Annotated in this window: 216 protein-coding genes and 3 tRNA genes (1 of these 219 cut by a window edge); 94 read left to right on the forward strand and 125 right to left on the reverse strand. The window is 61.6% G+C overall.

The window, feature by feature from the left end; genetic code table 11:
• A protein-coding gene (locus tag KCG44_RS05645) for a cytochrome P450 (RefSeq protein ID WP_218444840.1) crosses the window boundary here: on the reverse strand, positions 1-1,201 show its 5' portion. Its footprint begins 212 nt before the window's first position; 1,201 of the gene's 1,413 nt are visible here — the first part of the coding sequence; it begins with the start codon at positions 1,199-1,201; its stop codon lies beyond the left edge, outside the window.
• A gap of 131 nt (positions 1,202-1,332) precedes the next feature.
• Here KCG44_RS05645 and metZ point away from each other — a divergent pair, with 131 nt between their 5' ends.
• A complete protein-coding gene (gene metZ, locus KCG44_RS05650; RefSeq protein ID WP_218444841.1) occupies positions 1,333-2,541 on the forward strand; it encodes an O-succinylhomoserine sulfhydrylase in 1,209 nt (402 codons plus the stop codon).
• On the opposite strand, the gene KCG44_RS05655 is transcribed toward metZ, so the two are convergent.
• Genes KCG44_RS05655 through zwf form a run of 4 tightly spaced genes read right to left on the reverse strand, consistent with a single transcriptional unit; the run spans position 2,538 to position 7,447 of the window.
• The gene (locus KCG44_RS05655) at positions 2,538-3,515 is read right to left on the reverse strand and encodes a glucokinase (RefSeq protein ID WP_218444842.1); all 978 of its coding nucleotides are present in this window, start codon (positions 3,513-3,515) and stop codon (positions 2,538-2,540) included. The two genes, metZ and KCG44_RS05655, sit on opposite strands and share 4 nt — an antisense overlap.
• Positions 3,512-5,326, reverse strand: coding sequence for a phosphogluconate dehydratase (edd, locus tag KCG44_RS05660; protein WP_218444844.1), 1,815 nt, complete (start codon positions 5,324-5,326; stop codon positions 3,512-3,514). Before edd ends, KCG44_RS05655 begins: the two co-directional genes overlap by 4 nt.
• Positions 5,326-6,015 (reverse strand): 6-phosphogluconolactonase, encoded by a 690-nt coding sequence (gene pgl, locus KCG44_RS05665; RefSeq protein WP_218444845.1) that lies wholly within the window; start codon positions 6,013-6,015, stop codon positions 5,326-5,328. The genes edd and pgl overlap by 1 nt, the downstream gene beginning before the upstream one ends.
• Complete coding sequence (zwf, locus tag KCG44_RS05670) at positions 6,008-7,447, reverse strand: glucose-6-phosphate dehydrogenase (RefSeq protein WP_218444847.1); 1,440 nt, start codon at positions 7,445-7,447, stop codon at positions 6,008-6,010. The genes pgl and zwf overlap by 8 nt, the downstream gene beginning before the upstream one ends.
• Before the next feature lie 107 nt (positions 7,448-7,554).
• Between zwf and KCG44_RS05675 the strand changes: the two genes are divergently transcribed.
• Positions 7,555-10,329: a phosphoenolpyruvate carboxylase gene (locus KCG44_RS05675; RefSeq protein WP_218444848.1), complete on the forward strand. Its 2,775-nt coding sequence runs from the start codon at positions 7,555-7,557 to the stop codon at positions 10,327-10,329.
• 109 nt (positions 10,330-10,438) lie between these two features.
• Here KCG44_RS05675 and KCG44_RS05680 read toward each other — a convergent pair whose 3' ends face one another.
• Both KCG44_RS05680 and KCG44_RS05685 read right to left on the reverse strand, forming a co-directional pair.
• A complete protein-coding gene (locus KCG44_RS05680; protein WP_218444849.1) occupies positions 10,439-11,605 on the reverse strand; it encodes an SH3 domain-containing protein in 1,167 nt (388 codons plus the stop codon).
• Between the two features lie 283 nt (positions 11,606-11,888).
• Positions 11,889-14,207, reverse strand: coding sequence for a thiamine pyrophosphate-binding protein (locus tag KCG44_RS05685; protein ID WP_218444851.1), 2,319 nt, complete (start codon positions 14,205-14,207; stop codon positions 11,889-11,891).
• A 70-nt stretch (positions 14,208-14,277) separates the two neighbouring features.
• Between KCG44_RS05685 and KCG44_RS05690 the strand changes: the two genes are divergently transcribed.
• The gene (locus tag KCG44_RS05690; protein ID WP_218444853.1) at positions 14,278-15,249 is read left to right on the forward strand and encodes an NADPH:quinone oxidoreductase family protein; all 972 of its coding nucleotides are present in this window, start codon (positions 14,278-14,280) and stop codon (positions 15,247-15,249) included.
• 23 nt (positions 15,250-15,272) lie between these two features.
• Positions 15,273-16,217, forward strand: a complete 945-nt coding sequence (locus KCG44_RS05695) for a bile acid:sodium symporter family protein (RefSeq protein ID WP_369411932.1) — start codon at positions 15,273-15,275, stop codon at positions 16,215-16,217.
• On the opposite strand, the gene KCG44_RS05700 is transcribed toward KCG44_RS05695, so the two are convergent.
• Positions 16,177-16,875: a DJ-1/PfpI family protein gene (locus KCG44_RS05700; protein ID WP_218444854.1), complete on the reverse strand. Its 699-nt coding sequence runs from the start codon at positions 16,873-16,875 to the stop codon at positions 16,177-16,179. The genes KCG44_RS05695 and KCG44_RS05700 overlap by 41 nt on opposite strands.
• A gap of 84 nt (positions 16,876-16,959) precedes the next feature.
• Here KCG44_RS05700 and KCG44_RS05705 point away from each other — a divergent pair, with 84 nt between their 5' ends.
• Entirely contained in the window at positions 16,960-17,955 is a 996-nt protein-coding gene (locus KCG44_RS05705; protein ID WP_218444856.1) for a GlxA family transcriptional regulator, read from the forward strand.
• Here KCG44_RS05705 and KCG44_RS05710 read toward each other — a convergent pair.
• Genes KCG44_RS05710 through KCG44_RS05730 form a run of 5 tightly spaced genes read right to left on the reverse strand, consistent with a single transcriptional unit; the run spans position 17,897 to position 21,429 of the window.
• Positions 17,897-18,928, reverse strand: a complete 1,032-nt coding sequence (locus KCG44_RS05710; protein ID WP_369411933.1) for a beta-N-acetylglucosaminidase domain-containing protein — start codon at positions 18,926-18,928, stop codon at positions 17,897-17,899. The two genes, KCG44_RS05705 and KCG44_RS05710, sit on opposite strands and share 59 nt — an antisense overlap.
• A 28-nt stretch (positions 18,929-18,956) precedes the next feature.
• On the reverse strand, positions 18,957-19,835 hold the full coding sequence (gene tesB, locus KCG44_RS05715; protein ID WP_218444858.1) for an acyl-CoA thioesterase II: 879 nt from the start codon (positions 19,833-19,835) through the stop codon (positions 18,957-18,959).
• Positions 19,832-20,257 carry a methylmalonyl-CoA epimerase gene (mce, locus tag KCG44_RS05720; protein WP_218444859.1) on the reverse strand — a complete coding sequence of 142 codons (426 nt, stop codon included), beginning with the start codon at positions 20,255-20,257 and terminating at the stop codon, positions 19,832-19,834. The genes tesB and mce overlap by 4 nt, the downstream gene beginning before the upstream one ends.
• A gap of 48 nt (positions 20,258-20,305) precedes the next feature.
• Entirely contained in the window at positions 20,306-20,761 is a 456-nt protein-coding gene (locus KCG44_RS05725) for a YaiI/YqxD family protein (protein WP_218445632.1), read from the reverse strand.
• Positions 20,762-20,763: 2 nt separating this feature from the next.
• Entirely contained in the window at positions 20,764-21,429 is a 666-nt protein-coding gene (locus tag KCG44_RS05730; RefSeq protein ID WP_218444861.1) for a M23 family metallopeptidase, read from the reverse strand.
• Positions 21,430-21,553: 124 nt separating this feature from the next.
• Here KCG44_RS05730 and KCG44_RS05735 point away from each other — a divergent pair, with 124 nt between their 5' ends.
• The 3 genes from KCG44_RS05735 (at position 21,554) to KCG44_RS05745 (ending at position 23,961) form a co-directional block, all read left to right on the forward strand.
• On the forward strand, positions 21,554-22,522 hold the full coding sequence (locus tag KCG44_RS05735; RefSeq protein WP_218444863.1) for an SPFH domain-containing protein: 969 nt from the start codon (positions 21,554-21,556) through the stop codon (positions 22,520-22,522).
• 4 nt (positions 22,523-22,526) lie between these two features.
• Positions 22,527-22,973, forward strand: coding sequence for an NfeD family protein (locus KCG44_RS05740; RefSeq protein ID WP_218444864.1), 447 nt, complete (start codon positions 22,527-22,529; stop codon positions 22,971-22,973).
• 73 nt (positions 22,974-23,046) lie between these two features.
• Positions 23,047-23,961 carry a radical SAM protein gene (locus KCG44_RS05745; protein ID WP_218444866.1) on the forward strand — a complete coding sequence of 305 codons (915 nt, stop codon included), beginning with the start codon at positions 23,047-23,049 and terminating at the stop codon, positions 23,959-23,961.
• Positions 23,962-23,983: 22 nt separating this feature from the next.
• Here the strand turns inward: KCG44_RS05745 and KCG44_RS05750 are convergent, their stop codons facing one another.
• The 4 genes from KCG44_RS05750 to KCG44_RS05765 form a co-directional block, all read right to left on the reverse strand.
• Positions 23,984-25,219, reverse strand: a complete 1,236-nt coding sequence (locus KCG44_RS05750; protein WP_218444867.1) for a YfiM family lipoprotein — start codon at positions 25,217-25,219, stop codon at positions 23,984-23,986.
• A gap of 68 nt (positions 25,220-25,287) precedes the next feature.
• Entirely contained in the window at positions 25,288-26,340 is a 1,053-nt protein-coding gene (folP, locus tag KCG44_RS05755) for a dihydropteroate synthase (RefSeq protein WP_218444868.1), read from the reverse strand.
• Entirely contained in the window at positions 26,337-27,518 is a 1,182-nt protein-coding gene (locus KCG44_RS05760; RefSeq protein ID WP_218444870.1) for a hypothetical protein, read from the reverse strand. Before KCG44_RS05760 ends, folP begins: the two co-directional genes overlap by 4 nt.
• A 1-nt stretch (position 27,519) precedes the next feature.
• Complete coding sequence (locus KCG44_RS05765; RefSeq protein WP_218444872.1) at positions 27,520-29,040, reverse strand: MBOAT family O-acyltransferase; 1,521 nt, start codon at positions 29,038-29,040, stop codon at positions 27,520-27,522.
• A gap of 106 nt (positions 29,041-29,146) precedes the next feature.
• On the opposite strand from KCG44_RS05765, the gene KCG44_RS05770 reads away from it, so the two are divergent.
• Complete coding sequence (locus KCG44_RS05770; RefSeq protein WP_218444873.1) at positions 29,147-29,875, forward strand: energy transducer TonB; 729 nt, start codon at positions 29,147-29,149, stop codon at positions 29,873-29,875.
• A 168-nt stretch (positions 29,876-30,043) separates the two neighbouring features.
• Here KCG44_RS05770 and odhB read toward each other — a convergent pair whose 3' ends face one another.
• The 21 genes from odhB to rpmH form a co-directional block, all read right to left on the reverse strand.
• Positions 30,044-31,309, reverse strand: coding sequence for a 2-oxoglutarate dehydrogenase complex dihydrolipoyllysine-residue succinyltransferase (gene odhB, locus KCG44_RS05775; RefSeq protein WP_218444875.1), 1,266 nt, complete (start codon positions 31,307-31,309; stop codon positions 30,044-30,046).
• Positions 31,310-31,333: 24 nt separating this feature from the next.
• A complete protein-coding gene (locus KCG44_RS05780) occupies positions 31,334-34,264 on the reverse strand; it encodes a 2-oxoglutarate dehydrogenase E1 component (RefSeq protein WP_218444876.1) in 2,931 nt (976 codons plus the stop codon).
• A 203-nt stretch (positions 34,265-34,467) separates the two neighbouring features.
• Positions 34,468-35,343: a hemolysin family protein gene (locus tag KCG44_RS05785; RefSeq protein ID WP_218444877.1), complete on the reverse strand. Its 876-nt coding sequence runs from the start codon at positions 35,341-35,343 to the stop codon at positions 34,468-34,470.
• Positions 35,343-35,855, reverse strand: coding sequence for an rRNA maturation RNase YbeY (ybeY, locus tag KCG44_RS05790; protein WP_218444878.1), 513 nt, complete (start codon positions 35,853-35,855; stop codon positions 35,343-35,345). The genes KCG44_RS05785 and ybeY overlap by 1 nt, the downstream gene beginning before the upstream one ends.
• Entirely contained in the window at positions 35,848-36,861 is a 1,014-nt protein-coding gene (locus KCG44_RS05795) for a PhoH family protein (protein ID WP_369411934.1), read from the reverse strand. The genes ybeY and KCG44_RS05795 overlap by 8 nt, the downstream gene beginning before the upstream one ends.
• Positions 36,862-38,205: a tRNA (N6-isopentenyl adenosine(37)-C2)-methylthiotransferase MiaB gene (miaB, locus tag KCG44_RS05800; protein ID WP_369411935.1), complete on the reverse strand. Its 1,344-nt coding sequence runs from the start codon at positions 38,203-38,205 to the stop codon at positions 36,862-36,864. It lies immediately after the preceding gene.
• 19 nt (positions 38,206-38,224) lie between these two features.
• On the reverse strand, positions 38,225-38,977 hold the full coding sequence (locus KCG44_RS05805; protein ID WP_218444881.1) for a lysophospholipid acyltransferase family protein: 753 nt from the start codon (positions 38,975-38,977) through the stop codon (positions 38,225-38,227).
• Positions 38,978-39,051: 74 nt separating this feature from the next.
• A complete protein-coding gene (locus KCG44_RS05810) occupies positions 39,052-39,477 on the reverse strand; it encodes a Fur family transcriptional regulator (RefSeq protein ID WP_218444883.1) in 426 nt (141 codons plus the stop codon).
• Between the two features lie 99 nt (positions 39,478-39,576).
• Positions 39,577-39,996: a Ros/MucR family transcriptional regulator gene (locus KCG44_RS05815; protein WP_218444884.1), complete on the reverse strand. Its 420-nt coding sequence runs from the start codon at positions 39,994-39,996 to the stop codon at positions 39,577-39,579.
• 89 nt (positions 39,997-40,085) lie between these two features.
• Complete coding sequence (locus tag KCG44_RS14525) at positions 40,086-40,562, reverse strand: GNAT family N-acetyltransferase (protein ID WP_369411936.1); 477 nt, start codon at positions 40,560-40,562, stop codon at positions 40,086-40,088.
• On the reverse strand, positions 40,559-41,170 hold the full coding sequence (tsaB, locus tag KCG44_RS05825) for a tRNA (adenosine(37)-N6)-threonylcarbamoyltransferase complex dimerization subunit type 1 TsaB (protein WP_218444888.1): 612 nt from the start codon (positions 41,168-41,170) through the stop codon (positions 40,559-40,561). The genes KCG44_RS14525 and tsaB overlap by 4 nt, the downstream gene beginning before the upstream one ends.
• Positions 41,171-41,175: 5 nt before the next feature.
• The gene (locus KCG44_RS05830) at positions 41,176-41,769 is read right to left on the reverse strand and encodes a malonic semialdehyde reductase (protein ID WP_218444889.1); all 594 of its coding nucleotides are present in this window, start codon (positions 41,767-41,769) and stop codon (positions 41,176-41,178) included.
• A 59-nt stretch (positions 41,770-41,828) separates the two neighbouring features.
• On the reverse strand, positions 41,829-42,389 hold the full coding sequence (locus tag KCG44_RS05835; protein WP_218444891.1) for a NifU family protein: 561 nt from the start codon (positions 42,387-42,389) through the stop codon (positions 41,829-41,831).
• 50 nt (positions 42,390-42,439) lie between these two features.
• A complete protein-coding gene (locus tag KCG44_RS05840; RefSeq protein WP_218444892.1) occupies positions 42,440-42,994 on the reverse strand; it encodes a universal stress protein in 555 nt (184 codons plus the stop codon).
• Positions 42,991-43,929, reverse strand: a complete 939-nt coding sequence (locus tag KCG44_RS05845) for a hypothetical protein (protein ID WP_218444893.1) — start codon at positions 43,927-43,929, stop codon at positions 42,991-42,993. The genes KCG44_RS05840 and KCG44_RS05845 overlap by 4 nt, the downstream gene beginning before the upstream one ends.
• Before the next feature lie 11 nt (positions 43,930-43,940).
• Positions 43,941-44,615 (reverse strand): glutathione S-transferase, encoded by a 675-nt coding sequence (locus tag KCG44_RS05850; RefSeq protein WP_218444894.1) that lies wholly within the window; start codon positions 44,613-44,615, stop codon positions 43,941-43,943.
• Between the two features lie 115 nt (positions 44,616-44,730).
• Positions 44,731-45,354, reverse strand: a complete 624-nt coding sequence (gene yihA / locus KCG44_RS05855) for a ribosome biogenesis GTP-binding protein YihA/YsxC (RefSeq protein ID WP_218444896.1) — start codon at positions 45,352-45,354, stop codon at positions 44,731-44,733.
• Positions 45,355-45,364: 10 nt separating this feature from the next.
• The gene (gene yidC, locus KCG44_RS05860) at positions 45,365-47,074 is read right to left on the reverse strand and encodes a membrane protein insertase YidC (protein ID WP_218444897.1); all 1,710 of its coding nucleotides are present in this window, start codon (positions 47,072-47,074) and stop codon (positions 45,365-45,367) included.
• Positions 47,071-47,325 carry a membrane protein insertion efficiency factor YidD gene (yidD, locus tag KCG44_RS05865; RefSeq protein WP_218444898.1) on the reverse strand — a complete coding sequence of 85 codons (255 nt, stop codon included), beginning with the start codon at positions 47,323-47,325 and terminating at the stop codon, positions 47,071-47,073. The genes yidC and yidD overlap by 4 nt, the downstream gene beginning before the upstream one ends.
• Positions 47,326-47,328: 3 nt before the next feature.
• Positions 47,329-47,751, reverse strand: coding sequence for a ribonuclease P protein component (gene rnpA / locus KCG44_RS05870; RefSeq protein WP_369411954.1), 423 nt, complete (start codon positions 47,749-47,751; stop codon positions 47,329-47,331).
• Positions 47,691-47,825 carry a 50S ribosomal protein L34 gene (gene rpmH, locus KCG44_RS05875; protein ID WP_218445634.1) on the reverse strand — a complete coding sequence of 45 codons (135 nt, stop codon included), beginning with the start codon at positions 47,823-47,825 and terminating at the stop codon, positions 47,691-47,693. Before rpmH ends, rnpA begins: the two co-directional genes overlap by 61 nt.
• A gap of 180 nt (positions 47,826-48,005) precedes the next feature.
• Between rpmH and KCG44_RS05880 the strand changes: the two genes are divergently transcribed.
• Both KCG44_RS05880 and KCG44_RS05885 read left to right on the forward strand, forming a co-directional pair.
• The gene (locus KCG44_RS05880) at positions 48,006-48,299 is read left to right on the forward strand and encodes a hypothetical protein (RefSeq protein WP_218444901.1); all 294 of its coding nucleotides are present in this window, start codon (positions 48,006-48,008) and stop codon (positions 48,297-48,299) included.
• Positions 48,271-49,026: a TVP38/TMEM64 family protein gene (locus KCG44_RS05885; protein ID WP_218444903.1), complete on the forward strand. Its 756-nt coding sequence runs from the start codon at positions 48,271-48,273 to the stop codon at positions 49,024-49,026. The genes KCG44_RS05880 and KCG44_RS05885 overlap by 29 nt, the downstream gene beginning before the upstream one ends.
• On the opposite strand, the gene KCG44_RS05890 is transcribed toward KCG44_RS05885, so the two are convergent.
• Positions 49,023-49,355, reverse strand: a complete 333-nt coding sequence (locus KCG44_RS05890) for a hypothetical protein (protein ID WP_255536376.1) — start codon at positions 49,353-49,355, stop codon at positions 49,023-49,025. The genes KCG44_RS05885 and KCG44_RS05890 overlap by 4 nt on opposite strands.
• Positions 49,356-49,471: 116 nt before the next feature.
• On the opposite strand from KCG44_RS05890, the gene KCG44_RS05895 reads away from it, so the two are divergent.
• Positions 49,472-50,980 carry a YifB family Mg chelatase-like AAA ATPase gene (locus tag KCG44_RS05895; RefSeq protein WP_218444905.1) on the forward strand — a complete coding sequence of 503 codons (1,509 nt, stop codon included), beginning with the start codon at positions 49,472-49,474 and terminating at the stop codon, positions 50,978-50,980.
• A gap of 121 nt (positions 50,981-51,101) precedes the next feature.
• Here the strand turns inward: KCG44_RS05895 and KCG44_RS05900 are convergent, their stop codons facing one another.
• Positions 51,102-52,874, reverse strand: coding sequence for a sensor histidine kinase (locus KCG44_RS05900; RefSeq protein ID WP_218444907.1), 1,773 nt, complete (start codon positions 52,872-52,874; stop codon positions 51,102-51,104).
• A 70-nt stretch (positions 52,875-52,944) separates the two neighbouring features.
• Positions 52,945-55,533, reverse strand: a complete 2,589-nt coding sequence (gene clpB, locus KCG44_RS05905; protein ID WP_218444908.1) for an ATP-dependent chaperone ClpB — start codon at positions 55,531-55,533, stop codon at positions 52,945-52,947.
• Positions 55,534-55,641: 108 nt separating this feature from the next.
• Here clpB and KCG44_RS05910 point away from each other — a divergent pair, with 108 nt between their 5' ends.
• From KCG44_RS05910 to KCG44_RS14530, 5 genes are all read left to right on the forward strand, one after another.
• Positions 55,642-56,349 (forward strand): ATP-binding cassette domain-containing protein, encoded by a 708-nt coding sequence (locus KCG44_RS05910; protein WP_218444910.1) that lies wholly within the window; start codon positions 55,642-55,644, stop codon positions 56,347-56,349.
• The gene (locus KCG44_RS05915; protein WP_369411937.1) at positions 56,346-57,851 is read left to right on the forward strand and encodes a glycine betaine ABC transporter substrate-binding protein; all 1,506 of its coding nucleotides are present in this window, start codon (positions 56,346-56,348) and stop codon (positions 57,849-57,851) included. The genes KCG44_RS05910 and KCG44_RS05915 overlap by 4 nt, the downstream gene beginning before the upstream one ends.
• Positions 57,852-57,930: 79 nt before the next feature.
• Positions 57,931-58,665, forward strand: coding sequence for a bifunctional 2-polyprenyl-6-hydroxyphenol methylase/3-demethylubiquinol 3-O-methyltransferase UbiG (gene ubiG / locus KCG44_RS05920; RefSeq protein WP_218444911.1), 735 nt, complete (start codon positions 57,931-57,933; stop codon positions 58,663-58,665).
• A complete protein-coding gene (locus KCG44_RS05925; RefSeq protein ID WP_218444912.1) occupies positions 58,666-58,884 on the forward strand; it encodes a DUF2093 domain-containing protein in 219 nt (72 codons plus the stop codon).
• On the forward strand, positions 58,881-59,801 hold the full coding sequence (locus tag KCG44_RS14530) for a M23 family metallopeptidase (RefSeq protein WP_218444914.1): 921 nt from the start codon (positions 58,881-58,883) through the stop codon (positions 59,799-59,801). The genes KCG44_RS05925 and KCG44_RS14530 overlap by 4 nt, the downstream gene beginning before the upstream one ends.
• Positions 59,802-59,822: 21 nt before the next feature.
• Here KCG44_RS14530 and KCG44_RS05935 read toward each other — a convergent pair whose 3' ends face one another.
• Together KCG44_RS05935 and KCG44_RS05940 are read right to left on the reverse strand one after the other, a co-directional pair.
• Positions 59,823-60,497: a YiaD family glycine zipper/OmpA-like lipoprotein gene (locus KCG44_RS05935; RefSeq protein ID WP_218444916.1), complete on the reverse strand. Its 675-nt coding sequence runs from the start codon at positions 60,495-60,497 to the stop codon at positions 59,823-59,825.
• A gap of 109 nt (positions 60,498-60,606) precedes the next feature.
• A complete protein-coding gene (locus KCG44_RS05940) occupies positions 60,607-62,313 on the reverse strand; it encodes a vWA domain-containing protein (RefSeq protein WP_255536377.1) in 1,707 nt (568 codons plus the stop codon).
• Between the two features lie 102 nt (positions 62,314-62,415).
• Here KCG44_RS05940 and KCG44_RS05945 point away from each other — a divergent pair, with 102 nt between their 5' ends.
• Both KCG44_RS05945 and KCG44_RS05950 read left to right on the forward strand, forming a co-directional pair.
• Positions 62,416-63,726 (forward strand): hemolysin family protein, encoded by a 1,311-nt coding sequence (locus KCG44_RS05945; protein ID WP_218444918.1) that lies wholly within the window; start codon positions 62,416-62,418, stop codon positions 63,724-63,726.
• Positions 63,716-65,035, forward strand: coding sequence for an NADH:flavin oxidoreductase/NADH oxidase family protein (locus KCG44_RS05950; protein WP_218444920.1), 1,320 nt, complete (start codon positions 63,716-63,718; stop codon positions 65,033-65,035). Before KCG44_RS05945 ends, KCG44_RS05950 begins: the two co-directional genes overlap by 11 nt.
• A gap of 164 nt (positions 65,036-65,199) precedes the next feature.
• Here the strand turns inward: KCG44_RS05950 and KCG44_RS05955 are convergent, their stop codons facing one another.
• The 4 genes from KCG44_RS05955 to KCG44_RS05970 are packed head-to-tail and all read right to left on the reverse strand — an operon-like array spanning position 65,200 to position 68,649.
• A complete protein-coding gene (locus KCG44_RS05955; RefSeq protein WP_218444921.1) occupies positions 65,200-65,823 on the reverse strand; it encodes a tetratricopeptide repeat protein in 624 nt (207 codons plus the stop codon).
• Entirely contained in the window at positions 65,820-66,206 is a 387-nt protein-coding gene (locus KCG44_RS05960; protein WP_218444923.1) for a cytochrome c-type biogenesis protein, read from the reverse strand. The genes KCG44_RS05955 and KCG44_RS05960 overlap by 4 nt, the downstream gene beginning before the upstream one ends.
• Positions 66,203-66,733 carry a DsbE family thiol:disulfide interchange protein gene (locus KCG44_RS05965; RefSeq protein WP_218444925.1) on the reverse strand — a complete coding sequence of 177 codons (531 nt, stop codon included), beginning with the start codon at positions 66,731-66,733 and terminating at the stop codon, positions 66,203-66,205. Before KCG44_RS05965 ends, KCG44_RS05960 begins: the two co-directional genes overlap by 4 nt.
• Entirely contained in the window at positions 66,730-68,649 is a 1,920-nt protein-coding gene (locus tag KCG44_RS05970) for a heme lyase CcmF/NrfE family subunit (protein ID WP_218444927.1), read from the reverse strand. Before KCG44_RS05970 ends, KCG44_RS05965 begins: the two co-directional genes overlap by 4 nt.
• Before the next feature lie 62 nt (positions 68,650-68,711).
• Here KCG44_RS05970 and KCG44_RS05975 point away from each other — a divergent pair, with 62 nt between their 5' ends.
• Complete coding sequence (locus tag KCG44_RS05975) at positions 68,712-69,107, forward strand: GFA family protein (RefSeq protein WP_218444930.1); 396 nt, start codon at positions 68,712-68,714, stop codon at positions 69,105-69,107.
• A gap of 5 nt (positions 69,108-69,112) precedes the next feature.
• Here KCG44_RS05975 and ccmE read toward each other — a convergent pair whose 3' ends face one another.
• Positions 69,113-69,562 carry a cytochrome c maturation protein CcmE gene (gene ccmE / locus KCG44_RS05980; RefSeq protein WP_218444931.1) on the reverse strand — a complete coding sequence of 150 codons (450 nt, stop codon included), beginning with the start codon at positions 69,560-69,562 and terminating at the stop codon, positions 69,113-69,115.
• A gap of 100 nt (positions 69,563-69,662) precedes the next feature.
• Positions 69,663-70,382 (reverse strand): heme ABC transporter permease, encoded by a 720-nt coding sequence (locus tag KCG44_RS05985; RefSeq protein ID WP_218444933.1) that lies wholly within the window; start codon positions 70,380-70,382, stop codon positions 69,663-69,665.
• 111 nt (positions 70,383-70,493) lie between these two features.
• On the opposite strand from KCG44_RS05985, the gene KCG44_RS05990 reads away from it, so the two are divergent.
• Positions 70,494-72,659 (forward strand): methyl-accepting chemotaxis protein, encoded by a 2,166-nt coding sequence (locus KCG44_RS05990; protein ID WP_218444935.1) that lies wholly within the window; start codon positions 70,494-70,496, stop codon positions 72,657-72,659.
• Between the two features lie 121 nt (positions 72,660-72,780).
• The gene (locus KCG44_RS05995) at positions 72,781-74,979 is read left to right on the forward strand and encodes a M3 family metallopeptidase (protein WP_218444937.1); all 2,199 of its coding nucleotides are present in this window, start codon (positions 72,781-72,783) and stop codon (positions 74,977-74,979) included.
• A gap of 24 nt (positions 74,980-75,003) precedes the next feature.
• On the opposite strand, the gene thpR is transcribed toward KCG44_RS05995, so the two are convergent.
• Positions 75,004-75,567, reverse strand: coding sequence for an RNA 2',3'-cyclic phosphodiesterase (gene thpR / locus KCG44_RS06000; protein ID WP_218444939.1), 564 nt, complete (start codon positions 75,565-75,567; stop codon positions 75,004-75,006).
• Positions 75,568-75,584: 17 nt separating this feature from the next.
• Positions 75,585-76,148, reverse strand: coding sequence for an arylesterase (locus tag KCG44_RS06005; protein WP_255536378.1), 564 nt, complete (start codon positions 76,146-76,148; stop codon positions 75,585-75,587).
• Between the two features lie 115 nt (positions 76,149-76,263).
• On the opposite strand from KCG44_RS06005, the gene KCG44_RS06010 reads away from it, so the two are divergent.
• On the forward strand, positions 76,264-76,968 hold the full coding sequence (locus KCG44_RS06010; RefSeq protein WP_218444942.1) for an ABC transporter ATP-binding protein: 705 nt from the start codon (positions 76,264-76,266) through the stop codon (positions 76,966-76,968).
• Positions 76,965-79,451, forward strand: coding sequence for an ABC transporter permease (locus KCG44_RS06015; protein ID WP_218444944.1), 2,487 nt, complete (start codon positions 76,965-76,967; stop codon positions 79,449-79,451). The genes KCG44_RS06010 and KCG44_RS06015 overlap by 4 nt, the downstream gene beginning before the upstream one ends.
• Before the next feature lie 9 nt (positions 79,452-79,460).
• On the opposite strand, the gene KCG44_RS06020 is transcribed toward KCG44_RS06015, so the two are convergent.
• Positions 79,461-80,147: a S24 family peptidase gene (locus KCG44_RS06020; protein ID WP_218444946.1), complete on the reverse strand. Its 687-nt coding sequence runs from the start codon at positions 80,145-80,147 to the stop codon at positions 79,461-79,463.
• Between the two features lie 90 nt (positions 80,148-80,237).
• Here KCG44_RS06020 and KCG44_RS06025 point away from each other — a divergent pair, with 90 nt between their 5' ends.
• Together KCG44_RS06025 and KCG44_RS06030 are read left to right on the forward strand one after the other, a co-directional pair.
• A complete protein-coding gene (locus tag KCG44_RS06025; protein WP_218444948.1) occupies positions 80,238-80,510 on the forward strand; it encodes a hypothetical protein in 273 nt (90 codons plus the stop codon).
• Positions 80,511-80,539: 29 nt separating this feature from the next.
• Positions 80,540-80,923 (forward strand): hypothetical protein, encoded by a 384-nt coding sequence (locus KCG44_RS06030; protein WP_218444950.1) that lies wholly within the window; start codon positions 80,540-80,542, stop codon positions 80,921-80,923.
• Between the two features lie 15 nt (positions 80,924-80,938).
• On the opposite strand, the gene KCG44_RS06035 is transcribed toward KCG44_RS06030, so the two are convergent.
• Positions 80,939-81,340, reverse strand: a complete 402-nt coding sequence (locus KCG44_RS06035; RefSeq protein ID WP_218444952.1) for an MAPEG family protein — start codon at positions 81,338-81,340, stop codon at positions 80,939-80,941.
• A 45-nt stretch (positions 81,341-81,385) separates the two neighbouring features.
• Positions 81,386-83,305 (reverse strand): excinuclease ABC subunit UvrC, encoded by a 1,920-nt coding sequence (gene uvrC / locus KCG44_RS06040; RefSeq protein ID WP_218445639.1) that lies wholly within the window; start codon positions 83,303-83,305, stop codon positions 81,386-81,388.
• A gap of 89 nt (positions 83,306-83,394) precedes the next feature.
• Here uvrC and KCG44_RS06045 point away from each other — a divergent pair, with 89 nt between their 5' ends.
• Complete coding sequence (locus tag KCG44_RS06045; RefSeq protein WP_218444953.1) at positions 83,395-83,760, forward strand: dihydroneopterin aldolase; 366 nt, start codon at positions 83,395-83,397, stop codon at positions 83,758-83,760.
• Positions 83,757-84,509 (forward strand): SDR family oxidoreductase, encoded by a 753-nt coding sequence (locus KCG44_RS06050; RefSeq protein ID WP_218444954.1) that lies wholly within the window; start codon positions 83,757-83,759, stop codon positions 84,507-84,509. The genes KCG44_RS06045 and KCG44_RS06050 overlap by 4 nt, the downstream gene beginning before the upstream one ends.
• A 20-nt stretch (positions 84,510-84,529) precedes the next feature.
• Here KCG44_RS06050 and KCG44_RS06055 read toward each other — a convergent pair whose 3' ends face one another.
• The 3 genes from KCG44_RS06055 to fmt all read right to left on the reverse strand — a co-directional run bounded on the left by KCG44_RS06055 (position 84,530) and on the right by fmt (position 86,777).
• On the reverse strand, positions 84,530-84,925 hold the full coding sequence (locus KCG44_RS06055) for a hypothetical protein (RefSeq protein ID WP_218444955.1): 396 nt from the start codon (positions 84,923-84,925) through the stop codon (positions 84,530-84,532).
• Positions 84,926-85,134: 209 nt separating this feature from the next.
• Positions 85,135-85,875: a tRNA pseudouridine(38-40) synthase TruA gene (gene truA, locus KCG44_RS06060; RefSeq protein WP_218444957.1), complete on the reverse strand. Its 741-nt coding sequence runs from the start codon at positions 85,873-85,875 to the stop codon at positions 85,135-85,137.
• Positions 85,857-86,777, reverse strand: a complete 921-nt coding sequence (gene fmt, locus KCG44_RS06065) for a methionyl-tRNA formyltransferase (RefSeq protein ID WP_218444959.1) — start codon at positions 86,775-86,777, stop codon at positions 85,857-85,859. The genes truA and fmt overlap by 19 nt, the downstream gene beginning before the upstream one ends.
• A 149-nt stretch (positions 86,778-86,926) precedes the next feature.
• On the opposite strand from fmt, the gene recR reads away from it, so the two are divergent.
• From recR to KCG44_RS06080, 3 genes are all read left to right on the forward strand, one after another.
• Positions 86,927-87,526 (forward strand): recombination mediator RecR, encoded by a 600-nt coding sequence (recR, locus tag KCG44_RS06070; RefSeq protein ID WP_218444961.1) that lies wholly within the window; start codon positions 86,927-86,929, stop codon positions 87,524-87,526.
• A 6-nt stretch (positions 87,527-87,532) separates the two neighbouring features.
• Complete coding sequence (gene def / locus KCG44_RS06075) at positions 87,533-88,069, forward strand: peptide deformylase (RefSeq protein WP_218444963.1); 537 nt, start codon at positions 87,533-87,535, stop codon at positions 88,067-88,069.
• Positions 88,070-88,321: 252 nt separating this feature from the next.
• Positions 88,322-88,582: a hypothetical protein gene (locus KCG44_RS06080; RefSeq protein WP_218444965.1), complete on the forward strand. Its 261-nt coding sequence runs from the start codon at positions 88,322-88,324 to the stop codon at positions 88,580-88,582.
• A 21-nt stretch (positions 88,583-88,603) separates the two neighbouring features.
• Here the strand turns inward: KCG44_RS06080 and KCG44_RS06085 are convergent, their stop codons facing one another.
• The 6 genes from KCG44_RS06085 to glmM all read right to left on the reverse strand — a co-directional run bounded on the left by KCG44_RS06085 (position 88,604) and on the right by glmM (position 94,786).
• The gene (locus KCG44_RS06085; RefSeq protein ID WP_218444967.1) at positions 88,604-89,341 is read right to left on the reverse strand and encodes an arginyltransferase; all 738 of its coding nucleotides are present in this window, start codon (positions 89,339-89,341) and stop codon (positions 88,604-88,606) included.
• Between the two features lie 111 nt (positions 89,342-89,452).
• Positions 89,453-90,676, reverse strand: a complete 1,224-nt coding sequence (locus KCG44_RS06090) for a threonine ammonia-lyase (RefSeq protein WP_218444969.1) — start codon at positions 90,674-90,676, stop codon at positions 89,453-89,455.
• A gap of 58 nt (positions 90,677-90,734) precedes the next feature.
• A complete protein-coding gene (locus KCG44_RS06095; protein WP_218444972.1) occupies positions 90,735-91,823 on the reverse strand; it encodes a site-specific DNA-methyltransferase in 1,089 nt (362 codons plus the stop codon).
• Positions 91,824-92,017: 194 nt separating this feature from the next.
• Complete coding sequence (gene rnhB / locus KCG44_RS06100) at positions 92,018-92,632, reverse strand: ribonuclease HII (protein WP_439651438.1); 615 nt, start codon at positions 92,630-92,632, stop codon at positions 92,018-92,020.
• Positions 92,632-93,423: a bifunctional hydroxymethylpyrimidine kinase/phosphomethylpyrimidine kinase gene (gene thiD, locus KCG44_RS06105; RefSeq protein WP_439651439.1), complete on the reverse strand. Its 792-nt coding sequence runs from the start codon at positions 93,421-93,423 to the stop codon at positions 92,632-92,634. Before thiD ends, rnhB begins: the two co-directional genes overlap by 1 nt.
• Before the next feature lie 25 nt (positions 93,424-93,448).
• Complete coding sequence (gene glmM / locus KCG44_RS06110) at positions 93,449-94,786, reverse strand: phosphoglucosamine mutase (RefSeq protein ID WP_218444978.1); 1,338 nt, start codon at positions 94,784-94,786, stop codon at positions 93,449-93,451.
• A gap of 288 nt (positions 94,787-95,074) precedes the next feature.
• Here glmM and KCG44_RS06115 point away from each other — a divergent pair.
• Together KCG44_RS06115 and KCG44_RS06120 are read left to right on the forward strand one after the other, a co-directional pair.
• Positions 95,075-95,149, forward strand: a tRNA-Thr gene (locus tag KCG44_RS06115).
• A gap of 136 nt (positions 95,150-95,285) precedes the next feature.
• Positions 95,286-96,053 (forward strand): hypothetical protein, encoded by a 768-nt coding sequence (locus tag KCG44_RS06120; protein ID WP_218444980.1) that lies wholly within the window; start codon positions 95,286-95,288, stop codon positions 96,051-96,053.
• Between the two features lie 29 nt (positions 96,054-96,082).
• Here KCG44_RS06120 and KCG44_RS06125 read toward each other — a convergent pair whose 3' ends face one another.
• On the reverse strand, positions 96,083-97,867 hold the full coding sequence (locus KCG44_RS06125; protein ID WP_218444982.1) for an acyl-CoA dehydrogenase C-terminal domain-containing protein: 1,785 nt from the start codon (positions 97,865-97,867) through the stop codon (positions 96,083-96,085).
• A gap of 48 nt (positions 97,868-97,915) precedes the next feature.
• Between KCG44_RS06125 and KCG44_RS06130 the strand changes: the two genes are divergently transcribed.
• Together KCG44_RS06130 and KCG44_RS06135 are read left to right on the forward strand one after the other, a co-directional pair.
• A complete protein-coding gene (locus KCG44_RS06130) occupies positions 97,916-98,890 on the forward strand; it encodes an L-threonylcarbamoyladenylate synthase (protein WP_218444984.1) in 975 nt (324 codons plus the stop codon).
• Between the two features lie 83 nt (positions 98,891-98,973).
• Entirely contained in the window at positions 98,974-99,702 is a 729-nt protein-coding gene (locus KCG44_RS06135; RefSeq protein ID WP_218444985.1) for a queuosine precursor transporter, read from the forward strand.
• Here the strand turns inward: KCG44_RS06135 and KCG44_RS06140 are convergent.
• From KCG44_RS06140 to rpoZ, 7 genes are all read right to left on the reverse strand, one after another.
• The gene (locus tag KCG44_RS06140) at positions 99,699-100,832 is read right to left on the reverse strand and encodes a M14 family metallopeptidase (protein WP_218444986.1); all 1,134 of its coding nucleotides are present in this window, start codon (positions 100,830-100,832) and stop codon (positions 99,699-99,701) included. The two genes, KCG44_RS06135 and KCG44_RS06140, sit on opposite strands and share 4 nt — an antisense overlap.
• Positions 100,832-101,743 carry a signal peptidase I gene (gene lepB, locus KCG44_RS06145; protein WP_369411955.1) on the reverse strand — a complete coding sequence of 304 codons (912 nt, stop codon included), beginning with the start codon at positions 101,741-101,743 and terminating at the stop codon, positions 100,832-100,834. The genes KCG44_RS06140 and lepB overlap by 1 nt, the downstream gene beginning before the upstream one ends.
• Positions 101,744-101,748: 5 nt before the next feature.
• Complete coding sequence (gene acpS, locus KCG44_RS06150; protein WP_218444989.1) at positions 101,749-102,150, reverse strand: holo-ACP synthase; 402 nt, start codon at positions 102,148-102,150, stop codon at positions 101,749-101,751.
• Entirely contained in the window at positions 102,147-102,884 is a 738-nt protein-coding gene (locus tag KCG44_RS06155) for a pyridoxine 5'-phosphate synthase (protein WP_218444990.1), read from the reverse strand. The genes acpS and KCG44_RS06155 overlap by 4 nt, the downstream gene beginning before the upstream one ends.
• Positions 102,881-103,465, reverse strand: a complete 585-nt coding sequence (gene pyrE / locus KCG44_RS06160) for an orotate phosphoribosyltransferase (RefSeq protein ID WP_218444991.1) — start codon at positions 103,463-103,465, stop codon at positions 102,881-102,883. The genes KCG44_RS06155 and pyrE overlap by 4 nt, the downstream gene beginning before the upstream one ends.
• A complete protein-coding gene (locus KCG44_RS06165) occupies positions 103,462-105,579 on the reverse strand; it encodes a RelA/SpoT family protein (protein WP_218444993.1) in 2,118 nt (705 codons plus the stop codon). The genes pyrE and KCG44_RS06165 overlap by 4 nt, the downstream gene beginning before the upstream one ends.
• A 77-nt stretch (positions 105,580-105,656) precedes the next feature.
• Positions 105,657-106,001, reverse strand: coding sequence for a DNA-directed RNA polymerase subunit omega (gene rpoZ / locus KCG44_RS06170; RefSeq protein ID WP_218444994.1), 345 nt, complete (start codon positions 105,999-106,001; stop codon positions 105,657-105,659).
• A gap of 67 nt (positions 106,002-106,068) precedes the next feature.
• Between rpoZ and KCG44_RS06175 the strand changes: the two genes are divergently transcribed.
• Positions 106,069-106,725: an RluA family pseudouridine synthase gene (locus tag KCG44_RS06175; protein WP_218444995.1), complete on the forward strand. Its 657-nt coding sequence runs from the start codon at positions 106,069-106,071 to the stop codon at positions 106,723-106,725.
• 103 nt (positions 106,726-106,828) lie between these two features.
• Here KCG44_RS06175 and KCG44_RS06180 read toward each other — a convergent pair whose 3' ends face one another.
• Positions 106,829-107,602, reverse strand: coding sequence for an MlaA family lipoprotein (locus KCG44_RS06180; protein WP_218444997.1), 774 nt, complete (start codon positions 107,600-107,602; stop codon positions 106,829-106,831).
• Between the two features lie 97 nt (positions 107,603-107,699).
• Between KCG44_RS06180 and KCG44_RS06185 the strand changes: the two genes are divergently transcribed.
• From KCG44_RS06185 to KCG44_RS06230, 10 genes are all read left to right on the forward strand, one after another.
• Positions 107,700-108,644 (forward strand): ArsR/SmtB family transcription factor, encoded by a 945-nt coding sequence (locus KCG44_RS06185; RefSeq protein ID WP_439651418.1) that lies wholly within the window; start codon positions 107,700-107,702, stop codon positions 108,642-108,644.
• Positions 108,641-109,567, forward strand: coding sequence for a methylenetetrahydrofolate reductase (gene metF, locus KCG44_RS06190; protein ID WP_218444998.1), 927 nt, complete (start codon positions 108,641-108,643; stop codon positions 109,565-109,567). Before KCG44_RS06185 ends, metF begins: the two co-directional genes overlap by 4 nt.
• On the forward strand, positions 109,564-110,604 hold the full coding sequence (locus KCG44_RS06195) for a homocysteine S-methyltransferase family protein (RefSeq protein ID WP_218444999.1): 1,041 nt from the start codon (positions 109,564-109,566) through the stop codon (positions 110,602-110,604). The genes metF and KCG44_RS06195 overlap by 4 nt, the downstream gene beginning before the upstream one ends.
• Positions 110,601-113,213: a methionine synthase gene (gene metH / locus KCG44_RS06200; protein WP_218445001.1), complete on the forward strand. Its 2,613-nt coding sequence runs from the start codon at positions 110,601-110,603 to the stop codon at positions 113,211-113,213. The genes KCG44_RS06195 and metH overlap by 4 nt, the downstream gene beginning before the upstream one ends.
• Before the next feature lie 109 nt (positions 113,214-113,322).
• The gene (locus KCG44_RS06205; RefSeq protein ID WP_218445002.1) at positions 113,323-113,910 is read left to right on the forward strand and encodes a helix-turn-helix domain-containing protein; all 588 of its coding nucleotides are present in this window, start codon (positions 113,323-113,325) and stop codon (positions 113,908-113,910) included.
• 86 nt (positions 113,911-113,996) lie between these two features.
• Positions 113,997-114,356 (forward strand): hypothetical protein, encoded by a 360-nt coding sequence (locus KCG44_RS06210; RefSeq protein ID WP_218445003.1) that lies wholly within the window; start codon positions 113,997-113,999, stop codon positions 114,354-114,356.
• A gap of 159 nt (positions 114,357-114,515) precedes the next feature.
• Positions 114,516-114,866: a hypothetical protein gene (locus KCG44_RS06215; RefSeq protein ID WP_218445004.1), complete on the forward strand. Its 351-nt coding sequence runs from the start codon at positions 114,516-114,518 to the stop codon at positions 114,864-114,866.
• Between the two features lie 119 nt (positions 114,867-114,985).
• The gene (locus KCG44_RS06220; RefSeq protein WP_218445006.1) at positions 114,986-115,456 is read left to right on the forward strand and encodes a JAB domain-containing protein; all 471 of its coding nucleotides are present in this window, start codon (positions 114,986-114,988) and stop codon (positions 115,454-115,456) included.
• Positions 115,453-116,043 carry a hypothetical protein gene (locus KCG44_RS06225; RefSeq protein WP_218445007.1) on the forward strand — a complete coding sequence of 197 codons (591 nt, stop codon included), beginning with the start codon at positions 115,453-115,455 and terminating at the stop codon, positions 116,041-116,043. The genes KCG44_RS06220 and KCG44_RS06225 overlap by 4 nt, the downstream gene beginning before the upstream one ends.
• An 86-nt stretch (positions 116,044-116,129) precedes the next feature.
• A complete protein-coding gene (locus KCG44_RS06230) occupies positions 116,130-116,354 on the forward strand; it encodes a hypothetical protein (protein WP_218445008.1) in 225 nt (74 codons plus the stop codon).
• A 36-nt stretch (positions 116,355-116,390) separates the two neighbouring features.
• Here the strand turns inward: KCG44_RS06230 and KCG44_RS06235 are convergent, their stop codons facing one another.
• Positions 116,391-117,266 carry an SH3 domain-containing protein gene (locus tag KCG44_RS06235; RefSeq protein ID WP_218445010.1) on the reverse strand — a complete coding sequence of 292 codons (876 nt, stop codon included), beginning with the start codon at positions 117,264-117,266 and terminating at the stop codon, positions 116,391-116,393.
• Positions 117,267-117,438: 172 nt separating this feature from the next.
• On the opposite strand from KCG44_RS06235, the gene KCG44_RS06240 reads away from it, so the two are divergent.
• Positions 117,439-117,529: transfer RNA gene (locus KCG44_RS06240), tRNA-Ser, on the forward strand.
• A gap of 72 nt (positions 117,530-117,601) precedes the next feature.
• Here KCG44_RS06240 and KCG44_RS06245 read toward each other — a convergent pair.
• Positions 117,602-118,312, reverse strand: a complete 711-nt coding sequence (locus KCG44_RS06245; RefSeq protein ID WP_218445011.1) for a PEP-CTERM sorting domain-containing protein — start codon at positions 118,310-118,312, stop codon at positions 117,602-117,604.
• 265 nt (positions 118,313-118,577) lie between these two features.
• On the opposite strand from KCG44_RS06245, the gene KCG44_RS06250 reads away from it, so the two are divergent.
• The 3 genes from KCG44_RS06250 to KCG44_RS06260 are packed head-to-tail and all read left to right on the forward strand — an operon-like array spanning position 118,578 to position 121,189.
• Entirely contained in the window at positions 118,578-119,324 is a 747-nt protein-coding gene (locus tag KCG44_RS06250; RefSeq protein WP_218445012.1) for a 3'-5' exonuclease, read from the forward strand.
• Positions 119,325-119,357: 33 nt separating this feature from the next.
• The gene (gene mgtE, locus KCG44_RS06255) at positions 119,358-120,758 is read left to right on the forward strand and encodes a magnesium transporter (protein WP_218445013.1); all 1,401 of its coding nucleotides are present in this window, start codon (positions 119,358-119,360) and stop codon (positions 120,756-120,758) included.
• Positions 120,755-121,189 (forward strand): DUF1489 family protein, encoded by a 435-nt coding sequence (locus tag KCG44_RS06260; RefSeq protein WP_369411938.1) that lies wholly within the window; start codon positions 120,755-120,757, stop codon positions 121,187-121,189. The genes mgtE and KCG44_RS06260 overlap by 4 nt, the downstream gene beginning before the upstream one ends.
• A gap of 20 nt (positions 121,190-121,209) precedes the next feature.
• On the opposite strand, the gene KCG44_RS06265 is transcribed toward KCG44_RS06260, so the two are convergent.
• Entirely contained in the window at positions 121,210-121,914 is a 705-nt protein-coding gene (locus tag KCG44_RS06265; protein ID WP_218445015.1) for a head GIN domain-containing protein, read from the reverse strand.
• A gap of 117 nt (positions 121,915-122,031) precedes the next feature.
• Between KCG44_RS06265 and KCG44_RS06270 the strand changes: the two genes are divergently transcribed.
• Entirely contained in the window at positions 122,032-122,913 is an 882-nt protein-coding gene (locus tag KCG44_RS06270; protein WP_218445016.1) for a TraB/GumN family protein, read from the forward strand.
• A gap of 15 nt (positions 122,914-122,928) precedes the next feature.
• Here the strand turns inward: KCG44_RS06270 and KCG44_RS06275 are convergent, their stop codons facing one another.
• The 12 genes from KCG44_RS06275 to KCG44_RS06330 all read right to left on the reverse strand — a co-directional run bounded on the left by KCG44_RS06275 (position 122,929) and on the right by KCG44_RS06330 (position 132,466).
• Entirely contained in the window at positions 122,929-124,035 is a 1,107-nt protein-coding gene (locus KCG44_RS06275) for a murein hydrolase activator EnvC family protein (RefSeq protein WP_218445017.1), read from the reverse strand.
• A gap of 4 nt (positions 124,036-124,039) precedes the next feature.
• Positions 124,040-124,462 carry a 23S rRNA (pseudouridine(1915)-N(3))-methyltransferase RlmH gene (locus tag KCG44_RS06280; RefSeq protein ID WP_218445019.1) on the reverse strand — a complete coding sequence of 141 codons (423 nt, stop codon included), beginning with the start codon at positions 124,460-124,462 and terminating at the stop codon, positions 124,040-124,042.
• Between the two features lie 24 nt (positions 124,463-124,486).
• Positions 124,487-124,876, reverse strand: a complete 390-nt coding sequence (rsfS, locus tag KCG44_RS06285; protein WP_218445020.1) for a ribosome silencing factor — start codon at positions 124,874-124,876, stop codon at positions 124,487-124,489.
• 6 nt (positions 124,877-124,882) lie between these two features.
• The gene (locus KCG44_RS06290) at positions 124,883-125,497 is read right to left on the reverse strand and encodes a nicotinate-nucleotide adenylyltransferase (RefSeq protein WP_218445021.1); all 615 of its coding nucleotides are present in this window, start codon (positions 125,495-125,497) and stop codon (positions 124,883-124,885) included.
• A complete protein-coding gene (locus KCG44_RS06295) occupies positions 125,494-126,240 on the reverse strand; it encodes an aspartyl/asparaginyl beta-hydroxylase domain-containing protein (protein WP_218445022.1) in 747 nt (248 codons plus the stop codon). The genes KCG44_RS06290 and KCG44_RS06295 overlap by 4 nt, the downstream gene beginning before the upstream one ends.
• A gap of 68 nt (positions 126,241-126,308) precedes the next feature.
• Entirely contained in the window at positions 126,309-126,629 is a 321-nt protein-coding gene (locus KCG44_RS06300; RefSeq protein ID WP_218445024.1) for a polyhydroxyalkanoic acid system family protein, read from the reverse strand.
• 85 nt (positions 126,630-126,714) lie between these two features.
• Positions 126,715-127,404, reverse strand: coding sequence for a PEP-CTERM sorting domain-containing protein (locus KCG44_RS06305; RefSeq protein WP_218445025.1), 690 nt, complete (start codon positions 127,402-127,404; stop codon positions 126,715-126,717).
• Between the two features lie 149 nt (positions 127,405-127,553).
• The gene (gatB, locus tag KCG44_RS06310) at positions 127,554-129,041 is read right to left on the reverse strand and encodes an Asp-tRNA(Asn)/Glu-tRNA(Gln) amidotransferase subunit GatB (protein ID WP_218445026.1); all 1,488 of its coding nucleotides are present in this window, start codon (positions 129,039-129,041) and stop codon (positions 127,554-127,556) included.
• Positions 129,038-129,379, reverse strand: a complete 342-nt coding sequence (locus KCG44_RS06315) for a hypothetical protein (RefSeq protein ID WP_218445027.1) — start codon at positions 129,377-129,379, stop codon at positions 129,038-129,040. Before KCG44_RS06315 ends, gatB begins: the two co-directional genes overlap by 4 nt.
• A complete protein-coding gene (gatA, locus tag KCG44_RS06320) occupies positions 129,379-130,854 on the reverse strand; it encodes an Asp-tRNA(Asn)/Glu-tRNA(Gln) amidotransferase subunit GatA (RefSeq protein WP_218445029.1) in 1,476 nt (491 codons plus the stop codon). The genes KCG44_RS06315 and gatA overlap by 1 nt, the downstream gene beginning before the upstream one ends.
• Before the next feature lie 2 nt (positions 130,855-130,856).
• Positions 130,857-131,144, reverse strand: a complete 288-nt coding sequence (gene gatC, locus KCG44_RS06325; RefSeq protein WP_218445030.1) for an Asp-tRNA(Asn)/Glu-tRNA(Gln) amidotransferase subunit GatC — start codon at positions 131,142-131,144, stop codon at positions 130,857-130,859.
• Between the two features lie 125 nt (positions 131,145-131,269).
• Positions 131,270-132,466, reverse strand: a complete 1,197-nt coding sequence (locus KCG44_RS06330; RefSeq protein ID WP_218445031.1) for a BaiN/RdsA family NAD(P)/FAD-dependent oxidoreductase — start codon at positions 132,464-132,466, stop codon at positions 131,270-131,272.
• Here KCG44_RS06330 and KCG44_RS06335 point away from each other — a divergent pair.
• From KCG44_RS06335 to KCG44_RS06355, 5 genes are all read left to right on the forward strand, one after another.
• On the forward strand, positions 132,465-133,667 hold the full coding sequence (locus KCG44_RS06335) for a DUF3089 domain-containing protein (protein ID WP_369411939.1): 1,203 nt from the start codon (positions 132,465-132,467) through the stop codon (positions 133,665-133,667). The genes KCG44_RS06330 and KCG44_RS06335 overlap by 2 nt on opposite strands.
• A 50-nt stretch (positions 133,668-133,717) precedes the next feature.
• Positions 133,718-134,122: a Holliday junction resolvase RuvX gene (gene ruvX, locus KCG44_RS06340; protein ID WP_369411940.1), complete on the forward strand. Its 405-nt coding sequence runs from the start codon at positions 133,718-133,720 to the stop codon at positions 134,120-134,122.
• A 58-nt stretch (positions 134,123-134,180) separates the two neighbouring features.
• Positions 134,181-136,103, forward strand: a complete 1,923-nt coding sequence (locus tag KCG44_RS06345) for a S9 family peptidase (protein WP_218445034.1) — start codon at positions 134,181-134,183, stop codon at positions 136,101-136,103.
• Between the two features lie 67 nt (positions 136,104-136,170).
• Positions 136,171-137,160, forward strand: a complete 990-nt coding sequence (locus KCG44_RS06350) for an aspartate carbamoyltransferase catalytic subunit (RefSeq protein WP_218445035.1) — start codon at positions 136,171-136,173, stop codon at positions 137,158-137,160.
• On the forward strand, positions 137,157-138,389 hold the full coding sequence (locus KCG44_RS06355; protein WP_218445037.1) for a dihydroorotase: 1,233 nt from the start codon (positions 137,157-137,159) through the stop codon (positions 138,387-138,389). The genes KCG44_RS06350 and KCG44_RS06355 overlap by 4 nt, the downstream gene beginning before the upstream one ends.
• Positions 138,390-138,404: 15 nt before the next feature.
• Here KCG44_RS06355 and KCG44_RS06360 read toward each other — a convergent pair whose 3' ends face one another.
• Together KCG44_RS06360 and KCG44_RS06365 are read right to left on the reverse strand one after the other, a co-directional pair.
• The gene (locus KCG44_RS06360; protein WP_218445038.1) at positions 138,405-139,463 is read right to left on the reverse strand and encodes a Leu/Phe/Val dehydrogenase; all 1,059 of its coding nucleotides are present in this window, start codon (positions 139,461-139,463) and stop codon (positions 138,405-138,407) included.
• Positions 139,464-139,484: 21 nt separating this feature from the next.
• Positions 139,485-139,561 (reverse strand) — tRNA-His (locus KCG44_RS06365).
• Between the two features lie 346 nt (positions 139,562-139,907).
• Between KCG44_RS06365 and KCG44_RS06370 the strand changes: the two genes are divergently transcribed.
• Positions 139,908-140,246 (forward strand): P-II family nitrogen regulator, encoded by a 339-nt coding sequence (locus tag KCG44_RS06370; protein WP_218445040.1) that lies wholly within the window; start codon positions 139,908-139,910, stop codon positions 140,244-140,246.
• A 69-nt stretch (positions 140,247-140,315) separates the two neighbouring features.
• Positions 140,316-141,728, forward strand: a complete 1,413-nt coding sequence (gene glnA, locus KCG44_RS06375) for a type I glutamate--ammonia ligase (RefSeq protein ID WP_218445041.1) — start codon at positions 140,316-140,318, stop codon at positions 141,726-141,728.
• Positions 141,729-141,863: 135 nt separating this feature from the next.
• Here glnA and KCG44_RS06380 read toward each other — a convergent pair whose 3' ends face one another.
• The 5 genes from KCG44_RS06380 to KCG44_RS06400 all read right to left on the reverse strand — a co-directional run bounded on the left by KCG44_RS06380 (position 141,864) and on the right by KCG44_RS06400 (position 148,176).
• Entirely contained in the window at positions 141,864-142,907 is a 1,044-nt protein-coding gene (locus KCG44_RS06380; protein WP_218445042.1) for a P-loop NTPase family protein, read from the reverse strand.
• Between the two features lie 207 nt (positions 142,908-143,114).
• Positions 143,115-145,283 (reverse strand): ATP-binding protein, encoded by a 2,169-nt coding sequence (locus KCG44_RS06385; RefSeq protein ID WP_218445043.1) that lies wholly within the window; start codon positions 145,281-145,283, stop codon positions 143,115-143,117.
• 224 nt (positions 145,284-145,507) lie between these two features.
• The gene (gene fabI, locus KCG44_RS06390; protein WP_218445044.1) at positions 145,508-146,311 is read right to left on the reverse strand and encodes an enoyl-ACP reductase FabI; all 804 of its coding nucleotides are present in this window, start codon (positions 146,309-146,311) and stop codon (positions 145,508-145,510) included.
• 16 nt (positions 146,312-146,327) lie between these two features.
• The gene (locus KCG44_RS06395; protein WP_218445046.1) at positions 146,328-147,206 is read right to left on the reverse strand and encodes a YihY/virulence factor BrkB family protein; all 879 of its coding nucleotides are present in this window, start codon (positions 147,204-147,206) and stop codon (positions 146,328-146,330) included.
• Positions 147,207-147,231: 25 nt separating this feature from the next.
• Positions 147,232-148,176: a DnaJ C-terminal domain-containing protein gene (locus KCG44_RS06400; protein WP_218445048.1), complete on the reverse strand. Its 945-nt coding sequence runs from the start codon at positions 148,174-148,176 to the stop codon at positions 147,232-147,234.
• A gap of 219 nt (positions 148,177-148,395) precedes the next feature.
• Here KCG44_RS06400 and pdxH point away from each other — a divergent pair, with 219 nt between their 5' ends.
• The 4 genes from pdxH to KCG44_RS06420 are packed head-to-tail and all read left to right on the forward strand — an operon-like array spanning position 148,396 to position 151,420.
• On the forward strand, positions 148,396-148,983 hold the full coding sequence (gene pdxH / locus KCG44_RS06405; protein ID WP_218445049.1) for a pyridoxamine 5'-phosphate oxidase: 588 nt from the start codon (positions 148,396-148,398) through the stop codon (positions 148,981-148,983).
• A 41-nt stretch (positions 148,984-149,024) separates the two neighbouring features.
• On the forward strand, positions 149,025-149,930 hold the full coding sequence (locus KCG44_RS06410; RefSeq protein WP_369411956.1) for a cation diffusion facilitator family transporter: 906 nt from the start codon (positions 149,025-149,027) through the stop codon (positions 149,928-149,930).
• Positions 149,900-150,718: a PhzF family phenazine biosynthesis protein gene (locus KCG44_RS06415; RefSeq protein ID WP_218445052.1), complete on the forward strand. Its 819-nt coding sequence runs from the start codon at positions 149,900-149,902 to the stop codon at positions 150,716-150,718. The genes KCG44_RS06410 and KCG44_RS06415 overlap by 31 nt, the downstream gene beginning before the upstream one ends.
• Positions 150,719-151,420, forward strand: a complete 702-nt coding sequence (locus KCG44_RS06420; protein WP_218445053.1) for an endonuclease/exonuclease/phosphatase family protein — start codon at positions 150,719-150,721, stop codon at positions 151,418-151,420.
• On the opposite strand, the gene KCG44_RS06425 is transcribed toward KCG44_RS06420, so the two are convergent.
• Positions 151,408-153,366, reverse strand: a complete 1,959-nt coding sequence (locus tag KCG44_RS06425) for a serine hydrolase domain-containing protein (RefSeq protein ID WP_218445054.1) — start codon at positions 153,364-153,366, stop codon at positions 151,408-151,410. The two genes, KCG44_RS06420 and KCG44_RS06425, sit on opposite strands and share 13 nt — an antisense overlap.
• Positions 153,367-153,425: 59 nt before the next feature.
• Entirely contained in the window at positions 153,426-154,544 is a 1,119-nt protein-coding gene (mnmA, locus tag KCG44_RS06430) for a tRNA 2-thiouridine(34) synthase MnmA (RefSeq protein ID WP_218445055.1), read from the reverse strand.
• A 327-nt stretch (positions 154,545-154,871) separates the two neighbouring features.
• Here mnmA and sciP point away from each other — a divergent pair, with 327 nt between their 5' ends.
• From sciP to KCG44_RS06450, 4 genes are all read left to right on the forward strand, one after another.
• The gene (sciP, locus tag KCG44_RS06435) at positions 154,872-155,168 is read left to right on the forward strand and encodes a CtrA inhibitor SciP (RefSeq protein ID WP_218445057.1); all 297 of its coding nucleotides are present in this window, start codon (positions 154,872-154,874) and stop codon (positions 155,166-155,168) included.
• Between the two features lie 70 nt (positions 155,169-155,238).
• A complete protein-coding gene (aroC, locus tag KCG44_RS06440; protein WP_218445058.1) occupies positions 155,239-156,309 on the forward strand; it encodes a chorismate synthase in 1,071 nt (356 codons plus the stop codon).
• Positions 156,310-156,457: 148 nt separating this feature from the next.
• Complete coding sequence (locus KCG44_RS06445; protein ID WP_218445059.1) at positions 156,458-157,216, forward strand: carbonic anhydrase; 759 nt, start codon at positions 156,458-156,460, stop codon at positions 157,214-157,216.
• A gap of 226 nt (positions 157,217-157,442) precedes the next feature.
• A complete protein-coding gene (locus KCG44_RS06450) occupies positions 157,443-160,097 on the forward strand; it encodes a valine--tRNA ligase (protein WP_218445061.1) in 2,655 nt (884 codons plus the stop codon).
• 148 nt (positions 160,098-160,245) lie between these two features.
• Here KCG44_RS06450 and fabG read toward each other — a convergent pair whose 3' ends face one another.
• A complete protein-coding gene (gene fabG, locus KCG44_RS06455; protein WP_218445062.1) occupies positions 160,246-160,983 on the reverse strand; it encodes a 3-oxoacyl-[acyl-carrier-protein] reductase in 738 nt (245 codons plus the stop codon).
• A gap of 180 nt (positions 160,984-161,163) precedes the next feature.
• The gene (fabD, locus tag KCG44_RS06460) at positions 161,164-162,105 is read right to left on the reverse strand and encodes an ACP S-malonyltransferase (protein WP_218445063.1); all 942 of its coding nucleotides are present in this window, start codon (positions 162,103-162,105) and stop codon (positions 161,164-161,166) included.
• Positions 162,106-162,360: 255 nt separating this feature from the next.
• Here fabD and KCG44_RS06465 point away from each other — a divergent pair, with 255 nt between their 5' ends.
• The 4 genes from KCG44_RS06465 (at position 162,361) to rplI (ending at position 165,026) form a co-directional block, all read left to right on the forward strand.
• Positions 162,361-163,500: a tetratricopeptide repeat protein gene (locus KCG44_RS06465; protein WP_218445064.1), complete on the forward strand. Its 1,140-nt coding sequence runs from the start codon at positions 162,361-162,363 to the stop codon at positions 163,498-163,500.
• Between the two features lie 167 nt (positions 163,501-163,667).
• Positions 163,668-164,030 (forward strand): 30S ribosomal protein S6, encoded by a 363-nt coding sequence (gene rpsF / locus KCG44_RS06470; RefSeq protein WP_218445066.1) that lies wholly within the window; start codon positions 163,668-163,670, stop codon positions 164,028-164,030.
• 14 nt (positions 164,031-164,044) lie between these two features.
• Positions 164,045-164,269: a 30S ribosomal protein S18 gene (gene rpsR / locus KCG44_RS06475; RefSeq protein ID WP_218445067.1), complete on the forward strand. Its 225-nt coding sequence runs from the start codon at positions 164,045-164,047 to the stop codon at positions 164,267-164,269.
• 13 nt (positions 164,270-164,282) lie between these two features.
• A complete protein-coding gene (gene rplI / locus KCG44_RS06480) occupies positions 164,283-165,026 on the forward strand; it encodes a 50S ribosomal protein L9 (RefSeq protein ID WP_439651419.1) in 744 nt (247 codons plus the stop codon).
• 73 nt (positions 165,027-165,099) lie between these two features.
• On the opposite strand, the gene KCG44_RS06485 is transcribed toward rplI, so the two are convergent.
• From KCG44_RS06485 to KCG44_RS06520, 8 genes are all read right to left on the reverse strand, one after another.
• Positions 165,100-165,759, reverse strand: a complete 660-nt coding sequence (locus tag KCG44_RS06485) for a glutathione S-transferase family protein (RefSeq protein WP_218445068.1) — start codon at positions 165,757-165,759, stop codon at positions 165,100-165,102.
• A 112-nt stretch (positions 165,760-165,871) separates the two neighbouring features.
• Entirely contained in the window at positions 165,872-170,044 is a 4,173-nt protein-coding gene (locus KCG44_RS06490) for a translocation/assembly module TamB domain-containing protein (protein ID WP_218445069.1), read from the reverse strand.
• Entirely contained in the window at positions 170,044-171,966 is a 1,923-nt protein-coding gene (locus KCG44_RS06495; RefSeq protein ID WP_218445070.1) for an autotransporter assembly complex protein TamA, read from the reverse strand. Before KCG44_RS06495 ends, KCG44_RS06490 begins: the two co-directional genes overlap by 1 nt.
• Positions 171,967-172,084: 118 nt before the next feature.
• A complete protein-coding gene (locus KCG44_RS06500; protein WP_218445072.1) occupies positions 172,085-172,945 on the reverse strand; it encodes a proteasome-type protease in 861 nt (286 codons plus the stop codon).
• A gap of 34 nt (positions 172,946-172,979) precedes the next feature.
• Positions 172,980-173,840: a transglutaminase family protein gene (locus KCG44_RS06505; RefSeq protein WP_218445073.1), complete on the reverse strand. Its 861-nt coding sequence runs from the start codon at positions 173,838-173,840 to the stop codon at positions 172,980-172,982.
• Positions 173,840-174,775: an alpha-E domain-containing protein gene (locus tag KCG44_RS06510; protein ID WP_218445074.1), complete on the reverse strand. Its 936-nt coding sequence runs from the start codon at positions 174,773-174,775 to the stop codon at positions 173,840-173,842. The genes KCG44_RS06505 and KCG44_RS06510 overlap by 1 nt, the downstream gene beginning before the upstream one ends.
• Positions 174,775-176,169 (reverse strand): circularly permuted type 2 ATP-grasp protein, encoded by a 1,395-nt coding sequence (locus KCG44_RS06515; RefSeq protein ID WP_255536381.1) that lies wholly within the window; start codon positions 176,167-176,169, stop codon positions 174,775-174,777. The genes KCG44_RS06510 and KCG44_RS06515 overlap by 1 nt, the downstream gene beginning before the upstream one ends.
• A gap of 53 nt (positions 176,170-176,222) precedes the next feature.
• On the reverse strand, positions 176,223-176,828 hold the full coding sequence (locus tag KCG44_RS06520; RefSeq protein ID WP_218445076.1) for a DUF938 domain-containing protein: 606 nt from the start codon (positions 176,826-176,828) through the stop codon (positions 176,223-176,225).
• An 80-nt stretch (positions 176,829-176,908) separates the two neighbouring features.
• On the opposite strand from KCG44_RS06520, the gene KCG44_RS06525 reads away from it, so the two are divergent.
• Together KCG44_RS06525 and KCG44_RS06530 are read left to right on the forward strand one after the other, a co-directional pair.
• Complete coding sequence (locus KCG44_RS06525) at positions 176,909-178,426, forward strand: amidase family protein (protein ID WP_218445078.1); 1,518 nt, start codon at positions 176,909-176,911, stop codon at positions 178,424-178,426.
• On the forward strand, positions 178,423-178,770 hold the full coding sequence (locus KCG44_RS06530) for an ArsC/Spx/MgsR family protein (protein ID WP_218445079.1): 348 nt from the start codon (positions 178,423-178,425) through the stop codon (positions 178,768-178,770). Before KCG44_RS06525 ends, KCG44_RS06530 begins: the two co-directional genes overlap by 4 nt.
• A gap of 9 nt (positions 178,771-178,779) precedes the next feature.
• Here KCG44_RS06530 and KCG44_RS06535 read toward each other — a convergent pair whose 3' ends face one another.
• Positions 178,780-179,544, reverse strand: a complete 765-nt coding sequence (locus tag KCG44_RS06535; RefSeq protein WP_218445080.1) for a hypothetical protein — start codon at positions 179,542-179,544, stop codon at positions 178,780-178,782.
• Positions 179,545-179,590: 46 nt separating this feature from the next.
• Here KCG44_RS06535 and KCG44_RS06540 point away from each other — a divergent pair, with 46 nt between their 5' ends.
• From KCG44_RS06540 to KCG44_RS06565, 6 genes are read left to right on the forward strand one after another with little or no spacing between them, the layout of a single operon-like run.
• Positions 179,591-180,262, forward strand: coding sequence for a DUF4129 domain-containing protein (locus KCG44_RS06540; RefSeq protein WP_218445081.1), 672 nt, complete (start codon positions 179,591-179,593; stop codon positions 180,260-180,262).
• Positions 180,259-181,428: a hypothetical protein gene (locus tag KCG44_RS06545; protein ID WP_218445082.1), complete on the forward strand. Its 1,170-nt coding sequence runs from the start codon at positions 180,259-180,261 to the stop codon at positions 181,426-181,428. Before KCG44_RS06540 ends, KCG44_RS06545 begins: the two co-directional genes overlap by 4 nt.
• The gene (locus KCG44_RS06550) at positions 181,425-182,381 is read left to right on the forward strand and encodes an AAA family ATPase (protein ID WP_218445084.1); all 957 of its coding nucleotides are present in this window, start codon (positions 181,425-181,427) and stop codon (positions 182,379-182,381) included. Before KCG44_RS06545 ends, KCG44_RS06550 begins: the two co-directional genes overlap by 4 nt.
• A 16-nt stretch (positions 182,382-182,397) precedes the next feature.
• The gene (locus KCG44_RS06555) at positions 182,398-183,693 is read left to right on the forward strand and encodes a DUF58 domain-containing protein (protein WP_218445085.1); all 1,296 of its coding nucleotides are present in this window, start codon (positions 182,398-182,400) and stop codon (positions 183,691-183,693) included.
• Positions 183,690-184,706, forward strand: a complete 1,017-nt coding sequence (locus KCG44_RS06560; RefSeq protein WP_218445086.1) for a stage II sporulation protein M — start codon at positions 183,690-183,692, stop codon at positions 184,704-184,706. The genes KCG44_RS06555 and KCG44_RS06560 overlap by 4 nt, the downstream gene beginning before the upstream one ends.
• Positions 184,703-185,605 (forward strand): RDD family protein, encoded by a 903-nt coding sequence (locus KCG44_RS06565; RefSeq protein ID WP_255536382.1) that lies wholly within the window; start codon positions 184,703-184,705, stop codon positions 185,603-185,605. Before KCG44_RS06560 ends, KCG44_RS06565 begins: the two co-directional genes overlap by 4 nt.
• An 11-nt stretch (positions 185,606-185,616) precedes the next feature.
• Here the strand turns inward: KCG44_RS06565 and KCG44_RS06570 are convergent, their stop codons facing one another.
• Positions 185,617-187,743, reverse strand: coding sequence for a PQQ-dependent sugar dehydrogenase (locus tag KCG44_RS06570; protein WP_218445087.1), 2,127 nt, complete (start codon positions 187,741-187,743; stop codon positions 185,617-185,619).
• A gap of 78 nt (positions 187,744-187,821) precedes the next feature.
• On the opposite strand from KCG44_RS06570, the gene KCG44_RS06575 reads away from it, so the two are divergent.
• Positions 187,822-189,675, forward strand: a complete 1,854-nt coding sequence (locus KCG44_RS06575) for a TonB-dependent receptor plug domain-containing protein (protein WP_218445089.1) — start codon at positions 187,822-187,824, stop codon at positions 189,673-189,675.
• On the opposite strand, the gene KCG44_RS06580 is transcribed toward KCG44_RS06575, so the two are convergent.
• Together KCG44_RS06580 and wecB are read right to left on the reverse strand one after the other, a co-directional pair.
• A complete protein-coding gene (locus KCG44_RS06580) occupies positions 189,672-190,856 on the reverse strand; it encodes a TIGR04063 family PEP-CTERM/XrtA system glycosyltransferase (protein WP_218445090.1) in 1,185 nt (394 codons plus the stop codon). The genes KCG44_RS06575 and KCG44_RS06580 overlap by 4 nt on opposite strands.
• Positions 190,853-191,947, reverse strand: a complete 1,095-nt coding sequence (gene wecB / locus KCG44_RS06585) for a non-hydrolyzing UDP-N-acetylglucosamine 2-epimerase (RefSeq protein ID WP_218445091.1) — start codon at positions 191,945-191,947, stop codon at positions 190,853-190,855. The genes KCG44_RS06580 and wecB overlap by 4 nt, the downstream gene beginning before the upstream one ends.
• A gap of 283 nt (positions 191,948-192,230) precedes the next feature.
• On the opposite strand from wecB, the gene KCG44_RS14535 reads away from it, so the two are divergent.
• Positions 192,231-193,643, forward strand: a complete 1,413-nt coding sequence (locus tag KCG44_RS14535; protein ID WP_218445092.1) for a DUF5935 domain-containing protein — start codon at positions 192,231-192,233, stop codon at positions 193,641-193,643.
• Positions 193,644-193,652: 9 nt separating this feature from the next.
• Here KCG44_RS14535 and KCG44_RS14540 read toward each other — a convergent pair whose 3' ends face one another.
• Positions 193,653-194,738, reverse strand: a complete 1,086-nt coding sequence (locus tag KCG44_RS14540) for an acyltransferase family protein (protein WP_218445094.1) — start codon at positions 194,736-194,738, stop codon at positions 193,653-193,655.
• 219 nt (positions 194,739-194,957) lie between these two features.
• Between KCG44_RS14540 and KCG44_RS06600 the strand changes: the two genes are divergently transcribed.
• From KCG44_RS06600 to KCG44_RS06615, 4 genes are all read left to right on the forward strand, one after another.
• A complete protein-coding gene (locus tag KCG44_RS06600; RefSeq protein WP_218445095.1) occupies positions 194,958-195,950 on the forward strand; it encodes a DNA topoisomerase IB in 993 nt (330 codons plus the stop codon).
• Positions 195,951-195,976: 26 nt separating this feature from the next.
• Positions 195,977-197,170 (forward strand): mechanosensitive ion channel family protein, encoded by a 1,194-nt coding sequence (locus KCG44_RS14545; RefSeq protein ID WP_218445096.1) that lies wholly within the window; start codon positions 195,977-195,979, stop codon positions 197,168-197,170.
• Positions 197,171-197,335: 165 nt separating this feature from the next.
• Complete coding sequence (gene gyrA / locus KCG44_RS06610; protein WP_439651440.1) at positions 197,336-199,996, forward strand: DNA gyrase subunit A; 2,661 nt, start codon at positions 197,336-197,338, stop codon at positions 199,994-199,996.
• 43 nt (positions 199,997-200,039) lie between these two features.
• Positions 200,040-200,222: a hypothetical protein gene (locus KCG44_RS06615; RefSeq protein WP_218445099.1), complete on the forward strand. Its 183-nt coding sequence runs from the start codon at positions 200,040-200,042 to the stop codon at positions 200,220-200,222.
• Positions 200,223-200,940: 718 nt separating this feature from the next.
• Here KCG44_RS06615 and KCG44_RS06620 read toward each other — a convergent pair.
• From KCG44_RS06620 to KCG44_RS06650, 7 genes are all read right to left on the reverse strand, one after another.
• Complete coding sequence (locus tag KCG44_RS06620; protein WP_218445100.1) at positions 200,941-202,086, reverse strand: PA0069 family radical SAM protein; 1,146 nt, start codon at positions 202,084-202,086, stop codon at positions 200,941-200,943.
• Positions 202,087-202,118: 32 nt separating this feature from the next.
• Entirely contained in the window at positions 202,119-202,454 is a 336-nt protein-coding gene (locus KCG44_RS06625; protein ID WP_218445101.1) for a hypothetical protein, read from the reverse strand.
• Between the two features lie 80 nt (positions 202,455-202,534).
• A complete protein-coding gene (moaB, locus tag KCG44_RS06630) occupies positions 202,535-203,062 on the reverse strand; it encodes a molybdenum cofactor biosynthesis protein B (protein ID WP_218445103.1) in 528 nt (175 codons plus the stop codon).
• Positions 203,063-203,096: 34 nt separating this feature from the next.
• The gene (locus KCG44_RS06635) at positions 203,097-204,395 is read right to left on the reverse strand and encodes an MFS transporter (RefSeq protein ID WP_255536383.1); all 1,299 of its coding nucleotides are present in this window, start codon (positions 204,393-204,395) and stop codon (positions 203,097-203,099) included.
• A gap of 287 nt (positions 204,396-204,682) precedes the next feature.
• Positions 204,683-205,159, reverse strand: a complete 477-nt coding sequence (locus tag KCG44_RS06640; protein ID WP_218445104.1) for a hypothetical protein — start codon at positions 205,157-205,159, stop codon at positions 204,683-204,685.
• On the reverse strand, positions 205,156-205,557 hold the full coding sequence (locus tag KCG44_RS06645) for an SEL1-like repeat protein (protein ID WP_218445105.1): 402 nt from the start codon (positions 205,555-205,557) through the stop codon (positions 205,156-205,158). Before KCG44_RS06645 ends, KCG44_RS06640 begins: the two co-directional genes overlap by 4 nt.
• Entirely contained in the window at positions 205,557-205,922 is a 366-nt protein-coding gene (locus KCG44_RS06650) for a beta-barrel domain-containing protein (protein WP_255536427.1), read from the reverse strand. The genes KCG44_RS06645 and KCG44_RS06650 overlap by 1 nt, the downstream gene beginning before the upstream one ends.
• A gap of 436 nt (positions 205,923-206,358) precedes the next feature.
• Here KCG44_RS06650 and KCG44_RS06655 point away from each other — a divergent pair, with 436 nt between their 5' ends.
• Positions 206,359-208,170 carry a methyl-accepting chemotaxis protein gene (locus KCG44_RS06655; protein WP_218445107.1) on the forward strand — a complete coding sequence of 604 codons (1,812 nt, stop codon included), beginning with the start codon at positions 206,359-206,361 and terminating at the stop codon, positions 208,168-208,170.
• A 913-nt stretch (positions 208,171-209,083) separates the two neighbouring features.
• Here KCG44_RS06655 and KCG44_RS06660 read toward each other — a convergent pair.
• Positions 209,084-210,034, reverse strand: coding sequence for an SGNH/GDSL hydrolase family protein (locus tag KCG44_RS06660; protein WP_218445109.1), 951 nt, complete (start codon positions 210,032-210,034; stop codon positions 209,084-209,086).
• 113 nt (positions 210,035-210,147) lie between these two features.
• Positions 210,148-210,942 carry a uracil-DNA glycosylase gene (locus KCG44_RS06665; protein ID WP_218445110.1) on the reverse strand — a complete coding sequence of 265 codons (795 nt, stop codon included), beginning with the start codon at positions 210,940-210,942 and terminating at the stop codon, positions 210,148-210,150.
• A gap of 116 nt (positions 210,943-211,058) precedes the next feature.
• On the opposite strand from KCG44_RS06665, the gene KCG44_RS06670 reads away from it, so the two are divergent.
• The 3 genes from KCG44_RS06670 to KCG44_RS06680 all read left to right on the forward strand — a co-directional run bounded on the left by KCG44_RS06670 (position 211,059) and on the right by KCG44_RS06680 (position 215,395).
• A complete protein-coding gene (locus KCG44_RS06670; RefSeq protein ID WP_218445646.1) occupies positions 211,059-212,693 on the forward strand; it encodes an electron transfer flavoprotein-ubiquinone oxidoreductase in 1,635 nt (544 codons plus the stop codon).
• Between the two features lie 76 nt (positions 212,694-212,769).
• Positions 212,770-214,515, forward strand: a complete 1,746-nt coding sequence (locus KCG44_RS06675; protein WP_218445111.1) for a tetratricopeptide repeat protein — start codon at positions 212,770-212,772, stop codon at positions 214,513-214,515.
• Between the two features lie 10 nt (positions 214,516-214,525).
• Positions 214,526-215,395 carry a 4-(cytidine 5'-diphospho)-2-C-methyl-D-erythritol kinase gene (locus KCG44_RS06680; protein ID WP_369411941.1) on the forward strand — a complete coding sequence of 290 codons (870 nt, stop codon included), beginning with the start codon at positions 214,526-214,528 and terminating at the stop codon, positions 215,393-215,395.
• A 282-nt stretch (positions 215,396-215,677) separates the two neighbouring features.
• Here KCG44_RS06680 and KCG44_RS06685 read toward each other — a convergent pair whose 3' ends face one another.
• Positions 215,678-216,106, reverse strand: a complete 429-nt coding sequence (locus tag KCG44_RS06685) for a GNAT family N-acetyltransferase (RefSeq protein ID WP_218445113.1) — start codon at positions 216,104-216,106, stop codon at positions 215,678-215,680.
• A gap of 322 nt (positions 216,107-216,428) precedes the next feature.
• Here KCG44_RS06685 and infC point away from each other — a divergent pair, with 322 nt between their 5' ends.
• Positions 216,429-216,992, forward strand: a complete 564-nt coding sequence (gene infC, locus KCG44_RS06690; RefSeq protein ID WP_439651441.1) for a translation initiation factor IF-3 — start codon at positions 216,429-216,431, stop codon at positions 216,990-216,992.
• Positions 216,993-217,169: 177 nt separating this feature from the next.
• Positions 217,170-219,074, forward strand: coding sequence for a S9 family peptidase (locus KCG44_RS06695; protein WP_218445114.1), 1,905 nt, complete (start codon positions 217,170-217,172; stop codon positions 219,072-219,074).
• Between the two features lie 70 nt (positions 219,075-219,144).
• On the opposite strand, the gene KCG44_RS06700 is transcribed toward KCG44_RS06695, so the two are convergent.
• Both KCG44_RS06700 and KCG44_RS06705 read right to left on the reverse strand, forming a co-directional pair.
• Entirely contained in the window at positions 219,145-219,975 is an 831-nt protein-coding gene (locus KCG44_RS06700; protein WP_218445115.1) for a sterol desaturase family protein, read from the reverse strand.
• 355 nt (positions 219,976-220,330) lie between these two features.
• Positions 220,331-221,206 (reverse strand): sterol desaturase family protein, encoded by an 876-nt coding sequence (locus KCG44_RS06705; RefSeq protein WP_218445116.1) that lies wholly within the window; start codon positions 221,204-221,206, stop codon positions 220,331-220,333.
• 151 nt (positions 221,207-221,357) lie between these two features.
• Between KCG44_RS06705 and KCG44_RS06710 the strand changes: the two genes are divergently transcribed.
• From KCG44_RS06710 to KCG44_RS06720, 3 genes are read left to right on the forward strand one after another with little or no spacing between them, the layout of a single operon-like run.
• Positions 221,358-221,963, forward strand: a complete 606-nt coding sequence (locus KCG44_RS06710) for a TetR/AcrR family transcriptional regulator (protein WP_218445117.1) — start codon at positions 221,358-221,360, stop codon at positions 221,961-221,963.
• Between the two features lies 1 nt (position 221,964).
• The gene (locus tag KCG44_RS06715) at positions 221,965-223,032 is read left to right on the forward strand and encodes an alpha/beta hydrolase family protein (RefSeq protein WP_218445118.1); all 1,068 of its coding nucleotides are present in this window, start codon (positions 221,965-221,967) and stop codon (positions 223,030-223,032) included.
• Positions 223,029-223,883, forward strand: coding sequence for an ABC transporter six-transmembrane domain-containing protein (locus tag KCG44_RS06720; protein WP_218445119.1), 855 nt, complete (start codon positions 223,029-223,031; stop codon positions 223,881-223,883). The genes KCG44_RS06715 and KCG44_RS06720 overlap by 4 nt, the downstream gene beginning before the upstream one ends.
• 113 nt (positions 223,884-223,996) lie before the next feature.
• Here KCG44_RS06720 and creD read toward each other — a convergent pair whose 3' ends face one another.
• Entirely contained in the window at positions 223,997-225,319 is a 1,323-nt protein-coding gene (creD, locus tag KCG44_RS06725; protein WP_218445120.1) for a cell envelope integrity protein CreD, read from the reverse strand.
• Positions 225,320-225,499: 180 nt separating this feature from the next.
• Between creD and KCG44_RS06730 the strand changes: the two genes are divergently transcribed.
• Positions 225,500-226,219: a helix-turn-helix domain-containing protein gene (locus KCG44_RS06730; protein WP_218445121.1), complete on the forward strand. Its 720-nt coding sequence runs from the start codon at positions 225,500-225,502 to the stop codon at positions 226,217-226,219.
• Positions 226,220-226,333: 114 nt separating this feature from the next.
• Here the strand turns inward: KCG44_RS06730 and KCG44_RS06735 are convergent, their stop codons facing one another.
• A complete protein-coding gene (locus tag KCG44_RS06735; protein WP_255536385.1) occupies positions 226,334-227,404 on the reverse strand; it encodes a succinylglutamate desuccinylase/aspartoacylase family protein in 1,071 nt (356 codons plus the stop codon).
• Between the last annotated feature and the right edge of the window lie 234 nt (positions 227,405-227,638).

Genomic DNA, 227,638 nt, shown 5'->3' on the forward strand with positions numbered 1-227,638 from the left:
CTTTTTCATTCTCGCGGGTGAAGCGTGACGGGTCATAGCGTTCCGGCTCTGGCCAGATGTTGGGATCGCGGTGCACGAGCATCGGGCATAGACCCACATGCGCGCCTGCGGGGATGACATGGTTGTGGAATGTGAAGTCCGCGAGCGCGCGGCGCGGGATGAACGGCACGGGCGGCCGCAGGCGCATGGCCTCCTTGAACGCCCATTCGCACATGTCGAGATCACCGAGGCGGTCATAGGGGATGTCCGCCCCCACCTCCGCGCGCAGCGTTTCGACTTCGTGGCGGATTTTTTCCTGCCAGTCGGGGGTCTTGCCGAGATAGAAGACGGTCGATGACAGCGACGATGTCAGCGTGTCGTGCGCGGCCATCATCAGGAAGTTCATGTGATCGATGACGTCCTGATCGCTGAGCAGTTCTCCCTCCTCGTCGTGAGCGTTGACGACCTGCGTGAAAATATCTTCCGCGTCGGACCCGCGGCGCTTCGGGATTTCCCTGCCGAAATATTCGACGAGGTAGGCGCGGCCCCTCACCCCCTTGCGCATCTGCGTGAAGGGCAGGGGTTTGCGAACGGGCGTCACGGATGCCTGCACCATGTCCACAAAGGCGCGATTGACCTTGTCGGCCTCCGGTCCCCACGGAATGCCGAGAAATGACGATGCGGCGAGGTCGAGCGTCAGATCCTTCATCGCCGGATAGAGTTCCAGCCGTTCCGGCCAGTCGGCGATGCGGCGGCGAATGCCCTCCTGCAACAGCGACAGATATGCCTGCATGGGCTTTGGCTTGAAGGCGACGGACAGTGCCTTGCGGTGGACGCGGTGCTCCTCGAAATCAAGCATCATCAGACCGCGCGGAAAGAGTTTTCCAAGGATCGGATTCCAGCCCTGTTCCGACGAGAAGATGCGATCCCGGTTCATCAGGACCATCTCGTTCGCGTCCGCGCCGACCATCTGTACCGACGGACCGGCGATCGTCTCATATGAGTATACCGGGCCGTACGCCTCCTGCCGCCTCTCCTGCAATGCCAGCGTGTCGTAGAGGAAGTGCTTCACGGCCGCGAGCTTCTGCCACAGGCTGAGCGTGCCGGTCCCCGGCAGGTGGTTCAGTTCCTTCATGGTCGGCTCGCGCAGGCGTCTGTAGCGCTCGGCCGGGGTCGACCCGTCGTCAGTGCGGAACTCTTTGGGGTCTACTGGCGCGTTCATGGCATTTTCCTTTTCGGGCCCAGAATAATGCCAGATTTGAATGGAGTGCAGCTTAACAATTGCACAGGTGTGGCGGTTGGGCATCGTTCACGCGTTGACCGGACGCGCACCTCCGTGCCATGGCGGCGGCCATGAAAAGATCGACAGGACACGACCGGTCCCGCACGCGTGCGTGGAAGCCCGCGACGCAAGCCATTCGCGGGGGCACGCTGCGGTCCGAATTCGGCGAGACGTCCGAAGCGCTCTTCCTGACGTCGGGCTATTGCTATGACGAGGCGGAAATCGCGGCGGCGCGGTTCCGCGGCGACGATCCGGGCATGACCTATTCACGGCTTCAGAATCCGACGGTCGCGATGCTTGAGGAGCGCCTGTGCCTGATGGAGGGCGCCGAGGCGTGCCGGGCGCAGGCGTCGGGCATGGCGGCGATGACGACGGCGCTGCTGTGCCAGCTGTCGGCGGGCGATCACATGGTGACGGCGCGGGCGATGTTCGGGTCATGCAAATGGCTGGGCGACGAGCTGCTGCCGCGTTTCGGTATTGAGGTCACAGTGGTCGATGGGTCCGATACCGATGCCTGGGCGAAGGCCGTACGGCCCAATACGAAACTGTTATTCCTGGAAACGCCCGCAAACCCGACGCTGGAAATCGCGGATATAAGCGCGATCGCGGATATTGCGCACGATGCGGGCGCGAAGCTGCTGGTGGACAATGCCTTTGCGACGCCGGTGCTGCAGAGGCCGATGGAACTGGGTGCCGATATGGTGGCCTATTCCGCAACGAAGATGATGGACGGGCAGGGACGCGTGCTGGCGGGCGCCGTGCTTGGCACGGACGAATTCATCAATGAGACATTGCTGCCGTTCCAGCGGAACACCGGCCCGAACCTGTCGCCGTTCAATGCCTGGGTCGTCCTGAAAGGTCTGGAGACGCTGGAACTGCGCATGACGCGGCAGTCGGAGAATGCCCTGAAAGTGGCAAAGGCGCTGGAAAGCCGCGTGCCGAAACTGCTTTATCCGCATCTGGATTCGCATCCGCAGGTCGATCTGGCGCGTGCGCAGATGCGTGCGGGCGGCACGATCATGTCCCTGTTTCTGGATGGCGGACGGGAACAGGCGCACGGTCTGCTCAACGCGCTCGAACTGGTCGATATCTCCAACAATATCGGGGATTCGCGCAGCCTGATGACGCACCCGGCCTCGACCACCCATTATGGTGTGGGCGAAGAGGGCCGGGCGGAAATGGGGATCACCGAGGGTATGCTGCGGCTGTCAGTCGGTCTTGAGGACCCGGATGATGTCATCGCCGACCTCGATCAGGCGCTGGCTTCGGCGGGACTTTAGCGCGCGACCGGGTTGGCCTGAGCATAAGCGGAAACCGCGCCGTAAAGGCCGGGTTCGGGATGCGTGACCAGCTTGATCGGCAGGTCCTCCATTATGGCGCGATAACGTCCTTTGGCAACGAATCTATCGTGAAAGCCAAGGTCTTTCAGACGCATGCCGATGCGCAGGCCGAGGCCGCCCGCAATGACCACCGGACCGGGGCCGTGACAAAGCGCGATATCGCCTGCGACCGACCCCAGACACATGCCGAACCGGCGGAGCGCCGCGGACGCCAGGCTGCTTTCACCGGACAGTGCGAGCGTCCATAGCGCCTTGTCATCGCCTTTCGGCATGGCGACGCCGTCGATGTCGGCGAGCACCTCCATGATCGTGCGGAAGCCGGGGCCGGAGACAATACGCTCCACCGAGACGCGATCATGTTGTTTGCGCAGCCGGGCGAGCATGCGGTCTTCAATTTCGTCGAGCGGCGCGAAATCGGTATGCCCCCCTTCAGTCGAAATGATTTGAGAGGTGCCGTTATTTCGGCTGAGCAGGGCGACACCAAGGCCGGTACCCGGTCCAATGACGCTGACTGTGCCGCTTTCTGGCAGGGGAATATCAGGACCCGCAAGATGGGCCAGCATCGCGGGCGTTGCCACGCCAACGGCATGGGCGACCGCGGCGAAGTCGTTTATGAGAATGTGGCTATCGACCCCCAGCGCCTCACCGATTGCCTTGCGCCGGACGATCCACGGGTTGTTCGTCATCCTGATCGTGTCGCCGCGCACCGGCGCCGCAATGGCGAGCGCGGCCGCACGGGGCAGGGGGCCGACATGTCGGCCAAAGGCGTCCCACGCCATTTGCAGGCTGCCATGGTCCGCGCACGGCATTTTGACGGGGGCATCGAGGCTGATCGCGCCATCCGCGCCGATTTCGGCAAGGGCGAAGCGGGCATGAGTGCCGCCAATATCGGCGGCAACGAGAGAAGTGGTCATAGCCCCGCCTGCGCGAGCATGGCGGAGCCGCCGCGCTCCGCCTCGTCGGCATGGGCGCGCATCATCGCGAAAAGCTCGCGGCCGAGACCGGGCTGTGCCGCAGGAGCCTGCGCAGGGGGGCGGGCGTCCCATTCCGCCGGGTCGACCAGTGCGGTCGCGGTGCCGGTTTCCGCGCAGAGATGAATGATGTCGCCGTCCCGCACCCGGGCAAGCGGGCCGCCGCCGAGAGCCTCCGGAGAAAGATGAATAACGGCAGGCACTTTTCCTGACGCACCGGACATGCGGCCATCGGTCAGAAGGGCGACGCGATGGCCGCGATCCTGCAATACGCCAAGCGGCGGCGTCAGTTTGTGAAGTTCCGGCATGCCATTTGCGCGCGGACCCTGAAAGCGGACGACCACCACGACGTCCCGGTCCAGCTCCCCGGCCTGAAAGGCGTCGATGACAGCCTCCTGCGTATGAAAGACGCGCGCGGGGGCTTCGATGGTCCAGCGGCCACGATCGACGGCGCTGGTCTTCATCATTGCGCGCCCTAGATTGCCCTGCATCAGACGCATGCCGCCATTGTCGGCGAAGGGCGCAGCGGCGGGCTTCAGCATGCTGTCATCACCGCTTTTAACGGGCGCGGGTGTCCAGACGAGCCGGTCCTCCTTGATCCGGGGTTCCTCCGCATAGGCGGCGAGGTCGGTGTGCCAGATGGTCATGATATCGCGGTGGAGGTGCCCGCTTTCGATGAGTTCGCGGATCACGAAACCCATGCCGCCCGCAGCGTGGAAGCCGTTCACGTCGCCCGGGCCGTTGGGGTAAACGCGCGCGATGAGCGGTGTCGCGGCGCTGAGTTCGTCCATGTCGCCCCAGTCGATTTGTATCCCCGCGGCGCGGGCGATGGCGGGCAAGTGGATGGCATGATTGGTCGAGCCGCCGGTGGCGAGCAGGCCGACGGCGGCGTTCACGACCGCCTTTTCATCGATGCACAGGCCAAGCGGGCGGTAATCGTCGCCGTCCGGACCGATCGCGGCGATGCGGTGGGCGGCTTCGCGGGTCAGCCGCTGACGCAGTTTCCTGCCGGGATTGACAAAGGCCGCGCCGGGAACGTGCAGCCCCATGACCTCCATCATCATCTGATTGCTGTTGGCGGTGCCGTAAAAAGTGCATGTGCCCGCGCCGTGATAGGACGCGCTTTCCGCCTCGAGCAGTTCGTCGCGGCTGGCCTTTCCCTCAGCGTAGAGCTGGCGGACGCGCTGTTTTTCCTTGTTCGCAAGTCCCGACGGCATGGGGCCGGCCGGAACGAGGATCGAGGGCATATGTCCGAAGCGCAGCGCGCCGATGAGCAAACCGGGGACGATCTTGTCGCAAATGCCGAGGAGCAGCGCGCCCTCGAACATCGCATGGCTAAGACCGATCGCGGCGGACATGGCGATATTGTCGCGGCTGAACAAAGACAGCTCCATACCGTCCTGCCCCTGCGTCACGCCGTCACACATGGCGGCGACGCCGCCTGCGACCTGGGCCGTCGCACCGACCTCGCGCGCCCAGACTTTTATCTGTTCGGGGTAACGATAATAGGGCGCGTGCGCCGACAACATGTCATTGAAGGCGGTCACGATGCCGATATTGCTGGCGCGCGCCGCGGCGATGCTCTTCTTGTCATCGCCCGATGCGGCGAAGGCGTGGGCGAGATTGCCGCAGCTTAGCGAGCCGCGCCGAAGCCCCTCGTCACGCTGACGGGCGATGAAATCGAGATAAGCCCGGCGCGTGGGCCGGGATTTCTCGATAATCCGGTCGGTGACCTGCTGGATGGTGTCATGCATCAGCTGCTCCAGAAGATATCGACATCCTGACCAGCCAGAACACGGCCGATGGGAAATAGGGAATGATCGCCCTCTTCCAGCGCGCGCTCAAGCAGATCGCGCTTTTCACCGCCCGTGATGGTGACGATGATATTTGCCGCGCTCCGGATGGCGGCGCGGCTGAGCGTCACGCGCGGGACGGGCGCATCGTCGGGGAGCGGGTTCGGCATTGCGGCAACGACACGGCCATCCGTGTTCAACGCTTTTTCAAGATCGAGGCCGGGAAAGATCGACGCGGTATGACCGTCTGCCCCCATGCCCAGCCAGACAATGTCCGGCGGCCATTTCAGCATGGCGAGGCGGCTTTCCGCATCGGCAGCCGCACCGCTCCGGCTGGTGTCGTCGCCGAGCAAGGCGAGCGTCGCCGCATCCGTGTCGGCGAAAGCCTGCTCGATCATCCCGAAATTCGACAAGGGATCACCCGGCGGCACCAGGCGCTCGTCGCCCGGCACAACGGTAACCTTGTTCCAGTCGGCCGACATGCCGCAGAGCGCGGCGAAGACCGGGACAGGTGTCCCGCCGCCGGGAACGAACATCAGGGCGGTTCCCTTGATCGTGATGGTGTTGCGCAGCGTCCGCGCGATTTTATCCGCCGCTGCGTCCGCCATTTCTTCCCGGTCGGCATATTTGTGCCAGCGATATTCAGTCATTCCAGCTCACTCCATCACGCTCGGTCAGGGCAATGCCGGCGGCAGGCCCCCAGCCACCTGCGGAGTAGGATTTCAGATCGAGACCGGACTTCCTGCGGGTTTCGCGGATGGCATCGACCCAGCGCCACTGCGCCTCGACCTCATCGCGGCGAACGAACAGCGTCGGGTCGCCGTCGATCAGGTCGAGGAGCAGGCGCTCATAGGCGATGCGGCGCGGCCGCGCCTTGAAGGTTTCCGACAGGCTGAGGTCGAGCGGCACCTGCCGCAGCGTGACTTCGCCGCGATCAAGCCCGGGTTCCTTCGCCATGACGAGGAGGCGGACATATTCCTCTGGCTGCAGGCGGATGACGAGACGGTTCGCCGTCAGTTTCGCGCCGCGCGACGCGAAAATGGAATGCGGAACGCATTTGAACTGAATGACGATTTCAGACCGGCGCTCCGCAAGGCGCTTTCCCGTACGCAGATAGAATGGCACGCCCTGCCACCGCCAATTGTCGATATGCGCCTTCAACGCGACAAAGGTCTCCGTATCGGATGTGCCGCCCAGATCTTCAAGATAACCCGGCGCGGCTTCTCCTGCGCTGGAGCCGGGGCCGTATTGACCGAACACCATTTCCTCATCGGACACAGGGCGCAGCGCGCGCAGGACCTTTACCTTTTCATCGCGCACAGATGTGGAGTCGAGATCGGCGGGCGGCTCCATCGCCGTCAGCGCAAGCAGCTGCAGCATGTGATTTTGCACCATGTCGCGAAGCGCGCCGGTATCGTCGTAGAAACCGCCGCGCCCCTCAAGCCCCACAGTTTCCGCCACCGTGATCTGTACATGGTCGATACCCCCGGCGTTCCATAGCGGTTCGAACATCATATTGGCAAAGCGCAGGACCATGAGGTTCTGCACGGTTTCCTTGCCCAGATAATGGTCGATGCGGAACGTCCGCTCCTCAGGGAAGGCATTGGCAACGGCGTCGTTGATCTGGCGCGACGTTTCGAGGTCGAGGCCGAGCGGCTTTTCCAGCCCTATGCGCGCGCCGTCCGCGATGCCCGCCGCTTTCAGGCCCGCAATGGTCGGTTCGAAGAATTGCGGCGCGGTGGAAAGGAAGATGGACAGATCGCCGCCAGAGCCGCCGACCGCTTTTGCAAGATCGTCGAACCCGTCCGGGGTCGTCACATCGACGGGGAGGTAGCGCAGGCGTGCCAGAAACCCCTCGATCCTATCCGTAACGACGCGGTCCTTGGGCAGATGGGCTTCTATGGCCGCGCGCGCGGTGGCGCGAAATTCGTCGTCTGACAATCTGCTGCGCGCCGTGCCGACGATATTGAGACCGCCGGGCAGAAGTCGATCGACATGCAAAGCGTATAAAGACGGCAGTAACATCCGCCGCGAGAGGTCGCCTGTAGCGCCGAATAGAATGAGGCTGGCAGGACGGTTCATGAACGCTGTCTTCCCGAAATCCGGATTGCCGGGACGTGCCCTCTATACCAATGACAACGAAGTCAATAGCTGTGCACGCAGCCAGTTTATAAAGGAATGCCTGAGAAATGAACCTCGACGCCGCCAGCCTGAATACGCGACTGGGCGACCTTTACGATCGCACGCGTGAGACGCCGCTTTTCAATCCGGTCGCGCAACTGGGGTTCGAACTGTCGCGTGCGCTGGAGGAGGGAACCATCGATCTCGGCGCACTTTCAGCCGCCATCGATGCGATGAGCGCCGCTGCGTTTTCGGACCGCGCAGATCGCCTGCACGCGTTCGTTCGGCCGGACCCTGACAAAGCGGCTGAAGATGAACTGACGGCGCTGCTGCCCGCCAGGACATTGGCCAGTTTCAAGGCGCGCTGGGAGCGTCCCTTCCTCGGCTGTGTGTTCACGGCCCATCCGACATTCCTGCTGGCTGACCAGGATTACGCGGCGCTGGCTGCGGGTGAGACCTCACTGGGAAAGAGCCGCCGTGAAGGGCCCACGCTGGCCGATGAACACGGCGCCGTACAGGCCGCGCTTACCAGAGCAGGCGCGGCGCGCGATGTTATCAACCGGCGCGTATTCTCAAGCGCCCGCGCACAATTCGGTGCGGAGTGGCGCAAACTGCGCCCGCTGCCTTTCCGCTTCGCCACCTGGGTCGGCTATGACATGGACGGGCGCACGGACATCGACTGGGCGACACCGATCCGTTTCCGCATGCAGGAGAAGGTTCGCGCATTGACGACCTACGTCACGCGGCTGGCGGCGCTGGATGATGCAAAGCCAAGGATGGCTGAACTGGGGGAAGTGCTGACGCGGCTGAGGGCGGCGCTCTCCCATGCGGAGCGCATCGCGGATGCCTTTTCCCAAGATCTGAAGACACCGGATGCGATCAGCGCGGCGGCCAATCTGGCGACGAAAGCAGATCCCGATGCCCTGACGCGGTTGGCGGGCGTGATCGCGGCTTTGGAGGCGATCGCCGGCGACGCGGATGATGAACTGGCCGAGGACATTCTGGTGCTGACATCGGCCATGCGGGCCGAGCGCATGGGTGTGGGCACCGTGCATTTCCGGATGAATTCCAGCCAGCTGGACAATGCGATCCGTCGGCGGCTGGGCGGTGACCCGAATTTTTCCATGGGCAGCCGGACGGCGATTGCGCGGCTGCGCGACCTGATCGCTGCGGTGAAGCCGCTGGAAGTGAATTTCGCGGCGCTCGCCATCGAATCCACGACGGCAATCCGGCAGTTCATTGGCATTGCGCAGATGCTGCAGCATATCGACAGCGAAAGCGCCATTCGCCTTTTGATCGCGGAGACGGAGCAGCCGGCGACGGTGCTGTCCGCGCTGTATTTCGCGAAGCTGTTCGGGGTTGACGCAAAGCTGGACATCGCGCCGCTGTTCGAGACGAACGAAGCGCTGGAGCATGGCGGACGGTTCCTGGATTCGCTGCTGGCGGAGCCTGCCTATCAGGATTATGTCCGCGCGCGCGGACGGCTGTGTATCCAGACGGGGTTTTCCGATGCGGGTCGCTTCATGGGGCAGATCCCCGCCGCGCTTGCCATTGAGCGCCTGCAGGGACGGCTTGCCCGCCTGATGACGAAGCACGGGCTTGGCGATGTCGAGGCCGTGATATTCAATACGCACGGCGAGAGCATGGGCCGCGGCGCGCATCCGCTGACCATGCGCGAACGCCTGTCGCACCCGATGAGCGCATGGGCGCGGCGGCGCTTCGCCGAGAATGCAACGCCGCTGCTGGCGGAGGCGAGTTTCCAGGGCGGCGACGGGTATGTTTTCTTTGGTTCGGAAGACATGGCGCTGGCGACACTGACGCGGATTGCCGTGGAGCAGGCGGCGCTGGCCCCCGATCCTGCACAGCGCGATCCATTCTATCTGGAGACGGATGTCTCGCTCGACTTCTACCGCGATGTGCGCCGCGTGCAGGCGCGCCTGTTCCGCGCGCCAAGCTATAACCGCGCGCTGACGGCGTTCGGGCTGGGCCTGTTGCCGCAGACGGGATCGCGCAAGTCACGCCGCCAGACCGATGTGGCGAGCGACCGCGACATGACCCTGCGCCGCATCCGCGCCATCCCGCACAATGCGATCCTGCAGCAGCTCGGTTACCCGGTGAACGTGATCGCCGGTATTGGCGATGCGACGCAGAATGAGCGGGAGCGGTTTGCCGCGCTGTACGAACGCTCACCGCGGGCGCGGGAACTGCTGCGGCTGGTCGCGGCGTCGGACCGGCTGGCGAGTATCAAGACTCTGGTGGCCTATGGCAATGTGTTCAACGGCGCATATTGGGCGACGCGGCCCTATCGCGGCGGCGAGCCGGAACGTGAGGCGGCGTGTCTGGATCTGGCGGAGCGGCTGCAGGCCGACGACCGGACGGCCGCGTTTCGCGAGCTGGCGACCGTCCTGCGTGTGGACGGCCTGAAACTGCGGCGGCTGATGGACATGCTGCCCGGCGATTCGCTGCCGCCGCGGATCGAGGGCACGCGGCGCACATTGGGCGTGCTGCACGCGATCCGGCTGGCGCTGATGCAGCACATGTTCCTGAACGCCGCCGCCATCCCGCGCTTTTCCCGCCGGAACGATATTTCACGCGACGACATTATGGAAATGGTGCTGTCGCTGCGGATCGAGGATGCGCTGGAGCAGCTGCGCGCGGCCTATCCGGTCGAGGCGCCGTCGCTGAAGCGCTTCAGGGTCGAAGAGGCGACTGACTATCCAGATGATAACACACCGGAATATGGCCGTATCAATGAACGCTACATCGACCCGATCGAGCGGGCACATCGCATGATCCTGGACGTCTCGACGGCAATCGCGCATCAGTTCGGGGCGATTGGGTAGAAAAACGCGTACCGGCGATGTCCCGCAAAGGGGTGGAAAGCGGACTGGCAGCTTTCAGACGGCAAATTAATTATCAGGACATCCACTCGATCTTCGAGACCGAGACCTTCTACGAATCCCGGTCTTCAGACAGAAGCTCGACTGAACCTCGCCAAACCCATCCCTCGGGAAGCTCCTGCGTCAAAGGGTCAGCGTAGATGACGCGCAGCCACCGGCCTTTCCTCTCCTCAATCGCGAGCATTGCGTTTTGCCCCAGTCGCGCAATGCGTTCGGCCTCTTGCCCAGGCGCTTCCCGGACGTTGGCGGCATTGCGGACAAATGCCTTCGGCAGTTCCTCAATGCGCTTCAGTTCAGAAAGCGCTGAGGCTTCTGCAATCGCCGCTTCCATCTCCTGCATTTGCTGGCGAACTTCGATGCGCTCGACCGCCTCGGCGGTCTCATTGCCGCGCTTGCGATCGTCTGCGGTGTAGTCGCCCCAGCCTGCGAGCATTGCGTACATCGTGAAGACCATCCAGAGGAACTGGATTAGCTGCCACGCTTCGTAGACTCCCAGCGCCTTGCTATCTGCGCCCGGTTGATCGAGTTGCGTCCCAATTTCCAGGAAGGCCTGCGAGACCGACATCGCGTCGTTGAGACCGTAGGCGGTGCGCATCGACTCCCAAATCGTACTATCTCGGATGCCGCCTGAAAGTGCAATCTGGTCGAGGCTGGCAGTGGTTTCCGCCATCTTTCGCATGTGCTTGGCGAGGGCGGACTGAACCCCGAACGTGGCGGAAAGCGCGCCACCGGCGGGCAGGGCATCGCCAATGCCTCTAATGACATCGTCAGCGTAGGAACTGATCCCCTGGGTTGCTTTAATGAGGGCATATTGCTGTTCCGCAACCCGGTCCAGGATACCCATGTCTCGCATACGCTTCGATAGACCGGTGGAGGCTCCGACCAATTTCGAGATGGTCGACGAGATGTTGTCCTGAAATGCCTGTGCCGATGCTAGGCTTGTTACGTCAAAAGCTTTCCGGCGCGCCTCCTCGGCGTCCACATACTGTCGGACCACATCGGTTTGGTAAGATGACAGAAGGCCATTTCGTCTGCCAGTGCCAAGAAGTTCCTGCACCGCTGTGCCAATGCCTGAGCGGTCGAAGAGCTTCTGCCGCTCCTGCTCCTCTTCAAAGAAACGCCGCGCTGAGCCGCCCACTGCCGCGTCGAGCAGTTTCTGCTGCTTCCGATAATCCTCGATGAGCCTGCGGGCAGGACCGCCCGTGGCATTGTCGATCATGCGCTGGAGCTTTCGCTCTTCTTTGAAGGGGTCAAGCGAATCGGAAGACATCAGGGAAATATAGGGTCGAGGATGCTGCATTCCAGCAAATCAGGTAAGCCAATCATCCCAATGTCTGCATACGGACAATTTGCTGCTGTGCAGTGATGTCCGACATTGAGGCGCAGGGCCGACCTTAGGTCATGCCATTCGACCGTCTGCTTTGAGCGAACCAAGCCCTTAGTGTTTATGACCGAGATTAGAGTCGCTAGCGGACCCTGATTTTTATCAATTACGCCTCACCTTACCCCAAAAACAGATCCGCGGCGGCTTCCACGATCGCGTCCGCGTCCAGCCTATATTCGCGGTAGAGGTCGGGCAGGGTGCCGGTCTGGCCGAAGCGGTCCGTGCCGAGCGGGCTGACGCGCATGCCGGTGACGCTGCCGAGCCAGCTGAGCGCGGTCGGGGAGCCGTCGATGGCAGTGACGAGGCCAGCGCCGGGGGCGAGGCGTGAGAGGAGCGTCTCGGCGTGGCTGACGGGCTTCGCGCCGTCTTTCCAGCGCGCGGTGCGGCTGGCGCTGAAATCGCGGGCGAGCAGGTCTGCGGACGTGACGTTGAGGAGGCCGAGGCCGGGCACATCCTCCTTCAATATGTCATAAGCGGCGAGGACTTCGGGCGCGATGGCACCGGAAAAAGCGAGCGCGGCCTCGGCACCCTGCGCGGGCTCGCGCAGCCAGTAGCCGCCCTTGAGCGCGTCATCCTGCCAGTCGTCATTCGCGCGGACCTCCTGCGTGATCGAGCGGGTGGTCAGGCGCAGGTACGTGCTGCCGCCATCGTCCGCCTGCATATGTTCGAACGCCCAGCGCATCATGAGCGCGAGTTCGTCGGCGAAGGCGGGTTCGAAATAGGTAAGGCCAGGCTGACCCATGCCGATGAGCGGCGTGTTCAGCGACTGGTGCGCGCCGCCCTCCGGACCCAGCGTCAGGCCCGCCGGAGTGGCGACCAGCAGGAAACGTGCATTCTGGTAGCAGCCATAGTTCAGCGCATCGAGGCCGCGCGAGATGAACGGATCGTAGACCGTGCCGATGGGCATTAGCCGCGTGCCGAACAGCTGCCCACTGAGGCCCATGGCGGCGAGCATCAGGAACAGATTATTCTCCGCGATGCCGAGTTCGATATGCTGGCCCGCGTCGTGATAGCGCCACTTCTGCGCGGACGGAATCTTGGCGGCGCGGAAGACGTCGGGAACTTCGCCGCGGCGGAACAGGCCGCGCTGGTTTACCCACGCGCCGAGGTTCGTCGATACGGTCACATCGGGCGACGTCGTTACGATGCGGTTCGCAAGCTCGCTTTCGCCCTTGGCAAGGTCAAGGAGGATCTTGCCGAAGGCGGTCTGTGTGGACTGTTCCTTGTCCTTGGGCGCGGAGATGTCCGGGATGACGCTTTGCGCGGGACTGGGTGCGGGCTGCGGATTGGCGAGCGCGGAGCCGGCCATGAACGCCTTCAATTCGGCAGTGACATTGTCGCCAAGGCCTGCGAACGGTTCCCATTCCTCGCCGGGTGAAACCCCCATGTCGCCGCGCAGCGCCTCGATCTGGCTGGTGTTCATGAGGCCGGCGTGATTGTCCTTATGGCCCGCAAATGGCAGGCCGTAGCCCTTCACGGTGTACGCGATGAACATGGTCGGGACGTCGTCATCGGCGGCGGCGAACGCCTCCGCCAGCGATTCGAGGCAATGACCGCCAAGATTGGTCATCAGGTCCGCCAGCGCGGCGTCGTCATATTCGGAGATCAGCGCGTCGATGTCCGGCATATCGCGCCGCAGCCGGTCACGCCACGCGGCGCCGCCCTGATAGGTGAGCGCGGCGAAATCGGCGTTCGGGCAGGTGTCGATCCATTCGCGCAAGGCTTCGCCGCCGGGTTTGGCGAAGGCCGCGAGCTGGCGCTTTCCGTGCTTCAGCGTAATCACGCGCCATCCGCAGGTTTCGAAGATGTCGTCGAAGCGGCGGAACATGCGGTCCGCCGTCGTCGCGTCGAGTGACTGGCGGTTATAATCGACGACCCACCAGCAGTTGCGGATATTGTGTTTGTAGCCCTCGATCAGGCACTCGTAGATATTGCCCTCGTCAAGTTCGGCGTCGCCCATCAGGGCGATCATGCGGCCCGCCGCGCCCGCGTCCATCTGGTCGTGCGCGATCAGGTAATCCTGCACCAGGCTGGCAAAGGCGGTAATCGCCACACCAAGGCCGACAGAACCGGTCGAGAAATCGACAGGAATCCGGTCCTTCGTCCGGCTGGGGTAGGACTGCGCACCGCCAAGTCCGCGAAAGCGTTGCAGCTGGTCAAGTTCCTGGTTTTCCAGCATGTAATGCGCAGCGTGCAGGACGGGGCCAGCGTGCGGTTTGACCGCCACGCGGTCCTGCGGGCGCAGGGCATGGAAGTAAAGCGCCGTGAAGATCGCGGTCATGGACGCGCAGCTGGCCTGATGGCCGCCGACCTTGATACCGTCGGGGCTTTCACGCAGATTATTGGCGTTGTGGATCGTCCATGCGGAGAGGAAGCGCAGGCGGCGCTCGATCAGTTCCAGCATCTGGACGGCGTCAGCGGAAATCTTGTTCGTCATGAGACAGCCCTTGACCCGAAACTGATCCTGATCGCAACAGGCTGATTGAGAGACTTTTCGGGAGATGGGTATGCGCGCGCTGATACTGGAGCGGACGGCAGCCGATTTCGCGGGTCTTTCACTACGGGATTTTCCTGTGCCTGCGCCCGCGGAAGGAGAGGTGGTGGTACAGGTGAAGGCCGCTGCGGCGACTTTCGTCGACCTCCTGATGTGCGCGGGCGCGTATCAGTTCAAACCCGGACTCCCCTATGTGCTTGGCGGCGATTTTTCCGGGCTGGTGGTCGGTGAAGGCACGCGCTTTGCCGCGGGCGATGCGGTGATGGGGATGAACCGGGGCGGCGCGTTTGCCACGCATATCGCGGTGCCGGAGCGGCAGCTGGCACCGAAGCCGGACGCGTTCGATTTCGCGCAGGCGGCGGCGTTCGGGCAATCCTATCTGACGGCCTATGTGGCGCTGGTTCGGCATGGCGGTCTGGCGGTGGGCGACTGGCTGCTGGTGCACGGTGCCAGCGGCGGTGTCGGGCTGGCCGCCGTCGACCTGGGGAGGCGCATGGGCGCGAAAATAATCGCGACATCGGCGTCCGATGAGAAACTGCAACTGATCGATGCCGAATATGCACCTGACGCGCTGCTGAATATTCGCGGTGGATTTCGCGAGCGGGTCAAAGAGATAACGGGCGGCGGCGCGGATATTGTCTATGACCCTGTCGGCGCGGACGTGTTCGACGAGAGCGTGCGCTGCGTGCGTTATGGCGGCAGATATCTGATCATTGGATTTGCAGGCGGGCGAATCCCGACGATTGCGGCCAACTATCCGCTGATCAAGGGATTCAGCCTGATCGGCGTGCGCGCGGGCGAGCATGGGCGGCGCTTTCCGGACAAGGGCAGGGAGGACCGGATCGCGCTTTCCGAAATTGCCGCGTCCGGCGGGGTGAGCCCACATGTCCATGCGCGGTTTGCGCTGGAGGACTGGCGCGCGGCGTTTGAGATGATGAAGCGGCGCGAGCCTGTCGGCCGCGTCATATTGGAGCCGGGCCGCTGAAGCGTTTCCGGCCTGATCCGTTTGTGACCGTGCTGATCCTGGCGGTTGTGGCGGCGTCGCTGTTGCCGGTCGAGGGCGATCTGGCGCGCGTGATGGATATCGCCGCGTACGGCCTGATCATGTTCATGTTCTTCTTTCATGGTGTACGCCTGCCCGGAAATGCGATTTTCAGGGCGTTCACCAACTGGCGGCTGCATGGCGGCATATTGGCGGTGACGTTCCTGCTGTTCCCGCTGGCGGGGATCGGGCTGTCGAGCCTGGCGTCGGCATGGCTGCCGGCCGGTGTCGCGGCGGGCCTGCTCTATCTGACGCTGGTACCGTCAACGGTGCAGTCTTCGGTCGCGTTCACGGCCGCCGCGCGCGGCAATGTTGCCGCGGGCGTGGCGGCGGCGGCGACGTCGAACATCGCCGGGGTCATCGTGACGCCGCTGCTGGTCGCGGGCCTGATGGGCGCTGCCAGTGTGGGAGCGGGCAGTGAGGGAGTTGGCGGCAATGCGACGCTGAAAGTGATTGGGCTGCTGCTGGTGCCGTTCCTGATCGGGCATCTTTCGCGGCGCTGGCTGGCGGAATGGGCGGCGGCGCGCAAATCGCTCCTGGGGATTACTGATAAGAGTGCGATCATATTGATTGTTTATACTGCTTTTTCCGCTGCCGTGCTGCAGGGAATATGGATACAGCTTGGTCCCCCCAGTCTTGCCATTCTGGTCGCGCTGAGCCTGTTGCTGCTGGGCGCCGTCAATCTGATCTGCTGGTATGGCGGCGCACGATTTGCGCGCGAGGACCGTCTGACGTTCCTGTTCTGCGGGACGCAGAAATCGCTGGCGGCGGGGGCACCGATGGCGAGCCTGCTGTTCGCCCCCGCGCAGGTCGGCGAGCTGTTACTGCCGCTCATGATCTATCATCAGGCGCAGCTGCTGCTTGCTGCGTTCATCGCGCCCCGCCTTGCCGCGCCGCCGCAATCTCCCTGATCTCCGCCAGGCGGTCGGCTTGACCGCGGACGCCCATGGCAGCCTCTGCCATGTGATAGATTTCGGGCCGGGCGGTGACGGGCGTGCCGCCGCCAAGCGGAGCGGGGTCATATTCAAGGGCGAGCTGCACGACCTCAGCCACGTCGCGTCCGTGCAGTCTTTCGATGATGCGAAAGCCAAAGTCGATGCCCGCGGTGACGCCGCCGCCCGTTATGAAACGGCCGTCCTCGACCACGCGCTCTTCGACGGGGATCGCGCCGAACAGGGCAAGCTGGTCCCGCCACGCCCAGTGGCTGGTGGCGCGCCTGCCCTGCAACAGTCCAGCAGCGGCGAGGATCAGGGAGCCGGTGCAGACGCTTGTGATGAACTTCGCGGATTCGGCCTGTTTCCGCAGCCATGAGAGCACGTCCTCGTCGCGCATAAGGGCGATGCAGCCAAAGCCGCCCGGTACGCAGATCATGTCGAGGGGCGGGCAGTCCGCCATCGTCACGGTCGGCGAGAAGCCGAGACCGAGATCGTCGACAATCGGTGACATGTCCCGGCCGATGAAATGTAGCCTGGCCCCCGGCATGCCGCCAAGAACCTGAACCGGGCCGGTCATGTCGAGCTGGGTCATATCGGCGTAGGGCAGGAATCCAATGTGGAACGCGTCTGGCATGTCTGGGTCTCCATGGGATGAACATGCGCACTAGCGCAAAATCCGGCTTGGCGGGAATGACATCTGTGTTGCATAAGCTGCCAAATGAAGACGATCATTGTCGTTCCGCGTGCGTTTCAGCTGCTTGACCTGAGCGGGCCGGCGTCGGTCTTTGGCGCGAGCGCGCAGGGACGAGGCGCCGACGACCGGGTCATCGCGGCATCGCAGGACGGCGGGCTGGTGACGTCGAGCTGCGGCGTCGCCGTGCAATCCACCGCGTTCGCCGATATCGAAGTCTGTGCCGGCGACATTGTGCTGGTTGCGGGCGGCGGTGCGCGCGGGATGGAGGCCCTGATGCGGGATGAGGCCGCGGGCACCTGGTTCCGCGCGGCGGCAAGGGTCGCGAAACGGCATGGGTCCATCTGCAGCGGTGCCTTTGCCTTGGCGGAATGGGGGATGCTCGACAGGCACCGGGTGACGACGCACTGGCGAAAAACCGCGAAACTGGCGGAAACTTATCCCGAGATCGACATCGATCGTGAAGCGATGTTCGTCGAGGAGGGGCGCTTGTGGACCTCCGCCGGGGTGACGGCGGGTATCGACATGGCGCTTGCCATGGTCGAGCGGGATCATGGGTCCGGGCTGGCCAACATGATCGCGCAAAGGCTGGTGCTGTCGGTCAGGCGGCCGGGGTATCAGTCGCAATATTCGCCGCTGCTGAAGGCGCAGGCGGATACGCGCTATGCCGGGCTGATCGGGTGGATATCGGCCAATCTGGACGCGGCGCTGGAGGTCGATGTGCTGGCGGCGCGGGCGGGCGAGACGCCGCGCAGTTTCCACCGCCACTTCCGCGCGGCGACGGGGAAGACACCCGGCGCATTCGTCGCGGCCGCACGGCTCGACCGGGCACGGCAATTGCTGGCGGAGGGGCGCTCCGTCAAGGCGGCGGCGGGCCTGTGCGGCTATGCCTCGCACGCGCAGTTTTCACGCAAATTCAGCGCATCCTTTGGCGTCGCGCCAAGCACCTACCGTGCGATGCACGCTACTGCGTCTGCACCTCCTCGGCCGTCATCCGATAGCCGCCGCCAAGAAAGGCGATGACTTCGCGCGCGGCGGGATGGTCGAAGGCGGCGTATTTCCGGGTCAGGCCCTCGCGGTTCACGCGTTCGATGCCCGCGTCCTGCAATGAAAGGACATCGGACAGGAGCGCCTCCGCGAGCGGGCCGGGATAAAGCGCCTGCGCGGCCGTGCGCATTTCGGTCAGATAGTCATAATCCGCGCCCTGGCGGTATGCTGCGGCGAGCGTGGCGGCGGGGAGCAGGCTGAGGTGCGGTTGCAGGGCCGGGTTGATGAAGTGACGCTGGACCTGTCCCGTGAGGGCGCCGCGCCCGGTCATGCCGCGCAGGTGCAGATGCGCCGACATTCGGGGGCCGTCATTGACCGGATAATTGTCCCACAGGGTCGGTTCGCGGCCAAGCTGCCGCGTGACGCGGGCGATATGCCCAAGCGTATATTCGCGGCTGCAGACCTCTGGCCCGGTCCAGAAAATCTCGACGCAGTTCGGTAGCAGCCCGGCGAGGGTTTCCAGATAGGCATCCGGGCGCCGACCGAAGGCGCGGTCCAGAACAGGGTCGTCGCTGTAATAGCTGGGGCAGGTCAGGAACTTGGCGTCGGTGGCTTTTGCGGCTTCTGAAACAATATCCGCCTGAATTTCGGCGAGATCGGGAATGTCCCCCTTCATGTCGTCGAACAGGATCGCGAAATCATCGAGACCGAAGGCGGAGAGCGTTTCCACCTGCCGGCGGAGCTGTGCGCGGCCCTTCGGAGTCCAGTCGAGATGCAGTTCGAACGGGCTGAGACCGATGCCGAAGCGGACGCCAGCGTCGCGGCAGGCGGCGGCGAACGTCCTGATGTCCGCGGCCTCCTCGGCCGGATGGTCCCGCGCCCAATCGCGGCGCAGATAAGCATCGGCCTTGGGGGCGTAGAGGAACGAGCCGTAGCCATAGGGCGCCAGCGTGCGCATGACATGGGCGCGATCCCCCCACGACCAGGGTGTGCCGAAATAGCCCTCCACAATCCCAAGGGGCGGGGCAGTGGTGGCACTACCCTCGCGGACGGATCAGGCCCTCTTGCGCGACGGACGCGACCAGCACACCCTCGCGGTTGTAGATCGAACCGCGATTGAGGCCGCGTGCGCCGCTCGCACGGGGGGAATCCTGCACATAAAGCAGCCATTCGTCAGCCTTGAAGGGTGCGTGGAACCACAGGGCGTGATCGAGGCTGGCGACCTGTACCTCGCCGGTGAACCATTGCAGCCCGTGCGGACGCTGGCATGTCGATAGCAGCGACATGTCGCTGGCATAGGCAAGCAGGCAGCGATGCACGGCCTGATCGTCCGGTACGGTCCCCTGCACGCGGAACCAGATGTTCTGCGCGGGCTCCCGGCCTTCACCGGGCGGCGAAGGATCGACGCGGCGGAAATCGATGGAGCGTTCGCGCGTGAAGCGGTCGCGGAACTGCGCGGGGACCATATGTGCGAAGCTTTCGCGCCACTGCGTTTCCGGCATCAGGTCTTCGGGAGCGGGCACGTCGGGCATGTCGAACTGATGTTCATAACCCTCTTCGGCAATCTGGAAGCTGACGGCCATGTTGAAGATCGGACGCCCGTTCTGGATGGCGACAACGCGGCGGGTCGAAAAGCTCTTGCCATCGCGGTCGCGCTCCACCTGGTAGATGACGGGGACGTCAATGGCACCGGGACGCATGAAATAGGCGTGCAGCGAATGGGCGGTGCGGTCGTCGGCGACGGTTCGACTGGCGGCGACAAGCGCCTGGGCGATGACCTGGCCGCCGAACAGGCGGAACTCGGCGTCGGCGGTGTTCTGGCCGCGGAACAGGTTCTCCTCGATGCGTTCAAGGTCGAGCACGTCCAGAAGCTCGGTCACCAGTTCCCTGGGTGTTTCGGGAAGTTCCTTGCTCACGCGTGCATATCCTCCGGCGTTTCCATCAACTCGATCAGGACGCCGCCCATATCCCTTGGATGCACGAAAATGATTGGCGTGCCGTGCGCGCCGATGCGGGGCTCGCCGGTGCCGAGAATTGTCGCGCCCTTCGCGCGCATCTCGTCACGGGCGGCAATGATGTCGTCAACCTCGAAGCAGACATGATGCTGTCCGCCCGCGGGATTCTTTTTCAGAAATCCGTGAATGGGGCTGTCATCGCCGAGCGGTTCGATGAGTTCGATCTGGCTGTTCGCGACGTCGACGAAGCAGACGCGGACGCCCTGTTCCGGCAGGTTGAATGGCTCGTGAATCCTGGTCGCGCCGAGAATGTCGCGGTAGAGTTTTATGCTGTCGTCGATTGAGGGTGTTGCCACGCCAACGTGGTTCAGGCGACCGATCATGCGCCGGGGTCCTTCCTGTATCGCAATTTGAGACTGTCTGCGCCCGCTTTAGGAACCCCGCTTCACACGCACAAGCGCAGCATCGAGCGCGGAGAGAAAGCGCGAGCGATCCTCCTTTCGAAACGGCGGCGGGCCGCCAATATTCGCTGTCTCCGCCCCGGCGCGAAGATCGGCCATGATGGCGCGGGTTGCGACGGCGGCGCCGATGCTGCCCTCGGTGAAAGGCTTGCCATTATTGCCGATGACCGTTGCGCCCGCCTTCAGACAGCGATCCGCCAGCAGGATGTCGGAAGTCGTGACAACGGATTTCGCGTCCGCCTTTTCCGCGATCCAGTCGTCAGCGGCGTCGAAGCCGTCACTGACCACCTGGAGCGACAGCAGCGGATGGTCGGGGAGCCGCAGGAACTGGTTGGCGACGATGGTGACAGGCACATCATGCCGCCACGCGACCTTATAGATTTCGTCCTTCACCGGGCAGGCATCGGCATCGACGAGGATACGCACGGTCATTGCGTCATGAAGGCAGGATAGGGGTCTACGGGCTCGCCTTTCCACCAGCTTTTATCCGGACCGAGTTTCTCAATCGCAAAATGCAGATGCGGCGCATCGTCGTCGGCATTTCCGGTTGAGCCCACCGTGCCGATCACCTGGCCGCGACGCACCGATTCGCCCTCGGCAATCCCTTCGGCGCGGGTGTCGAGATGGGCGTAATAATACACCCAGGTCTCGGTGGGGTCGAACTGATAGATGGTGATGCCGCCCCGGTCCGAATCGAAGAATTTCACCAGGACGCCGTCATCGACCGCCACAACGGGTGTGCCGCGTTCAGCCATGAAATCAAGCGCCCTGTGCGCACGGCCATTGCCGCGCGCATCATCGAATTGCGGCGTCAGTTCAGTCACGTCATAGCCAAGCACAGGGATGGCGAGTTGTTTTTCAACCAGTTCGGTGACCGCTGGGCTGGACGGCGTGAAAACCATATCCTCGGGCGTGTCCCCCAGGGGAATCTCCATGGATGGTGATGTCGGCGAGGCGGCGGGCGCGGCCTGTACCGATTCGGCCTGCGGCGCGGCCGAATCGGCGCGTTTATAAAGAAACAGCCAGGCTGCGCTTGTCGCAAGCGCCGTCAGGAGAGCTGTCGCCAGCATGATTCCAAGTGTTCTCATCATCATGCATGTCTGACGCGGAATAAGTTCGGCGGCAAGCGTGCCAGATGCCCGCATGCGATCTTTAAGTGCATTCCAACGCCGCAACGGGCATACTCGTCGCATAATATGCTGTTGAGGAGCAGACCCTATGTTTGAAGCCGCCAGTATCGTCTCGATCCTATTGGTGATCGCGGTCGTCGTCGCGCTGTTCAAGGCGGTGGTCGTCGTTCGCCAAGGCTATGAATACACGCTGGAAAGACTGGGCCGGTACACCCAGACGCTGACGCCTGGCTTCTCCCTTCTCATTCCCTTTATCGACCGTGTCGGCCGTAAGGTGAACATGATGGAGCAGGTGCTGGATATTCCGGGACAGGAGATCATCACCAAGGACAATGCGATGATCTCTACCGACGGGGTGGTGTTCTTTCAGGTGCTGGACGCCGCCAAGGCGGCCTATGAGGTGTCCGACCTGTACAATGCCATCCTGAACCTGACGACAACCAATCTGAGGACGGTGATGGGGTCGATGGACCTGGATGAAACGCTGTCGAAGCGCGATGAAATCAACGCCCGCCTGTTGCTGGTGATCGACGAGGCAACGGGCGTCTGGGGCGTCAAGGTCACGCGCGTCGAAGTGAAAGACATCCGGCCACCGCAGGATATCGTCAACGCCATGGGGCGCCAGATGAAGGCGGAACGCGAGAAGCGTGCGACGATTCTGGACGCCGAAGGCCAGCGCCAGTCGGAGATCCTGAAGGCCGAGGGTGAAAAGGCCGCGCAGATTCTGGAAGCTGAAGGCCGCCGCGAAGCCGCCTTTCGCGATGCCGAGGCCCGTGAGCGCGAGGCGCAGGCGGAAGCCGAGGCGACACGCGCCGTTTCGGAGGCCATCGCGGCGGGCGATTCGCAGGCGATCAACTACTTCATCGCGCAGAAATATGTTGAAACCATGTCGGACTTCGCCCGGTCGCCAAATGCGAAGACGATCTTCCTGCCGCTGGAGGCGACCAGCCTGGCCGGAACGATCGGCGGTATTGGCGAACTGGTAAAATCGGTTGGCAGGGATAGCGGCGGTAGCAGCGCGAACACACCCGTACCGCGGACACGCCGGGAGGACTGATCCGGTGGGCGATCTAATCGACATCTTCTTCACGCCATGGGGCTGGGTCGGCCTGGGCTTGGTCCTGCTGGTGCTGGAGGTTCTGGCGCCGGGTACGTTCATGCTCTGGCTTGGGCTCGCGGCGTTGATGACAGCGATATCGACGGGCGTCTTTGGCCTGGGCCTGGAACTGCAACTGATAACCTTCGCGATATATAGCGTCGTGGCGGTCCTGATCGGACGCAGCTATTTTCGCCGAAAACCGGGCCGCGAGCCCGAGGTCACCGTGAACGCGCCCGCTGCCCGCCAGATCGGCCGGGACGTGGTCGTCGTGGATGCCCTTGAAGGCGGGAAGGGGCGTGTCCGCATGGATGACACGACGTGGAGCGCATCGGGCGCCGACGCACCTGTCGGGACGCGGCTGAAGGTCGTCGGTATCGAGGGTGCGACACTGAAAGTCGCCGCGAAATGACGGCGGCGGCGGTGACGCAGGTGCCCTTGGCCTAATTGTAACCATTGCGGGTTTACCCTACGAACCCAAGGCTATGGACGCCGTTGCCCCCTTCACCGACCCCGATGTCACCGCGACGGGCGAGACACGCGCATCGGTCGATTTTCGCGGGCTGGAAACATTGTGGCTGAACAGCGGGACGCTATGCAATTTGGCGTGCGCTCGCTGCTATATCGAAAGCTCGCCAACGAATGACCGACTGGTTTACCTGAAATTATCGGATGTCGAGCGCGTGCTTGCCGAAGTGGAGGAGACCGGGCAGCCGCTGACGGAGATCGGGATCACGGGCGGCGAGCCTTTCATGAACCCGCAGATCGATGCGATCCTGGCGGCATGTCTGGCGACCGGCGCGGATGTTCTGGTGCTGACCAATGCGATGACGCCGATGCGGCATCACTGTGACGCTCTGCTGGCGATGCAGTCGGACCGGCTGACGCTGAGGGTCAGTCTGGACCATTATGATGCGGCGCTGCACGAGGAAGAGCGCGGACCGCGCAGTTTTCAGCCCGCAATCGACGGGTTGAAGTGGCTGTCAGCGAACGGCTTCGACATCGCTGTCGCGGGACGGACGCTGTGGAACAAGGACGAAGCCGAGATGCGTGCCGGATATGCCGCGCTGTTCGCGCGTGAAGGCATCGCCATCGACGCCGCCGATCCTGAGGCGCTGGTGCTGTTTCCGGAAATGGACGATGCGACAGCGGTGCCCGAAATCACCACGGCATGCTGGCAGATACTTGGGAAGAACCCGGCGGACCTGATGTGCGCGAGCCAGCGTATGCTGGTGCGGCGGAAGGGGGCAAAGGACGCAAGTTTCGCGGCGTGCACATTGCTGCCCTACGACCCGCGGTTCGATTCCGGTTCCAGCCTTTCGGGTGCGTCCCGGCCGACCAGGCTGAACCATCGCTGGTGCGCGCAGTTCTGCGTGCTGGGCGGCGGGAGCTGCGGCTGAGCCGGGCGCTCATGCCAGGGCGTTACCGCCGATATAGCGGCAGGCGGTCAAGTTCAGCGTCAATACGGGCGACGGCGTTTTTATATTGCCCGCTGTCCAGCTTTCCGAACCGACTTTCAAATTCGGCGTCCGATATGCCCTCGGTCAGGCCGAGCGCCGCCATCGGAAACAGGTCGCCCGGTTTCGCGCGCGCGAGCAGACCCTGCGCGCGCGCCGTTCTCGCCGGGTCGGCAAGCGCTTCGCCAAGTCTCGTTCCGGCGCGGTCGGCGGCGAGGTCGACAAAGCTGAACCCGCTGCCGCCGGGAAGGCTGTCGTCCAGTTCTTTCCATTCACCCAGCGCCTCGCCCAGTTTGGAATTGCCGCTGGCAAGGGCAGCGGACAGCGAGAAATGCATGGCAAGATCGCGGCGTCCCGCAAGCCGCGCAGGTAAAGGCGACATGCGGTCGCCGCCGGTCCGGATCATGTTGCTGTCGGCAAGGCGCATGACGGGTGTGCCGACGATGGCCGCCGCGACACCGATGCTGCGCCCCGAGGCGATGTCCACATTGCGGGCCGGGCCGGAAAAGGCGCGGGCATAGACCGTGGCGAGCGGCACGGGTTTGCCGAGCCCGATATCGAAGGCGCTGAGTTCAGCGAGGGTTTCACGTGCAGCCGTAAGGACCTGCGGGTCACGCGCGCCTGCGAGGCCGCGGACCGCGCGCGTCAGTTCAAGGGGAACGTCCAGTTTCCCAACGACAGCGTGGGGCAGAATGCGCATCCCCTGGATCATGGTTTCAAGACGCGGCGCGGGCGTGTCCTCTCGCCAAATGCCGTGCAGGATCAGGTTAGCGGCCATTTGGGATAGAAACGGCGTCAGCGGGATATTGCCGATGCGGGCGTTAATCCGCGCCGCGCCGTCCGCCGGGGCCGCCCCCGTCGATGTGGAAATATTGAGCCAGGTTCGGCTGGCGAGACGGTAGCTGGCGTCTGCGTTCAGCCGTTCGCCCCTAATACCGGCGTCCACCCGCAGCCCCGGCGCACCGTGGCCGAGCAGCCGCGCGGCACCCGAAATCTCGTCCCGCGTGACGCCAACCGATACCCGCCGGTCCTGCCGCATGGCCCAGTACATCTTCACAGCCAGGGCGCGGGCAGCGCCGACATCCGCCGCGCGCGGGACGTCTGTCGGCGCGACAAGCGGTGCGGACGAAAGCAGATTTGCGCCCAGAAAAAACAGGACGGCCATCGTGCCAAGGAAGATGCGAAAGGTCATGCGGATCACAGCGCGGAGCCCTAGTGCCGATGCCAGGGTTTAGGAACCCTGCGTCATGGCCCGCGTCATGCGCCGCGTCACGCGAGGGGAGAGAGGGCCGCGTCCTTCAGTCCGCGCCAGACCCTGATCGCCTGCACACTTTCGGGGACATCATGGACACGAAACAGCTGAACGCCCTGCGCCAGGCCGGCGGCGAGCACGGCGAGCGAACCGCCGAGACGGTCCGCCACCCCGGCCTCGCCCGCCAGCGCCCCGATGAAGCGCTTGCGGCTTGCGCCCAGCAGGATCGGCGTGCCGAGCCCGTGGAAGAGCGAGAGGCCATTCAGGATTTCCAGATTGTGACGTACGGACTTGCCAAAGCCGATGCCGGGATCGACGATGATGCGGTCACGCGCGATACCGGCGGCGATGGCGGCGTCGATACGCGCGGACAGCCAGTCATATATGTCGAGCAGGGCGTGGTCATATTGCGGAGCGTCCTGCATGTTCGCGGGATCGCCCTGTGCGTGCATGATGATGACGGGCGCACCGCTTTTTGCGATCACCGACATGCTGGCGTCGTCATGGGTCAGGCCGCTGACGTCGTTCACGATGCGGGCACCGCGGCCAAGCGCATCGCGCATCACGGCGCTTTTTCGTGTGTCGATCGAAGTCAGGATATCGCCATGTTTTAGCCGGTCCAGAATGGGCGCGACGCGGGCGATTTCGTCCTGCTCCCAGACCGGATCGGCACCCGGACGCGTGGATTCGCCGCCAATGTCGATGATCGCCGCCCCGGCCGCGGACATGTCGAAGGCCGCCGCAGCCGCTTTTTCCGGGTCGGCATGTTTGCCGCCATCGGAGAAGCTGTCCGGGGTTGCGTTCAATATGCCCATGATACGCGGTTCGTCGAAGCGCAATATGCGGCTGCCAAGCTCAAGCGGCGGGCGCTGGCCGGTGATGCGCGCCCATGCGATATGTGTTTCAATATCGCCAAGATCGCTGACCGGGACGAGACGCGGCGGCGCGGCCCGCTGCAGCACCTCTATCTGCGAAAACCACAACGCGCCGCCCGCAAGGCGCGCGACCTGTCCATCAAAGTGAAAGGGAGCGTCGACGAAGCCGGTCGGGCGAAGATAAATGCCGGTCATTGCAGAGCATCCTTTACACGGCCGCCCGCGATCCGTTCGATCCGGTTCATGTCGTCCGGACGCATATCAGCGAAGGTCAGGAGGCCGCGGCGCTGGCGTTCGAGCGTATAGGCCACATTCGCGGCCGTCAGTACCGAACCAAACGTGGTTTCGCCGCCGGTCATGCGCGCAATCATCAGATCGCCAAGTGCGGCTTTGAAGTGCCCGGCCTCCCAATAATAATCGAGCCTCGTGCGGGTATCACCGGCAACAGGCGCACGTTCCATGGTTTCCGGCGCGGTCTGCGCGAAATCGTAAAGCGGCACGTCGTGCCGATCCGCCACCACCGCGAGGTCGGTCTTCCAGCGTTCGAATTCCGGCCAGGCACCGGCGGCGGCATAGGCGGACAAAAGCTCGCTATGATAGGGATAGGTGAAGAGGACGACATTGACGTCCGCGGCCTTCATGCGTTTCAGAAACATATCGACGCGCGCGACCAATGGGTTGGTATCTGTCCAGCCGTAGCGGCGGTCGGGATTCGCGATGGCGGCGATGTTTTCCCGCTCACGCTGGGCAAAAAGGGCCCGATGGCCCTCGCCCGCGACGAGGCGGTCATAGTCACCGGTTCCGTTGAGGCCATTGTCAAGGACCGTGAACGGGTAGGCGGTATGCTGACCCATGATCGTCGCGCCCGCATCGATGGCCGCGTCGAGCGAGAAGAGCGTGTCACGGGCGAGGTAGACCTTATCCTTCACAGAGTCCGCGCGGGAAAAGCCTGGAGTATCGCCAGCGTCTTTCGTAATTCTGAAATCTATGAAATCGACGCCGAGATAGACGGTGTCGATATTCCCTTCGGCAATCATTGCCTCAACCTCTCCCGCGACACGGTCCGTGCCGCTGCCGGGAAGGCCGAGATTATAGACGGGCCGCGCCGAGGCGGGCCAGGATGCGCTTGCCGGATCAAGGCCGACATGGACGCGCGAATTGCCCGCGATCAGCGTTTTGGGATCGACCTGGCGGAACTGACGGAGCTTTGCCGCGGCGAGGTGGCGGCCCATTTCCGGCCTATATTCATTAAGGCCGGCAATGCGCGGGGCGCCCCAGATGCCATAGGGATCGATGAACGCCAGCGCGCCAGCCGTCAGGGCGACGAACAGCACCAGCAGGGCGGCAAATGTGGAGAGATATTTTCGCATCATGTCAGAACTGGAAATACAGGAATTCGGAAACGCGGGTGAGCGCGAGGATGCTGATCAGCCCCAGCAGCGCCGTTATCATGGCCCAGCCAAATGTCGGCCGCCAGGTAATCCGTGATCTGACCAGGGTGCCATCGAAGTCGAGCGCGGGATCGGTCTTGCGCATGATTTCCTGCGTGTTCGGTGCGAAGACCGAAATCAGGAAGAGCGCGATGATCCACAGCCATTGCGAAACGAAAGCCGCGCCGCCGCCCTCACCGGTGCTGATCGGGAATATATCCGTCAGGCCGCCAAGACGGGCCGTAATCGCGCTGGGCAGGGCGATGCCGTTCATGCCCGCCATGCCGGAAACGACATTGAGCGCACCGTCGAGTGTAACGGCGCGGAAGAAAACCCAGCCGATGACGACCGCAAGGAAGGTGATTGCCCAGGCCCCGAAGGTCACGAGCCTGCCCGGGCCCAGCACCCTGCCAATGCTGCCTGACCAGGCGTGGTTTATCATCAGATAGATGCCATGCAGCGCGCCCCATATCGCGAAGTTCCAGCCCGCGCCGTGCCAGATCCCGCCCAGCAGCATGGTCAGGAACAGGTTGATGTAGCGCCGGACATTGCCCTTTCGATTGCCGCCGAGAGAAATGTACAGGTAATCGCGCAGGAAGCGCGACAGGGTCATGTGCCAGGTGCGCCAGAATTCGACGATGTTGCGCGACTTGTAGGGCGAGGCGAAGTTCAGCGGCAGAACGATGCCGAACATGCGGGCAAGGCCAATGGCCATGTCGGAATAGCCGGAAAAGTCGAAGTAGAGCTGAAACGTATAGGCGAGCGCGCCGCCCCAGGCAGCGAAGAAATCGGGATTGAGGCCGCTGTCGGCACCAACGAACAGCGGAGTTGCATAGACAGCGATGCCGTCTGCCAGCACAGCCTTCTTGAACAGGCCGAAGATGAAGATCGTCGCGCCGATAGCGAGGTTGGACGAGCCGATCCGGTAGGTCTCCGGCTGGTCGAACTGCGGCATCATTTCCTTGTGATGCAGGATCGGACCGGCAATCAGCTGCGGGAAGAAGCTGACGAACAGGGCATAGTCGAGAAGGTTGTATTCACGGACGAATCCGCGCTGGCAATCGATCAGGTAGGCGATCTGCGTGAAGGTGTAGAAAGAGATGCCGATGGGCAGAAGAATGGTGCCGAGTTCCCAGTCCGCTCCTGTCATTTCAGCGACATTGTCCAGGAAGAAATTGGTGTATTTATAGTAGAATAGCAGGCCGAGATTCAGGAGGACGCCCAGGATCACACGCCATTTCGTTTTGCCCCCCTCCCGCGAGATTGCGCGGCCGATCAGATAATTGGCGAGAATCGAGCCGATGAGTACGAGCACATAAGGCGGATTCCAATAGCCATAGAAGATCAGCGAGGTGAGCGTCAGCCAGCCGATCGCCGCGCGCTTCGACCTCTGTCCCAGCGTTGCGAAGCCGATGATCGTCACGGGCAGGAACGCGAAGATGAACAGGTAGGAGTTAAAAAGCATGAGTTCCCCGCTGTAAGGGCGCCTGCATAACGTCTTTGCGCATGAGGTACACCCGAACTGTGAGTGAAGTGTTATTCCGGCATGACTTGCGGTAATCATGCGTGAAATGAACGGATGGTCCCGATATTTGCCGCGCGGCCGCAAGGGCCGGGTTTTCGCGCTGGTCTGCATATTGCACATTCTGGTGGGCGGTCTGCTGATCGCCGAGCTGACCCATAGTGTCGACCTGGTCCCGGACGACGTCGATGGCGTTCAGGATCTCGTGCTGATCGCCTTTTCTAGCGCGGATGACGATCCGGCACTGGCTGCGCCGGAGGAAGAGGGTGAGGCCTCGGCACCTGACATTGTCGCCGACCCGGTACCGGTGATCGCGCCGCCGCCGGATATCGAAATCAAGCGCGATCCGCCGATCCAGGCCGCGCCCGCGGCGGCTGAGGGCAAGGCAACCGATGCGGGCTCCGCCGTGCGTGAGGGGCCGGGTACCGGCGATGGCCAGGGCGATGGTTTTGGCACTGGCGCGCGCGGCAGCGGAATCGGAGGCGGCGGTGCTGTTTCCCGTGCGCGCAAGATTGCCGGCGACATCCTCGACCGGGACTATCCGCGCTCGACACGCAGGGACAATGCGCAGGGAACCGTGACGGCCTATTACGACGTGGGTGCGGACGGGCGGGTGTATAATTGCACGGTGCGGGAATCGAGCGGCAATGCGGCGCTGGATGCCGCGACGTGCAGGCTGATCGAGGAGCGGTTTCGCTACGAACCGGCGCGGAATGTACGAGGTGAGCCGGTACCGGACGTTACCGGCTGGCGGCAGGTCTGGTGGCGCGAGCGGTAGGGGAGAGGCCGCTATTTAAGGATTTCGATCATCCCGAGCGCAGTCGAGGGACGCACATAGTTTTGCAGCAGCGTGGGTGCGTCCTTCGACTGCGCTCGGGATGATCGGGGTTCGTGCGTTGCACCTGCCGCACGTCATCCCCGCGTTCGCGGGGATGACGGGTAGAAATTACAGGTCCAGCACCAGTCTTGTTGGATCCTCAATGGCTTCCTTCACGCGGACCAGGAACGTCACCGCCTCGCGGCCGTCGATCAGGCGGTGATCGTAGCTGAGGGCGAGGTACATCATCGGGCGGATGACGACTTCGCCGTTAATGGCGACCGGGCGATCCTCGATGCGGTGCATGCCGAGCACGCCCGATTGCGGTGTGTTGAGGATAGGCGTCGATAGCAGGCTGCCGAAGACGCCGCCGTTCGAGATCGTAAAGGTACCACCCTGCAGCTCTTCCAGCTTCAGTTCGCCATCGCGCGCGCGGCGGCCGAAATCGCCAATGGATTTTTCGGTCTCCGCGAAGGTCAGCTTGTCGGCATCCTTCAGGATCGGGACGACGAGGCCGCCGGGTGAGGAAACCGCGATGCCGATATCGGCATAGTCGCGGTAGACGATTTCATCGCCGTCGATCATCGCGTTGACGCTCGGCACGTCCTTCAGCGCGAGGGCGCAGGCCTTTGTGAAGAACGACATGAAGCCGAGGCGTACGCCGTGCTTCTTTTCGAAGGTTTCCTTATACCGGTTCCGCGCTTCCATGACGGCGGTCATGTCGACATCGTTGAATGTCGTCAGCATGGCGGCGGTGTTCTGTGCTTCCTTCAGGCGCGACGCGATGGTCTTTCTGAGGCGCGAGATCCGTTTGCGCTCCTCGTTGCGACCGGGGCCGGCGACAGTCGCGGCCGCCGGAGCCGGTGCAGGTGCGGAGGTTTTCGCCGCATCGCCGCCGCTTTTTTTGGCGCTGCCGCTGGAAATGGCGCGCTGCACATCCTCTTTCAGCAGGCGTCCGCCCTTGCCGGTGCCCTTGATGCCATTCGGGTCCAGATTGTGCTCCGCCAAGAGACGGGTCACGGCGGGGGAAAGCGGTTGATCCGTCGTCGCCATGTCGCCCTTGCCCATAGTCTCGGCCTTGGCGATTTCCGTCTTGTCTTCCCTGTCAGGCTCCGGCGTGGAGGCCGTCGGCGCAGCGACTTTCGCGGAGGCCGTCCCGCCCTCATCGAGACGGGCGATGATCGCGCCAACTTCGACTTCATCGCCTTCCTGCGCCAGCTGTTCGGCGAGAACGCCGGCGACCGGCGCGTTCACTTCAATGGCAACCTTGTCGGTTTCCAGGCTGACAATGGGCTCATCGAGTTCGACGGCGTCGCCTGGCTGCTTCAGCCACTCGCCGACCGTTGCTTCGGTAACGGATTCGCCAAGTGCGGGGATGGGGACATCGGTGGACATGGTTTTACGTTCCTTGGAGCTTGATCAAGCGGTGAGCGCGTCTTCGACGAGCTGCTTTTGCTGTGCGGCGTGGCGGGATGCAATGCCGGTGGCGGGCGCCGCAGCGGGGCCGCGGCCGGCATAGACCGGACGCTGGGGTTTCACCTTTGCGCCCTGAAGCGCGCGTTCGACATAATGTTCGGTGAAGAACCAATACCCCTGATTCTTCGGTTCTTCCTGTGCCCAGACGACCGTTTCCAGGTTTTTCATGCGCTTCAGGCGGATGATCAGGGGTTCGAGCGGAAAGGGATAAAGCTGTTCGATGCGGACGATCGCGGTGTCCTTCAGGCCCATTTCATCGCGCCGTTCAGCAAGATCGTAATATACCTTGCCGGAACAGAGAATCAGGCGTTTCACATCCTTGTCGGCGATTTCGGTGCGGTCGGAAATGATGCGCTTGAAATGGGTATCGCCGGAAAGCTCCGCCAGCGTCGATGTTGCCGCCTTGTGCCGCAAAAGCGACTTCGGCGTCATGATGACGAGCGGCTTGCGGAAATCGCGGTGCATCTGCCGGCGCAGGATATGAAAATAATTTTCCGGCGTGGTGCAGTTCGCCACCTGCATATTGTCCTCCGCGCAAAGCTGTAAAAAGCGTTCGGGGCGGGCGGACGAGTGTTCCGGACCCTGGCCCTCATAGCCGTGCGGCAATAGCATGACGAGTCCGTTGGAGCGGAGCCATTTGGCCTCACCCGATGCGATAAACTGGTCGATCATGATCTGCGCGCCATTGGCAAAATCGCCAAACTGGGCCTCCCACATCACCAGGGATTTCGGGTCGGTCAGCGCATAGCCATATTCAAAGCCCAGCACGCCATATTCGGACAGCGGACTATCGTAGACCTTGAAGTTTTCGCTGATCATCTTGAGCGGGACATATTTCGACGCGTCGGTTTGATCCGTCCAGACGGCATGCCGCTGGCTGAACGTGCCGCGGCCGGAATCCTGACCGGACAGCCGCACGCCATAGTCTTCGTCGAGCAGCGATGCGAATGCGAGTGATTCCGCCGTTGCCCAGTCGATGCCTTCGGCAGTGTCGATCGCCTTCGCGCGGGCGTCCATGACGCGCTTCAGTGTCTTGTGAATGGAGAAACTGTCGGGAACGGCGCTGATTTTTCCGAAGAGTTCGCGCAGTTTGTCCTCCGGCACGCCGGTAATCGCCGCGCGGCGATCGCCTTCCTCTCCGCCCGGCAAACCGAGGCCGACCCAGCGGCCCTCGAACCAGTCCGCCTTGTTCGGCTTATAGCCCGGCGCCGCGTCGAAGCTTTCCTGCAGCATGTTTGTGAACGCCTCGGTCTGCGACTTCGCCCATTTGTCGTCGATGATATTCTCATCCCGCAGCCGTTCGGCATACATGACAGAAACTTTTTTCTTTTTTCTGATCGACTTGTACATGAGCGGCTGCGTGAAGCTCGGCTCGTCGCCCTCATTGTGGCCGAAGCGGCGATAGCACCACATATCGATGATGACGTCGCGGTTGAAACGCGTACGGAACTCGGTGGCGACTTTCGTCGCAAAGGTCACGGCCTCTGGATCATCGCCATTGACGTGGAAGATCGGCGCCTGGACGATCTTGCCCATGTCCGACGGGTAAGGGCTGGAGCGGCCGAATTGCGGACTGGTCGTGAAGCCGATCTGATTGTTGATGATGAAGTGGATGCAGCCGCCGGTATTATAGCCCTCCACCCCGGAAAAACCGAGGCATTCGGCGACCACGCCCTGCATGGCAAAGGCGGCATCGCCGTGCAGCAGGAGGGGCACGACTTCGTCGCGGGTCGTATCGCCGCGGATCTGCTGCGCCGCCCGCGTCTTGCCGAGCACGACCGGGTTCACCGCCTCAAGATGCGACGGATTGGGGGTTAGCGAAAGATGCACTTCATTGCCGTCAAATTCGCGGTCGGTCGAGGTGCCGAGATGGTATTTCACATCGCCGGAACCGCCGACATCCTCCGGATTGGAACTGCCGCCGGCAAATTCGTGGAAGATGGCCTGGAATGGCTTCTGCATCACATTGGCAAGAACGTTGAGGCGGCCGCGATGCGCCATGCCGATGACGATCTCCTTCGCGCCATTTGCGCCGCCAATCTTGATGATCGATTCAAGCGCGGGAACAAGCGCCTCGCCGCCATCGAGGCCGAAGCGCTTCGTTCCGACATATTTGCGGCCGAGGAAACTTTCGAATTCCTCCGCTTCGATCAGCTTGTTCAGGATGGCCTTCTTGCCCTCAGGCGTGAAGCTGATGGCAGTGTCGCGGCCCTCGACGCGCTGCTGAATGAAGCGGCGCTCGGTCCGGTCGTTGATGTGCATATATTCCGTGCCGACATGGCCGCAATAATTGGACTGCAATATGGGCACGAGTTCCGCGACCGTGGTCGCCTCTATGCCCATCACGCCGCCCAGATAGACGACGCGGTGCAGGTCGGCGCCGCTAAACCCATGATGCTCCGGTGTCAGTTCCACCGGCGTTTCCCGTTTCGCCAGACCGAGGGGGTCAAGGTCGGCGGCGAGATGACCGCGGACGCGATATGTGCGGATCAGCATCATCGCGTTCAGCGAATCCGTTGCAGCGCGGCGAATATCTTCCGCGGTGATCTGGCGCTTGTCGGCGGATGCAGGCGGAGAGGAGGCCGTGCCGTTCGTCTTTGGCTTTGCCGCGCCGGGTGTCATCTGCGTCGGATCGAGCGCGGCGGTCCGTTCATCCGTGGCCGTGACAGGCCAGCTGCCCCGCTGCCATGACGGTCCGGACGTATCGCCCATCTGTTCCAGACCTTCGAAATAGCGCTGCCAGTCGCTGCCGACGGAACCGGGGTTCTTATCATATTTCCGGTACATCGCCTCGATGAAGCCCGCGCCGACATTGTCGATGGCGAGACCTTCCAGAAGAGGCTGCGGATCTGTGGGATTATCGTCGAGGGCCATATTTTCGAGCCTTAAATCTGTGTCATGCCGCATCGCCATCTGTGCGCATGTTCCCTCCCCCGAACGCTGCGTACGCAGCTTAGTGCCTTAGCGCCTGTGAAAAGGGCTTCAACCGGGGGAATTAACCGACGCGACATCTTGTGCGGCATTCTTTTTTGTAACGGGAACAGGTTTCCGGAATCTCTCCAGCTCTGAAGCGGCCTTTACGCATCCGGCGTCACGCGGACGCGCTCGACGCGGCGCTCGTCAGCGGCCAGCACCGTGAACGACCAGCCCTCGGGATGGGAGACTGTCGCACCGACCTCGGGCACCTCGCCCTCAAGCATGAAGATGAGCCCGCCGACCGTATCGATGTCGCCGTCGACCGCCCCGACCAGGTCGGTGGCGAGTCGTTCCTCGAGCGCATGAATGTCGAGACGGGCATCAGCCTCGTAAACGCCATTTGGCAGCGCCAGCAGGGCTTCTTCCTCGGGCTCGTCATGTTCATCCTCAATATCACCGACGATTTCCTCAACGATATCCTCGACGGTGACGAGGCCGTCCGTGCCGCCATATTCATCGACGACCATGGCCATATGGGTACGGCCCGCCCGCATACGGGCGAGAAGGTCAAGAACGCGCATCGCGAAGGGAACGAACAATACGGGGCGCATGATGCTTTCAATGGGGACGTCCGCATCGCGGCCTTTTTCGGCGATGACATTATAGGCGTCCTTCACGTGCACCATGCCGAGAATACGGTCGAAATCGCCGGTATAGATGGGCAGCCGGCTGTGCCCCGCCTCCGCAAAGGCCTGCACCAGCTCGGCAAAACTGCCTGTGGCACTGAAGCCGATAATGTCGCCGCGCGGGACCATGATGTCGCCTGCGCGGCGTTCGCCAAAATCAAGGAGATTGCGGATCATCGTGCGCTCGTCGGAACTCAGGTCGCCGGCGACCGATGTCGTCTCGGTCTCGTGCTCCTCCAGGGCTTCCTCTATGGATTCACGCAGCGTCGCATCGCCGCGCCCGAATAGCATGGTCTTCAGGAATCGAAGCGCGGGGCGCGTGGCAGGCTGGTCTGGCAGGGGGTTAGCCATTAGCCGTCAACCCGATCCTGATAGGGGTCAGCGATGCCGAAACGCGCAAGGATCGTCGTTTCCAGCTGTTCCATGTCGATCGCCTCGGCCTCCAGTTCATGATCATAGCCGACAATATGCAAGGTTCCATGTACGATAAGGTGTGTGGCGTGGTCGATGAGTGAAATGCGCTTGTCCGCCGCTTCCCGCGCGCAGGTTTCCGCCGCAAGCGCGATATCGCCAAGCAGCACTTCACCGTCATCCGTATTTGTGAGCCCGGCAAGAAGATCGCGCTGGACTGCGGGAAAGCTGAGCACGTTGGTGGGCCTGTCCTTGCCGCGATATTGCCTGTTCAGTTTCCGTACCTCGACATCATCGGTAAAGCGCACGGCGAGTTCGCAGGCCATGTCGTCGTCAACGAGATACCCATAGGGGGTGGCGCGGATCGCAGCTTCGGCAGCCTCTGCGGCGCGGGCCGGCCAATCGAATTCCGGCCAGTCACCCGCCGCAATCTCTATGTCGACGTCAAGCATCGCCGCCCTCATAAGCCGCGACAATGCGGCCCACGATCGGTGCGCGTACGACATCGCTGACACCGAAATGGACGGTGGCTATGCCTTCGATGTCCTCCAGACGGGACACGGCGTCGGCAAGACCGGAGCGACCGGGATCGGGCAGGTCGACCTGCTTGGGATCGCCGCAAACGACCATACGGCTGTTTTCACCGAAACGCGTAAGGAACATCTTCATCTGCTGCGGCGTCGTATTCTGAGCCTCGTCGAGAATGATGAAACTGTTCGCGAGGGTACGGCCCCGCATGAAAGCGAGCGGGGCGATCTCAATCTCTCCCGATGCGATGCGGCGTTCGACCTGATCGGCCGGCAGCATATCGTAAAGCGCGTCATAGAGCGGCCGGAGATAGGGATCGACCTTGTCCTTCATATCGCCGGGGAGGAAACCGAGACGCTCGCCCGCCTCGACCGCGGGGCGGGACAGGATCAACCGGTCGACACTGCCGGTGATCAGCTGCGACACGGCCTGGGCGACGGCGACATAGGTCTTGCCGGTACCCGCGGGACCGAGGGCGAAGATAATATCCTCCGCTGCGAGCGCCTGCATATAGTGCAGCTGGCGCGGCGTTCTGGGAACAATGGTCTTTTTTCGTGTGCGGATGGCAATTTGCGGACGCTCCGCTCGCTTGCCTTTCTTTTCAAGACCTTCGAGCAGAGGTGTGCCCGCCATCGCAATGGCGGTTTCCACATCGGCAACGGTCACATTGCCGCCCTGCATCAGCTTTCCATGCAGTTCCTGCAGCACATCGCGGGCCTGCGCGGCGGGTTCGGCGGTCCCCTCGATCGTCACGCGGTCACCGCGCGCGGCGATGTAGACGCCAAGGCGGTTTTCAATGGCAATCAGATTCTGGTCATATTGGCCAAATAGCGGACCGAGGAGCTCTGGCCGATCAAATCGCAATTCCAGACGCGCTGGATCGGCCGGCGCCGGGATGTCGGCATCAGAAGCCTTTCGTTTATGGGCCACTTAGGCGGCTTTCCTTTCCTGCAGGATACCGGCGAGCGAATTGGGGCCCGCGCTTTCGATGTGAGCTGTGACGATATCGCCGATCTTTGCGCCATCTGCGTACAGGTGGACGCTTTGCAGCCATGGGGTCTTGCCGATCAACTGGCCCGCATGCTTGCCTGGACGCTCCAGCAGGACGTCAGTCGCCGTATCGACGGTAGCGGCGTTGAAGGCAAGCTGCTGGTCGTTGAGCAGCGCCTGCAGGCGGGCGAGCCGGTCCACCTTCACCGTCTCGTCGATCTGGTCCGCCATTTCAGCGGCAGGCGTGCCGGGGCGCGGGCTGTATTTGAAACTGTAGGCCTGCGCATAATTGGTCCGCCGCACGATCTCGAGCGTGTCTTCGAACTCTGCCTCGGTCTCGCCCGGGAAACCGACGATGAAGTCGCCGGAGATTGCCATATCGGGGCGGATACGGCGCAGCGCGTCGATGCTCTTCAGATAGCTATCCGCCGTGTGGCTGCGATTCATCGCTTTCAGGATGCGGTCGCTGCCGGATTGCACGGGAAGGTGCAGGAAGGGCATCAACGCATCGATTTCGCCGTGCGCCGCGATCAGCTCGTCCGTCATGTCTGCGGGATGGCTCGTCATGTAACGGATGCGGGCGATGCCGGGAATATTTGCGACGCGCGCGATAAGGTCGGCAAACCCGGTACCCGATGCGTCGCGATAGGCATTGACGTTCTGCCCGAGCAGAACAATCTCGCGGGCACCGCCATCAGCGAGTTTCCGAGTCTCCTCGATCAGCACATTCGCTGGCCGGGAGACCTCCGCACCGCGCGTATAGGGGACAACGCAATAAGTGCAGAACTTATCGCATCCCTCCTGTACGGTGAGAAAGCTGGAGGGTGCGGCCTTGCGCGCGGTACCGAGCGCCGTGAACTTTTCGAGTGTGGGAAGGTCGGTATCGACGCGCCGCTCCCCCTTCACTGCTGCGCCGACCATTTCGGGGAGGCGATGATAAGCCTGCGGACCGACGATCAGGTCGACCGCTGGCGCGCGGGCCGCGATTTCCGCACCCTCGGCCTGTGCGACACAACCGGCAACCGCGATCATCGATCTTTCGCCGCTTTTGCGCCCGGCCTTTTCGATGCGGCCGATTTCGGAATAGACCTTCTCGGACGCCTTTTCACGGATGTGGCAGGTGTTCAGCACGACAAGGTCGGCCTCCGCCTGTGTCGCGGCAGGGGAAAGGCCGTCCGCCTCCAAAAGCTCGCCCATGCGCTCCGCGTCATAGACGTTCATCTGGCAGCCATAGCTTTTGACGAAGTAGGATTTTGGCTGTTTCACAGGTACCGAGTCGGCCACGCCGGATGTGAGTCGATTGTCATGCAGGCCTAACATAGTCGCGCATGGCCTGCCTGTAACCCCTAGCGATCTCATCTGCGACGGCGCGTGTCAGGTGCTTGCGGTCCTCAAAGGCTTCCGGGTCGAGCGATTCATGAAACGTCACATCGACGCGCACCGCGCGCAGACGCAGGAATTGCCTGACGGAATCCGCTATTCCGAAATGGCCAAGCCACGCCACCTGCGGGAACCTGCCGCGAAAAACCGGCATGGACCGGACCCGGGTATAGGCAATGGAGACCGGTTGAATCCGGACGTCCCGCAGCCCGCTTTCCGCCAATCCGACAAGTAATGAGGATTTGAACGGCAGCGGACGCCGAAGGTCGCTGGTGGTCCCCTCGGGAAACAGGATCAGACTGTCGCCGGAACGCAAGGCCGCCGTGATCTCGCCCGCCTGCCGGACCGCAGAGCGTCTGTCGCCGCGTTCAACATATATGGTGCGCTGCAGGTCGCAGAAGAAATCGAGGAAAGGGTCGTCGGACATTTCCGACTTTGCCACAAAGCGTGCACGGATGAGGCAGCCCAGCGTGGGAATGTCGGCCCAGCTGATATGATTGGCCAAATAAAGAACGGTCCCACGCGCGCGGCGGCCGTGGCTTTTGACGGTAATACCGCATGCCCAGCACACCAGCCGGTGAAACGGTTTCGTCAGCCAAGGCTGACGATCCGGCAGTATCTTTCGCATGATCCATGCAAAAGGTACCAGCAGCGCGGCAATGAGAAGCAGCGGCACGACGCGCTCCCACGGGATACGATGATGCGCCTCGCTGTGAAAAACGCCGGGGTCGGGCAGGGTGTCCGCCTTGCTCAGGACTTGTCCTTCAGCTTGCGGCCATACAGTTCCATGCGGTGATCGACGAGTTCGAAACCGAGCTTTTCGGCAATTTTCCTTTGTAGCTCTTCAAGCTCCTCATCATGAAATTCGACGACCTCGCCGGATTCCACGTCGATCAAGTGATCGTGATGCTCTTCAGGGGTCGGCTCGTAGCGGGCGCGGCCATCCCGGAAATCATGGCGTTCGAGGATCCCGACTTCCTCGAACAGGCGTACCGTCCGGTACACCGTCGCAATCGAGATTTTCGGATCGACCTTTGACGCGCGGGCGTAAAGTTCCTCGACATCGGGGTGATCGTCGGCCTTGCTGAGGACGCGCGCAATGACGCGCCGCTGGTCAGTAATACGCAGCCCGCGTTCAGCGCTGAGCGCTTCAAGATCGATCTTGGTCGAGGTCATAATAAAGAAGGAGCACCTTTTCCCATTGAAAACGATGCCCCTTCTAGGCTCTTGGCATGCCTTGCCGCAAGTGCCGGGCGCGCTGACACGCCAGCAATGCTATTTACGGCGAGTGCGCGTCTTTTTCGTGCCAAGCCCGATTTTCTTGGCGAGTTCACGGCGCTGCTTCGCATAGTTGGGCGCGACCATCGGATAGTCGCTCGGCAGGTTCCATTTCCGGCGATAGTCGTCCGGTGTCATGCCGTAGCTGGTCATCAAGTGACGTTTCAGCATTTTCAGTTTCTTGCCGTCCTCAAGGCAGACAATATAGTCGGGCTTGATCGACGCGCGGACGGAAACCGCTGGTTCCTGTGCAACTTCTTCTTCGCTGCCGGGGTCGAGTTTCGCCAGCGTGTTGTAAACCTGCTCGATCAGCGTGGGCAGATCGCTGACCGCGACCGTGTTGTTGCCGACATGGGCTGAAACGATTTCAGCCGTAATGCCAAGCAGGTCTTCGTGCATATTGATTTCTTCAGTCATGTAACGCTCCGTCTACTAAAAAAAACCGGTACCGGAATGGACCTAGGCGACGCATATGTCGTCACACTGTTGAAAAGGCAAACCCAAACTTAAGAAGAGGTGAGTGGTAATGCTGCCTGCATCGTAACCGCATCATGACTGCGGCCGTCTACACCTCGATAATACGCCTTTCGCTCACCAATTTGAGACAAGCCACAGGAACGATATAGTGCAAGCGCAGCCTTATTACTGCGCCTGACTTCTAGGTGTAAAAATACGGCGCCGCGCGCTTGTGCGGCAAGGGAGACCCGTTGAAGTAACGCGCGGCCCAGATTCATGCGACGTGCATGAGGAAGCGTCGCCACCAGCAGCAATTCCGCTTCATCCGCCGCGATACGGGCCAATGAGAACGCCGCGGGTTTGCCGCCGAGACTGGCCAGCTCTGCCCAGGTACCCGTCTGGGAAAGAGTCCCCGTGAGCTGGGTACTCGACCATGACTCCCCATATGCCGGGTCGAAGGCGCAGCGCGCGATACTTGCGAGCAATGGCGCCTGTCCGGCGTCTGCCCTGGTGAACCTTGCCGTCATCGCTGGGGCGGCTTCGCGTCGGGCGCCCGCACGTAGAGCGGTGCTGGCGGCCTGTCCTGACCTGCGGGGGGAATGAGGGCGGCGACGTCCGCCATATCGGGCATGTCCGTGCCAAGAACGCGTACATGCGCCGGAATGACGATCATCGGCGTTCCCGTGCCAATAACAGCGCCGCCGACAATTGCGGCCTGCTCTGCCGGCACCGCAGCCGGTGGCCCGGTTTCACCGCCGTCACGGGTAAAGTGCTGAACAAACACTTCGCCGCGGCCGCCATCTAGGGCAACCGTGATTTCCGGTAGATCTGCGTGATCGCGAAAAGCGCGGGCGGCGAGGACTTCCGTAGAGGTAATGCCCGACACAGGGACATCCCATGCGACACCAAGGGCGCGGGCGGCGGCAATGCCGACGCGCATGCCCGTGAAACTGCCAGGACCAATTTCGACCACAATGCTACCGGGTCTGGTCTCACCCAAAAGGGCGGCGATCATCGGTATCAGACGCTCGGCATGCCCCCGGCCAATGATCTCGTGAACGGCCTTCACGACCTTCGACCCGTCAATCAGCGCGAGCGAGCAGGCGCGGTGGGCTGTCCCAATCGCAAGCCGCATCAAAGCTACCTGATCTCGCATGCCTCGTCGAAGCTGAGGCGCGGGCTGCGCGGAAACAGATTTTCCGTCGTGCCATGGCCTAGGCAGCAGAGAAAGTTCGGCGTGATGACGGTACCAGGGAAGAAAGCCTCTTTCACCTGATCCTTGTCAAAACCCGACATGGGTCCGCAATCAAGGCCAAGCGCACGGGCGGCAATCATCAGATAGGCGCCCTGAAGCGTGGAATTTCGCGCGGCCGTTTCCGCGATCAGATCGTCGTTACCGACAAACCAGCTCCGTGCGTCGGCATGTGGGAAAAGGTCTGGCAGTTTCTCGTAGAACTCCATGTCCTGACCGATGATGACGGTCACCGGCGCAGACCTGATCTTGTCCTGGTTCCCCTCCATAGCGCATGCCGCAAGCTTTTCGCGCGCCTCTTCCGACTGACAGAAAACAAGCCGGGCGGGCGCACAATTCGCCGCTGTGGGACCCATGCGCATCAGTTCATAGATCGCATTGAGTTCCACCGCCGAAACGGGGCGCTCGGACCAGCTGTTATAGGTACGCGCATTCCGGAAGATCAGATCAAGATCCCGGTCGCTCAGAAGGTGATCGGACATAGGGGGAAGCTCCTTCAAATTCAAACCGGGCGTTAGCTACCTGCCCGGAAGTACACAACCTATACTGCGCGGACCTCTTCGACCTCTGGCACATAATAACGCAGCAGGTTCTCGATCCCGTTCTTCAAAGTCGCAGTGGAGGAAGGGCAGCCATCGCACGCACCCTGCATCTTCAGATAGACGATGCCATCTGAAAATCCGTGAAAAACAATGTCGCCGCCATCGCCGGCAACCGCCGGACGGACGCGATCGTCAAGCAGTTCCATGATCTGCTTGCGAATGTCCGCCGTGTCGGGATCCTCCTCGATCGCAGGCCCAGTCTCGGCGGCGACTTCATTCAGAACGGGCGCACCGCTGGCGAAATGGTCGACAATGACAGACAATATAACGGGTTTCAGGGTGACCCAGTCGGCGCCGGCGGGGTCGCGCGTGACGGAAACGAAGTCCGAACCGAGAAACACGCCCGTGACGTCGCCAAGCGAGAACAGCGCCGCCGCGAGCGGCGATGCTTCCGCATCTTCAGGCGATGCGAAATCATGTGTGCCGGACGGGCTGACCTGACGTCCAGGCTGGAACATGAGGGTGGCGGGGTTCGGTGTGGTCTGGGTCTGGACGTGCATGACTGGTCTCCGCTGTCTTTGATCGGATGTGGCGCGGACAGCCGCACCCTTCAACCCTGCGCGTCATCCTGACCCCGATTATAATCGGGGACGTCGTCGGCGGCGACGTTGCCGGTCAGGCGATCGATCGCGGCAATGTCGAGCGCGCCGGGGACGATGATGATCACCGCAGGCAGCGCGCCTGCCCGCTCTCCGGAAAAATACTGGACGAGGGTGCCGGGCGCGCCCTTTGCGGCAGCGCCGAGCACAAGCGCGGACAGGCCGGGATCGGCGGCAAGCGCCTCGGTGACTTCATCCGTCAGCTTTCCCTTGCGGATCAACAGGGACGGGCGGATGCCGGACAGGGCAATGACTTCGTCAGCCGCGCGGGCAAGCACCGATTCCGCTTCTTCCTGTGCCTCCTCGGCGATCATTTCCTGCACGCCGCCCCATTGCAGAAACTCCGGAGGCGCGATGACGTGAAGCAGGGTCATCGATCCATTGATCGACTTCGCCCGGCCAGCGGCATAGCGCAGCGCACGCGCGGATTCCTCGCTATCATCCACGACAAGTAGATAGCCGGGACCGCTATGATTGGGCGCGCGGGGGCGCTCCTCTTCGCTCATGCCAGTCCTCCGCGAATTCTGGCCAGGGCTGAAACGGCGCTGCGCAGAAGATAGGCCTGTTCCGTTCGGTCGCCATTAGTGAGGATCAGGGGATCGGCAGCCGAAACGCGGTCCAGTGTCTCGATCGCTTCCGCCATCAGGCCGGTAAGTTCGCGTTCCCGCAGAACGGGTTCGAAATCCGACTGGATACCGCGCAGCAGGATGGCGGAGGCGTAGGCGCGACCCCGTGTCTGCTGATAGTCGAGCGGGTCGGCATCGGCGTTTGCCAGCATGGCCGCGTCAAATCCGCGGACGTCATCGGCCAGTTTCGCACCGATGACCGTGATCAGCGCGCGCGCATCCACAGCTCCCGAAGGACGCGCCGCCTCGCCATCGGTCAAACGCGTATTGAACCGCGCATAGGCCGCGCTCGCATCCTCGATATGGCTTCCGGCGCTCGCGCCGATGAACGGGAAGTCGCCGTGAAAGACACCGCGCGTCGGCGGAACGGCATAGTCTTCGGCGGCATCCATAAGGTCGTCATCATCGCTCCGGCCCAGCACCGCCGACACGCCCGACAAGACATCGTGAATGCCGGTCTGGAGCGCGGGCATCGCTTCGCGAAAGCCGTGCGGCTTCAGCCAGCCGTCATTGGGCGTCCAGCCGCCGCGATCAAGCTCTGCCATGCCAAGGGCCGCGAGCCCGCCAACGGTAACGCTGCCCCCCGGCGGCAGCTGTTCCACTGACGGTCTGAGCGTGAGGTCGGTACTCTTATCCTCCAGCACCCAGCCAAGAATTCCCCAGTAAAATACGGCGATAATGACAAGAGCGCAGAGCGCGAGCAGCCATCGCGGCATCGCCGCCAAAGGTGCCGGTAGCCGCGAACGAGTCCGCTTTTCCTGCTGTTCCAGCGAGCGCACCAGCCATTTGCGGCGCAAATTGTCGATAAAGGTCATAGCCAGTGAGCCTAGACGTATTTTGCGGCGAGGTCAGCATAAGACGTGATTGTCCAGTCGGCCGGTTCATCCGCCGCGGCCGCGCACCACTCTGTGACCCATGGATGTGAGCACATGGTATCCTGATAAATGCCCGCGTCGCCGTTCAGCGTGACGCCATAGGTGCGAAACCGCATCACGACCGGCGCGAACATCATGTCGGCAGCGCCGAAACTGCCGAACAGATAGGGGCCGTTCGTGCCATATTCGCGTCGCGCTTCGGCCCACAGGCCGGAAATGCGGGAAACGTCCTTTTGGGTGTCGTCCGTCAGGCGGTATCCGGGATAACTCGCCAGCACATCCATCGGACATTGCGACCTGAGCGACGTAAATCCGGCATGCATCTCCGCGGCGATGGAACGGGCAAAGGCACGGGCTGCGCCGTCGACCGGCCAGTAGGCGGCCTGTCCGTAGCGATCGGCGAGCCAGTCGATGATGGCTAGCGATTCCCAGATCGCGGTGCCGCCGTCCCACAATGTCGGCACACGGGATGAGGGCATGAGTGCGGGGTCGGCCTTCTTCTCCCACCACTCGTCCGTCATCATCGGAACGACGAGCTCGTCAAACGGCTGGCCGCTTTGTTTTACCGCCAGCCAGCCGCGCAGGCTCCAGCTGGAGTAGCGTTTGTTTCCCATGATGATGCGCATCGGTTCGGCCCCTTCGGTATTGAGGGGGAAGCATAACCGAGGAAGGGAATGGCTGTCAGCTAAACTTGGCAAGGCCGCCGGACAGGCCTGTCCGCGGCTGTTCGTCCCGACCCGCTCAGGACCTTGCGGCGTCCAGAATGGTCACCCTGAGCTCGTCAACGCCGATATTCTTTTCAGAACTTGTGACCGCGACCCCGGGAAAAGCCGCGGGGCGTTTGATGATCGCCTGGGCGACACCCTCCGCCACCGGGCCGGTGTTCTTCAGCTTGTCGCCCTTCGTCAAAACCGCCTGCCACGTCACGGCAGCCTCGTCGAGAAGGTCCATGATTTCCTCATCGACCGCCTTTACGCCGCGGCGGGCATCGATCAGCAGCATGACGCGCTGCAGGTTCCGGCGTCCGCGCAGATAATCGAAAACAAGGCGTTTCCAGGCATTGACGACCTGCTTCGGTGCCCTGGCATAGCCATAGCCCGGCATGTCCACCAGACGCATGCGTGGCGGCTCGCCCACCGGGAACAGGTTCAGCAATTGCGTTCGTCCAGGCGTATTCGACGTGCGCGCCATGCCGTGCTTCGTGGTCAGCGCGTTGAGCAGCGATGACTTGCCCACGTTCGAACGGCCGGCAAAGGCGATCTCCGGCACGTCGTCGTCAGGAAGCTGTGCAAGATCGGCGACCGATTTTGAAAAGGACGTGCCGTCGCGGAACAGATCCCGCGCGAATTTTTCCTCGCCGGTCATGCGATGATCGTCACTTCTTGTCCTTGATCGGCTCGGGCACGGGGTCGGCGGGATATTTCTTGATCAGCAGCCATTGCTGGCCAATCGAAACGATATTGTTGACCATCCAGTAGAGCTGCAGACCGGCGGCGAACGGTGCCATGATGACCATGAACACCCAGGGGAGGATCGAGAAGACCTTCTTCTGCATCTCGTCCATGGGAGCGGGATTCAGCTTGAACTGAATGAACATCGTGATGCCCAGCAGGATCGGCAGAACGCCAATGGCAATGAAGCCCGGCGGGTCGAACGGCAGCAGGCCAAACAGGTTCACCGGCGTCAGCGGGTCGGGCGCGGACAGATCCTTGATCCACAGCGCGAAGGGTTCATGGCGTACATTAATGGAGAGGAGCAGCGTCTTGTAAAGTGCGTAGAAAATCGGGATCTGCAGGAAGATCGGCAGGCAGCCGCCAAGCGGGTTTGCTTTCTCTTCCTTGTACAGTTTCATCATTTCCTGCTGGAGCTTCTGTTTGTCGTCCTTGTAGCGTTCCTGAAGCGCCTTCATTTTTGGCTGCACCCGGCGCAGTTTCGCCATGGATTCATACTGCTTGTTCGCGATCGGGAAGAGCACGATGCGGATGATGAGAACGAGGCAGATGATTGCCCAGCCAAAATTTCCGACAATCTCGAACAGCCAGGACAGCAGGGCATGGATGGGTCGGACGATGATGCGGAACCAGCCCCAGTCGATCGAGCGTTCAAATAGCGTGATGCCGACGACGTCCTGATAGCGTTCCAGAACATCGACTTCCTTTGCGCCTGCGAAAAGACGGAAGCTGCTGTTCCCGGCGCTGCGCGGGCCAATCGCCAGCGGGTCACCCTGCATCGTCGCCTGATAGCGTTCGCCGCTTGCGCGGAAATTGGTGCGGACTGCGGCTTTGTCATCCGCGATCACCGAAGCGAGCCAGTATTTGTCGGTGAACCCCAGCCAGCCGCCAACGCTCGCATTGTCGACGCGGCCGCCCTCATCGACGATGTCCTCATATTCGACATCGCTGAACTCGCCATTGAAGACACCCAGCGGGCCGACATGCGCGTTGAACGTGCTCTCATCGGGACCGGTGCCGTCACGGGCGATGAGTGCGTAGGGGCGGGCAACCACGGCCTCCGAACCGCGATTTTCGATACGCTGGCGCACGGTGAACAGGTAATCCTCGTCAACCGACAGCTCGATCAGGAAGCGCGCGCCCGCACCGTTCGTCCAGGCAAGAGTCACGGGCGTATCGGGTGTCAGTTCCGTGCGATCGGCCGTCCAGACGGTGTCGGCATTCGGCAGGTCGCCCTGTCCGGTCCAGCCGAATTCGGCGAAATAGGATTCATCGGCGCCCGACGGCGAGAAAAGGCGAATGTCGTCCTTGCCCGCGATCGTCTGGTGGTGACGTTCCAAGAGCAGGTCGTCGATGCGCGCACCGGTCAGATTTACGCTGCCGATAAGGGACGGGGTCGCGATCCTGACGCGGTCGCCCTCCGACAATATTTCCGCGCGGTCGCGCTTTGCGGCCGGCGCCATGCCGACCGGGCCGGCGTCGGTGTTATCGAGAATAACCTGTTCGCCATCGACGATCTCCGTCGACGGTTCATTGGCCGTCGGGAAGAAGCGGTCCGAAATGGCGCTCCAGCCGAACAGGATGGCGATGCTCAGCAGCATGGCGAGCAGCAGGTTACGATTTTCGGAGGTCACCGGTGGATTGTCCCTGTTTTGCCGTGCGGCATGTGTTTGTCACGAGGTACGGGGTCATAGCCCGAACCGCCTAGCGGATGACAGCGCCCAATGCGCCGAAGTGCGAGCCAGCCGCCCTTTATCGTACCGTATCTGGTCAGCGCCTCTATGGCATATGCCGAGCAGGTCGGCTGGAAACGGCATGTGGGCGGCAGGAGGGGGGAGCCAAAGCGCTGCCAGCCGCGTACCAGAAGGAGGGGCAGGCGGCGCATGAACTAGACCCGGTCTCGCTTCGCAATCGCCCGCGGAAACGCACGCGAAAGGTCACTGACGAGCTTCGCATAGTCGACCCGGAGGCCGCCGGAGCGGCCAATGAGAACGACGTCATGGCCGGGCGGTGCGGCGGCGGGAAGAGCGTCGCGTGCCGCCGCGCGCAAACGGCGCTTCAGCCGGTTGCGCGTAACGGCGTTGCCGATCTTCCTGGTAACCGTAAAGCCGACGCGAACCATGTCGTTCCCATCTGCGCGGGGGTGCAAGAGAAGCACGAAAGCGTCCGTTGCGGCGCGCATGCCCCGGTTTGCGGCAAGGAAATCGCGGCGCTTTTGCAGCCTTGCGACCCCAGGCCGATTGACTGATGTCAGGCGCTCAGCTTCTTGCGGCCCTGACGGCGGCGTGCGTTCAGGATCTGACGGCCCGATTTCGTCGCCATGCGCGCGCGGAAGCCGTGCCGCCGCTTGCGGACGAGATTGGAGGGCTGAAACGTGCGCTTCATCGGACATCACCTGTTCTTAACAAAAGAAAAGGTCGCCTGCCGACGAGATTACCTCGCGGGGCGACCGCCTATTGCCGATCCACATATTTCCCCGGACGGCAGAAGTCAATCATCTAAGCCCGGCCCGTACGGCAATCGCCGCGCGTAACCCTGATCGGATGTCCGCCGAATGAAATGACGATGAACCGTTCAACGATCAGCCTGGCGTTCGCCGCATTCATGGTCAATCCCGCGATGGCCCAGCTGGACGCCGCGGCGCGCCCATTCATCAATCGCGGCCGGGCTTCCCGCCTGAACGGGGACGATCTCGTCGCCTCGGGCCTCTTCCTCTGCTATGCCGAAGACGTCGGCGGAAGAGACAAGGTGGTGGCGGATGCCTTGTCTTTCGCTAATGACAGGACCCGGGCGCTGGTCTCGGGTCGCAGGAAATGGGATGAAACCGACGATGACTGGGACCTCAATGACGCCCGATAGCGCGCCCGCTATATCGCCGATCAGGCGGTTTGGACCGCTTGCCATCCTGGTCATCGGACTTGCCGCCTTCTTCAGCCTTGGCGGTGCCCAGTATCTCAGCCTCGACTATCTGAGCGCGCAATATGGCACCCTGACGGCATATGTTGCCGATAACATCGTCGTGGCGGCGATCGCCTTTGCCGTGCTGTATACGCTCGTCGTCGCGATCAGCGTACCGGGCGCCGCGCCCCTGACCATCGCGGGAGGCCTGCTGTTCGGAACGCTTCTCGGCGGGAGCCTGACCGTTATCGGCGCGACGGTCGGCGCGATCATCGTTTTCCTGGCAGCGCGCACCGCCCTTGCCGACCTGCTGCGACGAAAGGCCGGGCCGCGCGTCACCAAACTGCGTGACGGGTTTGAGAAAAACGCCTTCAATTATCTGCTGTTTCTTCGGCTTGTTCCGGCGTTTCCGTTTTTTCTAGTGAACATCGCGGCGGGACTGTTTGGCATGCGCACATTGCCTTATGCAGCCGCGACCGGCCTTGGGATCATTCCCGGCACATTCGTCTTTGCCAGCATCGGCGCGGGCGCGGGCGCCGTTATCGCGCGGGGTGACGAGCTGAGCCTGTCCGGCATATTGACCGATCCGAAGGTGCTGTTGCCGATTATCGGGCTCGCCGCGCTCGCCCTGCTGCCGATCATGATCAAACGGTTCCGCAGTGACGCGACCGGGGCAGGCGCGGACTAGCGGTTCGCGTTGCGCATATAGGGACGCGGCCCGCGCCTGAGCAGCCAGTCGGACCAGCCGCCCCATTTCGGCCAGCGGCGGACGAACCAGACATAGCGCTTCTTCGCCCAGCGCGAATTGCGGAGGATCAGTGTCAGGCCGAGTGCGAACCCCGCAAAGCCGAGCGGACCTGGTGCCAGACCGCCGATGGGCGGGGCGAGGATGCAGAGGACGATGCCGGCCGTCAGTTCAGCCCATCGCCGCCATGCCGGGCGCGGCTTGCGCACGTTCACTTTCAGCTCGACGTGATCGAGGTCGACGAGATCGGAAAGGCGCGGAGGTGGTTTCATTTTCTGACCTTCAATGAAGGCATGCGGGCGGGCATTTCAATCCTGTCATTTAAAACTTCATGGACTCGGCATATGCCCTGCCAGTAGGCGGGCGGAACAAAAGGGGAGCATGGCAAATGGTCGCGCACGTCACGACGACGGCATTTCTGGGGCTTGAGGCGCGTAGCGTCGATGTGCAGGTGCAGGTCGCCAAGGGCGCTACCAAATTCACGATCGTCGGGCTCGCTGACAAGGCCGTTGCCGAATCTCAGGAGCGGGTGCGGGCCGCGCTGTCCGGTATCGGCCTCGCCATGCCGTTCCAGCGCGTGACCGTCAATCTGTCGCCCGCCGATCTGCCGAAAGAGGGCTCGCATTACGACCTTCCCATTGCGCTTGGCCTGTTGGCGGCGATGGGTATCGTCGATGCCGAGCAACTGGCGGATTATCTGATCGTGGGTGAACTGGGTCTGGATGGGCGGATCGCAAATGTGCCGGGCGTGCTGCTGGCAGCGCTCCACGCCTCGGGCCATGATCTGGGTCTGATCTGTCCCGCCGCGCAGGGCGGAGAGGCGGCGTGGGCCGGACGGATCGAAGTGCTGGCGGCACCGGGACTGCTCGAACTTCTGAATCACTTCAAGGGCACGCAATTGCTGACGGCGCCGCAGCCCGCCGAACCGGCCGAGGTGGCGCCGGCACCCGACCTTAACGCGGTGAAAGGCCAGGAAACGGCGAAGCGGGCGTTGGAAATTGCCGCGGCAGGCGGTCACAATTTGCTGATGTCCGGCCCTCCGGGCGCTGGGAAATCCCTGCTGGCGGCGACTTTGCCCGGCATATTGCCGCCGCTCGATCCGGCAGAAGCGCTTGAAGTTTCCATGGTCGCTTCGGTGGCCGGAACGCTGGAGGCCGGGCGTCTGATCCGTCAGCGTCCGTTCCGCGCGCCGCATCACAGCGCGTCCATGCCCGCGCTTGTCGGCGGCGGGCAAAAGGCCCGTCCGGGTGAGGTCAGCCTTGCGCATCTCGGCGTCCTCTTCCTTGACGAGCTGCCGGAATTCGACCGGCGGGTGCTGGATAGCCTGCGGCAACCGCTCGAAACGGGGGAGGTTTCGATTGCGCGGGCAGCCATGCACGTGACGTATCCGGCCAGGGTGCAGCTTATCGCGGCGCAAAATCCGTGTCGTTGCGGGCATTTGGGCGACCCGGCTTTGGCCTGTGCCCGCGCGCCGCGCTGCGCAGCCGATTATCAGGCGAAGATTTCCGGGCCGCTGCTCGACCGCATCGACCTGCATGTCGAGGTTGAGGCCGTGACCGCGGCGGACCTGACCATGCCGCCGCCTGCCGAAGGGAGTGCCGAAGTGGCCGCGCGGGTTGCGGCGGCAAGGGACATTCAGCGCAGCCGGTATCAGGACGAGAAGGCACGGACAAATTCAGACGCGGATGGCAAGTTGCTGGAGAGGGTCGCGACACCCGATGAACCGGGGCGCGAATTGCTGGCAAGGGCGGCAGAGGCCATGCGGCTGACGGCGCGGTCCTACCACCGCGTTCTGAAAGTTGCGCGGACCATTGCGGACCTGGCCGGTACCGACAGGGTTGGCCGGGTGCACATCGCCGAAGCGCTCAGCTATCGCAGGCGTCCGCCCGTCAATTAGGCGTCGATCGGGCAGGGTGACCATTTTCATGGCGCGCTTCCTGAGCGTTTTTGGTTTTTTGCAGCATGGCACCGACAAGACACCAGAATGGCCATATCGGGATGGCGGGGCGCCAAGCGAATTAGCCGGCCGCCGTCAAGATTCTGGAGGCGGGCAGGTCCACTGTCGCAATCGTGCCGCCCTCAGCGGGACGTGTGAGCGTCAGACTGCCCCCGTGAAGCTGTGCGAATTCCCGAACGAGCGACAGGCCAAGGCCCACGCCGCCATATTGCCGGGTCTCGCTGCTTTCCGCCTGCACGAAGGGTTCCTGAACCGCTTCCAGCATGTCCTCGGGAATGCCGACGCCGTTATCGATAACGGATATATCCGCGCCGCCATCGGCGCGATGTTCAAGCCGGAGTGTGACTTCCGGATGTTCGTTGCTGAACTTCGCGGCGTTTTCGATAAGGTTCAGGACGGTCTGACGCAAAAGGCGGCGATCCGCGCAGGCGACGATGACCTTGTCCAGGCCTTCTTCGGCAAACCGAATGCGCGTATCGCTGCTGCGGCCCTCGATCAGCAGACGCGCGCTGCGCATCATTTTGCTCAAGTCCACTTCGGTTTCCTGCAGGCTGATCTGGCCCGTTTCAATCCGGGCAAGATCGAGCAGGTCGTTAACGATGGAGAGGAGGTGCTGGCCGCTGTCGGAAATGATGCGGGCATAACCCATATGGCGCCTGGGATCGACACGGTCACGATCATAGTCCTGCACCATCAGGTCGGAAAAGCCGATCACGGCGTTCAGCGGCGTTCGCAGTTCGTGACTCATCTTGGCGAGGAAATCAGTCTTGGCCGCGCTCGCGGCCTCTGCCCGATCCCTGGCGGCGACAAGATCCTTCTGCAGGGTCAGGAGGCGGTCTTCATTCGTTTTCAGGTTGGAAATGTCGACATGATAGATGGCGACGTGATCGGTAGCGACCGGGCCGATTGTCGACCGGAACCACCGATCGTCCAAGGGAAAGGTCCTGCTGTAGGTTTCGCTGACGGGACCGCCCTGACGGAGGATCGCATCTTCGGGCAGGGCCTCGCGGTTTGCCGTATCGATGTCGACCCATTTCGCCCCCGCGCGCAGGGCCTTTACCCCGAGCAGGCGGCGATAGGCCTCGTTCCATAAAAGGATGGTCCCATTGCCGTCGTAAAGCGCGAACGCTTCAGCCGATCGCGAGAATTCCGTCCAAAGGGCCTGTGACCTGGCGAGCTCATCTTTGGATTTCTGCGCCTCCGACCGTGCCTGCAGACTGGCTCTCAGCGCCCCGGCATTGATCCCGATGCCGACCAGGATCGCACCGAGAAAGGCGAAACTAAGAAAGACAAGAACAAAATAATCAGTGTTTCCAATTGCCGCGAAAACAGTGACATATGAAAGCACGACGGGAATGATGAAGGCTATCGCGGCCTTCGGAACCGCGCTTAGCGTCGTTGTCGAGGCGACCGCGAGACTGAGCGCGATCAAGGGCAGTGCGACTTTTCCCGGACCCGGAAGGTAGGGAACCGCCAGCGCGGTGATTCCCCACATAATTCCCGCCAATAGCGTTTTCGATGTCGTGTTTCTCAAAAGGCGGCGTGCGCGAGCTTCGGTGAGCTGCTTACTGTTCACTTTTATGCGCCGGAAGATTTGTACACTGAGAAGCAGCGCGAAGACACCGAACCAGACCAGTTCGAGACGCCCGGGGATATGCCCCCAGGTGATGATCAGCGCACCCACAAGCGACAGCAATACGATAACGATGTTATTGACGCTTTGCAGGGAATACATCTCTGCGAACGCCCGCGGCCCAAAGGGCCCGTCGGGGTCCATCGCAGATAAACGGGACAGACCAAGCGTCATGTGACGCTTAGACCCTTGGTCGGTCATCTGCCCCCTTTTCCCATCAGCTGCTCTGCAAAGTGTACCGGTTTGCGGAAGGTTTCGCCATAGGGCTGCGTTAGCCCGGTTTGTCTTCCCTAATCGTAAATGTCAGTTCCTTATCGCCTTCGTCGATGTGAACCGTGGCACCGTCCGCGATCTCGCCTGCCAGGATACGGTCGGCAAGCGGATCCTGCACGTAGCGCTGGATCGCCCGTTTCAGCGGGCGGGCACCATAGACCGGATCATAGCCGACCCGCCCGATCCACGAGCGCGCCGCGTCCGTCAGTTCCAGGTCGATCTTTCGGTCGACCAGAAGTTTCTCGACCCGGCCAAGCTGGATGTCCACGATGGGGCCCATATGCTCTTCCGCCAGCCTATGGAACAGGATGATGTCGTCCAGGCGGTTGAGGAATTCCGGACGGAAATGTCCGCGCACGACTTCCATGACTTCATCCTCAACTTCCGACACCTTCTGGTCGGCGCGCAGCTCGGCCAGATATTGCGAGCCGAGATTGGACGTCAGGATGACGATCGTGTTGGAAAAGTCCACGACATGGCCATGACTGTCCGACAGTCGCCCATCATCGAGTAGCTGCAAAAGCACGTTGAAGACATCGGCATGCGCCTTTTCGACTTCATCGAACAGGACCACCTGATAGGGCTTGCGCCGGACCGCCTCGGTCAGCGCGCCGCCTTCGTCATAGCCGACATAGCCGGGAGGCGCGCCGATCAGCCGGGCGACGGCGTGCTTTTCCATATATTCCGACATGTCGATACGGACCATGGCGTTCGGGTCATCGAACAGGAAATTCGCCAGCGATTTCGTCAGTTCGGTCTTGCCGACGCCGGTAGGGCCGAGGAACAGGAAACTGCCGAGGGGACGATTCGGGTCCTTCAGTCCCGCACGGGCGCGGCGGACGGCTTTCGAGACGACACGCACGGCGTCCTCCTGACCGATGACGCGTTTCCCGAGTTCCGCCTCCATATTGAGCAGCTTTTCACGCTCGCCCGCCATCATGCGCTCGACGGGGATGCCGGTCCACCGCGCGACGACACCGGCGATATCTTCACCGGTGACTTCCTCGCGCAGCATCGCGCCTTCTGACGCCTCGGCGGCTTCGGCAAGCTGCTTTTCCAGCTTCGGAATTTCGCCGTAACTGAGTTCGCCCGCCCGTTGCAGATTGCCTTCGCGCTGCGCCTGTTCCAGTTCGATACGGGCCTGGTCGAGCTGTTCCTTGATCATCTGCTCGGCGTCGATCTTGTCGCGTTCGGCCTGCCAGCGTTGGGTCAGGGCGGCCGACTGCTCTTCAAGGTCGATCAGTTCCTTGCGGAGCGATTCCAGTCGTGATTTCGAGCCGTCGTCGCTTTCCTTCTCAAGCGCGGATTCCTCGATCTTCAACTGGATGATGCGGCGGTCGAGATTTTCGATTTCCTCCGGCTTCGATTCCACCTCCATGCGGATGCGGGACGCGGCCTCGTCCATAAGATCGATGGCCTTGTCCGGCAGGAAGCGGTCGCCAATATAGCGATCCGAAAGCTGTGCGGCGGCGACGAGCGCACCGTCGGTGATGCGAACGCCGTGATGCAGTTCGTATTTGTCCTTGATGCCGCGCAGGATGGAGATGGTATCCTCCACGCTGGGCTCGTCGATGACGACCGGCTGGAACCGGCGTTCCAGCGCGGCGTCCTTTTCGATATATTTGCGATATTCGTCGAGCGTCGTCGCACCGATGCAGTGGAGTTCGCCGCGGGCGAGCGCCGGCTTGATGAGGTTCGAGGCGTCCATCGCACCGTCCGATTTTCCGGCACCGACCAGCGTATGCATCTCGTCGATGAACAGAATGATCTGGCCGTCAGAGCCCTTCACTTCGTCGATGACGCCTTTCAGCCGTTCCTCAAACTCGCCGCGATATTTCGCGCCCGCGATCAGCGCGCCCATGTCGAGCGACATCAGCGTACGGTTCTTAATGCCGTCGGGCACGTCGCCATTGGCGATGCGCAGCGCAAGTCCTTCGGCGATCGCCGTCTTGCCGACGCCGGGATCGCCGATGAGGACAGGGTTGTTCTTCGTGCGGCGGGCAAGAACCTGGATGGTACGGCGGATTTCCTCATCACGGCCGATGATCGGGTCGATTTTGCCGGTCTTGGCCTTTTCCGTAAGATCCTGCGCGAACTTTTTCAGCGCGTCATATTGCGCCTCCGCCCCCGCCGTGTCGGCGGTACGGCCGCCGGTCAGGTCGCGAATCGCTTCGTTCAGGCCCTGCGGCGTCACGCCCGCGGTCTTCAGCGCTGTTCCCGCCGCGCCGCCGGACAGTGCCAGGGCGAGCAGCATCTGCTGGACGGTGACGAAGCTGTCGCCCACCTTTTTCGCCGTTTCCTCGGCCTGACCCAGAACCCGCACGGTGTCATTGTCCCACGACACATCCTGCGCGCCGGACCCGGTAACCTGGGATATCTTCGCGAGCGCCTGATCCGTCAGCTGCACGGCGGTCTTGGCGTCGCCGCCCGCCTTTGCGATCAATCCGGCGGACATGCCCTGCTCGTCGTCCAGCAGCGCCTTCAGCAGGTGCAGCGGCGACACGCGCTGATGGCTCAGGCGAATGGCGACGGTCTGGGCAGCCTGAAGGAAACCCTTGGCGCGGTCGGAAAAGACTTCGATGTTCATTCGATATTGTCCTCTGCTGGTCCTGGCCCGAATATGGTGTGTTAGTTAGGCAACACAAGGCCCGTGGGTTGCAAATTATGCGTCGGCCCGCGAGGCTGCGCCTCGATCATGTATTCCCTCCAGAACATCAGCGTGTCCTACGGCACGACCATCGCGCTCCGGCCTGTCTCGATGGAAGTGGAGCCGGGGAAGACGCTCGTCCTGATCGGGCCGTCGGGCTCGGGAAAATCGACTTTGCTGCGCGTCATGGCCGGACTGGTGACGCCCGAGGGCGTGCTGGCATTTGGCGGTGCCCCTGTGACTGACTGGCAGCGGGTCCGGCGGCGGATCGGCTATGTCATTCAGGATGGCGGCCTGTTCCCGCACCTGACGGCGCGCGAGAATATCCTGCTGATGAGCAGGGAATTGGGACTGGATAACGCCGCGCGCGTCGAGGAGTTGGCGGCGCTGACACATTTGCAGCAGGATCAGCTGGATCGTTATCCGGCGGAACTGTCGGGCGGTCAGCGGCAACGTGTCGGTATCGTCCGCGCGCTGATGCTGGACCCCGATGTGCTGCTGCTGGACGAACCGCTATCCGCGCTTGACCCGGTGATCCGGGCCGGGCTGGCCGATGAACTGAAAAACATCATCGGCACACTTAAGAAGACGGCGGTACTCGTCACGCACAGCCTGTCCGAAGCGCGGTTCTTCTCCGACAGGCTGGTGCTGATGCGCGGCGGCGCCGTGGTGCAGGAGGGCAGCTATGCCGATTTCGAAGCCCGGCCCGCTGACCCGTTCGTGACCGAATTCATCGATGCGGAGCGCAAGCTGTGACGGGGCTGCAGCCTGCGTTCCGCATCCGGTTCGCGCTGTCTTTGCTGTGCCTTTTGTTCGCGTTCCCTGCTCAGGCGCAAATCAAGGTCGCGTCGAAGCTGTTCACAGAGTCGGTTATTCTGGGAGAGATTGCCAGATCGGCCATCGCCAGCCGGACGGATGAGACGGTCATCCATGCCCGCGAACTTGGCGGAACACGGGTTGTTTTCAATGCCATCGAAGCGGGCGAAATCGACGTGTATGCCGATTATACCGGCACGCTGCGGTTCGAGACTCTTGCCGGCGAGGATGTCGCGACGGATGCCGGCTTGAGGGCGGCATTGGCGGCGCGCGGGCTGAAGATGACCGCGTCTCTCGGCTTTTCGAATAATTATGCCATCGCGCTGATGCCTGATCTGGCGGCTGAGCTTGGTGTGGAAACCATCAGCGATCTTCGCGATCACCCGAACCTGGTATTTGGTGTCGCCAGTGAGTTTCTGGACCGGGCGGATGGGTGGCAGGCGCTGAAGGCGGCATATGACCTGCCGCAAACGGATGCGCGCGGGATGATCCACGATCTGGCCTATCGCGCGCTGGCGTCCGGGCAGACGGACGCGATCGATGCCTACACGACGGACCCGCAGATCGCGCAATATGATCTGAAACTGCTGCGGGACGACCGGGGCCATTTCCCTACTTATGACGCTGTCTTTATATACCGGGCCGACCTGCCCGCAGCGGCGCAGGCAGCTCTGGAAGCGCTGGCAGGGTCGCTGGATGAGGCGGCGATGCAGCAGCTGAATATGCGTGCGCAGCTTGGCGGTGAGGCGGAGGCGGTGCTTGCGGCCGAAATCGTGTCGGAGGTGCTGGGCGAAACCGTTGAGGCCGCCGCGCAGAAGAGCCGCACGGCGCGCATCTGGCAGCGTACGAAAGAACATCTGGTACTGGTCGGCATCGCCCTGTCCGCCGCGCTCGTCACGGCCATTCCGCTGGGCATCGCAGCGGCGCGCCTGCCGCGATTTGGCAGCATCATTCTTGGCGGCGTGGGAATCCTGCAGACGATTCCAAGCCTCGCGCTGTTCGTTGTCCTGATCCCGTTCATGGGGATCGGCGCAGTGCCGACGGTTTTTGCGCTGTTCCTATATTCGCTCCTGCCGATTGTCAGGAATACGCATGCAGGGCTGTCCGGAATCGCGCCGGGACTGCTCGACAGCGCGGACGCGCTTGGCCTGTCGCGCGGTGCGCGGCTTCGGCGCGTGGAGCTACCGCTCGCCGCGCCGACGATCATGGCGGGTGTGAAGACCGCCGCGGTGATTGCGGTGGGGCTGGCGACGCTGGGCGCGATCATCGGCGCCGGCGGTTATGGACAGCCGATCCTGACGGGAATCCGGCTCGCCTCGACGCCGCTGATTCTTGAGGGGGCGATTCCGGCGGCGATATTGGCCTTGATCATGCAGTGGTTGTTCGACCTTGCCGAACGCTGGATAACGCCGCGCGGGCTTCGGCTGCGTCAGGCCGCGTGATGGCCCGGGCCTGCCGAAGCGAACGCCGCGACCCCGCGCCCCCTTGCAAAGTCAGCGTCCGCCCGCGAGATCGCAGGACATGAGTACGATCGATCCTGCACAGGCAGAGCTTTTTTCCGGCATGGCCGCCGAATGGTGGGACCGCAAGGGCTCGTCGGCGCTGTTGCACAAGGTGAATCCGGTGCGGATGCAGTTCATTCGCCGCGAAGTCGCCGCGCATTTCGGGCGCGATACGATGGTGCCGGGCTGGCTGGACGGCATGTCGTGTCTGGATGTCGGTTGCGGCGGGGGCATCTTGACCGAATGTCTCGCCCGGCTTGGCGGGCATGTGACCGGGATTGATGCGGCGGAAGCTTCGATCGACGTCGCCATAGTTCATGGTGCCGGGCAAGGTCTGGATATCGATTACCGGCTGGCGGCGACGGACGTGCTGGTGAACGAAGGAGCGTCTTTTGACATTGTCACCTGCATGGAGGTGGTCGAACATGTGTCAGATGTGCCTATGTTTCTGGCAAGCCTGACGGCGCTGCTGAAACCCGGCGGTCTGCTGGTATTTTCAACGCCCAATCGTACGGCGATGAGTTACGGCGTCATGATCGTCGGCGCGGAGTGGATCCTACGCACATTGCCGCGCGGTACGCATGACTGGGACCGTTTCCTGACGCCGGAAGAGATGAGGCGGGCGCTGAATAGGGCGGGACTGGAACTTGGGCATGTCGAGGGGATTGCGCTCGATCCCGCGCGCGGCTTTGCTCTGTCCGATGACATGCGCGTGAACTATATCGGTGCGGCAACGCGCAGGAATGAGGATTAGATGCTGAAACTCGGTCAGAACAAGGCGGCCCGCCTTGATTACCAGTCGGGAACGTTTCGCGTCCTGTCGGGCGGCGATCATGTCGTCTGCGCTGTGACGGGCGCGCGGATCGATCTGTCGGATCTGCGCTATTGGAGCCATGAGCTGCAGGAAGCCTATGTTTCGGCGGAGGTGGCGTCGGCGCGCTATACCGAGGCGCGTGACGCGGGGAAGCTGTGACGCGCGCCGCTGCGGCCCTGTTGGTACTGGCTGCATGTAGCGCACCGGACGCGGCGGACGCGCAGCCGCGCGAAGCCAGCCCTGACGCGCCGCTGGCTGCTGCCGTAGATCCACGTGCGCCGCCGATCCAGACACCGATAGAACCGGTCGAAAATCAGGAACGGATAGTCGAACTGACCGGCGTCCTGGCGCAGGGCGGATTTGCCCGCGGGAAGGCGGTGAATGGCGATTTCGACGCCGTGCTGCTGAACGGCAAGGAAATCCCCGCGCTCGACGACGGCCGTTTTTTCCTGGCCTTCGGCCGTGACGAGGCGTCGGAAGTCACACTGGATATACGGTATAAGGACGGGATGACGGTGTCGCGGACGCTGGAGATTGCCGATACGGAATTTCCGGAGAGCCGGTTGCCCGCCATCACGCAGCGGATCGAAGCCTCGGAGACGTTCAGGAAGCGGCGCGCTGAACAGGTCGCGCGCATCGCTGACGCACGGACCCGGCGGAGCGCCCTTACCGGCTGGAGCGAGAGGTTCGAACGTCCGGCAGCCGGTAGGACCAGCGGTGTTTTCGGGTCGCAGCGCTTTTATGGCGGCGAACCGCGCAGCCCGCATTCAGGACTGGATATCGCGGCGCCTGCCGGTGCGCCTGTCCGCGCACCCGCCTCGGGGGAGGTGGTGCTTGCCGGCGGCGGCTATTCGTTCGAGGGCAATCTGGTGATTATGGATCACGGCCTTGGGCTTTATTCCGCGTTCCTGCACCTTTCGAAAATCGACGTTCAGGTTGGCGACATGCTGAAAACGGGCGATCCCGTCGGCAAAGTCGGATCGTCAGGACGTGCGACGGGCCCGCATCTGCACTGGGGCGTGTGGTGGGACGGGGTCCGGTTCGACCCCGCCACACTTCTCCACGCCCCCCGATAGGCGCAGTCGATATGGCCGTGCTTATACGGCGGTGTCGTCGGTAATCGGTACGATCTTGATTTCAACGCGGCGGTTTTCCGCGCGGCCCGCCGCGGTATCGTTGGACGCGATGGGATCGGTCTCGCCAAAGCCCTTTGTGGCGATGCGCGGGCGCTGCACGCCATTGGCGGAAAGATATGTAGCCACGCTCTCGGCGCGGCGCTCCGACAGGGTCAGATTATACGCGTCGCTGCCCGAAGAATCTGTGTGACCGTAAACATCGACGAAGCTTTTGTCATATTCGGTAAGCACCTTGGCGACTTCGTTAAGTGCCGGACGGAACTGTTCGTTGATAATCGCCGAATCGACGCCGAACGTGATCTGACTGGGGATTTGAAGATTAAGTGAGTCGCCATCGCGCTCGACCTCAATGCCGGTTCCGGCGGTCCGCTCGCGCAGCTTCTTCTCCTGCTCGTCGAGATAAACGCCGACGCCCGCGCCGGCAATGGCGCCAATGCCGGTACCCACCAGAATTTCCGTGCGGTTCGACTTGCCGCCGATAAGCGCGCCAAGCGCCGCGCCGATGGCGGCGCCTGCCGCGCCTGTTGCGGCGGGCCGGGCGATACGACTTTCGCCGGTTTCCGGATTGGTCACACAGCCCGCAAGGGTAAGGCTGGCGACGCCGGCGATGATCGTGGTCTTGGCAAAGATACGCATTGAGTGCCTCCTGTAGGTGGAAATCAGATAGTCTCGCGACATCTACGCCGGGGACGGCACGGAGTTCCCTTATAGACCGGGCAACACGGCCGTGCCGCCCGGTTTCCGATCAACGAGAGGGGCCGTTGGTGTCCGCAGCCTGGACAAGCTTGCGGAGCTCTTCGCTGTAATAATCGCCTTTCGGCACGAGATTGGCGATCTGACGATAGCTCATGTCGCCGATATGCTCACCGCCGGAGAGCTTCTGGCCAAAGGCCGCGACCGCGGCGGCAAGGGCCATGTCGCCGCGCACCTCGCCGGCCCGAGCCGCTAGCGTGACCGGCAGCACCCTGGTCAGCAAGCGCGACTTCGTTTCGCCGGGCAGCTTGTAGCGCAGACGCAGCTCGCCGAGTTCCGCCGGATTTCCGGGCGCCGCCGCGGGCCGGTTCGCCTGATAGCGCCGATCCGGTATGGCCGCGCCCTTCGAGCCGACCAGCGCGATCTCGTAAAGCGCGGTGACATCATGGCCCGCGCCGATCTCTCCGGCATCGACCTTGTCATTGCTGAAATCCTGTTCCGACAGTGCCCGGTTCTCATAGCCGATCAGACGATATTCGGCGACCGTCGCGGGGTTCCATTCGACCTGGACCTTTACGTCACCGGCGATGGTGAAGAGTGTCGAGCCGACCTCTTCCGACAGGACTTTGCGGGCTTCGAGGACGCTGTCGATATAGGCATAATTGCCGTTTCCATTGTCCGCGATCTGCTCCATCATGGCTTCGTTGAAATTGCCCTGGCCGAAGCCGAGCGTCGTCAACTGCACGCCGGTTTCCGCCTCACGCTTCACCATATCGACGAGCGTATCGCGATTGGATGTACCGACGTTGAAGTCGCCGTCCGTAGCCAGCATGACCCGGTTGACGCCGCCCTCAATAAAGGCAGCCCGGGCCTGTTTATAGGCCAGGGCGATGCCGGCTGCCCCCGCGGTGGAGCCGCCAGATTGCAGCTTCTCCAGCGCGGCTTCGACCTTCAAGGGATCGTTGGTGGGTTCGAGGACCAGCCCCGCGCTGCCCGCATAAACGACAATCGACATGCGGTCCCGCGCCTGCATTTCACGGGCGAGTGTCACCATCGCTTTCTTGACAAGCGGCAGCTTGTTGGGTGCCGACATGGAACCCGACGTATCGATAAGAAAAACGAGGTTGGCCGGCGGTCGTTCGCTGCGGTCGATATCATACCCTTTCAGACCGATGCGAACGAGGTGCGTATCCCTGTTCCAGGGCGTGACGGCGGCATCGACATTCACCGAAAACGGCTTTGAGCGATCACGGGGGACAGGATATCGATAGTTGAAATAATTGATCATCTCTTCCACGCGAACGGCATCGCTGGGGGGCAGGCGGCCGTCGGTGAGAAAGCGGCGGACATTGGCGTAGCTGCCCGTGTCGACGTCGATTGAGAAGGTGGAGACGGGAACGTCCGCCACGCGGACAACCTCGCTGCGCTCAATATCCTGATACTGCTCCCGGTCCGGTTCCGCGTAGGGGGCGTAGCGCGCCGGCGGCGCAGCCGGACCGGCAATCCGGCTGCCAGTCACCATGATGGCGGCATCATGCGCGACATGAGTGGCGGGCGCCACCGCAGATGGAGAAGGTGGTGGCGGCACGGTCTTAACCGCGTTTGCCGGCGCATATTCACCCTCGTCAGCCACCTCATTCTGCGTCTGTTCGGGGGCCGAAGTCACCTCCACCGCTTCCTGGTTCGCGCCGCAGGCCGCCAGGGCCAGGCAAGCGGTCGTCGTGACAAATATCATGTTGATATGGAAAAGACGGCACATCGATCAGTTCCTCCCTGTTGGCCCTGGTCGTGTTACAGGGTTACATTCGCTACGCAAGCGCTCTCGCTTTTCCCCCGATGGCCCGTTAGATACGACCGCCTGATGCCACCATTTCCCTGGGCCGACCTTTTCATCATTCTTGCGCTGATCGCCGGCAATGGCGTGTTTGCGATGTCGGAGATGGCGATCGTCTCGTCGCGAGAGGCCCGCCTGCAGGCGATGGCAAATAACGGCCATAGCGGAGCTGAAGCGGCACTCGCCCTGCACCGGCAACCGGGGCGGTTTCTGTCGACCGTTCAGATCGGCATTACGCTCGTCGGGATCGTCGCGGGCGCCTATTCGGGCGCCACGCTTGGCGAGCCTGTCGCTGCGCGGCTGACCGCACTGGGCCTGTCTCCGGCCATGGCGGGAACGCTCAGCATCGCGCTCGTCGTGTCCGGTATCACCTATTTGACGCTTACCATTGGCGAACTGGTCCCCAAGCAGTTCGCGCTGCGCAACCCTGAAAAACTTGCCAGCCTGATCGCTACGCCCATGACCATGCTGGCGCGCGTGGCCGCGCCGCTTGTCTGGCTGCTTGGCATTTCGACGCGGCTTCTGCTGCGCGTGCTGGGCGCCGCCGATGAGGACAAGGCGCAGGTCACTGCGGAGGAACTGCACCTGATCGTCTCTGAGGCGCAGCGGTCTGGCGTTATCGAAGAATCGGAACGCGTCATGATTGCGGGTGTCATGCGTCTTGCCGACCGGCCCGTCCGCGGCGTGATGACGCCGCGAACAGAGGTGGACTGGCTCGACCTGGCGTCCTCTGAAGAAGATGTGCGTGCGCATCTGATCCAGAGCCCGCACACGCGAATCCCGATTGCCGACGGAACGGTGGACAAGATTGTCGGCGTGATTCAGGCGCGTGACCTGTTGTCCGCCGTGCTTGATGGGAAACCGCTGGATATCGCATCGCTGATGCAGCCCGCGCCGCTGATCCCTGATGTGATGGACGCGTCCGACGCGCTGGAAATCCTGCGCCGCTCAGACGTCCCCATCGGCATGGTGCATGACGAATATGGCCACTTCGAAGGCATATTGACGCCTGCGGACATGCTCGCCGCCATTGCCGGTGTCTTCAAGTCGGATGTCGACGAAGGTGTCGGCGAAGCCGCGGTGCAGCGCGCGGACGGATCGTGGCTGCTCGCTGGGTCGATGCACGCCGATGAAATGGCGGACCGGCTGGGTGTCAGCATTCCCGAGCCGGACGACCGTGATTTCGAGACGGTGGCGGGTTTTGCGCTCGCTGTTCTGACACATATTCCCGAGACTGGTGAGGTTTTTGATTTCGATGGCTGGACGTTCGAGGTGATCGATCTCGATGGCCATAAGATCGACAAGGTTCTCGCCACGGTCATCTCCGATGGCGAATAGCGCCGCGACACCGGCGGAGACATTGTCGCAGGCGCTGACCTTGCCGAATGGAAAAATCGTTCCGAACCGCTTGGCCAAGGCGGCGATGACCGAGGGACTTGCGGATAGGCGGGGCCGCCCGTCGACGCGCCTTATGAAGCTTTACGAAACATGGGCAGCGGGCGGTGCCGGGCTGCTGCTGACGGGCAATGTGCAGATTGACGCGGATCATCTGGAGCGCGGTGGCAATGTCGTGATTGATCGCGTGCCCGATGCGGAAATGCGAGAGCTGCTGACCGCATGGGCGGCGGCGGGTAAAACCCATGGCGGCTCGATGTGGATGCAGGTGAGCCATGCCGGGCGGCAGACGCAGGCGCACGTCAATCCGCATCCAAAAGCGCCGTCTGCGGTGAAACTCGGCCTGCCTGGAGGTCAGTTTGGTGAGCCGGTCGCCTTGACAGGCGCAGAGATCGAGCAGTTGATTGCGCGTTTTGCCGTGGCCGGCGCCGCGGCGTATGAAGCGGGCTTCGACGGCATTCAGGTGCATGCGGCGCATGGTTACCTCCTGTCCAGCTTTCTCAATCCGCGTGCGAACCAGCGCGATGATCAGTGGGGCGGGTCGCTGGAAAACCGGGCGAGGTTCCTGCGCAGGGTGGTTGCGGCCGCTCGCGCCGCGACATCGGCGGATTTCGGCATCTCGGTGAAGCTGAATTCCGCGGATTTCCAGCGCGGCGGATTCGATTTTCCGGACAGCCAGACCGTCGCCGCCTGGCTGGATGAGGATGGGGTCGACCTGATCGAGATCAGCGGCGGGAATTACGAATCCCCCGCCATGATGGATGCCGATGGCATGGAGCTCCGTGAAGAGCCCGAGGCGCGCCGTTCATCCCGGGAGCGCGAGGCCTATTTCCAGAAATTCGCCCCGGAAATCCGCGCACGGGTAAAGCGCGCCGCGCTGATGGTGACCGGCGGATTTCGGACCGCGGCGGGCATGGCGGACGCCGTGCGGAAAGATAATGTCGACCTGGTCGGACTTGCCCGTCCGCTTTGTACCCGTCCCGAGCTTGTCCGTGACCTCCTTGCGGGTACCGCCGAGCACCTGGACAGCCCTGAACGCCGTCTGCGCCTTGGCCCGGGCTTCCTGTCACCCAGCAGCAGTTCCAAGATCGTGAAGGCGCTAAACGGGTTTGGCGCGCAGGCCTGGTATTACGAACAGCTGGTGAACTTCGGCGAGGGCCGCGGATATGATGAAACGCTTGGCCTGCTGCGTGCGATGATCCGCAATCGCGGGCGTGAGAAAGCGGTGCTGGCAGCGAGACCCGACCAATAATGCGAGCATGGCCAAAGGACGGCGCGAGCCGCCGATCTTTCCGGCGGCGTATTCACGTCCCGCCGATGCCGGGAGGATTTATCTGGACACCGATCAGGGGACCGGCGGTTCGGCATCGCTTGCCGCGGCCGCAATGACTTCGTCTTCAGCGAACGAAGCGCAGCCTAGCGCGTGAAGACGCCGCTTTCCAACATGGCATTTGCGCCGCGCATCTTGCGTTCCAGATCCGCGCGCCATGGCGCGTCCGGCGGCGTTTGCGCCTCAAGCGCGGTCCAGGCGTCCAGGGCGCGCTGCGGCTCGCCCGCCTGCAGATAGGCAAGCCCAAGAAAATAGGGCGGTGCCGGATGCTGCGGCGCAAGAGCGGACGCGCGGCCAAAGGCAAGGCGCGCAGCTGGCGTGATGATGCCGTCGGCATGGGCCATGAGCGCTGTGCCGAGCTGGATCCACAGCGCTGGCTCTTCCGGCAGGGAGCGTACGGCGAGACGCAGACCTTCCACCGCTTCCTGACTGCGCCCTTCTGCTACCAGCGTATCGGAGAAGACGGCCCACGCGGTTAGATCGCCGGGATTTTCGATCAATGCCGTGCGTGCTGCCTCTCTCCTGTCCGCGTTTCCGGCGGGGGCTTCGGGTGCGGTGTGGGGCGCGGCCGGCAGCATTGGCGCACCGGTAAGTGAATAGGCCGCGCCGCCAAGCAGCAGCACCGCGACGATGGCGGGACGGGGCACACGCGCCCACATCAGCGCGCCGCCGACGAACAGCGCAAGCAAGGCAAGGGCGGCGATGCTCATTCGCCCGGACGCCTGCGGAACATGCGCACCGCGACGATCATGCCCGCGCCCAAAAGCAGGACGGGCGCGAACCACAGGATGAGGTTGGCCCCCCTTTTTGGCGGCGAGAATGTCACCCACTCACCATAGCGGCGGATCAGATAGTTGCGGACTTCGACCGGTTGCTCGCCATTATCTATCCGCTCGCGAACGAGTGCGCGCATATCGACCGCCATTTCCGCGTCGGATTCAGCGATGGACTGGCCCTGGCAGACCAGGCAGCGAAGCTCGCGCATCAGATCCTGCGCCGCCGCCTCGCGTGCGGGATCCTCAAGCGGCGTATCCGCATGCGCCGCAAGCGGCGTGAGAAACAGCGCAATGAGCAGCCATGCGATTTTCCTCATTGCCAGCGCCTGACTTCGGCAATGATATCCGCAACCTGCTCTTGGCGGACTTCGCCGATCCATTGGCGGCGGATGATACCGGAGCCATCGATCAGGTAGGTTTCCGGAACGCCCGTCGCCCCAAGCTCGATCTGCATGCGGCCGCGTGGGTCCAGTCCGACACGCGTGAAGGGATCGCCATATTGCGTCAGGAAGCCCTCGACATCTGCCGGTTCGTCGCGAATGGCGATGGCGTGGATGACGATGCCCTCTGCGGCAAGGCGTTCCAGCTGCGGCGCTTCGATGCGGCAGGGCAGGCACCAGCTGCCGAATAGATTTACGAGCGTGACAGTGCCGCGCTTCAGGTCGCTGGATGCAAGGCCGGGTTTGGTATCGCTTAGCCCCTCAAGTTCGAATTCCGGGACGGACTGGCCAATCATGGCGGATTCGATCTGCCGCGTCTGCGGTGTACCAAGACCGAAAACGGCAATGGCGACGAAGGCCATGAACATTGCCAGCGGAAGGATAAGGGCAAGACGTTTCATCATGCTGCAGGGCTCCCCAGCGCCTGTCGGCGGTCCTCGCGCCGCTGCGCCGCGCGGCCATAGATGGCGAGCATCCCGCCCAGGGCGGTGATGATACCGCCAATCCAGATCAGCGCGATGAGCGGCTGCCAGTTGAGGCGAACCTGCCAGCGGCCATCGCCGTTACCCTCGCCCAGGACGGCGTAGAGATTACCATTCCAAAGCGGGGCGATGTCGGTTTCCGTGGTTTGCTGCATCGGCCGCACAAAGGCGCGACGTTCCGGACGCAGGACGAATTCCGTGCCCCCGCGGCTGATGGAGAGCGTCGACATGATGCTGGTGTAATTCGGGCCGGCGAGCGGTTCCACATTGTCCATACGCACTTTGAAATCCGCCATCCGCGCCACTTCCCCGGGGCCAATGCTGACCGTGCGCTCCAGGGAGCCGGTCGCACTGACGGTAACACCAAGCGCCAGAATGGCAGCGCCGAGATGCGCGACTGACGTTCCAAGGGTCGAGATATCCCTGCGACCGCGCAGCATGGCGATGCTGGCGGCCGCAAGCCACGCCGCGATGCCGACGCCAGTGATGGCGAGAACTGATTTGATGCCGAACAGAACCGCAATCAGCGCTGCGGCAAGCGCTGCGATAAGCACAGGGAAGAGGCGGCGTTTCAGCTTGGACGAGTCCGTCTTCTTCCAGCGCAGAAACGGTCCGATCGCCATGAGCAGGAGAAGGGGCAGGATGAGCGGGATGAGCGCGGCTTCAAAATAGGGCGGGCCGACCGACACGCGTGCGCCGGTGATCGCTTCGACGCCGACCGGATACATGGTGCCAATGAAGACGACGCCCAATATGGCGGACAGCAGCAGGTTATTGATCACGAGTGCACCTTCACGGCTCATCAGCCGGAACCCGGCACCCGCCGTCACCGTACCGGCGCGCACGGCGTAAAGGGCCAGCGCGCCGCCCACATATATGCCGAGCAGAACCAGAAGGTAGAACCCCCGTTCCGGGTCGACTGCGAACGCGTGCACGCTGGTGAGAAGCCCGGAACGAACGATGAATGTGCCGATCATCGAAAAGCTGAACGCTGCCACGGCGAGGAGTATCGTCCAGTTCCGGAGCGCGTCGCGCTGGGCAAGAACGCTCGTCGAATGAAATAGGGCCGTCGCGGCGAGCCACGGCATAAGGCTGGCATTCTCCACCGGATCCCAGAACCACCAGCCACCCCAGCCAAGTTCGTAATAGGCCCAGAAACTGCCAAGCGTGATGCCCGCCGTCAGGAACGCCCAGGCGGCGAGGATCCACGGTTTCACGGTGCGCGCCCATAGTGGGCCGACCTGTCTTTCGATGAGGGCGGCAACAGCAAAGGCAAAAGCGATGCTCAGCCCCACATAGCCCAGATAAAGGAGCGGCGGATGAAATGCGAGGCCCGGGTCCTGTAGCAATGGGTTGAGGCCGTTTCCTTCCGAAGGGGCGGGCGTGAGCCGTTCGAAGGGGTTCGAGCTGATGAGAAGATAGGAATAGAAACCCAGCGACAATGCCCCCGTCACCTGCATGAGCCGGACGCGGAAACGGTCCCCGAGCGCGGTCGCCCGGAACGCGGCTACCCCCGCGAAGAACGCGAGCACCGTGACCCATAGCAGCATGGACCCCTCATGGTTCGCCCAGGCACCGGTCAGCTTATAGCCGAACGGCTTCATCGTATGGCTGTTCGTGGCAACCAGTTTCACCGAAAAGTCGGAAACCGCGAAACAATAGATCAACATCGCAAAGGCGCCGACGCACAGGAAAGCCTGAGCGGCGGCGGCGGGTACGACAAGATCGAGCGCGCGCCTGCTGTCCTGCCGCCGGAGCGTGATTTCGCCGCCGAAAAGCTGTGCGCATGCAAGCGCCGCAGCGAGCCAGAGGGCAAAATGTCCGAGTTCCGGGATCATCGCGGGTTCGCTTAACAGGGGTTTCTGTTAATGTGCAGCGGAAAGCGAAAGGGAGAGACAATATGGCCGAGGGAGGCTGTCACTGCGGCGCGGTTCGCTACCGGATCACCGGAATTCCGCTTACCAGTGTGATCTGCAACTGCCTGACATGCCGGAAAACGTCAGGTGCCCAGAACGTGGCCTACTTCATGGTGACGCAGGATGCGTTCCGCCTTATCAAGGGGCGGTCAAGGCGATATGCTTCCTCCGAAGGTGTGTCGCGGCGTTTTTGCGAGAATTGCGGCACCACGCTAACGTTCGAGGCGGACTATCTGGAAGGTCTGATCGACGTCACGCTCGCGTCGCTGGATGATCCGCAGGCCTATCCGCCCAAGGCCCATATCAACGATCGCGACGCGATCGGCTGGAGCCGGCATCAGGACGGACTGCCACGCTTCAAAGCGTTTCCGCCAAGATAATCAATCTAGAGGACGGGGCGCGCCTTCGCCTCGGCTTCTGCCTTTGCGAGCGCATCGGCAACTTCGGGCGGCATGTAGTTCTCATCATGTTTCGCGAGCAGGCTGTCCGCCGCGAAGGTTCCGTCGGGGTCCATGCTGCCATCGGCGATGACACCCTGTCCTTCGCGAAACAGGTCCGGCACCAGCCCCGCGTAACGGACCGGTATGGCTTCCAGCCGGTCGGTCACGCGAAAGTGGATCGTGATGCCATCGGGCTGTCTCTCGACGCTGCCTTCCTCGACAAGACCGCCAAGGCGAATGGCCTGTCCGGGCGTGACATTGGCGGCGGCGAGGTCCGCCGGCGCATAAAAAAAGGATGCACCCGCTTTCATCGCGGGCATGGCGAGGAGCACGGCTACGATCAACGCGGTGACCGCGGCTCCGGCGAGCGCCAGTCTTTGATGCTTGGGTTTCATTTTTCGGAATTCCGCATGGTTATAAACGCCCAGACGAGAAGGCCGCCAACGCCGATAAACGTCACAAGATACGCGGCAATGACAAAGTCTGTCTGGCTGGTCATGCCGTCTGCGCCAGTCGCGCCGCGCGCGCGGATCGTTTTCGTGCGGCGATCAACGCCCGCATGCGCATCAAGGTCGCGGCGGCCATCAGGAAGGAGAAGCCGGCCGCGCTCGCAAGGAGCGGCCATAGCATTGCCTGGTCGATGCTGGACCCCTCAAGCGTGATGCTGGCGGGCTGATGCAACGTGTTCCACCACTCCACGCTGAATTTTATGATGGGCAGATTGACGAGGCCGAACAGCGCCAGCACCGACGCCATCTTCGCGCCGCGGGCCGGATCATCATAGCCGCGCGCCAAAGCGATGATGCCGAGATACAGGAAAAACAGAACCAGCACGGACGTCAGGCGTCCATCCCACACCCAATATGTCCCCCATGTCGGGCGTCCCCATAGCGATCCGGTGAGCAGGCATAGCGCTGAGAAGACGGCGCCAATGGGTGCGAGCGCGACGAGTGCCACCTCCGCCAGGGGATGTTTCCAGACCAGCGCGGCAAAGGCGGCGACGCCGCACGACAGATATCCCGCCATGGAAAGCCATGCCATAGGCACGTGAATGTAGATGATCCGAACGCTTTCGCCCTGAAGATAATCCGGCGGAGCCCGGAACAGCCCCCACCAGAGCCCGCCTGCGACAAGGACCAGGCCGCCGAGGAGAGTCCACATCGTGATTGGTTGTGCGATTTCCAGGAATCGCTTCGGGTTGGCGTAACGGTGCATATCACTTCGGAAATAGCATCGCCGGACGCGATTGCCAGCCTTGAAGGTGGTTTTGTCTATCTCCGACCGCTCTTACGCGTGTGTTAACCAAAGGCGGCATAGATATCAGATATGCTGAGTCGCCTGACCCTTCGCCAGAGAGTTGCGCTCGTCGCGGCGATACCGCTTCTGGCCTGTTTTCTGTTCGGCGTCCAGAATGCCTCCAGAATGTACGATCAATATGTCACCCTGGATGACGCCGAGCAGATCGTCGGTATCAGTCCCCTGATCGGAAAATGGGTTTATGGCCTGCAGCGCGAACGGGATCTTTCGGCGACATTGGCCGCTGGCGACGGAGAGCCTGACGCATATCTGATGGGCGAGCTTGCGAAACAAAAGCCGCTCACCGACGCTGCGGCGCTTGCGTTGCGAGAAGGCGTTGAGGATTTCAGATTTGGAAACGGTTCGTCACCGCTGTTTCGGAACGCATTGCTGGGCTCGTCGTCGCAGGACGAATATCGCAAGGCGCGCGTAAGCCTGGACGAAAGCCTTAAAAAAATATCCGAATTTGCGGGAAGAATGACGGAATTGCGTCCCGTTGCCACGGCCGCCAAAACAGATAGTCAGGCGGTGTTCGACGCTTATCAGGTGCCAATAGCGGAGAGCTACAAGGTGCTGCATGCCATGTACCTCACCACGAAGGACCCCGTGCTGACGCGCAAGGTCATGCGCCTGTCAGCTCTTGTCTATGCGCGGAACCGGGCATCGATGGAGCGCGGTATGGGCGCGGCGATTATCGCCAGGCAGAAGTTCGGCGAAAAAGAGCTGGTCAGTTTCTTTCGGCTTCGCGGGCAACAAGGTGCTCTTTTCGGGATTGCCGATTGGGGCGACCCGACAGTTCGGCCGGTGCGCGAGCGAACCGACATCGATACCGACAATGGTTTGTCTTTGCTTCGGCGGGAACTCTATTCCAAAGCTGGCCGACTTTCCGACCTTTCATTCGATGAGGTCGAATGGTTCAAGGCTGCGACCAGAAGGGTCGAACTTCTCGACAGTGTCAAGAATGAACAGGTCATGGATTTGCGGGGATATGTCGCCAATGAACAGCGGGCACTGCGCATTTCGCTGTTCATTCAATCAATATTTCTCCTTTGTTTTCTGGGGCTGGTCATCTCTACCATACGTATGGTCGTGGCCAGCATCTGGCGCGCCCTTGAAAGCGTGGAAGCAAAACTGGGTGCCATGGCGGAAGGTGATTTGAGCAGTGCGCCTTCTGATGAAGTCAGCAAGGATTTCGCGGCACTCGACAAGGCCCTGGACAAATTGCGGGACGCCGAACATGCACGCCGCGCAGCGGAAGCCGAAATGCAGCGGTTGAATGAACTGTCCAAAATCGCGCGCAATGGTGAGCGTGACCGTGCGCTTGCGGAGGCGGATGCGGAACGAAGCCGCGCGGAGAAAATGGAAGCGGAGATTTCCAATTTCGAGCGGGGCGCCAACGACCTTTTGCGAGGGTTGCAGGACGCCGCCGACGGTCTTGAAAGCGCTGCAAGAGAGCTGGATGAGATGGCTGGTGTCGCGAAACGGGAAGCCAGCGTCGCGCATGGTGCCTCGGACGACGCGGGCAGCCATGTCGTTGCGGTTTCCAAGGTCTCCGACGGGCTGGCTGAATCGCTGTCCGCCATACGCATGGCGATAAACGATACCAGCACCCGCGCCTTCGAAGCCGCCACGAGCGCGCGGGCGACGCGCGAAGATGCGCGCGCGCTGGCTGAACTATCCGGCCGTATCGATATCGTCGTGTCCGTTATCGACGACATCTCGACGAAGACCAATTTTCTTGCGCTGAATGCGACGATGGCGGCCGCCGCGGCCGGCGCGACACATAATGGCTTTGGTGTAATTGCGAATGAACTGAAGGCATTGACCAGGCAGACGGCCAGTCGTGCAGGTGAGATCGGCGAACTGGTCAAGTCCACGCGTGAACTGTCCGAGGCCGTTTCGGATCGCATGTCAGTTCTTGAGGGGATGGCGCAGACCAATTCGGGCGGGACGGCGACACTGGCGCAGACCATTGCCGTTCATGCCGAGGCCGCCGAGGAAATGAACGTGGCGATGCGGGCAGCGGCGGGGTCCAGCAAGGCGGCATCGGGCGCGGTCGAACGGGTGGCGGAGGTCGCGAGCGACGCCCATGATATGAGCGCGGACCTGCTGCAGGCGGCGAGCAGGGTCGCAACCACGGGCGTCGAATTCCGCCGTATCTATGAGCGATTTGCGCAGAGCATGCGCGCGATCTAGCGTCATATGGGGCTGCTCCTGCGGCACCTGGCGTTACATATGGGACGTTTTGGACTGGAACATCGGTGGCCGACCCGGCATTGATAAGACATTCAATCACATCTCGCGGGAATATTGCCACATGATACATCGCCTTTTTCGCACGCAGCTTGTTGCCGGTGCCAGCCTGATCGCGCTCGCCTCCTGTGCCACGACAAATGCCACGACGGAAACCGCCACGTCGCAAAGTTCCGCGAGCGAGACAAAAGCAGAGTTCAATATGACAGAAGCGCATGACGTCCTGATTGCCGAATGGTCTGGTCCTGAAGGAGGTTTGCCTCCGTTTGATCGCGTTGATCCGTCCAGCCCGGCCGATCTGGAAAAGGCTCTGGAGGAAGGCATCGCCCGGCAGATGGCCGATATTGATGCAATCGCGGCCGATCCCGCTGCGCCTACTTTTGCCAATGTCTTCGTCCCGCTGGAAAAATCGGGCGCGGAACTCGGGCGCGTCGGAACGCTGTACGGCGTCATGGTCAGCAATATGAAGACGCCGGAAATTCAGGGAATTTCCGAGCGTATCAGCCCCAAATTCGCAGCGTTGAGCAACGCGTATAATTTCAACGATGCGCTCTTCGCCCGCGTCAAGGCAGTCTACGATGCGCGCATGAGCAGCGGCCTTGATGCCGAGCAGATCCGTCTGGTCGAAAAAACCTATGATAATTTCGTACAGTCCGGCGCCGCGCTCGCGGACGAGCCGCAGGCCCGCGTCGGCGAGATCAACAAGCAGCTTGCCACGCTGAACAATGATTTCTCGAACCGGGTCGTTGCCGATGAGAGCAAGTTCATTTCCGTGAGCGCCGAGGCGGTATCGTCGCTTCCGGCGTCGTTGCAGGCGAGCTTTGCCGCCGCGGCAACGGAAAATGGGATGACCGGATATGCCGTCGCGAATACGCGTTCATCCGTCGATCCGTTTCTGACATTCTCCGATGACCGCGATGCGCGTGAAACCGTTTGGCGGGCCTTCGTCAATCGCGGAGACAATGGCGATGAGAATGACACGAATGCGCTGATTGGCGAGATCGTGAAGCTGCGCGCCGAACGCGCCAAGCTGCTCGGTTTTGAGAGCCACGCGCATTACCGTATGGCCGACACGATGGCGAAAACGCCGGACCGGGCCATGGACCTGATGATGCGCGTCTGGAAGCCCGCCGTCGCCCGTGTGAAGGAAGAGGTCGCCGACATGCAGGCGCTCGCGGACAAGGAAGGCGCGGGCATCACGATAGAGCCCTGGGATTATCGCTATTATGCCGAGAAGGTCCGCAAGGATCGCTATGCGCTCGACCAGAACGAATTCAAAAATTATCTTGAACTCAACAATCTGATCGATGCGTCATATTACATGGCGGACCGGCTTTACGGCTTTCAGTTTAAAGAAGTCACCGGCACGGTGCCGACGTTCCATCCGGACGTGCGCGTCTACCATGTGACGAACAAGGACGGCAGCCACGCGGGGTATCTCTATCGTGACGATTTCGCGCGACTGGGCAAGCGTTCGGGCGCATGGCAGTCGACCTATCGGGCGCAGGAGAATATCGGCGGCGACAAGGTGCACCCGATTGTCTCAAACAACAATAATTTCACCAAGGGTGCCGGCGATGCGCCCACACTCATCAGCCTGGATGATGCGGAAACGCTGTTCCATGAATTTGGCCATGCCCTGCATGCGCTGTCCAACAACGTCACATATTCAGGCCTTGGCGGTACGCCGCGCGATTTTGTGGAATTCCCAAGTCAGGTGCACGAAAACTGGCTGCTGACGCCGGAAATCCTCGATAAATATGCGCTTCATTACAAAACCGGCGAGCGCATGCCGCAGGAACTCATTGACAAGCTGAACGCGGCGCGAACATTCAATCAGGGGTTTGCGACAGTTGAATATCTGTCGGACGCGATCATCGACATGCAGCTGCATATGAATCCGAATCCGCCAGCGGATTTCGATTCAGACAGGTTTGAGCGGGAAGCTCTGGCCGCGCTTGGCATGCCGGACGAGATTGTGCTGCGTCACCGCCTGCCACACTTCAACCATCTGTTCTCTTCCGACGCCTATTCAGCGGGTTATTACAGCTATTTGTGGTCGGATGTCATGGCATCGGATGCCTGGGCCGCATTTGAGGAAGCGGGTAGTCCCTGGGATCCGGCGACGGCGAAAAAGTTTCAGGATATCATATTGGCGACGGGCGATGCGATCCCGCGCGACGAAGCCTACAGGCAATTCCGCGGCCGTGATCCAGAGGTCGAGGCCCTGCTGAAGAACCGCGGTTTCCCGACCGGCGAATAAGATGATTGCCTTGGCCCGTTCTTTCTAGAGGAAGGACGGGCCGAAGAGGCTTTCCTGCGCGAACGGATAGCGTTCGACGATGGTATATTCCGCACCGGCGCTGGTCAGCCTGCTCTCATAAAGACAGAATTCGTCGGCGGTGTAAGTCGGGATTTTCAGATCGCCGTGCCGCACCATGAAATCGTCCAGCGGCCCGCTTCCCGATGAGAAGCGCGCGAGCGTGATGTGGGGCAGGAATGCGCGCGTCTCACCCGGTATTCCGATCCGCAGCAGCGCGCGGTCCACTTTCCTGTGCAATCGCGTCGCGTCTTGTGGCGGCGACACGCGCGCCCATAGCTGGTTCGGACGGCCGCGGCGGTCAAAGAGGCCGACCCCTGCAATTCCTATCGCCACTGATCGCGTCCGGACACCGGCCAGCGCCTCGGCGATATCGTCCGCTTCCCTGAAGGAGCGCTCACCCAGAAAGCGCAGGGTAAGATGCAACTGGTCTTCGCTTTGCCAGCGTGCGCCAATAATCCCGCCCATGGCTTCCATGAGCGCGTCCTTGACGTCGAACGGGGGATCTATGCCGACAAACAGGCGGTGCATCGCGTCTGCCTAGTCGCTTATTTCAGGGCCGTCACCACATCTGGCAAAATACCGCGCACGATCACCTTAACCCCCGCCGGATTGGGATGCAGATAGTCGTCCAGCAGATACTGTTTTTTCAGCGCCACACCGCGCAGGAAGAACGGGTATAGTGGAACGTCATGCCGCCGCGCCAGAAAGGGGTAGATGCGATTGAAATAGCGAAACTGCTGCTCACCGACATTTGGCGTGGCGAGCATGCCCGCAATCAGAACATCGATATCACGGCCCCGGATTTCCTCGATGATCGCATTCAGGTTGCGCAGCGTCTGTTTCGGCGCAATGCCGCGCAGCATATCATTCGCGCCGAGTTCGACGATCACCAGATCGGGTTTGACCGGAAGATTGTCGAGCGTCCAGGCAATACGCTGACGCCCGCCAGCGCTGGTATCGCCGGAAACGCCGGCACCAATGACGGTCGCTTCGATACCCGCATTTCGCAATTCCCCCTCCAGCTGCGGCGCGAAACCTTCGCCCTGTTTCAATTGATATCCCGCCATCAGGGAATCACCGAAAGCCAGCACATGTTTCGCCTGAGCCATCGACGGAAAGGCCGATAACAGTGCGACTAGCATTAGTGTTGCATGGACAAAGCCGGTCGCGCGCCCATATGAGCCAGACTTGAAGAGAGCAAAATTCACAGGCGGCGATTCCCTTATGGCAAGATCTGACACTGATATTGTCATCGATGCGGCAAATGTCACGTTGACGCTTTCGGGGGCTGCTGGCCCCGTCGAAATCCTGAAGGGCGTCGACATCAGCCTTGGGAGGGGCGAAAGCGTCGCAATTCTGGGACCGTCCGGGTCAGGCAAGTCCTCGCTGATGGCTGTACTGTCAGGTCTGGAACGCGCCACAAGTGGAAATATCCTTATTGGCGGCAATAATTTCGGCACGATGTCGGAAGACGAGCTGGCGCGCGCGCGCCGCGGCCAGATCGGCATCGTTCTGCAGGCCTTTCATCTGTTGCCGACGATGACGGCGCTGGAAAATGTCGCCGTGCCCTTGGAACTCGCTGGCGCTGCCAATGCCTTTACGCGGGCAGAGGCGGAGCTGAAGGCTGTCGGCCTTGGCCACCGGCTGACGCATTATCCGTCGCAGCTGTCCGGCGGCGAACAGCAACGGGTCGCGATCGCGCGGGCAACCGCGCCCGGACCCACCTTATTGTTCGCCGATGAGCCGACCGGCAATCTGGACGGCAGTACCGGCCATGAGATCGTCGACCTGCTTTTTGACCGGCAGGCCGCGCAGGGCACCACGCTGTTAATGGTCACACATGATCCTGAAGTGGCCGCGCGCTGTGCCCGTATCGTCGAGATGAGGGACGGAAAGATCGTCAGCGATAAAGTCAAAGCAGCCGCATGATTGCGCTGCGCCTAGCCCTGCGTGATCTGCGCGGCGGTCTGGGCGGCCTTCGCCTGCTGGCGGTGTGCCTGTTTCTCGGCGTTGCCGCGATTGCGGGTGTGGGCAGTCTGAGCAGCTCGATCGTTGCGGCGCTTGCCTCGCAGGGGCAGGAAATTCTTGGCGGTGATGTCGAGGTGCGTATCGCCCAGCGCCGCGCCACCGATGAAGAGCGCGCCGCGTTCACTGCCGAGGGCGACCTGACCGAAATTGTCCAGATGCGCGCCAATGTGGCGACAGAAGAGCGCTCCATCATCGGCGAGCTGAAAGCGGTCGATGACGCATTTCCGCTCTATGGCGACTTCTCCCTGCAGGATGGCCTGTCGCTGCCGGAAGCCCTGGCCGGGGGTGTCGTTATTGGCCGCGATGCCGCGGAAACGCTGGGCCTGGTGATTGGCGACCGGGTGCGTATCGGCTTCGCCGAATTGCCCGTCTCAGGCGTGCTGTCGGATGAACCCGATAAGGTCGCCGAGGGTTTTGTGCTGGGGCCGACATTGCTGATGAATGCCGCGCGGCTGGCGGAAACGCAGCTTGAAAGACCCGGTAGCCTTTATCGCGTGCATTACCGCATCCGCACGTCCGGCGACGTCGATCCAGGCGAGGTCGCCTCACGCCTTGAGGAAACCTTTCCAGAGGCGGGTTTCCGCATTCAGGACCGGACCAACGCGGCGCCCGGCGCGCGCCGGTTTATCCTGAACACGGGACAGTTCCTGACGATGGTCGGGCTGACCAGCCTGCTGGTGGCGGGTGTCGGCGTCGCGAGCGGGGTCGGCTCATATCTGTCGGCGAAAACGCGGGCGATCGCGGCATTGAAAAGCATCGGTGCGGACTCGTCGACAATCTTCGCCATTTACCTGATCCAGATCGCCATCGTGGCGCTGATTGCGGTTGTGGCAGGCGCCGCCATAGGTGCCCTCGTTCCCGCGCTTGTGGGCGCGCTGGCCGGCGACACGCTGCCGGTCCCGCCGCGCGCCGGGATTTACCCGCTGCCCCTGTTCAGTGCGATCCTGTACGGCCTGCTTGCTGCCGCGTTATTCGCCCTTTGGCCGTTAACGCAGGCCCGTGATGTGCCCGCCGCGCGGCTGTTCCGGGCGGGCGTGGAAAAGCTCCAGCGGCCGCCGCTCGGCGTCGTCCTTGCCATGGCGGCGGCGGCCGTCATCATTGCGGCGCTGGCCATCCTGCAGGCGCGTGAGCCCCTGTTCGCGGCCGGTTTCCTGGGCGCCGCTGTCGCCGTGCTCTTCATTCTGGCCGCGCTTGCCGGACTGATCACGTTCATCGCCCGGCGGCTGCCGAGGCCGCGCCAGCCGCTGGTTCGTCTGGCCCTGGCAAATCTGACCCGGCCGGGCGGCATGACCCGCGAATTGACGATTGCGCTTGGCCTTGGACTGACATTGTTCGCGACTCTTGCGGTCATCGAGACAAATCTTGGCCGTCAGATCGGGGAAAGCATCCCCGCCGAAGCGCCAAGCCATTTTGTGCTCGACATCCCATCCGACTCCGCGAGCGATTTTCGCGCGACGGTCGAGAATGCCGCCGAAGGGGCGGGTATCCGCATGGTTCCCAGCCTGCGCGGCCCGGTTACCATGCTGAACGACGTCAAGGTCGCCGATATGGACGACATTCCCGAAGGCGGCTGGGTGCTGCGCGGGGATCGCGGATTGACCTATGCGTGGGACGTGCCCGAGGGAAACCGGGTTATCGAAGGAGAGTGGTGGCCGGACGATTATGATGGGCCGCAACTGGTTTCCATGGATGCCGAGATCGCGGCGACGCTGGGTCTGTCAGTGGGCGATAGGATAACGGTCACCATCCTCGGCCTGCCGCTGGAAGCTACAATTTCCAATCTCAGGGAGATCGACTGGGGTTCCATGGGTTTCAATTTCGCCCTCGTTTACTCACCGGGCCCGATTGAGCAGGCACCGCACAGCTTCATGGCGACGGTACGGGCCGCCAATGGCGATGATCGGGCGCTGTCCCGCGCAATGGGCGCACGTTTTCCCAGCGCGAGCATGATCCGTGTGCGCGATGTCGTTTCGAGCGCGCAGGGGCTGCTCAGCCAGCTCACCACAGCGATCCGCGCGTCGGCTTCGGTGGCGATTCTGGCAGGAATCGCGGTCCTGGTGGGTGCCATTGCCGCCGCGCGTCGCGCGCGGACATATGATGCCGTCATGCTGAAAGTCCTCGGCGCGACACGCGGGCAGATCCTGATCGCGTTCCTGATCGAGTTCGTTCTGCTCGCGGTGACGGTGTCGGGGCTCGCGCTGGCATTGGGCGCGGCGGGCGGCTGGTATGTCGTGACGCAGGTCTTCGATCTTGAATGGCTACCGGACTGGGCGCCCGTGCTGGCGATTACCGGGTCGGGGGCAGCGGTCGTAATCCTGTTCAGTCTGGTCGGTGCCTGGCAATCACTGCGCGTCCGTCCCGCGCAGGCGCTGCGTTCGTTATAGACGGGTTTCCTACCGCAGCTGGCGGCCGACCCAGATGACACGTCCGATGATCTCCACATCCGCCGGATCGCAGTCGCCGACGTCGGGATACATGGCATTATCGCTTGTGATGCGGATCGTTCGCGCGGCAGGATTGCGCATGATGCGTTTCACGATCAGGGCGTCGTCGGCGCGCATAACATAGATGCCGTCGCGCAGCCGGGCTGCGCCATCGCCCCTATCGACCAGAATGGGATCGCCATCGCCAAGCGTTGGCAGCATCGAATCGCCCTGCACCTTGATGACCGAAAGCAGTTCCGGATCGCTGCTGGAGATTGCCTTCATCCAGCGCACCTGAAAGGCGAGGGCGGATTCCGCCGCCTCTTGCTCGCCGGTGAGCGCGCCGGAACCCGCCGATGCGCCAATGCCGGTAAAATAGGGAACCAGCATATAGTCATCCACTGCCCGTGCCTTGCCAGCAGCGACTGCGCGGCCCGCAATTGCGCGCGATCCGCCAAGGTCAGATTCGGGGACGTTGAAATGGAGAGCCAGCTTGCGGCGATCCGATTCGTCCAGCTTTCTGGGTACGCCGCGCTTGATAAACTGCTGAATATAAGCCGGATTACGGCCAAGCATACGCGAAAGCGATGTGTAATCCGCACCGCTATTGCGGATCAGTTCGTCAAGCCGCCGCCTTACGATTTCGGTTTCCTTCATTTGGCAACCCTTTGAGTCATTCATTCTGGATAGAACAAAAAACGAACAAGTTCAATGTGGTCGTTTTTCGCCTTCAAAAATAGGAAATAAATGAAGATCATTCATTACCTATTTGGAAAGGGATACAATATGTCGATTATGGTGGAAATCGATCGCTGCATACGTTCCGGTTCTCATTCGGCGACGAGACTCGGGCGGGAAGCTGTCGGTGATCCCCGATTGGTCTTCGATATGCGCCGGGGGCGCCAGTTGCGCCCGGAAACAGAAGAGAAAATAATGAATTATTTGGCCGGGCTGCACCATTGCCTGCCCGAAACGGCGAATTGCACGTCAGCCAGAGAGGCGGCGATATGCGCGACATGATCGAGAAGGCGTCTGCCGGTGAAAGGTTCATGACTGATATATTGAGCCCTGCACAGGGGCAGGAACAGCCGGGAACGGGTTCAGAAGGCATCGATAGGCAATTGCCTGTCGTGCAAATCTTGGAAATTTCCTCTCAACAATGGGCCAGCGCCAGTTTTGACGGCATGCAGTATGAGATCCGCATTGGTATTGGCGGTCTGGAAAATGACGTCGATAGCCTTGCCCGCCTGATCGAACGCGACTTGTCGGCGGAAGATTCCGAGTTGCTGGCGATGTCGGTGCCTGAAGGGGCATCCGCGGCGGAAACAGGGACCGTCATCGACGTCACGCGCCTTGGCACGGACAAAACCATCGACGGCGCTGGGAATGCCGTCAGTGTGGTGACATTTCTGGCACTGAGCCTATCGGACTGAGCGGACAGCCGCTGTTCAGGAGAGAAGCTGCCATGACACCGCGCCAAGGCACGCGATGAGAACACTGAGGGTCGCGAAAGCGGAGATCATGAATCCCGGTACCCGCTTCTCCGGTGCCCTTACATACCCTGTGACATACATGTAGCGGCCGATCGCAAAGACAGCACCGTAAATGCCGCCGGCAAGGTCGCCAAACACACCCGCGAAAATGATGCAAAGGGGCAGGAAGATAACCATATATTCCAGCGTATTCATCTGCGCGCGCAGGGCACGGTCAAATTCCTCGTGACCCGACATCGCGGGCACCTTGATGCCATGCTTGCCGCGCATCTTACCCACGCCGCGAATGGCGATGACATAAACGATGAGGACGGCGAGTACCCCAAGTGCGGTGAACGGAAAGGCGATGGACTGCATAACGGGGGTCTTTCATGTCTCTGAGTCACGCTCAGCCCTGACAGATCATCCCGCGGGATGGAAGTGGTCATACACTTTCTGTGCTACTGTCTTTGAAACGCCCGGAGTGTCGAGCAGCGCCTCGAGCGCCGCGCCGCGAACGGCTTTCGCCGTACCGAAATGCATCAGGAGTGCGCGTTTGCGCGACGGTCCTATGCCCGGAATCTCGTCGAGCGGACTGGCGGAAATGTCCCGTGATCTCTTGGCCCTGTGCGCCCCGATGGCAAAGCGGTGCGCCTCGTCGCGCAGGCGCTGCAGGTAGAACAGCACGGCGTCATTCGTAGGAAGGGTAAGTTCGCGCCCATCCTCCATGTAGAAAGTCTCGCGTCCGGCGTTGCGGTCCGGGCCCTTGGCGACGCCGACCATGGGAATATCGGCGACGCCGAGTTCCTCAGCGATTTCGCGGGCGGCCGACAATTGGCCCTTGCCGCCGTCGATCAGGATCAGATCCGGCCACATGCCGCGCGTGCGGTCGGGATCGTCCTTTGGCAGGCGGGCAAGACGGCGTCGCAGGACGTGCTTCATCATCGCGAAATCATCGCCCGGCGCAATGGAGGCGTCCTTTATGTTGAATTTGCGATAGGCGTTCTTCTGGAACCCCTCCGGCCCGGCGACGATCATCGCACCGCCCGCATTCGTGCCCTGAATATGGCTATTATCGTAGGTCTCGATCCGCTGCGGTGGCCCTTCAAGCTCGAACAGCTCGGCAACCTGACGAAGGAGTTTCGCCTGGGTGGTGGATTCGGCAAGACGGCGGTCCAGCGCTTCCTCGGCATTGCGGGCCGCCTGTTCGATCAGGCGGCGAAGCGCGCCGCGCCGGGGCCGCTTCAGCGTGATCTTCCTGTCCGCGCGTTCGCTCAACGCTTCGGCAATCAATTCTGCTTCGGGCAGGTCGCGATCAACGAGGATTTCCGGCGGCAGCGGCATGTCCTCATAGAACTGCGTCAGGAACGCGGACAGAACCCTCTCCAGATCTTCGCCAGACACGTTTTTCGGGAAAAAGGCGCGGTGTCCCCAATTCTGCCCGCCACGTACGAAAAATGCCTGGATGCAGACCTGATTTGCCTTTGCGGCAAGCGCGATGATGTCGGCGTCCCGCGCGCCCTCCGCGGTTCCGGCCTGACCCTGAATATAGGTCAGCGCGCGCAGGCGGTCCCGGTAGACGGCCGCCAGTTCGAAATCCTGTTCCGCGGCGGCGGCCGTCATCGCCTCGCCAAGCTTGCGCTGTACCTTCTGACTGCGGCCCGCGAGGAAGTCCTTCGTGTCGGCGACGAGGTCGGCATAGCCGCCGCCATCGACCTTTCCCACGCACGGGGCGGAGCAGCGACGGATTTGATACAGCAGGCAGGGACGCGACCTGTTGTTCATGTAACTGTCGGAGCAGGATCGCAGCAAAAACACTTTCTGCAATGCATTCAGCGTTCTGTTAACCGAACCCGCGCTGGCGAAGGGGCCGAAATAAACGCCGTTTCCACGCCGCGCGCCGCGATGCTTGCGGATCTGTGGGAAGTCGTGATCTTCCCGCAGGAAGATGAACGGAAAGCTCTTATCGTCGCGCAGCAGCACATTGAACGCGGGGCGAAAGCGCTTGATCAGCTGCGCTTCCAGCAACAGGGCCTCGGCCTCCGTAGCCGTCGTGACGATGGTCATTTCGCGGGTCAGCGATACCATGCGCTGCAACCGCTTGGGCAGACGCGCGACCTGAGTATAATTTGTGACGCGCGCGCGCAGGCTGCGGGCTTTTCCGACGTAAAGCACCGTGCCGTCCGCATCCTGCATCCGATAGACGCCCGGTCGCACGGGGAGCGTGTTGAGCACATTCCGGATGGCGGCGATGCCGATGTCGAGGTCGGGCTGGTCCTTGCCGCGCACGGCATAAGTTGCGCGCTCTTCGGAAAATCGGTCGGGAAGGTCGCCGGTGGCCATGCCAGTGAATGTAGGGATAAGTGCCACGGACGCCAGTGCATTCGCCGCGCTTGTTTCCTTTGGCCGGGGATTGGATTAGGGGCGCGGGCATGACATCGACACTGCAACTCCAGGTCCGCGATATCGATCTGATGATCCTGACGGGCATTTATTCCGAAGAGACGCACCTGCCACAGCTTTTGCGCGTTTCCGTGACGGCGGACCTGACTGCGCCCGAACATTTCGCACCCGACGCGAAACTCACGGACTCCAAGAATTATATGGACCTGAAGGACGCCGTGCTGAACACCTGTCCCGAAGGGCAGCATTATGTGCTGGTTGAAGCGGTGGCCGATGCGATTATCGACAGCCTGTTTCAGGACGACCGGGTCACGGCAGCGACGGTGAACATCGTAAAGACCGCGTTGACGGAAAAGGAAGAGCGTATCGGTATCGAGCGTACACGAACGCGATGAAGCTTGCGCTCGTGACAGGAGGAACGCAGCGTCTGGGCGCGGCGATAGCGGCGGAACTCGCCGCACACGGCTGGGCATTGGCGCTGCATTATCGATCGGCACCTGAGCCCACGCCGGAGCTTGCCCAGGCCGTCGCCAAGGCCAGTATACGCAGCGCGACTTTTCCCGCCGATCTGAGCGAGGAGGGAAGCGAGTCGAAGCTGATCGCCGATGTCACCGCGCATTTTGAGACGCCGCCGACACTCCTAATCAATAACGCGTCGCTATTTGGTGCGGACCGTCTGGACAACACCGGAATTGACGATCTGATGCGGCACTACCGCGTAAACACGGCCGCGCCGACGATGTTGGCGAAAGCGTTCGTGGCGCAGTTGCGGATGAGCGGAGACAGGGGGGCGATCGTCAATATGCTCGACCAACGTCTTGCGCAGCCGCATGGCGACAATCTCGCTTATACGATGTCGAAATTCGCATTGGCCGGACTGACGGAAATTCTGGCAAGAACGCTTGCGCCCGATGTGCGCGTCAATTCCGTTGCTCCGGGCCTTACGATACCAACCTCCGCTTATAATGACGCGGCATTGCAGCGCGCGCGCGCCGCGATGCCGCTCGCCCGACTGCCGCAGCCAGAGGAAATCGCCCGCGCCGTCGCGTTTCTTGCCGAATCGGAAAGTATAACCGGTGAGTCCATCGCGGTGGATGGCGGCGCGCGGCATGTCAGTTTCGGGCGCGACTTCAACGCGATCTAAAAAGCGCGTTTCATATATTGTTATTGCAGGCTCTCAGGGACTGCCACACTTCCCATATCCGGGCTGACGTCCCCGGCGGAGTCCTGAACGGCGGCAGGGGCGCCACCGTCTGTCGCCGCCTGACTTCTATTGCTCACGGCTGCCTGATGCGCCCTGGCGATGGCCGCTTGCGCTTCAGGAGACAGGTCGCTTTCCGAAGGGTCGATACCCAGATCGCGCAAGGCATCGTCCGCGAGGCCTGTCGCCGAACGCGCGCCTGGCGAAACGGGCGCGGTCGCCGTTGCCGGTGCAAGCGTGGTCGATCGTAAAGAACCGTAAAAATAAACGAAAATGCCGCCGAGTACCAGAATGCCAATGCCAAGCCAGAACAAAAGGGCGTTACCCAGTTTTGGTTTTCGCGGCAGTGTCTTTTGCATCACCATGTTCATACGCTCTCCGGCACTGGCATATCGTTCTGAATGCGAAACGAAATTTACTGTATCCGACCTACGCTTGATATAAAGCAAGAAACGGGCCATTGTTTCAATGGTCTTTGAAAAGATGCGGGAATTCTGGCCGTGTTTTGTCGCTACCTTTTCACCGGTGAAAAATGTGTCAAGCTGACCGACACTTTTTTCCGCAATTGTCAACCATATGTCGCATTCATGAAATAAAGCCCGTCGGGCGGTGCATTGTGGCCCAGCGCCGTGCGGTCGCGCGCTTGCAGGGCACTCAGCATGTCAATCGGCGTCCACCTGCCATCGCCGACCATGACCAGGCATCCCGTGATGGAACGGATCTGGTGATGAAGAAAGCTGGGCGCGGCGGCGCGTATGAATATGCGGTCGCCGCTGCGGCTGACGTCGAGACTGGTGAGTGTCTTCACCGGGCTCAGCGCCTGGCACCGTGACGCGCGGAATGTCGTGAAATCATGCGTGCCGACCAGATGCGCCGCGGCTTGGTTCATCGCATCGACGTCCAGCGCGCGGCTGACGAGCCATTCGCGGCCGCGCGTCAATGTCAGCGGCGCGCGCCTGTTGCGGATGACATATTCATAACTGCGGCCCCTACAGTCGAAGCGGGCGTGGAAATCCGCGTCCACCGCCTCACATTTCAGGATAGAGATGGGGAGCGGACGCAGTTTCGCATTCAGCGCCTCCATCACCCGAAATGGTGTGAATGGCCGCACGATATCGACATGTGCCACCTGCCCGAGCGCATGAACACCGGTATCGGTGCGGCCACTGCCGAATAATGTCGGGATCTCGCCGGCGAAAGCGCCGAAGGCATCCTCGATCGCGGCCTGGACCGTCGGCCCATGCGGCTGTCTTTGCCAGCCCATGAACGGCTGGCCGTCATATTCGATGGTCAGGCGGAAGCGCTGCATGGCGGTACTGATTCGGGCATGTCGAAACCATTTAGCAGATCGTCGATCCCCATGGGGCGTTTCCCGGGCCGCTGCACAAGACGCAGGCGAACAGCGCCTTCTGCGCAGGCGATGGCGCGGCCATCGTGCAGCAACGTGCCGGGCGATGCCTTCTCGCCCGCAAGGACGGCTGTTTCCAGCAGCTTGATCCGCTCCCCATTGGCCCAGAACCACGCGCCGGGTGCCGGGTTCAATGCCCGCACCGTTCGTTCGATATCGATGGCGGATGCTGTGAAATCCAGCGCGGCTTCGGCCTTGTCGATCTTCGCCGCATAGCTGGCGCCCTCGTCCGGCTGCGGTTCAGGTGTCAGGGCGTCGAGGTTTTCCAGCGCCTCAAGCGCCGCTGCTGCACCGACAATCGCCAGCTCGTCGGTCAGCATCCCTGCCGTCTTACCGGCAATTTCGACCTGCCGCGTCAGCAGCATCGGCCCGGTATCCAGCCCCGCCTCCATCTGCATGATGGTCACGCCCGTCACACGGTCGCCCGCCATAATCGCGCGCTGCACGGGCGCCGCGCCGCGCCAGCGGGGCAAAAGCGACGCATGGATGTTGATACAGCCATGTTGCGGGGCATCAAGAACGGCCTGGGGCAGGATCAGCCCATAGGCGGCGACGATTGCGATATCCGCATCGAGCGCCGCGAACTCTGCCTGGGCCGCCGCCGGTCTCAGCGATGCCGGATGGCGAACGTCCAGTCCCCGCGTTTCGGCGAGTGCGTGCACCGCGGTCTGCTGGGGCTTTTTTCCGCGCCGCGCGGCGCGCGGCGGCTGTGTGTAGACCGCGGCGATCTGGTGACCCGCCGCGTGGATCTCGCGCAGTGCGGTCGCCGCAAATGGCGGTGTGCCCATGAAAATGATACGCATGCCGGGGACCTAGAGGCGGCGAACCCCCGGATGCAATGCCAAAGCGCGGTGCGGGTCGCCATTGCGTTCTGTGGTCGGGAAAATCCAATGGGCAAAAGGATTGAGATCAACCGCTTCCGCGTCCCGCTGGAATCCTCTAGACTGACGGAATGTCATCCCCTGAAATCGATGCGCTGACGCAGGCGCTGTCCCGCCTGCCGGGCCTTGGCCCGCGATCGGCGCGGCGCGCGGTGCTGCATTTGCTGAAACGGCGGGAGACGGCGCTGGAGCCATTGCGCGCCGCTCTCGATGCCGTCGATGCGCGCATGTCGACCTGCTCGACCTGCGGCAATGTGGACACGAACAATCCCTGTCACATCTGCACCGATCCGCGCCGGGACGACACGCTGCTCGCCGTCGTCGAGGATGTGGCTGACCTGTGGGCGATGGACCGGGCGCGGCTTTTTTCCGGTCGATACCATGTGCTTGGCGGGCGCCTGTCCGCATTGGAGGGTGTCGGACCGGAAGATTTGTCCGTCGAGCAGCTTCTCGTCAGGGCACGGGATGAACGCGTTACCGAGGTCGTTCTTGCCATGAATGCGACCATGGAAGGGCAAACCACGCTCTATTATATCGCCGAGCGGCTGGAGAGCATGAACGTGAATGTGACGACGTTGGCGCACGGCGTGCCGGTCGGCGGTGAGCTCGACTATCTTGACGAAGGAACGATTGCGCAGGCCTTGCGGGCGCGCCAGCCGCTTTCTAGATAATCGACCATGGCCATTCTTCCTATCATCGAGACCCCCGATCCACTGCTGAAGCAGGTGTCCCAGCCTGTGGATGCCGTCACCGATGAGCTCCGCGTGTTGATGGATGACATGCTGGAAACGATGTACGCCGCGCCGGGCATCGGCCTTGCGGCGGTTCAGGTCGGGCATCCGGTACGTGCGCTCGTCATCGACTTGCAGGAGCTTCCCGAGGGTGAGGAGGATGACGAGAAGCGCGTCCGCAATCCGATGTATTTCGTGAACCCTGAAATTCTGGAAACGTCAGAAGAGATGACGTCCTACAATGAGGGCTGTCTCTCGGTGCCCGAACAATATGCCGATGTGAAGCGCCCGTCGACGATCACCGCACGCTGGCTGGATTATGACGGCAAGCCGCATGAGCGGGAAATCGGCGGTTTTCTGGCGACCGTTCTGCAGCACGAGATGGACCATTTGGAAGGCGTTCTTTTCATCGATCATCTGTCAAAACTGAAGCGTGACATGGTCTTGAAGAAGCTGACGAAAATGCGGCGCCTCGCCGCCTAGCAGCGGTTTTTCGACAATCATGTCGCGCTTTATGGTCGGCGATGTTACCGGGTTTGCAGTTCCGGTCACGCCGCGGATGGAGGTCTGTGCGTTGTCCGGCAGTGCGTTTCAGTTGATCCGTTCTGATTGATTGACACCGCCTTCTGTCGGCCTGCTGCGGTATATTTTCCTTAACTTGCGTCAATATGGACGGAACATACACACGCCGCTGTCGTTCGGTTTTGTACAGTCGTAAAATGGAAAGAGGCAAGCATGGTCGCCCAGACAAGGGTGCTTCTCCTAGGTTTGTTTTGTCTGCTGGGCGTTTCGGCATGCTCGGGCGAATCGGATTCTGACAGCCCCGAGATGGTGGGCGGCGATGTCATGATCACCGATGAGAAGGGCGTGCCGCTGGCGGCGGTAGGCGCAAATGCCGCGGATGATGACGAGATGGAAACAGTAGAGCGTGATGGGTCATCGGGCAGCGGCGCGGATTTCCAGCAAGGCGATCAAGGCGCTTCATCCGCGCCTTAGACAGGCGGCCGCTGCGCCTGGCTAGTCCCTGCGCGTCCAGCCGCCATCTTCGAGGGCTTCCAATGGACGGAAGCGATTTTTGTACGCCATGCGCTGGCACCCTTCGATCCAATATCCAAGATAGACATAGGGCTGGCCCGCGGCCTTCGCGCGGGCGATATGATCGACGATCATATAGGTACCCATGCCTTGCCGGTCATCGAGATCGGGGTCGAAAAAACTATATACCATGCTTAGGCCGTCCGCCTGCTGGTCAGTCAGGCATACACCGATTAAGCGGCCAATTTTCCTTCCTGTTTCCGGCGGTTCCCGATATTCGATGACGAGCGAGCCCACCGGCGTCTGTTCGACCATGTCAGCATAATCATGCTGGTCCATATCGCTCATGCCGCCAACCGGGTGGCGGGCATCGAGATACCGTCTCAGCAGTGCGAACTGTTCGCTGGTTGCGCGGGTTTCGCAGGCATTCACGCTTAAATCGGAATGCTTTCGTATTAGCCGCCGCTGAGATGTGCTCGCTTTGAATTCATTCGCGATCACGCGGACCGATATGCATTTGCGGCACCCGTCACAGCTGGGCCGGTACACGACATTCTGTGAACGGCGAAAGCCGGTGCGCGCCAGCGCCTCGAGCAACTGGTCCGCATTCGCACCGCGCAGTTCGGTAAACACCTTTCGCTCCATCCGGCCCGGCAGATACGGACAGGGCGCAGGCGCGGTCACGAAAAAGCGCGGCAGGCGGAAACTCTGGTCGGTCACGGCCTTATCATAACCAAGCCCAGGCGTGTTCGGCTAGGCTAACAATGTCTCCCGTTCGAGATGCACGCCCAGACTATGTCGCAGACCTTAACATTTGGCGCGCACCATGATTCAGGCGAGTTCGATCATACGGACCTCGTAGCCATGACTTCTCAGGCCCTCCACCAGCCGGTCGAGATGGGCGGCGTCGCGTGTTTCGCACTCGATATCGGTGATCAAACCCTTCGCGGGCAGGCTCGTGAACACCCGCTGGTGATAGACTTCCAGAATGTTGACCTGATGTTCCTCAAACAGGCGCGCAACGTTGAAAAGCTGCCCCGGACGATCCTTCAGGCGGATACGCAGGCGCGCCAGGCGGCCGCTTCTTGCGAGGTCGCGCAGCAGCACGTTCGCAAGCAGGCGCGTATCGATATTGCCGCCGCATAGCGGTAGCCCGACCTTGCGTCCCCGGAACCGCTGCGGATGGGCGAGGAGCGCGGCAAGGCCAGCTGCGCCTGCGCCTTCGACAACGGTCTTCTCAATGCCAAGCAGCATGGAGACGGACTGTTCGAGTTCGCGTTCCGCCACCAGAACGACCTCGTCGACCATCTCTTTCACGATCTGGAAGTTGAGCTCGCCGGGCGACTTGACGCTGATGCCCTCAGCCAGGCTGTCACCATCGCACACGACCGCCTCGCCGCGCATCTTCCCGTACATGGAAGGATAGAGCGCGGCCTGCACGCCAACGATTTCTATGTCGGGTTTGAGATGCTTTGCCGCGATGGCCATTCCAGAAATGAGTCCGCCACCGCCGATAGGGACGCAGAGCATGTCGAGATCAGGCGCGTCCTCGAGCATTTCCACTGCCACCGTGCCCGCTCCGGCAACGATGTAGGGATCATCGAACGGGTGTACGAAGGTGAGGTCGCGTTTCTTCTCGAGCGTCCGGGCATGTGCGAACGCGTCGTCGAATGTCTCGCCATGCAGGACGACATTCGCGCCGTGGCCCTCTGTCTGCGTGACCTTCACGATGGGCGTCGGCTTGGGCATGACGATGGTGGTCGGTATGCCCAGGCGCGCGGCGTGATAGCTAAGCCCCTGGCTGTGATTGCCAGCCGAGGCGGCGATAACGCCCTTTGTGCGCTCCTCATCCGTCAGTGACAGCAGCTTGTTGAGCGCTCCGCGCTCCTTGAAAGCCGCGGTGAACTGCAAATTCTCGAACTTCAGCCAGACGTCGGCACCGGTGATATTGCTCAACGTCTTGGCGTGCATGCAGGGCGTGCGGATGACGTGTCCGTGAATGGCTTTCTGCGCAGCCTGGATATGTTCAAAGGTGACGGGCGGTTTGTAGGTCATTGCGGCGCTCTATTCATTTTATGAGGCATATGCCAGAGGCTACGCGGCAGGAAATGCGTTACCCAGCATGCTGGCGGCGATACTCGTCGCGGAGCGTGTCGAGTGGCTCCAGCTTGCCTGCCGTTTCGGTATGCCAGAAGGTCCAGCCATTGCAGCTGGGCGCGTTTTGCACGCGGGCGCCAAGTTTGTGGATCGATCCCGTCTCCCGGCCGAGGCTAAGCGAGCCGTCGGTGCGAACGCGGGCCTGCCACCGGCGGCGCGTGTCAGTCAGAACGGCGCCAGGGCGTATCAGTCCGGTTTCGACGAGCGAACCAAATGGAACCTTCGGCTGTGCACGGCGGCCCTGCGTTACTTCCAGGGCAGCTTTGGGAACGGGATCGATGGCATCGATACGGGCCCGCGCGACATCGATATATTTCGCCTCGCGCTCCAGTCCGATGAAGTTTCGACCGAGGCGCCGCGCGACCGCGCCCGTCGTGCCCGACCCGCAAAAGGGGTCGAGGATGACGGCACCTGGATCCGTACATGCGGTCAGGATGCGGTGAAGCAGCGCCTCGGGTTTCTGGGTGGGGTGTGCCTTGACGCCGTCCACCTTTACCCGTTCCGCGCCATTACAGATCGGAATCAGCCAGTCGGATCGCATTTGCAGATCGTCATTCATGGCCTTCATGGCGTGATAGTTGAATTTATAGCGCGCTTTTTCCGACTTCGCGCACCAGAGCAGCGTTTCATGCGCATTGGTGAAGCGCGTCCCCTTGAAATTCGGCATCGGGTTCGATTTCCGCCAGATCACATCGTTGAGTATCCAGTAACCGGCGTCCTGCACGGCGGTCCCGACGCGGAAGATATTGTGATAGCTGCCGATGACCCACAAAACGCCGTCGTCTTTCAGAAGGCGCTTTGCTGCGGCCAGCCATTCGCGGGTGAACCGGTCATAGACGGCAAAGCTGTCAAACTGGTCCCAGGCATCGTCGACGGCATCGACCGTCGTACCCTCCGGGCGTGTCAGATCGCCGTTCAGCTGCAGGTTGTAGGGCGGATCGGCGAAGATCAGGTCAACGGATTTGGCGGGCAGTTTCCGCATCTCTTCGATGCAGTCACCGGCGATGATATGGGCGCTTGTTTCCGCTGCTGTCTTGCCTGTCATGCCCTCGTCCCTTGGTGTTCCCATTGTCAGGGGGCGGACCCTTCACGAGCCTGAGTCATGAGGTCAAGTCACATGAATCCAATGAGTTGTTTTAGGACTCTGAGTCAAAATGAGAACAAAATATGGCCGCTACCATGGATTGAGTCCGCACGGGAGGTGGAGGCACAAGACCTAGTGGGTGTTGCGAAAAAGACTCAACAAGCGGCTGAGTTGGCCGCTGCGTCCAAAGCCATGCGAACTGGCGCGAAGCTTCTGCGATGGTGTTCGGTTGCCCCGTGCCGTGCCAGCGCCGCTTTATGCTGCGGCGTGCCATAGCCCTGATTGCTGCACCAGCCATAAAGCGGGTGGGCCGCCGCCAGGATCTGCATCTGCCGGTCGCGCGTGACCTTGGCGATAATGGAAGCTGCGGCGATAGAGAGGCATCTGGCGTCGCCCTTCACAAGGGTACGCGAGGGCCGGTTCCAGCGCGGCGTTCGGTTCCCGTCGATCAGAACCATCGCTGGCACGCGGGGCAGGGCAGTGACCGCGCGTTCCATCGCGAGCATTGTTGCCCATAAAATGTTGATGTCGTCGATTTCGGCAACCGAAGCCTCTCCGATACCGACTTCCGCAGTCTCCATTAGCTTATCGAAAAGGGATTCGCGCTTGCCTGCGGTGAGCATTTTGGAATCGGCTAGTCCAGGGGGGATGGCATCCGGGTTCAGGATGACCGCCGCCGCCACGACGGGACCCGCGAGAGGTCCGCGCCCGGCCTCGTCGACGCCGCACACCGGATGCGGGCCGCCGCGCTCCTCATCATATGTCGGGATCACGCCGATAACGGCCAGTCATGCCCCAGAGGGCCATGACCATGACCGAAGCCGGGTGCGGACGCGATCGCCCGGCGAACATAATCACAGGCGGTTTGGAATGCTGCCTCAAGTGGGACACCTTTGCCAAGTTCAGTGGCAAGTGCGGACGCCAGGCTGCACCCGGTGCCGTGCGTGCTTTGCGTGTGGATACGCGGGCTCTCGATCCTGCTGACCTGTCCGTCAGGGCTGACCAGAACGTCGGTCAACATGTCCGACAGCAGATGACCGCCTTTGGCGATTACGGCATTTCCATACGCCTCCACAAGTATTGTGGCTGCGGCAATCATACTGTCGACATCGTCGACTTCCTCACCGGCGAGCAATTCGAGTTCCGGGATATTGGGTGTCACGACCGTGGCGGCAGGCAGCGCGAATTTTCTAAGACTGCCAATCGCGTCATCACTCAGCAGCCGGTCACCGCTGGTGGCGATCATCACGGGGTCGACCACGATGGGGGCGTCGACATGGACGAGCGCCTTGAAAATTGCCGCAGTCACGCGTGAATTGCCGAGCATGCCCGTCTTTACGGCATCGACGCCGATATCATCGACGCAGGCCGCGATCTGTGCGGCGACGCTGGCGGCCGTCATGGCATCGATATGTGTGACCCCCAGCGTATTCTGCGCCGTGACGGCGGTAATCGCGGTCATCGCATAGCCGCCGAGCATCGTGATTGTCTTGATATCCGCCTGAATGCCCGCGCCGCCGGACGAATCGGACCCTGCGACAGAAAGGATGCGCGGCTGCATCATGCAGAACCATGTCCCATCCGTTTCAGGCGGCTTTCCGAACCGCTTCGCAGATGCCGTCCACGAGCGTCTCGACAAGGTCGGGATCGTCGCCTTCCGCCATAACCCGGATAACGGGCTCGGTCCCGGATTTGCGGATCAGGACCCGGCCGGTATTGCCAAGCTTCGTTTCCGCGTCCGCGATGGCTTTCTGCACGCTGTCCTGTTCCAGCGGCGTACCGCCGTTGAAGCGGACGTTCTTCAATATTTGCGGCAGGGGTTCGAACACCCGCAGAAGTTCCGACGCCGGCTTGCCGCTTTCGACAAGGCAGGCAAGGATCTGAAGCGCGGCAACCAAACCGTCGCCGGTTGTCGCATAATCCGACATGATGAGGTGGCCGGACTGTTCTCCGCCGACATTATAGCCTTTGGCCCGCATGGCCTCGAGGACATAGCGATCGCCCACATTTGTGCGCTCCAGCTTCAGGCGCTCACCTTCCAGATAGCGTTCCAGGCCCAGGTTCGACATCACCGTGGCGACCAGTCCGCCGCCTTTCAGACGGTCGGTGTCCGCCCAGCTTTTGGTAATGCGCGCCATCAACTGGTCGCCATCGACAATATTGCCCTTCTCGTCGCAAACGATCAGCCGGTCAGCGTCGCCGTCGAGCGCGATGCCGATGTCGGCACTGATGTCGCGCACCATCTCCTGCATCAGCTTCGGTGCGGTCGAACCGACGTTCGCGTTGATATTATAACCATTTGGCTGGACGCCGATCGCCGTTACATTCGCGCCAAGTTCCCAAAGGGCGCTGGGCGCGACCGTGTAGGAGGCCCCATGCGCACAATCGACAACGATATTCAGGCCGTCGAGACGCAGATGTTCCGGAAAGGTCATTTTCGCGTCGTGGATGTAGCGTCCGCGCGCATCCTCGATCTTGCGGGACCGGCCAATGGCTTCCGGTTTTGCGAGCCGCGGCGCCTTTTTCAGCAAGGCCTCGATCTCGGCTTCGTCTTCGTCTGACAGCTTATATCCATCAGGACCGAAAAACTTGATACCATTGTCGTGAAAGGGATTGTGACTGGCGGAGATCATCACGCCAAGGTCGGCGCGCATCGACCGGGTCAAAAGCGCGACGGCGGGTGTGGGCAGGGGACCGACCTGGACCACGTCCATGCCCACGCTGGTAAAGCCGGCGACGAGTGCCGATTCGAACATATAGCCGCTCAATCGCGTGTCCTTGCCAATGACGACACGGTGCCGGTGATCGCCGCGCAGGAATTTCGCGCCTGCCGCCTGTCCGATTTTCATGATCATGTCGGGTGTCAACGGGTCGGAATTCGTCAAACCGCGAATGCCGTCCGTTCCGAAATATGATCGGCCCATAAACCCCTGTCTCCTGTCACGCCTGTTTTGCCCCATGGGCGAACGCCTGGTTTAATTATCCCCGCTTACCCATCGATGAACGGAATGTGCAATCCGCTTCATCCTGGCCTTGCGGCTCGTTCGCCGTTTCGGCGGCTCGGGCCGCCGCCTTTCGCCGCCTCAGATTTTCCCGCAGCGCCGCCGCGAGACGTGCCTGCCGCCCGGTTGTCTTTTCGCTCACCTGTTTCGGCTCCAATCGCTTGACATGAGACCCTCCGCCAACATAGCAGGCCCGCACTCCCGTACCATGCTGCCGTAGCTCAGTGGTAGAGCACACCCTTGGTAAGGGTGAGGCCGAGAGTTCGATCCTCTCCGGCAGCACCATTTTCTCCTTACGGGAAAGAGCCAATATCCTGATAATGGTTTTTGCGTGTTTTCCTGTCATTGGTTGGATCGCATTGTGTTGCTATGCACCCGACATGGATAAGGCGACGATGTGGGTATCGTGAGGAAAATGAATATGTCTTTTAACCGGGTCGCCGCTTGCGGCATTCTGATGACGCTACTGACACCGGCGGCCGTTTCGGCGCAGCAGCCGTCTGTCCCGCAGGCTGTCATCGGAGAGGATGCCATTGGCGCGGACCCGGCAAGTCCGGAGCGCCGCCGCACCGCGAGTGAACGATTGTTTTTTTCGCTGCAGAATAATGAGAATGGATCGGAAATCGACCGCTTGGTAGCCGGCATGCTGACCGAACTGAACGCCGACTGTGCCGCCGTCGAAAGCTACCAGACGTTCGCGAAAAGCTCCGCCTTCGTCTCGATGAAGATCAAATGTGCCGATCGCGCGCTCTATGCGGTGACGGTCGGACCTCAGGGCCTGGGCGTGATTTCAGGCGGTGACGGCAGTGTCGAGCGCATGCTCCCCGAGCAGGGCGAAATACGGATGCTGAACGGTGAAGCGCCTGTGCAACCGCGTGTGCGCCGTGGACCGCCGCTGATCACGAAGCAGAACCTGGCGATCCTGGGCGGTGTGTTCATCATTGGCGTCGTGCTGACGGGGCTGTTCTGGCGCCGCCGCGCGAAGGCAATTGCGCCGTGGCGCGGTCTGAGAAGCGAAGACAAGGACCGTCTGATTGAGGAATCGGATGAAGTCTGGGCGGATGTCTTCGAACATCCAAGCGGCATCTGGCTGGCGCGCGGCAGACGCGGGAAGCGCCGCCTGTTCCGAAACCAGCTATTCGCCTATCTCTATGCCCGGCACGCCGTGAAGCTGTTCCAGGTCAGATAAGCTTCGGGTAGGATTCCCGAAATCCTGTCTCAAAGAGCGTCGGCGGAAATGGCGAAAAGCGTGTCCCGGCCGCGCATGACCGGCCCCAGCAGGGCAGCACCTTGCGGCACGACCTGCTCAGCAAAGAAACGTGCGGTAACGACCTTCGCGCGCAGAAAACCGGCATCGCCCTTTCCAAGAGCAAGGCGGGACTGAGCCTCCCGCGCCTGGCCCGCGAGAAGCCAGCCGCCGATCGCGATGCCGAAGAGGCGCAGGAAAGGCTGCGCACCGGCAGCAACGTCATTCGGATCGCGGCCGGGCTCCACCAGCCAGTTCGCCGCCGCCGCGACGGCATCGGCGATGTCTGACAGCGGCACCTTCATGGCAGCGAAATCTCCGGTCGCGGGCAGGCTGGCAATATCCGCGCGCATTTCCGCGAGCAGGCCGCGCCAATGCTGGCCGCCCGCCACGTTGAGCTTTCGGCCTACAAGATCCATCGCCTGAATCCCATTAGTGCCTTCATAGATCGGCGCGATCCGAATATCGCGATAGTGCTGCGCCGCTCCGGTTTCTTCAACGAAGCCCATGCCGCCGTGGACCTGCACGCCAATGCTGGCGACTTCCACGCCCATATCGGTCGCATAGCCTTTCGTGATCGGGGTGAGCAGATCGGCGCGGCCCTGCGCGGCGGTGCGGGCGTCGGCGTCCTTTTGCGCGTGCGCCATGTCGACCGCGGCGGCATTGGCATAGACCAGCGCCCGCGTCGCCTCGGTGATTGCCTTCATCGTCATCAGGTTGCGGCGCACATCCGCATGCTCAACAATCGCGACAGGATCGCGGTCGGGGCCGCCGAGCTTCGCCGATTGCACCCGCTCTTTCGCATAGGCGAGGGCCGCCTGATAGGCGCGCTCGCAAATGGCGGGACCCTGCAGGCCGACATTGACGCGCGCATGGTTCATCATGGTGAACATGGCGCGCATCCCGGCCATTTCCTCACCGACAATAAAGCCGACGCATTCGCCCTTATCGCCGAAAGACATGGTACAGGTCGGGCTGGCGTGGATGCCGAGTTTTTCCTCAAGGCCGACACAGCGCAGGTCGTTGCGAACGGTGAAACCGCCGTCTTCCGCAGGCAGATATTTCGGGACGACGAACAGGCTGATACCTTTCGTGCCCGCAGGGGCTCCGGCAGTGCGGGCGAGGACGAGGTGCACGATATTGTCCGCGACGTCATGCTCGCCCCAGGTGATGTAGATCTTCTGGCCCTTGATGCGCCAGGTGCCGTCGGCCGCCTGTTCAGCCGTCGTGCGCAGGGCGCCGACATCCGAACCGGCCTGTGGTTCGGTCAGGTTCATTGTGCCGGTCCACTCGCCTGAGACGAGCTTCGTCAGATAGGTCTGCTTAAGATCTTCCGACGCATGCGCGGTCAGCGCCTCGATCGCGCCCAGCGTCAGCATGGGACAAAGTGAAAACGCCATGTTCGCACTTGTCAGCTGCTCCTGACACGCCGTTGCGAGCGCGAAGGGCAGGCCCTGGCCGCCATATTCCGGATCGCCGCCGAGGGAACCCCAGCCCGCCTCTACATATTGGCCATAGGCGTCGCGAAATCCTTCGGGCAGCGTGACGACGCCGTTTTCCAGCTTCGCGCCTTCGCGGTCGCCTTTCCAGTTCAGCGGCGCGAAGACTTCCGCGGCGAACTTACCCGATTCGGTCAAGATCGCGTCGACAAGATCGTCATCCATCGCCGCGAATTTCGGAAGGGCGGCGAGTTCCGCAAGGCGGCCAGCAGTTTCCAGCGCAAAGCGCTGTTCGGTCAGGGGGGCGGTGTATGTCATAGGCACCGCCTACTACCCGGAACGTCCGCCTGTCGCTAGAGCGCCGTTATGACACAAGCCTGTCCTGAACTGGAATATGCGACCGAACGCGCGCTCGGCCATGCGCTTTCGTTGCTGCGCGATGGACAGATCGTCGCCATCCCGACGGAAACGGTTTACGGGCTTGCCGCGGATGCGACCAATGGCGAGGCGGTCGCCCGAATCTACGCGGCGAAAGGAAGGCCGAGCTTCAATCCCCTGATCGCGCATGTGTCGGGCGCCGATATGGCCGCGGACCATGCGCTGGTGTCGCCGCTCGCATCGCTATTGATGGAGGCGTTCTGGCCGGGCCCGCTAACGCTGGTATTGCCATTGAGAAGTGACAGCAAGGTCGCCAATATCGTGACCGCCGGCCTTGAGACGATCGCGCTGCGGGCGCCGTCGCACCTGGTACCGCAGAAACTCATCGCCGCGCTCGGCGGACCGCTTGCCGCCCCAAGCGCGAACATGTCGGGTCGGCTCAGCCCCACGACGGCGAAACATGTCGCTGCCAGTCTTGGCGGTGCGGTGCCGCTGATTATCGACGGCGGTGCCTGCGAGGCCGGACTGGAGTCGACGATTGTCGAGGTGAGGGCGCAGCGGCTGTTCCTGCTGCGCCCTGGCCCCGTAACGGCCGAACAGGTGAAGGCCGCTACGGGCATGGATCTGCTGATGAGCGATCTGTCCGCCGATCCGCAGGCACCGTCTTCGCCCGGCCAGCTTGCGAGCCATTACGCGCCTCGCAAACCGCTTCGCCTGAACGTATCGGAAGCGTTGCCGGACGAATTCCATATCGGCTTCGGGGCGATCGGGGGTGACCTTAATCTCAGCGCTGGCGGATCGCTCGTCGAGGCGGCGGCGGGTTTGTTCGCGGCACTTCACAAGGCAGATGCGAGCCCGAGCACCGCCATCGCAGTCGCGCCAGTTCCCCGGGAAGGACTTGGGCTTGCGATCGCGGACCGTCTGCGGCGTGCCGCCACGCCCGGCCAAGCTGGTCTTGTATAGCGATATGGGCGGCGCAATAGGTGTTCGTGGTAGTGGGCCAGGGACACCGGCATGAAGAGGAGCCGTGGCATGAGCGGTGCGGGATGACGACCACGAAGATTGACGCGAGCGCGCTCGGCGACCGCCCGCTGCGCTATTATGATTTCGCCATGGCAGCCTTTGTCGCGATCCTGCTGCTGTCCAACCTGATCGGGGCCTCAAAGGTCGCCTCGATCAATGTGCCGTTTCTGGACGATCCCTTTGTCTTCGGTGCCGGTATCCTGTTCTTCCCGCTCAGTTATGTTCTGGGCGACGTCCTAACCGAGGTTTACGGCTATGCCCGCGCCCGGCGGGTGATCTGGACCGGCTTTGCCGCACTGGCCTTCATGGCGTTCATGTCATGGGCCGTCGTCGCAATGCCGCCCGCCGAAGGATGGGACGGGCAGGCGGCATATGAAAGCGTGTTTGGCGGTACCTGGCGCATCGTCGTCGCGTCGATTTCCGCCTTCTGGCTGGGCGAGATCGCCAACGCTTTCGTGATGGCCCGCATGAAGCTGATGACCGGCGGAAAGCACTTATGGAGCCGCACCATTGGCTCGACAGTCGTGGGGCAGGGCATCGATAGCCTGGTGTTCTACCCGGTCGCGTTCTTCGGCATCTGGGAAACCGAACTCATCATCATGGTGATGATCACGAATTATGTCCTGAAAGTCGTCTGGGAAGCGCTTCTGACGCCGCTGACCTATGCGGTCGTGCGGCGCATGAAGGACAGGGAAGGTGTCGATATTTTCGATGAAAATACCGACTTCACACCCTTCAGGACGAAAATCTAGGCCTGCAGCCTCGCCGTCATGGCCAGCGTGGCGCCAAGGCAGGCGCGCGCCAGTTCGCCGCAGCGCTCCGGACTCCACCCCATCATTTCGTCCGGCATGACGTTGGCGTCCTTGAACGGCATTTCCAGCGTCATCGACAGACATCCAAACCGCTCAGCGATCTGGTTTGTGCAGATGGCGAGGTTCGCCTGCCCCGATTTGTCGACGGGATAGCCCTCCTCTGTCTGAAAATCGGGGGAGCGTTCCAGCAGCGCTGCTTTCCAGCCGTCGAGCAACTCCTGCTGCCGCCGGGAAAAGGACGGCGTGCCCTCCGGGCCTGCGATGAAATTATTCGCAATCGCCTCATCGCCGTGGACGTCGAGACAGAAATCGCACCCTGTTTCATCCATTTTCGCGCGCACATGATAAACCTCTGGCGACCGGTCAAGCGCCGGCTCGGCCCATTCCCGGTTGAGGTTCGCCCCCGCACCGTTGACGCGCAGATTGCCGCGCCGGGAACCATCGGGATTCATGTTTGGAACGATGCGGAGCGTCGCGACCTCCAGCAATTTGCGCGCGACCGGATTGGCGTGGTCGGTCAGCATGTCGAGGGCGCCTTCCATCCACCATTCCGCCATTGTCTCGCCGGGGTGCTGGCGCCCGATCATCCAGATGTTGAGGGGGCCGGTCCCCATTGTGATCAGGTCGATATCCTGTCCATCAAGGGTCTTGCCAAGGCTTTCAATCTCGACGCCTACAACGCCAGACATGTCGGCGATAAGATCGTGATGACGTTCCATGGAATAAGGCGCGAAATAGGCGAGGTAGATACTGCCCGAACCCGGCGTCACATGAATGGTCAGCGTCCCGGCCTGTTCGTCATAGGCGGTGTCTGTGCGCCACCAGATCTCTCGGTCCTCGGACACGCAGGCCCGGTAACCCGGCCATCCGGCGGGATAGGCCGATTCCTTCAGGCCGGTAATCCTGATCGTGCATGCCTGGTCCGCCGCGCCCGTCAGGCGGAAATAAAACCATTGCAGGAAATCCGAATGCGTGTCCCTGGGAATACGAAGCTCGATGTCCTCGGGGCTTTCGCAGCGTACAACTTCAATATTGCCGCCGTCAAAGCTTGATGAAATGGCGATGGTCATCACTCGGTCTCCACAGAATCAGGAAGGCGGCGCAGGGTCTCGCCGGCGCGTTCTGTGCGCAAGCTCTCATACCAGCTGATCGGATTTATATAGTTCAGCGAGCCATCGAGGGAAAATGTAATGAACTCCGCGCGGCCGGAAACATTCTCAATGGGTAGCAAGCCAAGTCCGCCGAGCCCGTCACTACGCGTCGCAAACCGGCTGTCAGCGCTCCGGTCGCGATTGTCGCCCATGACGAAGATGTGCCCGTCCGGAACGGTGAACAGGCGCGTATTGTCGATGCCGGGATTATCGAAGAGATCCAGCACCTCATACCGGCGTCCATTGGGCAGCGTCTCGATGAAGCGCGGATAACGGCATACGGAAACCCCGTCCGGTCGCACCACCTTGAACTGTTCCAGATTCCGGTAGGAAAGGCGCTGTTCCAGACTGTCGGTATCGCGCGGACTGCAGCGCTGGTTCGGCGACTCGATGATTTCCGTCGGCGCAATCCGCTGCTTGGGAATGGCGTCGCCGTTCAGGTATAAGGTGCCGCCGCGCATTTGCACGGTATCGCCCGGAAGGCCGATAACGCGCTTGATCCAGTCCGCGTGCTTCACCGGGTCCTTCAGCACGACGATGTCACCGCGGTCCGGATAGGAACCGAGAAGGCGGCCCTCCATCTTCGGAAGAATGCGCAGGAATGGCGACAGGTAGGAATATCCATAGGGATATTTCGTCACGACCAGCCGGTCACCGACCAGCAATGTCGGCACCATCGATTCGGACGGAATGAAGAACGGCTTTCCGATGAAAGACCAGATGCCCATCACGGCCAATGCCAGGAACAGGATATGACGCAGCTCGCGCTTCCAGTCGGTAGGCGGCTTTTTGGCTGCCGACGCGGCCTTGTCCTTTTTTCGGTACAGGATGAGATTTACTCCGGAATGACGGTGATGATGACGAAAGCCTGAGCCCAGGGATGATCGTCGGTCATGGTCAGATGCACCTCGGCCCTATGCCCTGCGGGCGTGAGTTTTTCCAGCCGCTTCGCAGCACCGCCTGTCAACGACAGGGTGGGGGCGCCTGACGGCAGGTTCACGACACCCATGTCTTTCATGAAAACCCCTTGCCGAAAACCTGTGCCGAGTGCCTTGGAACATGCCTCCTTGGCGGCAAACCGCTTGGCATAGGTGCCTGCGCGCGTGAGGGGGCGCCGTTCCGCCTTCTTACGCTCTACCGCCGTGAAAACCCTTTTTTCAAATCTCTCGCCAAAGCGCGAAAGCGAATTCTCGATACGCTCGATATTGCAGAGGTCGGAGCCGAGACCGATAATCACCGCGCCGCGTCCATCGCGGTGCGCATCTGCCGGATCGATTCTTCCAGACCGATGAAGACAGCCTCACCGATGAGGAAATGGCCGATATTGAGTTCGGTGAGTTCCGGGATCGCGGCAACGGACCCGACATTCTCCGTGGTCAGGCCGTGGCCGGCATGCACCTCCAGCCCCATCGCCGCGCCGGTCCGCGCGCCTTCGACAAGTGCCTCCAGCGCCCGTTCGCGGGCGGCCCCCGACATATTGGCATAGTCGCCGGTGTGCAGCTCCACCACGGGCGCGCCAAGCGAGCGCGCCGCTTCGAGCTGGCGCTCGTCCGCCTCGATAAACATGCTGACGCGAATTTCCGCACCGCGAAGTTCATCCACGAAGCGTTTCAGGCGGTTATGCTGCCCCGCCACGTCAAGGCCGCCTTCGGTCGTGCGCTCTTCGCGCTTTTCCGGGACGATGCAGGCGGCGTGCGGACGGTGCCGCATGGCAATGGCCAGCATCTCATCGGTCGCCGCCATTTCCAGGTTGAGCGGCAGATCGATCTCCTGCGACAGGCGTATGATGTCCGCATCGGTGATATGCCTGCGGTCTTCACGCAAATGGGCCGTGATACCGTCCGCGCCGGCCTTCGCGGCGAGTATCGCCGCCGCCACGGGGTCGGGGTGGCCGCCGCCGCGTGCGTTTCGGATCGTGGCGACATGATCAATGTTGACACCAAGACGGAGGGGGGGAAGCTTGCCGCTCATGCCGCCGCGCGCGATCCGGGCTTCACCGGGGGAATGGCAGCCAGTTCGGGCGGCAGTTTGCTCGCCTCATATGTGGGCACGTCAATCGCCAGCAGGCTGAACAGCGGTACGCCAATATCGGCGGTCCCGTTTGAACGGTCGACCAGGCAGCCGCCTGCAATCACCTCGCCGCCGGCCGCCTCGATCGCGGCAATGGCCTCCCGCGACGAGAGCCCGGTTGTTATGACGTCCTCCATCATGAAAACCTTCTGTCCCGGTGTCAGGGCAAAGCCGCGTCGCAATTCAAAGGTACCCGTTGGACGCTCGACGAACATGGAATCGACGCCGAGCTCGCGGGCGACCTCATATCCCGCGATGATGCCGCCCATGGCCGGCGATACGACCGCGGAAACGGCGCTGCGCAGGTCATCCGGCACTTTGGCAACGACCGCCGCAGCGAGGCGGGCGGCGCGGCGCGGGTCTTTCAGAACCTTCGCGCATTGCAGGAATGTCGACGAGCGGAGACCGGAAGAAAGAATGAAATGGCCTTCCAGCAGGGCTTCCGCCGCGCGAAATTCCGCAATGACCTGGTCTCTGTTCATCGTTTCTGCCGCTCCACACTGTTTACCGCTTCGCTGGTTCGAAGGGCGGCAATGATATGCGTCAGATGTTCAAGGTCGTCCACCTCAAGATCCAGAACGAACGTGCCAAAGGCTGCGTCGCGTTCGCGCACCCGCATATTGGCTATGTTCGCATCCGCACGGGCAAGGACGGTGGTAACCGACGCGAGCGCGCCGGGCGAATTTTCGAGCACGACAACCAATGTCGCGGTGCCGCGATCGGCACCTTCACCCCAGCTGAGGTCGAGCCAGTCCTTATCGGTTTCGGTCGCCAGTTCCCCGCAATCAACGACATGCACGTCGATGCCGCCAACCGCGCGGCGAATGCCGATGATCCGGTCACCGGGAATAGGATGGCAGCAGCCTGCAAGATGCACGGAGATCCCCGGTGTCAAACCCTTGATTGAGATCGTCCCGCGATCGCCGCGTTTCGCGCGCTTGGCACGGCTTCGCCGATGGATGGCGAAAAAGCCAGGCGCGAGTGCGTCGATCAAATTATCACTGGTGATATCATGCTCGCCGAGCTTTTCATAAAGCATCTGTTCGCTATTGACGTTCAGACGCGTCAGGGCTTGCGAAAACGCCTTTTTCGAAACTTCGAGCTGTAGCCTCGACACAGCCTCCTCATAGATCTCCTGGCCGAGAGCGGCAATCTCCGCTTTCCCCTGAAGCTTGATGTGTCGGCGCACCGCCGCGCGGGCCTTCGCGGTTGCGGCGAAATTTTCCCATGCCGGATCTGGTTCCTGAAATTCAGATCGCAGAATTTCCACCTGATCACCGTTCTTCAGCTGAGTCCTCAGCGGCATCTGCCTCCCGTTGATCTTTGCCCCCACGGTGGTTTTCCCGACATCCGTATGAACCGCAAACGCGAAATCGACAGGGGTGGAGCCGCGCGGCAGCTGAATAAGCTCACCTTTGGGCGTGAAACAGAACACCGTCTGCTGGTACATGGCGAGCCGGGTCTGCTCCAGCATCTCTTCTGGTGACGATGCCTGATCAAGTATTTCCAGCAGGTCGTTGATCCAGGGATATTCGCTGCGCCCGGCGCGGGCATCCTCACCGCGCTCCTTATACGCCCAATGCGCCGCGAGACCGTTTTCGGCCTCTTCGTGCATCGTCTGGGTACGGATCTGAATCTCGATTCGAAGGCGTCCCTTGTAGAGCAGCGTCGTATGGAGGCTGCGATAGCCATTGCGCTTTGGTGTCGAGATAAAGTCCTTGAACCGGTCGGGGAGGCTCGACCACTTCTGATGCAGAACACCAAGTGCGCGGTAACAGTCGTCCGGACGCTCCACGACAGCGCGAAAGGCGATGACATCCGAAAGCTGCTCAAAGGCGATGTGGCGCTCCTGCATCTTCTTGTAGATGCTGAAGGGGCGCTTTTCACGCCCGGAAACCTCCGCGTCGACGCCGTGCGTGCCCAAGGTCTTCCGAATGTCGCTGGCGATTTCGTCGATCTGCGCACCGCTGCTCTCCCGCATGCCGGCAAGACGCTGGGTAATCGACTGATATGCCTCGGGCTCCAGCTCTCTGAAGGAGATTTCCTTCATTTCGTCCATAAACTGATACATGCCAATCCGCTCTGCAAGCGGGGCATAAATATCCATCGTCTCCTTCGCGATGCGCCGCCGCTTTTCCACATTCGGAATGAAATGCAGCGTGCGCATATTATGCAGGCGGTCGGCCAGCTTCACAAGAAGGACGCGGATGTCGCCGGACATGGCAATCAGAAATTTGCGAAGATTCTCCGCCGCGCGCTCCGAATCCGTCTGCGCCTCGATCCGGGACAGTTTCGTGACGCCGTCGACAAGACGCGCGACATTGTCTCCGAACAGGTCGCGGATCTCGTCGATCGTCGCGACGGTATCCTCCACGGTGTCGTGCAGGATCGCCGTCGCAATGGTCTGGTCGTCCAGCTTCAGGTCGGTCAGGATACCTGCGACTTCAACGGGATGCGAGAAATAGGGGTCGCCATTGGCACGCGTCTGCGACCCATGCGCCTGCAGGCTGAACACATAGGCGCGGTTTAGCAGGTCCTCATTGGCGTCGGGATCGTAGGCCCGGACCTTTTCAACAAGTTCGTACTGACGAAGCATGCGCGACTATGTGGCCCGTTTCCCGCAAAGGGCAACCGGATTCGCGCGCCCGCATTCAGAAAGCCGGATGCTAGCTATCAGACCTCATATTCAGGGACGATCGGCGTCGGCTTTGGCGGCGCCGCGGCGGTCAGGCGAAGGGCTTCGGCAGCCTGCGCCATGTTCACGGCATCATCGGCCACATCATCCTCATCGATGAGAACTTTCTGCATGCCCGTGACCAGCACCTCGTTTAGATGCTTCGGCTTCACCTTCTCGGCGGCGATTTCGCGCAGCGCAACGACCGGATTCTTGTCGCGGTCCCGCTCGACGGTCAGGTCCGCGCCCGAAGAAATCTGACGGGCACGCTGTCCTGCCAGCAGAACAAGGTCGAAACGGTTCTGGATCTTGTCGACGCAATCTTCGACGGTAACGCGCGCCATGGGCGGACTCCGAAAGCTGATTCTGGTAGGAAAATTCGTCTTTGGCAACTAGGGGGCAGGGTGCCTCATGTCAAGCAAAAGCCCCTTTCCGATCCTTCACGAGGATGCCGAGCTACTGGTTATCGACAAGCCCGCCGGGCTTGCCGTGCACCCAGGGCCGAAGACGCCGCGCAGCCTTGAGGATCACCTCGACGATCTGCGGCTTGGCTTTCAGCGGAGGCCGTCGCCCGCGCACCGGTTGGACCGCGATACGTCGGGTTGCCTGGTGCTGGCACGTAACCCCAAGGCGCTGAAGCGCATGCACGGCCTGTTCGAGGCGGGCGCGGTCGCGAAAATCTACTTGGCGCTGCTGAACGGCATTTTTGAAGGCGAAGGCGAGATCGACGCGCCGCTGACGAAAATCAGCAGCAAGGAGAAGGGCTGGCGCATGGTCGTTACAGCGCCGGACATGAAAGGCGCAAAGAAAGCGATGACCCGCTGGCGCGCGCTGGAGGTGCGAGACGGAAAAACCCTCGCCGAGTTCCGCCCTCAGACCGGCCGCACCCACCAGCTCCGCATCCACGCCGCGCACGCCCTCGCCCCCATATGCGGCGATCCCGTCTACGGCGACGGCGAGGGGGCGATGAAACTGCACGCCGCCCGCATTGCATTCGACTGGCGCGGCGGGCGGCGGGTGGAGGCTGAGGCCGAGCGCTCGTTTTTTGACGAGCTGAGATCGCAATGACCGATCACGCATGGACCCCCAGCATCCGCTAGCGACATGCGGGCACGGACGGTGCGGGTCAATGGACTGGAGTTTGACATGGTGGAGGCCGGACCGCTGGCGATCACTCGTCCTTCGCGAAGTCCTCCACAGGTTCGAAGTCTTCCATTTCTTCAAAGCCATCTTTCGCGACAGGCGGATTGCCATCGAAAATTTCCGCGGTTCGGCTCTGGATGTACGCCGATTTGATCGTCGCATAGGGATCGAAGGCGTTTTCGATCAGCGGATCCGCGGTTTCCACCAGACGTGCCCGCAGTTCAATGACCTCACCGCCCGTCACGCCGAGACGTTCCGTTCCCGACAGGTTCAGCGTGCGCTCCTGAAACCGTCCCCACGGGTCGGTGACGCTATCGAGGCCAAAGCCGGCGGCATCACGCAGGCTGGACGGGCCCAGTAGTGGCAGCATGATGTAGGGGCCGGACGGAACGCCCCAAACGGCGAGGGTCTGTCCAAAATCCTCTTCCTGCCGCTCCAGGCCCAGTTCCGCGGCGCGATCCGCGAAGCCCAGAACACCATAAGTGGAATTGATGGCGAACCGGTCGACAGCGCGGAAAGCCCGCTTGATTTTCCCCTGTAGCAGGGCATTCATGAAACTGAGCGGCTCGTCGACATTATCGAGCGCATTTGTAATGCCGGTGCGCGCCGGCTTTGGCACGACAGCGCGATATCCCTTGGCAACCGGCTTGATGACGGCCTTATCGACCGCATCGTTGAAGCTGTATATCGCGCGGTTGAAGCCTTCGGCGCTGTCGCCCTCTTGATAGGCCGCAGGTGTCGTCGCGCAGGCGCCGAGAAGGGCGAGAACCGGGAAAGCCTTGATATGGGGTCTGATTTGCATTGAGGCGTCCTTCGGATGGGGGACAATCCTCCTAGACCTGCGCAAATAGATGGTCCAGATGGTCCTGTTCCCGATTGACACATAAAGAATTCTTTATATGTTGATTTCGATGACGACCTTGATCGATATGTTCCGGGCGCTTGCCGACCCAACCCGCCTTCGCATCGCAAGGCTGGCGCGGAATATGGAACTGACCGTCGGCGAACTCGCACATGTTCTGGATCAGTCGCAGCCGCGTGTTTCGCGTCATGTCCGGATACTCGCCGAAGCCGATCTGATCGACCGCCGCAAGGAGGGCAGCTGGGTTTTCGTTCGCTTCGCCGATGGCGAGCTCGCCGCCAGCGCTGGCGCCATGCTTGCGCATGAAGGCGATCCGGAGGGCGATGTCGCGCGGCTGGAAGCCGTCCGCGCAGATCGTGTCGCTGCGGCGGAGGACTATTTCGCGCAGCACGCGAGTAATTGGGACCGGCTCCGCATGCTTCATGTTTCGGATAATGAAGTCGAAACGGCGATCCAGGACATGCTTGCGCAGCGTCCGCTGGGCGCGCTGATGGATATCGGCACCGGCACCGGGCGCATGCTGGAACTGCTCGCCCCCAAGGCCAGGTCGGCGATTGGCATCGACAGGAGCGCGGAAATGCTGCGCGCCGCCCGCGGCAAGTTGGAGGCAGCGGGTCTGGGACATTGCCCGGTCAGACAGGGGGACATGTTCGCGCTGCCTGCCCGTGATGCCAGCGTGAACACAATCGTGTTGCACCAGGTTTTGCATTTCGCGCACCGGCCGGAACTCGCGATTGCCGAGGCCGCGCGTGTCCTCGCGCCCGGCGGACGCCTGCTGGTGGCCGATTTCGCACCGCATGATCACGAGGAACTGCGACGCGACCACGCGCATGCCCGGCTGGGCTTTGCGGACGACGCCGTAAATGAATGGATGGCGCAGGCGGGTCTGATCGCCAATGTGCCGGAGCATCTGGAAGGAAAGCTGACCGTGACGATCTGGCTGGGCGAAAAGCCCGCTTTGGAAGCGGAAAAGGCGGCATGACGGTCGCTCAGCCCCCAGAGTCCAAACGTGCATATGCAGGGCCCATGTTTGCCGACCTTGCCGGCGATATCGATGTTTCTTTCGAATTTTTTCCGCCGCGCACGGACAAGATGGAAGAAAGCCTGTGGAAGGCCGTCACAACGCTTGAGCCGATGCGGCCAAAATTCGTCAGTGTGACTTATGGCGCTGGCGGTTCCACGCGTGACAGGACGCATGCCACTGTGGCGCGCCTGGTGAAGGAGACATCGCTAACGCCTGCAGCGCATCTGACCTGCGTGGATGCAAGCCGCGGTGAAATCGATGAAATCGCCGACGCCTATTGGGAGGCGGGCGTGCGCCACATCGTCGCGCTGCGCGGCGATCCTCCGCGTGAGGGAGAAGCGTTTCGCGCGCATCCTGAGGGATACGACTGCGCGGCAAGCCTGGTCGAGGGTCTGAAGAAGCGCCATGATTTCGAGATTTCGGTGGCGGCATATCCGGAACAGCATCCGGAATCCGGCTCGCTCCAGTCCGACCTCGATAATCTGAAGCGTAAGCTGGACGCAGGCGGAACGCGGGCAATTTCGCAGTTCTTTTTCTCCGCCGACGCCTTCTTCCGCTTTCGCGACGCAGCGGCTGCGGCCGGTATCGATGCGCCGCTCGTGCCTGGCATATTGCCGGTCAGCAATTTTGCGCAGACGCGCAAATTCGCCGACGCGAACGGCACGGATTTGCCGGGCTGGCTGGAGCGGCTGTTCGAAGGCCTTGAGGATCATCCGGACGCACGCAAGCTCGTGGCGGCGACAGTGGCCGCGGAAATGTGCCGCCGACTATATGCGGGCGGGATTCGCCACTTCCATTTTTACACGCTGAACCGGGCAGAACTTAGCTATGCGATCTGTCACATGCTTGGCATGCGGCCATCAGCAGGAGGCGCATCATGAGCATTCGCAGCGATTTCGACGCGTTGAGGCGCGAGCGCATTCTGATCAAGGACGGGCCCTATGGTACCGCGATCCAGAATCGAAAATTGACCGAGGCCGACTATCGCGGCGACAGCGGGCTGACCGCGGACCAGAGGGGGAATAATGACCTGCTCAATTTGACGTGTCCCGATCTGATCCGCGAGATTGCGGATGAGTATCTCGATGCGGGCGCGGATATTCTGGCGACCAATACGTTTAACGCGACGAAAATCAGTCAGGGCGATTATGACGCCGAGCATCTGGTCGGCGATATCAACCGGTCGGCAGCGCGCGTCCTGCGTCAGGCGGTCGATGCCCGTCAGGATGGCAGGCGCCGTTTCATCTGCGGTGCGGTTGGCCCGACCAACAAGACGCTCAGCATCTCGCCAGACGTCAATAATCCGGGATTCCGCGAAGTCGCTTTCGACGGTGTGAAGGCGGTTTACCGCGAGCAGATCGACGCGCTGGTCGAGGGCGGTGTGGACATCATTCTGATCGAAACGGTCTTTGACACGCTAAACGCCAAGGCGGCGGCGATGGCGGCGATGGAAGCGGGTGACGATCTGGGCCGCGATCTTCCGGTAATGCTGTCCATGACGCTGACGGATATGGCGGGGCGCAATCTGAGCGGTCAGACGGTCGAGGCGTTCTGGTATTCCGTGCGGCATGTGAAGCCGCTGACGATCGGGCTCAACTGTTCCTTTGGCGCCACGGAATTGCGCCCGCATGTTGCCGCGTTGGCGAAAGTCGCCGACGCGCCGGTGATGGTGTATCCCAATGCCGGCCTGCCCAATGAAATGGGCGAGTATGACGAGGCCGCCGAGACGACCGCCGCGCTCGTGAAGAGCTGGGCCGACGAGGGGTATGTCAACGCGCTTGGCGGCTGCTGCGGCACCACGCCTGAGCACATTGCCGCCATGTGTGCGGCCGTCAGGGGCGTCGCCCCGCGCCAGTTGCCGGATATGGCCGCGGCAATGCGCCTGTCCGGTCTCGAGCCCTTCACGGTGGCGGCATGACCTCTTCAGCGACCAGTTTTATCAATGTCGGCGAGCGTACCAACGTCACGGGGTCCGCGCGCTTCAAGAAGTTGATCATGGCGGACGACTATGACGCGGCGGTTGAAGTGGCGCGGCAGCAGGTCGAAAACGGCGCGCAGATCATCGATGTCAATATGGACGAGGGGCTGCTGGACGCGGCGCACGCGATGGAGACTTTCCTGAAGCTGATCGCCGCCGAGCCCGACATTGCGCGTGTGCCCGTGATGATCGATTCGTCGAAATGGAACGTCATCGAAACCGGGCTGAAATGCGTCGCCGGCAAAGCAATCGTGAATTCCATCAGCATGAAGGAAGGCGAAGCTGCGTTTCTGGATCATGCGCGTAAGGTTCGGCGCTACGGCGCGGCGGCGATCGTCATGGCGTTTGACGAGACCGGGCAGGCGGATACCGCTGCGCGTAAGATCGAAATCTGTGAGCGCGCCTATAATCTATTGGTCGCGGACGGGTTTCCTGCCGAAGATATCATCTTCGATCCCAATGTGTTCGCCGTGGCGACCGGCATCGAGGAACATAATAATTACGGCGTCGACTTCATCGAGGCGACGCGGGAGATCAAGAAACGTTGTCCGCACGCGAAGATTTCGGGCGGCCTCAGCAATCTCAGCTTCTCGTTCCGCGGCAATGAGCCGGTGCGGCGGGCCATGCATTCGGTGTTCCTGTATCACGCCATCCCGGCGGGCATGGACATGGCCATCGTCAATGCCGGACAGCTCGACATTTACGACGATATCGATCCGGAACTGCGCGATGCCTGCGAGGATGTCGTCCTCAACCGGCGCGAGGATGCGACCGACCGGCTGCTGGATCTGGCGGAGCGATATAAGGGCGGCGGCGCGAAGGCGCAGGTAAAGGATCTGGCATGGCGTGAGCTGCCGGTCGCGGAACGACTGAGCCATGCGCTGGTGAAGGGCATGGATGAATTCGTCGTCGCCGATACCGAGGAGGCGCGGCAGTCGGCTGAGAAGCCCATCCATGTCATCGAAGGCCCGTTGATGGACGGTATGAACATTGTCGGTGACCTGTTCGGGTCCGGCAAGATGTTCCTGCCGCAGGTGGTGAAGTCCGCGCGCGTCATGAAGAAGGCCGTCGCGCACCTCATTCCCTTTATCGAGGATGAAAAGGAAGAGGGCGCCCGCGCCAAGGGGCGCATCGTCATGGCCACCGTCAAGGGCGATGTGCACGACATCGGCAAGAATATCGTCGGCGTGGTGCTGCAGTGCAATAATTTCGAGATCATCGACCTGGGCGTCATGGTGCCGTGGCAGGATATCCTGAAAGCCGCGAATGAGAATGACGCCGATATCATCGGACTAAGCGGTCTCATTACGCCGTCGCTCGATGAGATGGTGACGGTGGCAGAGGAAATGCAGAAGGCCGGGATGACCATGCCGCTGCTGATCGGCGGGGCGACGACTTCCAAAGTGCATACGGCGCTGAAGATCGAGCAGGCTTATGCAGGGCCGACGCTGCATGTTCTTGATGCCAGCCGTGCCGTGGGCGTGGCGAGCGCCCTGACGTCCGATGGTCCTGGCGGCGGTGAACTCGTCGAGAAAACCCGTAGCGATTATGAAAAAATTCGTATCGACCGGGCCAATAAGGGACAGTCAAAACTGACGCCCATCGCTGCGGCGCGCGCAAATGGGTTCGTTGCTGACTTTGCCGAATATAAACCGCCGCGACCGAATATCGTGGGAACGCAGCTGATTGACGATGTCACGGTCGGGATGCTGCGCAGCTATATCGACTGGACGCCGTTTTTCCGTTCGTGGGAACTGGCGGGCAATTATCCGGCGATCCTCACGGATGAAGTCGTGGGGGAAAGTGCGACATCCCTGTTCGGCGATGCCCAGGCAATGCTCGACCGGATCGAGAATGAAGCGTGGCTAACGCCGCGCGGAGTCGCTGGCTTCTGGCCGGTAAAGCGTGACGGCGATGATGTTGTTGTTTTCGCCGACGAAGCGCGGACTGATGAAATCGCGCGATTTGCGATGCTGCGTCAGCAGATGGTGAAGCGGGCAGGGCGCTCGAACATGTGTCTGGCCGATTTCATCTCCCCCGAAGCGGACTGGCTGGGCGGGTTCACCGTGACGGCAGGGACCGGTATCGAGCCGATTTCGGCCCGCTTCAAGGTGGAAAATGACGACTATTCCGATATCCTTCTGAAAGCGCTCGCCGACCGGCTGGCGGAAGCCTTTGCCGAGTTTCTTCACGCGCGAACCCGGCGCGAATTGTGGGGATATTCGCCAAACGAACAGCTGTCGGACGAGGACCTGATCAAGGAGCGGTATCGCGGTATACGGCCCGCGCCTGGCTATCCTGCCTGTCCCGATCACACGTTAAAGCCCACATTGTTTGGCCTTTTGGACGCGACGTCGCAGACCGGTGTCACGCTGACGGAATCGATGGCGATGCTGCCTGCCTCGTCCGTATCGGGCTTCTATTTTGCCCATCCGGACAGCCAGTATTTCGGCGTTGCGCGGATCGGACGCGACCAACTGGGGGACTATGCCGCCCGCCGCGGCCTCGACATTGACGATGCCGAACGCTGGTTGCGGCCAAATCTGTAACGCGCACCCAAAACGTCTGGCTGTCAGTTTTGATCGCCGCACCGGTTTCGCGACCGAGCTGCGCAGGTGCATTTAATGGTGCGTCATTTTGTGCTAGGGAGCACGCAGCATGGGACGGCAAATCAAACCGGAAAAGATGCCAGTTGAGAGGCTGAGCGACGGTCAGCGCGATGTATTGCGTCTGGTATTCCTACATATGTCATCAAAGGATATCGCCCGCGAAATCGGGATTTCCCCGCATACGGTCGATCAGCGCGTGAAGCGTGCCATGGGTATCCTGAAAGTCACAAATCGCTGGGAAGCGGCTAGAATCCTGGCGGAAAGTGAAGGCGCGGTCGGATATGATGGCGACCTGAAACGGTACCAGTCATTGGTATACCAATCGCCGGACATCGACGATGCGGCTGTTGCGGCGTCACCTTCCTCGCATACCGGCCATGGGGGTCGGTACGAGGAACAGGAGCTACCGGCACCGCAATTTCACGATAGCGCGGCAGCCGCCATACCATCCGATGTCTATGCTGAGACCGGGGGCTGGGCGAGCGGCCAGGTCTTGCCGCTACCGCAAGGGCGGGGGGCGCAAAACACGCTGAGCATTCCTGTCAGGCTGGCATGGATGATCGCAATCATCATCGGGGTCATGATTGGTTTCGGTGCGCTGATGGCGGGCGTGGAGGCCTTGGGGCAGATGCTCTGACGAGTTCGTGATATTCGGTATCTGGTTGTTCTCTTTCCTTGATCATTCAAGGGCTCGCAATTGGCGGGTAGAGAGAGATGCGTACAATGCTCAATCAACGACTGGCTGCGGCCCAGAAAGTCGCCGTCCGGCTTCATGCCGCGGAGGAGGCGCTGGACGCCGCTCTTGCGGAAACGGCGCATCTGACTGCATCCATGCCGACAGCGCGCGCCGAGGCGGGTGTCTCCGCAATGTTCGGCCAAGACGCGCTGCTGTTTGCGAACGAAGCCATCAGCGCACTGGTCGCCGCGCGCGGCGCCCTTCTCGAAACGCATCGGAAGCTTGATGAAACCAAGAATCAGATGGGGCTGCGTACCTATATGGGTCCAGGCGGCCCGAAGCCAATCCCAACCGGCGGCGAGGAAAGCCAGCCTGTTCGTCTCAGTGTGGTTGGTGAAGCGAGCTAATCCGCGCTTTGCCGGATCACGTCGCGGTTCCATCCCCACTCCCCTCGGAGTTGCGACGTGATCTACACCTGGGTTTTGCCCCTCATCTTTTGGAGTGTCCTTGCCCTATGTGGGCTTTACAGCCTCAAACATGGCGGCCCTTTGGAGCGCCGCGTTTTCGTGGCCATCCTGGTGCTGGCGGCAAGCCAATTGCTGTTCAGCCTGTTGACGGACGCGAAATACGAATCGACGGAAATGCTGGCTCTCGTGCCGGACATGGCGCTCGCGATTTACCTGATGGTGATTGCCCTGACGACGGACAGGTTCTGGCCTTTATGGGCCGCAGCGTTTCAGAGTGTGGCCGTGCTGACGCATCTGGCCGTTCTTGCGATGCCGCACATGATGCCAACAGCCTATGCTGTGGCACAGGGCCTGTGGCTATACGGCGTGCTGATCGCGCTCGTGCTCGGGATACGATCAGTGAAGACCGGCGTGACCAACCCGGTGGACGGGAGAGTGTCGCCCTCCTGACAAGATTATTCGCGCTTGCGGGCCATAAGCAGCCTCGGGCGCTGGCGACGCGTCTGCTGCTTGATGGTGACGGCCTGGGGGCGGTGATGACAGGAAGCGCCGCCGCGAAGCCCTCGCAAATGGCTGAACAGCCGGATGATGTGGCTGCGTTCGCCCTCCTGTCGGCCGTCCGTGATCTGATACGGCATACTTTGCGCCGGGAGGCGATGACCCGTCCGATCATGTCTACGCGCAAGGCACTGCTGGACTACCTTCACGCAGAGATCAGCCACTTGCCCACCGAGCGACTGCTGGTTCTCTTCCTTGATGACAAGCGGCAGCTCTTGTCTGAGGATGTGCTCGCTTATGGCGATGTGGGTGTGGTGGAAGCGTCTCCGCGGCAAGTGTTCGGGCGAGCGCTTCGGCTGGGAGCCGAGCGGATCGTTCTTGCCCATAATCATCCCTCCGGAGATCCTGCGCCGAGCCCGGAGGATGTTCGTGTGACCCGGCAATTGGCGACGCTGGGTAGACGCCTCAATGTGACCCTGGAGGATCACCTGATCATCGGTCGGCGAGGCTGGTTCAGCTTGCGGGCATCGAATCTGATATGACGCAGCAGTCGATCGACATCGAGGTACTGACATCCGCATTTTCAGAGGTGATGCCTTGCGAGCGTGCGAGGTCATTGGCGATCAATGCGCTTGAAGGCCTCAAATCACTCCCGGGCGTTTTGGAAAGTAGCAGTCTCGCCCTGACTGATCTGAAGCTGGATACGGCCGCAATCGCGGTCGTGCGCCAGCTTGGTACCGAAATGCGCCGCAGCCTGGCGCGTTCCTTTGCCGGACAATCCATGCGCGAGCATGCAAAGGCTTTCCACGAATATGTGTTGCTGTTGCGTACGTCGCTGAAATGTGAAGAGGTACGGTTGTTACTGTTCGACGCCTGTCATTCCCTCACCGCCGACATCTCGTGCCATTCACATGATGTCCGTTCGGAGACGCCGGTATTTCGGGATATTGTGCAGCAAACCCGTCTGGCCCGCGCGCAATCATACATGCTCGTCCATCACGAGCCGGCGGACGTGTCCCGCGTATTTATAAATAGGCTGACGACCTGCTGTTTGTCCGCCGGGCTCGTCCCATTTTCAACCGAATCGGAGCCTTTTCCACGATTGCAACGCAGCGTTAGCCGAATATAGTCTCCTCCATCTGAGAGATGCCAAGGGAAGTTGTTGCAGTGGTTGCGGACGCGTTTGATCATGAGATAGCCAGACGGTATTTTGGCGTGTCGGAACCTGATGAGCTGGCGGCGCTGGTGCGGACCGAGGCACCGCAGACATTGCGACGCGCGGCGAGCGCCCTTCCGGATCAAGAGAGCTGCTTTCGCATCTGGCTGGCATGTTTCGCGTTCCGGATCAACGTCCTGCCGCAGGACCTTCTTTCCGATCCGCGGTTTATCGCCCGCGCGGACGCACTGATTGCCGTACGCAAATCGGCGGAGTCCGCCTGAACGCGCTCCGCCGATCCGGTTTCATTGCGGTTTGCGTTATTGCAGGTCTTCAACCGAAACCCAGCCCTTCGTGCCGTAATTGTCAGCGACCTCGACGAACAAACCTTCGCGATTTCCCGTTGGAGTAAGTTCCGTTTCCGGGCGCAATGCGCGCACAGGGTCACTGTCAGCGGATGCAGCGGCGTACATATTTGTATCAATTGCCGTCTTATATGCCGTCACGACCGTCGCCGTTGCCGGAGAAGCGGCAGCCGACGCCGCCGTTGTGAGGGCGCCCGCCTGTGCAACGAGGCTGTTATAAGCTTCGATAAAGGCGCTGGTCAGCATCCTGCCGTCCTTTGAGGCCGTATACTGCCCTGTGGCATTGCCATAGGCGGCGGCGTGCCATGATGATCCGCTCAGAAGCTTGATCGTGCTTTTTTGCGACTTTCCGGTCGAACTCACCAGTGTCATCCCATTGGCGGGGTTTACCATACGCAGGCCTGCCGAGACGGTTTTCTTCTTGCCGCCAAGGCCACCGAACATGCCAAGCGCTGCGCCGACGCCCGGGATACGGGCCGCGCCCGCATGCAGCAGGCCCTGCGTTGCCGCCGCCTTGCCCATGCTGAACGCCTGATCGATCTCCTCGGCACTACCCGCATTGGCCGACATCAGATACTGCGCGGCCTGGCCGCTCGTGGGATCGACCAGCGTGAAACAGCCGGACTTCGCGACGAGCTCGCCGATCAGGCCGCGCGGGCTGGCAAGGCCGAACTTGGTCCAGCCCTGCGTATCGCCGTCCGTGATCGCGACACTGCTATAGGGCGCATCGCAGGATACAAGCTCGACTTCCTTCTTTCCCCGAGCCGCGCTTGCTGGCGCGGCAATCACGGCGGCCACCGCCAACACTGCGGCGAGTGTTTTCATACGCATAAATTCTCTCCCTGTTACGAACATGCTGATGAGAGAAATCGTATGAACCAGAGTAAACGCGTTCAAATGACGAAAGCTGACTTTCGGTTTCCGGAGGGTTTTTCCAAAGGGCACTTTTTTGGGTGGTTTTGTTACCGTTTGGAGGATAGAGCGCACGGCCTGTCCAGGATGCGGAGCGGTGGCCGAGTGGTCGAAGGCGCACGCCTGGAAAGTGTGTAAAGGGTAACCCCCTTTCGTGGGTTCGAATCCCACCCGCTCCGCCAGCTGCCGACATCGACGAAAGGGCCGCCTCCCGTGAAGGAGACGGCCCCGGCATTGGGAATATGGTGACCGCGTCAGGTCGCCTTGCGGCGGCGTGCGGCGCCAAGTGCGAGAGCGCCAAGCCCGAGAAGGCCGAGCGCGCCGGGCGCTGGCACCTGCGGCGGGATTTCGGGGATGATGATATCGAGGAGCGCGATTTCAAGGTCGAGCGCGTCACCGAGGCTGACGCCTGCCGCGCCGGCGTCGATTTCAAGCGCGAACGTATCGTCACCTGTCAGGAGCGCCGTCGAGAAGCTCAGGAAAATCTCCCGGGCGAAGCCGAACTCGGTGTCGATCAACTGCACATTCGTGTCCTGCTCGATCCCGTTCAGAGAAAATGTATAGGTGCGGGGACGATCCGCGAATTTTTCGACAATGCGCAGCGATCCGGTGGCGGACCCCGTCTGCGCGTCGTTCACCACGCCATCGACATCGTAGGAAAAGGTCAGGACCGATGCCACGCCGGTATCGTTGGACAGCACCGCGTCACCGCTGTCGGTGCGCACATTCGCGCCGCTTGGCGCGCCATTGCTGTTGCTGTCGACCGTAAGCGTCGTCGTACGGTCGAATACGTTGCCGCCTGGGGTGATCACTGTCATCGAAACGACTGTGCCAGCCGTTGTCGCCAGGGGATTGGGAGCGAAGGGTGTATCAAAGCCATCCAGAGGAATCACGGCTGCGCTTGCGCCGCCGGCGGCTGCCAGTGCCATAGACGCGGCGATGAATGTCGAAGTCAGTTTATACATATCTTATACCTTGAATGACCGGGGCAATTCCCATTGACACCGGCCCAGCAACGTCCGTGCCATCATGTCATATATTAGCAGGTTCAGCTTGTTGATCGGTTAGCGGCTGATTAACCCATGAAAAAATGTAAAGTGCGCCGACAGTTGCAATGTTCTTCCGAAACCGCGGACCGCTGGGAGAACATGTCTTTTCGTTCGTTTTCAGGGCAACGCCCGCAGGTTTTCGAGGAATTGCACTTGCGCCATTGGTGACGAGATTTGGATTATGACCGCGATCATTCGGACCATCGACCTTGAGACGACGGGCTCGCGCCCGCCCGCGCATTCCGTCTGCGAGATTGGCTGGCAGGATGTTGGACGGGACGGGAACGGCATATGGAATCTGACTGGCGGAAGCGGCGCGTTTCTTGTCGATCCAGGACGCGGCATTCCCCCGGCGACGCAGGCTGTGCACCATATCGCCGATGAGGATGTGAAGGGCGCGCCGCCCTGGCACGAGGCCGCGCCGCTTGTTCTGCAGGGCGGCGATTTTGTCGCCTTCGCCGCGCATAGGGCTCGTTTTGAAACGCGGTTTTGCACACCGGCGCTTAGCCGCGGGGTGCCCTGGATATGCACATGGAAATGCGCGCTCAGACTATGGCCGGAGAGTCCGGGCTTTTCCAACCAGATGCTGCGATATTGGCGCAAACCGACGGGGCTGGAACGCGCCAAAGGCCTGCCAGTCCATCGCGCCTTTCCGGATGCCTATGTCACTGCCCATCATTTGCGCGATATGCTTCTGGAGACGAGCATCGCGCAGCTGATCGCATGGAGTAAGCTACCGGGGCTGCTTCCCCGCGTGCCTTATGGAGCTGACAGGGGCGCGGTTTTCGCTGAACTGCCGATAGAGGCGCTGACCCGCTATTTGAAGGATCGCAACGAAGATGTCCGTTACAGCGCCCGCATGGCGCTGGAGCATCGCGGGATGCGGGTGCCAGAGCCACGGCAAGCTGCCCAGAACACGCTGCTGTAGCGTCTTGCCAGACCTTCGTTATAAGCCGCGAACATGAGCGATATACCGGAAACCGTAACTGACCCGTCCCGCCAGGACGCGCTGGAGGATGGCCAGCTGAGGGGCAGCTTCGTCGAGTCGGTGGAAGTCGCCCTTGATGAGGGCGATGAAGCGCGCGTGCAGGAACTGGTCGAGCCGCTCCATAATGCCGATATCGCCGATCTTATCGAGCAGGTCCCGCCGAACGATCGCGCGGCGCTCGCAGCGGCGCTGGGTGATAAGCTCGACCCGGAAATCATCGCCGAGATGGACGATCAGGTTCGCGAGGACCTGATCGATATTCTGCCGCCCGAACGTGTGGCGCAGGTGCTGGGCGAACTCGATACCGATGATGCCGTTGCCATTGTCGAGGATCTCGACGAGTCCGACCAGCGGGCGGTTCTCCTTGAACTGGACCCCGATGACCGCGCGGCCATCGAGGAAGCACTGGGCTATCCGGAGGAATCCGCCGGCCGACTGATGCAGCGCGAGCTGATCGCCGTGCCGGACCATTGGAGTGTCGGGCAGGTCATCGACTATCTTCGCGGCGGCAGCGACGAGGAGCTTGCCGAGGACTTTTACGAGATATTCGTCACGGACATGCGCCATCATCCCATCGGCACCATCATGCTGTCGCGCATGCTTCGCGCGCCGCGGGATCGGTCGGTGCGTCATATCATGGAAAAGGAGCAAACGCTGATTCCCGTTTATATGGACCAGGAGGAAGTCGCGCTAAGGTTCCAGAAATACAATCTGATTTCCGCGGCCGTGGTCGATGATGACGAGCGGCTGGTCGGGGTGATCACGGTCGATGACATCGTCGATATCGTGCAGCAGGAGGCTGACGAGGACTTTCGCAAGCTGACGGGTGCGGAAGAGGGCGGCCTTAACGAGCGGACGCGCGATATTGTTCGCCAGCGGCTGCGCTGGCTCGTCATCAATCTGGGGACGGCCGTGCTGGCATCGCTTGTCATCGGCGTCTTTGCGAGCACCATCGAGACGATTGTCGCGCTCGCCATCCTGATGCCCATCGTCGCAAGCCTTGGCGGCAATGCGGCAACGCAAACCATGGCGGTGACGGTGCGCGCGCTGGCGACTGACGAATTGACCGAGGCGAATACGCGGCGCACCATCATCAAGGAAATTCGCGTAGCCGTCATTAATGGCGTGGCCATCGCCGTGCTGATCGGACTTGGGACCTGGGCGTTCTTTCAGGACCCGAAACTGGGCGCGGTGATCGCGCTTGCGATGGTCGGGAATATCATGGTGGCTGGCCTGGCAGGCGTGCTCGTGCCCATGACGCTCGATCGGATGGAGATTGATCCCGCGATCAGTTCGTCAGTCTTCGTTACCATGACCACCGATGTCATGGGTTTCTTCCTGTTTCTGGGGCTGGCGAGTGTCGTCCTGCTGTGAGCGGTGCCGGACTGTTGAATCTGACGAAGACGGCGGTCGGCGTTGCAAGTGTGCAGGCGCTGGCGACGCGCAATGCGGCGCGCACGCGGGACTGGCAGGGCAGCGCCGCCTGCGCGATTTACACACGCTATCGCCCGAAGGATTATGAGCGACTGGTTGGCGGCTCGCTTTTCTGGATCATCAAGCATGTGATTTCCGTGCGCCAGGAAATCCTGGGGTTCGAACAGGCAACATGGAAAGGGAAGCCGGGCTGGCGCATCTGGCTTGCCCCTGAGATGAAACCCGTATCGCCGCGTCGCAAGCGCGCGCATCAGGGCTGGCGCTACCTGAAGCCGGAGGACGCGCCGATTGACCTTGGCGGCGGGGACGCCGATCTTGGCGAAATGCCGGTGAAAATGGCCCAGACGCTCGCGCGGCTGGGCCTTATCTGATTTACACCAGATTTGACCTGTTAGTCACAGGTGACGGTGCCGGAGCCTTTGATTTCCGATTCGCATTTGGCGCCGCCGGAAACGCTGATATCGCCCGAGCCTGCGACTGACCCCTTGGCTGTGCGGCTGGCACTGGCGAGGATGTCACCTGATCCCGCAATACGAGCGTCGAGTGTCGTGCAGGTCAGCTCTTCGGCCTCAATGGATCCGCTACCGGAAATGCGATAGCTGCCATCGCGGCATCTGCCAGCGGCACCGATATCGCCCGAGCCCGATACCGCAATATTCAGCGTTTCCGCCGTTACATTTCCGACAGAAAGATCGCCTGCGCCGGACACGGCAAGGCTGACTTCGTCGCCGACCATATTGTCGACATTGACATCGCCGGAACCGCCAAGGCGCGCGCTCGACAGGCGGGGGACAGTGACCGTGATGTTGAGCCGTCCTTTCGAACTGGACCAGTCGAACCATTTGTCGCTCTTGCGGTTGCCCAGTTCAAGCGTACGGCCGTTCACCTCCACGACCAACCGGTCGATCTCTTCCTGCGGACCGCTGGCCGTCACGCCCTGCGCGCTTCCCGTGACAATCTCGACATTGAAGGCGCCGCCGACCTCTATCTTCTCGAAATTTCCGACCATCCAGCTTTTCTCAGCCGCATGAACGGGCGCGCATGACATCAGCATCAGGGTGGACGAAGCGGCCGTGAACAGGAAAGGTCGTAACATATGTAATCTCCCAGCGTGTTATTGTCATAATACACCGGGATTCACGTCGCGTAAATGCCTGTCTGCGAGAAAGCCGGAACTTGCACTATCAGACTTGGCGGAATGGGAAATGTCAGCATGAAATCACTCATCCTTTTGGGCGCGTTGTTCGCTTCGGTATCATCCGCGTCGAATATGTCGCCGTCGCGGGCGGATGCGAATCCGGCGCTCTTCAGCGTGGCTGACGAGGACACGACCATCTATCTGCTGGGCACCGTACACATTCTGGACGAAGACACCGTCTGGTTCGACGATGAGGTGAAGACCGCCTTCGATGCGTCGAGCGAACTGGTGATCGAAATGTTGGAGCCATCGCCAGCCGAGATGCAGTCAATACTTCTCTCAAAGGCGATCGATACCACCGGCCCCACGCTCAGCCAGACGCTGAAGCCGGAAACCATGGCGAGATTGACGGAGGAGGTGGCGAAGGGAGGCATATCACTAAGCGCGCTCGAGCCCATGGATCCATGGTTCGCAGCCTTGACGCTTGTGCAGTTCCAGTTCCAGCGGGCCGGACTTTCACCGGAAACCGGCGTCGAGAAAATCCTTACCAGCGCTGCCAAGGCGAGTGGCAAATCCGTGGCTGGCCTGGAGGAGTTCGCGTGGCAGATCGACCTGTTCGACAGCTTGCCGGAAGATCAGCAGGTCGAGTTTCTGGAACAGGGCATTGCCGATCTGGCGGATGCGGAGACGTACATAAGCCAGCTGATCGAAATATGGTCGGCGGGTGACGTCGACAGGCTTGCCAACCTCGTCAATGAAAGCCTGGCACAGGATGATAATCTGCGCGCGCGACTGCTTGTGAACCGCAATGCGAGCTGGGCAGAATGGATCGAAACGCGCCTGAAAGATCCGGGTACGGTATTCATGGCCGTGGGCGCGGGTCATCTTGGCGGAGAAGATAGTGTGCAGGACATGCTGGCGGAACGCGGTTTGGTCGTCATGCGCGTTGAGGATTAGGGGGAAAGCCGACCCTTAAGGCGCCCTGGTATAGAGCATGGGATCAACCGGCGTACCGCGCCGCCGCAACTCGACATAGAGATCGCCATCGTCCCCCATACGCCCGATCGGCGTGCCACCCGGGACGACGTCGCCGACGTTCCCGCTGGTGCGGGCCAGACCGGACAGGATCGTCAGCATGTCGTTCTCATGTTCGATGATGACGATCTCACCATAGTTCCGATAGGCGCCGATATAGGCGATCTCGCCAGCGGCCGGCGCTGTGACGACGGCACCGCCGCGCGTGGCGACGCTCGTTCCGCGTTCCAATACGCCGACTTCGTTGGGCACGCCAAAGGCGCGGGTAATGCGGCCAGCCGCAGGCGCACGATAGCCAAAGGACGCAATTTCGCGGGCGCTTGGACGGTATGACCGCAGCCGCCGCCAGGGGCGTGCGTCCGCGCTTTGTGCCAGGGCGTCGTCAAGCCCCTTCAGGTCGACAGCCAGCGCCGCGAGTTCGCGCGTGCGTTCCCGCGCCGCTTTCGCGTCGGCGCCAATCGCGTCGCCTTCCTTTCGCAATTTGGCATCCTCCCCGTCGAGGGCGGCGAGACGCTGGGCCAATGCGGCGAGCGTATTTTTGAGCTCGCCCCGGCGCGTTTCGGCCCGTTCACGCAGGCGGCGCGTTCTGGCCAGCTGCGTGGTCAGATCCTGCGTTTTCAGCGCAAGCTCTGGCCGGATGGCATCGATCAGCGCGGCGACCCGCGCCGTCTCGATCGCGTCTTCGGTCGCCAATAGCGCGGCGGCGGCCGGGCGGCGTGACATGCTTTGCAGGGCGGCGAGCAGGCGTGAGACTTCTCCGCGCCGTGAGGAAAGCGCTGCAACTTCTTTACGGCGACGTGTTTCCAGCGACGCGATGATGCGTTCCAGGCGGGTCGCGCGGCGTTCCGCTGCCTGCGCGCTGATGGCAAGTTCGCGGCGGCGCTCTCTCGCGGCTGCGACTTCGGACGCCTTGTCGGCAACCTGCCTTTCAAGTTTGCGCGCCTCAGCGTCAGCCTGAAGGGCGCGCTCTTCCGCCCGCTCGGCATTCTGTGCGAACGCGGGAACCGCGAACAGCAGCCCGGACAGGATGGCGATGCGGACCATTTGGCTATCCTTCACGATGATAGGGATGCCCCGCAAGGATCGATTCTGCGCGGTAGAGCTGTTCGGCAAGCATGGCGCGCAGTAACAGATGCGGCCATGTTGCCCGGCCAAATGCAAGGACCAGATCGGCCGATGCGCGCAGGGCATCGTCATGACCGTCCGCCGCGCCAATGAAGAAGCGGGCTTCCCGCACGCCGCCGTCACGCCAGCTTCCGATCCTGTCCGCCAGCTGCCGCGACGTCAGCGATTCGCCGCGTTCATCCAGCGCGATGGTTACGCTGGGCGAGGGCGCTTCGGCCAGCTTGCCGCCACGTTCCGGCAGTTCGGTCAGCAGCAGCTTGGGCCGTGTGCGGGCGCTGTACCTGTTAACCAGCTCCGCCTCCGCCCCACGGCCGATCTTGCCACGTGCAATGATATGAAGGCGCATCGAGAGCGGCGAACCCGGCGCGCGCTATTCTTCGATGGCACGCGTATCGGGGGCCGCGCCTTCGGGCACGACATCCATGCCCCACATCTTCTCGAGATTGTAAAAGCTGCGAACCTCGGGACGGAACAGGTGCACGACAATGTCGCCTATATCGACCAGGACCCAGTCGGCAGCCGGCAGACCCTCTATGCGAACGGGGCGTCCGGTTTCCTTTTTCACGCGTTCGGACAGCTTCTGTGCCATGGCGGCGACCTGGCGTGTCGAGCGGCCCGACGCGATGATCATGTGATCCGCGATCTCGGACTTTCCGGCGAGAGGTATGTCGACCAGGTCGACCGCCTTGTCATCCTCAAGGCTTTGCAGAACGAGATTGTGGAGGCCGTCATCGGGGAGATCAGTGAGCGTAGCTGGCACTAGGGGTCAATCCTTGTCGGTAGCGGATGGGGAAGAAAGATAACGTGCAGCCCAATCGGGGTTGCGCGCGCGAATGGCTGTCGCAGATGTGGGGTCGAGCGGAATGTTCAAGAGAACGATCGCAGGAGGACTCCAGTTTCGCCATTGCCTTGCATGCGCCCGCCGCTTTTGAAACCGGCGCAACCAGCCCATCGCAGGAGCGCGCCGGGCGCTGCCAAGATACGCCCGACGGGCCAGAACCGCAATCGGCAAGCTGTGGGCAAGCTTACGCCAGTCTTTCCAGCGATGTAGCTGTGCAAGATTGTCACTGCCCATCAACCAGATGAAGTCGTGCTGCGGGTAGCGGCGGAGCATTTCGCGCGCGGTGTCGACGGAGTATCGCGTGCCAAGCTCCGTTTCCAGCGCCAGCGGTCTTATGGGCGCCCGGCGGGCCATCCCTTTCGCCGACGCCAGACGTGCCTCTAGCGGCGCCATTTCCGTTGCCGGTTTCAGCGGGTTCTGCGGACTGACCAGCCACCAGACTTCATCAAGGCCAAGTTTATCGATGGCCTGCAGGCTGATGTGCCGGTGACCGCCATGTGCCGGATTGAATGAACCGCCCAAAATGCCGATGCGGCTCATGAGCGGTCTGGGGCGTCGCGCTTTGTGGAGGGCGCGCGGGCATGTTTAACGATGCCCTGATGAAAGTCGCGCACGAACGGACTGTTCCTGACGACGCGATCGAATATCCACTGGACGACCTTGCCGCCGCCCGACAGTGGCCGTTCGACATGCACAAGAAGGTTCAGCCGGGGTTCCGCCGTACGATTCCATGCTTCGTGCCGCCGCGTGTCGTCGAAAACGAACCACTCGCCTTCGCGCCAGGCATGCGTGTGATCCTCAACCCGGATCGCGCAGTCGCCCGGCGGCACGTCGAGCGACAGATGACAGGTCAGCATGCCTTTCGTGACCCCTGAATGTTCGGGCAGGTGCGCTCCGGGCTGGTGCACTGAAAACATGGCAGAAATCATGCCGGGAATGCGTTCCACCAGAGCCGCCGTCTTCGGATAGCGGGCGCAGTTCGCATCGATCCTGACGCCGTAGCCATGCAGCACCGCGCTATGCCATTTTTCCTGTTGGTCGAGACCGACGTGATCCGGTGACAATTGGCCGATGGGGCGGAAGCTGTCGTCGGTCCCCGACTGCGCGCGGAACTCGTCGCGAATGGCCCGCCAATTCGCCTGAGAGGGGCCGGCCCATTCAAATTCATCTGCGCCAAAGATGGCCTTGTCGGGAATCAGCGAGTGCCGGCCGACATAGGCGTTCACACCATGCCGGACCGGATAAAGATATTTTTCAAGGATGAAGCGGGCGAAACCGGCCATGGCGCGCAACCTGTGTGGGGGGAGAGAAACATCACTGATACACCAGTTACAGGTGTCCACTAGGCGCTTTAGCGGCTGTTTCCGCTCTTGTCTTCCAGCAGTTCCTTTGCGCCGCGGCCAAGCATCGCGGAAATCTTGCTGCCCATCGCCGCAAGAAGACCCGTGAGGCGTACCGTCACGCGAATCCGGTCGTCCATCACCTCCAGCTGGGCGTCCGCGGTCTGGCCGAGGGCGCTGTAGTTCAGGAACATCGTGTCGCCGGTCCAGTGATGGTGCGCCTTGCCGCCGGGCAGCATCTCGAGATATCCCGGCAAGCTGTCGGATATGCGCCGCCGCGCTTCCTGGCGTCCCAGCGTGTGGGCGATTTCTTCTGTAAATGTTTCTTCCATGGCGATGCTTTAGGCACCCTGGAGCGACTTTGCCAATAAGGGATGACGTACCGGTCCACGGGCCGCCACCCCTATTGTCATGTCCTTAACCGTCGCGGCGACGCAAAGCGCCAAGCGCAATCGCGCCAAGGCCGAGGAGGCCAAGCGTTGCAGGTGCCGGAACCTGATTCTGGAACACCTCGATATTACCGGCGGCGGTCTCGCCATTCCCGCCGACTTCACCGATGTACAGGTACAGGCCCGCCGAGTTGACGATCGACGTCAGGTTGAACGCGATAAACCCGCCGTCACCCAGACTGATGAAACCGTCCGGTGTGACCACGGAGGAGTCAGCGTCGAACTGGCCGAGCGTGGCCGTTGCATTGTCGACATTCGTGCCCGCACCATTGGTGCCGTAGAGCTTTGGGTCGGCTGGCGGACGCTGTGCGCCGCCCGAAAACACCGTGCCCGCGATGGTGAAGTCGAAAATGTTGAGGCCGACAGCACCAGCGGCGCAGGCCGCGGTCGCGCAGTCGGTTGCCGAAACCTTGATCGCGTCAAGGTCGAAGCCGGAGAATTCGCCGGACGCGCCGCCAATGCCCGATCCACTATCGTTGATCTGGATGGCAGCGATGCTGAACGCGCCCAGCGAGGACAAATCCGCTTTGAACACGGATGTTTCCGCCGGGGCCCCGCCGACCTGGCCGGTAAGCGCCGTCAGCGCGACAGGAACGGCATTTGCCGCACCAGCAAGCAGGGAAGCTGCACATGCAGCGGCTAAAAATTTAGTTTTCATGGGTTTATCCTCTCGTTGTGAAACGCAAGGACGCAACAGACGATATACTGCTCACCAGCCAAGCAATAGTCATGCCAAATGGTTAACGTGTTGAGTTAATTACCTGCGGTGTAAAGCCGGACTTGAAACTGTAAACTCTGCCGACACCATCACCCGCCGAGAGCTTTTCGTAACAGCTCGTTAACGACCTGAGGATTTGCCTGGCCTTTTGTGGCCTTCATGGTCTGTCCGACGAAGAAGCCGAACAACTTGTCTTTGCCGCCGCGATACTGCGCGACCTTGTCTGCGTTCGCTTCCAGCACCTTGGCGATTTCGGCTTCGATGGCGCCGGTATCGCTAACCTGCTTCATGCCGCGCTCCTCGACGATCTTTGCGGGATCGTCACCGGTCTCCAGCATGATGGCGAACACATCCTTCGCCAAACGGCCCGATAATGTGCCGTCGGCGACCAGTGCGAGAAGCTCGGCGCCCTGCGACGGGCTGATCGGGCTTTCCGTGATCGACTTGCCAAGGCCGTTCAGCGCGCCGAAAAGGTCCGAAATGACCCAATTGGCCGCCGCCTTGCCGACCGCCCTTGCCTCCTTGCGCTGCTTCAGCGCAGTCTCGTTTAGCAGCAGCTCGAAATAGGCCGCGGTTTCCTGTTCCGCCGTCAGTACGGCGGCGTTGTAAGGGCTGATTTCCAGCTGCTCGACATAGCGCGTGCGCTTTGTATCAGGGAGTTCCGGCAGGGTCGCGCGGCACGCTTCGATATACGCATCATCGAATATCAGGGGCAGGAGGTCCGGGTCCGGGAAGTAACGGTAATCATGCGCCTCTTCCTTTGACCGGAGCGGTCGCGTAATCATCTGAGCCGGATCGAACTGGCGGGTTTCCTGTTTGATCTCTCCGCCGGCTTCCAGCACTTCGACCTGGCGCTGCGCTTCATATTCGATCACGGCCTCGACGAAGCGGACGGAATTGACATTCTTGCACTCGGTGCGCGTGCCCAGTTCTCCGCCCGGCCTGCGGACCGACACGTTCACGTCGGCGCGCATGCTGCCCTGATCCATATTGCCGTCGCAGGATCCGACATAGCGCAGGATCGAGCGCAGCTTGCGGACATAGGCACCGGCTTCGGCGGGGGACCGCATGTCCGGCTTCGACACGATTTCCATCAGCGCGACGCCGGAACGGTTGAGATCGACAAGCGAGAATTCAGGGCTCTGATCGTGGATCGACTTGCCGGCGTCCTGTTCCAGATGGATGCGCTCGATCCCGATGGTTGCCGGATCGGCATCCACAGGATCGACGATAATTTCCCCTTCGCCGACAATGGGATGCGCGAACTGGCTGATCTGGTAGCCTTGCGGCAGGTCGGCATAGAAGTAATTCTTGCGATCGAAACGCGACCATTTATGAATTTCACAATTCAGCGCCACCCCGGTCCGCACGGCCTGCCGCACCGCCTCGCCATTGATCACGGGCAGCATGCCGGGCATCGCCGCATCGACCAGAGAAACCTGCGAATTCGGTTCCGAGCCAAAGGCCGTCGCCGCGCCGGAAAACAGCTTTGCATTGGTCGTGACCTGCGCATGGACCTCAAGCCCAATGACGACCTCCCACTCGCCGGTTTCGCCCTGAATACGGTAATCTGTCATTGTTCTGCCTTCAAAAGGTACTGTTCCGTGACCTTCAGTTCGTTCTGGAATATCTCGGCGGCGGGGCCTGTGCCGTTCACCTGGATCGAGTTGCACATCACCACCGTCAGGTCGCGATATTCGGGAAACTCGCGCAGCTGGCGGACGGCAATCATTTTTTGCGCGGGGCCGACATTCTGCGCTTCGATACGGGCGACGACAGCCGTGTAGGCTTCATATCGGCGAAGCTGCTCCGTCTTTGCGGCAAGCTCGTGATTCCTGCGGCCCACGCCCGCGATGATTGCAAGGGGCGCGCCGACAGCGATCAAAATCGCGGCGGCGATAAGGGCGGCTTCCATCACCACCATTTCTCCGGCTGCGCGCTGAACCCCGCGGCGCGTTCCAGGGCATAGCCGGCATTGAACAAGCCTTCCTCTTCCAGCGCGTTGCCGATGAGGTGCAGGCCGAGCGGCAGACCGTCCTTGTCGGCACCGGCGGGGACGCTCATGGCGGGAAGGCCGGCAAGGCTGGCGGGCACGCAGAACACGTCGTTCAGATACATGGCGATGGGATCGTCCGACTTGGACCCTGCGGCGAAGGCGGCGCTGGGCGCCGTCGGGGTCAGGATGACATCGCACTGTTCAAAGGCCCGGTCGAAGTCCTGCTTGATCAATGTGCGAACCTTCTGCGCCTGCAGATAATAAGCATCGTAATAACCCGCCGACAGCACATAGGTGCCGATCATGATGCGGCGTTTGACTTCATCGCCAAAGCCAGCGGAGCGGGTCGCCTCGTACATGTCGATCAGATTGCCGCCGTCCGGCGTTTCGCGCAGGCCGTAGCGCACGCCGTCATAGCGGGCGAGGTTCGATGACGCTTCGGCCGGTGCGATGATATAATAGGTCGGCAGCGCATATTTTGTATGGGGCAGGGAGATCTCCACAATCTCCGCGCCCGCATCGCGCAGCATATCCGCACCCTTCGACCACAGCGCTTCGATTTCCGCCGGGATGCCGTCGATCGTATATTCCTTCGGAATGCCGATGCGCCTGCCCTTGATGTCGCCGGTCAGCGCCGCCTCGAAATCGGGCAAGGGGAGGTCAAGACTGGTCGAATCCTTCGGATCGAAACCCGCCATCGACCGCAGCATGATTGCGCAGTCACGCACGTCGCGCGCCATCGGACCCGCTTGGTCCAGCGAAGACGCGAACGCCACCGTGCCCCAGCGCGAGCAGCGGCCATAGGTGGGCTTGAACCCGGTGATGCCGGTGAAGGCGGCGGGCTGGCGAATGGAGCCGCCCGTATCCGTACCCGTCGCGGCGGCGACGATGCGCGCGGCGACGGCGGCGGACGACCCGCCCGAAGAGCCGCCGGGCACCAGTGTCTCGCCCTTCGCGCCGCGCCAGGGATTGATCACATTGCCCCACGCGCTCGTCTCGTTCGAGGAGCCCATGGCGAACTCGTCCATGTTGAGCTTGCCGAGCATGCCCGCACCGTCGGCGAGCAGATTGGCGCTGACGGTCGATTCATATTGCGGCGTGAACCCGCGCAAAATGTTGGAACCTGCGGTGGATTCGACGCCTTCCGTGCAGAACAGGTCCTTGATGCCCAGCGGAATACCCGACAGCGGCTTTGCGGCGCCATCCGCCAGGGCCCTGTCGGCGGTTTCCGCCGCTGCGAGCGCCAGTTCCGGCGTCTCGACGGTAAACGCATTCAATTCCCGTGCGCCCTCGACAGCGGCAATGTGCGCCTGCGTCAGTTCCTTTGCTGAGAAGCTCTTCTCGCGCAGCCCGTCGCGCATCGCGGCGAGCGTCAGATTAGTCAGGTCACTCATGATTATTCGATCACCTTCGGCACAGCGAAGAAGCCGTGCATTGGCTTTGGCGCATTGGCCAGGACCTTCTCCTGTACATCGCCGTCCGTGATTTCATCCTCGCGCCAGCGCAGGCTGTTCGCGATCACCGCTGTCGTCGGTTCCACACCGGAAGTATCGACCTCGCCCAGCTGCTCGACCCAGCCGAGAATATTGTTGAGCTCGCTTTTCATCGGCTCCACCCGCTCCTCGGGCAGTTTGATGCGCGCAAGATGGGCAATCTTGCGCACGGTATCGGCATCGACGGACATGTAGGCTCCAAAAGCTCGATTATCGGGGCATCGGTTAGCAGAGCATGTTGCAGCGCGGCAAGCGCCGGTGGATGCGCCGGTACAGAAAGCGAAAAAAATCTTCTCCACCACTTGCGGTGGACGGCTTAGGCAACCGCCCCCGCCGCGACGCCGCTCGCCCATGCCCATTGGAAATTATACCCGCCCAGCCAGCCCGTCACATCGACGCCCTCGCCGATGAAATAGAGGCCGGGTATCTTTTTGGCCTCCATCGTTTTCGATGACAGGTCGGCGGTGGAGACGCCGCCTGCGGTGACTTCGGCTTTGGCAAATCCTTCTGTGCCATTGGGGCTGAAGGCCCAGCGGTGCAGGCGGGTGCTGGCACCGGCCAGCTTGCGGTCGGGCAGGTTGGCGAGTTCTCCGCCAAGGCCGATCTTGTCCGCCAATGTGGTGGCGAGGCGGTCGGGCATCAGGCTGCCGAGCGCGGTTGCCATGTGGATTTTCGGGCGGTCTCGCTTCTGCTCAACCAGCCACTCCGGGGGCAGGCCGGGCAGGAAGTCGATGGCGATGTCCTGACCATGCTGCCAATAGCTGGAAATTTGCAGGATGGCGGGGCCGGAAAGGCCGCGATGGGTAAAGAGCGCAGCTTCACGGAAACTGGTCTTGCCGCAACTGGCGATCACGTCGGCACTGACGCCCGAAAGCTCGCGAAACAGGATTTGCGTCCCGCCGAGCGTGAAAGGCACCAGGGCAGGGCGCGGCTCGACGACCTTCAGACCGAATTTCCGCGCGACTTCATAGGCAAATCCGGTCGCGCCCATCTTTGGAATGCTCGGGCCGCCGGTGGCCACGACCAGCGACCTTGCGCGCAGACGGTCAAGGCCAAGGCGCATGGAATAAGGGGCCTCGCCAGATGCGCTGTCGTCGCGGGCCAGTTCGCTGACGGCCTTGCCGAGCGCAACCTCGACGCCCGCATCGGCGCATTCCGCCATCAGCATGTCGACGATCTGACGCGCGCTCTGGTCACAGAATAGCTGACCCAGGGTCTTCTCATGCCATGCAATTCCATAGCGGTTGACCAGATCGATGAAATCCTGCGCGGTGTACCGGCTGAGCGCGGACTTCATGAAATGTCTGTTGGCGCTCAAAAAACGATCGGGTGCGGTGTTGATGTTGGTGAAATTGCAGCGCCCGCCGCCGGAAATCAGGATTTTCCGGCCCGGCTGGTCGGCGTGATCGATGACGAGAACGCGTCTGCCGCGGCGTCCGGCGACGGCTGCGCACATCAGACCGGCGCCGCCTGCGCCAAGGATAATAACGTCATATGTCTTCGGGCTGCTCATGCTGCGCGCCTATCGCAGCTTCACCCGGACCGTACCACCCGTTAAGGGGCGCGCCTCACTTTGGGAGATGTATCGCCATATGGCCGCGCGCCGCTTTCTTACCGTCTTTGCGGGGCTGATTGTCCTCGCCCTTGCCGCCGTCATCATATGGGCCGCGTTCGGCGGCGAAATCCTGAAGCGGTACATGACGCCGAGCGTGACATTCGCGGAAAGTCCCGCGCCGCCGCCGACACTCTATGACCGGCCGGACGCATGGATCGCGCGGCCGGGAATTCCATCGACCGACGCGAATTGGACGCCCGACGGATACCGGGTTGCGCCGGAAACAGCCGTTTCGATATTTTACGTCCATCCGACCACATATCTGAAATCTGACCGCTGGAACGCGCCGCTCGATCCCGACGACGAGGGCGCGCTTTACCGCCGCGGAATTTTCACGCGCAGTCAGGCGAGCGTCTTCAATGGTGTCGGGGACATTTGGGCGCCTAAATACCGGCAAGCCGCCTTCGGCGCGTTTCTTTCCTTTGCGGAGCCGGACGCGGCCAAGTCGTTCGCGCTCGCCTATCGGGATGTGGAAACTTCGTTTGACAGTTTCCTTGCTTCCCTCCCCGAGGATCGACCGATCATTCTGGCGGGGCATAGCCAGGGGTCGCTCCATCTCGTGTCGCTACTGGCCCGGCGCATTGCGGGCACAGCCGTCGCGGATCGGATCGTGGCGGCGTATCTGCCCGGCTGGCCCATTTCGGTGACCGCGGATCTTCCGAAGCTTGGGCTTGCGCCCTGTACCTCGCCCGCGCAGACGCGGTGCCTATTGGCCTGGCAGAGCTTCGCGGAGCCCGCGGATATGGAACTGGTGCTGGAAGCGTTTGACCTGACCAAGGGTTTCGATGGCACGGGCAGGGCAGGCACGGACCTGGTTTGTACCAACCCGCAAACCGGCGGCGCGCCGGGGCCGTCACCTGCCGAGGGGAATATTGGCGCACTGGTGCCCGATGAGTCTCTGGAAGACGCCGTGTTGCAGGCCGGTCTCGTTCAGGCGGAGTGCCGCGGCCGCGGATATCTGTCCCTTGGCGAAAATGCGCTGTCGATGGGGCAGTATGTGCTGCCGGGGAACAATTACCACGTATACGATTACGCTTTGTTCTGGGCAAATCTACGCGCGGATGCGGAGCGGAGGACCAGCGCATTTCTGGCCCGTTGACGCCCGAACGGTTCCGCCAGGCGCTACCCGCGAAGGGCGTTCTTTGCGGTGTGGACCCAGGCACGAAGACCATCGGACTTGCCTTTTGCGATCAGGACTGGCGCATCGCGGGGCCAGACATGGTGGTGCGCCGGACAAAGCAGGTCGCCGACCTTGCGGCTGTGCGGGCGCGGCTGAACGCGCGCGGCGCAAAAGCCCTGATCGTCGGTCTGCCGCTTAATATGGACGGGACGCCCGGCCCCTCCGCGCAGCGCAGCCGGGCGCTCGCCAGAACCATGGAGGGCGCGTTCGATCTGCCCGTACTGTTGTGGGATGAGACGCTGACCTCGGTGGCTGCGGAAGACGCGATGCGGGCAGCCGGTGTGCCGCGCGCGAAATGGCCCGAGAAGATCGATGCGCACGCTGCCGCGATCATGCTGCAGGGCGCGCTCAACTGGTTTGCGCGGGACGCTTGACGCTATTCAGGTGGCAGCCTAGCCGGACAATGTAAGATAATCTTGTAAGGACAGGAATATGCGGAAATTTGCGGTCGCACTGGCGCTTGGAACGGCACTTGCAACGACGCCGACCCTTGCATTCACTCATCATGAAAGCAGCGAAGCGACGGAGGCCGAATTGCCACGCTATTCCGCGCAGGCCTTTTTCGACACGACGAGCTTCCAGCTGGCGAGTTCTGGCGGAATGGCGTTCTCTCCCGATGGCAGCCACGTGATGATCGGCAGCGATCAGACAGGCATTTTCAACGCTTACGCGCTGCCCATCGCGGGCGGCGCCCCGGTGGCGCTCACGGCTTCAACGGTCGATTCCATCTCACCGGTCAGCATGTTTGCCGAGGGCGACCGCCTGCTGTTCAGCCGTGACAATGGCGGCGATGAGCTGGACCATATTTTCGTGCGAGAGGCGGATGGAACCGAGCGCGACCTGACCCCCGGCGAAAATGTGAAGGCGCGGTTTGTCGGGTGGAGCGTTGATAAATCGACTTTCTATATCTCGACGAACGAGCGCGATCCGGGCAGTTTTGACCTCTATGCCTATGACGCCGCCGACTATTCCCGTGAGCTTATCTTCGAAAATGACGGATATGGCATAAGCGCGTTCAGTCCGGATGGCCGTTACGTCGCGCTCAACAAGCCGCGTACGGCCGATGACGGCGATATTTATCTCGCCGACCTGATCGCTGGAGGCGAACCGAAGCTGATCACTCCGCACGACGGGAATATCGCCTATGGCGGCTATACCTTCACCCCCGACAGCAGGGCACTGATTTATGCGACCAACGAAGCGGGCGAGTTCAGTCAGGCATGGCGGCATGACATCGCGACTGGCGAGAAAACGCCGTTGATCCAGCCGGATTGGGATGTCAGCTACGTCGCCTATTCGCCGTCGGGTCGGTACCGGGTGCATTCCGTCAATGAAGACGCGGTGGGCGTACTCCATATTCTCGACACCCAATCTGGCGAGGAGGTCGAACTGACCGGCGTGCCGGAGGGGCAGGCGGGACAGGTCCGTTTCAATGCGGATGAAAGCATGATCGCGTTCAGCGTCCAGTCGGATGTTTCACCCACGGATATTTACGTGGCCGACCTGGCCACCGGCGCTTCAAGGCGTCTGACGACAGCGCTCAACCCCGACATTGACGGCGATCAGCTTGTGGACGGTGAAGTGGTTCGCTTCGCCAGCTATGACGGTCTGGAGATTCCGGGCGTGCTCTACCGCCCGAGGGAAGCGAACGCGGAAAATCCCGTGCCTGCCATCGTGTTTGTCCATGGCGGCCCGGGCGGACAGAGCACCAAGGGGTATCGCGCCCACGTCCAGCATCTGGTGAACAATGGCTACGCCGTCTATGCGATCAACAATCGCGGCTCGTCAGGATATGGCAAGACGTTCTTTAGCATGGACAATAAGAAGCACGGCGATGTCGATTTGCGTGACGTTACGGCGTCGGCGGAATGGCTGAAGGGGCTGGACTGGATCGCCGACGACCGCATTGCGATCATGGGCGGCTCCTATGGCGGCTATATTACGGCGGCCGCTCTCGCATTTCATCCGCAGGTTTTCGATGCCGGCATCAATATCTTCGGCGTGACCAACTGGGTTCGGACACTCGAATCGATCCCGCCATGGTGGGAATCGTTCAAGGAATCGCTCTTTGACGAGATGGGTGATCCCGCCACGGACGGGGAGCGCCATCGCGCGATCTCTCCGCTGTTCCATGCCGGCAACATCGTCAAGCCGCTGCTGGTTGTGCAGGGCGCAAACGATCCGCGCGTATTGCAGGTGGAAAGCGACGAGCTTGTCGAGGCGGTGCGCGCCAATGGCGTGCCCGTCGAATATGTCCTGTTTCCGGATGAAGGGCATGGTTTTTCAAAGAAGGTCAACCGCATCGCCGCTTCGGAAGCCTATCTGAAGTTCCTGGATGAACATATCGGGCGTTAATGCCTGAACGATTTGCGGGCCGGGGGCGTTGCCGAACGGCATTCCGGCCTGTAGGTCGCTCGCTTTAATGACAGCGCAAACGAAATCCGCGACGCCCGTGCCTGACGGAGCGCATCCATTCCCGCACGATCACCTCCTTGGTATAGAAGGCATGCAACCGTGGGAGATTGGCTTCCTGCTGGATGAGGCGGAATATTGGGTCACACACCGCCAGCGCGGAAAACAGCTGAAACGCCTGACGCAGATCAACGCGTTCTTTGAAAATTCCACGCGGACCCTGGTGTCCTTTGAGATAGCCGGCAAACGGCTTGGCGCCGACGTCGTGTCAATGGCGGTCGCGAATTCGTCGGTGAAGAAGGGAGAAACCCTGCTCGACACCGCGCTGACGCTCGATGCCATGCATCCCGATGTTCTGGTGATCCGGCATGAGGCGGCAGGGGCCGTGCAGCTGATCGCGTCAAAAGTGTCCTGCCCCGTCCTCAACGCAGGCGATGGGCAGCATGAGCATCCGACACAGGCATTGCTCGATGCCCTGACCATCCGCCGCCGCAAGACGCGTCTGGAGGGTCTGAGAATCGCGATCTGCGGGGATGTGCTGCACAGCCGGGTGGCCCGCTCCAATTTCCATCTGCTGTCCGCCATGGGCGCAGAGGTGCGCGCCGTGGCCCCGCCGACATTGATGCCGCCCGCCATCGACAGGCTGGGCGTCATTCCGTTCACCAATATGGATGACGGGCTGAAGGGCGCGGATGTGGTCATGATGCTGCGCCTGCAGCGCGAACGCATGGCGGGAGCCTATTTGCCGTCCGAGCGCGAATATTTTCATTTCTACGGGCTGACGGAGAAACGCCTCGCTGCGGCGGCGGATGATGTGCTGGTCATGCATCCGGGCCCGATGAACCGCGGTGTCGAGATCGCGACGGAAGTGGCCGACGACATTCAGCGTTCCGCCATCAAGGAACAGGTCGAAATGGGCGTCGCCGTTCGCATGGCCTGCCTGGACGTGCTGACGCGACAACGGCGCGGTCTGGCATGGAATGGCGAGGGCTGGGCATGACCGTTCTGCATATTAAGGGCGCGCATATCGTCGATCCTGCCAGTGGCCGCGACGAAATTGGCGACATTGTGATCGAGGACCGCAAGATCGCGGCGGTGGGTGCCGTCCAAGCGCCATCGTCGGCGAAGCGTCTCGACGCTGGCGGCCTCGTTGCGGCACCGGCCTTTATCGACGCCGGCGTCTTTCGCGCGGACGCAGAGGCGTGTCTGGCGGGCGGGATCACGCGGATTCTGCTGATGCCTGACCAGTCCCCGGCGCTCGACGATCCGGCGCTGATTGAACGCGCCATGCGGATCGGCAAACCGCATGTCTGGGTGCATCCGCTGGCGGCCGCGACCCGCTGGCTCGCCGGAACCGAACTGGGCGAGATTGGCCTGATGCAGGCGGCAGGCGCGGCGGGGGTTTCGACTGGCCGTCGGCAGATTGCATCCAGCGCGGTCATGCATCGCCTGCTGCGCTACTCGCGGGCATTTGGTATGACCGTGATGTCCCACGCCGAGGATTTGGAACTCGCCGGCAGCGCGAGTGCGACGGACGGTGAAACCGCGACGCGAATGGGCCTGCCCTCCGCGCCCGCGATTGCCGAGAGCGTTGCCGTGTCGCGCGACATCCGCCTTGCGGAGGATACCGGCGCCGCCCTCCACATTCGCACCGTCAGCACGGCAGGGGCTATCGACATTGTTCGCCGCGCGAAATCCCGCGGCGTGCGCGTGACCTGCGGGACGACGCCCGCGCATCTTTTGCTGAATGATGCGGAGGCGACCGGGTATCGCAGTTTCGCCCGCCTGTCGCCGCCGCTGCGAAGCGAAGCGGACCGGCTGGCGACCGTTGCTGCGGTACAGGACGGGACCATTGATGTCATCTGTTCCGGCCACGATCCGCGCACACAGGAGGAAAAGCGCCTTCCTTATGCATATGCGTCGCCAGGCATGGCGGGCCTTGAAACCCTGTTTTCGCTATCATTGATGGCGCTTGGCGAAGAGGCTGGCCTGTCCGCTCTGGTCGCGCGGCTGTCGGCGGCCCCGGCGCGCATATTCGGCCTGCCCGGTGGCAAGCTCGATGTGGGGGCGCCCGCGGACGTCGCGCTGTTCGATCCGAAACGCGCGTGGCGCGTCGAGGCAAGCGCGCTGTCCCATGCGGCCGCGAATACCCCCTTCGACCGTCTTCCGGTCCGGGGCAGGGTCGTCACCACCATAAAGGGCGGCGAAATCGTCTATAATGCCAGCTAAGGTGGGCGCGCGCGTTCAGCTTCGGCCGATGGCCTCTCGCGCCATGCGGTCGGCCATCAGGTTCGTGGCTTCGCCCTCACTGTCCGCACGGGCGAGGATTTCGCCGACCCGGTCTTCGATCTTGACGATACGGGCCATGACCGCGTCCGTGTCCCCGTCGCCGAGATATTCGGCCATGACGTTGATGATCCCGCCCGCATTCACGACATAGTCGGGCGCGTACAGAATATCGCGCGCCTTCAGCCGCTCGCCATCCTCCGGGCGTTGCAGCTGGTTATTCGCCGCGCCCGCAATGATCTGAACGTTCAGGTCGGGAATGGTCGCTTCATTGAGGACGGCGCCCATGGCGCAGGGTGCCAGCACGTCGGCCTCGACCGCCAGAATTTCTTCTGGCGGGACAACCTGCGCGCGCAGCTCTCCCGCCAGGCGCGCGGCGCGGGCTTCGTCGATGTCGGCCACGGTAAGGCGCGCACCATCGGCGGCAAGTTTCTGCGCCAGCGCCCGGCCGACACTGCCAAGGCCCTGCACGGCGACGCGAATGCCTTTGAAGCCTTCCCGGCCAAGACGGTGGCGCACGGCGGCACGCATGCCAAGAAACACGCCTTCCGCTGTCCACGGGCCGGGATTGCCGCCAACCTTTTTCGCGTCGGCATCGCCCGCCACCGGAAGCCCGCTGACATGGCGGGTGCGGCGCGAAATCACGGTCATGTCCTCATCCGTCATGCCGACGTCTTCCGCGGTGACATAGCGCCCGCCAAGACCATTGATCGCGCTTCCCAAAGCCTCAAGAATCGGCTCTGATTTCGGAAAAGCGTTGCGCTTGATAAGGACCGCCTTGCCGCCGCCAGCTGGCAGGCCGGCCAGTGCGTTCTTGTAACTCATGCCGCGCGACAGGCGCAGGGCATCGACGAGCGCCGCTTCACTGTCTGCATATTGGAAATAGCGGCATCCACCGGCGGCGGGGCCCAGATGGGTGGAATGGATCGCGATAATGGCGCGCATACCCGTCTTTTCATCATTGAAGATGTGCACTGCCTCGTGATCGTCGAAGGCAGGAAGGTCGAAGACGGACATAAACAAGGTCTTTCGATAGGGTGGGGCGACCGACGGGTTTTGAACCCGCGACCTCTGGTACCACAAACCAGCGCTCTAACCAGCTGAGCTACGGTCGCCACATAGGGAGGGGTAAGCCTCCTCCTTTTCCGAAGCAGCGCATCTATGGCGCGTGCGGCAGAGCGTCAAGCGGAGCGGCGCAAAAAGCGGAATGTGCCTGTATACGATCATAATCAGATGGCGACATTTTCTAAGCCAGGTATCGCCGCAGCGGCATCTCCCCGATCGGCAGTGCTGCCTGATTTTTGGGCGTGTGCCTGAATCCTGGGCGGGAACAACAGCGCTGTCCACCTATTGTCTACGTATCTGCCGGTGCGATGCGATTGGCACGTTTCGTGCTAGTTTTTAGGACAGGCATCGCGCGCGAGCACAACATATTCCGGCACAAGGCAGGACGGGGGATCAGTGAAAAAGATCGAAGCGATTATCAAGCCCTTCAAACTCGACGAAGTGAAGGAAGCCCTTCACGAAGTCGGCGTGCAGGGCATGACCGTCATCGAGGCGAAGGGCTTTGGGCGCCAGAAAGGGCATACCGAACTCTATCGCGGCGCGGAATATATCGTCGATTTCCTGCCGAAGGTGAAGCTTGAGGTCGTCGTCGATTCCGTCCTCGCGGACCGCGTCGTCGAGGCCATTTCTGGCGCGGCGAAGACCGGACGTATCGGCGACGGCAAGATTTTCGTTTCGGAAGTCGCCGAGGCCTATCGCATCCGTACCGGCGAACGTGACGTGGACGCTCTCTGACGCTCCCGCCGGTTTTCCAGAAGCCACATTCATGAATCAACATATTTAAAGCCGAGAGGACCACATAACATGGCCAATAAAGCATCCGACATTCTGAAGATGATCAAGGAAAAGGACATTGAATGGGTGGATATCCGCTTTACCGATCTGCGCGGCAAGTGGCAGCATCTTGGCATGGTATCGGATGTCGTGGACGAGGATATGCTGTCCGATGGCTTCATGTTCGACGGTTCGTCCATTGCCGGCTGGAAGGCCATCAACGAGTCCGACATGATCCTCATGCCGGATCTCGATTCCGTCTATTTTGATCCGTTCAGCGCGACGCCGATGATGATCGTGTTCTGCGATGTCGTCGAACCGTCGACGGGCGAGCTTTATGAAAGCGACCCGCGGTCCGTTGCGAAACGCGCCGAAGCCTATGTGGGTCAGCTGGGCATTGGCGATAAGGTTTTCATCGGTCCCGAGGCTGAGTTCTTCTGCTTCGACGATGTGCGGTTCTCGTCGGGCTATGACCATAGTTTCTATCACCTCGACGACATCGAGCTGCCAACCAACACCGGCAGGGTCTATGAAGAGGGCAATTACGCTCACCGTCCGCGTGCCAAGGGTGGCTATTTCCCAGTCGCGCCGGTCGATCCCGCGCATGATCTGCGGTCGGAAATGGTCTCGACCATGATGGAAATGGGCTTGCCGATGGACAAGCATCACCACGAAGTGGGCGCGGCGCAGCACGAACTTGGCATGATGTTCGGCGAACTCGTCGAAACCGCGGATCGCATGCAGATTTACAAATATGTCGTGCACAATGTCGCCCACGCTTATGGCAAGACGGCGACGTTCATGCCGAAGCCGATCGCGGAGGACAATGGCTCGGGAATGCACACGCATATCTCGATCTGGGACGGCAAGAAGAACACCTTTGCTGGCGACGGCTATGCTGGCCTGTCGGAAACGGCGCTGCATTTCATCGGCGGCGTCCTGAAGCACGCCAAGGCGGTGAATGCGTTCACGAACCCGGCGACGAACAGCTATAAGCGTCTCGTCCCTGGTTTCGAAGCGCCCGTACTGCTGGCATATTCCAGCCGCAACCGCTCCGCGTCATGCCGGATTCCCTACGGCACGGGCGAGAAAAGCCGCCGCGCGGAATTCCGCTTCCCGGACGCGCTTGCAAACCCCTATCTGGCCTATACGGCGATCCTGATGGCCGGTCTTGATGGTATCGAGAACCGCATCGACCCGGGTCAGCCGATGGATAAAAACCTGTACGACCTGCCACCAAAGCAGTTGAAGCGCGTGCCGACAGTCGCCAGTTCGCTGCGCGAAGCCCTCAGCGCGCTCGACAAGAACCGCAAGATTTTCACGCGCGGCGGTGTGTTTTCCGAAACACTTATAGACAGTTACATCAATCTGAAGATGGAAGAGGTCCTGCGCTGGGAAATGGCACCGGCGCCTGTCGAGTTCGACATGTACTATTCCGGCTGATCCATAAGTCAGACAACCCGAAAACAGACCGAAGCACCCGTCGGTGGTTCGGGCTGTTTTCCATCATGTATCCGCAGGGCTTTGCAGCGCTACGGTCAGCGGCGTGGGCTCCGGCGCGGCCGCAGCGGTCCCGCCTCAAATTTGCGGAGCCTCTGCCGACCCCGCATCTTCTGGCGGCGCTGCGGCGGTCGGGGTATTTGGTTCGGAAAGGTCTGGCAGCGGAAAATCGGCAATCGTCGGACCTGGATCGGCGGAAATTGACACATCGGCAGGCGTCGCATCCTCATCGTCTCCCGCCAATGCGATCCATATGCCTAGACATGCGGCCAGGACCAGCAGCCAAGCTATCACGGCAAGTCGGGGTGTTTTCGGCGGCGCAGTCACCGGATCGTGCGCGTCAGCGGGAAACGGAGATGGTGGCGGTGATACGCGCTCCGGCACCGCCGCCTTGGCGGTCTGAGCGATATCAAGCGATACGTCCCTTGCGGACATGCCTGCCTCGCCAGGCTGAGCAGCCGCTATATAGGCGGCAGCCGCATCGATGTGGCGCGGCATGAGTTCGGCCGCATTGTCAAGCCTGGCCTCGACGGCGGCGGTACGTAGTAATGAGCGCACGATGCGGGGTCGTCCATGGGCGTAGGCACAGATTTTCTCGAGGACGTCATTCGATAGCGGTGCCGCCGCCGACAGGCTGGATGCCAGTTGTTTGACTTCGTTTGCGGTGAACGGTGCCAGAACGACATTGGGGATCTCGTTACTTTCCGGCAGGTGCTGGATCTCACCGGGCCGGGCCGCCACCAAAATTGTGGGCAGAGCTACCTGACTGGCGCGAAACAGCAGGATGCCCGCACCCTTTTCGTCCAGCTCCTCCGCTTCGTCGACGATCAGCAGGTCCGCCGCGGTCGCATCTGCGTTCAGTGTGGCCGCGCGGTCGACAAGCAAAAGGCCGGGAAACATGCCGCGCCATTCACGCGCGATACGCCGCGCGAGTTCCGTTTTCCCGATTCCGGCGACGCCCGTGAGAATGATGATGGGTTCGCGGCGCTCGATCAGGAACAATAGCGTTTGCAGCGCACCGTTCGCGGCCTGTGACAAATATGTTGACGCATGTCCGTACACCGCCACCGCATCTGGATCCGGTGCATGATGTGCAGGTGCAAAAGCAGCGTTTTCAGGCACAGTTGCGGTATTCCTAAAGACGACATGGAAACACAACAAACGGCTTGAACAGGGAAGCCCTCGATTGATACCTCTAAAGTGGACGCATGACCATGATTCTACCGCGCCTGCCGCTATTGGAATCTGGTTCGATAAAATAGGCCGTGGGCGCGTTGGTTCTCCAGCCTGCGCTCAGGCGCCGGGCCGACGGGTCGACGTCTTCTGGTGTCAGGAAGCCCGGCCGTGCGCAGCCTGACGTGGCGGTACGTCCGGCACCTTACCCAGTGACGCGCTTATCGCTTCCAGCAAATGGGAGACGTTCAGGGGCTTTATCAGCGTTTTCTGGAACAGGTGCGCGCGGTCCGCGGAGGGGCCTTCCAGATCCGCCGTCAACGCAATGATGGGGATTGAAGCCGTGCGGGGTTCCTGCGCCAGGCGGTAGGCAAGTTCGGTGCCGACACCGTCCGGCAGATGCAGGTCGGTGATGATAAGAGACGGCCTTTCTCGCAGCGCAGTTTCATAACCCAGCGAAACAGATGTTTCGGTGATCAGCTTCACTGGCAATGTTCGCGCGAGAATTTCTCGCATCAGAGAGATCGCAGCGCTGTTATCCTCGATATAGAGGATTGAATCTATCGCAGCTTCGCGGCCACTGTCCGGATAAGTCTCAATATGCCGCGCGGCGTTGTTCTGGACGGCCTGATCGGCAGGCTGAAGAGCCGTTGGCGGCGCCGTTTCGGTGGTTTCCATGGTCCCGCAATAGTCGCAATCCAGCCATATGCGCGTGCCCTTGCCATTTTCACTTGTAAAACCGATGTCGCAGTTCATGCGTTCCGCGAGCTGATGGGCGAGCGCGAGGCCGATGCCGACACCTTCGACGGTGCCTCGCTCTTTGCCGAGGCGATTGAAGGGTTCGAAAATTTCCGCCTGTCGATCAGCCGGGATCCCCGGCCCGTCGTCCTCGACGAGCAGACGTACCTTATGGGTATCAAAGCGCGCCTCGATAAAGACCTCGCCGCCTGGCCGGTTATATTTGATCGCGTTGGTTCCGAAGTTCAGGAGGATCTGCCGAAGGCGCCGCCGGTCCCCGAAAATACGAAGGCTTGCCGGTACGGGTTTGACGGTCACTTTCACCTCGGCCGCCGACGCGAACGGTTCCAGAACAGCGGCGAACTCATCCACCAGTTCGCTGACGCTGACCGCCTCCATCTTGATGCTGATTTCCTTCCGCTCCATCTGCGAAAGGTCCAGCAGGTCCGTAATCAGGTCGAGCAGCTGGTGCCCGCTATCCGCGATATGCTTGACGTAAGTGCGCTGTTTATCGTTCAGATGTCCGGGCGATTTGTCGATTTCGATCAGCTGCGCGAAGCCCAGTATGGCGTTTAAAGGCGTTCGCAGTTCGTGGCTCATTGATGCCAGAAACTGTGCTTTGGCTTCCGCCATTTCGGTTGCATGGATGCGCGCCTCCCGCTCCCGCTCCAGAGCCTTGCGGCGAGAGCTTACGCTACCACTCGCAGGAACGATGGTAATCGCAAGGCTCGCGACGAATAATTGCAAAAGCAGCGCCGGATCCTGCTCACTCCATGACGCCAATAGGGCGAAGCTCTCACTTCTCATCAGAAATGCGCTTGCGAGCACGGCAACAATCGCCACGGTCATTGCCCCGCCGAGCGCGCCGAATGTGAAGGTCGCGATGAGCGCCAGCAGAGCGATTGCAAACAGGGGAAGCGGTATCAGATCGGTGAAGGTCGCGAAACAGATCGAAGCGATCGCAACGGACATGAGACCAAGTCCGGCGAGAAACCGGCCGGGTGACTTCTCCTGCAACAATTCCCCAAAGCCGAAAGCAAAGGGTAGCCAGACCAGCATGCCAAGGGCGTCGGCGCGGAACCACAGCCACAGGGCGGACGAATAGCCCATGGAGCCCATCAGCGCTATCGCCCCGATGCTCGCGCCTAGCAGCGGCGCGCAGATCGCGGCAATGGCCCAGGTTAGCAACAGGTCGTTCCTGCGCTCGAAGATATTCTTGGTGTTGATGTAGCGTCTCAGCACCCAGGCCAGCATGAAAACCTCAATGGCACTTGCCAGGCCCATGACGACAAGCTGCCAGACTGGAATTGCCGGGAAATGGATGAGGTTTGCAGTGATATGGGCGATCATCTGGCCGATCAGGATCGCGGACCATAATTGACGCGGCAACATAAGCAGGAGCGAAAGGCCGATCGCGTCGCCAAGCCAGATGAGCGGAAATTCGTTCATATCGGCGAGGGCGCCAAGGCTAAGCATGCAACCGGCAAAAACGAGTGCAAAGCTGACGACGACGATGTTGACGTAGTTTTTCAACCATTCGGCCGCTGGGGACAGCGTCGCCGGGTCGTCTCCCAATCTGACACTCACGTCCGCATCCCTTATTGCTGCCCCTTAACCAGCCATGATGGGTCGGTATTGCCAGAATAGCGCCGCCCGCTGACAGCTCAGATGCATCACGCGGCGTAAATTTTTTGTTTACGGCAGCGCCTGTGTATCCCTGTGCCAGGCCGCCGACCGAGATGGGCAGGATATGGCTATGGCCATGGATGCGATGACCTTCGCACCCCCTTCAGCAAATGTGCCGAGGCAGTTTAGTCGAGCGCGATGTCCGGGGCGTCTTCCTGCTTCATGCCGACGGTATGGTAACCCGCATCGACATGATGGGTTTCGCCGGTCACGCCGCTGGCCAGCGAAGAGAGCAAGTACAGACCGGCACCCCCGACATCCTCAATCGTGACGTTGCGCCGTAGCGGACTATTATATTCATTCCATTTCAAAATATAGCGGAAGTCACCAATGCCCGATGCCGCAAGCGTCTTGATCGGCCCGGCGCTGATCGCGTTGACGCGAATGCCCGAGGGGCCGAAATCATTTGCCAGATATTTCACGCTCGTTTCCAGCGCGCTTTTGGCCACGCCCATTACATTGTAGTGCGGAACGACCTTTTCCGCGCCGTAATAACTAAGTGTCAGAAGGCTGCCGCCGTCCGGCATCATGGCCGCCGCCCGCTGCGCGCAGGCGGTGAAACTGTAAACGGAAATATTCATGGTATTCAGGAAATTATCGAGGGTTGTGTCGGCGTATTTCCCACGTAGTTCGTTTTTATCGCTGAAGCCGACCGCGTGAACCAGAAAGTCGATGGTGTCCCAGCGGTCCTTCAGTTTCGCAAAGGCGTCGTCAAGCGCGTCCATGGACGACACATCGCATTCGATCAGGAAATCGCTACCGACCTTTTCCGCAAGCGGTCCAACACGTTTCTTCAGCGCTTCGCCCTGATAGGAAAATGCCATCTCGGCGCCGTTCGCGTGGAGCGCCTTTGCGATCCCCCAGGCCAGCGAACGATCATTGGCGAGACCCATGACAAGTCCGCGTTTCCCCCGCATCAGATCTGACATTCACAGGCCCTTTTCATTATTCGTCATCTTCTTCTAGCTTGGCTTTTGCCGTCAACGCCAGCGCTGCGTTGAGTTGCGCGCCCAGTACGAATCCGAGGCCAACCACAAAGAAGAAGATCAATGTGACCATAACGCCCGCGAGCGGCCCGTAAAACTGGTCGGTATTGGAAAAATTCGCAAGCACCCAGGGCAGCAGGTTCGTCGCGCCAATCCAGACGGCAGTGGTTGCGGCAGCGCCCGGCCATTTCGGCCAGCCGCGGCGATATTCGCGCGGCGTCAGGGTCGTAAACAGAAAATACAGCGCCACGAACAGCGCGAAGATCGGACCAAGGCGCAGGGACGCGACGACGCTCGTATCGAGCGCTGGCAGCAACCGCGTTATGAACTCCTGAATGCCCGCAAGGACGAACTGGCTGGCAAACGCCAACAGCATGATGACCACGCTGCCCAGGATAATGCCGAAGCTAAGCAATCGCCGCTGCCAGATCGGCCGCACCGCCTTAAATCCGTATGCGCGGTATACGATCAGGCGTATCGTCTCGACATAGCTTGCGGTGGTCCACAGGGCGACGAGGATGGAAAGCGTGATGAGTCCGCCTGAACTTTCCCTCAACAGGGCAGCGATGGGCTCCGCCAGCAGATCCGCGACCCGTGGCGGTACCGTTTCCAGAAAGGTCTTCACTGCGCGCAGGCCATCGCCCGAACGGCCAAATGCCCCTGCGATCGTGCCGATCAGAACGAAGAAGGGAAACAGCGTCAGGAGCGACAGATAGGCCAGATTGCCTGCGTGCAGAAACCCTTCATCGAAGACACCGCCCAGCACGCGCTTCAGCACCTCGACAGGGCGCAGCCCGGAAGTCAGGAGCGCGCGTGCCGACCGGATGAAGTCGTTCACAAGGAATGCGCCCTGCTAGGGATGGCTACAGATCCGCCCGCGGGTCGCGCTGCTGATCGGCGTCCCAGCCCTTGACGAATGCTTCAAGCTCCGCATCGCCTTTCGGAATGGCAATTTCGATCGTGACGAGCTGATCGCCGCGTCCGGAGGAGGATTTGCTGAACCCCTTGCCCTTCAGGCGCATGACCGTCCCGCCATTCGTGCCAGGGGGAATGGTCAACATCACGCTGCCGGATGTCGTCGGCACCCTGACCTTTGCACCCAGCACGGCCTCTTTCAACCGGACGGGCAGGTCGATGCGGATGTCATCGCCGTCCTTGCGAAAATGTTTGTGCGGCTTGATGGACAGGGTGATGCGTGCGTCGCCCTTGCCGCCTGCGCCGGTCTCGCCCTGGCCGGTCAGTTTCAGCACCTGACCGTCTTCGAAGCCCCTGGGCAGTTTCACCTCGATGGTTTTGCCGCCTCTCAGCGTGACCCGCTGCGGCCGAAGCTCGGCCGCATCTTCAAACGGAACGGCGAGATTATACAGCACATCAGCACCCTTTGGCGGGCGTGCCTGCGGGTGATGAGCGCCGCCGAACGGATTGTCGCCCGGGGCACCGCCGCGCCGCCCGAAAAGCTCGTTCAGCAGATCGTCACTGAAATTCCCCGTGCCTGCGCTCTGTCCACCGAAACCGCCGCCACGTGCCGCGCCGGGGCGCGGCCGGCCCCCGCCAAAGCCGCCGCCATATCCGAAGGGCGCTTTCTGGTCGCCATTCTCATCGATCTCGCCGCGATCATATTTCGCGCGGCTGTCCTTGTCGGCCAGGATGTCATAGGCCTTTGTAACATCGGAAAACCGTTCCGCCGCCTCGGGATTGTCCTTGTTGCGATCGGGGTGAAGCTCTTTTGCGAGATTTCGATAGGCGGTCTTGATCGCCTTTTCGTCTGCGCCGCGCGCAATCCCCAGTCTGGAATAAAGGTCTGCCATTCTTGCCCTGTCACCATAGCATTCGGGAAAAATCCACGAATTTGCACATCTTGGCGTTTTAGATAGGCAATACACTGAACGACGCAAGACTCTTCATCAAGGTCGGTTATGCGGCCGCACCGCCATGTGCCGACAAATATGCGCTTCGCGCTGCGACTGAATTTCACACGCAAAGATCTCGGTTGTGAGCGCGCGGTAGCGCGCATAGAGCATCTGTCCATGGACCTACCGACCACACCTTTCGACCTTTTCGATGTCTGGATGCGCGAAGCGGAAGCGGCGGAACCGCATGATGCCAATGCCATGGCGCTTGCTACGGCGACAGCTGACGGCGCGCCGTCCGTCCGCATGGTGCTGCTGAAGGACGTGTCCGATGGCGGCTTTGTGTTCTATAGCAATACGGCCAGCCGCAAGGGCGGCGAACTCGCCGAGAACCAGCGGGTATCGCTGCTGTTTCACTGGAAATCTCTGCGGCGCCAGATTCGAATCAGGGGAACGGCGCAGCCCGTGTCTGCCGAAGAGGCTGATGCTTATTTTGCAAGCCGTCCGCGCGCATCGCAAATCGGGGCGTGGGCCAGCCTGCAATCGTCAAAGCTCGACCGCCGCGACACGTTGACGGCACGTGTCGCTGAACATGAAGAGAAACACGATGGTGCCGCCGTTCCCCGGCCGCCATATTGGTCCGGATGGCGCGTCATGCCGGACGATTTCGAATTCTGGATCGACCGGCGCAGCCGGCTGCACGAGCGTTACATCTACGAGCGCGATGGCCACGGGGCCTGGTCGACGCACCTGCTATATCCATGACGCCCGGTACCGTTGTTGATCATGACCTGCGCGGCAGACTGATGCGCCGCGCGGCAATTGCATCCATGACGACCGCGCTTGTCCTGATGATCGCGAAGGTCTGGGCACTGTGGGAGACCGGATCAGTGGCGATCCTCGGCTCGCTTGCGGATACCGGGCTCGACCTGATTGCTTCCGTCATCACCTTTATCGCCGTGCGCGTCGCTGCGGAGCCTGCCGACAGGGAACACCGGTTCGGTCACGGCAAGGCCGAAGCGATTGCGGCCCTGTTCCAGACCATGCTGATTACGTTGAGCGCCTTCGTGATCGCCGCGCGCGCCGGCATGCGTTTTTCTGATCCGCGACCCGTGACGGTTCCCGAAACGGGCATTGGCGTGTCGGTTTTCGCCATCGTGCTGACGCTCGCGCTGGTCACATATCAAAAGCGGATCGCGCGAAAGACCAATTCACTCGCGATCGAGACGGACCGCCTGCACTATGTGTCTGACCTGGCTTTGAACATCGCCGTGATTCTGGCTCTGTTGCTCGCTGCGATTGGTCTTGACGGTGCCGACCCGGTCTTCGGTCTTGCCATTGCGATCTGGCTGGCCTGGAGCGGATTCAAGTCCGCGCGCAAGTCCATAGACATGCTCATGGACCGGGAATGGCCCGAGCTGAAGCGGCAGAAGCTTCTCAACATGGTCGCGCTGATGCCGGATGTGCATGGGGTTCACGAGCTGCGCACGCGCCGGGCGGGCGATCAGGATTTTGTTCAGTTCCACATGTGGGTCGATCCCGACCTGACCGTGGCGGAAGCGCATGAAATCTCGGACAGGGTGGAACAAGCCGTGCTGGCGGCTTATCCCGGCACCGAACTGCTGATCCATATCGACCCCAAGGGTCATATGGATGATAGCGAGGTTGAGGAGGATCACTTTTGCCCAATACCGTCCGCTTCCGGCATATAGACGCTTTCGCCGCGCGTCCGTTCGAGGGGAACAGCGCTGCCGTATACCGCGCTGACGCTTTTCCCCCCGATGATCTTATGCTGAAAATCGCGCGCGAGCATAATCTTAGCGAAACCGCATGGGTCGTTCCCGACGATAGCGGTGAGGCGGATTATCAGCTGCGCTGGTTTACCCCCGCCGTCGAGGTCGAGATGTGCGGCCACGCCACGCTCGCCTCTGGCCACGCCGTGTTGACGGAAGAGCCCGGCCGCGATGAAGTGCGTTTCCGCACGTTGCGAGGTGCGGGCATTTTGTCCGTCGCGCGTGACGGCGACGGCTATGCGATGAACCTGCCAAGCTGGCCGTGCGAAGTGACCGAGTATCCCGCGTTTGCGGCGTCGCTCGGTCAGGCGCCGGACGAGGTGCGCGTCACGCAAAACGCAGCCGAGGACAGTTTCCTCGCCATCTATGCCGATGCCGCGCGCGTGCGCGCTCTCGCCCCCGATTTCGCGGCCATGGGAAAGCTCGGCAATTATCTTTTCATCGCGACAGCGCCCGGCGATGCGCTCAGCGGCAGCGATGTCGTCAGCCGCGTATTCGCGCCTGGCGCCGGTATCGACGAGGATCCGGTTACCGGCTCCGCCCATGCGATCCTGACGCCGTACTGGGCCGGGCGGCTCGGCCGTCCCTCATTCACCGCGCATCAGGCAAGTGAACGCGGCGGCCATATTCACTGCACGTTGGAGAGCGACAGGGCGATCCTGCGCGGCACCTGCGTCGATGTCATCGAGGGCGTCCTGCTGGTCTGAATGTTCAAGGTCGCCAGCTATAATATTCACAAGGGCATCGGCCTCGACAGGCGGCGTGACCCGGAACGCATTCTGGAAGTCATCGCCGAAATCGACGCCGATATCATCGCGCTGCAAGAGGCGGATCGCCGTTTCTTCGAGCGGCGCGCGATCGTCGATTCGCAGCTGCTGCGGGAAGGTGCGGGCGACTATAAGCATGTCAGCTTCGACATGCGGGAAAAGAGCATAGGCTGGCATGGCAATGCGATCTTTGTCCGCGACAGCGCGGAAATCCTGCATGCGGAACCGCTCTGGCTGGAAACGCTGGAGCCGCGCGGCGCTGTGCTGGCGGAAGTGGATCTGGGGCAGGGGCCGCTGCGCATTGTCGGCATGCATCTCGACCTGTCCGGCATGTTCCGCGTCAAGCAGGTGCGGGGGCTGATCGAGCTGATCGAAGGCCGGAGACCGATGCCGACCATCCTTATGGGCGACACCAACGACTGGAACCAGGGCAGGCGCGCGGCCATGCCTACGATCCCCGGACAATATCGGCTGGCATCCTGCGGCCCCAGTTTCCATACCCGCAGGCCAACGCTGGAACTTGACCGTATCATCTATAGTCAGGAACTGGACTGCAATGACTGCGGCGTTCACACGAGTGCACTGTCAAAGCGTGCAAGCGATCATCTGCCGGTCTGGGCGAAGCTGCGCTACAGGCCGTAGAAAGAGCCGCCAAGAATATTCCAGCGGATCATCAGGCCGATTGCGAATGCCGCGACCAGACCAAAGACCGTAAAGTGAATACGGCGCCAGGCCGTCCACCCCGATTTCGTCCATGCCGGAACGATCCCGATGACATGTATTCCTGTCTGGATCGCCAGCACCACCGTCATGAAGAACGCGGCTTTCAGGGAAAGGGGCGGGAAACCGGTCTCGTCCACTTTCGAGATATCAAGCTCCGCGACGGCCAGCGCCACGAGCGCAAGGCAGATGCCGAACGCCAGCCACAGCAATGCCGACATTGCGGCAATCCATTTCAGCTTTCGCCCGGTCACGGTGGTCCGCGTCATCCGGCCCCGGCGGTACCACATGCCAAGTAGCGTGGTTAGCGACAGTAGCATCGCGCCCCCGAACCCAAGCGCCAGGGCAGGGGTGCTGGATAGGAAGGAGATGCGTTCGAGCGTCGCCGTACCCATTCCGCCATGCAGGCGCACGATCCGGCCGTCTTCGCCGCGCACCACGCGCAGACGAGCGCCCGAGATGTTGACCCAGATGTCTTTGGCGAGCGGGGCGTACCGCGTTTCCGATCTGCCGGGGACGACCAGATATCCGTCGTCGGTAGCGCGGACATTCATATCGGTGGCCATGCCCGCGATCGCCGCACCGCTGCCCTGTGGTCGGCGGTTGTTCAAATATGTTCCGGCGACTTCGTTCGCGGCGTCGACATCGCCCTTGCGCCGGTAAAACGCGCTCGCGGCATCGGTGCCCGCAACTTTGCGCGCGACGGCCCAGGCAAAATCAACGGGATAGGAATTCGCCGAATTCATATTGGCGGAGGCAAACACGCCCAGGTCGAGTTCAGGAACAATGAATAGCCAGCTCAGAAACTGTGTCGCGCCGCCGTGACCGAAGGTCGACAGACCATCGACATCGTTCAGCATGAAGCCCCAGCCCATATCGTCGCCGCCTTCGCCATCGGGGAAAGCATGCGCGCCCAGCCTTGCGAACGCCTCCGGCGACAGCAGCCGGCCGCCTTCAACCCGTGTCTCATTCAGCAGCAGCCGCATGAACGTGGCCGCATCGCGCGCGTCCATGGCGACCGCGCCGACCGGTTCCTGCGGCCGCACCGCCATATAATCGGCCGTGACTGCGAGCCCGTCCTCAATCTTGTGCGCGGCGGCCATGCGCGCGTCGAGCGCGTCCGGATTGCGTCCGGTGCCGGGGTCGCTCAACGTGGTGGAGGTCATGCCCGCAGGCTGAAGAATGCGTGTCCGGACAAAATCATTATAGGGCATGCCGGATACGCGCTCGACGATGTAAGCGGCCATATTCGTACCCGTGTTCGAGTAGCTGGCAAATTCACCCGCAGGCGCGACCCTGCGCGGAATTTCCCGCGAAACGGCCTCGCGCAGGGACACGTCACGGTCGGGGTCCAGAAAGTCCCGCAGATTATCCTCGAAACCGGGACGATGGGCCATCAGGTCCCGAACCGTGACCTGCCGGTCGAAGGCGTCGGGAATGGCAAATCCATCAAAAAAGCTGTTCACCTCGGCATCAAGGTCAATTTTGCCGTCATCCGCCAGCATGTGCAGCGACATCCAGACGAACAGTTTCGATATCGAGCCGATGCGGAACAGCGTCTGTTCATCGTTCAGGCGGCCCGCCGAAACGTCGGCCAGGCCGTAGCCCTTCGTGATCTGCCGATCGCCGACTACGATCGCAACGGCCATGCCCGGCGGGTCTAGATCGACAAGTTTCGCGGCGATGAAGCCGTCCACAAAGCTTTCCAGCTCCGCCATGTCGACTGTATCGGCGGAAGGAATGGTGCCGGAATTTGTCGCGGTGCCGGTCCTATCCGTGATGGCAGCAGGCAGGCCCTGCATCGCAGACAGGAACAGCCACAGACACGCTAAGGAAATCAGACGCACCGCATGATGATTCAATTGCATTCTTTTGTCCCCCCGGCGGAACATGATTAGGGGCACGGAACGACCCGCGAAAGAAAAAACTACGCGGCCATGGCCTTGTAAGCCGGTTCCGTCGCCGCGATCCAGCCGCCGCCCATCACCCGGTCGCCGTCATAGATCACCGCCGCCTGACCCGGTGACACGCCAAATTCAGGTGTCTTGAACCTGAGCGTCTTTCCGTCGAACCATGCCGATGCCGGTTTCGCCATGGACCGGATCTTGGCGGCAAGCGGCGCCGCGGGATCGGGCACCGCGGCGCCCAGCCAATTCACGCTGGAAAGCGTCGCCGATGCGACCCCCAGGGCCTCTCTTGGGCCGACGACCAGTGTCTGGCTTTCCGGTTCCAGCCGGACAACATAGAGCGGAGCGGGCTGCCCGCCAATGTCGATCCCCTTGCGCTGGCCGACGGTGAAATGCACCAGACCTTCATGACGTCCCAGCGGCTGTCCGGACAGGTCGACGATGTTGCCGGGAATCGCGGTTTCCGGCCGCAGTTTTTTTACCAGGGCGGCATAGTCGCCTGTGGGAACGAAGCATATATCCTGACTGTCAGGCTTGTTCGCCACGGCAAGATCGAAACGCCGCGCATGTTCGCGCACCTCGCTCTTCTCCATCCCGCCAAGCGGAAAGCGCAGATAGTCCAGCTGCGCGCTCGTCGTCGCAAACAGGAAATAGCTTTGATCGCGTGCAGGATCGATCGCGCGATGCAATTCGGCACCCCTATCTCCATTGACGCGGCGGACATAATGACCTGTGGCAAGGGCATCGGCGCCAAGGTCCTTCGCAACGGTCAGAAGATCGCGAAATTTCACCGTCTGGTTGCAGCGGACGCAGGGAATGGGCGTTTCCCCGCGGGCATAGCTGTCGGCAAAATCATCGATGACGCTGTCGCGAAACGCGCTTTCATAATCGAGTACATAATGCGCAATGCCGAGACGATTGGCAACGCGGCGGGCATCGTGGATGTCGCTTCCGGCGCAGCACGTCTTTGACGACGCGGCGACGGCGCCGTGATCGTAAAGCTGTAGTGTCACACCAATGGTTTCATAGCCCGCTTCGACGACGAGGGCGGCAACGACGGACGAATCGACGCCGCCGGACATGGCGACGACAATGCGCTTGCCCTTTGCCGGGGCGGGAAGCTGAAGATCGACAGGCATGACCGGATAAATAGCGATTATCGCGCGCGATGCCACCATTGCCGAAAGATCGCGGACATGATGGCGTCCGGGTTGATCCCGGTTGATCCGCGATGAGATATTTTTGAAATAAACCTTTAGCCTGCGTCAGAAATTTGGCGTTCTCCCGGCCTTTTGAAGACGTATTAACGAAGATCAATATCGCCTTAACCATTGGATATAAAAATGATTTCCGCAAAATTTACGATCCGGATTAGCTAATTCTTAGCCAGCCCGGGCGTAAACATTCGGTCATGAAATCTGGCGGGGAAAAACATGCCCTCCCACAAGATGAAGACCGGGACCACTATGCTTGAAAATCAGGACTTTAAGCCGGCATCGGTGATTGGCCCTCTTGGGGAGCCCATAACCATGGAGGATCTGCCACCGCCGAGCACGCGGCGCTGGGTCGTGCGCCGGAAAGCCGAAGTCGTCGCAGCCGTTAAGGGCGAGATGCTGACGATTGACGAGGCGTGCGAGCGCTATGATCTGAGCCTGGAAGAATTCAATGGCTGGCAGCGCGCCGTCGATCGTGCGGGCCTGGCCGGCCTTCGCGTCACCCGGACACAGCACTATCGCGCGCTGTTCGAGCGGCAGGACAGCTAGGTTCGCAAGCCGGGTCCGGTCACAAGAGCCCCATTGCGCCGAATGATCTCGCGCGCCAATACCCGCATCCATGTCATGGAATAGCTTCGGCCGCCTCTTTCGATTCACCACGTGGGGCGAATCCCACGGACCAGCCCTTGGCGTGATCGTCGATGGCTGCCCGCCTGGGCTTCCGCTCGGCGAAGGTGATATCCAGCCCTATCTCGACGCCCGCAAACCGGGCCAGTCGCGTTTCACTACTCAGCGGCGGGAAGCCGACCAGGTCCGCATCCTGTCCGGTGTGTTCGAGGGAAAGACCACGGGGACGCCGATCTCGCTGATGATCGAGAATACCGATCAGCGATCGAAAGACTATGGCGATATCGCCGGGAAATACCGGCCCGGCCACGCCGATTATGCCTATGACGCGAAATATGGCTTTCGCGACTATCGCGGCGGTGGACGTTCGAGCGCGCGTGAAACGGCTGCGCGTGTGGCGGCCGGCGCGATTGCGCGCAAAGTGATCCCGCACGTCGGTATTTTGGGCCATGTTGTCGAGATGGGCGGCGACAAGGTGTCGGGCTTCGATGCCGCGCAGATCGCCGCCAACCCGTTCTGGTGCGCAGACGCGGACGCGGCGGCGCGCTGGGAAACAAAGCTGGATGCCGCGCGCAGGTCGGGTTCCTCGCTCGGCGCGGTCGTCGAGGTGCTCGCCGACGGTGTGCCCGCGGGCTGGGGCAGTCCGGTCTACGCCAAGCTGGACAGTGAACTTGGCTCCGCGATGATGTCGATCAACGCCGTCAAGGGCATGGAAATTGGCGACGGCTTCGGGGCCGCCAGGCTATCGGGAGAACAGAATGCCGATCCTATGCGGCCCGGCGAGCGTCCCGGCGACCCGCCTCTCTTTGAAGCCAATCATGCGGGCGGTACGGCGGGCGGCATTTCGACCGGGCAGCAGATTATCTGCCGCATCGCGCTGAAACCCACGTCCTCAATTCTGACGCCGGTCGATACCATCACGCGCGATGGTCAGGCGACGGAAATCCAGACGAAGGGCCGTCATGATCCCTGTGTCGGTATTCGCGCCGTTCCTGTCGCGGAGGCCATGATGGCGCTGGTTTTGGCGGACGCCTTTCTCATGCACCGTGCGCAGGTCGGATGATGGCATTGCGGCACGGTCGGCGCTAACAGCGCACACCAGATTCCTGTTCATAGGCAGTGCCTATCAATTCGCGGGCATGAATTCGATTTGAACAATGGCGATGTGCGGCTCAGATGTCGTGCACACATTCAAATCGGAGACGAAACACATGACCACCATCCCGGCATTTTCCAAGCTCGCCCTCACGCCCATTGCGCTCGCCCTCGCAGGTGCCGGAGCCGCGACAGCCGCCGATTGGGGATATGAAGGCCCGGCGGGCCCGGCAAGCTGGGGCGACCTCTCGGCGGAATATGAGATGTGCAAGATCGGCAGGATGCAGTCGCCCATCGATCTGGCGGCGGCGAACGCCCAGGGCGATGTCCATGTGTCCGTCGCCTATGACGCCGGTGCCCTCACCGTTCTGAACAATGGGCATACCGTCCAAGCGAATTTCGACGCCGGATCTACGATGACCAGCGGCGACATGACGTTCGACTTGGTTCAGGTCCATTTCCACACGCCGTCGGAAGAGGCGATCGCCGGGAAACGCTATCCGATGGTGGGCCATTTCGTACATGCCGACAGCGAAGGGCGGCTGGCCGTGCTTGGTATTTTATTCGAGGAAGGTGCCGCAAATGCGGAGCTTCAGAAGATCGTGGATGCAGCGCCAGCGGACAAAACCCCTGCACACACAATCAGCGGCACAATGATCGATCCAAACGGAATGCTCCCCGGGGATATGGGCGTGTATCGCTTTCAGGGGTCGCTGACGACTCCGCCGTGCAGCGAAGGCGTCAACTGGCATGTCGTGAAGCAGCCGGTGACCGCCAGCGCGTCGCAACTGGCGGCGATGACGGACATCATGGGAAACAATGCGCGTCCGCTGCAGCCACTTCATGGCCGGCTGGTCGTCGCCCCCGCTGAGTGAGCTCAACTCGTCCCGGCGTCCCGGATAAACACGGTTTCAAGTGTAGTCCGCCCTGGACATCGCGCTGGCTGAGGCCAACGCCCCCGTTCGCCTCCTAAAAACCGGTTCTCGTTCGACCGCGCCTCACGCCTAGCCCCTTTGGCCTGAGGTGCGGCCGGGCATCATTCTTGGCGCGACTGCCGCTACCACCTTGCCGCACCGCAACATGTTTGGCAGTGAGCGCGCCATGACAGATCGTGAAATTCCGAAGACCTTCGACCCCGCCGACATCGAATCCCGCTGGTACGCGCACTGGGAAGAAAGCGGCGCGTTCCGGCCCGACCGTCCGGACGCGGAGCCGTTTACGATCGTCATCCCGCCGCCCAATGTGACGGGCAGCCTGCACATGGGTCATGCGCTGGACAATACGCTGCAGGATGTTCTCATCCGTTATCAGCGGATGCGGGGTAGGGACGCGCTGTGGGTGGTCGGTACCGACCATGCGGGTATCGCGACGCAGATGGTGGTGGAACGCCGCCTTGCCGCCGACGGCGTCAAACGCACCGACATGATGCGCGCCGAGTTCGAGACGAAGGTCTGGGACTGGAAAGAGGAATCCGGCGGCACCATCACGACGCAGCTGCGCCGTCTGGGGGCCAGCTGCGACTGGTCCAATGAACGCTTCACGATGGACGATGGGCTGTCAAAGGCCGTCCGCAAGGTGTTCGTCGATCTTTACGACAAAGGTCTGATTTACCGCGACAAGCGCCTTGTGAACTGGGACCCGAAATTCAAGACCGCCATCTCTGACCTTGAAGTTGAAACACGCGAAGTGAACGGCAGGTTCTGGCACATGACCTACCCGCTCGCTGATGGATCGGGCGCGCTGTCGGTGGCCACGACGCGGCCGGAAACCATGCTGGCCGACATGGCCGTGGCCGTGCATCCCGATGATGACCGCTATCGCGCCATGGTCGGCAAGATGGTGAAGCTGCCCATAACGGGCCGCGAAATTCCCATCGTCACCGATGAACATGCCGATCCCGAATTGGGGTCGGGCGCGGTCAAGATCACGCCGGGGCACGATTTCAACGATTTCGATGTCGGCAAGCGCGCGGGCATTGTCCCTGCGGACATGCTCAACATGTTCGATGATGAGGCGCGCATCGTGCAGACCAGCGACGGTCTGATCCCGAACGCCTATCTCGGCCTGTCGCGCGAAGATGCGCGGAAGGCGCTGGTCGCGGAACTTGAAGAAACCGGCGCGCTTGAGCGCGTGGAGGACCGCACAATCCAGGCGCCCTATGGCGACCGGTCCGGCGTGGTCATCGAACCCTGGCTGACCGACCAATGGTATGTCGACGCCGAAACGCTGGCCAAACCCGCAATGGCGGCCGTGCGCTCCGGCGAGACGAAGTTCGTCCCCGCAACGTGGGAGAAGACCTATTTCAACTGGATGGAAAACATCCAGCCCTGGTGCATCTCCCGTCAGCTGTGGTGGGGACACCAGATCCCGGCCTGGTACGATGCGGACGGCAATGTGTTTGTCGCCGATGACGCGGAAGCGGCACAGCGGAAGGCGGGTGAGGGTGCCGCGCTGACGCGCGATCCCGATGTGCTCGACACATGGTTCTCTTCGGGGCTGTGGCCGTTCTCGACGCTCGGCTGGCCGGATGAGACGGCGATGCTGGAGAAGCACTACCCGACCGACGTGCTCGTCACCGGGTTCGACATCATCTTTTTCTGGGTTGCCCGCATGATGATGCAGGGCATTGAGTTCACGGGGAAGGCGCCGTTCCATACGGTTTACTGCCACGGCCTGGTGCGCGCTGCGGACGGTCAGAAAATGTCGAAATCGAAGGGCAATACCGTCGATCCGCTCGGCATCATCGACAAATATGGCGCGGACGCGCTGCGCTTCACGATGACGGCGATGGAATCGCAGGGGCGCGATATCAAGCTCGATGAAAGGCGAATCGAAGGCTATCGCAACTTTGCCACGAAGCTGTGGAATGCCGCGCGCTTTGCGCAAGGGTATGGCATCGGTGCCAGCCAGACCTATGCGCCGCCGTCCGCCACCAGCGCGGTCAACCGCTGGATCATCGGCGAGACCATCCGGACGGCGCAGGCTCTCGATGGGGCGATTGCCGAATATCGTTTCGACAGCTTCGCGGGCACGGCTTACCATTTTGCCTGGGACCGCTTCTGCGACTGGTATCTCGAACTGATCAAACCCGTCCTGCAGGGCGAGGACGAGGCGGCGAAGGAAGAGACGAAGGCCGTCGCGGGCTGGGTGCTCGATCAGATTCTGGTCATGCTGCACCCGGTCATGCCGTTCATCACCGAAGAACTGTGGCACAAGATGGGACCGCGTCCCTATGACCTGATCCATGCCAAATGGGTTGCCGCGGATGCCCATCATGTCGAGGAGGATGCGGCCAGGGAAGTGGACTGGCTGATCGACCTGATCGGCGCGATCCGCTCCAGCCGCAGCGAACTCAACGTACCTGCGGGCGCGAAACTGCCTTTGCATGTCCGCGATGCCAGCGCGGAAACGGCGGCCCGTCTGGGCAGGAACACTGCGATGATCGAGCGCCTGGCCCGCGCCGAGGGCATTTCCACTGCCGCCGCCCCCGAAGGCGGCTCCGCGCAGATCGTACTCGGCGAAGCGACCTACATCATCCCGTTGGAGGGTGTCATCGACCTCGCCGCCGAACGCGCGCGCCTGACCAAGAACGCGGAAGCCGCGGAGAAAGAGATCAAGTCGATCGAGGGCCGCTTGGGCAATCCGAAATTCCGCGAGAAGGCAAAGCCGGAAGTCGTGGTGGAGACCGAAGAGAAGCTCGTCGAACGCAAGGCGGAAGCTGAACGACTGCGGGCGGCGCTGACGCGTCTCGGCTGAGGCGCACGCTGTACGCTTTCACGGCGATACACGGATTCCATCATCCCGAGCGCGGTCGAGGGACGCACCATGGCGACGCGGCAACATCGTGCGTCCCTCGACCGCGCTCGGGATGAGGAAGTGTGGGTGACTGCAAAAAATGCGCCCCCTACAGCATCGCCATCCCGCCATTCACGTGCATGGTCTGGCCGGTCACATATCCGGCTTCATCGCTTGCCAGATACACCACCGCCGCAGCCACGTCCTCGCCCGACCCCAGCTTGCCCGCCGGAATGCGGCCGGTCAGTGCCTCTTTCTGCGCGTCGGGCAAATCGTCGGTCATCGCGCTCTGGATGAACCCCGGCGCAACGCAGTTGACGGTGACCCCGCGGCTGGCGACTTCCTGCGCCAGCGCTTTCGACATGCCGACGAGGCCCGCCTTCGACGCGGCATAGTTTGCCTGCCCGGGATTGCCGGTCGCGCCGACGACGCTGGTAATGGAAATGATGCGGCCATGGCGCGCCTTCATCATCGGGCGTAGCGATGCGCGGGCAAGGCGGAAGGCGGCCTCCAGATTGACGCGGATAACCGTGTCCCACTCCTCGTCCTTCATGCGCATGGCGAGATTGTCGCGCGTGACGCCCGCATTGTTGACGAGAATGTCGAGCCCCCCCATCGCGTCGACCGCGCGGCCCACCAGGCCGTCGACGGCCTCCGCGTCGGAAAGGTTACAGGGCAGGGTGTGCGTATTGCCGCCGATCCCGCCCGCGACCTTTGCCAATCGGTCTTCATTGGTACCCGACAGGGCGACGATCGCACCCTGTGCTGACAATGCCCCGGCAATTGCCGATCCGATGCCGCCGGATGCGCCGGTGACAAGTGCACGTTTTCCGTCAAGGTCGAACATGTTCAGCTTCCTACCATTCAAGATCATAAATGAAAGTTTGCTCTGCCTCGGCAACCATGCCTTCGTAAAGGGCGCGGGCAGGCGAATCTTCAGGCTCGGTTCCCGGCCAGCATCCCTTACGTAACACCCGTGCCCGCCGGTCGGCGCGTGCACGGCGTTCATCAATCGTCGGCCAAACGGCTACCCCTTTGCGAAGGTTTCGATGTCGTCCATCGTCACGATGCTGGCGGCCTCGGCATCGGTAGTGATGCGCTTCACCATCGGTCCGACAACCTTGGCACCAAGCTCGACGAAGCTGTCGACGCCGCCGTCCGCCATGGCGGAAATGCTCTCGCGCCAGCGCACTGTGCCCGTCACCTGATCCACCAGGAGTTTTTTCAGCGTGGCAGGCTCCGTTTCGGCGTCTGCTGTGACATTGGTGACGACGGGAATTGTCGGCGCATTCACTTTGGCATTTGCAAGCGCGGCCTGCATGACCTCGGCGGCGGGCTTCATCAGCGGCGAGTGGAACGGCGCCGAGACGGGCAGCAGCATACCGCGTTTCGCGCCTTTGCCCTTGGCGATTTCGATGGCGCGCTCGACGGCGGCTTTATGGCCGGAAATCACGACCTGCCCTGGCGCATTGTCGTTGGCGGCGACACATATTTCGTCGGTCGTCGCCGCCTCGTCCGCGCTCGCGACCGCGTCTTCGAAACTCAGGCCCAGAAGCGCGGCCATCGCACCCTCACCGACGGGTACTGCCGCCTGCATCGCATCGCCGCGCGTCCTCAATAGCCGGGCCGCGTCGGCAATGTCGATGCTGCCCGCGGCGCAAAGGGCGCTATATTCACCAAGCGAATGGCCCGCGACAAACCGGGCCTGCTCGGACAGGATGAAACCGGCTTCCGCTTCCAGGATCCTGAGCACGGCGATCGAATTGGCCATGATCGCGGGCTGCGCATTCGCGGTCAGCGTAAGCTCGTCCGCAGGCCCCTCGAACATCAGTGCCGACAGTTTCTGTCCCAGCGCATCATCGACTTCCTCAAAGACCGCGCGTGCCGCCGCGCTGGCTTCAGCAAGGGCCTTGCCCATGCCGGGGGTCTGGCTGCCCTGGCCGGGAAACAGGAAAGCGCGGGTTGTCATGGTCAGTGCTCCAGATACGGGGACGTTTGGCGAAGTTTCATGACGGCTTATGCCGCGGCGACGCCTGCATGCAAGCGCCCCCTTGAACAGGCCGCTGGTTCCGCTAGGGTTCGCTCCTTTGGCAGTGGGCGGCTCTTGAAGAGGCGAATGCTGCCAACCGTTTTTTGGCGGGCTGGCGACGTGGAGAGTAGGAATGTCTCTGCTGGCACCGTATATTGTTACAGGAACGAAATACTGGGAGTGAGACCGATTACCATGAAGACCATCCGTACCATTGCGCTGGCGACTGCGCTGTCCCTTTCCCTTCCGGCGACCGGCGCGTTCGCACAGGCGCTTGACCGCGATGTCGGCGTGCCGCTGCAGGAAGCGCGCAGTCTTGCTGGACAGGGAAATATCTCCGCCGCTTTGCAGCGTGTCTCACGCGCGCGTGCGGCGGCGAACACAGCCGCGGAACGGCGCAAGGTTGCGGAGATGTCGGCTTATGTGAACACGCGCGCCGGGCGCTATTCCGCCGCCGCCAAGGACCTTGAGAGCATTGGCGCAAGCGCGGCGCAGCTGGCACCGATGTATTACAGCGCGCGCAACTATGACAAGGCGATCGAAATGGGTCGCCGCATGGGCAATACGAAGGGCCTGACGATCGTCGCGCAGTCGTACCTGAAACAGGAAAAGAGCGCTGAAGCCGCGAAAATCTACGAAGATCTGATCGCGCGCAACGGACCGCAGGTGCAGTATCTTGAGAATCTTGCGAACGCACAGTTCAAAATGGGTGAGAAGCAGCAATATCTTGCCACCATCGAACGTCTGATCAGGCAGGATCCGACACCGACGCGCTGGCGGGCACTGCTCAATAACCTCAAGAGTGAAAGCCTTACCCGGGACGCGAAGCTGGCGCTGTACAAGCTGCTTGCCGAAACGAACAACATCACGCGCTCGGAAGATTATATCGAATTCGCGAAGCTGGCGACCGTCGCGCAGGAGCCAGGCGTGGCGCGGCGTATCGTGACACGCGGTATCGAGAATGAACAGCTGTCGAGTGAGGATCCGCAAGTACAGAGCATCGTCAACGCGGCGGGCAATCGTCATCAGCAGGTCGTTACCCAATTCTCGACGCTGAAGCCCGGCCCAGAGGGTTATTTCCGCGCCGGCAATGCGCTTTTCGGCGAAGGGAAATACGAAGCTGCCGCTGTCGCCTATTGGAAATCCTACAAGATGCAGCGCGAGATCAAACAGTCGCCGTTCATCAATCAGGCACTGATCGGTATCGGGATCAGCTCCCTTCGCGCGGGCAAAACCGATATCGCCATGAAGGCGTTCAACATGGTGCAGCAGGACAGTGCCTTCAACGAAGTCGCCGCACTTTGGAAACTATATGCGGAGACACGCAGCGGCTGAGTGAACATCACGGGACTCCGCGGTTGATTCTTGGCCGCCGGTGGTGCATATCGGGTTCATACGAGGTGGAAGCGTACGCGTTTCCGCCTCGTATATTTTATAGGAAAGCCGGAGGGGCGCTGCGATTGCCGCACGTCAGCGATCGGCACAGACAGAGAGAAAACGCGATGGGGCTCTATGAGCACACCTTCCTGGCGCGCCAGGACCTGTCGACCGCGCAGGTAGATGCGCTGTCGGCGGAATTCACCAAGATCATCGAGGCAGGCGAAGGTTCGGTCAAGAAAACCGAATATTGGGGTCTGAAATCCCTTGCCTACAAGATCAAGAAGAACCGCAAGGCACATTTTGTCATGCTGAACATCGACGCGCCGCCCGCGGCCGTCAAGGAGATGGAGCGCAACATTGCCATTTCCGACGATGTCATCCGTCATCTTACCATTGCCGTCGAGGAGTTGGAGGAAGGTCCCTCCGTCCAGATGCGCAAGGAAACCGAACGTCGCGAGCGCCGTGAGCGCCGCGAGCGCGACTAAGGGAGTAGTATATTATGGGTCGTCCCTTTTTCCGCCGCAAGAAATCCTGCCCCTTCAGCCGTCCCGACGCGCCGAAGATCGACTATAAGGATGTGAAACTGCTTGGCGGTTTCCTGTCCGAGCGTGGCAAGATCGTTCCCAGCCGTATCACGGCTGTCTCCGCAAAGAAGCAGCGTGAGCTGGCGAAGGCGATCAAACGCGCCCGCCACCTCGGCCTTCTGCCGTTCATCGTTCGCTAGGAGGAGAGAGACCATGGCACAAATGGACATCATCCTGCTTGAGCGCGTTGAAAAGCTTGGTAATATCGGAGATGTTGTGTCGGTGAAGCCTGGCTTTGCCCGCAATTTCCTTCTGCCCAAGGGCAAGGCGCTCCGTGCGAACGAAGCCAACCGCGCCCGTTTCGAAGCCGATCGTGAGCGTATCGAAAAGGAAAACGCCGAAAAGCGTGCGGTCGCCGAAACGGATGGCGAAAAGCTCTCCGGCACACAGGTCATCATGATCCGTCAGTCTTCGGACTCGGGTCAATTGTACGGCTCCGTCAGCGCCCGCGACATTGCTACGGCGCTGTCCGAGGAAGGCCACAATGTCGACAAGAATCAGGTCACCCTTGGCGAGCCGATCAAGACGCTGGGTATCCATCAGGTCGACATTTCCTTGCATCCTGAAGTGACGGTGCAGGTCGAAGCCAATGTAGCCCGCTCCAAGGAAGAGGCCGAAATGCAGGCCGAGGGCATTGATATCTTCGCTGGCGACGACGAGGAAGACACGATGTCGGCTTCCGAGCGTGCCGCTGCTGAAGCTCTTGCCCGTGCGGAAGCGCAGGCAGAAGCGGAAGCGCGCGGTGAAATCTTCGAAGAGGGTGCAGGCCCGGCCGAAGGTGACGAGGGCGCGGACGGCGAAACCGATGCCAGCGACACTGCCGAAGCGGAATCAGACGCAACGGCCGACGATGCTGCCAAGGCAGAAGATGGTGAAGAGGATAAGACTGGCGCATAGTGCGCTGGCGCATCCAGAAACAAAAGGGGCCGTGTCTGGATATTCAGACACGGCCCCTTTTTCTTGGGCCATATCAGCTTAGCACTGGCGCCATACCCGGTTCCGCTTTTGCCATGGCGCGCTGGTAGGCGTCGCGCGCGCCAATCCGCTGCAACCAGGCCCGAATATTAGGGAAGTCCGCCACGCTGGTCTTCTCTTCCCGGAATGCCCGTGCGGTGGTCAGCGAGAAGGCGATGTTGATGTCGGCCAGAGTAAGGTTGCGGCCGCCGAAATGGTCGGACTCGCCAAGGCGCGTTTCCATCATCGCCCATGCGCGTGCGACCCGCTCCTGGCACGATATAAGTGCGGGATTGTCCTTCGCGGCGCCGGACATGCTGACCAGCAGCAACATCATGTTTGCCGTCATCAGCGTGCCATTGCACCAGTGGAACCAGAACAGGTGGTCGGCATAATCGGCGTCGTCAGGTCCGGGGTTCAGGACCGCCTGCTGCTCCGCGCTGCCATATGTCTGGGTAATGTACTGAAGAATGGCACCCGACTCGCCAAGCGTCAGGTCGCCGTCCTGAATAATCGGCGCTGTCTGAATGGGATGCAGCGCCTTCAGTTCGTCCGGAGCCAGCCGATTGTCCTGACGACGATTATAGAGTTTCAGATCATAGTCGAGGCCAAGCTCCTCACAGAGCCAGACAACGCGCTCTGACTGCGAGATACGAAGGTGGTGAACGATCAGCATGGATAACGGCCTTTTTCATGGTTCACCCGTACGTTCGCAGACCGGTGCCGGCGAAGCCACCCTGTGATTGGATAGCGTGCGGGGATGTCGCCGGGAATGCAAAGGGCCGCTGCTAATAGTCGGTGGATACCCGCACGCCGACAGAACTGCCGCCAAATGTCGCGACACGGCCGAGCACGGAAAAAGCGCGCGTCAGGGCAAATTCAATCTGGGTCGCTGTCACGCCGTTGGTGTCCGTTGAGACTTCGACATATGTCCGCCGGCCGAGATATTCGCCCGCTGCGACGCCTGTACCGCGTCCGGTGGCGCTGTCAGCGGTCTGAATGCGCAGGCGATCGATACCGATGGCGCGGCGCACCGAGCCAATGGGGTCAAGCGCGCTCGACCCGCCGTTCTGGAGCGCAGCGACCGCGCCTGCGAGTTGCAGCGCTTCGGGTGCGGAGAGATTGGCAATGCCCGTTCCAAACAGCACACGCGACAGGATTTCGTCCTGCGGCAGGGCAGGGACAGAGGACAGGCGGACCTGCGGCTGGCTCGACAGACCGGCGATGTTGATTTGCGCGGTCAGTCCCTCCACCCGCGCTTCGGCCTGAATGTTGAGGACGGGGTCGGGGGGATAGGCCCCGCCAAAGCGCACCTCGCCGCGTGTTAATTCGAAGCGGCGCCCTGCGAAATCATAATCCCCGCGCACCAGACGGGCCTTACCGGTCAGACGGGGTTCGGTGATCGGCCCGCCAAGCTTCAGCCGCGCGGACCATTCGCTGTCGAGCCCAAGACCGCGCACATAAAGCCGGTCGTCGGCGGCGGCGGTGACGTCCAATTGCCAGACGGTCGAACCCTGCGGTGTCTCGCGCGCACGGACGAGGTCCCGGTTCACCTCGCGTACCGTGAGCTGGGGGATGGTTTCCAGCTGCGCATTGCCCGCGCGGTAGCGCGCCCGGTCCACTGTGAGATCACCGGAGATTTTCGCGCCCGTTTCCGGACTGTTGGAAATGAGTACCGGCCCCGTGACACGGGTGTCGAGCGTGTCGATATCGACAAGTGCCGCGCGTCTCGTATCCAGCCGGATATTGATTGGGAAGCCTCGGGACAGGGATAGGTCGACCGTACCGCGGCCCGATACCTTTCCGCCCTGGCGGTCGCGGCCGTTAAATGTCTCGATGAGGAGTTCCGATCCCGCGAACCTGCCGGAAAATTGGATATCTTCGATGACGGTGCCACTCGCCACGCTTTCAACGCCCAGCGACCTGGCCTCCAGATTACCGGTCAGGCGCGGCTCGCCCACGGTTCCCCCAATATCGATGCGCGCCTGCAAAGGTCCTCTCACGGCAATCGCGTCAATCGCGGCGAGCGGCCAGATGGCCTCGGCGGGACCGCGATAGCGAAGCTGCGCCTGGACGGGGGAGGCTGCGATCCGTTGAAACGCGGATAAATCCGGTGTGCCTGCGATATGGGGCAGGCGTGCCTGAAACCGCCCGAGCCGCCTGCCGTCAATTTCCAGCGCCGCGCGCACGGCTCCGACATCGTCATTGAGGACGGCGATTAGCGCAAGATCGACAGGCTCGGACAACAGGTTGCTTTGTCTTGCGAAATCGCGAACGCGCAGGTTTGCGCGAATTCGCGGCAGTCGCGCGCCGGACGCGGTCAGCTCGATCGCACCGGTGGCGGTGCCGGTCAGCGGGACATCGGGAAAGATCAGTTGCAAAAGGCCAAGGCCGGCCTCATCCAGACCAGCCCGGATCGTCGTCGCTTCCTTATCCAGGGAACCTGCGAGCCTTGCCGAACCCACTGGGAGCGCGATGCGGGTTTCCGCCAATCGCCAGGTGCCATCTTCGTCTCGATCGATGCGGGCCGGACGGGCGATGCCCAGCCTCTGGCCGCCCACATCGCCCTCCGCAGACACCAGGACGGCGTCCGCGGCAAACGCGGCCGAGATGTCGAATGCAAAGTTCGTACCCCGGCGGCCTTTCACTTTGCTGGTGATCGTACCCACACCATTTGTCAGGTCGAAGGCACCATCCGCGCTGGCGAGGGTGAGCGTGCCGATGCGCGCGCCAGACAGGTCAAAACTGCCTCTTGTGCGATTGCCGTCTGCGGTCACCAGGATGTCGGCGGCGACGGTACCCCGCCGTGCGCCGATAACGGGCTCGGTCGCCAGTGCTGCGGCTGTAGCACCGGCGGCCACAACGATCCGCTGGGCTTCGTTTTCATTGCTGAACCGGGCGGTTCCGTCGACGCCCGAGCCGGATATCGCGAGCGTTCCGTCGACCGGAACGCCTCCAGATGGCGTCAGGACGCCCCGTGCCCGTACCCCGGCAAGGGAGATCTCGCCAAATTTGTAACGAACGGCACCGGGGGCCGTGTCGATCTGACCCGTGGCCGTTATTTCGCCAAGCAGTGTCGCGCCCGCGGCGTTGAAAGCATAGCGTTCCGGACCCGGCGTGAAGGTTGCGCTGATATTCTCAATTGGCAGGCCAAGCGTATAGCGATCGACATTCACGACCGCGAGCGGGCGCGAGATGTCACCCGAAAGGTCGAGCGACAGGGTGCCGAACCGCAGCTGTTCGCCGCGTCCCTGAAAGTCGATTTTCTGACCGAGGCGGTACGTACCTTGCCCCGCGACCGAAAATTCGGGCCCGGTGACTTTTGCAGCGCTCAGGCTGATCGTGCCGTCCGGCGTCCGGATGATATCGGCGCGCCCACGCGGCAGGCCGCCAAAGACGAAGCGCAGGAAATCATTGTCCAGCCGCGTGAGGCGCGCCGATACCGGCCCTGAAATATGCAGCTTGCGCGGCTCAAGGGGATCGGGCTTCAGCCTGAGATCTCCTTGAACCGCCGCGCGGCCAAGGCCGGGGATGGGGTAGTCCGGGACTTCGGTGGTGCCGACGACATCATAAGCCCCGGTTGCAAGGTCAAGCATCAAATCGGCGCGCGCGGTCAGCATGCGCGTATCAAGGCGGGTCCCTTGTCCCCGCACGACGAATCCGTCGAGCGATAAAGGCCCGGTAACATGTGCGCGCGCGCTCAGCTGCGCGACCAGGTCTCCGGCGCCGGTCAGGCGATCAAAGGTCGCATCGACGGTGAAATCGCCTGGATGGTCCTTGCCGGCGATCCTTCCGCTTGCGCTTAGATTGTCGAGCCGCTGGTCACCCAGGGCGAACCAGCTCGCATTGAGTTTATAGGTGATGCGCGGCGCCCTCACACTTCCGTCGGCGGCGACGGACATCCGAATACGCTCGCCGGTCATGGTGCGGACCAGCGATCGCGGCTCGAGCAGCGCGATACGGGCGGTGGTATCGGTCAGTCTGCTGATCCTGCGGTCCAGCTCACCCTGCGCATCCAGGCTGAACGCCGGTGCCTTGGCGGATATGATGAACGGCAGACGATCCTGATCCGGCGCAGCGCTCGCACGGATAACGATACCGCTTGGCGCCAGTCGCGGAATAACGCCGCCGCTCACAAGACGTGCCGGGTCGACACGGCCGTCAAGTCGGAAACGACCATGGGCCGCATCGATGGCCATGTTTGCGATCGGCACTGGCGGCGAACCTGCCTCGGCGAGCTTGGCGACCAGATTGCCGCGCCACTGCGTCCAGCGCCCTTTGCCGTCCAGGTCTATATGGAGGGCCCGGTCGAGACCGGTCATACCGGCAAGCAAGCCCCCCCGGGGTGCCTGCAGCGCACCATTCAGCCGGAATCTGTCGGCGTCCGGTGCGGCGTCGAGAAACAATCGAAATGTGTCGCCGCCTGTCCGGCTGCGGGCCAGCATACCCAGTCTCGCCCGGTCCGGCGTGGTAAGCGCCGTCAGGGCAAGAGAGGCGTTATGCGGTCGGCCCGCGATACGGGGATCGACCTCCAGATGACCGATAAGGGCCTTACGAATGCTGATGTCGAAATCGGGCAGAAGCGGGCGCTCATCCTCGCTGGGCCGCAGCCGCGGCAGGCGTACCAGTGAAACCCGTGCCGCGCGCAGCTGATGAATGGACAGCCGGTCCTTGACGATAAAGTCGTGCGGTTGCCAATCGAGGCGAACCTTGGGACTTGTCAGAAAAACACCGTCCAGATCGCTCAGCTCCAGCTTATGCAGGATGATATCGCCGTAGATTGAACCGTCGATCCTGCCGATGGACACTTGCAGACCGCTACCTGGTGCGATCCCCGCGATTTGCCGCGCGATAAGCCTGTGTCCCGGCTGGGTATCGAGCGCCAGCAGGGCGAGGAGGGCGAACGCCATGAACCCGAGCAACACCAGCGCGCCGACGCCGAATATCCTGCGCAGTCGCATCAGAACGCCTGGCCGATCGACACATAGACGGCGACCGGGGATTCGCCGCTTCGCCGTTTGATTGGCGTGGCGATATCTATGCGTATGGGACCGAAGCGCGTGTAATAGCGCGCGCCGACGCCAATGCCGAACCGGAAATCATCAAAGCCTGGTGCGCTTGATGTATAAACCTGGCCTGCGTCCACAAAGGCGACGGCACCAAGGTCACCGAAGCGATGTCGTGCCTCGATACTGGCTTCGACCTTACTGCGGCCGCCAAGGGGTTCTCCGTCCGCGTCGCGCGGACCGACATCCTGAAATCCGAAGCCGCGTACGGAGGCACCGCCACCGGCGTAAAAACGCCGCGAAGGGGCGATATTGCGTCGGCCGGAACCAAGGATGCTGCCGACAAGGGCGCGCCCGGCGATCACGGTCTTGCGCTCTTCGCCGAGCGGCAGGTAGGCGGACGCGCCGACCTCGCTGCGCGCATAGGTGAAGGTGCCGCCCTGAAAGGATATTTCCGGGCTGAGACGACCGAGCAGCCGAAACCCCTCCGACGGGTCCAGCAGGTCATCGGTACCGTCATAAGTCAGCTGTGCGGGAAACGCGGCGACGTAATAGGTATTCAGCCGCGCAGGGACTCCCAGCAGCGCCGACCGGTCGCGTTCCTGTGAAAAGATTAGCTCCGGCCCCAGTCTGTAGGTCCAGCGCTTCTGCCAGATCAGATTGGTTTCGCGCTCGATAAATGCGGAGGCCAGAACGCCGCGCCTGAAAAAGGCATCGCGGTCTTCTCGAAAGGCGGCGACACGCCCGCCGACGATGCGGTCGCGCGCGCCGTAATTCGAACGCCGAAGATCGAGCGCGAGTAACTGTTCCTCCGTACCCAGAGCCAGCCGTGCCGTGACCGCGCCTTCCGGGCGAAAGAAATTGCGGTGCTGCCAGCTGCCTTCGACGCGGAATCCGTCTTCCGTATCGTAGGCGAACTGCGCCGCGAGCGTGCGGGCGGGCGCGGAGGTGAGGTCGACGTCCAGATCGACTTCGGCCTCAACCTCGTTGATCGGCGCCCCTTTGACGGGCGTAATATCGGCACTTCCCACGAGGCCGGTCGCGATCAGCGCGCGGCGCAGATCGTCGATATCCGCCGCGTCATAGACATCGCCCGCCTCGAAGCGTGCGAGAAGATTGACATGGTCGGCATCAAAGGGCGCGTCCTCGCCAAGGACGCGGATGCTGCCGAACCGTCCTCGCGGCCCGGTCCGGACATTCAGCGCAAGGCTGGCTCGGCGCGTCTCGTGATCGATAATGATTTCAGGATCGGGTACGTCCGCGAACGGATACCCCTCGCGCGGCAGGCGTAGCCGAAGTTCGCCGAGCGCACCCAGTACGGCGCCCGCCCTGACGGGATCGCCGTTATTGACGCTCAGACCGGTCGCCGCGATATCGTCGAACCGGTACAACGGCCCTGCGTCGACTTCAAAAACAACCCGCCGCGCCGCTACGGGTTCGTCCGGGTTAATGATGCTAATGTCGATCAGCGGGTCGTAATATCCTTCGGCACGAAGCAGCCGGGAAATAAGATCGCGGTCGACGCGAACACGTCGATTCAGCTCCGCAAGTGAAGGAACGCTCGCGCCGTTTCCCGTAAGCAGCAAAGACAATTCCCTGAACGGCCCAGCGATTGCCGGCAGTAATTCAGGCAAAAACTCAACCGAGTAGCGGATCGCGGTCACAGGCCTGGCCGCCTCGGTCTGATCTTCCTCCTCCAGACGCCCGAACAGGTCCTGCCAGTCGGCCTCTATCTCGGGGATCGCTGGCAGGGGGTCGCTGACTGTCCGTGCGGGCGCGGTGTCCTGTGCCCATGCACGGCTCGACACGACCAGCGCGAGGGTCAGTAAACGGACATAAGCATACATCGCTCCGACATAACGCGGTGCAGCCTGCACGGAAGCTGAATTTCACGTTCTGCGGCGAAGGAAAAGAATGACGTCGCCATCCCTTTCCAGGCGGCACTGATCCAAAAACCGCATGTCCGTGCGATGCTGAAGCGCAGCTTTGTGCCCGTCACCCCTCCAATTGGGCGTCGCTGCCGGATTCTTCACAGGCCTCTTCGCCGTCGCTGGGCATTTCCGCCTGAGGGCTGCCCACGGTCCGCCGCGCGCGCGGCGTCTTCTGGAGCGACTCCTTTTCATCATCCGGCAGCATCGGCACGAAGTCAGGCCGTTCGATGCTTGCGGTCGCGTTTCTCAGTTTCGTCGACCATGATTTCGACAGGCGCTGGAAATAGCCGTCATTCTCGGTGATCGTATGTTCGACAGGTTCCGAGCCCTCATGGTCGCGTAGCAGCACCATATCGATGGGAAGGCCGACAGCGAGGTTCGAACGCATGGTGGAATCGAAGCTGATGAGCCCGATTTTTGCCGCTTCGTTCATGCGCGTCTTGTAATTCAGGGCACGGTCGAGGATCGGCTTGCCATATTTGATCTCGCCGATCTGCAGAAACGGATTTTCAGGCCGGCATTCAATGGCGTTGCCCGCATCATAGACCCGAAAAAGCTTCACCGGTTCAGCGCCGACACGGCCGCCGACCAGCATGGAGGCACCGGACCGTATCCCGTCGCGTTTCAACGCATCGCGAACCTCGTTGCGGCTCTCGTGCAGGGCGCGGCCAATCAATTGCGCGATGCGGAAGATGTTCGCCTGATTATCGATCGTCGATCGTTCATCGTCGCCGTTTGCCATCTCCAGACCTTCGTCCAGATGTGACAGGGCGGCCTGCGTTACCGACAGGCTCCCCGCCGTGCAAATCGCCACAAAGCGGTCCGCGCGATTATATATATGCAATTTCCGATAGACCGAGATGTTGTCGACGCCCGCATTGGTGCGGCTGTCGGCCATCATCACGAGCCCGGCATGAACACGCATGCCGACACAATATGTCATTTCACGGCACCAGCTTTTATTGTTGAGACTGGGACATATCGCCCATTGTCTGATTCTGCGACTGCCTAAGTGCGCGGCCGGACGTTGTCGCGGTCACGGCCATGGTTTCCATGCCGCCGCCCATGCGCGTACCCACCATCGGCGCAGCCTGCCGATAGTCCATTCCTACTGCGATCCGGACATAGTGATCGTCCGCCGAAATGCCGTGCGCCGGATCAAATGCCACCCAGCCAAGATCCTGCACCCATGCTTCCGCCCATGCGTGCGAGGCTTCCTGGTTATTTTCACCATCGCGGCGGAACAAATGCCCTGAGACATAGCGCGCGGGGATATCCTGTGACCGCGCGGCGGCGCAGAACAGATGCGACAGATCCTGGCAAACACCATTGCCATTCGCGAACGCTTCGGCCGCGCTCGTCGTCACATTGGTGGTGCCTGTCTCGAATTTCATGTGCCCGTATACGGCGGCCAGAAGGGCATGTGCCTTGTCGAGCGGCGACGTCTTGCTGGCGATGGCGTCCGCGGCAAATTCGGCAATGGCCGCATTGGGCTGGGTCAGCTCGCTGACCTGTAGGTAGGTAAGCGGCGACAGTGTCTCTCGCACGCCTCTGACCAGGCCCGCAGAGTCATCGCATTCAACGATTCCGGACGCCGTTATGACCAGTTCCTCCGGTGCGTGATCGACGGTCAGCATGTGCGTGATGTTGCCGTGCGGGTCGCGCTTCTGGCGCAGTTTCGCGTCGCAGTTCAGGTCGATTGACCAGTCCACGACATTCTGCCCTTCAAAGTCTTCCGGCGTCAGGCGAAGCAGCTGCATGACACGGCGCGGTCCGGCGTCATAGCGATAGGTCGTTTCATGTTTGACGTTGATACGCATCAGAAGCTGAACTGTTCGGAAATATCGCGATTAAGCTGATTATTATCGGTAATGAACTGCTGCAGAAACTGATGCATCCCGTTCTTGTAGATATCGTCGACGGTCAGTCCCCTGAGCTGGTTTTTCATGCGTTTGGCGCGGCGATCGGCGGGACCCACACGGCCATGGGCGACGCTGAGATCCTGCAGATATTCGTCGGCCACGTCCATGCAATGCGACAGGCTACGCGGCAGGTCGTCTTTCAAAATCAGCAGTTCGGCGATCAGCCAGGGTTTTAGATTCTGGCGATAAATGTGACGGTAGGCGGTCACCGCGCTGACGGAGCGCAATATTGCCGTCCACTGAGCCTGGTCGAGCGCGCCGCCGACGCCTTCTCCCTCGGGGAGCAGGGTGTGATATTTCACATCCATAAGCCGGGCGGTATTGTCCGCGCGCTCGATGACATTGCCAAGCCGGATGAACCAGAAATTCTCGCTGCGGGCGAGGGTCCGCCAGACAGCGCCTTCAAAGTTCCGGACCTCCTGTTTCACACGTTCGACCAGCGAAACCATATCGAGGGGGCGGTCGACCTCCCGGATCCGGCCCGCGAGCTCGATATAGCCCTCGTTCAGCGATTCGAAGGCTTCACGCGTCAACGCGGCCCGCACGACCCGGGCGTCATTGCGCGCCTTGGTTACGCAGGACCGAATGGAACTGGGATTGTCGGGATCGAGAGCGAGAAAATCCGTTACCGCCGCGCGGTTCGGCGGTACGTTCTTTGCGGCAAACAGCTCGCCGGTGCCAGAGGCTTGCGCGGCGCTTTTCCACCCGGCATTCTTATCCGGCGATGGCAGTGCCTCGAAGCGGAAGGCGGCGTCCATGAGACGCGCGGTGAAGTCCAGACGCTCGACGTGACGGCCAAGCCAGAATAGCGAGGATGCGTTTCGCGATAGCATTACGAGGCCAACACCCAGCTGTCCTTTGTCCCGCCACCCTGGGAGGAGTTAACCACGAGCGAACCTTCCTTGAGAGCGACGCGTGTCAAGCCGCCGGGGACGACTTTCGTCTCCTCCGCTCCCGACACAACAAAGGCGCGCAGATCGACATGGCGCTCGACGATCGAATCGTTCACGACGGTGGGGCAGGTCGACAGCGCCAATGTCGGCTGCGCGATATATCCGTCCGGATCATCCTTGATCCTGAGCGCAAACTCCTCGATTTCCGCCTCTGTCGCGGCGGGACCGATCAGCATGCCATATCCACCGGAGGCGTCGACACGCTTAACAACCAGCTCGGCCAGATTGTCGAGCGTATACTTAAGTGCGTCATCCTCGCGGCAGCGATAGGTTTCCACATTCTTTAGCGCCGCGTCGGACCCGGAATAGAATTTCACGATTTCGGGAACATAGGAGTAGATCGCCTTGTCATCGGCCACGCCCGTTCCCGGCGCGTTGATAATGGTGACATTTCCTGCCTCATACGCATCCATCATCCCGGCGATGCCAAGAATGCTGTCCGGGCGAAAGGCGAGCGGATCGAGATAATCGTCATCGATACGGCGGTACACCACATCGACGCGCTCCGGCCCCTTGGTGGTCCGCATGTAAACGCAGCGATCTTCGACGAACAGGTCGCTGCCCTCGACCAGTTCGATACCGAGACGGTCGGCAAGGAAACTGTGCTCATAATAGGCGCTGTTAAGCGGCCCTGGCGTCAGGATCACGCCCGTTGGATCGCCGCGCGTGGCTTCGGGTGCGACCGCGCGGATCATGTCCTGCAGATAGTCTATATAGCTTTCGACAGGCCGGATCGAATGTTCCTGAAACAGCATCGGAAACAGACGCAGCATCGCCTCGCGGTTTTCCAGCATGTAAGCCACACCCGACGGTGTCCTCAGATTGTCCTCCAGAACATAAAACTCGTCGGCGGTTCGCACCATGTCGATGCCGCTGATATGCGAGTAGACGCCGCCAGGGGGCTTGATCTGCGTCATGATGGGCTGAAATTGCGGATTGGAGAGAACAAGCTCCTCGGGGATAAGGCCAGCCTTCAAGATTTCGCGTGGCCCGTAAATGTCCGCGAGGAACATCTGCAGCGCATCGATGCGCTGAACAATTCCCGCCTCAAGCGCATCGAATTCCTCCGCGGCGACGATGCGCGGCAGGACGTCGAAGGGAATGATTTTTTCATCGCCTTCATTGTCGCCGTAGACCGCGAAGGTGATGCCGAGTTTTCGGAAGGCCAGCTCGGCGGCGCCGTGGCGCTTTGCCAGTTCATCTACCGAAACCGTCTCCAGCCAGGTTTCGAGGCCCTTGTAGGGCGCGCGGACATCGCTACCAGCACCGTACATCTCACTAAAGCTGTTCGTCCCCGTCATAAGCCAATGAAAGAACGGCTGGCGGATTAGTTCCGGTTGAAGACAACAGATAAATTGTTCGCCGGCATTTCGATAATGTTCCGCAGAGCGAAATCATTCTGCGCCGCGGCCTGTTCCATCGCACCGAGGGTTCTGAGTCCCCACTCCGGATTGCGCGATCTTAGGCTCTCGTCAAAGGCCAGATTGCTCGGCGCGGTCATGACACCGTCCCGAACGAACGGACCGTAGATAAAGAGGGGAGCGCCCGCTGTCAGGCATGAGCGCGCGCCGCGCAGCAGCGCAAGCGTGGCTGACCAGGGCGAAATGTGAACCATGTTGATACAGGTCATCGCCGCGACATGTTCGGTGGGCCAGCTGTCGCTGTATACATTCAGCAATATCGGTGGACGCATATTCTCCGGGCCTTCGAAACGTTTGCGACGTTCCATATCACCGACAGCGTCCGGGCTGCCGTCGGTTGGCAGCCATTGCAGGTGCCCAAAGCGCGAGGCGAAATGGACGGCATGCTCTCCTGTCCCTTCCGCAATCATCAGCACGAGGCCATGATCGGGAAGCACGTCCGCAAGCACATCGGCAATCGGCTTGCGGTTGCGAAGCGCCGCGGGCGCCGAACGAAGCTCTTCCTCGGACATATCTGCAAATCCTTCAGGGACACTCGCACTTTGATATTCGTCCCGCTACAGAAGTTTCCGGGAATAGGAAGGGTTCACATATGACCGAGCTTAGTCGCCGCCGTTTCATCGAAGCGGCCGCCATGATGTCCATCGCCGCCCCGCTAGCCGCTTGCGGCGACGACGCTGCCATCTCGCAGACGCCGGTGAAGGTTGAGACGGGACAGTGGCAGGACGCCGTCTCGCAGCTTGCCGCACGTGAACGCGGCGATGTGACCGCGCTGCAACTTGTCGAGACCGCGATTAGGCGCCTTGAGGCGGTCAACGAGAGGATCAACGCCGTCGCGCTGCCAAACTTCGAGCGCGCGCGTGCGATGGCGAGGGCTGGCACGACGGGACCGCTCGCCGGTTTGCCGACACTCGTAAAGGACAATCAGCGGCAGGCGGGCTTGCCATATACGCAGGGCTCACGGGCTCTAGCCGGTTATATCGCCGACGAGACCGATCCCTATGCAGCGGCGATGGAAGGCGCCGGCTTGATATCGATCGGGCGCTCCACGCTGCCCGAATACGGCCTGACGGCAACGACCGAACCCCTGCTCACCGGCCCGACGCGCAATCCATGGAATCCGGATCATTCGTCCGGGGGGTCGTCGGGCGGCAGTGCGGCGGCGGTTGCCGCTGGCGTCGTACCGGTCGCGCACGCCAATGATGGCGGCGGCTCGATCCGCATTCCCGCTGCGGCCTGCGGCCTTGTCGGTCTGAAGCCGTCACGCGGCCGCATGGCGGGCGACGACGCCTCCGACGACGCGACCGATCTTGGCGTGCAGGGCTGCGTCAGCCGCACGGTGCGCGATACGGCCATCTGGTTCAACGCGACGCAGGGCGGCCCCGGGTTCGAACCGGCGACGCTTGTCACCGGGCCGATCGCGCGGCGGTTGCGGGTCGTGGGACATCTTCAGCGTCCGGACGGTTCGCTGCCGGACGCTGATGTTCAGCGTGTTCACGGCGACGCGATCGCGCTGCTGGAAACATTGGGGCACAATATCGGCCGGAATGACACCGAAATTTTCGGGCCGGAGCTTGCGGAGGATTTCCTTCACCTCTGGTCGCGCGGCGCCCATCTGCGCCTTGAGGCGACGAAGCAGCTTGCGGGTTTGCCGGACGATTTTGACCTGAGCCAGGGTTTCGAACCCCTGATGCTGGATATGGCCGCGCGGGGCGGGGCCCTTACCGAAGAGCAGATGACGCAGATTGTCGGGCGGCTTGAGGCGTTCAAGGCCCGGTATCGGGCAGGGTTTGCGAATATGGATGTCCTTGTGACCCCGGTGCTTGGATCGGCGGCCCTCGCCATCGGTGAATTGTCGCCGACGATTCCCTTTGCGGATCAAGCCGATCTTCTGACGGCATATGCAGGGTTCACGGGCGCGGAGAATGTGGCCGGCCTTCCTGCAATTTCGCTGCCAGTCGGCGAAAGTGCCTCCGGCCTTCCGATCGGTCTGCAATTCGTGGCCGCGCCCGGGAACGAAGCCATGCTCCTCGGCCTTGCATTCGAGCTTGAAGAGGCGTTGAAATGGTATGAAAGAAAGCCGGGGATCTGGGTGGGAGACATGGTGTGAGCATTACCCTGTGGTTCAATAACCGGTGCGGCACGGCACGGAACGTCCGCAAATGGCTCGATGAAAATGGCCATGATTATGTGGTTCGCGACTATCTGACCGATGTACCCTCCGCCGACGAGATTCGCGATGTCCTGGCGAAGGGCGATATGCGTGCCGCCGACCTGTTCCGCGCGAAGGAAGCGCTGGCAGAGGAACTCGGTCTGCGCGGCGTTGAGGATGAGGCGGCGCTGGTGGATGCGATGGCCGCCCACCCGCGTCTCATCAACCGTCCCGTCGTCATCGACGGCGACCGCGCGAAATTATGCCGCCCGGCATCGGAGGTTGAGGCCTTTCTCAGCTAGGGAAACGGCCTAGGCAAAAACGTCCCTCAGTGTATCCATCTTGGGGCCCTCGGCGGCATTGCGCAGTTCGATGAACATCGACCCTAGGAGGACGCCGTACAGGACATAGCTGAGCGTGCTTACGATGGGCGACACGATCTTGAATGTCATCGAAATGTTCAGTTGTTCCTGGAACAGCAGCATATCTGTAAGGCTCACCGTAAGGAGTGTATCAATCGCGCTTTGCGCTATCCAGAACACGATGATCAGAACGTAAAGCGCAAAGACTTTCCAGCGTGCGCCTTTCGTAAGTGCCTGGCTGCGGCCAAAGCTGCCGATAATGCCCCGACGTTCGATAATTAGCGCCGGGAAGCTGACGCTCCACATGCAAGCGATCATGATGCCCGGTACCAGCAGGAGAAGAAGCCCCGCGTAAAAGCCGAGCATCCAGAGCAACATGTGCACCATTATGGGAAGCAGCGCTGTCAGGCTACGTTTTAGCACGGCGCCCAGGTCGATATTGCCGCGATCCGCTGACTGTGCGGTCATTTCAATGCAGGCGATGCCCATGATTGCGGGGCAAAGGGCCGCAAGGAAGCCGAAAATACCGCCGACAAGGCCGAGCTCTCTAAAATTCGCGCGCATCATATACTCGTATGTGAAAAACATATAGAGAATGAGCGGAAGAGCACCAAGAGCCACGCTGACAATCGCGAACGGACCCGGATTGTCACGGATCGTCATGAACATCCGGGTGACGACCCTGCCAATGTCGAAAGTTCGCGCCGCTTCCATGTTTCGTCCTCATCATTGCCATGCTGCCGTGGCGGCTTGAAAAGATATGCGGCTTTCGTCCAGTAGCATTCTCGTGAAGGATGTTTCCAGAACGCAAGGGGCAGTTGAAAAACGGGCACCCGATCCAGGTGCGGGCGAAGCGCATGAGGCCGTGCGCGCGAATAAGGACATCCAGTTCGAGCTCCCGGAATATGAACCCGAAGTGCCGGAATTTCCCACATGGCTGAAACCGCTCTTCGAAGCCCTCGGCGAATTCCTGGCTTTTATCGGTCCGGCCATTCCCTACGTTCTGGGCGCTGTGCTGGTTGGCCTCCTGTGCTATTTCCTGTGGCCAATTCTGTCGGACTGGTTCGATGGCAGGCGATATGGCGGGGTGCGCACGCTGCCGGACTGGCGGCCTGAGCAGCGCACCGCGCGCATCCTTCTTGCCGAAGCGGATATGCTCGCCTCCGAAGGCCGCTATGCCGAGGCCGCGCATCTTTTGCTGCACCGGTCCATTGAGGATATTCAGGCGGCGCGGCCAGATCTCGTCCGTGTCGGCTTCACATCGCGGGAAATCGCGGATCATCGCGAAATGCCGGAGGATGCGCGCGGCGTCTTCGCGCCCATCGCGCAGCTTGTCGAGCGCGGCCTGTTTGCCGGACGCAGCATCGCCGAGCCGGACTGGCTCGGCGTTCGGTCCGCCTATGACCAGTTCGTGTTTGCGCGGGCATCATGAGTTCTGCGGCAAATCCCTTCCGCACACGGACGGTGCTCATCATGGTGACGCTCGGCACATTCGCGTTTCTGGCATTTCTCGTCCTCTACGCCTTTTCCGACGAATTGCAGAGCGGCGAGGACGGCGACGCCCATGCGCTCAGCGTATCGGGCACCGGATACCGGGCGATGGTGGAGATCATCGAGCGGACACGCGGCGATGTCAGGATGGAGCGCCGCCCTGCCGGTGACGATGCCCCGCATTTGCATATCTTCACCCCGCGCGCCTTTACGGACGCCGAGCTGCTGGCGGAGCGGGCGAGGCGTTACGCGCAGTCGGGTACCGTCCTGATCATTTTGCCTAAATGGCATACAAGGTCGATGCAGGACCGGCCGCAATGGGCGGAATCGCTCGGCAGGATCAATCCCGCAGCCCTCTCTGCCATGCTTGCCGACTTTGGCGATTTCACCATCGAGAACGCTAGGGATGCGAAAGGGGAAACATCCGGTACCTATAATGGCTTTCGAACAATTTCCGGCGACGGTCTTGAGCCATTTCTGCAAGATAGCACCGAAGCACTCGTAGGCGCCTGGCTGCCCAACGAGAATATCGCCATCGTCGCGGATGCGGATCTTTTCAACAATCTGGCAATGGCTGACCTTGCAAGAGCGGAAATGATGTTGGACGCCATCGACGCCGCGCTGCCTGACGCGAACAGTGAAGTGGTTTTCGACCTGACACTGAACGGCTTCGAAATCGGCGAGAGCGCCCTCAAGCGCGTATTGCGGCCGCCGCTGCTTGGCGTCACCCTGTCGGCGCTGCTTGCCGCCATTCTGGCCGGTGTCGCCGCGGCGGTCAGGTTTGGCCCAATGCGCCTTGCGGAGCGCAGTGTCGCCTTCGGCAAGCAGGCGCTGCTCGACAACAGCGCCGATATGATCCGCCTGACCCGCCGCGAAGAGGCCAGCGCGACGCAGTATATCGACGTCATTCGCAGACAGGCGGCGCGCCGGGTTGGCCTGCCTGCGACCGCGCATAGGCAGGATATCGATCGGCAGCTGGATTGCCTTGGCGATGGAAACAGTCGTTTCACAGCGTTAACCGGCGCGCTGTACGCCGCCCGGACAAGACCTGAAATCGTCAGTGCGGCCAAAGCGCTGCACCGCTGGAAAGAAGAGAGTTTCTCATGAACGTAAGCGATGTCGCCGGTCTGGCGAAGACGATCCGCGCAGAAGTTGGAAAGGCCATTGTCGGCCAGGACGATGCGGTTGAAAAACTGCTTATCGCGCTGTTCTCGCGCGGTCATGTGTTGCTTGAGGGGCCTCCGGGCACGGCGAAGACCCTGCTTGCGCAGTGTTTCGCGGCGTCGCTCGACCTTGATTTTGGACGTATTCAGTTCACGCCCGACCTGATGCCATCGGACATCCTCGGCGCGAATCTGTTCAACTTCCAGACGAGCACATTCACGCTGACCCGCGGCCCGATCTTTCACGAGCTGCTTCTGGCTGACGAGATCAACCGCACGCCCCCAAAGACGCAGGCGGCGCTGCTGGAGGCGATGCAGGAGCGGGCCGTCACCATCGATGGTGAGCGGCATGACCTTGGCGAACGGTTTCAGGTCATTGCGACCCAGAATCCGATCGAACAGCAGGGGGTTTATCCCTTGCCAGAGGCGCAGCTGGACCGGTTCCTGTTCAAGATCGACATTGGCTATCCCGCGGAGGAAGAGGAAATCCGTATCGTGGCCCAGCACGGCGCACGATTCGGAATGCCGAGGCCCGGCGCGTTCGAAATCTCCGCTGTGACAGATGCCGCCACGCTGCGCGCGGCAAGCGCGGTGGTGGAGGGCATCAAACTGGTCGATGATGTGGTGGATTACGTCGTGCGCCTCGTCCGCCAGACGCGAATGTCGCAGGATATCGAGGCCGGTGCCAGTCCGCGCGCCGCCGTCCTGCTCGCCGGTGCCGCTCGCGCCCGCGCTGCTCTGGAGGGCCGCGACTACGTCATACCGGACGACGTGAAGGCGCTGGCACGGCCCGTATTGCGGCACCGGGTGCTGCTGAGCCCGACTGCGGAAATCGAAGGCCGCCGCGTCGACGAAATCGTCGACGGGCTGATCGAACAGACAGAAGCGCCGCGCTGAGCCGCGCGCTGCCGATATGATCTATCCCACACCCCTTGCGATTCTGCTCGCCGCGCTTGGCATACCGGCGGCGCTGATGACGGCTGCGATATCGCCCGCCTTCTGGTGGGTTGGGATGGCGTGGGCCGGGGCGGTCCTGATCGGGGGCCTTGTCGACGCGCTCATGCTGCGCGACTGGCCAAAGCTGGAGTTGGCCGCTCCGGCGCTGGTGCCGGTGGGAGAGCCCTTTCCGGTCAGCGTTACCGCAACATTCGCGAGCGCCCGCAAAAGAACGCTGGAATGGGCGCTTGGTGCCGGTCCGAGAATCGAGCTTGCGGGGGACGCGCGGAGGACCAGCGATACGGGAACCGCAGCGTGGACCGCGCGGGCAAGCCGGCGCGGCCCCGCCATTATCGGTCCAGCTTGGGCGCGCTGGCGCGGCCCGCTGGGGCTGGCATGGCGGCAGCGCAGGCTGGAACATAAGGAACGTGTCGGAGTCACGCAGAATATCGCGCCCCTGTACAGGCCGCCCGTGCAGGCGATGATGCGCGACGCCGCCGTCGGCATGGTCGCGCGGATGCACCAGGGCGAAGGGACGGAGTTTCAAAGTCTCGTCGAGTTTCGCACCGGCATGGACCGCCGCTCGATTGACTGGAAGCGTTCCGCCAGTCGCCGCGAACTGGTTGCCCGGGAGTACCGGACGGAACGTAACAACCAGATCGTCTTCGCACTTGATTGTGGGCGCGCGATGGTGGAACCGATCAAGGGCGTGACGCGGCTTGACCGCGCGGTCACTTCGGCGCTGACCGGCGCTTATGTGGCGTTGAAATCAGGTGACAGGGCGGCGATCTATGCCTTTGCATCACAACCGAAAACCGTGAGCGCCTTCGCAAGTGGAACAGGTCAGTTCCCACGGCTGCAATCGGCCGCTTCAGAGATTGACTACAGTCATGAGGAAACCAATTACACGCTCGGTTTGACGCAGCTTGGCGCGCGGTTGCAGCGGCGATCCCTGATTGTGGTGTTTACTGAATTCGCCGATCCGACCAGCGCTGAACTGCTGGTCGAGGCGGCGCAGCGCCTGCTGGAACGACATCTCGTCATTTTTATCCTGCAACGTGACGAGGAACTGGAAGCGGCGACAGAGATCAGACCTGAAACGCCCGAGGATGTCTCGCGCGCCGTCACCGCCGCCGCGTTGCTGAAGGAACGCCAATTGGTGATCACGCGCCTTCGCCATCTCGGCAGCCACATTGTGGAAAGTCGGCACGGCGAGACGCCCGAGCGCCTGATTGACGCGTATTTCGCCATCAAGCGCAGAGGTCTTCTGTGAGAGGGCTGGCAGGATATACGGCAACCCCGCTCGCCCGCAGCGACCGGTTTCGCAGCGAGCGCGAGGCTGACTGGTGGCGGCTCCAGACAATCATCGAAACGGTGGAAAGCAACTCTGCAAGTGACCTCGATGATGAAGAGCTGCTGCGCCTGCCGATATTGTACCGATCGGCATTGTCAGCGCTGTCCGTCGCCCGCGAAACGGCACTCGATGCGAACCTCATCGCGTATCTCGAAAATCTATGTCAGCGCGCCTATCTGATCCTTTACGGCGCACGTTCGCCGCTCGGGACATGGCTGAAGGACTTCTTCCGGCGCGGCTGGACCGTCGCGGTTCGCGGCATCTGGCTGGAAACGATGATGGTCGCGGGCCTTTTCCTTGCCGGCGCGCTCGCGGGTTATCTGCTCGCCAGCGGCGATGACAGCTGGTTTTACGCTTTCATGGACGCCGGGATGGCGGCCGGGCGTGACCCGACGGCAACGACGGAGGCGCTTCGCGCGACGCTTTACGGCGGCGACAGTGATGATAGCGGCCTGGAAATCTTCGCCATGTCGCTGTTCACCCACAATTCGCGTGTGTCGATACTCGCCTTCGCCCTTGGATTCGCGCTTGGCTTGCCAAGCATTCTTGTCATCCTGTCAAACGCGACGGGTCTTGGCGCCTTCGTGTCTGTCTTCGTCGCGAAGGGGCTTGGTGTCGGGGTCGGCGGCTGGCTGGCGATCCACGGCACGACGGAGATATTCGGCATCATCCTGTCCGGCGCTGCCGGCCTTCACTGCGCGCGCGGTGTCGTTTTTCCCGGCGATCTGACGCGGCTGGAGTCCGCCGCCCGCAATGGCCGCCGCGCGGCCATGGTCATGGTCGGGGTCATTGTCATGATGCTGGTCGCGGGTCTGCTAGAGGGTTTTGGCCGCCAGCTAATCGAGAACGACTATGGGCGCTACGGCATCGGGGCCGCGATGCTGCTGTTCTGGCTCGGCTATTTCTATCGGCGGGTCGGAAACACGGCATGACGACCGCCATGTTCCCCTGGGAGCGCGTGCCCACGCTCGAGCGGACCCTCGTGACCCCCGAAGGCGTCCCGCTGACCATTCGTCTCGCAACTGCGGGCACCCGCACCAGCGCCTTCATTCTCGATCTGGTGTTCATGGGCGTCATCTTGATCCTTATGACCATCATTCTGACGATTCTCGGCTTTGCGGCGGGATCGGAGTTCGTTCTGCGAATGCTTTTCATCCTGTGGCTGCTGGGCGCGTTCATATTGCGGATATTCTATTTTACCCTGTTTGAACTTCGTACGCGCGCGGCGACGCCGGGGAAGCGCAAGAACAATATCCGTGTGGCGGCCAGAAACGGCGGCAGGCTGACTGCGGATGCGATCGTCGCGCGCAATCTGTTTCGTGAAATCGAGGTCTTCCTGCCGCTCGCTTTCCTGTCCACGGCGCTCAGTGAAGGCACATTATCGACGGCGACGGGCTTTGCCGGCCTCGGCTGGACCAGCATCATGCTATTTTTCCCGCTCTTCAATCGCGATCGTCTGCGCGTTGGGGACTTTCTGGCGGGGACCTGGGTTATCGAACAGCCCCAGCAGGAGCTCGGCTTCGCCTTGTCGGCGCGTGATGCCGGCGATCAATATGATTTTACCGAGGAAGAGCTCGCCATTTACGGTGAACGCGAACTGATGACGCTGGAATATGTGCTCCGGCGTTCAGAGCCCGATGAGGAGGCCACCGTCGCCGCCGCCATCCGCACCAAGATGGGGCGCGAACCCGCCCATGACGACCGCGCATTTCTCAATGCATATTATGCCGCACTGCGCACCCGCCTTGAAAGCGGCATGCGGTTTGGCAGGCGGCGCGCAAGCAAGGATAGCGACGAGGTTCGCCCGGACCACGGCCCGCTTATGCGCTAATCGCCGCCCATCTATTCCTTGCTTTCGAATCCGCGGACATGCTGCACAAGCGCGTCCATTTCCTGATCCGAAAGCACGCCCTCCCACGGCGGCATCATGGGTGATTGCCCGACCGCGAGGCCGCCGCCCACCAGCACCGCCTTCAGCGCTTCGTCCGACCGCCATTTGTGATAATTGGGATCGCCGAAATCGGGCACATAGGCACCAAGTTCTTCAGAATCCGGACCATCGCCGCGCCCCTCGGCACCATGGCAGCGGGCACAATTGACGCCCCACAGGCTCGCTGTCTGCTCGGCCGTCAGGGCGGTGACGGGCGCAGCCTTCTTCTCGGCTGCCGCGATAAGGGCCTGCTCCGCGGCGGCCTGACCTTCGTCGCTATCGGCGGGCACCAGGCGCAAAAGCTGGCCGGTCGGCTGGTCATTGTCACCCATGACGGTGATCAGGATGTTCCCATCGGGTGCCTGTATCACGCTGGTCGGGCCGCGCTGCGCGACATCGGACGTCCGCGCGATCGCGGTGACCGTCTCGACGCGTTCCGCGTCGAGCGGCAGGATGAATATCTCGCCGGAGTAATTGTCCATGAAGACATAATGACCGTCCGCCTGCGGGACGACACTGCCACGATAGGGGGTGCCGCCGATGACGGAGCGCAAAAAGGCGGTGTGCTGGTAGGTATAGACGGGCTCGCGTTCCTCGCCTGCGATGGTTTCCGGCCTCGTGTAGCGTTCCTGCTCTTCAAAGCCCTCGATGAACGGAAACTGGTAGTTCCCGCCTTTTTCGATCTTGTTGACCTCTTCCCACACAGTCGAGCCGACTTCGCCAGCCCATAGCTCCCCTGTATATGTGTCAAAGGCGATGCGGAACGGGTTCCGCAGGCCGAGCGCCCAATATTCTTCCATCGCGCCCGCGCGGCCGACAAACGGATTGTCGAGGGGAATGAAATAGTTCGCGGTCTGGCCCTTTTTCGGCTGCGTCTCGATGGGCTTCGATATGTCGCCGCCCTGCATATCGACGTCGATGCGGAACACGCCGCCCATGAACCCGCAATCGATTTTCTGATGACAGGCGGTTTCCGAATTTTCACCGACGGCAAGATACAGCATGCCGTCGGGACCGAACTCGACCGAGCCGCCATTATGGTAGCCGTCATTGTTTCGTTCCTGCGCGATCAGCGGCGTTCGCGTCGCGCGCCGTGCCGCTTCGTCGGCACCGGACAGATCAAACCGCTCCAGCCGGTTCGTCTGGCCGTCCGCGCGATATTCCGTGAAGTAAATGTAGACAAAGGCATTGCCGTCGTCATCTGCGCCAAACCGTGGGTGCAGGTCGAAACCCAGCGCGCCGTTCTCCATTTCGACATCGCCGACATCCGCGCGCAGGTCGACAAGCAGTGTCTTATTCGTGCCCGCCGGATAGTCGGCGCTGTAAAGGCTGCCATTCCGTTCCAGCACATAAACCGTGTTCGGATCGCTGTCGGCAAACTGCGCCATGATCGGGGTTTCAAAGCGCGTGTCGCCAATCGCGCTGACGAGCGTATAGGGCAGGTCACTTTCCACGTTGGCGGACACCCGCAAATTGGTCACCCACGCCGCGAAATCGCGGTCTGTCGTGAACTTCATCGCGATGATGAGGGGGCTGAGCGCGAACAGGACCACCAGCCATGCCCATGGCGACTTCAACAGGATGAATATATTTGCAAAACCGGCGCCAAAGGCCTGCGGTGCCTTATTCTGCCCGCGCGCCTGCTGCACGATGGCGAAGGTGATCAGCAGGATCACGACGCTGGACAGGGTCGCCTGCAGCAGGAATTCCGGTGAGAAATTCACGCTGCTCAGCAGGAACAGATACAGCGACGCCGCAACGATGCCCACCAGCAGCGCATATAGTTCCTTTGCGAATCGCCTGGCATTGGCAAAGACGTCCCATCCATTGATCAGGCGGTTGCCAAGCGCCGCGATAAGGGTCGCGATGAAAACGCTGGTAATCACCGTGCGCATGTCGGCGGCGCTGAAGGATATCTCCGGCAGTTTCAGCAGCGCCTTGGGAATGATGCGCACAGACTGCGCCATTTCCGCTCCCAGCCGAACTCCGATGATGACGAGCAGCATTTGAAGTGCCAGTATCGCAGCGCGTTTCGCCATGAAGCGTTCCAATTTCCATCTTCAATCAACCGAATGACGCTGCGCCCATAGGCGATGGAGTCCTGAAAAGAAATGAATATGATGCGCCGTTTAACCGCCTTTTTCGCCCTGCCGCTCATCGCCGGACCCGTCCTTGCGGAGGATGTCCGCATGGATATCGTCGTCACAGCCGCGCGCACGGCCCCGCCTTCGCCCAGTGCGAATGTTCTCGGCGGAGCGGCATTGTCCCGGCACGCATCCGAGGATCTGACCGACAGTCTGGCCCGAGTCGCCGGTGTTCGCGCGTTTCGAAAAGGGGGCCTTGGCGGCAGCGCTTACGTCGCGCTGCGCGGCGGTGAGCCGAACTTCACCGCTGTCCTGATCGAGGGCGCGCTGGTCACGGACCCTACGAATACACAGGGCGGCGGCTTCGACTTCGCGCAGCTTGCGCCGTCGGTGGTCGAACGCATGACGATCGTCCCTGGGGCCTTGTCCGCGGTGCAGGGGGCAGAGGCGCTGTCCGGTGCGGTCGATATTCGCCTGAAACGGCCGACCGAAAGCGTGTCAGCGGCGGGGCAGGGGCGTATTGATACGGATGGCGGCATCGCCTTCGACCTTTCCGCAGGCCTGCCGATAGGGGATGGCGGCCTTTTGATCGGCGGCAGCCATGCCGACCGGGAAAGCGAGGCGCAGCAATCCTTGCGGCGGCGGACCCAGGCACTGGCCCGTTTCAGCCAGAATGTCGGCGGCGTCGCTTTTGGTCTGACGGCCCTTCACAGCGATTTTCGGCGTACGGGTTTCCCAGAGGATAGCGGCGGCGTCCTCTTGGCCGCGAACCGCGAGCAGGAACGCCGGGAGGGCAATTTCACGCTGATCGCCGCCGACATCGTCCGTAGCGAGGGTGCGCTGCGCCCGGAACTCAGATTTAGTTGGTCACGGACCGCCGCCGATGTCGCGACGCCGGCCATCTTCCCCGGCACCTTCGATGCCGTGCCCGCCATCACCAGCGACACGGTTTTCCAGCGGTATCAGGTGGATGCGGGCATTAATTGGGATGCGGTCGAAGCTCTCCGATTCGCCCTGGGCGGAAGTTTCGTACGGGAGGCGGGGGAGAATGTCGGTACGCTCGATATCGACTTCCCGTTGCCAACGGCCTTCGACATCAGCCGCGAGCGCGTCGGCGCCTATTTGGAGGGCACATTCGCGCCGGTTCCCTCCGTCAGCCTCACCGCCAGTGTCCGCCTGGACGACCCTGAGGAATTGAGCCCGGAATGGACTGTGCGGACGTCGGGGCGCTGGCGGGTCGCCGAGAATGGCCCGACCTTGTTTGCCTCATATGGAGAGGGGTATCGCCTGCCGAGCCTCTTTGCGCTCGCCTTTCCGCTGATCGCCAACCCCGACCTCAGGCCGGAACGTAGCCGTAGCTGGGAAGCAGGCGTTTCCCAGAAGGTCGGCAGCGGCACTGTCACGCTCAGCCTGTTCGACACGCGCTACACGGACCTCATCGACTTCGAGCCCGCGCTGTTCACCAATGTGAATCGCGCCCGGGTCGACACACGCGGCGCGGAAGCCAGGGGTGACCTGACCCTGGGCGCATGGCGGCTGGGCGCCAGCCTGTCCTATCTTGATATCGACGTGGCGGAAGGACAGTCACAGCTGCGCAGCCGCCCTGAGTGGCAGGGCAGTCTCGGCGTTTCGCGTGAATGGGACAATGGTCTGGCGGCATCGCTGACGCTCCTTGGCGTCGCCGACAGTTTCGATGCATCGATCCCGACGGGCCTTGTCGAGCTTGACGGCTTCGTGACGATCGATGCCGCCCTCACCGTGCCGCTGCATAAGGGCGTTGCCCTCAGGCTCGACGCACGCAACCTGCTGGATGAAGACTATCAGGAAAGTGTCGGCGTTCCCGCGCTCGGGATCACCGGCAGCGCGGGCATCGTGTTCGGTTTCTAGCGGCCTGCCAGACGCTCATAGACTGGGATGTAGTTCTGTACGGAGCGATCCCAGTTTCGCGCCTCGGCGACCCAGGTCTTCGCCGTTCTGATGCGTTGCGGCCATGATGCGCGATCTTCGAACATCGCAATCAGCGCTTCGGCCGCCGCATCGACATCGCCTGCGGTGAACAGCGTTCCCGTCACGCCGTCCTCAATCAGTTCGCGGTGGCCGCCAACGTCGCTCGCGGCGACCATCTTCTCCTGCGCCATGGCCTCCAGCGGCTTTAGCGGCGTCACGAGCTCGGTCAGCCGCATTGGCTTTCGTGGGTAGGCGAGGATATCTACGAGCGAATAATAGCGCTCGACGTCGCTATGCGGCACGCGGCCGGTGAAGATCACACGGTGCGGCTCGGGCAGGGCCGCGGCCTGCGCCTTCAGCGCCGCTTCCCTCGGGCCGCCGCCCACCAGCAGCAGCCTCGCCTTCGGTCTTGCGGCGGCGATCTTCGGCATGGCGGCGATCAGATCGTCCAGCCCTTCATAATCATAGAACGATCCCAGAAATCCGATGGTATCCGCGTCGCTCAGGCCGAGTTCTTCGGCAAGTACATCGTCGCGCGGCCCCGGCGTGCCGAACTGCGACAGGTCGACCGCATTCGGGATCGAGAATAATTTATCCTCTGAAATACCGCGCGTCTTGAGGTCGTGAAGCAGCCCCTCGCAGATTGCGCCGACGGCATCCGCCTGGCGGCAGGCGGACGTTTCCATCGCTTTGGTCATGCGAAACTTGAAATCGCCTTCCGTTCCCGTGCCATTGCCGACGGCGGCATCCTCCCAGAATGCGCGGATTTCATATACGATGGGCAGACCGGCCTTCCGCGCTGCCTGGCGCGCGCCGAGAAATGTCAGGACGGGAGAGTGGCAGTGAACGATGTCCGGCCGCTCGCTTTCGATAAGCTGGGCGACCTTGCGTCCTGTCGCGCGGATTTCACCGACCAGCGGGATCGGACCGGCGGCCCCCGCACGGTGAAATGTCAGTCCCTCCGCCGTCTCCGGATCAGGCCCTTCTTTCATATGCCGCGGGCTCGTGACCATGACAGGTTCCCAGCCCAGCCGCTTCTGTCCTTCGATGAGCGCGCGCGTGCGAAAGGAATAACCGCTGTGCAGCGGCAGCGAGTGGTCGAGAACGTGGAGGATCTTCACGCCTTGGTGCGGGCCCTCAAGTCATCGACGCAGCGACTGGCGGTTCTGCCGTCCCAGAATTCAGGCTTGCGCGGCGCGGGGGCGTCGGCGGCGATGGCCGTTTCCAGTTCATCCAGCAGCGTGTCAGGCGTGATGAGCCGATTTGTGCCCTGTTCAATCGTGATTGGCCGTTCGGTATTGTCGCGCAGGGTCAGGCACGGAATGCCAAGATAGGTGGTTTCCTCCTGCAGACCGCCGCTATCGGTAATCACCAGCTGCGAATCCTTCATCAGCGACATGAAGGGCAGGTAGCTTTGCGGCGGCACAATCTGAATGCCCGCATCGGTCAGTGTCGTTTCCAGGCCGAACTCTTCCATGCGTCCCCTGGTGCGCGGGTGCATCGGGAAAATCAGCGGCAGGTGCTTCGCCGCCTTGGCCAGTTCGCCGCAAATCTTCGTGAACTTTTCCTTTTCATCCACATTTGACGGGCGGTGCATCGTGATGATGCCATAGCGGCCCGGCGTCAGCCCGAATGTCCCGGCACTGTTTTCGGCGTCCAGCTTCGGGCGGATACGCTCCAGGCTGTCGAGCATGATGTTACCGACGCGCGACACGCGGGAAGCGGGAATGCCCTCCGCGGCAAGATTTTCATCGCCGTCGGGCGACGGTGTCCACATCACGTTGGACAGGACGTCGGTGACCAGTCGGTTAATTTCTTCCGGCATTTCCCGGTCGCCAGAGCGCAGTCCCGCCTCCAGATGGACGACCGGGATGTGCAGTTTCGCACCGACCATGGCGCAGGCCGCCGTGGAGTTCACGTCGCCGACGACAATCAGCCAGTCGGGCCGCTGCTCCATCGCGATTTTCTCATAGGCGATCATGACGCTGCCGGTCTGCTCGGCATGCGTACCCGATCCGACGCCCATATGGTGATTCGGACGCGGCAGGCCGAGATCCTCGAAAATGTCATCAGACATGTTCGCGTCATAATGCTGGCCCGTGTGGATCAGCACGGGTTCGAAATCCTGGGCCGCCGTCAGGGCATGCCACAATGGCGCAACCTTCATGAAATTGGGGCGGGCAGCGGCGATCAGGTGAACGATTGCGGGCATGAAGCGCTAGCTTTCCTCATTGAAATCGCGCCCCCTATGCGGGCGCGGATGGATACTGTAAACCTCGTGGCAACATAGCGCGGGTATGACGCCCTCGTCTTAAACTTTTGTGGATCAACCGCTCGTGATCGATAATTTGGCTCTGCTAGGTGCCCATCTCATGATGGGAATCATGCTTTGGAAGATCATTGTCCGTGAGGAAAAGGCCCGCGATGCGGCCTTTCAGAAGGGTCTGAAGAAGCAGCGCGGCCATGTCAAAGGCCTGCGGAAACGTCCCCGCTGAGTGCGCGACCTCCTTCTCCTCGGCATCCTCTTCGCGTTCATTTTCGCCTCCTTCCGCGTGCCCTATTTCATGGCGCTCGGTTATCTCTGGGTCGACTTTCTGCAACCCCAGCGAATTGGCTATTATGTTTTCAACCAGCTGCCAGTGGCGATGATTTTAGGCGTCGGAGCGTTGATCACATTTCTCCTTTTCGACAAGGAAAAGAAGCTGCGCTTTGGTCTGTTGCAGGCCCTCGTCACGTTATTCGTCGTCTATGCCGTGGTAGCGACATATGGGTGGGCGGTCGTACCATCGGGTATTGAAAAGCTCGATTCGATGTCGAAAGCTCTGCTTTTCTCCGCATTTTTGCCGATGATTTTAACGACGCGCCTGCGTATTGAAGCTGCGCTTGCCGTGATCCTATGCTCTATATCGGCCATAACGCTATCCGCTGGCGGCAAAGTACTCGTCGGCGGTGGTGGCTACGGTGCGTCCCTGTTCCTCGTAAATAACAACACAGGTCTTTACGAGGCATCAACGCTTTCTACGACGGCACTGGCGCTGGTGCCGATGTTGTGGTGGTTTTACAAGCATAATAGCTTTGTCAGGGCCAGCAAGTTTACTTTAATTATTACGCTTGGCATCATCCTCTCCATGTGCCTCGTGACTATTGGCGCGGAGGCCCGTACCGGGCTTCTCTCAATGGGTATGCTCGGCTTTTTGTTATGGCTGCGGAGCAGCAAGAAGATCATTTCGGGTGTTGCGTTGGGGGTGTTGCTGGTTGGATCAATACCATTTTTGCCAGCTAGCTTCACCGAGCGCATGTCGACGCTTGAGACTTTTAACTCCGATAAATCGGCGTCTACGCGGATTGCTGTTTGGAAATGGACACTGGATTACGTTTCTGAAAACCCGTTTGGTGGCGGCTTTCATATCTATAAGATAAATAATGTTACGGTCGAAATGTCCGAGACGACTGTTGAAGGCAATACGACGGATAGGGTTGATTTTTCAGTAAAAGATCGAGCTCGTGCGTTTCATTCAGCCTATTTTGAGGTGCTCGGTGAACTTGGCATACCAGGGCTGGCAATCTGGCTGAGCATCGTCACCGGGGCTTTATACAAAGCTCGTGCCGTCGTTAAGCGAGAGCGCAAATTGGTGACTCCCCTCTTAAATACGGAAACCGGTGAAGAACGAGAAATGTCGGACTGGGCACGGGATTTCGGGCGATCCATGTCAATCACCATTCTTGTCTATCTCACGGGCGCACTTTTTGTCGGCATTGCGACCCAGCCTACGCTGTACACAATGATCTCCTTATTGGTTTCGGTCTGGTACCTAAGAAGCGATCACCTTGCGAATGTGATCGAAAGAGGGCGCAAGGCATCGTTCAAGAATGCGCACATAGTACGTCCGAGCACAGTGCTCGCTTAGGGTCGCCATTTATGTGCGCGATTCGCCAGGTCTCGGAATTGCCGACGTGCGGCCATATGATAGCAATTTCGACTGGGCGGGGCGCTCTACAAAATGGTACAATAACACCGAGCTAATTGCTACGGCAACCAGATAGAAGATAATTTCCATTTCGCTCATTATACCTGAAGCGTCTACGAAAACGAGCTTTGTAAGTGTAAGTAGCAGGTAGTGACTTAGATATGTTGCGTAGGATACTTCACCAATATAGACGAGTGGTTTCCATTGTAGCCAATTTGTGTGTTGCCATCCGCACATCCACCAGATGATCGCGCACCACAAAAGAGGCACAACGGGTGTTTCCGGCTGAACACTGAGAGCAAGAACACACGATATCACAAGGACTAATGCGGGAACGCTGCTTTTCGAGGTCATAAGGCCGCGCCGATAAAATTCACTCAGGCACATCCCTATAGAGAATTGTGTGAGGCAGCGTGGAATTCCGGTCCACGGAATACCTCCGGCAAAATCGGCGTCTAGCCACCAAAAGCTTAAATATAACAATGTCATCATAAATATAATGAGAGCGAAGATTATGATGTTACTACGGCGATGTAGCGCAAGCATTGCTAGCAAGAACGGAAAGAGGAGGTAGGCAGCGAATTCTACGGAAATCGACCAAGCCGGGACGTTCCAAGCTAACTGATTTAAAAATCCCCAGTTCTGTACAAGAAATATGGATGCGATAAAGTAACCGGGTTGGTACGATGAAGTAAATTCAGATCCATATAAATGTGCCGATAAGCCATATGCGCCATAAATTAATAATATAAATGCATGCAAAGGATAAATCCGAGCAAATCTTTTTTTCATAAAAGACCGCATGCTCTGAAATGATATGGAAACTCGGTCACAATAGTTTAAGTATATTACAAATCCAGAAAGAACGAAGAACATATCTACAGCGAGATTGCCGTATGAAACAACATTGATTAGTGTTTCTGGCAGATAGGGTACCAGAAACCGCCGGAGATGGTAGAAAACGACGAACCAAGCCGCGATTCCGCGTAAGCTGGTCAACTGATCGATGCTGCTGCGCGCTGCTATACTCGTCATGCCGGGCTGCTAGCATGATCGCAGTTAATGGTAAATGTAGGCAGGGCCTGCAAGAACCTGTTGGAACTGGCTCACGTATTTCTGAGGTGCAAAGGCTCCAGGCGATTGTTATAGATACAAAATACTGACTTTTTCATCGTGTGGACTGTTCATACGGGCAGTGCGTCATTCACTATGCTGTTCCGTGCACGCGCAATTTTCGAGGTGTGATTTTATTGTATGCGAGCAGGCTTTCCTTCCCAGCTCCGCTATGTTGATGATGCCCAGCCGGGCATCTCGCGGCGCTGGCGGTACAAGCGCTGGCATTATTTCGATCCCCACGGCGAACGCATCGCCCGGCAGCGGGATATTAATCGACTGAACGGCCTCGCTGTGCCGCCGGCCTATGAAAATGTCTGGTACTGCCAGTGGCCCGATGGGCATTTGCAGGCGACGGGCCGCGATGCGAAGGGGCGCAAACAATATCGCTACCACCCGGAATTCCGGGCGCTGCGCGAGGCTGACAAATTTTCCCGCACCGTCGAATTCGGGCGCGCGCTTCCGGTCCTGCGCGAACAGGTGGAGGCCGATCTACGCCGCCGGAACCTGTCGCGCGAACGTGTCCTCGCGGCGATGGTCCGGCTGCTGGATGCCGGCCGCATCCGCGTGGGGAACGATGATTATGCGCGGCGAAACAACACGAAGGGCGCGACGACGCTGACGGATGAGGATGTCGATGTTCGCGGGGACAGGCTCTATCTGGAATATACGGCGAAGGGCGGCAAGGCGCGAAAGCTTCACGTGGATGACGGTTCGCTGGCCCGGCTCGCCCGGCGATGCCAGGATCTTCCGGGTCAGCACCTTTTCGCCTGGGAAGGCGACGACGGCAAAGGCCACCGGGTTTCATCAGATGAAGTGAACGCATATATCCGCGCCGCCACGCAAAGCGACTTCACGGCGAAACATTTCCGAACATGGCACGCGAGTGCGATTGCGTTTCGCCAGATCGTGCGGTCCGGGGGTGACCTGACGCTGAAGGACATGCTGGCACCGGTCGCGAAGGAACTCGGCAATACGATCGCGATAAGCCGCAAGTCATATGTGCACCCCGCGCTGATCGAATATGCGAAGAATCACGCGTCTACGGATGTTGCCGGGTTGAAACTGCCCCCGGCGACGGCCTATCTGCGCCCACATGAACGTGGCTTGATTGATTTCCTGGCACGCATTTAGAAGCACCACGATCAGGGGACGAGACCGTGCAGGACAGCGCGCAGGATGGGGCACAGGGTGCCGCGGAAAATGTGCAGGATGCCGTCACGCAGCCTGCCGCCAGGGTCATCGACTATGCCGATCAGGTGCTCGACTGGGTCAGGAACGATTCGGCAGACGTGCTGATTTACTGTGCGGCGGCGTTCGTTCTTTACCTGACCCTCGTTCTGATCCGCGAAGGTTTCAAGAAACTCGCCGGCGATCCCGAACGGCACGGCGTCTATAGCTGGAAAGGCATTTTTGGCCGTCTCGTGCGCCGCACGCGCAGCTTTTTCCTGCTCGCCTGCGCGGCCGAAGCGGTCATCCTGACCGTCGATGCCCCCGCCGGTTTTCAGCGTGTCGTCGGCTTTTTCTTTACCGTCGCCGCCGTCATTCAGGGCGCGATTTGGATCCGCGAGTTCATTCTGGCCGTCATCGCGCGAAAGGCGAACGATCCGAATGAAGACGAATCCACCTTGCAGACGGCCATGGGTATCATCCGGCTGCTGGTGTCGATTGTCGTCTGGGCCCTCGCAGTCATCCTCATCCTCGACAATATCGGCGTCGACATCACTGCGCTCGTCGCGGGTCTTGGTGTCGGCGGCATCGCCATCGGCCTGGCGGCGCAGGGCATCTTCTCCGACCTGTTCGCCGCGCTTTCCATCATTTTCGACGAGCCCTTCAAAAAGGGTGACGTGATCAACTATGGGGCCATCACCGGCACGGTCGAGAACATCGGGTTGAAGACAACCCGCGTACGCGCTCTTGATGGCGAGGAAGTCATCGTTTCGAACACGAAGCTTCTTGATGATAATATTCGCAATCTCGCGCAGTTCCGGCGGCGGCGTGTGGTCCTTCATTTCGGCGTGACCTATCAGACGCCGCCCAAGGTTCTGAATTCGCTCCAGGGTGAGCTTGAGGCACTGGTCAGCGATATTCACGGCGCGACATTCGACCGGCTTCACGCCTTTCAGTTCGGGTCAAGCTCGATCGATTGCGAACTGGTGTTCTATTCCGAGAGCGCGGACTATGGCGAGATGATGCAGCGGCGGCACGATGTGATGCTGGCCCTGATGACCCGCTTCGCTGAGATGGACGTTGATTTCGCTTATCCGACGCAGGTTGAGTTCATTGCCGGCCCGGATGGAAAGCCAATCGACCCCAGAATCGTACGCGATGAGGATAAGACGGGAACGGACTAGCGAATTTGCGGCGTTATTCCGGCGCTTGCCCGGGCACCAGCCGTCGAGGGCTCGCCGCCGCGGCGCGCCTTGTCGATTGCGCCTGAAAACGTCCCTTATCGCTGGCCAATTGCGCTCGGTCGCCGTAAGAGAAATGCCATAAATTGACTTTGGCAGGATGCGGAAATCTTGGACGAGAATAGCCCGGTAGCAGGCGGCGGCGGGGACGACGATATTCGTCCCATCGACATTACGGAGGAGATGAAGACCTCCTACCTCGATTATGCCATGAGCGTAATCGTCAGCCGTGCGCTGCCCGATGTGCGCGATGGCCTGAAACCCGTGCATCGGCGTATCATCTATTCCGCCTATGAAAGCGGTTATGTCGCCGGGCGGCCCTATCGCAAATCCGCGCGCATCGTCGGCGACGTCATGGGTAAATATCACCCGCACGGCGACAGCGCGATTTACGACGCCCTCGTGCGCATGGCGCAGCCCTGGTCGCTGCGCGTTCCCCTGATCGACGGTCAGGGCAATTTCGGCTCTCAGGACCCCGACGCCGCCGCCGCCATGCGCTACACCGAAAGCCGTCTGCAGCGCGTGACGGAGGAACTGACCACCGATCTCGACAAGAACACGGTGGATTTCATCGACAATTATGACGGGTCGGAAAGCGAGCCGTCCGTCCTGCCGGCGCGCTTTCCGAACCTGCTGGTCAATGGCGCGGGCGGCATCGCCGTCGGCATGGCGACCAATATCCCGCCGCATAATCTGGGCGAGGTTGTCGACGCGGCGCTTGCCTATATCGAAAATCCGGCGGTCACCGCCGAGGACCTTATGGAATTCGTACCCGCCCCGGACTTTCCAACCGGCGGCTATGTCATGGGCAAGGGCGGCATGGCGGCGGCCTATACGACCGGCCGCGGCAGTGTCATCATGCGGGCGCGTTCCAATATCGAACAGCGTCAGGGCGGCGCCGAACGCATCGTCTTCACCGAAGTCCCGTTTCAGGTCGGCCTTGATAATCTGGAGGAAAAGATCGCCGAGGCGGTCAAGGACAAGCGTATCGAGGGCGTCAGCGAAGTTCGCGACGAATCCAACCGCAATGGCGTCCGCATGGTGATCGAGCTGAAGCGCGATGCGTCGGCCGACGTCGTGCTGAACCAGCTCTATCGCTACACCCCCGCCCAATCCAGTTTCAGCTTCAACATGCTTGCCATCCGCGGCGGGCGGCCGGAGCTTCTCAACCTTCGCGACATCATCGAAGCGTTTATCCGCTTCCGTGAGGAAGTCATTACGCGCCGTGCGAAATTCGAGCTGGAAAAGGCGCGCGACCGGGCCCACATCCTGCTCGGCCTTGTCGTTGCCGTGTCCAACATGGACGAGGTGGTACGCATCATTCGCGGCGCTGCCAGCCCTGCTGTGGCACGTGAGGAGCTGCTCGCAAAGGATTGGGACCGCAGTGAAATCGCGGAATATATCGCGCTTGTCGAGGGTGACGGTGTGCGCGGCGCGGTCGTGGAAGGCGACCGTTATAATCTAAGCGACCGGCAGGTGCGGGCGATCCTCGACCTTCGCCTTAATCGCCTGACGCAGCTGGGCCGCGAGGAAATCGGCGGCGAACTGAAAGAGATCAGCTACACGATCGAGGACCTGCTCGACATTCTCGGCAATCGCGCGCGATTGTACAGCGTCATGCGTGAGGAGCTGGAGGCCGTCCGCGACGCCTATGCCACCCCGCGCCGCACCGAAATCCTGCCCTATCTCGACGATATTGACGATGAGGATCTGATCGAGCGCGAGGAGAGCGTCGTCACCGTCACGCTGACGGGCTATATCAAGCGCGTCCCGCTCAGCATCTACCGCGCGCAGAAACGCGGCGGCAAGGGCCGTTCCGGCCTTAATATGAAGGACGAGGACGTCGTCACGCAGCTGTTCGTGACCTCCACGCACACGCCCGTCCTGTTCTTTTCCTCCGCGGGCAAGGTCTACCGCCTGAAAGTCTGGAAACTGCCGGAGGGCACGCCGCAGTCGCGTGGCCGCGCCATGGCGAACCTCCTTCCGCTGGAGGAGGGGGAGACGATCTCCACCGTCCTGCCGCTGCCGGAGGACGAGGCCGAATGGGGCGCGCTCAACGTCGTCTTCGCCACCCGCAACGGCTCCGCACGCCGCAACGCCATGGACCTGTTCACCAACATCCCGACGCGCGGCAAGCTCGCCATGCGCTTCGATGAGGGGTCGGACGACGCGCTGGTCGGCGTCGCGCTTTGCACCGATGACCAGGACGTGTTCCTGGCCACCCGCAACGGCAAGGCCATCCGCTTCGCCTCCACCGATGTACGTTCCTTCACCAGCCGCACGTCGACCGGCGTGCGCGCCATCACGCTGAAGGGCGACGACCGCGTCATGTCGCTCTCCGTCATCGACGGGGCGGAAGAGGCCGAGGACATGATCCTGACGGTCAGCCAGAATGGCTTTGGCAAGCAGACGCCCTCGTCCGAATATCGCCGCATCAGGCGCGGCGGGCAGGGCGTCGCCAATATCGACATGACCGACAAGACGGGGCCGGTCGTGGCCAGCTTCCCGCTGGAGGCGGGCGCGCAGCTGATGCTTGTCACCGATCAGGGCAAGCTCATCCGCATCCCCACCACCAACGTCCGCACCACCAGCCGCGCCACCCAGGGCGTCACCCTGTTCAAGGTCGCCAACAACGAAAAAATCGTCTCCGCCGCCAAGATCCTCGAAGAGGACGACGACGAAGACCACGCCGACGACCAGGGCGAAGGCGCAGCGGTGCTGGAAGCCCCGGGCGACGTGATTGACGCCGAGGTACCGGACGGGGAGTGAGGTGATTGGGGTGTGGGAGTAGGTCTACTAACGTCCGGACTCATTGGAGCCACCAAGTGACGAATGCTGCGATGGCGATGGTGGCCGTGAAGGTTTTGATATTGCGATCGCACCGGCTTGCTATGCGTTGCCAGTCCTAGAAGCGGCAGAACATGCGCTCGATGACATTGCGCTGGCGATAGATTTGCCGGTGGTGCTCGATCTGAACCTTGCGATTGGATTTTGACGGGATGACAGGAGTAGTTCCGCGCACGATCAATTACGACCGCAAGGCGTCGCTGTCGTAGCCTCTATGGACAACCGGATAATTCGATAGCGGCATGGCATTGATCGTCTGAATGGCGACCTTGATATCATACGTATTACCTAGCGTCGGTAGGAGGACGTGTGGGCGGCCTTTCTCGTGGCAAATAGCGTGGAGCTTGGTGTGGCACCCCGCCCCTTCGTCTGCCTGCCAAGGCAGGCGCTTGGGACAGGCTTTGGCGATGCCGATAGCATGAGCGAAGGCCCGCTTCTTGCACCACCAGCAGTGCGGTGGACCTTGATCCAGCTACCGTCGATAAACAGCCTGGATAGCACGCCGCCCAACGTGCCTTTGACAATTGTGCCCTGCGCCAGATGCCGATCGCGCGTTGAACTGCGCCAGGAATCCTTCGCGGCCCGCGCCGCAAACGACTGCATCCATTCGACCGCGACACGTAGAAGCACGGCAACCTCGTCGAGCGCGCCTTATGCCATCTTAAAGACTTCGGTCGCGTCGCCATCAGTTGCGATAAACTCGCCGCAACATGTTAAGCCGTCATCCGCCTCGCCGCCACTATCGCTTGGTGGTTATGAATCTTGGCGCTAGCGCAGTCGAGGGATGCGCGATGCTGCAGCATGGTATGTTTCTCGACCCTTAGGTGCCGCTCAGGAAAGCCCGCGGCCGCGATTGGGGAATTACATCAAAACAGCTTCAGTTGCTGACCGGGCGGCGCGAAAAGATCGGTACTGAGATCCAGTCGATTGCCGTCGAGGCCCCATCGCGCGGCGGCCTTTCGGAAGCGGTCCCGCAACATCGCGGCATAGGCGCCCTTTGGCTGGAAGCGTTTGAAGAAGTCCGCCTCATTGTCTTTCCCGCCGCGCATTTCGGTCAGGTGGCTCATGACCCGAGACGCGCGGTTCGGAAAATGCGCGGCCAGCCATTCGCGAAAGATCGGCGACACTTCGTGCGGCAGGCGTACGACAATGGAAAACGCACCCACAGCACCCGCGGTCGCCGCCGCCTCCACGATCGCCTCGATCTCATGGTCATTGATGGCCGGAATGACAGGCGACACGGAGACATGGACGGGGATGCCCGCCGCCGTCAGGTCGCGGATTGCCGCGATGCGCCGCGCCGGATAGGAAGCGCGCGGCTCCATCTTTCCCGCCAGGCGTGGATCGAGAGTTGTCACCGACAGCATCACGGCCGCCAGTCGGCGCTTTGCCATGCGTGCCAGGATGTCGATATCCTCGCAGACGCGGGCGGATTTCGTCGTGATGGTGACCGGGTGGCCCGTATTCTCAAGAACCTTCAGAATGCCGCGCGTGATGCGATAGCGTGCCTCGATAGGTTGATAGGGGTCCGTGTTGGTGCCGAGCGCGATGGGACGGCATTGGTAATTCGGTTTCGAAAGTTCCCGGCGGAGGAGCGCGGGAATGTCAGGCTTTGCGGTCAGCCTGGTTTCGAAATCCTGCCCCGGCGACAGGCCGAGATAGGCGTGCGTCGGGCGCGCGAAACAATAGACACAGCCATGTTCGCAACCGCGATAGGCGTTGATGGACCGGTCGAACGGCACGTCCGGCGACTGATTGCGCGTGATCGCGGTTTTCGGCTTTTCGATGGAAACCTCTGTGCGCGGCGCGGCGGGCCCGATATTTGCACGCTCAGGATCATACGGGTCGGCCGCATCCTCTCTTACAAGTGTGCCGGTGCGGTCAGCGAAAGTTCTTTCCGCATCCAGCCAGTCCCCATCCGCCTCGCGCACGATCCGGTCGAAGCGCTGGCTGAGGTTATTTGCAGGCGCGCCGCGACCGTGGACGAGAGAGGCGGGCGGAAAAACAGGCATGAGCGGGAACATACCACGAACAAATCAATCTGTTAAGGTCGGCCATTCCATCGCACATCCGGTTTCCGCAGGTGACGGAAGGTACCCAATACGAAAATAAGGAACGCGCTTTGCAGAAGCAGCCCTGTGTTTTCCAGAGGCGGCACATCCCACAGGGTAAGCGTCGCGTAGAGATTGACGGGCACGTCGCTGAGCATGATGATCAGCGTCAGGGCGACGCCCCAACGCCTCCGCGTCCACAGCAGCAGGATGGCAAGGGGGTCAAGACATGTGAGTGCGGTCCAGTAGGCGTTCATGCCTGCTGGCGCATAGCGATAAGGGAGCCAGCCGCCTGTAATCAGGTCGGCGATATGTGTATATGTACCCACTGCGAGACAGGCGCTCCACACCACAAGAATGAGGTGTTTTTCAGGGAACGCCGCACGTTCGGCAGCGGGGCGGTCATGCGCTACCGTTCCCGCAGCCTTGGCATCAGGTCGACGAAGTTGCAGGGTTTGTGGCGGTTATCGAGCTGGTCCTTGAGGATGCCGTCCCAGCCGTCCTTCACCGCGCCGGTCGAGCCGGGCAGGGCGAAGAGGTAAATGCCGCGCGCGACGCCTGCGCAGGCGCGGGACTGGACGGTGGAGGTGCCGATGGACCGGTAACTGAGCATGCGGAACAGCTCGCCAAAGCCGGGGATGTCCTTTTCGCAGACCTCCGCAAAGGCTTCGGGTGTCACGTCGCGGCCGGTAACGCCGGTGCCGCCAGTGGTGATGATGCAGTCGATGTCCGCACTATCGATCCACGCGTTCAGCTGCGCGGTGAGGGCGGAAACGTCATCCCTGACGATCGTGCGCGCGGCGAGACTATGGCCGTGATCCGTCAGTTTCTTCACCAGAATATCACCCGACCGGTCGTCGGCGGGCGTGCGGGTGTCGCTGACGGTGAGGACGGCGATGCCAATGGGCGTGAAGGCGATTGTGTCATCAATGGGCATGGGCGCGGTCCTTAACCGAAACGCGGGAATGAACCTAGTCGGACGGCGCGCCCGTCTCCGTCCCCCGCCTGCGCGGTCCAGAGGACGCGGTAATGGGGGACGTCGTCTGCGCGGCGATCAGGGCGCTCGCAAAGCTGCCCTGATCCTCGTCGGCGACCGCTTCACGGCGCGTGACCCGGTAGAGGGTGAAGAGGACGAGGACTGTCTGGACCGCGAGAATCCAGCCGAACAGCGCGTCGAGGTTCGTGAAACTGATGATGATCGAGGCCATGATGGGGCCGATCACCGCGCCGATGCCATAAAGCAGCAGCAGCCCGCTGGCGGTCTCAACAAAGCCCGATGGCTCGGTATGGTCATTCATATGCGCGGTGGCGATGGCATTGATGGGGAAACCGAAGACGCCGTAGAAAAAGCCGAAGATGAAGACGCCGTGCGGTACCCGATCGGCGACCAGCAGCATGCAGAGCGCCGCGGCGATGGCACCAAGTGCGGTCATGATGAGGACACGGCGGCGGTCCATACGGTCGGACAAGAGCCCGATCGGCCATTGCCCGATGGCGCCGCCAACCACGACCACGCTCATGAAAATGGCGACGGCGGCGGCGGGGCTGGCGGCGTCGGCGCGGCCTGCGGCGAAGATCGGCGCGAGCGCCCAGAAGCTGCCATTGGCGAGGCCGACGGCAAGGACACCCGCCGCGCCGACGGGGGACTGGCGATAGAGTTTCTTCAGGTTGATTTTTGCGCTCTGGATGGGGGCGGGGGCTTCCGAGGTGCTGAGCGCGAGCGGGATGGCGCTGAGCGAGACGAGGATCGATGCCACGGCGAAAAGCGGAAATTGCGCGGGGTCGCCAAGCAGCAGCATCAGCTGGCCCAGCGTCAGCACGGTAAGGTTGATGACGGTATAGACGGAGAAGATCGCGCCGCGGTTTTCGGATGTCGCCTTTTCATTCAGCCAGCTTTCGATAACGGTGTAGAGAATGGCGAAGCAGAAGCCGGTCGTGCCGCGCAAAAGCCACCAGATCGCCGGTTCCGAAATGAGCGCATGCACCAGCGCCGTCGTGGACGCGAGCGCCACAGCGGCGGCGAAGACGCGGATATGACCGGCGCGCTGCACAAAGCGCGCGGCGCTGAGGCAGCCAATGCCGAAGCCCAGAAAGTAGGACGAGCCGAGAATGCCGATCTCGATAGCGGTCTGCGCGTCGATTTCAGCCCGCAGCGGCAGCAGCGCCCCCTGCAGGCCATTGCCCATCAGCAGCAACGCGACGGAGACCAATAGGGCGGCAACAGGCGCGAGCGCGGACATGACTGAGGTTGGCGGCGGCGCAGCGGACATGTGCCGGTGCTTAGCGGGAGCGGCGGGAATTGCCGAGAGGGAGATGTGCCGGGCGGGCGACAGGGGATTTCATCTGACATGCTTACGATTGACATGAGATATGGCGTGCAGGGGCGATGACTGGTATTATGGTATTAGGTATAGTGTCCCTGTAATTTTGCCCTTCATCTTCTCTGATAACGTTAATCAGATCGACCCCAGTATCTCCGACTACAAACTGAGACGCGCTATATGACAGCGCAGCGACTCGGGCTCCAAACTGATAATCTCGCGCATAGGGATGATTATTATCTGCCATCTTCGTATTCCCTTATATTATTCCAATGATATTCTGGATAATGCACAGCACAGTCATAACTTATAGGTCCAACGAATCTATCTAACGAGGCCTGTTTACTTATTATAAATGCGACGGTCTTTTCTTCTTTATAAATTTGTATAACAACATCGAATATAATATTAGTTTCTGTGATATCAGCCATACTCATTGGCACGACTAGCCTTCGCCGAAAGCCTTCAGCACTCAAAGCAGATCGAACCCGCGGATATGGTCGATCAGACTCATCACGCGATTCTTTCCAAAGTTCGGCCCTATATTCCTCCCACAAAACCGGATCGACCACGTTGATCTGCGCTTCATCGCGGCAAGCGCGCTCCAAATCGTCCAGGGAGGGGCCGCAGGACCCCAGCAGAAGGGCGACGCCCCCGATGGCCGCACCGCTGAGACACCTCTGTATTAATATGTGGCGCGATGTCGTCATCATGCTACCGGTTCCCGTTCACATCTCCAGCCGAGCCGCGCCAATCGCTCGGCGGCCTCTTCCAGCCCAGCCTGCCTCGGCCCTTGGTCGACGCTCAGCACTTGCCCCGGAACGTCGCCGCCCCCCGGCGCGTAGACCTGCGTGCGCCCGCCGGTCGTCGTCGCAGCAGCTTGATAAAGCCGCCGCGCGACCCTCAAGTCGCAGGGAACGCCATCACCAGCCTCGTAGCGTTTGCCAAGCTCCAGCTGCGCCCATTTAAAACCCTCCTGAGCGTTTCGCGCGAGCTTTTGCAATTCCGCTTCGGTTTCCGAAACAGGCACCGCAGTAAGACGAATACCTGGGTACTGCGTGGATACGCAGGACATCAGCAGCGACATGCACAAAATCGTTGAAAAGCGCATCACCGCTCCCTCCCCGCTTCACTTGTCGCCTTCGATATTGGCGAAAAGAAATAGTCGATGATCCGAAGCTGATCCGTCTTGATCTCCGCCGTTGCGGTCATGCCCGCCGACATTGCACGGCACAGGGCGGCGGTCTGGGCGGCTTTGCGTGTGTCTTCGCCGGTCGGTGCGCAGTCGAGGGCGACGCGGGCGGTGTAGACCAGGCCGACATTCTCCTGCTCCACCGCGTCACGGATGATGCGCGTCAGCGTTCCAGGGATCAGGCCGTGGTCGGTGAACGGGAACGCCTCCAGCTTGACCGCCACCTCCTGCCCCTTCCGCACGAATCCAGCGTCCCTAGTCAATAGCATGACCTCCGCGACCAGCCCATTGTTTCGGTGAAGTCAGGGGATTTCGTACTCGCTGACGCGTTCAGGCCAATGCCGCTGCCTCCGGCGCCGGTGCGCGCCGCACTGGCAGGTGCAATGGAATTAGCGCCTCTGCGGACCGTAAAATGCCGCCGGTGGCGGGCGGTTGCATCTGCCGGACCGCTCAGGCGAACGGCGCGGTCAATTGCGCCGCCCCCGCACCGTGGTCAGTCCCGGCTACGCCGTCGCCGCAGCGAGATTATTCTCGTCAATTAACTACGCTGTTCACCAGGTGTGGCTCAGGCAGCGCTTCGCCGAACTGGCATACCCTTCAGACTTTATGGGAAATTTCCTGCGGCCTGCCGGATCCCCTTCTCATTTAAGTAAAAAAGCGGAGAAAAAATCAGAACTTTTTTAACTTCTCAAATCTATTGCACCCTCACTGGAGGATCGCATGACCATTCGCAATAAACTCTTCGCTTGCCTTTCTGCCCTTGCGCTGGCCATAGCCGCCCTGGTCGGAACATCATTCTGGGAAATGAACAGCAGCAGCAGCTCGCTGAGTACGATACTCGCGGACCGCGTCGTACCGATGCGCGATCTGAAGGTTGTCGCCGATAAATACGCAGTTGATATCGTCGATGCCTCGCACAAGGCGCGCAATGGCAATGTGAGCTTTGCCGAGTCCGCAAAACAGGTACGGGAAGGCTCCGCAACGCTTCAACAGCATTGGGAATCCTACCGGGCCACGAAAATCGAAGGCCTGGAGGCGGAGCTTGTCAAAGAGGCGGAGGCCAATATGCGGGTCGCCAATACCCGCGTTGCGGAGCTTGAGGCGATCCTGAAGCGCGGCGACCGCCGGGCACTCGACGCCTTCGTCGTCGACAAACTCTATGAAAGCATCGATCCTGTTTCCGATTCGATCGGAAAGCTCGTCGAGCTTCAGCTTGAAATTGCCGAGACAACAGGAACAGCCGCAGCCGCGTCCGCGAAAACCAATCGCAATATCATCATCGGTCTGGTCGTGGCCGCCGCGATTGTCTTTTTCGTATCCTTCTTCATCATTCTGACCATGGTCGTCGCGCCTATTCAGCGTCTGGCCGTCACGATCCGCGAACTCGCCAACGCCAATGGGACGGCGGACGTACCGCATCTCGACCAGCGGGACGAGATCGGTGAGATCGCACGCTCGGTCGAGAGCTTCCGTCAGGCGGTCGTCGATGCCGAGCAGGTCAAGGCCCGCGCTGGCGCTCAGGCAACCGAAGCGGTGGCCAACGGCCTGGCCGGATTGGCAAGCGGCGATTTGACGTGCCGGATAGAGGGTGAATTCCCGGCCGAATATGCCCGCCTTCAGAAGGACTTCAACGACACGGCCGCGTCTTTGCAAAAGACGCTGACGCAGGTGACAGAGGCGGCAAGCGGCATCAACAACGGTGCGAACGACATTCGCCAGGCGTCTGACGACCTGTCCCAACGGACCGAGCAGCAGGCCGCATCGCTCGAGCAGACGGCGGCGGCGATGGACGAAATCACGGCCACGGTCGCAAGTACCGCCGAGCGTGCCAAGAGCGCGAACGTCGCGGTGCGCAGCGCAAAGGATGAGGCCGAACAGTCCGGTGAAACCGTACGCCGTACGGTCGACGCGATGAGCGACATCGAGCGTACTTCGAATGAAATCGTCGAAATCATCTCGGTCATCGACGGCATCGCGTTCCAGACCAATTTGCTGGCGCTGAATGCGGGCGTAGAGGCGGCGCGCGCAGGCGATGCCGGCAAGGGCTTTGCCGTCGTCGCTTCGGAAGTCCGTGCCCTGGCACAGCGGTCGGCCGAGGCGGCAACCGACGTCAAGGCCCGGATCACCGCGTCTTCACAGCAGGTCAAGTCGGGCGTGAAGCTTGTCGGAGAGACCGGCCGCGCGCTGGGGCTGATCTTCGAGCGGATTGGTGAAGTCGATGGCCTGGTCGGGGAGATCTCCACATCCGCCGAACAGCAGGCCACCGGGCTTCAGCAGATCAACACCGCCGTGGGCGAAATGGACGGCGTCACGCAGCAGAACGCCGCGATGGTCGAGGAGGCAACCGCAGCAGCACGCAGCCTGGTCGACGAGGTCAATGGCATGCTGACGCAGATCGGCCATTTCCGCATCGTCCACGAACCGGGAACGGTCGCATATCTGCCTGTCGACAAGAAAGATCAGACGGGTGGCGCCTCCGAAATCGGAGATGCCGATTATGACACCGACCAGATGATGCAGCTGGCCGGTTGACCACAGGAACGGCGGGGCAAGTCGCCCAAACATACCGATTGCCCCGCCACCCTTTCCCCGGCCGCATTCACCCATCATCGGGCGATGCTTGTAGATCCTTTAAAAATCCACTCCCTGAAAAAGCACTATAACTCGATCTTCTTGTCGATCAGAAATGGTGCCGAAATAAGGTTTATAGGCAGAAAACGCCTTTGTAACAATTTTGCTGATCTCTTCATCTTAATGAACTTTTTTCAGATTTGGATTATTGAGTGTACACCAAATCACCGGATCTTTCTGAAACTCAGAGAATTTTGACCTAGGATCAAATTTCAAAAACCGCTCAGGTGTTTGGGTTGCCCTTATCACCGAAAGAAGTTTTTCTTTATATCTCAAAGAAAAAGTCATCACACCTTCACGGCCGCCAGTTCCTTCTTCAACAAGGTGAAGGTTCTTTTCAGGGCCCTAGGTTTTACGCCTTTGTAGACTAGACATCCATGTCATTTCTACCATTCCCTCCCCACTTCACTGGTTGCCTTCGATATCGGCGACAGGAAATAGTCGATGATCAAGCGCTGGTCTGTTTTGATTTCCGCGGTTGCCGTCATGCCCGCCGACATTGCGCGGCACAGGGCGGCGGTCTGGGCGGCTTTGCGGGTGTTTTCGCCGGTCGCGCGCAGTCGAGGGCGACGCAGCCGGTGTAGACACCCTCATCGGATAAGGGGGGCGACGGCCTCCTGTCCCGCCGCATCGCTGCTGATGTTCGTCAGTATGCCGGGGATCAAACTGTGGTCGGTGAGCGGGACGGCGGGCATGATGGAACATTATCGCACTTCATCTGCCATGCAAAATAATGGGGCTGGCAGCTTATGTGCCGCCAGCCCCAGGTGAACGCGCGTTTTTGTTTTACGCTGCGGCCGGTGCCGCGGCCCGGTTAGGCGGCCCGGCGGCGGCGCATGCCGACGGCAAGGACGCCGAGGCCGAGGAGGCCGAGCGCGGCGGGGGCGGGGACTTGCTCTGCCAGGCCGACGAGGATGCTGGTCTCATCGAACAGGGCGCGGTGGATCGGCGCGCTGAAATGCGTTCCGTCAACCGAGAAGATGCCGGTGCAGTCGACCTCTCCGTTCACCACGGGGCGCACGTCGAAACAGTTCACGTCGAGCCGCTGCTCCGGCAAGCCGAACTGACCCGGATCGGTTTGCAATGTGTTGAAGAACTCGAAATAGCTGAAGTTGAAGATTTCCGCCTCGAGGCTTTGCATGGCAAGGCCGGTGAGGATCTGCTGTTCAAGCGCGAAGGCTTGCGGGATCGCTGCGCCGGCGACGCCCATCAACAGGATGCTGCGCGCGCCCGCCCCGTCAAGGGCGACGATATTCGCGATGACGCGCTGCGCCGCCAGTGCGATATATTCGTCTTCGGTGAACGGCCCGGTCTGGCCGCGGCTGATGGCGAAGATGTCATTGCCGCTCATGTTGATCGTGTAGAGCGCGTCGCCGTCCGCGACGCCGCCCGACGCGGCCAAATAGGTGCCGACCTGGGCATCGAGATCGGGGATCATGTCGCTGTTCACGGCAAAGCCGCTATTGTCGACGATGCGGGCACCGCCAAAGGCATAATTGTCGCCGCCGAGAAGCGATGCCGTCGTCAGACTGCCTGAGACCTTCTGGTTGAGGAGGTCGGTGAAGTCAGGGCCGTTGGTGAAACGTCCCTGGAAATAACCGCGCGCGGGATCGGGGACGGCTCCGCCAGTGACAACCGAAATATTGCCGGCATCGACCAGGCTGTCACCGAACACATATTGTCCCGTATAGGACGTGACGGCTGCGCTGACGGGAATGGCGGTTGCCGCCAGCGCCATGGCAATGGTTAATTTCGCGATGCTCATGATACACTTACTCCCCAGATTACAATTGCGTGGAGGGTAAATGACGTTTTGATGACAGCCTAGCTGTTCAATTCGTTGTGTTTGCGTTCCGGAACGAATTGCAGGCGGAATTGCTAGCCCTGAGCAGCGCGCGCGCGGAATGCCAGAAGGTCGAGCCAGGCGAGCCGCTTCTGTTCGGGCTGGCGCAGCAGGAAAGCGGGGTGGAACGTCGGCAGAACCGCATAGGTTTGGCCTTCGATTTCCACATCCCGCCATTTGCCGCGCAGGCGCATGATACCGGTTTCGGTTTGCAGCAGCGCTTTGGCGCTGGTGCCGCCGACGGTGAGGATCAGCTTCGGTCCCGCGATGGCGATGTGGCGGTGGAGGAGGGGAAGGCACTCCGCCGCCTCCTGCATGCTGGGGGTGCGGTTTTGCGCCGGACGCCATGGACTGAGATTGGCGATGTAGACTTTTGACCTGTCGAGATCGATCGCCGACAGCATGCGGTCGAGGAGCTGTCCCGCGGGTCCGACAAAGGGCTTGCCCTCACGTTCCTCCTGCGCGCCGGGCGCTTCGCCAATGACCATCAGGTCGGCACCCGGATTGCCATCGGCGAAGACGAAGGGGCGGCCCGGGCGGCGGATGGAAAGCGGGTATGCCTCGGCCTCGGCGCGCAGCTCTTCCAATGTGCGCGCGGTGAGCGGCGGGGCGGACGTGCGCCCTGCGGCGATCGGCGCGGTGGACGCTGTGCCCAGGCTGGGCGGCGGCGCTGATGTCTGCGCGGGCGCACGGGCCGGTTCGACGCGGGTCTTTAGCAAAGGAGACGGCTTCGTCAGCCAGTTGCCGGGCCTGTCACCGACAAGCACGTCGACACCGCTGTCGGTGAGCCAGCGGAGGGCGGCGGCGGCTTGTGGGGCGGTCAGGTGCATCTCCCCCTTATGTGCGACAGGGGCGCGTCTGGCAAAACCCTGCTACTTCGCTTAGAGAAACCAGTGATTTTCAGTCCAGGGGAATGTTGAGCGTGAGTGAAGAAGAACGCGAATCGATGGAATATGATGTCGTCATTGTTGGCGGCGGACCAGCTGGCCTGTCAGCGGCGATCCGGCTGAAACAGCAGGCGGCAGAGGCGGGCAAGGAGATTTCCGTCTGTGTTCTGGAAAAGGGTTCCGAAATCGGCGCGCATATTCTGTCGGGTGCCGTCGTCGACCCGCGCGCGCTCGACGAGCTATTGCCGCAATGGCGCGAAGAGGACGGTCATCCCCTGACCGTACCGGTGGACGGAAACCATCACTGGGTGCTGACCAGAAGCATGAAGTTCAATTTCCCGCATCTGTTCATGCCGCCATTCATGAATAATGAGGGCTGCTACACGCTGAGCCTGGGCAACATGACCCGCTGGCTGGGCGAGAAGGCCGAAGCGCTGGAGGTGGAGATTTTCCCCGGCTTTGCGGGCGCAGAGGTGCTGTTCAATCAGGATGGCAGCGTGCGCGGCGTGGCGACCGGCGCATCCGGGATCGGCAAGGATGGCGAGAAATCGCCGCGCTATGAACCCGGCATGGAGCTGCACGCGAAATATACACTATTTGCGGAAGGTGTGCGCGGGCATCTGTCGAAACAGCTGAAACGGATGTTCTCGCTCGACAGTGAATGCGAGCCGCAGATTTACGGTCTCGGCGTCAAGGAATTATGGGACATCGATCCTGAAAAGCACGAGCCGGGCAAGGTCATCCACACGCAGGGCTGGCCGCTCGACGATGCGAATGGTGGCGGCTTCCTGTATCATCAGGCGGACGGTCAGGTCGCGCTCGGCTTCGTGACGTGGCTGAATTACAAGAACCCGCATATCTCGCCGTTTCAGGAAATGCAGAAATGGAAGACGCATCCGGCGATTGCCGAGATTCTGGAGGGCGGCAAGCGCATCTCCTACGGCGCGCGGGCGATCAATGATGGCGGGTTGCAGTCGGTTCCGAAGCTCGCTTTCCCGGGCGGCGCGCTGATCGGCTGTTCCGCTGGTTTTCTGAACGTCCCGCGCATCAAGGGCAGCCATACGGCCATGAAGTCAGGCATGATGGCGGCCGACGCGGCCTATGAAGCCGTGATGGCGGGCCGTCAGCATGATGAACTGACCGGCTATCAGACACTGTACGACGTGAGCTGGGTGAAGGAAGAGCTGTCGGTGGTCCGCAACACCGTGCCGCTGGTCAAGAAATTCGGCGAGGTCGTCGGTACGGGCCTGGCCGGGGTGACGATGTGGCTGGAACATGTCGGCATCCGGCTGCCCTTCACAATGGGACACAAGCCGGATCATGAACAGCTGGGCCGCGCGGAGCACTTCCGGGCGCCGGAATATCCGAAGCCCGATGGCGTTCTGACATTCGACCGCCTGTCCTCTGTCTTCCAGTCCAATACGAACCATGAGGAAGATCAGCCCGCGCATCTGCATCTGAAGGATCCGGCGGTGCCGATCGCCTATAATCTGCCGCTATATGACGAACCTGCGCAGCGTTACTGCCCGGCGGGCGTGTATGAGGTTGTCGGCGAGGAAGAGGGCGAGCCGAAATTCGTCATCAATGCGCAGAACTGCGTGCACTGCAAGACGTGCGATATCAAGGATCCGACCCAGAACATTAACTGGGTTGTGCCAGAAGGCGGCGGCGGCCCGAATTACCCGAATATGTGAGGTCGGATGGTGGGCGCGGGCGGGGGACGTCCGCGTCATCGCCGTATGAGAAGTATCTTTTGGGAGACATCGATATATGCCCCGCACTGCTGGTCCCCTGGCGTCCAATATCGCAATTATGAAAATAAGGCGGCCGCTGGTGCTTGGCGCCGCGATGCTGGCGGCAGGCCTTTGCGGAACAGCCGCGGCGGAAGAGCGCGGCCTGTCTGATTATGTACAGGGGCGCTATGCCGCCGCCGAAGGTGAACTGGCGAGGGCGGCGGACCTGTTCGAGGGTGCGCTGAGCCGTTCGCCGGATGACAAGGGCTTGCTGCAACAAGCCTTTGAACTGGCGGTCATTTCCGGCGATGAAGAGCTTGCCGTCAGCGCGGCGCGGCAATTGGGCGAGGAATCCGGATTTGACAGCGCGATTGCAACGCTACTTGCGACGGATGCGCTGAAGCGGCGCGACTGGGACGAAATGGCGTCCCGGGTCGAAGGGCTGAAGGGTACGGGATTTGGGTCTTTGGTGGCACCCGTCGCCGAGGCCTGGGCGCTGGTGGCGCGGGGGAAAAAGCGGGAGGCGCGCGAAGCGCTGGCCGGGGAACCACCCAGTGGCCTGGCGAAAAGCTATTGGGAAGAGCATCGCGGACATGTCGCGCTGGCGACCGGCCGCAGGAACGAAGCGATTGCCGCCTACCGCCCCCTGATCGTCGACGACGAAGGCGGCAATGTGCGCATCCGCCTGGCGCTGGCGCAGGCCTTGCAGAAGGATGGCAAGGACGGCGAGGCCGGTGCGATCCTGGAAGCGGCGCAGGTGACGCCCGTGATACTGGCGGCGCGTGCTGATCTGAGCGACCGCAAGCGGCTGCGTCACGCGCCGGGAAACGCGCGCACGGGTATTGCCACGCTGCTGCTGAGAATATCGAGTGACCTGTCGCGCCAGCGGAGCGTCCCGGTCGCGCTGACCTTTGCGCGCATCGCTACGTGGCTCGACCCTGACGAAGCGGCGGGCTGGCTGATGGTATCGCAAAATCTGGCGCGGGCGGAGCAATATGAAAGTGCGCTGGCCGCCGCGCGGCAGGTTGGTGAAGACGATCCGTCATCCGGTACGGCGCGGGCGCAGGAAGCCGCGCTGCTGATCGCGATGGACCGCGATGATGACGCGCTCGATATGCTGAAGGCCGCCGCGGCGGCACCCGGCGCGCGGGCACAGGATTTCGTGCAGCTGGGCGACGCCTATCAGCGCGCCGAGCGGTACAGCGAGGCGATTCAACGCTATCGGCAGGCACTGGAAGCCGGCGTCGAGAATGATGTGCTGCGCTGGCAGACGCTGTTCCTGATCGGGGCATCGGAAGAACAGCGCGGCGACTGGCAGGCGGCGGAGGTGGCACTGCGCGAGGCGATGGACATTGCGCCGGAACAGGCGGTCATTCTGAATTACCTTGGCTATACGCTGCTGGACCGCGGTGTGAAGCAGGAAGAGGCCATCGAGCTGATCGAAAAGGCGCATGCACTGGAGCCGAATGACGGGCACATCACCGACTCGCTGGGCTGGGCACATTATCAGGTCGGCGACTATGCCAAGGCTGTCGAGACGCTGGAGAAGGCCATTGCGCGTGTGCCGGGCGACGCCACGATCAATGATCATCTGGGTGATGCCTATTGGCAGGTCGGGCGGCACATTGAAGCGCGCTTTCGCTGGCGCGCGGCGCTGGAGGGTGAACCGAGCGATGAACAGACGGCGGCTATCGAGGCCAAACTGGCCTATGGTTACGACCGCGGCGTGAAGATGGCCACGAATGCGAGGTCGGCCGCCGCCGAGGGCCAGCCGGAATCGTGAGCGCGCGGGCGTGACCGCGGACGCGCGCTGGTCGGAAACCGGCTTCGCCAAGATCAACCTTGCCCTGCATGTCAGGCGGCGGCGGGATGATGGATATCACGATATCGAGACGCTGTTCGCCTTTTGCGATGATGGCGACGTGTTGCAGGCAGCACCCGCCGATGCGGTCACCCTGTCCCTGACGGGGCCATTCGCGGCGGGATTGGACGGCGGCGGCGATAATTTGGTTCTGCGCGCGGCCCAGGCTTTGAAAGACGCGAGCGGATATGTCGGCGGCGCGGCGTTGACGCTGGACAAGCGCCTGCCGGTCGCAAGCGGCATTGGTGGAGGGTCTGCCGATGCGGCGGCGACGCTGCGGCTGTTGAACCGGATGTGGCGGCTGGACTGGCCCGCTGCGCGACTGGCGGAACTGGCGCTGCCGCTCGGGGCGGACATTCCGGCCTGCGTGCACAGCCATGCGCTGCGCGGCGAAGGCATTGGCGAAAAGCTGCGGCGCGACCCGGGCATGGATGCGCTGGCAGGCGTACCGGTCCTGCTGGTCAATCCGCTTATCGGCGTGTCGACAGCGGACGTGTTTCGCGGCTGGGACAGGCGCGATCGCGGCCCGCTTGCGACGGGCGATGCCCTTTTTGTTGCGGCGTCAGGACGTAACGACCTGATGCCGCCTGCGCGTGCGCAGGTGCCGGAGATCGCGCAGGTCCTGGAGACGCTTGGCGCGTGTGCCGGGACCGCGCTTGTACGGATGTCGGGATCGGGCGCGACCTGCTTTGCGCTGTTTGAGGACAAGATCTGGCGGGACCGGGCGGAGGCCCATATATGCGCCGCGCAGGACGGTTGGTGGACGCTCGCCACAAAACTTCGCGCCGAGAGCGGTGTTTGACCAATCTGAATTGGCGAGAAATTCCCACGCGATGTGCGCTGTGATTCAGAGTCCATGCTGGTGAAGGCGGCCGACATGGACTGCTTTTTCGGCGGATTTGCGCGTGTGTATTCCGGCGACGGGGTGTGATGCGCAAAAAAATTGCATGCAACCTGGCAGGGTCGTCCTGACGTCCTGAAGGGGCGCTGGGACTGGTTCGAGGCCTGTATCATGTAAATGCCCCGGCCCAGTCTTGCGGTTCCGCAAACCGGCCGCCGATCACCTATGCGGCCGGGGGTTTCGTCAAGCCAAAGTCTTGGACAAATAATGGGACGCCTGTCCTTTCGGCCGGCCCTCCAGGGTGGCCATATGTTTATAACCGTTTTTCTCGTAGAACGGCTTTGCCTGCCAGCTTGTCGTTTCGACCAGCGCATTGGCGCAGTCGTGTTCGCGCGCATATTCTTCGGCACGATGGATCAGCGCCCGGCCCGCACCGCCACCCCGCGCTTTCTCGGCAAGCCACAGAAGCTCGATGTGCAACGTGTTCCAGTAGCATGTCGCGCGAATTCCGCCGCAAACCTCTCCATCATCGTCCCTTGCGAAGACGTAAAACCGTTTTTCCGCTTCCATCGGCTCAAGGTCCTGGATCATCAGCTTGTTAAAATTCATGATTCCCTGACTAAGCACATCCGAATCAGCGGTGGAGGGATTGCAATCAATCTCGATTTTCATGACAGGTTTCTCATAGCTTCAGCCCTCAGCGTAGATCGTTTTACGGACTTTGAAAACCGGAGGGAGCCAGTAGGGGGCGAAGCTGTTTGGAGCCTGCGTTTCGCTTTTCACGTGAATGTGGAGGAAGTGGCTTTTTGGCCGTTCATCACACGCGCCCCAGCCTCTGCTTCAGCCGGTTTGACAAGACGTGTGGGCGGCGCGGCTTTTGCCAGCCAATGCCGGGCTCACCAAAATCGCTCACCCCGGGGGTGACGAACCTCTCGGTATCCCTTACATTGTTCCGTTCGTAAAAGACTCGATCAACAATAATGGAGACCTGATTATCCGACCGCCTCTTTCCCCACGGCGCGGGCCCACGCCCCCGCCATTCCAGGGACCGCGCTATAACGAATTCATCCAGGAACCGAAGGTCCGGGTGATTGACGATGAAGGCGAAAATCTGGGCGTCCTCTACACGAAGGAAGCGATAGATCAGGCAAAGGAGGCCGGACTGGACCTGGTGGTCGTCAGCCCGAATGCCGACCCGCCCGTGGCAAAATTCCTGGATGTCGGCAAATTCAAGTTCGAGGCCCAGAAAAAGGCGAATGCTGCGAAAAAGAAACAGAAACGTCAGGAAATCAAAGAGATAAAGATGCGCCCGAACATCGATGACCATGATTATATGGTCAAGATGAAGAAGGTGAACGAGTTCATCGATGACGGCGACAAGGTAAAGGTCACGCTGCGTTTCCGCGGCCGCGAAATGGCGCACCAGCAGCTGGGCATGGAGCTGCTCAATCGTGTGCAGGAAGACATGGCGGAGACCGCGAAGGTCGAGGCCTATCCGCGCCTGGAAGGCCGCCAGATGCTGATGGTGTTGGCGCCAAAGCCCAAGGGTCAGGCCTGATTCACCCGGTGGGCGCGGGGCACATCCTGCGCCCGGCGGTGCCGTCTGCTGCAAAACCGGCGCCGCGCCGATCCGCATTCGCGCTGAGCCGGGTTCGGCGCGGCGTTTGCGTGTCGGCATGGTGTCGTCGATGAGAATATATTAACGCTTCCGACAGGATCTATCGGGAGACTCATCATGCGCCATTCATATCTGGCCGCCGCGGCGGCGATTGTCTTTTCGGCAGGCGCGGCCTGTTCAGCCGTGAATGCCGCGCCGCCCCCGGATTTGGCATCGGTTGCCGAAACGGTGGACGCGCTGGCGCGGATGGACCGGGCTTATGGCGCGCGTTTTTCTCCCGATGGCACGCGGATTGCCTATCTCAGCAGTGAAAGCGGCAGCCCGCAAATATGGGTGACAACGCTGGCGACCGGCAAGAGCGTGCAGATCACCGACCTTGGCGACCCCATCGGTAATGTGCACTGGTCGCCTACGGGCAGCCGACTGGCCTATTCGGTCGCGCCGGGCGGCGGGCTGAATACGCAGATCTACGTCATCGAGGAGGATGCCGGTTCGGACGGGGCGTGGGGCGACGCGCGGCTGCTGACGCTGGGCGGGAATGACAATAATGGACTGGCAGGCTGGAGCGACGACGGCTCTGCGCTGCTGATCGACAGCAACCGGGACAATGCGGGCGCCCGCGATGCCGGACTGATTGACGTGGCGACGGGAGACTGGCGGCCGCTGGTCAGCAATAAAGGCCTGAACTGGATAACGGACGAGCGCGGCGATGTCGTGCTGGCGGCCCGCCTGCTTGGGCGCGGCGACAGCAATCTTTACGCCATTGACGTGAACAGCGGTGCGGAGGCCCTGCTGACGCCGCATGACGGCAAGGCGGAAAGCTGGGCCGGTGCGATCGCGGCGGACGGCGAGACTGCGTATCTGCTTTCGAACGTCGGACGCGACCGGCATGCCTTTGGGTCCGTGCCGCTATCCGGACCGGGTGAGGGCGGTATCACCTATTTCGCGGTGCGGGACGATGCGGTCGCGGAGAATATGCTGCTATCGGACGACGGGACGACCATGGCGCTGCTCTGGAATGCGGGCGGACGTAGCGAGCTGGTCCTGCGCGATGCGGCGACCGGGACGTCGCGGACCGTCGAAGGGCTGGAGGTCGACACGATCGGCCTCAATGATTTCTCGGCAGATGCGTCGACACTGCTGATTTCCGCATCGGCGGCAAACCGGCCAACGGACATCTATGCCGTCACCGTGGCGGACGCCTCTGTACGGCGGCTGACGCAAAGCGCGCATGACGGTGTGGATCTGGCGGCGCTCGTTCGCCCTGAACTGATCACCTATCAGGCGCATGACGGGCTGGAGCTGTCAGGCTGGCTGTATCGTCCGGCAGGCCTGGAAGGTCCCATGCCGCTGGTATTCAGCTATCATGGCGGGCCGGAGGGACAGGCGCGTCCAACATCCTACGCGGCGATTCAGGCGCTGGCGGCGAGCGGGATTGCGGTGTTCGCTCCGAATGTCCGCGGCTCGAGCGGTTTTGGCAAGGCGTTCATGGCGATGGATGACCGCGGCAAACGCGTGGACGGCGTGCGCGATATCGAATCGACGACGAATGCGCTTGTCGAGATAGGCATCGCCGACCCGGAGCGTCTCGGCATCATGGGCGGCAGCTATGGCGGTTATATGGTGATGGCCGGTGTAACGGAGTTCCCGGACATGTTCGCGGCGGGTGTGAATCTGTTCGGCATCGTCAATTTCGAAAGTTTCTTTCGCGAGACGGAGCCATGGATGGCGGCGATTTCGACGACGGAATATGGCGACCCGGCGACCGAAGCGGACATGCTGCGCGCGCTGTCGCCAATCCACAAGCTCGACCGGATCACGACGCCCCTGCTGGTGCAGCACGGCGCGAATGATACCAATGTTCCCGTCGTCGAGGCGGAGCAGATCGTCGCGTCGCTGCAGGCGCGCGGTGTGGATGTGAAATACACGCTGTTCCCCGACGAAGGGCATGGCTGGCGCAAGGAAGAAAATCGCGTGCGATCAACAACCGAGATCGTCAGCTTCTTTGCGGAGCATCTTTAAGCGGGGGGCCTGGAGCAGCTCTCCCGACTTCTTCTTTGCCGGTTTGGTTCGGGCGCGGGGGCATGTGCCGCTACCAGTCCGCTTCGGTGCTGCGCAGCGGCAAGGCGAGCGCCTTTGCGGCGATGAGATCGTCCGGATAGCCCGCAACGCCTATGCGGATCGCGTCGGCCGGAATGTCCAGCCGGAAGCTGCCGTGTATCCTGTCCCATAAACTGAACCCGCTCGACCAGTTGCTGTCGGTCGCATCGCGGCGGGCCATGTGATGAATGCCGTGCATGCGCGGCGTTGTCAGAACCGCCGCAAGACCGCGCTCCCACGCCAGCGGCAGGCGGATATTGGCATGGTGAAACAAGACATTGGCAAGGAACCAGCCGTTCCAGCGCGCATCCGTTCTGGCATCGGGGCCGATGATGACGATCATCGCCGCGCGCATCGGCGCGGACACAAGCTGGTCGGCGGCATGGAAACGGACGGCGGTCGACATATCGAGGTCGAGATCCACATGATGCACGCGGTGCAGCCGCCACAGGCCATCAATCTCGTGCGTGGCCCGGTGCCACCAGTACATCGCCCAGTCGAGCAGCAGGAACGCAGCCGGCGCCCGCAGACCGCGGGGCAGGTGCCGGACCAGGCCGTACCGTCCGGCGTCATGGTAAAGCAGCGGCCGCAGACCATGTTTCTGCACCAGCGACGAGGCGAGCATGCTGCCGATGCCGAGCGCGATATTGGTCAACTGCCGCCCCTCGCGCCGCAGCCGCGGTCTGCGCAGGGGCCGCCTGTCCTCGGATTTCAGGGCGTAGGCAAGCGCCGCCGCCGCGCCGCCCAGAACGAGGGCCGCGCCCAGCCTTTGCCAGCCGGTCCCGCGGGGCTGCCGCTCCGTCTGTGCCGTGATTGCGTTCATATGTCCCTGCCTAGCAGGGCCGTGCCCGGGTAGTACCGTGAAAAAGACGGGTGTAACCGCCGACGGCGCAGGCGCCGCGCGGCGCAATTTTCGAAACTGCAAATGATATGCTGGGTCATGTCTACAATCGGTCGCGGTCGGAAATGAGACGAATCTTGGCCATGAAGCCACAACTATTGAGCGGCCAAAACTCTCCATTTGATAACGACAAAACCATGGAATACTACCTCAGCCTTGTCGCACTTGCTTCAGTTAAATCATGGATACTTCCTTGTTAACAAAATCCAGAATTTGCGTTCAACTCATTGCGCCATAAACGGGGTTCCGCAATGACAGGAAACGCGGCTGTCATCCATCACGCATCGTCCGGCTTGAAATAGGCCGGTCGCCAAGACAATCGCCCGAAACAGATGCGCAACCGGTCGCCCCATGTTCGGCACTTGCGCATGTCGCGCAGGACATTGCGGTATTCAATGAAGTTGATGGTGACCGGATTGTTGCTGTCGATGTTTTCGGTCAGGCCATAAATGACCTCATCTTCCTCCCGCTGGAATGTACCGAACAGCTTGTCCCAGATGATCAGTACGCCGCCGTAATTCTTGTCGAGATATTTGCGATTCGATCCGTGATGGACCCGGTGGACGGATGGTGTGTTGAACACGTCGTCGAGCCAGCCCAGTTTGCGGATTTGTTCGGTATGAACCCAATGCTGATACTGGGCCACGAGGATCAGGCCGATGACCGCCTGAAACGGATTGAACCCCAGCAGGATCATCGGGATCAGGAATATCCACTCAAACAGGCCCTCGACCCAGCTCAGGCGGAAACCGACTGTCAGATTATAATCCTCCGAAGAATGGTGGACCGAGTGGCTGGCCCAGAGAATGCGATGTTCGTGCTCCATCCGGTGCAGCCAGTAATAGGTGAAGTCGGCCGCGATGAACGCCAGCACCCATGTCCACCACGTCATCGGAATTTCCCAGGGAATCAACCAGTATACAGGGAGCAGGCCGATAATGCCGATGGAAGCGAAAACGGTTCCTTCCAGAACCTGACCAACCACGAAGATCGCGCAATTGGCAGCCGTATCCTTCCATCGGCGCTCCTTATGCGTGACCAGGTCGAGAATCACCTCACCGATCGTCAGGGCGAGATTTATCAGGAAAATCGTGCCGATAATCGTCAGCAGCGACGATGTCTCAAAAAGGCGAAGAAGCGCCTCAACGGTCATAACAAGCCTCCCAACGGTAGCAGAATTAAGGGAGAGGGGCCGGAATAATTATATTTGTGCGTTTCCATCATTCCATAGTCCTGCTATCACGCCGGTGAACGTTCGTTCGTTCATTTAAACTAAATGCGCAGATTTGGAGAAAGAGGTCAACATGGAAGATGGCGAACCGAAGCGGACCAGACGCGATGCGACGACGAGGGCGCGCCGTGCGCTGCTGATCGAGACCGCAATCGCCTGCTTCGTCGAACAGGGCATCGCCCGCACGGGAATGCGTGACATCGCCAAGAAAGCGGGGGTCAGCGTCGGAAACCTCTATAATCATTTTCCGGGACGTGACGATCTGATCGCCGAAATCGCGAGGATCGAAACGGCGGATCTGGCAGATGTGGTGACACAGGTTGCGCGGTGCGCCGATGCGCATGACGCCATCGATAGTTTCGTTGAAAGCTACTTCCTTTACTGCGCCGATCCAATATCGGCGGTGCTGACGGTCGAGATCACATCGGAGGCCCTGCGCAATCCCGCGATTGACGCGCTTTTCAGCGGCAGTCGGGCGCTGCTGGTCGATACGCTGGCAACGCTTATTACAGGCTGCGGGTGGCGGGAAACGCAGGCACCGGCGCAAGCGGCTCTGATCCTCGACACCATTGAAGGGTCTGCCTTGCGTGTCGGGCTGACCGGGGAAAAGCCTGGAAAACGCGACACGAAAGCGCTGATTTCGTTCGTGCGCCGCGCCTTGGCGCTGGAAGGGAACTGATATGCGCCGCCTGACTCTCGCCGCCATCGGTCTTGCGGTTCTGGTGGTGATCGGTTCCGTGATAATCCTCGCTTTTTCACGCATTGCCGATTTCGAACTTTCGCAGGGCGAACGGCAGACCGTGTCGTTCTCCCAAGGTGGCAACGCGTTGGAAGGAACGCTGATAACCGCCTCGGAAGATGGCCCGGTCGTGCTTCTGGTCCACGGTGACGGGCCACAGGACCGCTGGTCCGGCAGTGGCTATCTACCGCTCGTCAACACGCTGCTGGACGAGGGGATTTCGGTGTTCAGCTGGGACAAGCCCGGCGTGGGCGCGTCCACGGGCAACTGGCTTCATCAGTCCATGCAGGACCGTGCCGATGAAACGGTTGCCGCTCTTAAAGCGCTTCGGCGGATGCCGGGTTATGAACATAGACGCATTGGTTTGCTGGGGTTTTCTCAAGCGGGCTGGGTCTTGCCGCGTGTGCCTGCGCGCACCGACGATGCGGCATTTCTGGTCCTGATGGGCGGGGCGATCGATTGGCAGGATCAGGGCCGCTACTATGCGACAATGAGGCTGACGCGCGAAGGCCGGACGCCTGAGGAAATCGCAGCGGAAATCTCCAGGCAGGCGGCGGCGAGCCGTGCCTGGTTCGAAAGCGATGCGACTTATCAGGAATATTTTTCTGCCGAACGCGCCGCCGGTCGTTCGGCAGAACAAGTCCTTTCCGAAGACAGGTTCGGTTTCGCCCGGCTGAACCACAATGAGGACGCCCGTAGCGATATTGCCGGACTGCCTCTGCCCGTGCTGGTGCTGTCAGGGGCAGAGGATCTGAACGCGGACCCTCAGGAAACGGTATCCACCTATAGATCGATACGGGAAGGGGGGCATCCGCTCAGCCGGTTCCGCGTCGTGCCGGATGCGACCCACTCCCTGTTTTCGGCAAGGTGGTACAATTATCAACGCCCCGATCAATGGCCCCTTACGGCACAGGCAAGATTCGTTCTGTCGGGCCGCAATGCCTATCAGGGCGATGTTCTTGAAACGGTGACGGACTGGATTGTCGCCGCGTCCCAAGACATGCCGTGATCCTGAAGGATGGCCCGATCACGATTCCGGTGCTCCTGAGCAGTTTCTGGCGTCGTATCGGTCTGACATGGGTGCTGACCCTGTTCGAGACGGCCCTTACCGCCTTTGTCCCGCTTTTCATCGGGTTCGCCATTGACGGCTTGCTGGCCCAGAACATGGCGGCGCTGTGGCGACTTGTTCTGGTGCTGGCAGCCCTGATCGGGGTCAGCGTCGCTCGCCGCGCCTATGATACCCGCGTGTTCGGCACTGTGCGGGTCGAGGCGGGAAAAGCGCAGGTGGCCCGTTCGCCGGAACTGCCGGTCTCTACGCTGAACGCTCGTCTTGGCATGGGGCGCGAACTGGTCGATTTTCTCGAAAACGATCTGCCGCTGGTGATGGCGGCGCTGGTCCAGCTCGTGGTCTCAATCGCCTTATTATATGCGTTCGGCCCGATGCTGGCTTTGGCCGGCGCGGTGGCCGTTATCGCGATGCTGCTGATCTACGTCCTGTTCCATCACCGGTTCTACCGGCTGAATGGGCGTCTGAACCAGCAAATCGAACGCCAGGTCCGCATTATCGATATCCGCGAGCCGCATCGGCTGCTTTCACACCTGTCGCATCTGCGCAGGATCGAGATCCGTCTGTCCGACACGGAGTCCATCCTTTACGGCGCAATATTCATCATTCTTCTGGGCCTCGTGGTGTTCAACCTCTGGTATGCGGCCACGGCTTTGCCCATCACGACCGGCGCGATCTTCTCCATCGTCGCCTATTCGTGGGAATTTGTGGACTCAGCGCTCGCGCTTCCGGTCACCCTGCAGGGATGGTCGCGGCTGTCGGAGATATCAAGGCGGATCAATTCTTTGGCCTGACGCTTCCCAAACTCCGGGTGCTTGCCCTGATCGTCATCATCCTGAAAAAAGACCGCAGGATCCGACATGCATGTTTCCGGGAAGGCGCGCCGGCTTTCCCGGAAAGACGACCGCTATATCTCCTGCCCGATATTTCGGGTGGCGTACATGAGGGCGGCGAGGGCCGCGAGCAGCATGACGCTGCCGACCAGGAGCGCGGATTCCTCAAGGCCCAGAAGGGCGTACATACCCGCGTACAGTATCGCGATGATGCCCCCGAGCAGCGCGGCGCGTCCGCGGTTTCCGGTGACGGCGGCGGTGTAAAGCGTGATCATCGCCGTCAATATACCCGCGGCCAGAACATAGGCCGGGAGCAGGGATATGTGCTCCGATAGCGATGTCAGCAGCAGGAAGAACTGCACCAGGGCAAGACCGACCAGGCCGTAGCCCAGAAGCGGCATCGCGCGGCCGCCGATGACGTCGAACAGGAAATATGCGGTGAAGGTGAGCGCGATGAACAGGACGCCGTACTTCACCGCGCGGCCGAGCTGCCCATAGAGGTCGACGGGCTCGACAAGGGCGACGCTCGCGATTTCCTGCGCGCGCATGTCGATCCGGTCATGGCGCATATAAGCGAGCCGTGTACCTGTGGAGAGGTTCGATGCGCTCCAGCTGGCGGTGAAGCCATCCTCTGAGATGGTCGCCGCCGCGGGCGCGATATTCCGAAAGCTGGGATGCGGCCATGTGCTGGACACCGACGCGGTGACGTTGCGGCCGGTGGCGGAAAAGCCGATTTGCCTGCTGCCCTTCACCGCCAGCGCGACATTCACCCCGATGTCGGCGGCGGGCGCGTCGGTCAGGCCCATGGGCGCGCTGAGAAACCCCTCCGCCTTGTCGGTTCCCGGAAATCCGGGTTCCACATCCACCGGACGTCCATCGATGGTGACAAGCGGGATACGGGCAAGACTGCGCGGCTCCGCCACGCGAAACACGATGCGGGCCTCGTTCCAGCGGACTCCGTCCGCGTCCAGTTTCAGGGAGGCCGGCAGTTCTCCCGACCAGCGCACGTCCGTGTCGACGGCGGCGGTGTATACCGGCACGTCAAAGAGCGAACGCCGCTTGATTTGGGGGTCCAGAACGGCGTTTATCCGTACATCCTGCGCGGCCAGGTGCAGATAGCGGGTCACGAGATAGGACTGCGCGACGAACGTGCCATCCGCCTGCTTCACATCCCGCGTCCGGCGCTCCGAATAAGGTACGACCATGAACGGGGTCTGCACGACCTGCAGCCCACCCCAACTGCGCGCGATGTCGTTTTCGACCTGCTGCGCGGTGCTTTGCCGCTCCCAGATGATCAGGTGAACGAAGAACATCAGAATGGCGAGGGCGGCGGCGATGAGGCCAATTTTGAAAAGGCGGCGGCCAAGATCGGGCGCTGCAACGGTCTGCTCTGTCATACATCATCTTCCTTCCATGGTGATGGTGCTCAGCTTCGGGCATTCCCTGCCCGGCATGCCAGCGGCGATGTTCGCCAACCGCCCGCGGCGTGCGCACGCCAGGCGCTTGCAGGGTGCGGGCAGGTGGGCTTATGTGCGCATTTGTACGGCCTTAGAGGGAGACCGGGCATCACCGAGGATATGGGGCCGATCGCGGAGCGCATACGCCTGGAACTGGCGCGTCACCGCAAGTCGCGGCAATGGCTGGCCGACCGGGCGCGGATCAGCCTGTCGACGCTGGAAAAGGTGCTGAGCGGGCGGCGGCGATTCACCTTCGCGACGCTCGTGCGCATCGAGGATGCGCTCGGCGTATCACTGCGCGGCCGCGGGGAAGACCCTGCGGCGGCGGCGGCCGGACAGGCCCCAGATCATCTGGGCGCCTATTCCCGGGCGGCGGTCGGGTGGCTGGAGGCGCGCTATGTCATGCTGCGCCCGTCCGCGGGTGAGAAAGGCGCGGTCTACGCGCACGGCCTGACCATCGGCTGGGACGAGGACCGCGGGCATCTGACATTCCGCGAATGGGACCGGGTGGACGCCGAATTCAGCCAGGCGGGCAATGTGGGCGTCTCAGCCCTTTCCGGCCACATCTATCTGGTGACCAATGAGCTGGGGCAATATCGCCTGGTCATCCTGGGGCGTCCGGCGCGCGGCGGCAGCCTTTACGGTGTCCTGACCACACTGCAGGTCGGAAAGGGCGCGGCCCTGATGCCGGTGACCATGCCGCTGGCGCTGCTGCGTCTGGGTGAGGGCGAGGGCGAGCCAGTCCTTGGCCGGGTATCGGCGGGACAGGCACGGTTCGACGACTACCGGCGGGAACTCGACCGGGTCCTGACGGAGGATTATGCCCGTATGCTGACCTAGGGTGCAGATGGTGCCGGCGCGTGACGATCGCCGCGGCGATATGCGCCAGTCTTCCCGACTTCTTTCGGCCCGGGCGCATGCAGCGCCGATTAACATTCTCCCAGCGCCACAAATCTACAGCAGTTCATCTTCGTCGGGCATGATTTCGGCGAGGAGGTCTTCGGTGTTTTCGGTAATGCGGTCGCCGACCGTGTGGAAGGCTTTGACCTCGGCGATGTGCATCAGGGCGTCGCCCTGGTTGACGATGGGGAGCGTCGCGATGCCGATGATGACGCCGTCGACGGGGCTGTGGACGGCCATTTCGTCTGTACCGGCGGGGTCGGTGACGAGGGCGACGGTGTCGCCTTCGTGAACGGTATCGCCCGCCCTGACCTTCATCACGCAGATGCCGCCGCGCGGCGCGCGCAGCCAGGATGACTGCGTGGCGCGGGCAGGGGCGGGCAGGGGTGTCTTCAGCCGCTTCGCCGCCAGCATGTCCATCGCCGCCATGACGCGCATCACCCCGCGCACGCCGACGCGGATGCTGAGTTCGTCGAAGCGCAGACCCTCGCCCGCCTCGTATAGCAGCATTTCCACGCCGGAATCCGCCGCCACCTTGCGCAGCGACTGATCGCGCAGCTTCGACGTGATGATGGCGGGCGCGCCGAACGCCGCCGCCAGCGCAGCGGCGCGCCCGGCACCGGCGCTGACGCGGATTTGCGGCAGATTGTGGCGGTGGACGGCGGCGCTGTGCAGGTCGATGCCGAAATCCGCGCGCTGAATGATCTCGGTATGGAAGATGTTCGCGAGCTGCGACGCCAGCGATCCGTTTGGCGATCCCGGAAAACTGCGGTTGAGGTCGCGGCGGTCCGGCAGGTAGCGGCTGTGCCCGATAAAGCCGTAGACGTTCACGATCGGCACGCAGATCAGCGTCCCGGCCAGCGATGCGGGCGAGACTTTCCTCATGAGGCGGCGGACGATTTCCACGCCGGTGATCTCGTCGCCGTGAATGGCCGCGCTGACGAACAGGACCGGGCCGGGGCGGCGGCCGTGCAGGACATGGACCGGCATCCCGACCGCGCTGCCCGACGACATGACGCTGATCGGGACGTCGAAAGCCTGCGATGTGCCGGGGCGGACGTCGGTGTCCTGAAAAGTGAAGGGCGATGCCTTTTTACCGCTGGCGGCGCGTTGTTCCATGGTCATGACAAGCGGTTAAGGGGATGAGGCGCAGAAGGCCAGTGCGGCGGGACGGGTGCGAAATGGTCATGGGCCAGCTTCACACCAGCTTCACACTATGTGCGCGGATTTGGCAGACGGGCGATGCGCGCCCGCCGCCGCCTGCCTTCGCGCGTCCGCCCATATCCGTGCCCTGCGCCGCGGCGGCGTGGATCGTCATTCCCAAAGCCCTCCTTATCCTGTCTGCCGACAGACTATCGC

It is taken from the genome of Pacificimonas pallii (genome assembly GCF_019204005.1).
In the GTDB taxonomy this organism is placed as follows: Bacteria; Pseudomonadota; Alphaproteobacteria; order Sphingomonadales; family Sphingomonadaceae; genus Pacificimonas; species Pacificimonas pallii.

What these genes read in the sequence shown, in the direction of transcription:
- KCG44_RS06600 (WP_218445095.1), top strand. Translation starts at nt 194,958, where the DNA reads ATGCGAGCAGGCTTTCCTTCCCAGCTCCGCTATGTTGATGATGCCCAG.
- folP (WP_218444868.1), bottom strand. Translation starts at nt 26,340, where the DNA reads ATGACCGGCATTTATCTTCGCCCGACCGGCTTCGTCGACGCTCCCTTT.
- metH (WP_218445001.1), top strand. Translation starts at nt 110,601, where the DNA reads ATGACCTCTTCAGCGACCAGTTTTATCAATGTCGGCGAGCGTACCAAC.
- mce (WP_218444859.1), bottom strand. Translation starts at nt 20,257, where the DNA reads ATGATCGGTCGCCTGAACCACGTTGGCGTGGCAACACCCTCAATCGAC.
- KCG44_RS05785 (WP_218444877.1), bottom strand. Translation starts at nt 35,343, where the DNA reads ATGGCTAACCCCCTGCCAGACCAGCCTGCCACGCGCCCCGCGCTTCGA.
- KCG44_RS06660 (WP_218445109.1), bottom strand. Translation starts at nt 210,034, where the DNA reads ATGAGCATCGCGAAATTAACCATTGCCATGGCGCTGGCGGCAACCGCC.
- KCG44_RS06400 (WP_218445048.1), bottom strand. Translation starts at nt 148,176, where the DNA reads ATGGCAGACCTTTATTCCAGACTGGGGATTGCGCGCGGCGCAGACGAA.
- KCG44_RS06180 (WP_218444997.1), bottom strand. Translation starts at nt 107,602, where the DNA reads ATGCAAATCAGACCCCATATCAAGGCTTTCCCGGTTCTCGCCCTTCTC.
- KCG44_RS06640 (WP_218445104.1), bottom strand. Translation starts at nt 205,159, where the DNA reads ATGATGACGACATCGCGCCACATATTAATACAGAGGTGTCTCAGCGGT.
- KCG44_RS05995 (WP_218444937.1), top strand. Translation starts at nt 72,781, where the DNA reads ATGATACATCGCCTTTTTCGCACGCAGCTTGTTGCCGGTGCCAGCCTG.
- KCG44_RS06705 (WP_218445116.1), bottom strand. Translation starts at nt 221,206, where the DNA reads ATGACCGTTGAGGCGCTTCTTCGCCTTTTTGAGACATCGTCGCTGCTG.
- gatA (WP_218445029.1), bottom strand. Translation starts at nt 130,854, where the DNA reads ATGAGTGACCTGACTAATCTGACGCTCGCCGCGATGCGCGACGGGCTG.
- KCG44_RS06220 (WP_218445006.1), top strand. Translation starts at nt 114,986, where the DNA reads ATGGCTGAACAGCCGGATGATGTGGCTGCGTTCGCCCTCCTGTCGGCC.
- KCG44_RS06005 (WP_255536378.1), bottom strand. Translation starts at nt 76,148, where the DNA reads ATGGCTCAGGCGAAACATGTGCTGGCTTTCGGTGATTCCCTGATGGCG.
- KCG44_RS06710 (WP_218445117.1), top strand. Translation starts at nt 221,358, where the DNA reads ATGGAAGATGGCGAACCGAAGCGGACCAGACGCGATGCGACGACGAGG.
- KCG44_RS06550 (WP_218445084.1), top strand. Translation starts at nt 181,425, where the DNA reads ATGAACGTAAGCGATGTCGCCGGTCTGGCGAAGACGATCCGCGCAGAA.
- KCG44_RS05925 (WP_218444912.1), top strand. Translation starts at nt 58,666, where the DNA reads ATGCTGAAACTCGGTCAGAACAAGGCGGCCCGCCTTGATTACCAGTCG.
- KCG44_RS06645 (WP_218445105.1), bottom strand. Translation starts at nt 205,557, where the DNA reads ATGCGCTTTTCAACGATTTTGTGCATGTCGCTGCTGATGTCCTGCGTA.
- KCG44_RS05975 (WP_218444930.1), top strand. Translation starts at nt 68,712, where the DNA reads ATGGCCGAGGGAGGCTGTCACTGCGGCGCGGTTCGCTACCGGATCACC.
- KCG44_RS06225 (WP_218445007.1), top strand. Translation starts at nt 115,453, where the DNA reads ATGACGCAGCAGTCGATCGACATCGAGGTACTGACATCCGCATTTTCA.
- KCG44_RS06185 (WP_439651418.1), top strand. Translation starts at nt 107,700, where the DNA reads ATGTTGATTTCGATGACGACCTTGATCGATATGTTCCGGGCGCTTGCC.
- KCG44_RS05845 (WP_218444893.1), bottom strand. Translation starts at nt 43,929, where the DNA reads ATGACCTTTATCGACAATTTGCGCCGCAAATGGCTGGTGCGCTCGCTG.
- KCG44_RS06620 (WP_218445100.1), bottom strand. Translation starts at nt 202,086, where the DNA reads ATGCCTGTTTTTCCGCCCGCCTCTCTCGTCCACGGTCGCGGCGCGCCT.
- KCG44_RS05760 (WP_218444870.1), bottom strand. Translation starts at nt 27,518, where the DNA reads ATGATGCGAAAATATCTCTCCACATTTGCCGCCCTGCTGGTGCTGTTC.
- KCG44_RS06030 (WP_218444950.1), top strand. Translation starts at nt 80,540, where the DNA reads ATGACTGATATATTGAGCCCTGCACAGGGGCAGGAACAGCCGGGAACG.
- mgtE (WP_218445013.1), top strand. Translation starts at nt 119,358, where the DNA reads ATGAGCGATATACCGGAAACCGTAACTGACCCGTCCCGCCAGGACGCG.
- gatB (WP_218445026.1), bottom strand. Translation starts at nt 129,041, where the DNA reads ATGACAGATTACCGTATTCAGGGCGAAACCGGCGAGTGGGAGGTCGTC.
- KCG44_RS05850 (WP_218444894.1), bottom strand. Translation starts at nt 44,615, where the DNA reads ATGCGCATCATCATGGGAAACAAACGCTACTCCAGCTGGAGCCTGCGC.
- KCG44_RS05735 (WP_218444863.1), top strand. Translation starts at nt 21,554, where the DNA reads ATGTTTGAAGCCGCCAGTATCGTCTCGATCCTATTGGTGATCGCGGTC.
- KCG44_RS06090 (WP_218444969.1), bottom strand. Translation starts at nt 90,676, where the DNA reads ATGACCTACAAACCGCCCGTCACCTTTGAACATATCCAGGCTGCGCAG.
- metZ (WP_218444841.1), top strand. Translation starts at nt 1,333, where the DNA reads ATGAAAAGATCGACAGGACACGACCGGTCCCGCACGCGTGCGTGGAAG.
- KCG44_RS06210 (WP_218445003.1), top strand. Translation starts at nt 113,997, where the DNA reads ATGCTCAATCAACGACTGGCTGCGGCCCAGAAAGTCGCCGTCCGGCTT.
- mnmA (WP_218445055.1), bottom strand. Translation starts at nt 154,544, where the DNA reads ATGCCTGTCGATCTTCAGCTTCCCGCCCCGGCAAAGGGCAAGCGCATT.
- KCG44_RS05655 (WP_218444842.1), bottom strand. Translation starts at nt 3,515, where the DNA reads ATGACCACTTCTCTCGTTGCCGCCGATATTGGCGGCACTCATGCCCGC.
- KCG44_RS05970 (WP_218444927.1), bottom strand. Translation starts at nt 68,649, where the DNA reads ATGATCCCGGAACTCGGACATTTTGCCCTCTGGCTCGCTGCGGCGCTT.
- KCG44_RS06015 (WP_218444944.1), top strand. Translation starts at nt 76,965, where the DNA reads ATGATTGCGCTGCGCCTAGCCCTGCGTGATCTGCGCGGCGGTCTGGGC.
- KCG44_RS14540 (WP_218445094.1), bottom strand. Translation starts at nt 194,738, where the DNA reads ATGACGAGTATAGCAGCGCGCAGCAGCATCGATCAGTTGACCAGCTTA.
- KCG44_RS06250 (WP_218445012.1), top strand. Translation starts at nt 118,578, where the DNA reads ATGACCGCGATCATTCGGACCATCGACCTTGAGACGACGGGCTCGCGC.
- KCG44_RS06125 (WP_218444982.1), bottom strand. Translation starts at nt 97,867, where the DNA reads ATGACATACACCGCCCCCCTGACCGAACAGCGCTTTGCGCTGGAAACT.
- KCG44_RS06570 (WP_218445087.1), bottom strand. Translation starts at nt 187,743, where the DNA reads ATGGCGAAACGCGCTGCGATACTGGCACTTCAAATGCTGCTCGTCATC.
- rpmH (WP_218445634.1), bottom strand. Translation starts at nt 47,825, where the DNA reads ATGAAGCGCACGTTTCAGCCCTCCAATCTCGTCCGCAAGCGGCGGCAC.
- uvrC (WP_218445639.1), bottom strand. Translation starts at nt 83,305, where the DNA reads ATGGCCACCGGCGACCTTCCCGACCGATTTTCCGAAGAGCGCGCAACT.
- ybeY (WP_218444878.1), bottom strand. Translation starts at nt 35,855, where the DNA reads ATGCTTGACGTCGACATAGAGATTGCGGCGGGTGACTGGCCGGAATTC.
- glnA (WP_218445041.1), top strand. Translation starts at nt 140,316, where the DNA reads ATGGCCAATAAAGCATCCGACATTCTGAAGATGATCAAGGAAAAGGAC.
- ubiG (WP_218444911.1), top strand. Translation starts at nt 57,931, where the DNA reads ATGAGTACGATCGATCCTGCACAGGCAGAGCTTTTTTCCGGCATGGCC.
- fabG (WP_218445062.1), bottom strand. Translation starts at nt 160,983, where the DNA reads ATGTTCGACCTTGACGGAAAACGTGCACTTGTCACCGGCGCATCCGGC.
- KCG44_RS06425 (WP_218445054.1), bottom strand. Translation starts at nt 153,366, where the DNA reads ATGCAATTGAATCATCATGCGGTGCGTCTGATTTCCTTAGCGTGTCTG.
- KCG44_RS06245 (WP_218445011.1), bottom strand. Translation starts at nt 118,312, where the DNA reads ATGTATAAACTGACTTCGACATTCATCGCCGCGTCTATGGCACTGGCA.
- tsaB (WP_218444888.1), bottom strand. Translation starts at nt 41,170, where the DNA reads ATGCGGCTTGCGATTGGGACAGCCCACCGCGCCTGCTCGCTCGCGCTG.
- KCG44_RS06155 (WP_218444990.1), bottom strand. Translation starts at nt 102,884, where the DNA reads ATGAGCGGCAAGCTTCCCCCCCTCCGTCTTGGTGTCAACATTGATCAT.
- KCG44_RS06655 (WP_218445107.1), top strand. Translation starts at nt 206,359, where the DNA reads ATGACCATTCGCAATAAACTCTTCGCTTGCCTTTCTGCCCTTGCGCTG.
- KCG44_RS06235 (WP_218445010.1), bottom strand. Translation starts at nt 117,266, where the DNA reads ATGCGTATGAAAACACTCGCCGCAGTGTTGGCGGTGGCCGCCGTGATT.
- zwf (WP_218444847.1), bottom strand. Translation starts at nt 7,447, where the DNA reads ATGAACCGTCCTGCCAGCCTCATTCTATTCGGCGCTACAGGCGACCTC.
- KCG44_RS05680 (WP_218444849.1), bottom strand. Translation starts at nt 11,605, where the DNA reads ATGATCGACAATGCCACGGGCGGTCCTGCCCGCAGGCTCATCGAGGAT.
- KCG44_RS06450 (WP_218445061.1), top strand. Translation starts at nt 157,443, where the DNA reads ATGACAGATCGTGAAATTCCGAAGACCTTCGACCCCGCCGACATCGAA.
- KCG44_RS06265 (WP_218445015.1), bottom strand. Translation starts at nt 121,914, where the DNA reads ATGTTACGACCTTTCCTGTTCACGGCCGCTTCGTCCACCCTGATGCTG.
- KCG44_RS06545 (WP_218445082.1), top strand. Translation starts at nt 180,259, where the DNA reads ATGAGTTCTGCGGCAAATCCCTTCCGCACACGGACGGTGCTCATCATG.
- KCG44_RS14525 (WP_369411936.1), bottom strand. Translation starts at nt 40,562, where the DNA reads ATGACGGCAAGGTTCACCAGGGCAGACGCCGGACAGGCGCCATTGCTC.
- metF (WP_218444998.1), top strand. Translation starts at nt 108,641, where the DNA reads ATGACGGTCGCTCAGCCCCCAGAGTCCAAACGTGCATATGCAGGGCCC.
- KCG44_RS06735 (WP_255536385.1), bottom strand. Translation starts at nt 227,404, where the DNA reads ATGACCATGGAACAACGCGCCGCCAGCGGTAAAAAGGCATCGCCCTTC.
- KCG44_RS05780 (WP_218444876.1), bottom strand. Translation starts at nt 34,264, where the DNA reads ATGGCCCTCGACGATAATCCCACAGATCCGCAGCCTCTTCTGGAAGGT.
- KCG44_RS06330 (WP_218445031.1), bottom strand. Translation starts at nt 132,466, where the DNA reads ATGAGCAGCCCGAAGACATATGACGTTATTATCCTTGGCGCAGGCGGC.
- clpB (WP_218444908.1), bottom strand. Translation starts at nt 55,533, where the DNA reads ATGAACATCGAAGTCTTTTCCGACCGCGCCAAGGGTTTCCTTCAGGCT.
- KCG44_RS06080 (WP_218444965.1), top strand. Translation starts at nt 88,322, where the DNA reads ATGGTCGCCCAGACAAGGGTGCTTCTCCTAGGTTTGTTTTGTCTGCTG.
- KCG44_RS06410 (WP_369411956.1), top strand. Translation starts at nt 149,025, where the DNA reads ATGCGCCGCGCGGCAATTGCATCCATGACGACCGCGCTTGTCCTGATG.
- KCG44_RS05885 (WP_218444903.1), top strand. Translation starts at nt 48,271, where the DNA reads ATGACTGGGACCTCAATGACGCCCGATAGCGCGCCCGCTATATCGCCG.
- rpsR (WP_218445067.1), top strand. Translation starts at nt 164,045, where the DNA reads ATGGGTCGTCCCTTTTTCCGCCGCAAGAAATCCTGCCCCTTCAGCCGT.
- KCG44_RS06130 (WP_218444984.1), top strand. Translation starts at nt 97,916, where the DNA reads ATGACACAAGCCTGTCCTGAACTGGAATATGCGACCGAACGCGCGCTC.
- moaB (WP_218445103.1), bottom strand. Translation starts at nt 203,062, where the DNA reads ATGCCCATTGATGACACAATCGCCTTCACGCCCATTGGCATCGCCGTC.
- recR (WP_218444961.1), top strand. Translation starts at nt 86,927, where the DNA reads ATGTCATCCCCTGAAATCGATGCGCTGACGCAGGCGCTGTCCCGCCTG.
- gatC (WP_218445030.1), bottom strand. Translation starts at nt 131,144, where the DNA reads ATGTCCGTCGATGCCGATACCGTGCGCAAGATTGCCCATCTTGCGCGC.
- fmt (WP_218444959.1), bottom strand. Translation starts at nt 86,777, where the DNA reads ATGCGTATCATTTTCATGGGCACACCGCCATTTGCGGCGACCGCACTG.
- KCG44_RS05990 (WP_218444935.1), top strand. Translation starts at nt 70,494, where the DNA reads ATGCTGAGTCGCCTGACCCTTCGCCAGAGAGTTGCGCTCGTCGCGGCG.
- KCG44_RS06445 (WP_218445059.1), top strand. Translation starts at nt 156,458, where the DNA reads ATGACCACCATCCCGGCATTTTCCAAGCTCGCCCTCACGCCCATTGCG.
- yihA (WP_218444896.1), bottom strand. Translation starts at nt 45,354, where the DNA reads ATGACCGGCGAGGAAAAATTCGCGCGGGATCTGTTCCGCGACGGCACG.
- KCG44_RS06485 (WP_218445068.1), bottom strand. Translation starts at nt 165,759, where the DNA reads ATGCTGATCGTTCACCACCTTCGTATCTCGCAGTCAGAGCGCGTTGTC.
- KCG44_RS06275 (WP_218445017.1), bottom strand. Translation starts at nt 124,035, where the DNA reads ATGGTCCGCATCGCCATCCTGTCCGGGCTGCTGTTCGCGGTTCCCGCG.
- KCG44_RS06095 (WP_218444972.1), bottom strand. Translation starts at nt 91,823, where the DNA reads ATGACAGGCAAGACAGCAGCGGAAACAAGCGCCCATATCATCGCCGGT.
- KCG44_RS05810 (WP_218444883.1), bottom strand. Translation starts at nt 39,477, where the DNA reads ATGACCTCGACCAAGATCGATCTTGAAGCGCTCAGCGCTGAACGCGGG.
- KCG44_RS06020 (WP_218444946.1), bottom strand. Translation starts at nt 80,147, where the DNA reads ATGAAGGAAACCGAAATCGTAAGGCGGCGGCTTGACGAACTGATCCGC.
- KCG44_RS06025 (WP_218444948.1), top strand. Translation starts at nt 80,238, where the DNA reads ATGAAGATCATTCATTACCTATTTGGAAAGGGATACAATATGTCGATT.
- KCG44_RS06510 (WP_218445074.1), bottom strand. Translation starts at nt 174,775, where the DNA reads ATGCTATCGCGAAACGCATCCTCGCTATTCTGGCTTGGCCGTCACGTC.
- KCG44_RS06715 (WP_218445118.1), top strand. Translation starts at nt 221,965, where the DNA reads ATGCGCCGCCTGACTCTCGCCGCCATCGGTCTTGCGGTTCTGGTGGTG.
- KCG44_RS05880 (WP_218444901.1), top strand. Translation starts at nt 48,006, where the DNA reads ATGAACCGTTCAACGATCAGCCTGGCGTTCGCCGCATTCATGGTCAAT.
- KCG44_RS06515 (WP_255536381.1), bottom strand. Translation starts at nt 176,169, where the DNA reads ATGTACGGTGCTGGTAGCGATGTCCGCGCGCCCTACAAGGGCCTCGAA.
- KCG44_RS06315 (WP_218445027.1), bottom strand. Translation starts at nt 129,379, where the DNA reads ATGGAAGCCGCCCTTATCGCCGCCGCGATTTTGATCGCTGTCGGCGCG.
- KCG44_RS06565 (WP_255536382.1), top strand. Translation starts at nt 184,703, where the DNA reads ATGACGACCGCCATGTTCCCCTGGGAGCGCGTGCCCACGCTCGAGCGG.
- rplI (WP_439651419.1), top strand. Translation starts at nt 164,283, where the DNA reads ATGGCACAAATGGACATCATCCTGCTTGAGCGCGTTGAAAAGCTTGGT.
- KCG44_RS06010 (WP_218444942.1), top strand. Translation starts at nt 76,264, where the DNA reads ATGGCAAGATCTGACACTGATATTGTCATCGATGCGGCAAATGTCACG.
- KCG44_RS05685 (WP_218444851.1), bottom strand. Translation starts at nt 14,207, where the DNA reads ATGACGAACAAGATTTCCGCTGACGCCGTCCAGATGCTGGAACTGATC.
- KCG44_RS06120 (WP_218444980.1), top strand. Translation starts at nt 95,286, where the DNA reads ATGTCTTTTAACCGGGTCGCCGCTTGCGGCATTCTGATGACGCTACTG.
- KCG44_RS06290 (WP_218445021.1), bottom strand. Translation starts at nt 125,497, where the DNA reads ATGAGCCGCATCGGCATTTTGGGCGGTTCATTCAATCCGGCACATGGC.
- ccmE (WP_218444931.1), bottom strand. Translation starts at nt 69,562, where the DNA reads ATGAAACCCAAGCATCAAAGACTGGCGCTCGCCGGAGCCGCGGTCACC.
- fabI (WP_218445044.1), bottom strand. Translation starts at nt 146,311, where the DNA reads ATGTCAGATCTGATGCGGGGGAAACGCGGACTTGTCATGGGTCTCGCC.
- KCG44_RS05985 (WP_218444933.1), bottom strand. Translation starts at nt 70,382, where the DNA reads ATGCACCGTTACGCCAACCCGAAGCGATTCCTGGAAATCGCACAACCA.
- KCG44_RS06360 (WP_218445038.1), bottom strand. Translation starts at nt 139,463, where the DNA reads ATGTCCGTCTTCGACCTTCCTGCCTTCGACGATCACGAGGCAGTGCAC.
- rpsF (WP_218445066.1), top strand. Translation starts at nt 163,668, where the DNA reads ATGGGGCTCTATGAGCACACCTTCCTGGCGCGCCAGGACCTGTCGACC.
- KCG44_RS06345 (WP_218445034.1), top strand. Translation starts at nt 134,181, where the DNA reads ATGCGGAAATTTGCGGTCGCACTGGCGCTTGGAACGGCACTTGCAACG.
- KCG44_RS05705 (WP_218444856.1), top strand. Translation starts at nt 16,960, where the DNA reads ATGAAGACGATCATTGTCGTTCCGCGTGCGTTTCAGCTGCTTGACCTG.
- KCG44_RS06420 (WP_218445053.1), top strand. Translation starts at nt 150,719, where the DNA reads ATGTTCAAGGTCGCCAGCTATAATATTCACAAGGGCATCGGCCTCGAC.
- KCG44_RS06540 (WP_218445081.1), top strand. Translation starts at nt 179,591, where the DNA reads ATGCGGCTTTCGTCCAGTAGCATTCTCGTGAAGGATGTTTCCAGAACG.
- KCG44_RS06535 (WP_218445080.1), bottom strand. Translation starts at nt 179,544, where the DNA reads ATGGAAGCGGCGCGAACTTTCGACATTGGCAGGGTCGTCACCCGGATG.
- KCG44_RS05960 (WP_218444923.1), bottom strand. Translation starts at nt 66,206, where the DNA reads ATGAGGAAAATCGCATGGCTGCTCATTGCGCTGTTTCTCACGCCGCTT.
- fabD (WP_218445063.1), bottom strand. Translation starts at nt 162,105, where the DNA reads ATGACAACCCGCGCTTTCCTGTTTCCCGGCCAGGGCAGCCAGACCCCC.
- KCG44_RS05815 (WP_218444884.1), bottom strand. Translation starts at nt 39,996, where the DNA reads ATGACTGAAGAAATCAATATGCACGAAGACCTGCTTGGCATTACGGCT.
- KCG44_RS06490 (WP_218445069.1), bottom strand. Translation starts at nt 170,044, where the DNA reads ATGCGACTGCGCAGGATATTCGGCGTCGGCGCGCTGGTGTTGCTCGGG.
- KCG44_RS06045 (WP_218444953.1), top strand. Translation starts at nt 83,395, where the DNA reads ATGACATCGACACTGCAACTCCAGGTCCGCGATATCGATCTGATGATC.
- KCG44_RS05945 (WP_218444918.1), top strand. Translation starts at nt 62,416, where the DNA reads ATGCCACCATTTCCCTGGGCCGACCTTTTCATCATTCTTGCGCTGATC.
- KCG44_RS06525 (WP_218445078.1), top strand. Translation starts at nt 176,909, where the DNA reads ATGACCGAGCTTAGTCGCCGCCGTTTCATCGAAGCGGCCGCCATGATG.
- KCG44_RS06140 (WP_218444986.1), bottom strand. Translation starts at nt 100,832, where the DNA reads ATGACCATCGCCATTTCATCAAGCTTTGACGGCGGCAATATTGAAGTT.
- KCG44_RS05965 (WP_218444925.1), bottom strand. Translation starts at nt 66,733, where the DNA reads ATGATGAAACGTCTTGCCCTTATCCTTCCGCTGGCAATGTTCATGGCC.
- KCG44_RS06195 (WP_218444999.1), top strand. Translation starts at nt 109,564, where the DNA reads ATGAGCATTCGCAGCGATTTCGACGCGTTGAGGCGCGAGCGCATTCTG.
- KCG44_RS05950 (WP_218444920.1), top strand. Translation starts at nt 63,716, where the DNA reads ATGGCGAATAGCGCCGCGACACCGGCGGAGACATTGTCGCAGGCGCTG.
- KCG44_RS06575 (WP_218445089.1), top strand. Translation starts at nt 187,822, where the DNA reads ATGATGCGCCGTTTAACCGCCTTTTTCGCCCTGCCGCTCATCGCCGGA.
- KCG44_RS06670 (WP_218445646.1), top strand. Translation starts at nt 211,059, where the DNA reads ATGGAATATGATGTCGTCATTGTTGGCGGCGGACCAGCTGGCCTGTCA.
- KCG44_RS06505 (WP_218445073.1), bottom strand. Translation starts at nt 173,840, where the DNA reads ATGCGTATCAACGTCAAACATGAAACGACCTATCGCTATGACGCCGGA.
- truA (WP_218444957.1), bottom strand. Translation starts at nt 85,875, where the DNA reads ATGCAGCGCTTCCGCCTGACCATCGAATATGACGGCCAGCCGTTCATG.
- thpR (WP_218444939.1), bottom strand. Translation starts at nt 75,567, where the DNA reads ATGCACCGCCTGTTTGTCGGCATAGATCCCCCGTTCGACGTCAAGGAC.
- KCG44_RS06730 (WP_218445121.1), top strand. Translation starts at nt 225,500, where the DNA reads ATGGGGCCGATCGCGGAGCGCATACGCCTGGAACTGGCGCGTCACCGC.
- KCG44_RS05935 (WP_218444916.1), bottom strand. Translation starts at nt 60,497, where the DNA reads ATGCGTATCTTTGCCAAGACCACGATCATCGCCGGCGTCGCCAGCCTT.
- yidD (WP_218444898.1), bottom strand. Translation starts at nt 47,325, where the DNA reads ATGCGCCGCCTGCCCCTCCTTCTGGTACGCGGCTGGCAGCGCTTTGGC.
- KCG44_RS06175 (WP_218444995.1), top strand. Translation starts at nt 106,069, where the DNA reads ATGTCAAGCAAAAGCCCCTTTCCGATCCTTCACGAGGATGCCGAGCTA.
- KCG44_RS06300 (WP_218445024.1), bottom strand. Translation starts at nt 126,629, where the DNA reads ATGGAAGAAACATTTACAGAAGAAATCGCCCACACGCTGGGACGCCAG.
- KCG44_RS05955 (WP_218444921.1), bottom strand. Translation starts at nt 65,823, where the DNA reads ATGAGCATCGCCGCCCTTGCCTTGCTTGCGCTGTTCGTCGGCGGCGCG.
- KCG44_RS05890 (WP_255536376.1), bottom strand. Translation starts at nt 49,355, where the DNA reads ATGAAACCACCTCCGCGCCTTTCCGATCTCGTCGACCTCGATCACGTC.
- KCG44_RS05690 (WP_218444853.1), top strand. Translation starts at nt 14,278, where the DNA reads ATGCGCGCGCTGATACTGGAGCGGACGGCAGCCGATTTCGCGGGTCTT.
- pyrE (WP_218444991.1), bottom strand. Translation starts at nt 103,465, where the DNA reads ATGAACAGAGACCAGGTCATTGCGGAATTTCGCGCGGCGGAAGCCCTG.
- KCG44_RS06305 (WP_218445025.1), bottom strand. Translation starts at nt 127,404, where the DNA reads ATGAAAACTAAATTTTTAGCCGCTGCATGTGCAGCTTCCCTGCTTGCT.
- KCG44_RS05830 (WP_218444889.1), bottom strand. Translation starts at nt 41,769, where the DNA reads ATGTCCGATCACCTTCTGAGCGACCGGGATCTTGATCTGATCTTCCGG.
- KCG44_RS06355 (WP_218445037.1), top strand. Translation starts at nt 137,157, where the DNA reads ATGACCGTTCTGCATATTAAGGGCGCGCATATCGTCGATCCTGCCAGT.
- KCG44_RS05730 (WP_218444861.1), bottom strand. Translation starts at nt 21,429, where the DNA reads ATGATGATGAGAACACTTGGAATCATGCTGGCGACAGCTCTCCTGACG.
- aroC (WP_218445058.1), top strand. Translation starts at nt 155,239, where the DNA reads ATGTCATGGAATAGCTTCGGCCGCCTCTTTCGATTCACCACGTGGGGC.
- KCG44_RS05770 (WP_218444873.1), top strand. Translation starts at nt 29,147, where the DNA reads ATGAACGGATGGTCCCGATATTTGCCGCGCGGCCGCAAGGGCCGGGTT.
- KCG44_RS06050 (WP_218444954.1), top strand. Translation starts at nt 83,757, where the DNA reads ATGAAGCTTGCGCTCGTGACAGGAGGAACGCAGCGTCTGGGCGCGGCG.
- pgl (WP_218444845.1), bottom strand. Translation starts at nt 6,015, where the DNA reads ATGACTGAATATCGCTGGCACAAATATGCCGACCGGGAAGAAATGGCG.
- KCG44_RS05940 (WP_255536377.1), bottom strand. Translation starts at nt 62,313, where the DNA reads ATGTGCCGTCTTTTCCATATCAACATGATATTTGTCACGACGACCGCT.
- sciP (WP_218445057.1), top strand. Translation starts at nt 154,872, where the DNA reads ATGCTTGAAAATCAGGACTTTAAGCCGGCATCGGTGATTGGCCCTCTT.
- KCG44_RS05700 (WP_218444854.1), bottom strand. Translation starts at nt 16,875, where the DNA reads ATGCCAGACGCGTTCCACATTGGATTCCTGCCCTACGCCGATATGACC.
- KCG44_RS06500 (WP_218445072.1), bottom strand. Translation starts at nt 172,945, where the DNA reads ATGCGTGTTCATGCCGGGCTCGTGATGATGGCCGACAGCCGCACCAAT.
- KCG44_RS05765 (WP_218444872.1), bottom strand. Translation starts at nt 29,040, where the DNA reads ATGCTTTTTAACTCCTACCTGTTCATCTTCGCGTTCCTGCCCGTGACG.
- edd (WP_218444844.1), bottom strand. Translation starts at nt 5,326, where the DNA reads ATGCATGACACCATCCAGCAGGTCACCGACCGGATTATCGAGAAATCC.
- KCG44_RS06135 (WP_218444985.1), top strand. Translation starts at nt 98,974, where the DNA reads ATGACGACCACGAAGATTGACGCGAGCGCGCTCGGCGACCGCCCGCTG.
- glmM (WP_218444978.1), bottom strand. Translation starts at nt 94,786, where the DNA reads ATGGGCCGATCATATTTCGGAACGGACGGCATTCGCGGTTTGACGAAT.
- KCG44_RS06695 (WP_218445114.1), top strand. Translation starts at nt 217,170, where the DNA reads ATGCGCCATTCATATCTGGCCGCCGCGGCGGCGATTGTCTTTTCGGCA.
- rpoZ (WP_218444994.1), bottom strand. Translation starts at nt 106,001, where the DNA reads ATGGCGCGCGTTACCGTCGAAGATTGCGTCGACAAGATCCAGAACCGT.
- KCG44_RS06350 (WP_218445035.1), top strand. Translation starts at nt 136,171, where the DNA reads ATGACAGCGCAAACGAAATCCGCGACGCCCGTGCCTGACGGAGCGCAT.
- KCG44_RS05900 (WP_218444907.1), bottom strand. Translation starts at nt 52,874, where the DNA reads ATGACCGACCAAGGGTCTAAGCGTCACATGACGCTTGGTCTGTCCCGT.
- thiD (WP_439651439.1), bottom strand. Translation starts at nt 93,423, where the DNA reads ATGCAGCCGCGCATCCTTTCTGTCGCAGGGTCCGATTCGTCCGGCGGC.
- KCG44_RS05910 (WP_218444910.1), top strand. Translation starts at nt 55,642, where the DNA reads ATGTATTCCCTCCAGAACATCAGCGTGTCCTACGGCACGACCATCGCG.
- KCG44_RS06165 (WP_218444993.1), bottom strand. Translation starts at nt 105,579, where the DNA reads ATGCTTCGTCAGTACGAACTTGTTGAAAAGGTCCGGGCCTACGATCCC.
- KCG44_RS06295 (WP_218445022.1), bottom strand. Translation starts at nt 126,240, where the DNA reads ATGGCCGGTTTCGCCCGCTTCATCCTTGAAAAATATCTTTATCCGGTC.
- KCG44_RS06205 (WP_218445002.1), top strand. Translation starts at nt 113,323, where the DNA reads ATGGGACGGCAAATCAAACCGGAAAAGATGCCAGTTGAGAGGCTGAGC.
- KCG44_RS06520 (WP_218445076.1), bottom strand. Translation starts at nt 176,828, where the DNA reads ATGTCCGAGGAAGAGCTTCGTTCGGCGCCCGCGGCGCTTCGCAACCGC.
- KCG44_RS06700 (WP_218445115.1), bottom strand. Translation starts at nt 219,975, where the DNA reads ATGAACGCAATCACGGCACAGACGGAGCGGCAGCCCCGCGGGACCGGC.
- def (WP_218444963.1), top strand. Translation starts at nt 87,533, where the DNA reads ATGGCCATTCTTCCTATCATCGAGACCCCCGATCCACTGCTGAAGCAG.
- KCG44_RS05745 (WP_218444866.1), top strand. Translation starts at nt 23,047, where the DNA reads ATGGACGCCGTTGCCCCCTTCACCGACCCCGATGTCACCGCGACGGGC.
- KCG44_RS06665 (WP_218445110.1), bottom strand. Translation starts at nt 210,942, where the DNA reads ATGCACCTGACCGCCCCACAAGCCGCCGCCGCCCTCCGCTGGCTCACC.
- odhB (WP_218444875.1), bottom strand. Translation starts at nt 31,309, where the DNA reads ATGTCCACCGATGTCCCCATCCCCGCACTTGGCGAATCCGTTACCGAA.
- KCG44_RS06635 (WP_255536383.1), bottom strand. Translation starts at nt 204,395, where the DNA reads ATGTCCGCTGCGCCGCCGCCAACCTCAGTCATGTCCGCGCTCGCGCCT.
- KCG44_RS06035 (WP_218444952.1), bottom strand. Translation starts at nt 81,340, where the DNA reads ATGCAGTCCATCGCCTTTCCGTTCACCGCACTTGGGGTACTCGCCGTC.
- KCG44_RS06280 (WP_218445019.1), bottom strand. Translation starts at nt 124,462, where the DNA reads ATGCGCCTTCATATCATTGCACGTGGCAAGATCGGCCGTGGGGCGGAG.
- KCG44_RS05835 (WP_218444891.1), bottom strand. Translation starts at nt 42,389, where the DNA reads ATGCACGTCCAGACCCAGACCACACCGAACCCCGCCACCCTCATGTTC.
- KCG44_RS06270 (WP_218445016.1), top strand. Translation starts at nt 122,032, where the DNA reads ATGAAATCACTCATCCTTTTGGGCGCGTTGTTCGCTTCGGTATCATCC.
- KCG44_RS05895 (WP_218444905.1), top strand. Translation starts at nt 49,472, where the DNA reads ATGGTCGCGCACGTCACGACGACGGCATTTCTGGGGCTTGAGGCGCGT.
- creD (WP_218445120.1), bottom strand. Translation starts at nt 225,319, where the DNA reads ATGACAGAGCAGACCGTTGCAGCGCCCGATCTTGGCCGCCGCCTTTTC.
- KCG44_RS06055 (WP_218444955.1), bottom strand. Translation starts at nt 84,925, where the DNA reads ATGCAAAAGACACTGCCGCGAAAACCAAAACTGGGTAACGCCCTTTTG.
- KCG44_RS06555 (WP_218445085.1), top strand. Translation starts at nt 182,398, where the DNA reads ATGATCTATCCCACACCCCTTGCGATTCTGCTCGCCGCGCTTGGCATA.
- wecB (WP_218445091.1), bottom strand. Translation starts at nt 191,947, where the DNA reads ATGCCCGCAATCGTTCACCTGATCGCCGCTGCCCGCCCCAATTTCATG.
- KCG44_RS05675 (WP_218444848.1), top strand. Translation starts at nt 7,555, where the DNA reads ATGAACCTCGACGCCGCCAGCCTGAATACGCGACTGGGCGACCTTTAC.
- KCG44_RS05840 (WP_218444892.1), bottom strand. Translation starts at nt 42,994, where the DNA reads ATGAGCGAAGAGGAGCGCCCCCGCGCGCCCAATCATAGCGGTCCCGGC.
- pdxH (WP_218445049.1), top strand. Translation starts at nt 148,396, where the DNA reads ATGGACCTACCGACCACACCTTTCGACCTTTTCGATGTCTGGATGCGC.
- KCG44_RS06685 (WP_218445113.1), bottom strand. Translation starts at nt 216,106, where the DNA reads ATGAAAATCGAGATTGATTGCAATCCCTCCACCGCTGATTCGGATGTG.
- KCG44_RS06465 (WP_218445064.1), top strand. Translation starts at nt 162,361, where the DNA reads ATGAAGACCATCCGTACCATTGCGCTGGCGACTGCGCTGTCCCTTTCC.
- KCG44_RS06675 (WP_218445111.1), top strand. Translation starts at nt 212,770, where the DNA reads ATGCCCCGCACTGCTGGTCCCCTGGCGTCCAATATCGCAATTATGAAA.
- KCG44_RS06335 (WP_369411939.1), top strand. Translation starts at nt 132,465, where the DNA reads ATGCTGCGCGCCTATCGCAGCTTCACCCGGACCGTACCACCCGTTAAG.